The organism is Brevundimonas sp. KH_025 (assembly GCF_057839885.1).
In genome coordinates this window covers 386,088-607,660 of record NZ_CM174501.1, presented here as the reverse complement: position 1 = coordinate 607,660, position 221,573 = coordinate 386,088, and the positions used below count along the sequence as shown (strand labels likewise).

Sequence of the window (221,573 nt, the reverse complement as noted above, 5' to 3'; positions counted from 1 at the left end):
GACGCTGGACCCGTCCAAGCCCGTGCTGCTGGCCCAGGCCGGCATCCACCCGGGCGAGATCGACGGCAAGGACGCGGGCATGATGCTGCTGCGCGACATGGCCTTCTACGGCAAGGACGGGCTGCTGGACCGCGCCAACCTGATCCTGATCCCGATCCTCAGCGTCGACGGACATGAGCGGACCAGCCCCTACTCCCGTCCCAACCAGCGCGGACCGCGCAATCAGGGCTGGCGCCACACGGCGACCAACCAGAACCTGAACCGCGACTTCATGAAGCTGGACCAGGCCGAGATGCAGGCCGTCATGGGCCTGATCCACAAGTATCAGCCGGACCTCTACGTCGACATCCACGTCACCGACGGCATCGATTATCAATACGACGTCACCTACGGCTACAACGGCGAAGACGGCGTCTGGAGCCGCAGCCCGGCCATCGCAAAATGGCTGGACGACGCCTTCAAGCCCGACATGGACGCCGCCCTGGAGGCGAAGGGCCACATTCCCGGCGAACTGGTCTTCGCCATCGACGACCGCGACCCCAAGAAGGGGATGAACGACGGCGGCCTGGGCGAGCGCTATTCCAACGGCTGGGGCTCGGCGGCCCACGTCCCGACCATCCTGATCGAGAACCACAGCCTGAAGCCGCACGAGCAGCGGGTGTTGGGGACCTATGTCTTCCTCGAATCGGCGCTGAAACTGCTGGCCGAGAAGTCGCAGACCCTGCGCGCCGCCATCACCGCCGACCGCGCCCTGCGCCCCGCCGAACTGCCCGCCAACTTCGACGGCGACGACCAGCCGACGCGCATCCGTCCCTTCAAGGGCATCCTCTACGACACCTACGACAGCGCCGCCTCGGGCCGTCCCGAACTGCGCTGGCTGGGCCAGCCGGACCCGGTGCTGTGGCAGGTGCCCTTCTTTGGCTCGCACCCGACCCTGACGCTGAAGCGTCCGACCGCCTACTGGGTGCCGTCCTATCGCGCCGACCTCATCGAGCGGCTGAAGACCCACGGCGTGCAGATGGAGACGCTGGACGCCCCGCGCACAGTCGCCGTCGACATGCTGCGTCTGGTCGATCCCAAGGTCTCGGCCCGCACCAATGAAGGCCATGTGCCGATCACGGTCTCGGAAGTCCGCACGGAAGCCAAGGACTGGACCTTCCCCGTCGGCTCGGTCCGCGTGCCGACCGATCAACCGATGGGCGACGTCGCCATCCTGCTGCTGGAGCCGCAGTCGTCCGAGAGCTTCTTCGCCTGGGGCATGTTCCCCGAGGTGCTGAACCGCGTCGAATACATCGAGGCCTACGCCATCGCCCCCCTGGCCGAGAAGATGCTGGCCGCCGATCCGGCGCTGAAGGCCGAGTTCGAGGCCAAGCTGGCGGCCGAGCCCGCCTTCGCCGCCGACGGCGACGCTCGCCTGGCCTGGTTCTATGAACGCACCCCCTTCTATGATCAGCGCTACCGGCTGTATCCGGTCGGACGGGAGAACTGAGCATGGTCCCTTCGATTCAGGCCGCCGCCCTGTGGGGCGGATTGCTGATCCTGACCCTGCTGGTCCTGTCCAGCGTCGTGGTCAGCCGCCGCCGTCGGTTCATGATCGAGTTCGGCGACGGCGGTAATCCCGAGATGACGCCCGCCGTCCGCGCCTTCGGCAACGCCACGGAATATGTGCCCGCCGGCATCTGCGGCCTGATCCTGCTGGCCTTCGTCGGCGCCCCGCCCCTGCTGATCCACGGCGTCGGCGGCGTCCTGTTCCTGGGTCGGGTCATTCACGGTCTGGGCCTGCTGTTCCAGAAGGGGCCGTCGCTAGGCCGGGTGACGGGCACGGTCCTGACCTGGCTGGCCCTGCTGATCGCCGCCGTCAGCCTGATCGCCTGGTCGGTGATCTAGCAGCGAGCAGTTGCGGCGCCGGGGCGGGTCCGCCATATCGGGGCATGTCCGAACAGACGCCCTCCCCCGACATCCTGCATGATCTGGTCGCCGCCGCGCTGAAGGCCGGCGCCGACGCCGCCGAGGCCGTCTCGGCCCACCGCGCCTCCCTGTCCGTCGGCGTGCGCAACGCCGAACTGGAAGAGGTCGAGCGCGAGGAGGCCCGCGACCTGGGCCTGCGCGTCTTCATCGGCCGCCGTCAGGCGACGGTTTCCGCCTCCGACCTGTCCGACGCCACCCGCGCCCGTCTGGTCGAGCGCGCCGTGGCCATGGCCAAGCTGGCCCCCGAAGACCCCTATGCCGGTTTGGCCCCGCAGGACCGGCTGGCGAAGGGCCCGCACGCCGACCTCGACCTGTTCGATCCGTCCGAACGCACCGCCGAGGCGCTGGAAGCCGCCGCCGCCGAGGCCGAGGCCGCAGCCCTGGCCGTCGAGGGCGTCGCCCGCTCCGAGGGCGGCCACGCCTCCTGGTCGGCCAGCGAATGGCGGCTGGTCACCTCGCACGGCTTCGACGGCCGCCATAAGGGCAGCGCCTTCTCGCTGGGCGTCGGCGTCATCGCCGAGAAGGACGGCGCCATGGAGCGCGGCGGCGAAAGCCGGGCGACGCGCTATCTGTCCGACCTGCCGGGCGCCGCCGAAATCGGCCTGAAGGCCGGCGAGCGCGCCGTGGCCCGCGTCGGACCGCGCAAGATCGCCTCGACCACCGCCCCGGTCATCTTCGAGAACCGCATCGCCACCCAGGTCCTGTCGCCGCTGCTGGGGGCCATTTCCGGCCCAGCCATCGCGCGCGGCAGCTCCTTCCTGAAGGACAGGCTGGGCCAGCGGGTCCTGCCCGCAGGCGTCGACCTGATCGACGATCCCTTCCGCCTGCGCGGCCTCGGCTCCACCCCCTTCGACGACGAGGGCGTGGCGGTCCAGCAACGCAACATCGTCGAGGACGGCGTCATCACCACCTGGCTGCTGAACACGGCCGCCGCCGCCCAGTTGGGCCTGGCCTCGACCGGCCACGCCTCGCGCGGTCTGGCCGGACCGTCCGGCGTTTCGACCCACAACCTGCACCTGGCGCCGGGCGAGCGCGACAAGGCCGGCCTGATGGCCGACGCCGGGTCGGGCCTGCTGATCACCTCCATGTTCGGCCCGTCGCTGAACGCCAACAACGGCGACTGGTCGGCGGGGGTGTCGGGCTTCTGGTTCGAGGACGGCCAACTTGCCTATCCGGTCAGCGAAGTGACCGTGGCGGGCAATCTGATCGACCTCTACGCCCGACTGGTGCGCGGATCGGATCTGGAGTTCCGGGGTTCCTTCAACAGCCCTTCCCTGATGTTCGACGCGGTGGCCATCGCCGGAAAATGACTGATCTCGCTTCCGACCTCGAACTGATCCGCGACGCGGCCCTGGCCGCCGGCCGGCTGGCGCTCGAGCATCGCGAGGCCGGGCTGAAGGTCTGGTCCAAGGAGGGCGGCTCGCCCGTCACCGACGCCGATCTGGCGGTGGACCAACTGCTGCGCGATGTCCTGCTGAGCGCCCGCCCCGACTACGGCTGGCTGTCCGAAGAAACGGCCGACAGTCCCGAGCGCCTGACCAAGAAGCGCATCTTCGTCGTCGATCCGATCGACGGCACCGTCGCCTATATGAAGAACAAGCCGTGGTGGTGCGTGCCCATCGCCGTGGTCGAGGACGGCCGGCCCGTCGCCGCCGTCATCCACGCCCCCATGCTGGGCGAGATGTTCGAGGCCACCCTGGGCGGCGGCGCCCGGCTGCAGGGCCGCCCGATCAGCGCCTCGGACACCGACACCCTGGAAGACGCCGAGCTTCTGGCCGACGCTCGGCTGATGGAGGCTAGAGAATGGGCCGAGCCCTGGCCGGAAATGCGCTTCACCAAGCGCAACGCCCTGGCCTACCGCATGGCCCTGGTCGCCGCCGGGGCCTTTGACGCGGCCATCGCCATCAGCCCCAAATGGGACTGGGACGTCTGCGCCGGCGCCCTGATCGCCGAGGAGGCCGGAGCCAGGGTCAGCGACCATATGGGCCGTCCGTGGCGATTTAATCGCCCCGATCCACGCCAAACCAGCCTGATCTGCGCCGCACCGGCCCTTCACCCGTTGATCGTGAGGCGCACAGCGCCTATCCCGCTGGCGATCTGACCTCCTTTCGCAATGGATTGCCCGCTCCATGGCTGACGCCCACGACCCTCAACTGCTTCACCTCGTCATCGGCGGCGAGATGCGCCACCCGGCCGAGCCCGTCTTCCGCGACCTGTCCAAGGTCGAGTTCGTCGGCGCCTACGGCAATTATGACGACGCCAAGCACGCCTGGAAGGCCCGCGCCCAGGCCACCGTCGACAACGCCCACATGCGCTATTTCATCCTGCACGCGCACAAGCTGATCGACCCGCGCAGCGACGCCTGAGGCTCACGCGCGCTTCACGGCGACGTTTCGGAACCGCACAGGCGGCTGGCGCGCTTTCCCGTCAGCCGCCTTTGGCGTTTCTGAAGAGGCAACCGTCATGATGCCCACCCTGATCGTCCTGCTGCTGGTGATCGCGGCCGTGGCCGTGGTCGTCTGGGTGGTGCGACGTCAGCCCCCCCACGCCCCGCGTCCGGGCGAAGATCAGGACACCGCCTGGAACGACCCGATCACCCCGGCCGAAACCCACCACCACCATCACCACCCCCACGAACCGGAGCCGCGGCCATGACCTTGTTCGGCTACACCATCGACGGCGGACAGTTGTTCGGCCTGATCTCGCTATTGAGCGTCCTGGCCCTGTGGCTGGTCGTTCTGGGGCGCGAGCGCCACTATGGGCGCTGGTTCCGCCAGTGGGAGGCCGACCGCAAGGCCCGCCGCGACGCCGAGCTGGCCCAGCACGGCCAAGGCCCCAAGCGCGGCCCCTGGGGCTGATCGCCTATTCGCGCTTCAGCAGGCGGTCGACGACCAGCTTGCCCCACCAGCCGGCCTTGAACTCGGCGCGGATCGCCTTGGGGTCATAGGCGTCGCTGTCGATCCAGTCCTCGAAGCTGACGCCCGTCGGCTCGATCTCGGCGACATACTTCTCCAGCACATAGTCCAGCACCCCGGTCAGCCCCTCTCGGCTGTGCAGGGTGCGCTTGCCCAGTTCCGACAGGGCCGCCGAGATCGGCTCGCCCAGATGGAAGTGGCGATACAGGACCGCCATCATCCCCGCCCGGTCCGCGCCGGACTTGCAATGGATTAGGGCCGGATATTCGATGGTGCGGAACAGTTCGCGCGCCCGGTGGATGCGGTCGCGACCCGGCGGATCGCGCGAATCCAGCGGCGCGTCGATCAGGGTCAGGCCCAGACGCTCGCAGGCCGCCTTCTCCAGCCAGTAATAGGCCTCGTCGCGCTGACCGCGCAGATTGATGACCGTCTTGATCCCGCGCCGCCGCCAATAGGCCAGCTGCCCCGGCGACGGCTGATTGGTGCGCACCAGATCAGGCCCCAGCCAGTGGGCGTTGGTGAAGGCCGTGCGCAGGAAGGCGTGATCAGCCCAGAAATAGGACCAATGCGCCTTGAACCGGCCAAACGACGTTGTCAGATCATAGCGCGCCATAGGCCGCAGATAGCGACGAAACCGCCCGGCGTCACCATCAGCTTGACGGCGGCGGCTTGACTTGACGCCCGTCCCGTTCGACCGAGAGCCAATGACCGTTCCTGCGCCCGCATCCGACACCCGCGAACCTCTGCGGCCGCTTCTGGGCCGCATCTGGCGCGACTACCTGTCCCGGCACAAGCGCGCCTTCTTCGCCTCCATGTTCTTCGCGGCGGTTTCGGGCGGACTGACGGCCCTGTTGCTGAAGTTCCTCGAACCGGCGATCGACCTGCTGTTCGCCCGCCACCAGGGGCCGGTTCAGGTCTGGGGTCTGGTCAGCATCCCGTCGGACAAGGTGCTGATCCTCATCCCGCTGTTCATCATCATGGTGGCGGTCATCCGCTCGCTGGCCATGGCGGCGCAGGCGGCGCTGGTGAACCGGCTGGGCCACGGCATCGTCGGCGACATTCAGAAGCAGCTTTTCTCGGGCATGATCCGCGCCGACCTGTCGCGCCTGCGCGGCCAGCATTCGGGCAGCTTCGTCTCGTCGGTCCTGTTCGACGCCAACCTGGTGCGCGAGGCCTTCACCTCGGGCGTGGTCAACTACACGCAGAACGCCCTGATGCTGCTGGGCGTCATCATCGCCATGGGCTTCATCGACCTGCCGCTGACGCTGATCGTCCTGCTGGGCGTTCCGGTGGTCAGCTGGATCATCCGCCGCTTCGGCAAGAAGTCGCGCAAGGCCGCGCGCGGCGCCATGGTCGAGACCGAGGCCCTGTCCAGCGCCCTGATGGAGAACCTGGACGGCGTCCGCGTCATCAAGATCGAGAACCGCGAGGCGGCCGAGGAAGCCCGTGTCGGCGAGGTCATCGCCCGTCGCCAACGCCACATCATCAAGGGGTCCGACAGCCGCGCCTTCGCCGGTCCGGCTAGCGACATCGTCGCCTACGGCATCGTCGCCGCCGTCATGGCCTATGCCGGCTGGAGCGCCAGCCAGGGCCAGATGACGGTCGGCGCCTTCGCCTCCTTCATCGGCATGCTGCTGCTGGCCGGTCAGGCTCTGCGTCAGGTCACGAACCTGACCACGGTGCTCAGCGAAGGCCTGACGGCCGCCCGCCGGCTGTTCACCGCCCTGGATATCGAGCCGGAAATCCGGGAGGCGACGGACGCCATCGAACTGGAGACCGGCCCCGTCACGGTCGCGTTCGATCACGTCTCCTTCGCCTATCAAGCCAGCGAAGACGGCGGAGCGCCCACCCTGTCGGACATCAGCCTGCATGTGGAGCCGGGCGAGACCATCGCCCTGGTCGGCCCGTCAGGCGGCGGCAAGTCGACCATCCTGTCGCTGTTGCCCCGCTTCTATGACGTCACGGCCGGGGCCGTGACCATCAACGGTCGCGACGTCCGCGAACTGAAGCTCACGTCCCTGCGCGACCACATCGCCCTGGTGACGCAGGAGCCCTTCCTGTTCGACGACACGGTCGCCGCCAATATCGCCTATGGCCGCAAGGGCGCGACCGCCGAGCAGATCATCGAGGCCGCGCGCTCCGCCGCCGCCCACGACTTCATCACCGCCCTGCCCGAAGGCTACGCCACCCGCGTCGGCGAGGCCGGGATGCGGCTGTCGGGCGGCCAGCGTCAGCGCATCGCCATCGCCCGCGCCTTCCTCAAGGACGCGCCGATCCTGCTGCTGGACGAGGCCACCAGCGCGCTGGACACCGAGAGCGAGGCCCTGGTCCAGGCGGCGCTGGAGCGGCTGATGCAGGGCCGCGCCACCCTGATGATCGCCCACCGCCTGTCGACGGTTCAGAACGCCGACCGCATCTATGTCATCGAGGCCGGCCGCGTCGTCGAACAAGGCGCGCACGCCGCCCTGGTCAAGAAGGGCGGCCTCTACGCCCGGCTGGCGCGTCAGCAGTCGCTGGACGGGCCGCCTCCCGTCATCGCCTCCCCCCTGCCCGACGAGACCGGCGCATGAGGCCGCTGCGCAACCCGATCATCCAGACCTCCATGGCCTGGATTCTGTCGGAGTGGATGCGGTTCTGCTACGCCACCATCCGCTGGACGCATGAGAACGAGCCGGTCGCCGAGGAGGTCTGGACCGAAGGCGGCGGCGTTCTGTGCGCCTTCTGGCACTCGCGGCTGGCCCTGGGGCCGGCCTGCTGGCCCATGCAGCGGGCGCAACCGATCAAGGGCCTGGTCTCGCTCAGCGCCGACGGGGAGTTCTTCGCCAAGGCCGTGGGCCGTCTGGGCATTCCTGCGGTGCGCGGCTCGTCCAGCAACAAGGACAAGGCGGCCAGTTCCAAGGGCGGAACCCAGGCCCTGCGCGACGGCCTGAAGCAGTTGAAGGTCGGCGGCCTGGCCGTCACCCCCGACGGCCCGCGCGGGCCGGCGCGCCAGATGGCCGAGGGCCTGCCCCTGATGGCGAAGATTTCGGGCGCCCCGGTCCTGTTCATCGGTATTTCGTGCAAGCCGGCGATCCGGCTGAACAGCTGGGACAAGGCCGTCCTGCCCCTGCCCTTCGGCAAGGGCGCCATCGTCTGGGACAAGGCCTGGTATCCGCAAGGTGCTGAAATGTCCGAGGTCGCCGCCGACTGGACCGAGCGGCTGACCGCCGTCGAGGCGCGCGCCGACGCCATCGTCGGGCTGGAGCGGGTCTGACGTGATCTTCAGCCCCGCCCTGATCGCCTATCGTCTGCTGACCCGGCTGATGGAGCCCCTGGCTCCGCGCCTGCTCGACGCCCGCGTCAAGCAGGGCAAGGAGGACCCTCAGCGGGTCGACGAACGGCTGGGGCTGGCTGGCGCGGCGCGCCCCGCCGGGCCGCTGATCTGGATTCACGGCGTCAGCGTCGGCGAGGCCCTGTCCATCCTTCCCCTGGCCGAGCGCATCCGAAAAGACCGGCCCGACGTGACCGTTCTGGTCACGACCGGGACCCTGACCTCAGCCCAAGTTCTGGCCCAACGCCTGCCGCCCGGCGTCATCCATCAGTTCGCCCCGGTGGACGGCCCCGGCGCCGTCGCCGCCTTCCTCGACCACTGGCGGCCGACCATCGGCGTCTTCGTCGAGAGCGAGCTGTGGCCCAACCTGCTGACGGCGGCGAAAAAGCGCCGCATCCCCCTGGCCCTGGTCAGCGCCCGCATCACCGACAAGACCGCCGAGGGCTGGAAGAAGGCCCCCGGCATGGCCCGCGCCCTGATGGCGACGTTCGCTCACGTCTGGCCGCAGGATCAGGCCAGCGCCGACCGACTGACCGCCCTGGGCGCCCGCGTCGACGGCCAGGTGAACCTGAAGCTGTCGGGCGAGCCCCTGCCCTATGACAAGGGCGAGTTCGGCCGCCTGTCGGCCCTGATCGACGACCGCCCCGTCGTCGTCGCCGCCAGCACCCACGAGCATGAGGAAATGGCCATCGTCGGGGCGCTGGACCATCTGGCCGACCGCCTGTTCCTGATCGTCGTGCCGCGCCACCCGGACCGCGCCGATGAGATCGCCCGGTCGCTGAGCCAGGACGGCTACAGCTTCGCCCGGCGCAGCCAGCGTCAGCCGGTGACGGACCAGACCGACATCTATCTGGCCGACACGCTCGGCGAACTGGGTCTGTTCATGCGCCTGGCCGACGTGGTGGTCATGGGCGGCTCGTTCGCGCCCGCGCTGGGCGGCGGCGCCGTCGGCGGGCACAATCCGCTGGAGCCCGCCCGCCTGGGCAAGCCGATCGTCACCGGCCCGGACGCCAGCAACTGGAACGCGGTGACGCGGATGCTGAAGTCGTCCGGCGGACTGGTTTCGGTTCTGTCGCCCGCTGAACTGCCCGGGATGGTCGGGCCCTTGCTGGCCGATCCCGACGCCGCACGCGACATGGGCGAGCGCGCGCGTCGCGCCGCCGCCGAGGCGGCCGCCGGGCTGGACCGGCTGTGGCTGGCGCTTCAGGCCCATCTGCCCGCCGCCCCCTCGCGAGGCCGTCGATGAAGCTGAACACGCCCCGCTGGTGGTACAGCCGCGACCGCCGTCACGCCCCGGTCGCGCGAATGTTGCTCAAGCCCGCCTCATGGATCTGGGCCGGCGTCACCGCCCGCCGCATCGCCCGCGCCACGCCGGTCGATCCCGGCGCGCCCGTCATCTCCATCGGCAATCTGACCGTCGGCGGATCAGGCAAGACGCCGATCGCGCGCGAAGTGCTGCGCCTGCTGCACGCGCAAGGCGTCAACGCCGCCGCCCTGTCGCGCGGCTACGGCGGGACGCTGGAAGGCCCGGTTCAGGTCGATCTGGCCGTCCACACCGCCGCCAACGTCGGCGACGAACCCCTGATGCTGGCCGCCGACGCCCCCGCCTGGATCGCCCGCGACCGCACAGCCGGGGCGCGCGCCGCCGTCGCCGCCGGGGCCGAGGCCCTGGTGCTGGACGACGCCCATCAGAACCCGACGCTGAACAAGACCCTCAGCCTGATCGTCGTCGACGGCGAGACGCGCGGCGACGAATGGCCTTTCGGCGACGGTTCGGTGTTTCCGTCCGGTCCGATGCGCGAGCCGCTGCAGGCCGGACTGGCGCGCGCCAACGCCGTCGTCATCCTGCTGCCCGCCGACCTGGCCGAGGCCGATCCCGAACTGGTCGCGACCTTCGGCGCCCTGCCCGTCTTCATCGCCCGGCTGGAACCCGCCGCGGCCCCGCCGGCGGGACCCCAGGTCGGCTTCGCCGGCATCGCCAAGCCGTGGAAGGTCGAGCGGTCGCTGATCGCCGCCGGCTGCGACCTGAAGGACTTCGTGCCCTTCCCCGACCACGCCGAACTGTCGGAGCGCGACTTCGCCCTGCTGTCGGACCGAGCCGCCCTGTTCGACGCCGGGCTGGTCACGACCGAGAAGGACTGGGTGCGCCTGCCGCCCGAATGGCGTGGAAGGATCCTCGCCTGGCCTGTCTTCGCCCGGTTCGAGGACGAGGCGGGGTTCGCGGAGTTTCTGGCCGCCGCCCTGATCCGCCGGCCTCACATCTCGTCATCCGCCAGCTGACGTGACTTCCCCGCCCCTTCGGGCTAAAGGCTGAGCAAAATTATTCCGGCTCAGGAGACTACCCATGGCGCGCATCACGCTGCGACAGTTGCTCGATCACGCGGCGGAGAACGACTACGGCCTGCCCGCCTACAATATCAACAACATGGAACAGGGTCTGGCGATCATGGAGGCGGCCCATGAGGTCAACGCCCCGGTCATCATCCAGGCCTCGCGCGGCGCCCGCAGCTACGCCAACGACATCGTCCTGGCCAAGCTGATCGACGCCCTGGCCGAGCTCTATCCGCACATCCCGGTCTGCATGCACCAGGACCACGGCAACGGCCCGGCCACCTGCGCCACCGCCATCCAGTACGGCTTCACCTCGGTGATGATGGACGGCTCGCTGGAAGAAGACGCCAAGACCCCCGCCTCCTACGAATACAACGTCGACGTCACCCGTCGCGTCACCGAAATGGCCCACTCGTGCGGCGTCTCGGTCGAGGGTGAACTGGGCGTTCTCGGCTCGCTGGAAACCGGCATGGGCGAGGCCGAAGACGGCCACGGCTTCGAAGGCAAGCTGGACCACTCGGCCCTGCTGACCGACCCGGATCAGGCTGTCGACTTCGTCCGCGCCACCAAGGTCGACGCTCTGGCGATCGCCATGGGCACCAGCCACGGCGCCTACAAGTTCAGCCGCAAGCCGGACGGCGAAGTCCTGGCCATGAACGTGATCGAGGAAATCCACCGCCGCCTGCCCGACACCCACCTAGTCATGCACGGCTCGTCCTCGGTGCCGCAGGACCTGCAGGACATCATCAACGCCTACGGCGGCCAGATGCCCCAGACCTGGGGCGTCCCGGTCGAGGAAATCCAGCGCGGCATCAAGCACGGCGTGCGCAAGATCAACATCGACACCGACAACCGCATGGCCATGACCGGCGCCGTGCGCAAACTGCTGATGGAAAAGCCGGGCGAGTTCGACCCGCGCGCCTGGCTCAAGCCCGCCAAGGAAGCCATGCGCAAGCTGTGCATCGAGCGCTACCAGCAGTTCGGCTGCGAAGGTCAGGCGTCGAAGATCCGCCCCCTGTCCACCGCCCAGATGGCCAAGCGTTACGCCTCGGGCGAACTGGACCCGCACTTCGGCGCCTCGGCCACCAAGGCCGCCTGACGCTTTTCCGTCATCCCGGAAGCGGCGCAGCCGCTATCCGGGACCGCAGGAAGCGCGGCGTTTTGGGCGGTCCCGGCTCTGCGCCTCGCTACGCGAGGCTCCGGCCGGGATGACGGCCCTTCACCACACCCCGTATCGTCCGCCGATCGCGCTCAGCACCAGCCGCGCTTCGATCTCGGCGTGGCGCAGGTCATCTTCGGCCCGCCGCGCGTCACGGCGAGCGTCGCGAATTTCGTCCCGCACTTCGCGGATGCGATCGCGGATGCGCTGACGCTGCTCGTCCGTCAGACCGTCCTGCCTCAGCTCCCGCTGCTTGGCCTCCAGCTTGTCCTCGCGGTCGTCGATGCGGCTGATGGCCGAGTTCAGCGCGCTCTCGGCCGAGGACACGGCCTGCTCGACCGCATGGATCCGGCGTCCGTCCTCATAGGCGGGCAGAAAACTCGCCTCCTCAGCCGGCGAACAGACGTCGCCATAGCTGTTGCCCTGCCGCCCTTGCCGGAAGCCGTTCTCCCAGGTGCAGTAGGTCCGCAGCCCGTCCTCACGCGCCGCCAGATAGGCGCTCGGATTGGCCTCCACCCCGAACTTGGCGCAGGCCTGGGCGTGGTCGCCCAGGCGGCTGGGCTGATAGCCCGACACCCCGTCCTGATAGCCCTTCTCGCCCCAGGCCCCCGCCAGACACTGGTCCTTGGTCATGGTGGTGCAACCGGCCAGCAGGGCGACGCCCGTTGCGGCGACGGCGGCGACGATCACAAACCTCATGTTCCTCTCCCCCAAAGCTCGGCCGCGGCAATGGACGATATGACGACCCGCCCGGCAAGCCATGCTATTTCGCCCTATGGCCGATGAACCTTTGCTGACGGAAGACGACGACGCGGAAATGCTCGAGGCGCGCATCGACGCGCCCGGCGTCCGTCTGGACAAGGCCCTGGCCGCCGCCTTCCCGACCCTGTCGCGCGCCCGGCTGCAGGCCCTGCTGGCCGAGGGGGCCGTGCGCCGCGACGGCCAGCCCGTGGCCAGCGGCTCGGCCAAGGCTCAGGCCGGCCTCTACGCCGTCATCCTGCCGCCCGTCGCCCCGGCCACGCCCCTGCCCGAGGCCATTCCCCTGACCGTCCTGTTCGAGGACGCCGACCTGATCGTCATCGACAAGGCCCCCGGCATGGCCGCCCACCCGGCCCCCGGCTGCGAGACCGGCACCCTGGTCAACGCCCTGCTGGCCCACTGCGGCGACAGCCTGTCGGGCATCGGCGGCGTGGCCCGTCCCGGCATCGTCCACCGCCTGGACAAGGACACCTCCGGCGTCATGGTCGCCGCCAAGTCCGACCGCGCCCACGCGGGCCTCTCGGCCCTGTTCGCCGCCCACGATATCGAGCGCACCTATATCGCCCTGACGCGCGGCGCCCCCACGCCTGAGAAGGGCCGCATCCAGACCCAGATCGGCCGCTCCAGCAGCGACCGGAAAAAGATGGCCGTCCTGCGCTCCGGCGGGCGCGAGGCCATCACCGACTATGTGGTGCAGAAAACCTTCGGCCAGCCCGCCAAGGCGTCCGGCGCCCCCCTCGCCGCCCGCGTCGCCTGCACCCTGCACACCGGCCGCACCCACCAGATCCGTGTCCATCTGGCCTCCAAGGGCTCGCCCCTGCTCGGCGACCCCGTCTATGGCTCGGGCAGCCCCGCCGCCCCCGTCCGCGCCGCCGTCGCCGAAGTCGGCCTGACCCGCCAGGCCCTCCACGCCGCCGTCCTCGGCTTCGTCCACCCGGTAACGGGCCAGGCCCTGCGCTTCGAGACCGCCCCGCCCGAGGACATGCGGCGTCTGGAGGCCCTCCTGGCCGAGCTCTAGGCCTCGGTTCGCGTCCGATTTGATCCGTAACTCACACTGTGCTAATAGCCCTGCATCCGGCATAAGTGGCGCCGCTGCAACGGTCACGCCTTCGTGTGACGATCCGCCCCTACCAATCGGGGCAACCCATCGCCACTTGGATCGGTTGAGGGGTGAGGCGACGATGCACATTGGGTGGTCGACGCTGCGGAGCCTGCTCTTGCTTATCGGTCGGAGGGACCACGTCTAATGGCTAACTCGACGCTCGCGGTGATGTCGCCTGAACAGGGACTGTCGCGCTATCTCACGGAAATCCGTAAGTTTCCGATGCTTACCAAGGACGAGGAGTTCATGCTCGCCAAGCGTTGGTCAGAGCATCAGGACCCCGAAGCGGCCCACCGCCTCGTCACCTCGCACCTTCGCCTCGTGGCCAAGATCGCCATGGGTTATCGCGGCTACGGCCTGCCGATCGGCGAAGTGATTTCCGAGGGCAACGTCGGCCTGATGCAGGCCGTCAAGAAATTCGATCCCGACAAGGGCTTCCGCCTGGCCACCTACGCCATGTGGTGGATCCGCGCCTCGATCCAGGAATACATCCTGCGTAGCTGGTCGCTCGTGAAGATGGGCACCACCGCCGCGCAGAAGAAGCTCTTCTTCAACCTGCGCAAGGCCAAGAGCCAGATCTCGGCGTTTGAAGAGGGCGACCTGCGTCCCGAGCACCTCGCCGCCATCGCCGTCAAGCTGGGCGTGACCGAGGAAGAGGTCACCAACATGAACCGCCGCCTCGGCGGCGACGCCTCGCTGAACGCGCCGCTGCGCGCCGACGGCGAGAGCGAGTGGCAGGACTGGCTGGCCGACGACAATGCGGTGTCCCAGGAAACGGCTCTAGCCGACTCCGAGGAAAAGACCATCCGCATGAGCCTGCTTCAGGAAGCGATGGAAGAGCTGACCGACCGCGAGAAGCACATCCTCACGGAACGCCGCCTCAAGGACGACCCGGTCACGCTGGAAGAACTCGCCGGCCAGTACGGCGTCTCGCGCGAGCGCGTGCGTCAGATCGAGGTCCGCGCCTTCGAGAAGCTGCAAAAAGCCATGCGCGCCGCCGCCGAAGAGCGGAATCTGGTCGACGCCTAAGCGCTCAAGCAGCCGAAGGCGTTAGCGCACCGTCATCCTTCTCCCCTTGCGGGAGAAGGATGATCCCTACCCCGCCCGGGTCAGCGTCTCGGGCGGCGCCAGCGCCAGGACGGCGTTGATCGGTTCGGTCAGCGTCGCCTTGGTCGGCGCCCCCGCCGCCAGACAGGTCTCCAGCCCCGCCGCCGCGATGGCCAGCGAGGCGTCGCCTGTCTTGATGGCCAGGGCCTTCAGCGTCTCGGCCTGCTGCTTGACCGCACGGACCGCCTGCATCGGATCATTGTCGAACTGGGCCAGGGCCGAGGCCAGGATCCGCATCGCCTGATCCTTGACCGCCAGCGCCGCCTCGGCGCCCGAGGCCGGCGCATCGGCCTTGCGCTTGGCCGGCCCGGCGTAGTCGTCGGAGTTGAAGCGGCGGCGGTCCGGCCCGATATAGCCCACCGCCTCGACCCAGTCGCGCGGCTTGGTGGCCAGGTTCTCGACCCGGCGGAACAGGTCACCGCTGGTGAAGGGCTTCCTCAGAAACTCATGCACGCCGGAATCCCGCGCGCCCTTGATGGTGCTGGCGGTGGCGTCGGCCGTCACCATGATCAGCGGCACGCGGCGGCACGCCAGGCTGGACCGGCGGATACGTCGCGCCAGAGCCTCGCCGTCCAGACGCGGCCCGGTCCGTTCCAGCAGGATCAACCCCGGCTCCATCTCGCGAGCCAGGTCGATGATCCGCGCCTCGTCGCTCTCGACCGCGACGTCGCGCGAGCCGAAACCCTTCAGCAGGTCGGACAACAGGCGCGCGGCGGCGGGATTGGGATCGACGATGACCACCCGGCGAACGACCGGGGCGATCTTCTGCATCGTCTTGGCGTCTAAAGCGAACAAGGCTCGGCTCCATCTAGAGCCAAGAAGGTAAACTCAGGGGGTTAAGGCGCGGTTTCCCGTTTCGAGACCCCGCGCCTTTTGCAGCCCTAGCCTTGGAACGGGTCTCTCATAAGAATGGTGTCGTCCCGCTCGGGGCTGGTCGACAGCAGGGCCACCGGCGCCCCGATCAGTTCCTCGATCCGACGCACGTATTTCAGCGCATGGGCGTTCAGGTCCTTGAAGGTCCGCACCCCGCCCGTGCTCTCGGTCCAGCCTTCCAGCTCCTCGAACACCGGCTCGGCCGAGGCCTGATCCTTCAGGCTGGAGGGCAGGTAATCCAGCACCTCGCCGTTGATGCGATAGCCGACGCAGATCTTCAGCGTCTTCAGACCGTCCAGCACGTCCAGCTTCGTCAGGGCGATGCCGTCGATGCCGTTAATCGCCACCGACTGACGCACCAGAACTGCGTCGAACCAGCCGCAACGACGCGCCCGACCCGTGTTCACGCCGACCTCGCGGCCCACGACGGCCAGATGCTCGCCGACCTCGTCGTTCAGCTCACAGGCGAACGGACCCTCGCCGACGCGGGTCGTATAGGCCTTGACGATGCCCAGCACATAGCCGACGCCGCGCGGTCCGATGCCCGAACCCGCCGCCGCCTGTCCGGCCACGGTGTTGGAGCTGGTGACATAGGGATATGTGCCGTGATCCACGTCCAGGAAGGCGCCCTGCGCCCCCTCGAACAGCACGCGCTTGCCGTCCTTCTGGGCTTGATCCAGCACCCGCCAGGCCGGCTTCACATAGGGCAGGATCTTCGGCGCGATCTCCAGCAGCTGCGCCAGCAGGGCCGCCGGGTCGATCGGCTCCAGCCCCAGACCCGCGCGCAGCGGATCGTGGTGCGAGCGCAGCCGGTCGATCTTGATCTTCAGATCGTCTTCGTTGGCCAGGTCGCAGACGCGGATGGCGCGACGGCCCACCTTGTCCTCATAGGCCGGGCCGATGCCGCGGCCGGTCGTGCCGATCTTGGCGCCGGGCGCGCTGGCGGCGGCTTCGCGCGCCACGTCCAGAGCCGGGTGGATCGGCAGGATCAGGCAGGCGTTGTCGGCGATGGTCAGGATGTCGGGGCTGATGGCCACGCCCTGGGCGACGATCTTCTCGATCTCGCCGACCAGATGCCAGGGATCGACGACCACGCCGTTGCCGATGATCGAGGGCTTGCCCTGCACCACGCCCGAAGGCAGCAGCGCCAGCTTGTAAACCTTGCCGTCGACGACCAGCGTATGGCCGGCGTTATGGCCGCCCTGGAACCGCACGACCATGTCGGCCCGGTTCGACAACCAGTCGACAATCTTGCCCTTGCCCTCGTCGCCCCATTGGGCGCCGACTACTGCGACGTTCGCCAAGATCGTTTCTCCGCAATCCAGAATGCGGTGGGAGCCTATAGCTCCTGAATCGTCCGGAGTCGCCCCGAAGCGAAGGAAATATCAGGCCGCCTCGGCCGTCAGCTCCGCTGCCGCCGTCTTGAACGCCCATTCCAGCCAGGGCGTCGCGGCCACGACATCGGCCGTCTCGACCGTGCAACCGCACCACAGACGCAGGCCCGGCGGGGCGTAACGGTGCGGCTCCATGTCGAACACGGCCCCCTCACCTTCCAGCAAGGCCTTGAATCGTTTGACGAAAACCTTCTGCCTGGCCTCATCCATCGCCGCGATGCGCGGGTCGGTGAACTTCAGGCAGACCGAGGTGGTCGAGCGGACTTCGGGCCGGTCGGGCAGGAAGGCGACCCATTCGGTCCGCTCCACCCATTCCGCCAGCGCCGCGTAATTCCGGTCCGTGCGCCGGATCAGTTCGCTCAGACCGCCCGCGCCCTTGGCCCACTCCAGGGCGTCGATCCAGTCCTCGATGGTCAGGATCGAATAGGTGTTGATCACCACCCCGTCCGCCAGCGTCCGGTCAAAACCCTTCTTGTCGGTCAGGCGCAGCACCTTGGGGATCGACCGCTCGGGCCGATAGCTGTCCAGCCGCGCCACGGCGCGCGGCGACAGCACCATGACCCCGATGCCCGCCTCGCCGCCCAACGCCTTCTGGAAGCTGAAGGTGGTCACATCCAGCTTGTCCCACGGCAGGTCCATGGCAAAGGCCGCCGAAGTCGCGTCGCAGATGGTCAGACCCTCGCGGTCGTCGGCGATCCAGTCGGCGTCAGCGACGCGCACGCCCGAGGTCGTGCCGTTCCACGGAAACACCACGTCCTTGTTGGGATCGACCTTCGTCATGTCCGGCAGTTCGCCCCAGGGCGCGGTCAGCACCTCGGGCTCCAGCTTCAGGTGATCGCGCACGTCGGTCGCCCAGACCTGGCCGAAATTCTCATAGGCCACGACCTGCACCGGCCGCTCGCCCAGCATCCCCCACAGCGCCGCCTCGACTGCGCCCGTGTCCGAACCCGGCGTATAGAGCAGCACATAGTCCTCGGGCGGAGCCAGGATTTCGCGCGTCAGTTGCAAGCCATAGGCGAACCGCTCCACCACCGCCGGCGTGCGGATGCCGCGGCCCAGCAGATTGGTCGGCAGCCCCGCCAGCGACCACCCCGGACGCTTGGCCGTCGGACCGGCGGAGAACCACGGGCGAGCAGGCTTGGCGTCAGGCTTGGCGATCATCGTCGTCGTATCCAGCTTGGGAGGAGAGTAGGGGTCGGCTCAGCGTCCGGGCTTGTAGGGGCGCTTGTCGCGCCACTCGGTCGCGAAACGGATCAGGTCGTCGTCCGGCGTTTCCGGCAGCGTCACCACCAGCTTCGCCAGCAGGTCGCCGCGCTTGCCGGCGGCATAGGCGCCGCGCGCCTTGAGCCGCAGCATCTTGCCGCTGTTCGAGCCCTTGGGAATCGTCATCATCACCGCGCCCTCAGGCGTCGGCACCTGGATCTTGCCGCCCAGCACCGCGTCGGGGACCGACACCGGCAGATCCATGGTCAGGTCCGCGCCGTCGCGCTTGAACACCGGATGCGGCGCGATCTTCAGTTCGATAAGGGCATCGCCCGCCTGACCGCCCCGTCCCGGCGCGCCCTGGCCCTTCAGCCGGATCACCTGACCCTCGGACGCCCCCTTGGGAATGGCCACGTCCAGCATCCGTCCGTCCGAGAACTGGATGCGGCGGGTCGTCCCGGCGATGGAGTCCTCCAGACTGATGTCCAGCGTGGCCCGCACGTCCTGGCCCTTGCCGCCAAAGCCGCCGCGCCCCGCCGTGCGCCCGCCGCCGCCAAAGGCGCCGAACAGTTCTTCCAGGTCGATATCCTCGAACCCGCCGCGGCCGCCCGAACCGCCGAATCCGCCAAAGCCGCCCGAGCGCCCGCCGCCGCCCGGAGGCGCACGGAACTGCTCGCGCCCGTCAGCGTCGATCTCGCCGCGATCATACTTGGCCCGCTTCTCGGCGTCGCCCAGCAGGTCGAAGGCGGCGGTGATGCGCTTGAACCGCTCCTCGGAAACCTTGTCGCCCGGGTTCTTGTCCGGGTGCAGCTCTTTGGCCAGCTTGCGGAACGCCTTCTTGACCTCGTCCGCGCTCGCGCCCCTGGCAACGCCCAGTTCCTTATAGGGATCGCCAGCCACGTCGAGTTTGCTCCGAGATCAGAAAAGACCAGAGCGTCAGTTAAGCCATGCGCCCCTCGGCTGAAAGGGGCGATGGCACAAAGCCTCACCTTGCCCAAGCGTCGAGCCGCCCCCTCCGTCACGGTCGCTTCGCGCCCGCGCCACCTCCCCATCGCTACGCGACAGGGAGGAAAGCAGCACGCCTCCCCCTTTCCTCCCCATTCCATGGGGAGAGGGACCGCGTAGCGGTGGAGGGGGCGACGCGACGTCAAACGGTTAAGAGCCCGCGTCACTTCGCTGCGCCCAGAGTCTCATAGCCGCGCGACCGCCTCCGCCCCCCAACCATAGCCGTCGCCCCACTGCGCCACGCCGATCCGCGCGCCTTCGCCCACACCGCCGGGAAAATCGGCCGCCAGTTGCGCCGCCGGATATGTCGCCCCCACCCCCTCGACCTCCCAGACGCGCTTCTCCACGCCGTAGTCCAGAACCCGCACCCGGAACCGGCGCGGATCGACCTCGGCCGGCTCCAGGTCCCAGCGGTCGCCGCCCATCCGCACACGCGGCGTCCAGGTCAGTCGCCGTCCGCCGCCCTCGGCCGCCGCCCGCAGATGCGCCGGTCGCCAGGGCCGCGCCGCTCGGTCCGTCCAGGTGAAGGCGACCTCCGCAAACCCCGCCCCGCCTGGCGGCGCGCCCGCAGGCCCCGCCCGCCACAGGCGCGGCAGACCCCGCTCGCCCGCGCTCATCTCCACGCGCGGCAGGTCCCGATCCAGCGCCATGACCAGCCCGCCAGGCGCCGCGCCCGCCGCCGTCGCCGCCTCCGTCCCCTGCTGCCCGCGCAACAGGCCGGTCAGCCGCCAGACCGCGCCGCCGACCAGTTCGGCACGGCGATACTGCACCACCTCCCAGCCCGCCGCCGTCTCGACCGCCAGCGCATTGCCGCCGCCCAGCACCGCTGCGCCCGACAAGCTCTGCGGCGCCGCGCCCTCGATCCGAACGATGATCGCATTGGTCTCGTCCCAGCGCCCCAGCACGCCGCGCGTCAGCGGCTCGATCAGCACCCCGACCGTCGCCGGCTGCGCAACACTCGCGCGCGGCGTCAGCGTCGCCGCGTCCTGCCCCCCATGCAGCGTCATCGGCCGCCACGGCTCTGCGGCCACCACGGCCACGGGCCGCCCGTCCGCCTCCGCGCCTGGCCCAAATCCCGGAATGGGCGGCAGATCCAGCAGCCGCAGGAAGGGCGCGCCCGTGACCGTCGGCGGCTCGCCGGGCCGCCAGTCAGGCGTCGCCTCGCCAGGCGCCAACCGCACCACCGGCTCCAGCGTCGCCGTCGGCTGCTCGTCCCAGTCCAGCCGCGCCGCCCGCCATTCGCCCGCGCGGCCCTCGACCTCCACCGTATCGCCCGGCTCCAGTCGCAAGGCCTCCAGCGGCCCCAGGCGCGCGGTCAGCCGCTCGCCCTCCCCACCCGTCGCCAGCGCCCGGCGCGCCACGGTCGTCGCCAGTTCGGCGTCGCACACCACCGGCAGGTCGGCGTCCAACCCGCCGCCGTCGCCGCCCTGTTCGGCCCGCGCCACCACCGAGCCGGTCTGATAATCCGCCGTCTCGTCGATGAAGCGGACCCGCGCCGCGCTCGGCCTCGGCTCCAGCGTCCGGTCCGCCGCCAGGCTCGCGCCGTCCTCCGGCAGGGCCAGCGTCTCCGTCGTCAGGGTCAGCACCGCAGCCTCGTCGCCCGCCACCGCCACCCGGCCGTCGCGCTCCGCCGCCGTCGCGCCAAACGCGGCCAGCAGCGGCTCCAGCGCGTCGCGCGTCCGCATCGGCCGGTCGATCACATAGCCCGCCGCCTCGCCCTCCAGCGCCCCGACGGCGAAATCCTCGTCCCCCAGCCCCCCGCGTCTCAGCACCGCCGCGACCAGATCGACCGCCTCGCCGCTCATCCGCCCGTTCAGCCAGTGACCGGCGCGCCAGGCCCCGGCGTCGGCCCAGACCGCCTTCAGCGCCGGAAACGCCGGATAGGGCCGCGCGTCCCAGCACCAGGCATCGGCGCCGTCCAGCATCGCCCCGCCATAGAGCGGCGACATCGGATTGTTCTCGGCCTTGGCGAAATGCTTCAACACCGCCTCCAGCGCCCGCCGCTGCATCCGGTCGTCGCGCTCCCCCGTCGAAAACGGCGGCAGGGCGTTCTCGCTGCTCTTGGGATCCTGGAACAGGTTGGGCGCATTGCCGCCCCGGTCCACTGCCGCGCAGCCGAACTCGGTCAGCCGGATCGGCTTCATCCCCGGAATCCAGTCCGTCGGCGTCGCGCTGCGAACCCCGCCGATCCGCTCATGGTGCGGGTTCGACCACCACCCCTTTAGGTCCTTGGGCCGAAACACCCAGGTCTCGCCATGCGCCGTGTCGGCGATGGGCGTCCTTGCCTGGGCCGCCCGGTCCGCGTCCGTGGCGTAATACCAGTCATAGCCCTCGCCCCCCGCCACCTGTTCGGCCAGATAGTCGGGCGAGGCCGGCCCCCGGAACCCCGCCTCGGCGTCCAGCCCGCCGCCCCCGTCGCGCCAGTCCCCCTCGCGCCAGTCGCCCAGCGGCGGATACCAGTCGACGCCGACGTAATCGATCTCGGGATCGGCCCACAAAGGGTCCAGATGAAACCGCACCTCGCCGCCCGTCTGCCGCCCGAAATACTCGGACCAGTCGGCGGCGTAGGACAGCTTCACCTCCGCCCCGACCACCGCCCGGCACTCCGCCGCCAGCGCCCGGAACTGGGCCACGGCCGGAAAGCCGCCGCCCGCATCCCGCGTCCCCGTCAGCCCCCGCATCTCCGAGCCGATCAGCAGACCGTCCGCGCCCTCCTCGGCCGCGATCCCTGCATAGTGCAGCGCCAGCCGCCTCAGCCCCCAGCCGTCGGCGTCGCCGAACAGGGCCGCGACCTCGGCCGCCGCCCCCGCCCCATCGCCCCCCGTGATCCGTCCTCGCCAGGGATAGCCGTCGCAGTCCATGAAGACGAAGGGATAGAGGGTCACCTCCAGCCCACGGCTTTTCAGCGCCCGGATCGCCTGCCGCACGCTGTCATCCGACGGCGTCCCGCCATAGGCCGGCCCTACGCCGCCCTGGCCGTCATCGACCTCTGAAATCAGATGCGCCGCGGCCCGCTCCAGACCCGCGACCTTCCATGTCAGCGGCTCGGTCGTCTTGGTGCGGTTCTCCACCCCCGGCCGGATGCGGCACGCGCCCGCCCGCATGTCGTCGCCGAACCAGCCGACCACCAGACTGACCCGCTTCAGTTTCGGCGCCTGGGCCTTCAACTGGTCCAGCGACACCAGCAGGTCCGCCCGCCCCTCGGCGTGATGCACGTTCTCCGGCCTGGTCCGCGTCAGTCCCTCGCGACGCATCACCGCCTCGGTCGCCAGACAGAACTCCCCCGCGCCGGGGATCAGGCAGACGCCTTCCAGCATATCCTCCAGCCGCCCCTCGCCCGGCGCGCGGCGAAACACCTCGAAGGCCAGCTGCGGCGCCCGATTGCCGAACGGCCCCAGCGGCAGATCCTCGAACACCGCATAGGCCGTGCCGCGAAACGCCGGCGCTTCCCCTTCCACCGCCTCGATCAGCGGGTCCGGCGTCTGGTCCGCCGTCCCGCGATGCACCCGCATCGTCACGCCCGTCAGGTCCAGCGGCTGGCCGTCGGCCCAGACCCGCCCCACCCCGTCGATCGGCCCTTCGCCCAGGGCCACGGCGAAGCTCAACGAATAGGCGTATTCGACCGTCCTCTGCCCGCCCTTGCCGCCCGACCGCTCGTTGCGCTTCTCCAGAAATCGCGCGGCCCAGATCACCTGACCGACCACCCGCGCCCGCCCGAACACGCAGGCCATCGGCGCCCCGTCCGCCGAGGACTGCAGGTTCAACGCCTCCAGTCGCGGCCCCTTCTGCCGCGCTGGCGACAGGCTGGCGATCACCCGGTTGTCGATGACCCGCCCGATGGTCGAGCCGATGAAGGACCCGATCGGCCCGCCGATCTGCTGGCCCAGATTGCTCAGAACGACCTGCGCCATTCACGTCTCCTGCGGCCAGCGGAACGCCGCGACCAGTCTTCGCCGCCACCACGGCCCCATCCAGCTTTCCACCACCGACCGTCCCCAGTAGGCGTGGATCATCTTCCATTCCGGCCCGTCATCATTGCTCAGGATGGCGCAGTGCTTGGCCGCACAGCCCTCGCTCATGCGGAACAGCAGCACGTCGCCGGGCCGCGCCGCTTCCGGCGCAATCTCGATCAGCCGCCGTCGCGCCGCCGCCCACAGCGTCTCCTCGCCCCCGACCTCGGCCCAGTCGGGGCGATAGGGCGGCGGCGCCTCCGGCTCCTCGCCCACCACCTCGCGCCACACCCCGCGCACCAGGCCCAGACAGTCCGCGCCCTCGCCCTTCACGCTGGCCTGATGCCGATAGGGCGTCCCCAGCCAGCCGCGCGCGGCGGCGATCACGTCCGCCCTCATCGCCGGCTCCCGCCGTCGTGGCGCCCGCCGTCCGCCGGTCGCGCGGCGATGAAGTCGTCGCCCGGAATGTCGGGAAAGCCCTGGAAGTTGACGCCGTTGCCGAACCGCCCGACGCAGGTCGCCCAGCGCTTGTCGCAGCGCCGCCCGGCGATCGCCTCGACGCTCAACCCGCACCGCGCATCGCCCAGCACCGCGTCGCAGGTCCGGCCATAGGTCCGACCCACCACCCGCTCCAGCACCGCCATCGGCCCGTCCAGATCGGCGACGAAGCCTCCGTTTTCCCTTCGGATGCGCGCCAGCGTCCCGCCCCACAGCCGCACCGCAAACTCCGGCCGCGCCCAGTCCACGCGCCACAGCTCGACCCGCGCCCCGTCATAAAGGCCCGCCGCGATGTCGCCCTCGGTGATCGCCGCGTCGTCCAGACCGCCCGACGCCGACAGGCCTCCCGCCGCCAGTCCGACCGCGCCTTCGCCCGCGCCCGCCGTCCAGCCGCTGCCCGCTCGACAGACCACGCCGTCCACGCTCAGATCGCGGTCATGGTCGGTGAAGCCCATCGCCTCGCCGTCCGCCCGCCTCAGCACCCAGGCATGGCACAGCGTCGCCGCCCCGCTCTCGATGCGGGCGGCCAGTTCCTGCGGTATGTCGCGCATGCCTAGACCCTCACCTCGATCAACGGCATCGCCACCATCCGCCCCGCGCCGAAGCTCTCCAGCGTCACCTCGATCCGGTCGGCGTCGAACCGCACCGGCGTGTCGAAGACAAAGCCCGCCGTCACCGCCGCCCCCGACGCCGGCGGCGTCGCCAGCGTCGCCTCCCCGGTCAGGTGATCCAGCACGAAGGCGCCCGTCTCGACGCCGTTCACCGCCACCCGCACCGAGCCTTCGACCGGCTTGTTGATGCGTCGCGCATGGTCGCCATAGGCCTTGCTCAGCCGATAGGTCCGCCGTGCCCCGTCGCCGGTCCCGATCCTCTGGTCCGTGGCCGCGACGGCCTCGCCCGGCGCGCAGCTCTTGAAGTCGGCGAAGTCGCGGAACCGGAACCCGAACAGCCGCCCACGCCGCGCCTCGAAGAAGGCCGTCAGCGCCGCCATGTCGTCCAGCGACCGCAGTCCCGCCCCGATCAGATAGCGCCTGCGCCCCTCGGCCCAGGGCGTCGAGCGTCGCTCGAACCCGGACCCCAGCGTCGTGATCTCGGTCCGCCGCTCGACCCCGCCGGTCGATCCGAACGCCAGCCGCGCGGGCAGGCGCACCTCGTGAAAGGCCATCAAAGACTCCCGTTATCTTGATTTTTCGCAGCAGCCCGTCCAGTGACCGAGGGTGGTCAGTCCGACCGCGATCGGGGGGCGTTCATGCGCGGTGAAATTCTCAGCTACGACGTCGTCAGCGGCGAGGGCCTGATCAGCGGCGACGACCTGGCGCGCTATCGGTTCGCGCGCAGCGACGTGGGCGGACGCCAGGAGCCGGTTCCCGGTCTGCGCGTCGATTTCGTGCCGCTCGACGACCGCGCCTCCCAGATCATCCCGCTGCAGGTACAGGAGCGCGGCCTGCCGGCCTCGGCCTTCGCGCCAGCCGAGGCGCCGCTCGGCATATGGGCCTATTTCGTCCGCTGCATCCGCCAGAAGTACATCGACGGCGACGGCCGCGCCCGGCGTCTGGAGTACTGGTCCTTCGTCCTGTTCGCCTGGCTGACGACGATGGCGGCCTTCGTGCCCCTCTTCACCATCATTGGATTGGCCGACGACAACGAGGCCCTCTTTCCCCTCGCGGCGGCGATGACGGTGCTGTCGGCGCTATGGATCCTGTTCCTGGCCATCCCGGGGATCAGCCTGTCGGTGCGCCGCCTGCACGACGTCGGCCTCAACGGCTGGCTCTATCTGCTGACCTTCATTCCCTATGTCGGCGGGATCTTCATGCTGGTCATCGCCTGCATTCCCTCTCAGCCGCACCCGAACCCCTACGGTCCCTCGCCGAAGCGACTCTGACCCATATTGAGATTCGTTCTTAAAAACCGGCCTTAAGGCCACGCTTCGGCTTGTCTGGAAACCGCTGCTCGGTCATGCTCGCTTCCAAGCGGCCGGGGGCCGTTCAGATCAGGGAGACTTCCGAGTGCGCGGTGAAATTCTCAGCTATGACGACGTGTCGGGCACGGGCCTGATCAGCGGCGACGACAGCCTCCGCTACGGCTTCGCCCGTTCGGCCATCCAGGCGGGCGGAACCATCCGCGCCGGCGCCCGCGTCGACTTCGTGCCGGAAGGCCTCGAGGCGACCCAGGTCATGGTGCTGGCGGGCGATCCCGCCGCCGCCTTCGGCCAGGCCGCCCACTCGTCCTATGTCGCCCGCGACACCGGCGGCGGCTACGACATCAAGAGCGCCCTGTTCTCGTTCAAGGGCCGCCTGCGCCGCCAGCACTTCTGGATCAGCTGGGCCATCCTTGTGGGCCTGGGCATCGTCTCCAACTTCGTCCCGAAGGCCAGCTTCATTCTCGGCCTGGTTCTTCTGGTCCCCCACCTCGCGGTGGGCTTCAAACGCTTCCACGACATGGGCAAGCCGGGCTGGCTGGTCGTCATCCCCTGGGCGCTCTGGTACGCCGCCATGGGCATGATGGTCGCCGCCTTCGGCCTCGCGGTCATCACCGACCCCAACGCCATGCAAAACATGGATCCGGAAACCCTGCTCGCTACGGGCGGCGCCTCCTTCGGCCTCATGTTCCTGGCCATGCTCGTCAGCCTCGGCTTCTGGCTCTGGCTCGGCATCGGCGACAGCCAGCGCGGCGACAATCAGTACGGCCCCAATCCCAAGGGCGAATAGGACTTCCAAAAGGGGCGCTCTTCCGAGCGCCCCTTCTTCTTTTGAGGCTATCGCTCGGCGCACGGCGCCGCGCTGCTTGAGCCTCATTATTCTGGCGCTATCGCGACCCGCGCGGCGGCTCGCTGCTTGAGTCTCATTATTCTGGCGCTATCGCGACCCGCACGGCGGCTCGCTGCTTGAGCGCAGCTACATCCTTCTCGCGCCCAGGGCCGTCGCCCGCGCCAGCATCCGCGCGATCTGCGCCTCGGACCGCAGCAAGCCCTGCGCCCCGCCGTCCACGCTGACATTGACCGTGACACCGGCGCCGCCGCCCAGCGCCTCGATGCTGCCCGCGCCCGCCGGTCGAAACACCTCCGGCCCGCGCTCCCCGACCAGATAGGCCCCGCCGCCCAACACCGGCCCGCCCTCCGCCCGCGCCCCGCCGAAGCTGTTCATCACCGCCGAAATCGCATCCGACAGGCCGCCCTTGCCGCCCGATCCCGCCGCAGCATTGACCGCGTTCAGCACCGCCCGCGCCAGTTCGGCCAGCGTCACCTCCCCGTCCGCCGCCGCCCGCGTCAGCGACCGCGTCAGGCTCTCGCCCGCACGCCCGAACGCCTCCTCGATCGAGGCCGCCGCCCGCTCCGCCGGCTCCCTAAGCGCCTCCAGCGCTTGCGCCGCCTCGGCCGCCTTCACCGGCACGGCGTCCAGCCCGTCCGGCCTGAAACTGTCGGTCAAATCAATCCTCCCTTGTCGCGCAGCGACGGGGGAGGGGGACCGCCGTCAGGCGGTGGAGGGGGCAGCCCCGAAGCGCCGCGCCCCTCCTCGCCCCCTCCACCATGCTGCGCCTGGTCCCCCTCCCCCGCTTCGCAGGGGAGGATCATGTCATCCGGCCACAACCCGGCCATCCGCTCCAGCTCGCTGCGCCCCAACGGCGCCGCCTGAACCGGCCCCGCCGTCAGCATCCGCCATTCCTTCAGCGACAGCCGCCAGAACCCCTCCGGCCCCACGCCCATCCGCGCCGCCGCCTGCATCATCTCTCCCCAGGGCGTCATCAGGCGGCCGCCGCAAACGCCTTCGCCACCGCCTCCGCCGCCTCGCGCGGATCAACGGCGGCCCCCGCCAGCCCGTCCGCCAACACACCCTCGCCCCCGCCGCGCAGCAGGGCCGCCAGCACCACCATCAGATCCCGCGCCGACAAGGCCCGCATCCGCTCAGCCAACGCCGCCATCCCGGCTGTGCCCAACCCCGTCTCGATCTCGGCCAGCGCCCCCAGCGTCAGACACAGCCTCCGCTCCGCCCCCGCCAGCACCGCGACCGCCTCGCCCCGCACGCCGTTCGCCGTCACAGCGCCGAGAACCCGATCTCGCCCGCGCTCGCCAGGCTCAGCGCAAAGCTCGCCTCGCCCTCATGCTCGCCGGCGTATTCCAGCGCCGCCACCAGGAAGGCCCCCTCCAGCACGCCGAAGTCCGGCACGATCAGCCGCCATGTCTTCGCCGCCTGTTCAAAGAAGGCCTCGCGGATCAGGGCGTCCGACGCCGCGTCGCGGAAAATCCCCTGCCCCGACACCGCCGCCGACTTCACCCCGGCCCCGGCCAGCAGCTCGCGCCACCGTCCGGCGCTGTCGCCGTCCGTTGCGTCCACCGTCTTGGCGTTCAGCGAAATCGTCCGCGCCCTCAGCCCCGCCACGGTCGTAAAGACGCCCGCTGCGCCCTCGATCTTCAGCAAGATGTCCTTGCCGCGTTGCGCCGTCATTTCTTCAATCCTCCCTTGTCGCGCAGCGACGGGGGAGGGGGACCGCGAAGCGGTGGAGGGGGCGAACCCCACGCACCGCCCGCAGCCGCCCCCTCCACCATGCTCCGCATGGTCCCCCTCCCCCGCTGCGCAGGGGAGGATCGCGTCAGCCCGCCTCGAGCCGCGCTAGATCTCTTCCGTCACGGCCCGCAGCCGCATCACCGCCCAAGCTCGTGTCTGGCCCCGTTTCAAATCCGCGCTGCGGAACACGTCGGTAAAGGTCACGCCTAGGCTGACCGCCTTCACCCCGTCGGCCTCGACCGGCGCATCCGCCACCCGCGCCCTTGCCGCCGCCGCAACCGCCCGCGCCTCCTCCATCCCCGCAAACCGACTGGCGCAGGTCAGGGTCAGCCGATGCTCGACCCCGCCGCCGTCGGCGTTCACCGCCCTGCTCTCGCACTTTCCGATCAGCAGATGCGGAAACGCCGCCTCCTCCGACGGCTGGTCCCAGATACGCACCGGGTCGCCCAACAGCGCCTGCAGCGCCGCGTCGCCCTTCAGCCAGGCGATCAGCGCCTTCACCAGCGCCCCCTCATGATCCCTCATCGCGCCCGCTCCAGGTTCAGACGCACCCGCCCCGCCGCCTTAGGATCGGCCTCGATCCCGACCAGGCCCCAGTCCGCCCCGCCGAACCGCGCGATCAGCCCCTCGGCCAGCCTCGGATCGGCCCGCACCGTGGCGCTCAGCGTCTCCACCCCGCGCGTCACGCCGGCTTCCGTCCGCTCGCGTCGCCTTCGGACGCCGAGCGCCAACCACAACGACCCGACCGGCTCATAGCTGACGACCCGCCCGCCATAGGGCGTCTCCGCCTCCACCGGCCGCACCAGCGACGCCACGACCTTCACAGCCGCACCACGCGATAGGGCGCGATCCACCCCTCGACCGGCGCCACGCTCATCTCGCCCTCGCCGCGCTCATAGGCCCGCAGCACCAGCATCAGCACCGCCAACCGCAGCGGCGCCGCCGAGGTCGAGGCCAGGCTCAAGCCGACCTCCCCCTCCACCCGCGCTCTTGCCGCGTCGATCAGGGTCTGGATCAGCCCATCCTCCGCCTCATGCTCGACGCGCAGGAACAGCTTCGCCTCCGTGAGGGTCACGGGTGCGCTCATTTGAAATCTCCGTGTGTTTTCTGCTTCCCTTCTCCCGATGGGAGAAGGTGGCCCGAAGGGCCGGATGAGGGTTCCCGGCGTCCGTCGGCGTAAGCCGTCGCGCAGCGGCTCACGCCGACTGAACCCTCAGCCCCTCACCCTTTGGCTGCTTCGCGCCGCCCTTCGGGTCGCCTGACGGATCGCCTTCGGCTCTCCGAGGCTCAAGCCCTCTCCCGCCGGGAGAGGGCTCAGCTTCAGTCGCCAGCCTCTACGAGGCCGCGAACTTCATCAGCTTGATCGCGTCGAAGTTCTGCACCCCGCCGCCCACGCGCTTGGTCGTGTAGAACAGCACATAGGGCTTGGCCGAATAGGGGTCGCGCAGCACCCGCACCCCCGCGCGATCGACGATCAGATAGCCGCGCGAGAAGTCGCCGAACGCGATCGACAGGCTGTTGGCCGCCACATCCGGCATGGTCTCGATCTCGGTGACCGGATAGCCCAGCAAGCTGGCCGTCTCGCCCGGCCGCGTCGCCGGCGACCAGATATAGTTGCCGTCCGCGTCCTTGAACTTACGCACCAACGAGACCGTGCGTCGGTTCATCACGAAGCGCCCGTTCGGCCGATACTGGGCCTTGGGCGCATAGATCAGGTCGATCAGCCTGTCCGCCGGATTGGTCGCGGCGAAAGCGCCCGCAGCGCCCGAGGCTGTCGTGCCGATCTGGCCCCAGGTCTGGGTGCCCTCCGTCGCCGTCGCATAGGCCAGGAAGCCCTTGGGCTTGTTCACCCCGTCGCCGTTGACGAAGGCCGCCGTCTCCTGCGCCGCAAAGGCGTCCTCGACCTCGGCCGCCAGCCATTCGTCCAGGTCGATCAGAGCATCGTCCAGCAAGGACTGCGTCGCCGCCGGACAGGCGTAGAGATCCGCCGACGAGAACTCCAGCAGGCTCAGCGTCGCCGGGTCCGTCTCGGGTCGCGCCGCCGTCTCGGCCACCCAGCCCGCCGTCACCCCCGCCGTCGACACCGGCTTCCTGAACACGCCCGAACCGACCGTGCGCACCGTGGCGATCTCGCGCATCGGCGACCCCGCCATCAGGCGTCGCTCGATCGCCCGCTCCGTCTCCGGCGGCACGACATAGCCGGCCGAGTTCGACGCCGACGACAGCCCCGCCTTCAGCTCCAGCCCATAGGACTGACCCGACTTCATATAGCCGTCCCAGGCGCTCTTTTCCTCCCCATGAAATGGGGAGGGAGACCGCGAAGCGGTGGAGGGGGCGACGCCGCCCTCGACCATGGGCCTGCGCCCCTCGCTCAGCGCACGGTCGAGACGCGCCTGAGCCCCCGCCACCGCCTGATCGATGCGCGCCACCTTCTCCTCCAGCAGCGCGTCCGCCGACGCCTTCTTCTCGATCTCGTCCAGACGGGCGTCGTTGGCCCCTTTGAACGCCTCGAACGCCGCCATCATCTCATGCATGGCGGCGCGCGCCTCGGGATTGCCCGATGCGGTCTTGGTCTCTTTCATGCTCTCTCCGCTTGAAGAACCGCGGTTCGCGGTTACGTTCGGCGCGCGGCTCGCATCGAGTCGCGCCCTGTTCCAGCCGCCGCGCGGGACGCCCCTGAAAAGGAACGCCCATGCGGCCGTTGTTGATGTCTCTGTTCGCCGCCCTGTCGCTGGGCCTCGCCTCCGCCGCCCAAGCCCTTCCCGTTCGGCCCGCCGACGACGCGCCCCCGCCCCAGGTCGAGGCCTGGCCGCTGATGCAGACCGGCGCCGTCGGCTCCTCGATCTTCTTCCAGGACCGCGCCGCCGCCCGCGCCACCGACGCCCTGCTCGCCCGCTTCGGCGGCAAGCCGCCCGAGGGCCTGATCGGCTGGATCGTGGTCCCGAACGGCGAGGACCAACTGGTGCGCTTCCTCGTCGGCGACCCGGCCGCCCCACGCCCCGGCTACGACATCCTGGTCGACAAGACCGGCCGCGCCGGCGCCGTCATCGATGCGGCCGACGCCGCCCTGCCCGACGATCAAGCTGTGCGCTATTACGCGCGCAACACCGCCGCCGCCGGCATCGGCGCCCTGCGCTGCGCCGCCCGCTACAACGCCGTGGTGCTGGACGATCCCGACGGCGACGGCTGGCTGGTCTGGCTGCTGGCCTCGACCACCGACGCGAACAAGGTGCCGATGGGCGGCCACTACCGCTTCCACGTCAGCGCCGACGGCCGCGCCGTCGAAAAACGCGAGCAGCTCTCCGGCGGCTGCCTCGACCTGGACCGCCGCCAGTCAGGCCAGAACGGCCAGCCCGTCGGCCTCGTCACCAATGTCGTCGTCGCACCGCAGCCGCTTGAGATCCACGTCTTCCTGTCCCTGCTGAACCGCCTGCCGATCTACATCGCCGCGGGCGACAAGATCTGGGGCGTCCAGGGCGCTCTGATCCGCGAGATCGACACGTCGAAAAGCCAGAACGAGCGCCGTCGCTAGAGCCATGACCCCGCCCGCCTCTCGCCTCATGGACACGATTGAACGCTCCTGGCTGCTCAAGCTGGCCTGGCTGTGCGTGCCGTTCGTGCCGATCACCGCCATCGCCGTCAGCAATCATGCCGAAACGGACGGCGGCCCGGGCCTGCTGGCGGCCCTGCCGGCGCTGATCCTTCTGAGCAGCGCCGTCCTGCCCTTCGTCATCGGTCTGGTGATGCGGCCGGCCAAGAAGGCGCGCCGTCGCGCCCTGTCGCCCCTGCAACGCATGCAGATGTCCGAAGAAGCCGACGCCGCCACCCTGACCGACACCCTGCGGATCGCCGAAAAGCCGCCCGTCGATTCGCTTCCCGAGGAGCTGCAGGCGGCCATCGCTCATTTCGGCGCCCCGCTCCCTCGCCTCCTTGAGCACCATATCAAGGCTCTCGGCATCCTGATCTCGCTCGCCCTGATGGCCCTGGCCTTCCTGCGCGACCCTCTCAGCCTCCTGGCCCGCTGGACCGGCTTGACCCTGCCTCTCAATTACTGGTCCGCCTATGCTCTTGTGCTGACGGCGGCCCTGCTCGTGACCCTCTGGCACTGGCTGCGTCAGATGCACGACCACTACGTCGCCGAGGCCAAACCCACCGGCCGCCGCCCCTTCCCCGCGCTGCCGTCATAAGGTCAGCCCGATGCGTAGCAGCACCGCCCAACGGCTTATCTTCCTTTCGGCCATCGCTGCGGCCTCCGCCTGGAGTGCGACCAGCGCCATCGCCCAAGACGCGGAATGCTACGACGCTGAAGTCTCGGCCCGCATCGTTTCACAAACACCGACCGTGATGGGCCCCTGTGACGACTGCATCATCATCAGTTGGCCCTGGATCATCGATCTGGACATCAGGCGCATTCATTCCGGCGACGTTCGCCCTGGACGGCTAACGGTCCTGAGCGTTCAACACACCCATTTCCGCCACGATCTGGGCTCTCGCCGCTGGAAGCTGCGCCGCAACGACCAAGGCGGCTTCAATCTCCTCCGAGAGGCTGAAATCACGACAGCCCGATGCGCGAATGACTCCGCTCCGGCGGTAGCCTACATCACGCCTCGGGATGGCCAGTCCCTCGAAGACCTCCGCCGGGAAGGCCGCGCCCACTACGACCGCGACAACTGAAATCGCGCCCCCGGCAGCATGGGGAAGGTCACCAGCGACACCTCCCACAACTCCACCGCGCTCAGCACCCGCAGGCGCCCGTCGCGCCGCGCCTTCGCTGCGCGGAAGCCGATCGACAGCCCGTCCAGCGCCCCCGCCCGGCTCAATGCCTGGGCGTAGCGCGCCTCGGCCGACCAGTCATGGATGCGCCCGCGCACCCGCAGGCCGCGCTCGTCCTCGACCATCTCGTCCCAGACGCCGACCACCGCCCGGCTCTCGTGCTGATGCAGCATCCGCACCCCGCCCGCGCCCGACTTGGCCAGACTGGCGGCGAAGGCGCCCTTGGCCACCACGTCCCCGTTCAGGTCGGCTGTGCCCCACAGCGAGGCGTAGCCTTCGACCCAGAGTAATCCTCCCCCGCCGGCGGGGGAGGGGGACCGCCCACGGGTATCGCCTCTGGCGATCCCGAGGACAGGCTGCGCGGTGGAGGGGGCGGCACCAAGACTCGACTTCAGCAACAGGCCCCGACCTTCATCGCTGGAAGCGGGCAGGGCCGTTCCGCCCCCTCCACCATCCTTCGGATGGTCCCCCTCCCCCGCTCCGCAGGGGAGGATCGGATGATCCCGCATCACTTCTCCTCCAGCCGACGCTCGATCCGCTCGACCGCCGCGCGCACGGCCTCGCCCTGGGCTTCCACGCGCGCCAGCCGCTCGGCGACCAGCCTCTGCTCCCCCACCCTCTGCTCCAGCGTCGCGATCCGCGCCGCCGCCCCGCCGGCCCAGACCAGGCCGCCTACCGTCTGCACCAGCAGGGCCGCGATCAGGGCGACGGGTGCCTTCTTCACTGCTTCCATCACGCTCCCACCCCCGCCATCCGCCGACGCTCCTCGTCCGTCAGGAACCCCGCCGCGTTCAGCCGCGCCCACAGCGCATCTCGCTCGACCTGCAAGGCCGGAACCGCATCCAGATCCGGCTCGATGCGGCAGTCGCTGAACCGCCCGCCCAGCCAGCCCGTCATCGCCCCCGCCGCCTTCCTCACCAGCGGGATCACCGTCCCGCGCCAGAAGGCGGCGTTGGCCTCGCGATAGTTGGCGTAGGTCGCGTCGCCGGGAATCCCCAACAGCTGCGGCGGCACGCCAAAGGCCAGCGCGATCTCGCGCGCCGCCGCGTGCTTGCCGGCGATGAAGTCCATGTCGTGCGGCGTCAGGCTCATCGGCTTCCAGTCCAGCCCGCCCTCCAGCAGCAGCGGCCGTCCGGCGTTGCGCGCCCCCGCATGAGCCTCGCCCAGCTCCGATTTCAGCGCCTCGAACTGTTCGCCCGTCAGCCGCTCGCCGTCCTTGGCGCCGTAAACCAGCGCCCCCGACGGCCGCGCCGCATTGTCCAGCAGCGCCTTGTTCCAGGCCCCCGAAGCATTGTGCACGTCGATGGCGAAGGCCGCCGCCTCCAGCGGTGAAAACCCGTAGTGATCGTCCGTCGGATGAAACAGCTTCAGATGCATGACCGGCGACCAGCCGTCGCCGTGCCGCGCGATCCGCACCGCCTGCCCGCCGACCGCATACTCCCAGGCCTCGGGCCAGCCCGCCCGGCCCGGCACCACCTTCACCCGGTCGGGCCGCAGCGCCCACAACTCATCCGGCGCGCCGTCGCCGTCCACATCCCCCGACGCCTCGACATAGGCGTTCCCCGCCGTCTGCAGCGCGCCGTAAACCGCCTCCATCAACTCCCCGCCCGACTGCTCGGGATTGGGCTTGGCCAGCAGCCGCGCCAGCGGATGCTCCGTCGTCCGAACACCTGCTGCCATGACCATCAGGGGCGTCGAGGCCGCCGCCTCCGCGATCATCCGCACGCAGCGATAGGCCACGGCGTTCTTCGCGAACCCCTCCTCGGCCAGATGGGCGTAATCCCGCGGCGTCCAGCGCGCCCGCCCCGCGCCCGTCAGGGCGATCAGCGGCCCCGCCCGGCTGTCCTTGACCTCAGGCGCAGAAACGCGCCGCCGACCGAACGGTCGTCGCCAATCCATGAGCTTCTCCTTTGAATGTCGCGCTAAAGCGCCCGCAGCCTCGGCTGCGTCTTCCCGGCCAGCAGCAGGTGCGTCAGCGCCCAGACAAGCGCATCCGCGCGGTCCGGGCTTTTCGCCCCCGCCGCCTCGCTCCCCAGCGCCATCATTTCTTCTTCCAGCGCCGGAAACGCGCCGCAGTGAACCACGCGCCCCTGCTCATAAAGCGCCGCCACCGGCTCGGCCCGCGCCTTCTTCGACCGACTGGCGTGGACCAGCTTGATCAAGACCTCGCAGTCGGCCTGGGCCAGCAGGGTCCGCACCATCTCCCCGCCCTGATTGGCCTCGGCCAGCACCAGGTCGGCGCCGAACTCCGCCGCCGTCTCCGCCACCCTTTGCGCCCATCCGGCAGGCGACAGGCCGCGCGCCGAACGGTCCGCCAGCACATAGCCGACCTTGTCCTTGCGTCCCGCCGCCACGATGCCGCAGGCGTCGCCGTGCGCGCTGGCCGGCGGGTCCACCGCCACCACCACCCGCTCGAACTTCGCCGGACGCGAACCTCGCGCCCGCGCCAGATCCTCGGCCCGGAACAGGGCGCCGTCGGCCTCGACGATCAGCCCCTCCATCTCCTGCGCCTCCAGCCGCGTCCCGGCGTAAAGCGCCTTCAGATGCGACAGGAACCCCGGCGACAGGTTGTCCGCATTGGCCTTCGTGGCCAGCCGCGCCCTTGCCACCCCCGGCTCGGCCAGCAGCCGCCGCAGCGCCGCGATCGGCCTCGGCGTCGTCGTGATCGCCAGCTTGGGGTCCTCCCCCAGCCGCAAGCCGAACCTCAGGTTCGACAGCGTCGCCTCCGGGTGTCGCCAGGCGCAGAACTCGTCGGCCCAGGCCGCATGAAATTGCGGCCCCCGCAAACTGTCCGGGTCCTCGGCCGAAAAGGCATAGGCCGCCGAGCCGCTGGGCCAGAGCAGCCGCCGCCGCCCGGCCTCCCAGCGCGGTCGGTTGTCCGACGTCGCCTGGGCCTTCAGCCCCGACGGCCCCTCGACCATGACCTCGCGCACGTCGTGCAGCGCCGGCCCGACCAGGGCGAAGGTCAGGTCCCTGCCCCGCGCCAGCTCGTTCATCCAGAAGCCGCCGGCAAAGGTCTTGCCCGACCCGCGCCCGCCCAGCAGCACCCAGGTCCGCCAGTCGTCAGGCGGCGATATCTGTTCGTCGTTCAGCCTCGGCGTCGCCTTCAGGGCGGCCTTCAGCGCCGCCGCCTGCTGCGCGCGCGGCAGGCTCTCGACCCAGTCCCGCAGCCAGCGACTTGCGCTCGAAGGCTGCGACGAGATGATCGACACGGGCGAAGAATTCGGCCTGAAGCCCGGCCAGGTCGGCGTCGCTGACATCACGATCGTCTTCGCTCATTTCATCCTCTTCGGGGTTCCGGCTCTTGCGGACGGGGCCGGCTTTCAAGGCCGAGACCGCCTTGGCCGTGCGCGCCAGCACGCCGACGGCCCGCGCCCGCTTCTCGGCCTCGGCCACGTCGACCGGCGCCTCGGCGGCCGCCACCACGGCGATCGCCTGATCGGTCAGGGCCTTGAGCTGGTCGAACACCTCGTCCAGCCACCCCGCCTCGTCCCTATTTCCCGTCATGCCGTAACCATAGAGGACCAGCGCCCCCAGGCTGGCGAACAGCCGCGAGCACGGATCAATCCCGGAAATTCACAGGGTTTGCGCGCCGCGACCGCGATAGCCGGCGAGGGATGGCGTCTCTTTCCTCCCCATTCCATGGGGAGGGGGACCGCTTAGCGGTGGAGGGGCGGCGCAAACTTCAATCGTCTGATCGCGAGGTCAGACAAGCCGGCGCCCCTCCGTCACGGCCGCTGCGCGCCCGCGCCACCTCCCCATTTCATGGGGAGGAAAGGCCACGCCTTAGCTCGCCAGAGCCGCCGGATCGCCGCCCGCCAGCCAGCGGGCCAGCGCCCCGGCCAGTTCGGCGATCTGGATCGGCTTGGCCAGATGGCCGTCCATGCCCGCGTCCAGGCAGCGCGCCACCTGGTCCGCCTGGACGTTGGCCGTCAGCGCCAGGATCGGCGTCCGACGCAGCGTTCCCGCCTGCATCCGCCGGATCTCCCGCGCCGCCGCCAGCCCGTCCATGACCGGCATGTGCACGTCCATCAGCACCAGGTCATAGGCGCCGGTCTGCATGGCCTGAACCGCCTCGGCGCCGTCGCACACGGTGTCGATCTCCAGCCCCAGTCCGCGCAGGATGGCGCTGACCAGTTCGCGGTTCCCCGGCGCATCGTCGGCCAGCAGGATCCGTCCGCCGGGCATGGCGCCCGGCGTCGACAGGGCTTCGTTGCAGTCGGCCAGGGCGCCGACCGCGCCGCCCTGGGCCAAGGGCGCCTCGAACCAGAAGGTCGCCCCCTCGCCCGGTCGGCTGTCGACGCCGATCTCGCCGCCCATGATCTCGATCAGGCGGCGCGAGATGGCCAGCCCCAGCCCGGTCCCGCCATAGACCCGCGTGGTCGAGGCGTCGGCCTGTGAAAACCGCTGGAACAGGACCTCGATCTTCTCCGCCGGAATGCCGATCCCGGTATCCGTCACCGCCACCCGCATCCGCCAGCGGCCGTCGCTCTCGGCGCGCCCGCCTACGCTCAAGGTCACGCCGCCCTTGCCGGTGAATTTCACAGCGTTGGACAGGAAGTTCAGCATGACCTGGCGCAGCCGCCCGGCATCGCCGGTCAGCACCTCGGGCATGGCCGCGTCGACCGCCACCTTGAGGCTCAGCCCCTTGGCGACGCACTGCCCCTCGACGATGGCCGCCGCCCCGTCCACCAGGGCCGCGACCTGAAACGCCTCCGGATCCATCTCGATCGCGTTCGCTTCCAGCTTGGAATAGTCGAGGATGTCGTTGATCACCCCCAGCAGGGCCTCGGACGCCGTGGCGATGCGCTCGACATAAACCCGCTCCTCGTCGGGCAGGGCCGCCGACGCCTGCAACAGGTCCGAGAAGCCGATCACGCTGGTCAGGGGCGTGCGCAGCTCGTGGCTCATATTGGCCAGGAATTCGCTCTTGACCCTGGCCGCCGCCTCGGCCGTCTCCTTGGCCTCCAGCACCTCGGCCTCCAGCGCCTTGCGCCGGGTCATGTCGCGGATCACCACCACCACGTCGTCGACGTGGCCGTGCTCGTCCCTCAGCGCCTTGAAGGTGCATTCGACCCAGACGGTCGAACCGTCCTTGTGCAGGGCCCTGTGTTCCAGCCGGGTCGGCTCTCCCGACTTCACCGCCTGGCCGATGGCGCCCAGAACCAGATGCCGGTCCTCATGGTGCACATAGTCGGTCGACTGGCCGCTCATGTCCTCATAGGTCCAGCCCAACAGCTGCTGGATGGCCGGCGAGATGTATTTGCTGGACCCGTCCATCTTGACCCGGGTGATGACGTCGCCGGTGTTCTCGGCCAGCAGGCGATAGCGCCGCTCATTGGTCTGAGCCGCCCGCAACAGGCGCTCGCGTTCGGTCACGTCCTGCAGGACGCCGAACAGGGCGACGACCCGGCCCGTGGCGTCCTTCTCGGTCGCGCCCTCGGCGGCCACCACCCGTTCGATATCATCCGTTCCGACCAGACGCAGCTTGAAGCTGTAACCCTCGCCCGTCTTCAGCGCCCGTTCGACCAGCCGTTGGATCTCGGCGCGGTCGTCGGCGTGGTAGTGACTGAACACGTCCTCCAGCGTCGGCTCCAGGGCGCCCGGCGCCAGGCCGTGGATACGATAGATCTCGTCCGACCAGGTCACGTCGCCCGAGGCGACCTCGTAACGCCAGCGCCCGACCCCGACCATGTCCTCGGCCAGACGCAGCGTCTCCAGACGCGACGCCTCCTGACGTACGGCCTCGGCGTGTTCCAGGAGCTTCCCGGCCAGTCCGGCCAGTTCACGAATCAGCCGCAGCTGCGTCTCGGTCGCCGCCGGCCGCGGTTTGACGTCCATGACGCCGATGGCGCCAACCGGCTTGCCCGCCGCGGTGCAAATCGTCGTGCCGACGAAATAGCGCAGGCGGGGCTCGCCGACGACCATCGGATGGTTGCAGTAGTCGGGATGCTCAAGGGCGTTCTCGATCACCAGAACAGCGTCGTCGCCCATGCTCGCCAGGGCATGGCTCACGCTCTGCAGACGCGGGATGCTCACCTGCGCCAGACCGACGCTGGCGCGGAACACCGCTCGATCCTCGTCCAGGATGGAGACCATGGCGTGGGGGGCGTCAAAGGCCGCGCACGCGACCGCCGTCAGGCGCTCGAACGCATCCGGCCCGACTGCTTCATCTGTTCGCGCCTGCGCCGCCACGATCGCCATAGCCCCCTTATCCCCACGGCCGACAAATTATTCGTTAGCGTCGCCGCCGCGTTCCAGCATCCACTCGGGCGCCTCGAAATCCAGGGCGTCCTCCTCGGTCGCCAGCGCCGTTTCAGAGATGGTCTGGCGCCGGATCGACACCCCGGCGGTATGCACCGTCTCGGGGTCGCCCGAGATCAACGGATGCCACCAGGCCAGGCCCCGCCCCTCGTGCACCCGACGATAGCCGCACGACGGCGGCAGCCAGCGCAGCCCCCCGATCTTGCCGGGCGTCAGCTTGATGCAGTCCGGCACGTGCTCCTGCCGGTTGGCGTAGTCGGAACAGGTGCACTTGTCCGGATCGAACAGCTTGCAGTGGACCCGCGTCGGCACGATCTCGCCGGTGTTCTCGTCCTCGAAGCGAATGACGCAGCACAGGCCGCACCCGTCGCATAGGCTCTCCCACTCGGTGGCCGACATCTCCGTCAGCGGCTTGGTTTCCCAGAAGGGCCGCTCCATTCAATCCTCCCCTGCGCAGCGGGGGAGGGGAACCATGCGCAGCATGGTGGAGGGGGCGGAACTGTGCATACGCTGAGCCATGAGAGCGCCGCTCCTTACAGAAAAACGCGCCCGGAGTCTGCGTCGTGCGATGACGCCGCCCGAAGCCGCGCTCTGGACGCGTCTTCGTGAACGTTCACCGGAACGCCCCAACTTCCGTCGCCAGCACCCTATCGGTCCCTATATCCTCGACTTTTACTGCGCCCGCCTGCGCCTGGCGGTCGAAATCGACGGCCTGATCCACGGAACCGGCCAAGCGCCCATCCATGACGACCGCCGCGACGCCTGGCTGCGCTCTCAGGGCATCGAAGTCATCCGTTACACCGCCGCCGACGTGCTGCGCGACGCCGACGCCGTCGCCCATTCCATCTGGACCCTGATCCTCTCCCGCTGCCGCTGACCCCTCGATCCTCCCCCGTTCACGGGGGAGGGGGACCATGCGCAGCATGGTGGAGGGGGCGGACACGGACTGGCGTTCAAATGATTGGGGGCGCCGCGCCTGACGCTCGCCCCCTCCACCCCGCCGGCTGCGCCGTCGCGGTCCCCCTCCCCCGCTCCGCAGGGGAGGATCGAAGATCAGTGACTGACGCTCTTCGAGAACAGGTTGATCACCACCACCCCGCCGACGATCATGACCAGGCCGATCACCGCGGGCGGGTCCAGCTTCTGCTTGAACAGGAACAGGCCGATCACCGAGATCAGCACCACGCCCAGCCCGCTCCAGATGGCGTAGGCCAGCCCCACCGGCATCTGCTTCAGCGCAATGGTCAGCAGGTAGAAAGCCAGGCCGTAGCACAGCGCCAGCCCCGCCGTCGGCCAGGGCTTGGTGAACTGCTGCGACGCCTGCAGCAGGGTCGTCCCCACCACCTCGAAGCCGATGGCGCCCAGCAGGGCCGCCCAGGTCACGGGGTTCACGCCTCGTCACCCATCTCGTCACCAGTCTGGGCGTCGGCCAGCAGCACCCCCGGCGTCAGCAGCGACAGCAGGGCGCGGCGCTGTTCCGGCGACACCTCGTGCGTGCCGAACAGGTCGCTCATCCACAGGCCGTCGGCGATCAGCCGCAGCATCAGGGCGTCGTCCTTGCCCGCGGGATCGAGCGGATCGTCCGCCGCCAGGGTCCGCATCGCCGTCCGCCAGCGTCCGATCAGTCCCGGCTCCACGGCGCAGGCGACCAGGGCCGCCCGGCCGATGCTGACGTCACGCTCGGTCACTGGCTCGTTGACCGTCGCCCGCAGATAGGCCCGCGCATTGCGGCCGTAGGGATTGGGATCGCGCGCCGCCTCGGCCAGGATCGCCGCCGTCATCTCGTTCGCCAGATGGTCGATCACCCCTTCCAGCAGGGCCAGCTTGGTCGGAAAGTGATGCAGCAGGGCGCCCTTGCTGAACGACAGGCGCGCCACCACCGCGTCCAGCGTCAGCCCCATCGCCCCCTGTTCAGCGGCGACCTCGATGGCCATGTCGATGATCTCGGCGCGGGTGGCTTCCGGCGCGCGGCGGCGTGTCTGAGCGTCCATCCACTTCTCATACCGTCCGGTTGGTATGTAATCAAGCGATGGCCTGTCGCACCCCCTTCGGTCTATAGGGACGCCCCTCCTTCCCGCTTTATCGGTCGCATCGTCTTCATGGCTGCTCGCCCCCCTCTCGTCGCCCTCAAGGACGTCCGCCTGCAGGACGGCCAGCGTCCGCTGTTCGACGGCGTCGATCTGGCGGTCGAACCGCGCAGCCGCGCCGCCGTGGTCGGCCGCAACGGGGCCGGCAAGTCGACCCTGATGAAGGTGGTCATGGGTCTGGTCGAAGCCGACAGCGGCGACCGCGCCGTCCAGGCCGGGACCCGCTTCGCCTATGTGGCGCAGGAGCCGGACATCAGCGGCGACACCCTGCTGGACTACGCCGCCTCGGGCGGGGCCGAGCGCTGGACCGCCGAAAGCTGGCTGACCACCTTCGGCCTCGACCCGGAAAAGCCGGCGCAGAACCTGTCGGGCGGCGAGACCCGCCGCGCGGCCCTCGCCAAGGCCTTCGCCGAGGAGCCCGACGTCCTGCTGCTGGACGAGCCGACCAACCACCTCGACATCCTGGCCATCGAACTGCTGGAAAACGAGCTGGTCCAGGCCCGCTTCGCCGTCCTGGTGGTCAGCCACGACCGCGCCTTCCTGAACAAGGTGACGAACACCGTCCACTGGCTGGACAACCGCCGCGTCCGCACCCTGAACAAGGGCTTCGACGCCTTCGACGACTGGGCCGCCAAGGTTCAGGAAGAAGAAGCCCTCGCCCTCGAAAAGCTGACCAAGACCATCGAGCGCGAGACCGAGACCTTCTACCGCTCCATCACCGCCCGCCGCACCCGCAACGAGGGCCGCGCCCGCAACCTGGCCGCCCTGCGCGCCGAGCGCGCCGAGAAGATGAAGGACGTGCCGCGCGACCTCTATCTGGGCGTCGATTCCGGCGCCGTGTCCGGCAAGCTGGTGGCCGAGCTGAAGGGCGTGTCCAAGGTCTTTGGCGACCGCACGATCTTCAAGGGCCTGACCACCCGCGTCATGCGCGGCGACCGCCTGGCCATCGTCGGCCCCAACGGCGCGGGCAAGACCACCCTGGTCAAGACCCTGCTGGGCGAACTGACCCCCGACGAGGGAACCGTCCGCCTCGGCGCCAATCTGGAGCCGGTCTATCTGGATCAGTCGCGCGAGGGGCTGAAGTCGGACATGACCCTGTGGGACGCGCTGACGCCGGGCGGCGGCGACAGCATCATCGTGCGCGGCTTCTCCAAGCACGTCGCCGCCTACGCCAAGGACTTCCTGTTCCAGGAAAGCCAGCTGCGCCAGCCGATCTCGACCCTGTCGGGCGGCGAGCGCAACCGCCTGCTGCTGGCGCGCGCCCTGGCCAAGCCCGCCAACATGCTGGTCCTCGACGAACCGACCAACGACCTCGACATGGACACCCTCGACAAGCTGGAAGAGCTGCTCGAGGGCTATGACGGCACCCTGATCCTGGTGTCGCACGACCGCGACTTCGTCGATCGCCTGGCCACCTCGACCATCGCCATGAACGGGCGCGGCGACATCGTCGAAACCCCCGGCGGCTGGCAGGACTTCCTGCGCCAGAACCCCACCTTCCTCGCCCCGCCCCCGACCCACGCGGAAACCGCGCCCAAGGCCGCAGCCCCCGTCGCCGCCGCGCCCAAGAAGCAGGTCAAGCTGTCCTACAAGGACGCGCGGCGTCTGGAAGAAGTCGAAAAGCTGATGGAGACCCTGCCGGTCGAAATCGCCCGCCAGGACGCCATCCTCGCCGACCAGAGCCTCTACACCCGCGACCCCGCCGCCTTCGACCGCGCCATGAAGGCCGCCGACAAGGCCCGCGCCGACCTCGAAGCCGCCGAACTGGACTGGCTGGAGCTGGAAGAGAAGAAGGCGGCCCTGGCGGGCTAGGCGACCCACCGCAACGAACCGACGGATCGGGCGCTCTGCCGAGAAGCCCCCGATCGCACCTCTACCTGGCGCACGTCCTCTCGCCGGCGCTGGTCGACGCGCTGAAAGCCAGGATTTCCTCCACCGCACAGCCTTCAGCCGTGAGCAAGACGAAATGCGGCGCACCTTCGACGCGCACGAATCGAACGACGCCCGCACTGGAGAGCCGATCAGCATGGGCGACGGCGCCGGCGTAGGGGGTCTTCGGATCCATGTCGCCCTGGAGCACCAGGACGGGCGGCAGGGACCGGGGGGTGACGCCGAAAGCGGCGTCGCGCGGATAGGCGAACGCCGCACCGCCGAGCAGCTGCGCCGGGATGCTGCTGGTGAACAGCAGTTCGCTTTCCTCGGCCGAGACCATGTCGCGGGTGATGTCGGGACGGGCGGTGTTCTCGGACGCCGAGATCAAAGAGACCAGGGGGATGGAGGAAGCCGCCTGGGCCGCCGCGAAAGGCGCCCCGAAACGCTCTAGCCGTCCCCTCGCCTCCTCCAGCTTCGACCAGTCGCCGACCCTGGCTCCGGCGATCACATCGGGAATGAGCGCCCGGCTGTCCTGACTGTTCAAAAGCGCGCCGAAGACCAGTTTGGGACGACCGCCGGGGAATTTCGCCGCGATGTCCGGGTCCTGCTCGAGCGCCTTCAGAGCCTCCGCCGCCGACCCGCCGAGACGCTGGCGGCAATCAGGGTTTTGGTCGCATTCCGCCAGCACCTGACGGCCGACCTCGTCGACGACCTGAGAGCGTCGGCTCAGGTCCCAGACTTCCGTAGTTTCCGGCGGGATGAGCGAGTCGAGGATAATGCGGTCGACCGGCGCCGCGCCGGCCACGACCCGCGAGCGCAGCACCAGCTGCGTGCCGTAGGACACCCCGTAAAGGACGGTCTTTCGCCCCGTCGAGAACCGGCTCATCAGGCCGTTCAGATCATGCGCCGCATTGGTGATGGTGAAGGCCTGGACCCGCGGCGAGCGGCTATTGAGCAGACCGAAGCAGGTCGCCCATTCCGCACCTTCCAGCAGATAGCCGCCGGGCGAGTTCTCAGCCTCTTCCTCGACGCACAGGCGGCTCGAAAGGCCGGTTCCCCGATGATCGGGGATGATCAGGTCGTAGCCAGGAAACGCGGTCCGAAGACGATCGACAAGCGGATAGAAGCTGGCGCCCGCTTCGCCCGGGCCGCCGGCGACCAACCAGACGTCACCTCGGCTGGCGCCCGGCGCGGGAAATTTGCGCACGAACAGATCGACCTGACCGGCGTCCGGCAGAGCTGGGTCCAGCGACGCCTGCACGGTGGCGCAGAGGCTTCCCTCCAGCGGTGTCCCGACGGCCGCGTCGCGGCAAGGCGTGAAGTCGCCGTCCGACGCCAGAGCCGCTGCAGGCAAGGAAAACAATGCCGCCGTCACTGTGGCGAACAAGGCTGCGTTTTGAATGTTCACTTTCATGAGCAAGGCATTTCAGATTTCGTCGATTGCTACAGCTTAACAATCGCTAACAATCCAAGCCTCGATCCAGGCGCAGACTCTTGGGCCGTCTCCTACGGGACGAAAACGAACTTCGGCCTCGCGAACGGTTTCTCGCCAATATCAAGTCATTCGTGCGCCAGAGAACGCTGAAAGCGAGGGAGCCCCGGCGCTCCGAGGCCGCCCCCCTCCTTCACGCCCCTCAGCGCAGCACGTCGTCCACGTCCGCCAGGACCACGTCGTGCATCTGGTTCAGATAGGCCTCGTAGTAGCCCTTGTGCGAGGCGCCCACGAGGGTCAGCATCTTCACGCCCGGCCTCGCCCCCATGATGTCGCGCATGTTGGCGACCATGCGCAGGTTCCGCGTCTCCCAATAGGTCAGGTAGGTCCGGCCGAAGCCCTCCGGCGAGGGGTCCTTCTGGGCGGCGCCGAAATCGCTCTCATAGGCCAGGCGCTGCGCCTCGGGGCTGTTGTAGCCGCGATAGAGGTTCAGCAGGCCGTCGGGCTGCGACAGCCCGTCCATCAGCCCCTTGTCCCACGCCCGGCGCGCTTCGCCCGCCGGGTTGTTCCAGGCCTGGCGGATCGCCCGGACGAAGCCCGCGCGGTCCGTCGGCTCCCGGTCGGCCGAGTGGTCGTCGACGCTCCACACCCGCTCCTGCCCCAGCCGCGCGGCCAGGACGGCGGCGACGGCATCGCTCTCGTTGATGCTGTCCAGCTGCTTGTTCAGTTGCGCCACCAGCACAGGGTCCAGCCCCTCGCCCTCGCGGCGCTCCGCCGGGGCCAGACGCAGCCACTGGACGAAGGCCGAGGTCGGCTCGCCCGCCGCCAGGAAGACCGCCGCCAGACGCCGCCGTTGCTCGGGCGCGGGCGCGGCGGGCCAGGCCGCCAGCAGCCGCTCGGCCTCGGCGTTGGCCGCCGGGACGTCCAGTCCGGTCTGCTGCCCGGCGTGGCTGGCGTCCGGGCAATAGTCCTCGATCGCCGAGGCGTGGCGCTGCGGATAGCGGCGCAGGGCGTCGCACTGCAGGCCCGAGACGTTCTCGGTGGCGATCACCTCCGGCCCCCAGGCCGCCAGACGATCCAGCACCGGCGTCAGCATCTCGGCCCGCACCGCGTCGCCCATCTGGGCCAGGTGGGGCGAGCCCACCACCAGCACCTCGTTGACCCGGCCCGCCGGCGGCCCCTTGAGCTGATCCGCGTGGAAAGAGGGACGGTAGGTCTGGGCGGCGGCGGCGGACGCCCCCGTCAGAGCGACGGCGACGCCCAGAGCCAGAAGGCGGGCGGAAGAACGAGCAGAATTCACAGCAGACACCCTTGCAGGATCGCGCCGCCGACGACGGCTCAAGCGGGACCGTTAGACGAACTCGCGTTCGCCGCCTCGTTAAATCCCGCTCATCTTCAAGGCCCGCCGCATTCCTGTGGACAGCCGCAAACCGCTGATCCGCGAGCGCGAATTCGGTCCGCCCACAGATATCCACAGGCTTGTCCACCGGGGCCGGGGCGGTTCCGCACAGCCGGCCGGATTCGGGCGCTTGCCGAATAGCGGATTCCGCGAGAACGTCAACAGGCCAACGGGACACGGCGGCGCGGAAATCCCAAACTCAGCAATGGGTTAGCGGGAGATCAAGCGAACCGGCCCGGCTCTCTGACCCAGGGTTCCAAGCCTCTTCGGAGGATGCGGAAACACCGACGCAGGGCCACAGGCTCCCGATCCTTAAGCGCCTCGGCGCGGGGACTGCGGAGAACCAGGCCAGGATCGAAGACGACGCGTCCCGACGACGCGCCCGACGCGACCAGGGGCCGCCAGGAGACCAGCCGACGCCGCCGGGTTCGCCCGGCAGCTGACGCAAGGCCCTGACCCGAACGGCCAGGTCCAACCCGGACTTGGCGAGGGGACGTGATCGCGGGCTTGCCTTAGGGCGGTTCAGGGATCGCGTCCCCTCGCTCAATTCTACCTCCTCCTTCTCCCGCTGGGAGAAGGCGGCCCGCAGGGAAGCTCTCCACCCCAGAATCGCTCATCCCGGCGAAGGCCGGGATCCAGATGTAAGGAGCCCTGCTGACAGCCAGTGACGCGACAGCGCCCTTTGAAGCCAGCCTCTCCGTCATATGATCTGGATCCCGGCCTTCGCCGGGATGAGCGGGTGAAATGTGGTGACCGTTCAGCCGCCCTCTCCCGCCGGGAGGGAACAACCTTCCCAAGCCCGTCCCCGCCCCCTAAACCGTCAGGCGATGATCCTCGACCGACTCTCCCGCCGCAAGATGCTGCTGGGCGCCGCCGGCCTGACCGCCGTCAGCGGCCTGTCCGCCTGCGGCCGCGCCGAGGCGCCGGTCGACGAATCCGGCCGGGTGCGCCTGCGTCTCGCCGCCGGAGGGGCCGTCACCGCCGCCCACGGCGGCTTCTATCAGGCCATCGCCACGGGGGCCTATGAGCGGCGCGGCCTGAACGTCGAGATCCTGACCGGCGCCGCGGGGGCCGACGTCCCCGCCCTGCTGGCCGCCAGCGCCGTCGAACTGGCCGTCGGCGGCGACAGCTTCGCGCCCATGCGGCTGATCGCCGACCGCGCCCCGGTCAAGGCCGTCGCCGCCTTCCTGCAAAAGGACCCCGTGGTCCTGATGGCCCGCCCCAACCAGCCGCTGGAGACCCTGTCGGCCCTGCGCGACCGGCCCATCTTCATGTCTCCCGCCGACCAGGCCGGCTTCTGGAACTGGCTGCGGACCCGCTTCGAACTGGCTCCTGATCAGGCCCGGGCGGGCGCGCCCGAGGACAATCTCAAGGCCTTCCTGGACGACCCGAAAGCCGTCCTGATCGGACGCCTGACGGCGGGCGACCCGGCGCTGATCGCGCGCGAAGCCGGCTTTGCGCCGCGCGTCCTGATCCCCGCCGACGACGGCTACCCCTCCTATGGCGGCCTGGTTCTGGCCCCCAACGCCTTCGCCCGCGACAACGCCCGGGCCCTGCGCGACTTCATCGCCGCCTCGGTCGAGGGCTGGCGCGACTATGTCCACGGCGACGGGACCAAGGGCGACGCCCTGATCCGCCGCGCCAATCCCGATCTGAACCAGCGCCTGCTGAACGCCGTGCGCGGCAGCCTGCGGACCGAGGCCGTGGTCGACGGCGGCGACGCGGCCCTCTACGGCCTGGGCGCCATGACGGCCGAGCGCTGGCAGGCCTTCGCCGAACAGACCGAGGCCGCCTACCCCTCGGCCCCCGACTGGCGCGAGGCCTTCACCGCCCAATACCTGCCGGGTCGGGGTTAAGCCCCCGCGTTAGCAGCGGATTAAGCCGTCTGGGCCTAGCTTGCAGGTTCAACGCCGTCCGCCAGCAGGAGGCCGTCCGTGCGACGCCCGCCGATCACCGCCGCCATCCTGACCGCCAGGGCCAGCGCCCTGGGCCTGAGTCTCGGCCTGAGTCTGGGCCTGAGCCTGGGCCTGGTCGCGCCCGTCATGGCCCAGACCGGCCCCGCGCCGTCCAGCGCCAACGCCGCCGGTCTGCGCTACCTCACCTGGCCTGGCCGGACCTACCGCCCCGTCGCCGCCGAGACCGCGCCCGCCCCGGTCGTCGCTGCGCCGAGCCGCCCGCCGATCATTCCGCACGGCGGCCGCCCCGCCGCGGTCTACGCCGCCGCGCCGACCCCGAGCGTCGCGCCCCGTCAGGGCCTGACCCCCGCCAGCGCCTGGATCGCCTCTCAGGCGCCCGCCTATGCGCCGCAGCCCGCCGTCCCGGTCCAGGGTCCGCTCGACGCCCCGGCGCCCCAGCCCTATCTCGCGCCCGCCCCGGCCGCCGCGCCCTGGAGCCGCGCGCGCGCCGCCGCCCCCGCTCCTGTCCCCGCTCCTGTCCCTGCGGCCCCCGCCCCGGTCCCGACCGGCTATTTCGCCGAGACCGCCGAGGCCGCGTCGCCGCCCATGCCGGTCGCCTCCCCCGCTCCTCCCGCGCCGCGTCGCGCCCCTGCGGCGGCGCCCGTCATGGCCAGCGCGCCTGCCGACGCCCCGCCGCCCGCTCCGGTCGCCGACCCGATGGCCCCGCGCCGCGACGCCCCGATCTTCCGGCTGCAACGGCCCTCGACGCAGGCCGAGGCCGCGCCGGCCGTCCAGGCCCAGGCCCAGGCGCAGGCCCAGGCCCAGCCCTCGCAGCCCATGCCCGCCGCCGACGCGCCCGCAGCCCAGGGCGGCGCCCGCTATTACTCGGTGCATCGCCAGGCCGGCCGTCAGCCCGACGCCACGCCCCTGCCCGCGCCCGTCTATCTGGACGCCCTGCCGGTGGAGTTGACCTCCGCCCCCGCCTCGACCGACCTGGCCGAGCCGCCCGCCGCCCCCAATCTGATCCGCAACGCGAACGGCCGCCTCCAGGCCCTGCCCGCCAACGAAGACCCTGTCCTGCCATGAGCGACGGCGCCGCCCCTCCCCCGGTTCAAGACGTCGCCTCGCGCCTGCCTGACCTGATCGCCCTGGCCCAGGAGCCGTCCAGCGAGAAGCGCCGCGCCCTGCTGCGCGAGCTGACCGACCACTTCTTCGGCGCCGCCGAACGCAGCGAGGCCGAAGCCGCCCTCTACGGCGCCGTGCTCAGCGATCTGACCGACGCCATGGAGGTCGCCGTCCGCGCCGAGCTGGCCGAACGTTTCTCGACCGTCGCCGACGCCCCGCACCAGTTGATCCGCCGCCTGGCCAACGACGAGGCCGAGGACGTGGCCCAGCCGGTGCTGCGCGCCTCGCCCGTCCTGACCGAGGCCGACCTGATCCAGGTCATCCGCTCGCGCGGCCAGGGCCACATGCGCGCCGTCAGCCAGCGGGCCGAGGTGTCCGAGGCCGTGTCCGACGCCATCGTCGAGCGCGGCGACGACGAGACCCTGGGCGTCCTGCTGGGCAACAACGGCGCCTGCCTGTCGCGCGCCGCGTCCGAAGCCGCCGTCGAGCGCGCCCGCGTCAACCCGGCCCTGCATCAGGCCACAGTCGAGCGCGCCAGCCTGCCGCCCGATCTGCTGAACGAGATGTATTTCGCGGTCGAGGCCCGTCTGCGTCAGCGCATTCTGGAACAGAACGCGCGCCTGGATCCGGCCCTGCTGGAAAGCGCCCTGGCCGCCGGCCGCACCCGCGTCGCCACCGACGACGGCGCCCTGCCGCCCGACTACGCCGAAAGCCTGGCCTATGTCGAGGAACTGCGCGCCGCCGGCCAGCTGACGCCGCAGATGCTGGCCCGCTTCCTGCGCTCGGGCGGACGGACGTCCTTCCTGATCGCCCTGTCGCAACTGGCCGACATCGACTTCCACACCGCCCGTCAGATCATCGAGCGGCGCGAGCTGGACGCCCTGGCCGTGGTCTGCAAGGCCGCCGACCTGGACCGCGCCCTGTTCCTGACCTACGCCGTGGTCCTGCTGAACACCGACGGCGACGCCATGGGCAAGGCCCGCGCCTATGCCGGAATGTACAACGACCTGACCAACGAAGCCGCCCAACGCACCCTGCGCTTCTGGCGCATGCGCAAGGCCGGCCACGCGGCGTAATTGCTTCTCCGCCGCTCCTCGAGACCCGTCAGGAAGCGCTCATGCTGTCATTCGTTCTCACGCTTCTGGTTCCGTTAGCTGCGCCCGTGCAGACAGAAGCGCCTTGCCAGACCATCAGGCGGCCTGTTGACCACTGGGGCCCGTATCAAAGCAAGTTCAAGGTCGGCCCCGTCAGCCTGGCCTTCAAGCAAGGCTCGGCAAACTGCACCTTCGATACGATGGACGCGGGGCGTTGCCTGTCCGTTGCACCTGGAGTGATCTACGTCGCCCTCGCCGGCCAGGAGACATGGTTCTCCATTCCTGAAAACAAGCACGCCGAGGTTAGGGTGCAAGACGGCGCTGTCTCATGCACGGTCAGGCCCTTGGTCCGAATGGACTGAGCCAGTCGCCATCGCGCCGTGGCGATTCGGGCGAAAGAATGCAAAAACGCCCGCCTTCCTTGCGGAAGACGGGCGCTGCGTCCGACCTGAAAGGTCGATCTTACTTCTTGGCGCGGGTGGCGCGGGCGGGTTTGCGGCCGCCCTGGCCCAGGCCCATCTGCTTGGCCAGGTCCGAACGGGCCTTGGCGTAGTTCGGGGCGACCATCGGATAGTCCTTGGCCAGGCCCCACTTCGCCCGGTATTCCTCGGGGCTCATATTGTATTTGGTGCGCAGGTGGCGCTTCAGCGACTTGAACTTGCGGCCGTCTTCCAGGCAGATCAGGAAGTCGGGCGTAATCGACTTGCGCACCGGAACCGCCGGTTCCTTGGGCTCCGGCTCGATTTCCACCGGACCGGAAGACACGCCCGACAGGGCGGCGTGAATCTGAGCGATCAGGCCGGGCACGGCGTCAGCCGAGACGGTGTTGTTGCTGACATAGGCCGACACGATGTCCGCCGTCATTTCGAGCAGTTCGGGTTTTTCTTCCATGGGGGGATAGCCTGTTTCAGGAGCCAAACACGTTCGACTGATCAGACCCGACCCGTCGGCGGTTGGTTTCATACGTATGTTTGCTGATGATGGCAATGCAAGCATAGAACGTCGCCTGACAGGCGAACTGTTCTATTCGTCTGAACTGAATTCAGTTTTCGATTTTCACCGACCGAAGTTCTCCGCAAGCGCCAGCATGGCCGCTCGTTCGGGCGCGGAGTATTCGTCGATCATCTCTTCCTCGCCCTCGCGGATGGCGCGAAGAAGGGCCGGCGTCAGGGCCGAGGACAGCGACCAGTTCCAGTAACGCAGCACGGTCTGGGCCCGGTCGACGGCCAGCATCTCATAGGTGATCTGCACCCGCTCCCAGTCGGGATGGACCTCGCCGTCCGCCGTCAGCTCGGGCCGGCGCATGGCCTTCCACAGGATCTGCAGGTCCAGGCGCGACAGGCCGGTGGCCTTGCACAGGATGGCCAGGGATTCGCCGCCCGCGTCGCCCATGATCTTGGCGGCGGTCAGGGGCTTGATCCCTGACAGATAGCCGATCTCGCCGACCAGTTCGCGGCTCATGCCCGCAGCGGCGGCGGCGACGGCGGCCTCCAGCCCGCTGTAGGGGCTCTTGTCGATGGCGGCGCGGTTGCGCTGGCGACGCTCGATGAACTGCAGGGCCTTGCGCGCCACGGGGTCGGACCAGCCCTCGGCGGCGGCCATGGCGAAGACGTCCTCGACGCTTTCCTGCAGCACCTCGCGCGACACGGCGAAGCGCTGCAGCACGGTGCGCCGCTCCTCGGCCTCGCACCACCAGAACATGACATAGGCCCCGGACGGCCGCAGCTCGGGGCGACGCAGCAGGGGGGCGCACAGCCCCTTGCTCTGGCGGCTCAGGGCCACCACGCCCTCGACGGCGCCTTGCGACAGGCGCGCCGAGTTGTTCTTCAGCACCGCGTCGATGACATCGTCCTCGCCGAAGCTCAGCAAGGTCTCCGTCACCACTTCCGACAGACCGCGCCGCTGGGCGATCAACAGACGGTGCTCGTTCTCGGCGTCGCGGGCGCAGCCGATCAGATCGACGTCGGACAGGGCGGCGCACTGCTCGATCAGGGGGGCCGCCACCGACGGCTCGTCGCGCAGCAGCAGCCGCATCAGGCTGTTGGGCAGCTCCGCCAGCGGGGCCAGCCTCAGCGCCACGCGGCGGCGCTCCTCGACCGGCGCCAGCCGCAGCATCTCGACCAGCAGGTCGCCCGTCACCGCCCGCTCGAAGGCGTTGATCCGGCTGGCGGGCAGGCAGACGACGTCGGCCAGCCGCCGCAGCAAGGTCTGGCGGGCTTTCGACGCCAGCGGGGCGTCTTCGACAGGAATGGCGGCCGGAACAGACATGGTCCCGCTACCGTAGCGCGAGCCGGTTAACCGCGCGTGAGGGCCGAAGAAGGCCAGAGATCGCCCTCCCCTTCATGGGGAGGGAGAAACCCAAGCCCCTACAGCCCCTCGAACAGGGCCGTGGACAGGTAGCGTTCGGCGAAGTCGGGCAGGATGACGACGATGGTCTTGCCCGCGTTCTCGTCCAGCGCCGCCTGGCGGAAGGCGGCGGCCAGGGCCGCGCCCGAGCTGATGCCGACGGGGACGCCCTCGGCGCGGGCGACATGACGGGCCATGTCAAAAGCGTCCTCGTTGGAGACCTGCTCGACGCCGTCGATGACGCCGCGGTCGACGATGGCGGGCACGAAGCCCGCGCCGATGCCCTGGATCTTGTGCGGGCCGGGCGCGCCGCCCGACAGGACGGGCGAGGCGGTCGGCTCGACGGCGATCATCTTCACCGAGGGCTTCTTCGCCTTCAGCGCATGGCCGACGCCGGTGATGGTGCCGCCGGTGCCGACGCCCGAGATGACCACGTCCACGGCGCCGGCCGTGTCGTTCCAGATCTCTTCGGCGGTCGAGACCTCATGGATGGCCGGGTTGGCGGGGTTCTCGAACTGCGAGGGGCTGACGGCGCCGGGCGTGCGGTCCAGCAGTTCCTGAGCCATGGCGATGGCGCCCTTCATGCCCTTCTCGGCCGGGGTCAGCACCAGTTCGGCGCCCAGCAGGGCCAGCATCTTGCGGCGCTCGATCGACATGCTCTCGGGCATGACCAGGATCAGCTTGTAGCCCTTGGACGCGGCGACGAAGGCCAGGGCGATGCCGGTGTTGCCGCTGGTCGGTTCGATCAGAACCGCGCCCGGCTTGATCTTGCCCGCCTGCTCCAGCGCCTCGACCATGGCCACGCCGATGCGGTCCTTGACCGAGGCGATCGGGTTGAAGAACTCCAGCTTGGCCAGCACGGTGGCCTTGGGCTGATACTCGGCCGTCAGGTTCGGCAGCCGCACCAGGGGCGTGTCGCCGATGGTGTCGATGATGCTGTCATAGACCCGGCCGCGCCCGGCCTTCTTGTGGCGGCTGGCGTCATAAGCGGTGTCAGACATGGGAAGACTCCGTGCGGCGGTTTCAGCTTAACTGACAGGCCTTATACGCCCGAGGCAAGATCGCGCCGCACAGGAATTCTCAAGATCGCCTTAGCCCGCCTCATCACGCCAGCCCGCGCCGCGCCGGGTCGAACGGCAAGACTTCCCGGATGGAGATCAGGGTCTTGAAGGCGCGAACCCGGGCGTCGTCGTTCAGCACCTCGCGCGTAAAGGTCTCATAGGCCTCCATCGTCGGCACGCGGACATAGAGGATGAAGTCCGTCTCGCCGGTCACGTACCAGGCGGCCTGGACCTCGGGCCGGGCGGTCAGCCTGGCGATCAGGACGTCCAGCACCCCCGTCCCCTCGCGCTCCATCTCGACCAGGACGTGCATGGTCAGGGCGCGTTCCAGCCTTCCTTCGTCGATCACCGCCACGTCGGCGACGATGACGCCCTCGTCGCGCAGACGGCGCAGGCGCCGCGACACCGCCGATTCCGACAGGCCGACCCGTTCCGCCAGCACCCGCGCGGGCTGAAGATTGTCGCGCCGGACCAGATCCAGCAGCCGATGGTCGAAGTCATCAAGCGCGATGGTTTTTGGCACCGGACTTCTTTCTAACGCGGTTTTCTTGCATCTTATCAGCAGAATTCAGCGAGAAACACATTCGACTTTTCACTAGGTTCCGCGCCATGTCCTCCCTGACCCTCGGCCTTCGCTCGCCGCGCCTCGCGGCGGCCCTGCCCTATCTCGCCCTGCTGACCGGCATGGTGTCGCTGGCCGTCGGCACATCCTTCGCCAAGGGACTGTTTCCCATCGTCGGCGCCGAGGGGACCTCGACCCTGCGCGTCGGCCTGTCGGCCCTGGTCCTGCTGGCGATCTGGCGGCCGTGGCGGTTCCGCCTGACCCGCGCCGACGCCGGACGGGTGCTGCTGTACGGCCTGGTCCTGGGGCTGATGAACCTCAGCTTCTACATGTCGTTGCGGACCATCCCGCTCGGCCTGGCCATCGCCATCGAGTTCAGCGGGCCGCTGGCCCTGGCCCTGATCCATTCGCGGCGGCCGATCCATTTCCTGCTGGTCGGACTGGCCGTGGCGGGACTGGCCATGCTGCTGCCGATCTGGAGCGGCATCGAGAAGCTGGACCCCGTCGGGGTGGCCTTCGCCGCCTTCGCCGGTCTGTGCTGGGCGCTCTACATCGTCTTCGGCAAGCGGCTGTCGCACATGCACGCCGGTCAGTCCGTGGCCCTGGGCATGACCACGGCGGCTCTCGTCATCGCCCCCTTCGGCGTGGCGTCGGCGGGCGTCGCGCTGCTGGCGCCCTCGGTCCTGCTGATGGGCCTGGGCGTCGCCCTGGTGTCCAGCGCCCTGCCCTATTCACTGGAGATGATCGCCCTGCGCCACATCCCCAAGCGCACCTTCGGCGTCCTGCTCAGCGGCGAGCCGGCCGTGGGCGCCCTGGCGGGGCTGGTCCTGCTGCACGAACAGCTCAGCGGCCTGCAATGGCTGGCCATCGCCGCCATCGTCGCCGCCTCGGTCGGCGCGGTTCTGACCGCGCCCAAGGGGCAGCCCCAGACCCTGACCGAGCCGGGCGCCCCGGCCTGAGCCGGACGACGAGCCGATCATGAAGATCCTGCTCGCCTGCCTGCGCACGCCCGTGCTGAACATCGCCGCCGGGGCCCTGTTCGGCCTGATCCTGGCCGTGCTGATGCGGCTGGCGATCCGGCACGTCTTCTGACGGATCAGAACTCGGTCCATTCCTCGGTCGGACCGCCGTTGACCACGGCCCGCAGCCGCGCCCTCTGGCCTTCCAGCGCGGGCGGCGGACCCGACCTGGCCGTCATCTGGCGCACCACGCCGACGGGCGCGCCCTGTCCGGTCTGGAATCGGCCGACCAGTTGGGCCAGGCCCTCCGCCTCGGTCTTGAGGTTGGCGGCCGCCGCCGTGGTCTGTTCGACCATGGCCGCATTCTGCTGCGTGACCTGATCCATCTGGTTCACGGCCTGATTGACCTGACTGAGGCCCGACGACTGTTCCTGGGACGAGGCGGCGATCTCGGCGACCAGGGCGTCCATCTCGCCCACCTTGCCGGCGATGGCGTCCAGGGCGGTCCCGGCCTCGGCGACCAGCTTGACCCCTTGCGCCACCTCGGCGGCGGAGGCGGAAATCAGCGTCTTGATCTCCTTGGCCGCCTCGGCGGACCGTTGCGCCAGCGCCCGCACTTCGGAGGCGACCACGGCGAAGCCGCGCCCGCTCTCGCCTGCCCGCGCCGCCTCGACCCCGGCGTTCAGGGCCAGAAGATTGGTCTGGAAGGCGATCTCGTCGATGACGCCGATGATGTCGCTGATCTGGTCCGAACTCTTGCGGATGCCGTCCATGGCGGTGATGGCCTCGCGCACCACCACGCCCGAGCGGTCGGTCTGGCCGCGCGCCTCGCCGGCCACGGTCGCGGCCTGACGCGCGCCCTCGGCGCTGCGCTGCACGGTGGCGGTGATCTCGTCCAGGGCGGCGGCGGTCTCCTCCAGCGACGCCGCCTGCTGCTCGGTGCGGCGCGACAGGTCGTCCGAGGCGCTGGAGATTTCGTCCGAGCCGCCGCGCAGGCCCGAGACCGAGTTCAGCACCTGGCCCAGGGTCCGACGCAGGCTGTCGACCGCGCTGTTGAAGTCGTCCTTCACCCGAGCGTGGGCGCCGCTCATGTCCTGATCGATGCGCGCCGTCAGGTCGCCGTCGGACAGGCGCGACAGATTGCCGGCCAGGGCTTCGACCAGGGCGTTCTGCGCCGCCTCGGCCGCCAGGCGTTCGCTTTCGCGGCGCGCGGTTTCCTGCTCGGCCTGGGTGATGTCCACCGCCAGCTTGATGACCTTCACCGGGCGGCCGTCCGGCCCCAGCACCGGGTTGTAGGAGGCCTGCAGCCAGACCTCGCGCCCGCCCTTGGCCAGACGCCGGAACTTGGTCGCCACGAAGCGCCCGGCGTTCAGGTCGCGCCAGAAGTCGGCGTAGGCCACGGTCGCCGCCTCGGTCGGGTCCATGAAGGTGCGGTGATGCTGCCCCCGGATCTCGTCCAGGGCGTAGCCCATCGTTTTCAAGAGGTTGTCGTTGGCGTCCAGGATGCGCCCGTCCAGATCGAACTCGATCACCGCCTGGGATCGGCCGATCGCGGCCATCTTGCTGTCGAGGTCATGGAGCTTCTGCTCCACATCACGGTTTTGACGACCCTTGCCGAACATCCAGTCCGCTCCTTGGCGTTTTGACTCGATTGATGACCGCACATTTTACATTTCAACCCTAAGTTCAGAAACCTACATTTCTCTTGGATGACGTGTAGGGGCGATCCCTTAGCTCGACTTCACCGCTCGTTAACCACGATGAGGCATCCGTTAACGGTTAGAGGCGCTGCGGTCAGATCGATCCGATCGCAGCCTGAGGGTCCCGTTTGCGCAATCTCGTCGCCGCCGTCGAAGCGATCGACCCGCTGGTCGTCACCGGCAAGGTGGCGGGCGTCAGCGGCCTGCTGATCGAGTCGCGCGGCGGCCTGTCGCGTCTGGCGGTCGGCGCCCGGGCCGAGATCGAACGGCGCGGCCAAGCCCCCCTGCCCGCCGAGGTCGTCGGCTTCCGCGACGCCAAGGCCCTGCTGATGCCCTTCGGCCCGGTCGAGGGCGTGGCCCCCGGCGCCGACATCCGCATCATCGACACCGCCGCCAGCGTGCGCCCAACCACCGCCTGGCTGGGCCGCATCATCGACGCCTTCGGCCTGCCCATCGACGGGCTGGGGCCGCTGCCGCAAGGCGCCGTCCCCTATCCCCTGCGCGCCTCGCCGCCGCCGGCCCATTCGCGCGGCCGGGTGGGCGAGCGGCTGGATCTGGGCGTGCGCTCGATGGACGTCTTCACCACCACCTGCCGAGGCCAGCGCCTGGGCATCTTCGCCGGTTCGGGCGTGGGCAAGTCGGTGCTGCTGTCCATGCTGGCCAAGCAGGCCACCTGCGACGTCGTGGTCGTCGGCCTGATCGGCGAACGGGGCCGCGAGGTCCGCGAGTTCATCGAGGAGACCCTGGGCGAAGAGGGCTTGAAGCGCGCCATCGTCGTCGTCGCCACCTCGGACGAACCGGCGCTGAAGCGGCGCCAGTCGGCCTACATGACCCTGGCCGTCTCGGAATATCTGCGCGATCAGGGGCTGGAAGTCCTGTGCCTGATGGACTCGGTCACCCGCTTCGCCATGGCCCAGCGCGAGATCGGCCTGGCCGCGGGCGAACCGCCGACCACCAAGGGCTATACCCCCACCGTCTTCACCGAACTGCCCAAGCTGCTGGAGCGCGCCGGCCCCGGCCCGATCCGCGCCGACGGCACCGAGGCCGGGCCGATCACCGCCCTGTTCACCGTCCTGGTGGACGGCGGAGACCATGACGAGCCCATCGCCGACGCCGTGCGCGGCATCCTCGACGGCCACATCGTCATGGACCGCAAGATCGCCGAGCGCGGCCGCTTTCCCGCCATCGACGTGCTGAAGTCGGTCAGCCGGACCCTGCCCGGCTGCCAGACCCCGCCCGAACGCGAGCTGAACCGCCGCGCCCGCCAGTGCCTGTCGGCCTACGCCAACATGGAAGAGCTGATCAAGATCGGCGCCTATCGCAGCGGGGCCGACCCCGTGGTCGACCGCGCCATCGCCCTGAACCCCGCGCTCGAGGACTTCCTCGGCCAGGACAAGGACGACCACACCAGTTTGAGCGAAAGCTTTGACCGTCTGGAAACCATTCTGAACCAAGGAATGGTCTGACCGTGATCAGGAACATCTGAATGACCGCCTGGGCCCAATCCCTGATCCGCATCTCCAACTACGAGGTCGAGACGCTGCAGAAGCGTCTGGCCGAGGTCGCCGCCCGCAAGGCCGAGGCCGAGATGCGCGTCGCCGTCCTCGACGCCGAGGTCGAGATCGAGCGCCAGAACGCCCGCCTGGACCCGGCATCCAGCATGATGCTTCAGGCCTATCTGAACGGCTGGAAGCTGAAGAAGGCGGACGCCGAGAGCGTGGTCGTCGCCATCGGCGCCGAGGAGGAAGGCGCCCGCGACGCCCTGACCAGCGCCTTCGAGGAGCTGAAGAAGTTCGAGCATGTCGCCGAGACGACCCGCCTGAACAAGCTGATCGCCGCCGCCAAACGAGAAACCGCCGCCTTCGACGAAATGGGTCTGCGCCGTCGTGCAGGGGGCTAAACCCCACACCTCTGCCTCCCCCTTCCCCCTCGAGGGGGAGGGCTTTAGCGTGTCACGCCGCGCCTTCCTCGCCGCCCCTATCGCCCTGGCCGCCTGCGGCCCCGGCGAGGCCGCCGTCGCCCCGATCGACCGCCCCGTCCGCGCGCTGAAATCCCTCGCCCCCTTCCCCGTCGGCGCGGCCTGCATGACCGGCCAGTTGTCGGACCAGACCTGGTTCCGGCTGGTGTCCGAGCACTTCTCCCAGCTCACGCCCGAGTGGGAGATGAAGATGGAGTACATCCTCCAGGAGGACGGCTCGCTGCTGTTCGAGGCGCCGGACCGCATCGCCTACTTCGCCCGCGACTTGGACCTTCGCCTCTTCGGCCACGCCCTGATCTGGTATGCGCAGGACCATCCGTGGTTCAGGGCGCTGACCGGCGAGCGCGCCCGCTTCGCCGCCGAATACGACCGCTACATCGCCGCCGTGGCCGGACGCTGGCGCAGCCAAGTGGTCGGCTGGGACGTGGTCAACGAGCCGGTGACGCATGACGGCCACGCCTTGCGCGACTGCGTCTGGAGCGAGGGCCTGGGCGGGACCGACGCCTACATCATCCGCGCCTTCGAACAGGCGAAACTGGCGGCGCCCGAGGCGGTGTTGTTCCTCAACGACTATGACCTGGAAAACATCCCGGCCAAGGGCGCGACCTATCTGCGGCTGGTCGAGCGGCTGCTAAAGGCCGGCGCCCCGGTCACGGGCCTGGGGACCCAGAGCCACCTCGACATCAGCATCCCTCCCGGTCAGGCCGCCGCCTTCATCCGCGAACTGGCCCAGTTCGGCCTGCCCATCCACGTCGCCGAACTGGACGCCTCGCTGCGCACCGGCGACCGCCTCAAGGACCTGAGGCCGCGCGCGCAGAAGATCGCGCAGCAGACCGCCCGCGTCGCCGAACTGGCCGAGGCCTTCATGGCCCTGCCCCGCGCCCAACAGTTCGCCTTCTCCATCTGGGGCGTGCGCGATGTCGACAGCTGGCTGCGTCGCGGATCGGAAGACGACGGCAAGGACAGCCCCCTGCTGTTCGACGCCAAGGGCCGGGCCAATCCGATGTTCCACGCGCTGGCGGCGGCGTTCGGCGGGTAAGCGTCCTCTTTCCTCCCCATTCCATGGGGAGGTGGCGCGGCGCGCCAGCGCCGTGACGGAGGGGGCGACGCCGGCCTGTCCGAACTGCGCCGCAAACGGCGAACGGCGGCGGCGCCCCCTCCACCGCTACGCGGTCCCCCTCCCCATGGAATGGGGAGGAAAGAAGCGCGCGCTCAAGCAGGCCAAAGGCCGTTAGCGCCCCAGCAAAGCAAAACGCCCGCCGGTTTCCCGGCGGGCGCTTCAAGCTTTAACCCTGAGTGGAGGCCCAGGTCGTCAATCAGGCGGCGACGCTGACGGCGCCTTCCGACGGGTCGCGCAGGACATAGCCCCGGCCCCAGACGGTTTCGATGTAGTGCTTGCCGTTCGCCGCCGTCGCCAGCTTCTTGCGCAGCTTGCAGATGAAGACGTCGATGATCTTCAGCTCGGGCTCGTCCATGCCGCCATAGAGGTGGTTCAGGAACATTTCCTTGGTCAGGGTCGTGCCCTTGCGGAGCGAGAGCAGCTCCAGCATCTGATATTCCTTGCCGGTCAGGTGCACGCGGTGGCCGTCCACCTCCACCGTCTTGGCGTCCAGGTTCACGGCGATCTCGCCGGTGTGGATGATGGCCTGGGCGTGGCCCTTGGAGCGGCGGACCACGGCGTGGGTGCGCGCGATCAGTTCGTCCTTGTGGAAGGGCTTGGTCATGTAGTCGTCGGCGCCGCCGCCGAAGGTCTTGACCTTGGTCTCGATCTCGTGGCTGCCCGAGAGGATCATGACCGGCGTATTGACCTTGCCGACGCGCAGCTGGCGCAGAACCTCAAGACCGCTCATGTCGGGCAGGTTCAGGTCCAGCAGAATGAGGTCGTAGTCATAGATCTTGCCCAGATCGATGCCTTCTTCACCCAGGTCGGTCGTATAGACGTTAAAGCCCTCCGACTTGAGCATCAGTTCGATGCTTTGGGCCGTGGCGTGATCGTCTTCAATCAGCAGGACGCGCATTCATGCCCCTCCAGGCAAAACTTGGCGATGGTCGCCCAGGGAGCGGCGACCGAGTAACCTTGTTCCAACGTTAACGGGCCAAAACCTTAAGAAGGGTTAACAGGTCCCGATATGAAACGCTTAGGCTGATTTGCGAATCGCCGTCGAGAGTCCCGAGTCAAGGATTCGTTAATTTATTAACCATGCGGCGCGACATGCCCCCTTGACGCGCGAACCATCCCCTGCCGCGCATCCATTGCTCCACAGCCGATCGCGCGCCCGGCAAGGCGAAGCGACCGCTTCTGACGTTGGTTAGGACAAGATTCCTAACCCACCCCTCGGCGCACTGCACGATGGGCAAAGACAACAAACGTTCGGGAGCTGCTGCGACAATGGAATCCTATCGGGCCGAGCCCTATCGCGTGCCGGTGACGGAGGGGGACCGCATTCGCGCCGATGCGGCCCTGCACCTGGCGGCCTACGCCTTCGGCGTGCCGACGGCCGAGATGCTACGGCGCGAACGCGTGCGGCCGCGCGCCTGCCGCACGCGATGGTCGGCCATGTATCTGGCCCATGTCGCCTTCGGCTGGCCGCTGGAGCGGGTGGCCCACGCCTTCGGCCTGAACCGGGCCACGGCCTCGACCGCCTGCCGCTGGGCCGAGGACGAGCGCGACCACGACAAGTACGACATCGTCATGGACGGGCTGGAGACCTGTCTGCGCGCGGTGTCGGAACTGCCCGCCGTCGATCTGGCCCTCAGCGCCGGAGCCGCCCGATGAGCCGAACCCTTGAACGCGCCCGCGCCCTGCTGGACCGCCCCGGCGCCTGGCTGGACCAGTCGGGCGCCGCCTATCCCCTGCGGCTCGGCGGCGACCGGCGCGGCCGGGTGGTGCTGACCCTGGACGAGGCGGCGTTCCGCGCCCTGGTCGAGCGGCCGGGCCTGCGGCGTCGCGACGGCGGCGGCTGGCTGCCGCGCCCCACGCCCGCGACCAACACCTCGCTTTCACCAGGATTGGCGCCCTCCCCGCCCGGCCGCCCCGGCCTGATCGAAGGCGAGCGCGCCGTCATGGAGGCCGACGGCCGCCTGACGACCCGCCGCGCCAACCTGGGCGAAAGCCCCGTCGCCTGGCTGGCCCGGCGCAAGGACGCCTCGGGCCGCCCCTGGCTGACCCCGGCCGAGGTCGCGGCGGGCGAGCGCCTGCGGCTTGACGGCGAGATCGCCCTCAGCGGCCCGTCCCTGACCATGCGCTGGGACGCCCTGCCCCGCGCCGGCGGCGGCAGCTCCGCCCGCGTCGAGCCGAGCGACCGCGCCCTGTCGGCGTCCGCCCGCGTCGAGGCGGCGCTCGCCGCCTGCGGCCCGCGCCTGCGCGCCCTGGTCGAGCGCGTCTGCATCCACGGCGCCTCGCTGCAACTGGCCGAACAGGACCTCGCCTTGCGCCGCCGCCAGGGCAAGACGGTGCTGAAACAGGGGCTTCAGGCCCTGGCGGAGCACTACGGGATCGGGTGAGAGCGCCCTTTCGGTCCAGAAAGCTGACGCCTAAAGCGGCGGCCAAGCCGGATAGCTGAACCTTTCAGAATACAACTGAGCGAGAACCTTTGCCGTTGCCGCAAACGGGCCGCAAATCAGTGTTCCATGATCACGCCAACTCGGGGGGAATATGATGCTATCGCGGCGTGCATTCGGCATTCTTGCTGCTACATCCTGTGTTGCTCCGCCCTTGCAGGCTCAGGAAGCGCTGGATGCTCATTCATTGTTCCAGCAGGGCAACCTCTATCTGCCGCAATATCTCGCCCTAAAGACGCAGGCGGCGACGGGCGATCGAGACGCTCAAGCGATGCTGTCTCAGCATGCGGCCTTCGTGGGCGATGAGGCTGCGGCGACCGCCGGCCCCGTTTCGCGGGCCATTATTCCAGCTGAACTGGAGCTGCGAGCCGAACCGGCCATCGCCGCCATTGTCGAGCGCGCTCGTGAGACGCGCATTGTCATCCTGAACGAATCCCACAGCATTTCGGGACATCGAGCATTTGCGGCCTTGGTTCTGCGAGCCTTGCGCCCCCTGGGCTTCAATATCTTTGCGGCGGAAACCTTCAACTGGGAGCGCGCCAGCGGGGCAGCGGTCGGTGATCTGCAGGCTGGTGCCCCCTTCCTGCCGAGCCACGGCTACTATTCCCGCGATCCTGTCTATGCGGAAGCGGTGCGTGAGGCGCTGGGGCTGGGGTATCGCCTAGCGGGGTATGAACAGACGGCGGAGCAGAGGATTCTCCCTCCCAATGCCAGTGCAGTCGAGCGGATCCATCAGCGAGAAGAGGCGCAGGCGCGAAACTTCATCGATCATGTTCTGGCGCCGAACCCTGATAGCCGCGCCGTCGTGCTCTGCGGCTATTCCCATGTGACCGAAGCGCCGACAGAAAAAGCGGAGTGGTTCGCCAGCCGTTTGAAGCGTCTGTCCGGCATCGACCCGCTGACGATCGAACAGTCCTTCAACTGGCCCTCGTTCGACCCTGCGGCGGATCCCGCCCCGACACGTGCGGTGCTTGAGCGATTTTCGCCAACAGAACCCGTCGCGGTTGCTGAGGGGTCCGGTCGCGCTTTCACCACGGAACCCTATTCCGACCGTGTGGACCTGTCTGTGTTTCATCCGCGATTGCCCTCTGTGAACGGCCGACCGGGCTGGCTGGCAGCCGATTCACGGCGGCGTGCGACGCCAGTGAATTTTGTCGCGCCCGGCGGTCTAGGTCTCGTGCAAGCCGTTCGGATTGCAGAGGGCATGGGGGCTGTGCCTTCCGACCAAGTGCTGATCGCGCCCGATCAGACGACCGCCACGCTCTATCTTCGGCGAGGCGCGTATATAATCCGCATCGAAACTGTAGACGGCTGGCGGATTATGGGGAGCTTGAGCGTCACCGATTAGCCGGCCAAGGCTCGAACGCGATCACAAGGCCCGCAAAAGGGCCGAAGTCCGCCCTTCGATCAGCCCTCGGCGCTCGCCGCTTCCCGGATACGGCCCACCATGCTGTTCAGGCCGTTGGCGCGTTGGCGGGTCAGGGCCGAGGGCAGGCCCAGGCGGTCCAGGGCGGCGCGGGCGTCGAAGGCCAGGATCTCGGCGGGCGTCCGACCGGAATAGAGCTTCAGCAGCAGGGCGATATTGCCCTTGGACAGGGCGCTGTCGCTGTCGGCGTCGAAGAACAGCCGCCCGTCGGCGCGGCGCGTCGACAGCCAGACCTGGGCGGCGCAGCCCGGCACCTTGTTGGCCTCGATGCGAGCGTCCTCGGGTAGGGGCGACAAGCCCTTGCCCAGGTCGATGACGTATTCGATCCGCCCCTCCCAGTCGCCCAAGAGGTCGAATTCCTCGACCAGTTCGGCCAGGGTTTCGTCGAGGGTCAGGGCGGGAATAGCGTCGGTCGTGCTCATGCGGGCGACATAGGCCGCGGGGGCGTTAACGACAACCGCCGCGATCATCCCCAGGTTTCGCCCCTGCATCGTTCCGGGACAGTCGCCCGGCAGGCGAGCGGCCTAGGGCGCGGGGCCGTCAGGGACTAGACTGGGGCGGAATGAATCAGTCGCGCAAGGCCCCGGATTGAACCCAGCCGCCGCCCCGTCCCGCCCGACCGAACCCCTCGCCGACGACGCGCGGGGCGGACCGGCGCTGGCCGCCTGGCACGCGGGCTGGGCCGCGGCGGTCGGGCTGACCGCCCTGGGGGCCGCCTGGCTGGGCGGTCCGACCCAGGGGCTGGACGCGCCTGCAGCCCTGACCCCCGCGACTTTGGCAATGGCCACGCCGGGCCTTTTGGGCCTGATCCTGCTGGGCCGCGACGGGCGGGCGGTGCGCGCCGCCCTGCTGGCGGCCTGGTCGCTGGCGGCGATCGCGGCGGCGGGCCTGTCGGGCGGGCTGACCGGCCCCTTGGGCGGCTTCGTCTTCATGCCCCTGGCCGCCGCCGTCGCCCTGGGGGAGACGCGGCTGGCTCCGTTCGGCGCCTTGGGCGCGGCTCTGGCGGTGCTGGCGGGACTGGCCTCGGCCCGGCTGAACGGCGCGCCCGACGTCTCGCCGGTCATGGCCGCGGTTTCGGCCCTGCTGACGGCCGGCGCCGCCGCCCTCGCCTTCCGCCTCAGCGCCACGCGACAGGCCCGCCGCGCCGCCGCCGTCGAGGGCGCCGTGAGCCAGGTCGAGACGGTGCTGGCCGGTCAGCCGGGTCTGACCCTGGTGCTGGACGCCTCGGGCGCGGCCCTGGCGGCCTATGGCGCGGCGCCCGCCGCCCTGCCGGTCGATCCCCTGTTCGAGGACGGGCTGGTCGCCGCCGTCCACGCGCCCGACCGCCCCGCCGTCCAGGCCGCCCTGGCCAAGGCCCGCGCGGGCGGCGAGGTGCAGGTGCGCTTCGCCCCGCGTCTGGCGCTGGACCGCCGCATCCTGCTGGTGCTGCGCCGCCTGGACACGAACGAGCCGCCGCGCCTGATCGCCCTGGCCCTGGACGCCACCTTGGCGCACGCCCGCGAGGCGGGGCTGGAGGCCGCCCGCGCCGAGGCCGAGGCCCAGAACGCCGGCAAGTCGCGCTTCCTGGCCAATATGAGCCACGAACTGCGCACCCCGCTGAACGCCGTGCTCGGCTTCTCCGACATCATGCGCCAGCGCCTGTTCGGCCCCGTGCCCGACCGCTACGCCGACTACGCCCAGTCGATCCATGAGGCGGGCGGCCACCTGCTGGACCTGATCAACGACGTGCTGGACGTCAGCCGCATCGAGGCCGCCCGCTACGACCTGACGATCGAACGCTTCGACGTGCGCGAGGTGGTGTCGGCCGCCCTGGCCCTGGTCCGGGTGCAGGCCGACGACAAGGGCGTCGATCTGGCCGCCGTCCTGCCGCCCGAGGCCGTGATCGTCGCCGCCGACCGTCGCGCCCTGAAGCAGATCACGCTGAACCTCCTGTCCAACGCGGTGAAGTTCACTCCGGCGGGCGGGTCGGTCACGGTCCGCGCCGAAGCCCTGGGGGCCGATCTGGAACTGACCGTGGCCGACACCGGCCTGGGCGTCGCACCCGAGGATCTGGCCCGCCTGGGCCGCCCGTTCGAACAGGCCGGCGGCGTCGAGCAAAGGGCGCAGGGCACGGGCCTGGGCCTGTCTCTGGTCCGCTCGCTGGCCGAACTGCACCACGGAGCCATGAGCATCGACAGCACCCTGGGCGAAGGCACGGCCGTCACCGTGCGCCTGCCGGTCGTGGTCGCCGCGACGCGCGAGCCGGTCGCGGGCGAGGCCCAGGTCATCCCACTGAACCGCAGCGCCTAGGCGCCCTGCTGCCTTGCCGCCCTCTGCGCCGCGCCCTATGACATACCCATGATCAATCAGATCTTTCTTCTCGGCGTCGGCCCGGCCCTCTTGGTGCGTCCGCAATGGTTCGCTGGGATGTCCGAAGCACGCCGTCGGCGTCGGCTGGCCGCCCTGAACGCCGGGGCGGCGGAGGAATTCTTCGAGGAGAAGCGCGCGCTGGAAACCTACCCGGCGCGCCGGTCGGGCCTGAACCTGACGCGGCTGCTGGGCGGCCTGATGGTCCTGACCATGCTGGCGCTTCTGCTGCTGCCGTCCTGATCGGCGCTACGACCACCCCCTGTCTTGAGGCCTGTCCATGATCGCCCTGCTTTTCGCCGCCATGGTCGCGACCACCCCCGTTGCTGGCGAACCTCAGCCCCTAGGCGCCTGCGTCTGGTCGCGCCTGCCCGCCGCCGATCAGGCGCAGATCCTGACCGCCTATGGGCGCGGCATGACCTCGGGGATGAACGCCCTGAACCACCGAGACCTGAAGGTGATGGCCGCCGCGCCGGAGTGCGCGGGCCGCGCTGACCTGCCCGCCATGTGGGTGCGTTCCGCCGTGGCCGCTCACGTCATCCAGACCGGCGCCGCGGCGACCATCCTGTCCGAGAAGGGCCTGGACCGCGCGCGGCTGGACGCGGCGTGGGATGCGGCGCCGGTCGAGGCCCGCAACTGCACCCTGGCCAACGCCGCCAAGGTGTTCGGCATCGACGGGCCTGCCTGCAACGACCGACGCGCGCCGACAGCCTTCACCGAAAACCTGGGCCTCGATCGTTCGGCGCGCGCCGACCGCAAGGCGTGGGATCAGGCGCTCATCTACATGAACGCCAAGGCCCAGGAGCAGATCGCCCTGACCCTGATCGCCCGCGCGCCCCGGTCCTGAAGCCGCAAACCCCCGCCGCTTGCGCGACGGGGGCCTATCCGCTGGCTGCGGATATGGACTGACGGGACCTTTAAAACGTCAGCCCGAAGATAGAATCCGGCCCCGCCGCGTCGGGTTCCAAACCGCGCGGGTCGGCGCCTAGATGGCCCCCATGGCCAGGAAGGCGCGACCGGCGGCGAAGTCGCCGGCCTCGAAGCGGGCCGAAGCGACGCTGTTGTCGCGGAACAGGAATTCGATGACGAAGGTCTCGCGCGGGTCCAGCTGGGCGATGGCGTCGGCGGCTTCGGCCGGGAAGATCCAGGCCTCGCCCTGGCGCGCGCCGTCGGTCAGCAGGGTCGGCGCAGCGGCGTGGAACCAGCCGGCGAAGAAGGCGCTGCGCACCGATTCGGGCGGCAGACCGCCGCCGGTCAGCCAGATGCGCGGGGCTTTCTCGCGATCGCGCAGCACCAGCCGCGCCGCATAGGGTCGGGGCCGTCCGACGAAGGAGACCACAGCCGTCGGCACCGTCGTCTTTGGTCCGGTCCCCACCAGTCCGAAGCGCACAGGCGAGCCGCCGGTCGCGCTGTCCTGCACCAGCCGCCAGCCGGTCGCTTCGCCTTCATAGCGGTCGCCGCGCCAGGCGGAACGGTCGCCGGGGAAACTCATCCGGGCCGCGCGCGACCAGCCGGCGAAGCCCGCCTGGACCCGCGCCCGCACCCGGCTCAGGTCGCCGTCGTCGCAAGGCGTGCGTGACGCCTTGGACTGCGCCCGCGCCGCCGCCGCCGACAGATCGGCCGCCGGCGTTCCCGCCCGCAGGGCCGCGCCGCGCGCCTGCAGCGCCGCCGCGTCCAGCGCCGCGATCAGCTTCGGCTCGAACAGGTCGCACTTCTGATGCGCCGCCAGCATGAAGACGCGGTCGTAGAAGGCGTCGGTCACGGCCGCGCGCGCCGCCCCGACCGGCATGCCCAGCGTCATCGCGGCCAGCGTCGCGGCCAGCATTCTGCTGGCGGATCGGGGGGAAAAGCCTATCCTCATGACCCCGACTTTAGGACCGCATGGTTCCGGTCCCGTGTCCAAGCAGGGTTAGCGAATTGCTTCTATCCACAGACGTCTGGGCGGGCGCCCTGATCCGCCGCGCCGAACTGGAAGGCGCCTACGCCACCGTGGTCAAGAAGGGCGACGCGCGCGGCGGGGCCGTGATCGTCAAGGCCTACAACACCGCCGACCGCACGGCCCGCCTCTATACCGAGGCGACCGGCCAGGACGGCGAACCCCTGTGGATCCAACCCGTCGTCAGCGAGATGGAGAGCGAGCTGGACGCCTATATCGAGCGCCAGCGCCGCTACGACCCCGACCTCTGGGTCGTCGAGATCGAGGACCGCCAGGGCCGGCACTTCCTGACGGAGAAGGTGCAGGCGGGGTGAAGGCGTCTCTCCCTCCCCGTTCGGGAGGGTGGCTGACGCGTAGCGTCAGACGGGTGGGGGCGCTTCGGCAAATCAAGCGCCGCACCCTGCATCGCCAGGCCGTCCCCACCCGGTCGCTGCGCGACCACCCTCCCCCAAGTGGGAGGGAGAGGCCGCCCAATCGGGCCATCATCCCTAACCGCGCGTTCACCGCGTTCGTGAACGGGACCGCAAGCGAGACGGTCGTAAACCGGTCTCATCGGGCCAGAAGGGCCTGCAAGCGGTGGACGGCCCATGCTGTTTCTCTTGAACGACGTCGTGTTTGATCTGGACGAGGCCTGCCCGGCCCCGAGCCATGACGTGCGGCGTTTCGAGAAGCTGGACTTCGACTATGTGCTGGAGATGGGCTGCGACCTGTTCGCCGAGGACCCGATGCTGCACCGGAACGATCCGGCCCGCGCCCGGCGTCTGGCCTGGCTGATCGCGCACAAGACCGAGGGCGTCAACGCCGCCCTGTTCGCCGCCCCCGACGCCGGGTGCGCGCCCGAACTGGTCGAGCCGCGCTTCTGCGCCCTGCCGGACATGATCATGCGCCAGCTTCAGTCGCGCGCCGCCCATGGCCGCCTGAGCGCCGTCGCCGCCGACAAGGCCGTCTGGGGACGTATGGCGGCCTGACGCCGCCACCCCTTCCCTGAAACAACAACGTTCGCTATCCCTGAGCGACCTCGCCATCAGGGACCATCGACGTGCGCCTTTTCAATCGCTTATTGCAAAGCTTGCGCCGGGGCGCGGCCGTGGCGGCCCTGTCCGTCGTCGCCGCGACCGCGGCCGGGATCGCCCCCGCCCACGCCGACTGGCTCAAGGCCGAGAGCGAGCGCTTCATCGTCTACAGCGACGGCGGCGAGGGCAAGCTGCGCGAGTTCGTGCAGGAACTGGAAGCCTATGACCGCTTCTTGCGCCTGCGCATGGGGCTGAACGCCGATGAAGCCCCGCCGCGCAAGCTGCCGATCTATCTGGTCGGCACGCGACGCGGCCTGACCCAGGTGCGGCCCGACCTGCCCGAGAACGTGGCCGGCTTCTACATGGCCACCGACGAGGACATCTTCGGCATCGCCCTGCGCGACCGGACCGTGGACACGCTGAAGCACGAGTACGCGCACCACTTCATGATGCAGAACTTCTCCTATCCCTATCCGGGATGGTTCGTGGAGGGGTTCGCCGAATACTACGCCACGGTCGAGATCGAGAAGTCCCGCATCCTGGTCGGCAAATACAACGAGAACCGCGCCTTCTGGCTTCAGGCGGCGTCGTGGATGCCGATGGCGGAGCTTTTGTCCAAGCGCCCGCTGCAGAAGGCGCGCAACCGCGAGACCTACTATCCCCTGGCCTGGCTGCTGACCCACTGGTTCCTGGGCGACGCCGACCGGCAGAAGACGCTGGATGTCTATCTGCGCGACGTCGGCGCGGGCGGCGACCCGGTCGAGGCGATGGAACGGGCGACCGGCCTGACCCCGATCGAACTGCAACGCACCCTGCGCCGCTACATGAACGGACGCATCCCCTATCAGGGCGTAAGCCTGGCCTACCCGCCCGTGCCGATCACGGTGACGAGCCTGCCGCGCTCGGCCGACGACCTGCTGCTGCTGAACCAGCGGCTCAAGGTGGGCGTCCCCGACGACAAGCGCGCCGCCACCGCCGAGGAGGTGCGCCGCGCCGCCGCCCGCCACCCCGACGATCCCCTGGCCCTGCTGGCCCTGGGCCACGCCGAACTGCATTTCGGCGACCCCGCCGCCGCCGAGGCGCCCCTGCAACGCCTGCTGGCGCTGGAGCCGAACAACGTCGAGGCCCTGCAATACCTGGTCCGCGCCCGCATGAAGGCGGCCGACGACGCCGACACCCCGGAAGACGCCGACCGTCTGAGGACCGAGGCCCGCGGCTTCCTGCACCGCGCCTATCGCGCCGACGACGCTGACTACGCCACCCTGCTGCTGGTGGCCGAAAACCGGAACGGCGGCGAGGGTTATCCCAACGACAACGACGTGGCGGTGCTGGAGCAGGCCTTCGCCCTGGCCCCGCAACTGGGCGAGGCGCGTTTCAGTCTGGCCCAGGTGCTGATGATGAAGGACCGCAAAGAGGAGGCCGTCGTCCTGCTGGAGCCCCTGGTCAACGATCCGCACCGACCCTCGCCGGCCGCACGCGAGCTGCTGCTGCGCGCCAAGGGGATCAGCGAGGCCGAGGCCGACGCCGAGGAGGCCGAACTGGTGAAGAAGGGCGAGGCCGAGGGCCAGGATCAACCGACCGGAAACTGACGGCGACGGTTTTTCTTCCCGCCGTCGTCGGCTGCGGCCATGCTGCTTCGTCGTCACGATGAACGAGGGAGATCGCCGTGCTCTACGCCGTGCTTTGCTATGACCGCGAGGACGTGGTCGGGGCCTGGTCCAAGGAAGAGGACGAGGCCGTCATGGCGCGTCTGGGGGCCGTGCAGCAGCGTCTGGCCGATCAGGGCCGGATGGGGCCGGTGGCGCGCCTGCTGCCGACCACCGCCGCCACCACGATCCGCAAGGGCAAGGAGGCCATGATTCTGGACGGCCCCTTCGCCGAGACCAAGGAACAGCTGCTCGGCTTCTATCTGATCGAGTGCGAGGATCTGGACGCGGCGGTCGCCGCCGCCCAGGAATTGGCCCAGGCCTCGGGTTCGCCCGGCGCCTTTGAGCTGCGGCCCGTCGGCCTCTTCCACGACTGGAAGGCCCAGCCGGTTCTGGAACCCGCGTGACCGACCTCGGCTGGATCGACGCGGCCCTGGTCGCCGCCCGGCCGCGGGCGGTGGGCGCCCTGCTGCGCTACTTCCGCGACCTCGATCTGGCCGAGGAGGCCTATCAGGACGCCTGTCTGAAGGCGCTGAAGACCTGGCCGGACAAAGGCCCGCCGCGCGATCCCGCCGCCTGGCTGATCTTCGTGGGCCGGAACGTCGGTGTCGACGGGGTGCGGCGGCGGGCCAAACAGACGCCCCTGCCTGACGAGGACCATCTGTCCGACCTCGACGACGCGGAGACGCCGCTGGCCGAACAGATCGACGCGGCGGATTATCGCGACGACGTGCTGCGGCTCTTGTTCACCTGCTGCCACCCGGACCTGCCGGCGACGCAGCAGATCGCGCTCGCCCTGCGCATCGTTTCGGGCCTGTCGGTGCGCCAGATCGCGCGGGCCTTTCTGGTCGGCGAGGCGGCGATGGAGCAGCGCATCACCCGCGCCAAGAGCCGGATCGCCGCCGCCGGCATCCCGTTCGAGACGCCCGGCCCCATCGAGCGGGCCGAGCGCGTCGGCGTGGTCGCGGCCATGGTCTATCTGGTCTTCAACGAGGGCTATACCGACCCCAACGTCGAGGGCGACCGGGCGGGCCTGACGGAAGAAGCCATCCGCCTGGGCCGGCTGCTGCTGCGGCTGTTCCCCTCCGAGCCGGAGATCATGGGCCTGACCGCCCTGATGCTGTTGCAGCACGCCCGCACGGGCGCCCGCTTTGACGCCGACGGCGCCGCCGTCCTGCTGGACGATCAGGACCGGACCAAGTGGGACCCGAAGCTGGTGCAGGAGGGTCTGGCCCTGATGGACAAGGCCCTGCGCCACCGCCGCCCCGGGCCGTATCAGGTCCAGGGCGCCGTCGCCGCCCTGCACGCCCGCGCCGCGACCGCCGCCGAGACCGACTGGGCCTCGATCGAGCGGCTGTATGCGACGCTGGAGGCGATGCAGCCCTCGCCGGTCGTCACCCTGAACCGGGCGGTGGCGGTGATGAAGGCGCGCGGGCCGGAGGCGGCGCTGGCCATGGTCGAACCGCTCGGCGAGCGGCTGGACGCCTACTTCTATTTCCACGGCCTGCGCGGCGCCCTGCTGAAGCAGCTGGACCGACCCAAGGAGGCCCGCCACGCCTTCGACCGCGCCGTGTCCCTGGCCAACACCCCCGCCGAGGCCGCCCATATCCGCAACGAGATCGAGGCGCTGGGGGCGTGACCGCCTCAACCGTCATCCCGGCCGGAGCCTCGCGGCGCGAGGCGCAGAGCCGGGACCGCCCAGGGCGCGGCGTTTCCTGCGGTCCCGGATAGCGGCTGCGCCGCTTCCGGGATGACGGCGAAAAAAGTAGCCGCCCCATGTCGGACCGCCACGATCCCATTCGTCCTACGGTCGTTCAACAACCTGACCCAGGAAGACACCTATGACCGAGACCCTGACCGCCGCCCCCCAGGTCGAGACCAAGATCGAGACCAAGGGCGGGCTGACCCCCTACCTCCAGCTCAGCAACGCCGCCGAGGCCGCCGCCTTCTATGAGAAGGCCTTCGGCGCCAAGACCGTCTTCGCCCATCCGCAGGACGAGAAGGGCCGGACCATGCACGTCCACCTGCACGTCAACGGCTCGTCGCTGATGCTGTCCGACGCCTTCCCCGAGCACGGCCATCCGCATCAGGCGCCCCAGGGCTACAACCTGACGCTTCAGGTCGACGACGCCGACGCCTGGGCCAAGCGGGCGCTGGCCGCCGGCTGCACCGAGGTCCTGCCGGTCCAGGACATGTTCTGGGGCGACCGCTACGGCCAGTTGACCGACCCCTACGGCGTGCTGTGGGCCGTCAACCAGCCGCGGGGCTGAGCCGAGCCTGGCGCAGGATCGTCTGACCGACCCCGCCCCGGCTCTCTGCCAGGGGCGGGATGATCGGCGCCTTAGCACCATCGCAACTCCACGCCCTTGAGCGCTTACAGGACATCGACATGACGCATGAGCCCGTTGCAAACCCCACGCCCGCCCTATTGGCCGCAGGCCTGCTGGCGGGGCCGGTCTTCCTGGCGGCCCCGTCCGTCGAGATCTTCACGCGGACCGGTTTCGACCTGAACCGCCACGCGATCAGCATGCTGACCCTCGGGGAAGGCGGCTGGCGGATGATCGCGACCTTCGTGGCGACGGGGATTCTGACGACCCTTTTCGCAGTCGGGGTCCGCAGGGCGCGCGGATCCGGCCGGGGCGGGACCTGGGGCCCGTTGCTGATTGGCGTGTTCGGGCTGGGCCATGTGGCGGCTGGCGTGTTCACGCCCGATCCGGCCATGGGCTTTCCCCAGGGCGCGCCGGAGGGCATGCCCGCCGTGATGAGCGCGCACGCCATGATCCACGGCATCGCCTTCCTGACGACCTATGTCGCGCTGATCAGCCTGTGCTTCGTCTTCGCCCGAAGCTTCGCACTGCGAGGCGAGCGCCCCCTGGCCGCCTATTTCGCCGCCTCGGGCCTGGCCGTCCCCGCCCTGGTCGCCGTCGGCATGGGCGGCGTCGTTCCGCCGGGGATCGCCTTCTATGTCGCGGGCGCGCTCGCCTGGCTGGCGATCTTCGTCCTGGCCGCCCGGCTGCGGCGCGGCGCGCAAAAATCCGACGCTCCGGCTTTCGCCTGACCCCCGCCGACGCCACACTCAAGCCGAACACCTGGAACCGCGACCATGATCATCAAGGGCATCGACCACGTCGTCATCCGCACCCTCGACCTAGAGGCGATGATCGACTTCTACTGCAATGTCCTGGGCTGCACGGTGGAGCGGCGGCAGGAGGAGATCGGCCTGATCCAGCTGCGCGCGGGATCGGCGCTGATCGACCTGGTGCCGGTCGGGGGCAGGCTGGGGCGGATGGGCGGCCGTCCGCCCGGGCTTGAGGGCCGCAACATGGACCATCTGTGCCTGGCCGTGCGCGACTTCGACATCGACGTGGTGCGCGCCGAGCTGCAAGGCCACGGCGTCGCCCTCGGGGCCGAGGGGCTGAGATACGGCGCGTCAGGCGAGGCGGTGTCGCTCTATCTGAACGACCCCGACGGCAACGCGATCGAGCTGCGCGGCTAGAGCGAAATCGGTTCAGATGCGATCGCATCTGAACCCAGATCTTCGCTCCAGCATCAATCTGGAGCCTGATTCACGGCGTCGGTGGAATCGCGAAGCGATTTCACCTCAACCGATCAGGCTCTAGAGGAAGCCGAACAGGATATGCACCGCCGTCGCCGCCAGGGCGATGAGGGCGAAGCCGGCCAGAAGACAGATTGCAGGGTGGGGTTCCCGTTCGCTGCGCGCGGGCGGGACCTTGCCCGGAAGCACCAGAGCCATGTCGTTTCCTTTCCCTTGCGGCGTCGATCTCATGGACCGGCGTCTCACAGAAACGAGCATGCCTCTAAAAGCCCCGCTTCGCGAAGGGTCTTTCACGGCATCGTGACAATCGACTTTTGGGCCCGCTCGCGCTACCTGCCGCCCCATGTCGAAACTCACGCTCGCCGAAGAGGCCGGTCGCCGCCGGACCTTCGCCATCATCGCTCACCCCGACGCCGGCAAGACGACGCTGACCGAGCATATCCTGCTGGCCGGCGGGGCCATTCGCGCGGCGGGCGCCGTGCGGGCGCGCGGCGAGAACCGGCGGACGCAATCCGACTGGATGAAGATCGAGAAGGAACGGGGCATCTCGGTCTCGGCCTCGGTCATGACCTTCGAGCACACCACGGCTGATGGTGTGGCCAAGATGTTCAACCTGCTGGACACGCCGGGCCACGAAGACTTCTCGGAAGACACCTATCGCACCCTGACCGCCGCCGACTGCGCCATCATGGTGCTGGACGCCGCCAAGGGCATCGAGCCGCAGACGCTGAAGCTGTTCGAGGTCTGCCGCCTGCGCGACATTCCGATCATCACCTTCATCAACAAGCTGGACCGCGAAGCCCAGGACCCGATGGCCCTGCTGGACGAGATCGCGTCCCGCCTGCAACTGGACCCCGCCCCGATCTGGTGGCCCGCGGAGAGCGGAAACCGCCTGCGCGGCATGGTCGAAATGGGTACCGGCAAGTTCCAGCCCTACACCAAGAAGCCCGCCGGCGCGGCCGAGGACCCCGGCCACCCCGAGGCTCTGCCTCTGGCCGACGCCGCCCAGTATTTTGAGGCCGGCGAGCATGAGGCCCTGATGGAGGCCCAGGAACTGGTCGAGGCCGGCTACCCGACCTTCAACCGTCAGTCCTTCCTGGAAGGCCATATGACGCCGGTGCTGTGGGGCTCGGCGCTCCGCCACTTCGGCATCGACGAGCTGCTGGCCGCCATCGGCGAATGGGCCCCGCCGCCCAAGGTCATGCCCGCCCGCAAGGAAGCCCCGCCCGAGACCCGCAACGCCCCGGCCCCGGTCGAGATCGCGGTCGAGCCCGGCCACAACGAAGTCACCGGCTTCGTCTTCAAGGTCCAGGCCAACATGGACCCCAATCACCGCGACCGCATCGCCATGTTCCGCATGGCCTCGGGCAGCTTCAAGCGCGGCATGAAGCTGAAGGTGCAGAACACCGGCAAGCAGCTGTCGGTGAACGCCCCCATCATGTTCTTCGCCTCGGACCGTGAACTGGCCGAGGACGCCTATGCCGGCGACGTCATCGGCATCCCCAACCACGGCGTGCTGCGCGTCGGCGACAGCCTGTCGGAAAGCGGCATGATCCGCTTCGCCGGCCTGCCCAACTTCGCCCCGGAAATCCTGCAGCGCGTCCGCGTCAAGGACCCGCTGAAGGCCAAGCACCTGAAGAAGGCGCTGGAGGGTCTGGCCGAGGAAGGCGTGACCCAGCTGTTCCGCCCCGAACTGGGCTCGGACTTCATCGTCGGCGCCGTCGGCCAGCTGCAGTTCGAGGTCATGGCCGACCGCCTGGGCGAGGAATACAACCTCGACGTCGTGTTCGAGCCGAGCCCTTACGCCGAGGCCCGCTGGATCGCCCCCACGGCGGACGGGACCAAGGCCGATCTCGAAGACTTCGCCGGCAAGTACCGCCCGCAGATGGCCGTCGACATCGACCAGGCCCCCGTCTTCCTGGCCAAGTCCAGCTGGGAAACCGGCTACGTCTCCGAACGCTTCCCCAAGATCGCCTTCACCAAGACCAAGGAACGGGGCTGATCAGATGTCGCGGAACAGAGCGAGATAGCGTTCATAGACGAACAGTCTGTGTCGCTTCTGCCCCGTAATCTCACGAAGAATTCCAAGCCGCTCCATCTCGGCCACGATATTGTTGGCGTTGACGAAGCTTACACCCAAGGTTTCAGCGGCTTGATTCACGTCCAGATGGGGGTCCTGAAAGAGTCCCTCTAACAAGGTCAGCGCCTTGCCGACTCTCGCCCCCATAGCGCCCACCACGGCGTCGCGATGCTCTTCTCTTAACGCCAGGATGTTGCGCACTGTGCGGGCGGCATCCTGTGCGGCCTCGGTGACGCACTCCAGAAAGAAGACGAGCCAGGGCTCCCACTCGCCACGATCCCTGACCGCCTGAAGCCGCTCGTAGTATTCCTGCCGTCGCTTCTTCAGCGCCAAGGAAACATAGAGCACCGGCTTGCTGAGCACCTCATTCTCGCAGAGCAGGAAGGTGATCAGCAGTCGTCCCAGACGCCCGTTCCCATCCACGAAAGGATGGATGGTTTCAAACTGGGCGTGCGCCAGGCCGACGCGGATCAGCAAGGCCAGATCGCTGGGCGCATGCAGAAAACGCTCCAGAGCGGCCACGTGCTCCGCCACTGTTTCAGGCGGGGGCGGCACGAAGACGGCATCGGCCAAGGTCGCATTCTGCGGACCGATCCAGTTCTGGGTGGTTCGAAACTCGCCCGGCGTCGCATGCCCGCCCCTTACGTCCTGCATCAGGCGCGCATGAATTTCGCGGAGCAGGCGCGACGACAAGGGCAGCGTCTTGAGTCGCTCGATCCCTGCATTGAGGGCGGCGACATAGTTGATGACTTCGTTGACGTCCCCAACCGGCCGTTCGCCCGAGAAACGGGCCTCGGCTGCGACCAGATCGTCCATCGACGCTTGAGTGCCTTCGATCTGACTCGACAGCACAGCCTCGCGCCGGACGTACATGGCGGTGAACAATTCCGGATGCGGCAGCGTGGCGACGGCTCCGTCGAGGCGACCTAGAGCCACATCCGCCTTGCTGAGCGCGGCAGCCATTGCCCCTGAAACATCAAGAGTCGATGGCGGCAAGGCCTCCGGAATGAAGGCGCGATAGCCGCGCAACTGGCGGACATATCGTCCCGCGCGATTGGCTTGCGGCTCACCGCTCATGTTTTCCGTCCGGCGAATACGTTCAACGATCAGGCATCATACTATTCAATCTGTTTAATATGACCAGCGCGATGCGCCGTAATTGTCCATTAGGAAAACAGCAGGCATCGCCATCAAACGCAATAAAGCCAGCGCCACGATTGGCGCTGGCCTCAGCCTTGTCGCAGCCCGATTACGCCAGCCAACGTCAGACCGACGCCGCCTGGCTGACCTCGCGCTTGGGGGCGATCTCGAACCAGGGCATGAAGCGCTGGATCAGGGGACCGTTGGCCAGGGCGTAGAGGACGGTGCTGACGCCAGCCACGCCGCCCAGCAGCCAGCCGCCGCCCAGCACCGCGACCTCGATCGCCGTCCGCGCCCAGCCGATGCGCCAGCCGGTGATCCGCACCAGGCCGGTGGTCAGGCCGTCGCGCGGCCCAGGGCCGAGGCCGGCGCCGATATAGGCCGCCGTCGCCGCGCCGTTCAGTACGATGGCCGCCAGCAGGAAGGCGATCCTCAGCGCCAGTCCCTCGATCGGCGGCAAGGCCCACAGCGCCGCGTCCGCCGCCGTGCCGATGACCAGGACGTTGCAGATCGTCCCGACGCCCGGCTTCTGGCGCAGTGGGATCCAGATCAGCAGCACCAGAGCCCCGACCAGATTGACGATCAGACCCAGGCTGAGGCCCGTCAGTTCCGACAGGCCCTGATGCAGGACGCTCCACGGATTGAGGCCGAGATCGGCGCGGACCATCAGGGCCAGGGACGCGCCATAGAGCAGAAGACCGAGTTGAAGCTGGATGAAGCGACGCATGAACATGGGGCCATAGAGCCGATAACTGGCCTTGTTTTATAGAGCCGCTTTGGCGAGGGTGGCCCTATGCGCGACATCCTCGTCAACCCCGCCTCTCTGTCGCGTCAGCTGAACGGCTGGCGCGGGCCGGAGGGCGAGCCGGCCTATCGCCGCCTGTCCGAGGCGCTGAAGCTGATGATCCTGGACGGGCGGCTGTCGCTGAACGCGCGCCTGCCGGGCGAGCGGCGCCTGGCCGAGACCCTGGGCGTCAGCCGCATCACCGTCAGCGCCGCCCTGGACCGGCTGCGGGCCGACGGCTTCGTGGTCAGCCGGACGGGTTCGGGCAGCGTCACCGCCCTGCCCGCCAGCGCCGCCTCGCGGCCGGTGCGGCTGGACGGACCGATGCAGGGCGCCGACACGCCCGGCGTCATCGACATGGCCACCGCCTCCATGCCCGCCGACGAACAGGTCCACGCCGCCTACGCCCGGGCGCTGGAGGCCCTGCCCGCCCACCTGCCGGGCCGGGGCTATGAGCCGGTGGGGATCGAGGCCCTGCGCCGCGTCGTCGCCGACCGCTACGCCGCCGAGGGTCTGGCCACCGCCGCCGATCAGATCGTGGTCACGGCCGGCGCCCTGGGGGCGCTGGCCATTCTGCTGCGGGCGACGACGCGGCCCGGCGACCGGGTGGTGGTCGAACATCCCGGCTATCCTCACGCCCTGGACGCCCTGGTCCAGGCGGGCCTCAGCCTGACGCCGGTCGCCATGACGCCCCAGGGCTGGGACATGGACGGGATGCTGGCCGCCGTCGCCCGCGTCCGGCCCCGGCTGATCTATCTGATCGGGGCGCACCAGAACCCGACCGGCCACGTCCTGTCGGCGGACGACGAGGCGGCGATCGCGGCGGCGGCGGCCCGCGTCGGCGCCCTGCTGGTGCTGGACGACACCCTGCGCGAGCTGTGGTTCGACCGCCCGCCGCCGCCGCCCGTCGACCACGGCCCGCACGTGGTCAGGCTGGGCTCGACCAGCAAGCCCTACTGGGGCGGTCTGAGGGTCGGCTGGCTGCGCGCGCATGAGGCCGTGGTCGACGCGGTGGTGCGCAGCCGCCCGTCGCTGGATCTTGGCGTGCCGGTCATGGAGCAGTTGGCCGCCGCCGTCCTGCTGAGCGGCGATCCCGCGCCGCTGGCCGCGCGTCGCCGCATCGTGGCGCGGCAGGAGGCCCACCTGCGCGCCCGTCTGGCCGAGGCCCTGCCGGAGTGGCAGACGCGCCGCCCCGAAGGCGGCCTGTCTTTGTGGGTCGAACTGCCCCGGCCCGACAGCACGCGGCTGGCCCTGGCCGCGCCGGACCACGGGGTGCGGATCGCGCCCGGCGTGCGGTTCGGGATCAACGGCGCCTATGAGCGCTTCCTGCGCCTGCCCTTCAGCCGCAACGAGGCCGATCTGGATCGCGCGGTCGAAGGGCTGGCGGCCGCCTGGAACACGCTGGACCGCCGCGCGCCGCGCAAGGCGATCAGGCGCGCCGACGCCGAGCCGGTGCTCTAGGCCCGCCTTTCCAGCCCGAAGGTCATGGCGAACATCAGGACGCAGACGAGGCTGGAGCCCAGCAGGGCCAGCCCCGCCGAACGGTCCAGCACCATGCCGTAGCTGAGCGGCGCCGCCGCCTGAAGGAAGCGCGCGGGGGTCAAGATCAGGGCCTGGCGCGTGGCGTAGTTCTCCTTGCCGAACAGGTGCAGAGGCAGGACGCCCGAGGCCACCGACAGCAGGCCGTTGCCCGCCCCCTGACCCAGGGCAACCGCGCCCGCCAGCCCCTTGCCGCCGAGATACGCGACCGCCGCGCCGAGCGGGTGCAGCAGGGTGGCCAGCCTCAGCACCGCGACCGGCGAACCCTGGCCGGGTGCCAGGAAGGCCAGCAGCCGCACTGCGACCGCCGCCCCCGCCATCAGGCTGGCCGCGCCCGCCGCCTGGGCCGGCTCCAGCCCCAGCCGTCCCAGCAGGCGCGGCAGGTGGGCGCTCATCGCCGTGGCGATCCACCAGGCTCCGCCGAACAGCACCGCCAGCCGGATCATTCGCCCGTCCCAGCGCACCCGCCCTGCCTCGGCCGGGGGACGCGGCCCGGCCCGCTCGTCCGGCAGCAGGGTCAGATAGAGGGGCAGACAGACCAGCAGATGCAGCCCCGCCCAACCGAAACAGGCCCCGCGCCAGCCGACGACCTCAATCATGGCCAGGGTCATGGGCCAGCCCAGCGCCCCGCCGAAGGCCCCGATCAGGGATGTCGCCGTGATCGGCTTTTTCGCCGCCTCGCCGTGGATGGCGACCAGAACCGCGAAGGCCGGGCCGTAGAAGCCGACCCCCATGCCGATCCCCAGCGTCAGGATCGACGCGACCATGCTGACCGGCCCCCGGGACAGTCCCAGCCCCGCCAGACCGAGCGCAAAGACGACGGAGGCGACGGCCAGCACCTCGCGCCCGCCGCGCCGGTCGACCCAGCGTCCGCCGAAAGGACTGAGCGCCGCCGAGATCAGAAAGGCCCCCGACAGCCCCGCGAACACCAGCGACGGCGTGGTCCCCGTCCCCGCCGCCAGCGGGTCGGCCAGCACCCCCAGCAGGTAGTAGCTGGAGGCGAAGGCCACGATCAGGCCGAAGCCGAGGACGGGAACGATCAGGCGGTTCTTGGAGGAGGACGACATGGGCCGGTGTCGCCGCATTGCCGTCGGGGGGAAAGCGACCTATCGGGAAGGCTATGTTCGAAAACCTCACAACCTCCGGCGCCCTGCCCTCGCTGAACGCCTTGCGCGCCTTCGAGGCCATGGCGCGGACCGGCAGCGCCACCCTGGCCGGGGCCGAGCTGAACGTGACCCACAGCGCCGTCAGCCGTCAGGTCAAGGCGCTGGAGGCCCAGATGGGGGTGCGGCTGTTCGAGGGGCCGCGCCACGCCCTGAGCCTGACCCCGGCGGGCCGTGACCTGCTGCCCGGCCTGACCAGCGCGTTTGACGGCATCGCCGCCGCCGTGGCCAGCGCGCGGGGCGAGGGCCAGGATCTGCACGTCGCCGTCAACGCCAGCCTGTCGGTCAAATGGCTGATCCCGCGCCTGGCGGACTTCAACCGCGCCCATCCCGAGGTGCGGGTCCATCTGGTCGAACTGGCGCCCCATGCGGTCAGCCATCGCGGCGCCGACGTCGTGCTGCGGCTGCTGGATCCCGAGCGCATCAAGGCCCTGAACGCCGAGGTCGTCATCGCCAACGCCGTCGGCCCGGTCATCGCGCCGTCCCTGGTTCGGGCGCTGTCGGGCCTTGATCCGCGCGCAGCGGTGCTGACCGCGCCGCGCCTTGTGGCCCGCACCCACCTGAGCGGGTGGAAGGACTGGTCGGCGCTCAGCGGCCAGGCCTCGACCGCTGCGTCCGAGCGCCCCGTCGCCCATCTGCACTTCGTTCTGGACGCGGCCCTGTCGGGCTGGGGCGCGGCGGTCCTGCCCTGGGCCCTGGCGGCCGAGGCGGTGCAGGACGGCCGGCTGCTGGCCCCGTTCGGCTTTCAGACGGATGGCGGCGCGGTCTCGGCCATCCCCGGGGCGGGCGAGCCGTCGCGGGCGCGGCGCGCCTTTGTCCGCTGGCTGGTCGATCAGGGCCGCGCCACGCCGTCGGCGCCGGATGCAACCTGAAGCTTGGCTGAACATGTCTTTCATCCGTCACGCGGCCGTGGTTCTCTAGGAAGCATGCGGCGCCGGTTCATCATCGTCGGGGCGCCGTGGAGTCCTTGATGTTCATCGCTGTCGTCACAGCCGCGCTTGCGGTTCTGGGTCCGCCCCAGACGACCCGGCTCGTCTCCTATAACGAGGCGGTGCGGTGCGCCGGGCTGACGCAGGCGGCGTCCGAGCTGGAGGGCGGCGAAAGCCGCTACGGTCGGACCCTCTATGACGCGGCCCTCTACTGGTCGCTGGCGGCCATGCAGGCGGCGACCGCCGCCGGACGCGACCCGACCCTGGCCGAGAACGACCAGACCCGCGCCCGCGTGGATTCGGTGAAACGCCTGTCGGGGGGCGAGGCCGACGCCCGCGCCGTGCTGCAACGCTGCCGCAAGATGACGCCGCGCCTGGGGTGAGCCCCCTCCCCGCGGAATGGGGAGGAAAGGTCCGCCCCGATTTTTCACAAATATAGTGAAGTCGAACCCATCCGGCGGCGCTGCGTTTGCTTGTGCGTCTGCAGGATCGCCCTCGCGATCCCGAAGCGGGACGACGAAGGTCTGGAATGTTCGAATTCGGCAGGGATCTGCGACGGTTGTTCGAGAAGGCGCGTGACAGCGACGATCTCGGCTGGCTGGAGTTGATCGGCGTCGGTCTGGTCGAGGTCGAGGCCCGGCAACAGACGGTCGACGCCGGCCGCGTCTCCTGCCCCCGGCCCTTCGACGCGGCGCTGCGGGCCTCGGCCCTGTGGCGCGAGCACGCCCGCCGCTGCGGCGCCGCCCTGTCGTTGGAGAAGGCCGAAGCCGCCGCCCGCGACGCCGCCCGCCGCGCCCACAACGACGACCAGGCCATCCGCGCCGCCCTGGAACTGGTCCAGACCACCATGCTGGCCTTCGACCTGTGCGGCGGCCCCGACCGGATCGAGGCGGGGCTGGCCCTGCTGCAGGCCCTGCCGGCGGCGCGCCGCGGCGACACGGCCGGCGCGGTCGCCGCCCTGGAGGCCCGTCTGCACGCGCGGCTGGCCCTGATCGCGGGCGAGACCGCCGCCCTGCTGGACGCCTGCGCCCGCCTGGACGCCGCCCTGCACGGGCTGAGGGGATCGCACCGCACGCTGGAGGACGAACTTCGGCTGGACCGCGCCGCCCTGTCGCTGGAAGCGGGTCTGGCGGCGCGCGACCCGCGCCGGCTGGATCAGGCGGGCCGCGATCTGCGCGATCTGGTCGAGGCGGCCACGCCCGAGCAGCGCCCCCTGAGCCGCGCCCGCGCCCTTGCCCTGTGCGCGGCGGGCATGGCGGCGCTGGCGGCCATCGCCGACGACGTTCTGGCGCGCGACCAGGCCCACGCCCTGTTCGACGCCGCCGCCGACCAGTTCACCCCCGACCACAGCCCGCTGGACTGGGCCGCCATCCAGGTGCTGCGCGCCGAGCGCGAGACCCTGCCCCTGCTGGTCCTGGTCCAGGCCGAGGCCCTGACCGAGGGCGGCGGCCTGGTTCTGGGCGCCCAGGCCCACGAGCGGCGCGTGGCCCAGGAGACCGCCCGCGCCGGGTCCGTCGGCGACCTGTCGGCCTTGCTGGAGATTGAATCCGGCCTGCGCCGCCGCCTGGGCCGCCCCTCGGTCGCCGCCACCCCGCTGGACTGGGCCGCCGACCAGATCGGCATGGCCGGCGTCGCCCTGGCCCGCGCCCGCTGGACCGGCCAGACGCCGCGCGAACTGGGGCTGATGCTGGTCGAGGCCGCCGCCACCGCCCGCGAATACGGCGCCCCGGCCCTGGCCCAGCGCGCCGAGCGCCTGGCGCCGAAGACGGAAGCGGCGTGAGCTGAGCGACTGCTTTCCTCCCCATTCCATGGGGAGGCGGCGCGGAGCCGCAGGCGACGAGACGGAGGGGGCGGCGCCGCCGCTGGCCTCATCTGCGCTCCCATATCCGGGGTCGAGTCGCCCCCTCCACCACTGCGTGGTCCCCCTCCCCATAGAATGGGAAGGAAAGGCATGGTGTCGCCCCGGCCTTGACCCGGCCCCATTGGGCGCCTAGCTGACGGGCTTCGCTGAAAGGCCCCTTACCGTGACCGATCAAATGACCGCTGACGCCGCCGACCCCGTCCACGCCTTCATCGCCGCCACCGTGGCCGAGCATGACGTGGTCCTGTTCATGAAGGGCACGCCGGATTCGCCGCGCTGCGGCTTCTCCTCGCTGGCGGTGCAGATCCTCGACCACGTGGGCGCGGCCTTCGTCGGCGTCGACGTGCTTCAGGACGAAGCCCTGCGCGACGGCATCAAGGCCTTCACCGACTGGCCGACCATCCCCCAGCTCTATGTGAAGGGCGAATTCGTCGGCGGTTCGGACATCGTGCGCGAGATGTTCCAGGCCGGCGAGCTTCAGGCCCTGATGGTCGAGAAGGGCGTCGCCCTCGGCGAAGCCTAAGCCCGGATGGCCCGGCCGCAACTGACCCCGCGCGAAGACCGCGAGGTCTTCGTCGTCCCCCTGGACGTGCGGCCGGAGCACATCGACGAGAACAACCACGTCAACAACGTCGTCTATGTCGGCTGGCTGCAGGACGTCGGCACGGCCCACTGGAACGCGCGCTTCGACGAGGAGACGCGCGCCAAATGGTCCTGGGTCGCCCTGCGTCACGAGATCGACTACCTGCGCGGCATCGAGCCGGGCGCGACCGGCGTCGTCGCCCGCACCTGGGTCGGCGACCCGCAGGGGCCGCGCTTCAACCGCTATGTCCGCATCGAGGACGGCGAAGGCCGCCTGTGCGCGCAAGGGGTGTCGGAATGGTGCCTGGTCGAGGCCAAGAGCCTGCGGCCCAGCCGCATCCCGGCGGAGATGCTGGGGCCGTTTTCGGCGTAAAGCTTACCCTTCTCCCCTTGAGGAGAGGCTGATCAGTCAGGAGCGCCACCCCAGAATCCGCTCATCCCGGCGAAGGCCGGGATCCAGATTGTAAGGCGCGCTGCTGACAGTGGGTGACGCAATAGCGCCATTTGAAGCCAGCGCCTTCGTCATATGATCTGGATCCCGGCCTTCGCCGGGATGAGCGGAGTAATACTTCGCGCTCCCCCTCCCCACGAAGCAGGGAGGAAAGAGCTGCGCTTCTTACAAGCTGATCGGGTTCAGCACCCGGACCGGCTGGCCGGCTTCCAGGCCCAGTTCGGCGTAGGTCCAGCTGACGGTCACGCCTTCGCGGACCAGAGCCTTGCACAGGTCGGGCGCGCGGCGGGTCAGGGTCAGTTCAGCCGGGTCGCCGTCCTTGATCTTGACCTCGAAGCCGGAGGCTTCGGTGCAGCCGTTCGAGCCGACCACGACGTTCAGCTTCTGGCCGTCGAAATCGACCTTGCGGACGGCTTCCAGGGTTTCGGTCTCGGCGGCGACACGGTCCGACATGACCGAGATCTTCTCCCCGTCCTCGTTCGAATAGATGACGCAACCGCCCAGCAGCGGCAGCAGGGCGACAGCGGCGAGCGCGGGGAGAAGACGCATCAGCCGGCCTCGGCGGGGGCCGAGTGGATGACGCGGGTGGTCGGCTTTTCGCTGGCGATGATGATGCAGCCCGACAGCATGGGCGCGGCGACGGCGGCGACGGCGAGAGCGATGATGAGACGGCGCATAGGTGTTCCCCTTAGTTGGCTGACCACAAACTGCCAGCGTCACCGTTCGGGATCACGTGAATAATCGGAAAGGCGCCGCCTGGACCGCCCCGCCCGTCAGGCCGCGGCCGAAGCCTCGGCCTTTTCGGACGAGAAGGGCGGCGTGGCGGCGCCGTTCATCAGGGCGTCGGCTTCCGGCTGGGGTCGGCCCAGCAGATAGCCCTGCACCTCGTTGCAGCCCTGGGCGCGCAGGAAGGCCAGTTGCTCCGGCGTCTCGACACCCTCGGCCAGGACGGGGATCGACAGGCTCTCCCCGATGGTCAGGACGGCGCGGATGATGGCCCGCGACTGGGGCGCCGCGCCGTCCAGTTCGGTCATGAAGGAGCGGTCCAGCTTGATCTTGTCGAAGGGGAAGGCCCGCAGGGTCGACAGCGAGGAATAGCCGGTGCCGAAGTCGTCCATGGCGATGGTGACGCCCAGCGCCTTCAGCTGGCGCAGCACATGGGTGGTGCGCTCCATGTCGCTGATCATGGCCGTCTCGGTGATCTCCAGCTCCAGACGCGAGGCGTCCAGCCCCGTCTCCAGCAGGACCTGATGCACCAGACGCGGCAGGTCCACGTGACCCAGCTGCACCGGCGACAGATTGACGGCGATGCGGTGCGGCTCGGCCCAGGCGGCGGCCTGCTTGCAGGCCTGGCGCAGCACCCATTCGCCGATCGGCAGGATCAGGCCCGTCTCCTCGGCCACGGGGATGAAGTCGGACGGCGGGATGTTGCGGCCGTCCTCGTCCTTCCAGCGCAGCAGGACCTCGTAGCCCGTCGCCTTGCCGGTCTCGACCGAGGCCTGGACCTGATAGTGCAGTTCGAACTGTTCGTTATCCAGGGCTTCGCGCAGGGCCTGGGTGACGCGGCGGCGCGCGCGCACGGCCTGATCCATGTCCGCCTCATAGAAGCAGATGTCGACCGTCAGCGAGCCCTTGGCGCGATACATGGCCAGGTCGGCGTTGTTGATCAGGGTCGACAGGTCGTCGGCGTCCTCGGGCCACAGGGAGACGCCGATGCTGGCCCCGCAGGACAGGTCGGCGTGCTCGATGTTGACCGGCCGGATGACGGCGGCGCGCAGGCGCTCGGCCACGGCCAGAGCCTCGGCGCGCGAGGCGACCGGGGCCATGGCCACGAACTCGTCCCCGCCCTGTCGGGCGACGAACTCGCCGTCCTTCAGCGCCTCGCGCAGGTGGTCCGAGATGCGGCACAGCAGTTGGTCGCCGACGGCGTGGCCATAGAGGTCGTTGACCTCCTTGAAGCGGTTCAGGTCGAGAGCGAACAGGGCCAGGGTCTCGCCCGGCTTGATCGTGGCCGTCTGGCGGGTCAGCCGCTCCAGGAAGGAGGCGCGGTTGGGCAGGCCGGTCAGGCTGTCGTTGCGGGCCAGGTGGGCGATGCGGCGCTCCTGCGCCTGGCGCGCGCGCAGGTCGCGCACGGCGTAGATCATGACCACGCCCTCGCTGGCATGGTCGCGCTTGGCCGCCAGTTCGACCGGCAGGACCTCGCCCAAGGCGGTCTTCAGCGACGACTGGACCATGTCGCGGTCGACCAGACGCGCGACGTCCTCGGCCCAGCGCGACAGGCTCTGGCCGATCATGACCTCGCGCTCGACGCCCACAAGTTTCAGCAGGGCGCTGTTCACGCCGATGATGACGCCGTCGCGTTCGATCGCCACGCCGTCCACGCCGCCTTCGATCAGGTGCTGCAGGCGGATCTCGGCCTGGCCCCGCGACTGATTGTCCAGCGCATAGCTGGCGGCGCCGGCGCCCAGCACCAGCAGGCCGACCCCGGCCACGCCGATGGCGATGGCGTGCTTGGCGTCATCCCCCGTCAGGACGCCATCCAGCGGCGCGAAGGGCAGGATGGTCATGGCCGACATGGCGGTGAAATGCAGGACGACGATGCCCAGGACCATGAACAGGACCGCCAGCCAGCCGCCGCGGGCGGTCGTCGCCAGCTTCTCGGTCTTGAAGGCCAGGGCGCCGAACAGCAGCGAGCCGGCGACGGCGGCGACGACATAGGCTGCGGACCACTGGATCACGGCGTCGACGGCGAAGGCCGCCATGCCGATGAAGTGCATCGCGGCCACGGTCAGGCCGAACAGCATCCCCCCGACCAGGGCGGAGCCGCGAAAACGCAGCGAACCCGTCAACAAGGCCGCGCCGCAGCCGCAGATGGCGACAAACAGGGACAGGCCGGTCAGGCCGGGCTCATAGGTGACTTGAACCCCCGGCTCATAGGCGATCATGGCGACGAAATGGGTGCACCAGACCGTGGCGCCGCCCGCGACCGAGCCCAGGAAGACCCAGGCGGCGCGCGCCCTGGCCCGCGTGCTGCGGACCCGCTTCAGCAGGCTGACGGTGATCCAGCTGCCCAGCACGCAGACAAGGGCGGCCAGGGCGACCAGCGCCAGGTTATGGGCGTTGGTCAGGCAATCTACGATACGCATGAAATCCGACGGAACACGACACAGGGGGGGACTGCACCTGTACCGGCGCATTCCTTAATCCGGCGTCGTCCGGAATGGCTAACGAAGCCTTGCCGCGAGGCGGCGGGTCAGGACGCCTCTTTCGGCTTGTCGTCCTGGCGCATCATATAGGGGTTGTTGACCGACACCTCGGAACCTGGGGCGATCCCCAACTCCTCGAACGTCCACTGCAGCTGCACCCCTTCGGCCCTGGGGTCGGCGCAGCGGTCCTCGTCCACCCGGCGCAGGGTGATGACCGCGCTGTCGCGCAGACGGGTGATGAAGGGTTTGACGTCCGCCTTGCTGGTGCAGCCGTTCGAACTGACCCAGAAGACCGCCAGATCGCGGGTGAAGGCGGCGGCGTGGATCGGTTCCAGCTGCCCCGGCATGCCGGCGGCGCGCACGTCCGAGGCTCCGCTCACAGCGCAAGCGCCCGCCAGGACGGCGACGGCGGCGACGGCGCAAAGGGCGATGGTTCGTCTCATCTCGGCCTTCCGGGGCGGTTGTCCGCCCGGTCAGGATGCCCCGCTTCCTTCCCCAAGGGAACAGGCGATCCTGAATAAGAAAGAAGCCCCGGTTCGCACCGGGGCTTCCATCAACTCTATCGTCGAACGCCTGAAATCAGGACGAGTAGTATTCGACGACCAGGTTCGGTTCCATCTTGACCGGGTACGGCACGTCCGACAGTTCCGGCACGCGCACGTAGCGGATCGAGAAGCCGCGGTCGCCCTGTTCCAGGTAGTCAGGCACATCGCGTTCCGACGACTGCTGGGCTTCGAGCACCAGAGCCATGTTGCGCGACTTTTCCTTGACCTCGATGACCTGGCCCGGCTTGACGCGGTACGAACCGATGTCGACCTTCTTGCCGTCGACGGTCACGTGGCCGTGGCTGACGAACTGGCGAGCGGCCCAGACGGTCGGGACGAACTTGGCGCGGTAGACGATGGCGTCCAGGCGCGATTCCAGCAGACCGATCAGGTTTTCCGAGGTGTTGCCCTTGCGGCGGCCGGCTTCGGCGTAGATGGCCGAGAATTGCTTCTCGGTGATGTTGCCGTAGTAGCCCTTGAGCTTCTGCTTGGCCTTCAGCTGCAGGCCGAAGTCCGAAACCTTCGACTTACGACGCTGGCCGTGCTGGCCGGGGCCGTACGAACGCTTGTTGACCGGCGACTTGGCGCGGCCCCACAGGTTTTCACCCATGGCGCGGTCGATTTTGTACTTGGCGCTATGGCGCTTGGACATAGGTCACTCTTCATGCTGATGCGGCCCGGCCCCTCCCCGATTGGAGCGGCGATCTCAACGGCGGTCCACGCATCGTCCGTAGTCAGTTCGCGCCTCGGGCCGAAACCCGATGCGAGAAGGGCGGGCTTATGAAGGCCCGCCCCTCCGGAGTCAAGCCGCGCGGGGGTTTCAGCCCTTGGCGGCGGCGTACAGCTCGTTGACCTTGTTCCAGTTCACGATGGACCAGAAGGCGGCCAGGAACTCGGCGCGGCGGTTCTGGTACTTCAGGTAGTAGGCGTGCTCCCAGACGTCGGCGACGAGCAGGGGCGCGCCCTTCTCCTCGGCGAAGTCCATCAGGGAGTTGTCCTGGTTCGGCGTAGAGATGATCTTCAGCTTGCCGTCCTGCACGATCAGCCAGGCCCAGCCCGAGCCGAAACGGCCCAGACCAGCCGCGTTGAAGGCCTCCTTGAAGGCGTCCATGCCGCCCAGGTCGGCGTCGATGGCGGCGGCCAGTTCAGCCGAGGGCGCGCCGCCCGTGCCGACGGGGGCCAGGCCGTTCCAGAAGAAGGTGTGGTTCCACACGCCGCCGGCGTTGTTGCGCACGGCGACCGGCAGGGTCGACATCTTGGCGAACAGTTCGTCGAACGACTGGCCTTCGATGCCCGCGGCGGCGACGGCCTTGTTCAGGTTGTCGACATAGGTCTGATGGTGCTTGTCGTAGTGGAAGCCCATCGTCTCCTTGTCGATGGCGGGCTCCAGGCCGTCGTGGGCGTAGGGCAGCGGGGGCAGGGTGAAGGCCATGGGGAGCGTCCTCTTGGGGGTTTTGATTCGTCTGGCCCCTATCTAGGGCCGCGCACGAAAGACCCAAGGCTTTACGGCGGAGTTTGTTCAGTTTTTCGTTCTCTGAGACCGCTTTCCTCCCTGTCGCGCAGCGATGGGAGGTGGATCGGGCGCGACAGCGGGCGACGCTTGTGCAGCGCGCCAAGTCAGGCAGACTATCTTGAACTGGAGTTGTGAAGGGGCGTCACCATGCTGCGATTCTGCGCAGTCTTGGCGACCGGGCTGGCGCTCTCCGCCTGCTCGACCGGCCCGATGGAACCCCTTCGCTCGGCGGACGCTGACGCCCGATGCCGAACCACGCCGCAACCGGGCGGCGGCTCGTCCATCAACTGCACGGTGTGGGAGCGGACCACCACGACGACGACCACTCCGACCACCGGGCCGAACGGTGAGCGCACCACGACAACGCAACGCACTCAGACAGGCGGCGACGCCTAGTCGATGCTTGGCGCCGCACGCGGTGCGTTTCAGCCCGCGTGCAGTTCCTGCTTCACGCGCTCGGCCAGGGTCTTGATGTCCAGGGGCTTGGGCAGGAAGGAGACGCCGGTCTCGTCCTGCAGCAGGTCCGAGAAGTCGCTTTCGGCATAGCCCGAGATGAACATGACCGGGGCGTCGCCGAGGAAGGGCCGCGCCTTCCGAAGCAAGGACGGACCGTCCAGCCCCGGCATGATGACGTCGGAGATCATCATGTCGATCTGACCGGCCCATTCCTCGGCCAGGATCAGGGCCTCCTCGCCGTCGCAGGCCTCGATCACTTCATAGCCGCGCTGACGCAGCAGGCGGGCGGCGATGCCGCGCACGGCGGCCTCGTCTTCCACGAACAGGATGCGGCCGGCGCCCGACAGGTCGCGCGGCGCGGCCTTGACCGCCTTTTCGACCACGGGGGCGGCGACCAGTTCCTCGGCCGAGGCGGCGGGCAGGAAGATGCGGAAGGCGGCGCCGGCCCCTTCGAGGTTGGTCACGCTGATATGGCCGCCCGCCTGCTGGACGATGCCATAGACGGTGGCCAGGCCCATGCCGGTGCCTTCGTTGACCGCCTTGGTGGTGAAGAAGGGCTCGAAGATCTTGTCCAGCAGTTCGGGCGGCACGCCGGGGCCGGTGTCGGACACCTCGATCAGGGCGATCTCGCCCGCGGCCTCGCGCCAGCCCATGTCGCGGGCCTGGCCCTCGGTCAGGCGGCGGGTCTTGATGATCACCACGCCCGCGCCCGGCTCGACCACGCCGCGCATGGCGTCGCGGGCGTTGACCGCCAGGTTCATGACGGCGGTTTCCAGCTGGCTCTTGTCGGCCAGGACCAGAGGCATGTCGCGGCCGTAGTCGGTTTCCAGCCGCACGTCCTCGCGCAGCAGACGGCGCAGCAGGACGGCGAACTCGCCGACCAGTTCGCCCAGGTCCAGACGCTCGCGCCGCACCGTGGACTTGCGCGAGAAGGCCAGCAGCTTGCGCACCAGATCGGCGGCGCGGATGCCGGTCTGGCGGATCTGGTTCAGCCCGTCATAGGAGGGATCGCCGACCGGGTGGCGCTCCAGCAGCTCGGACAGCTGCATCTGGATGGCGGTCAGCAGGTTGTTGAAGTCATGGGCCACGCCGCCGGCCAGTTGGCCCACGGCCTGCATCTTCTGGGCCTGCGACAGCTGCAGCTCCATCGACTTCTGCGACGAGACGTCGAACAGCCAGACGCGGCGCTTGTCGCCTTCGGGCGCGACATAGAGGTGCAGGTGACGGTCGGGATAGGCGCGGGCCACCAGCTCGATCGGGCCGGAAGACCCGGCGGCCAGCTTGGTCTTGGCCTCGGTCACGCCCGCCAGGTCGAACAGGTGGCCGAAGGCGGCGTCGCCCGAGGCGGCGGGCCCGGTCAGGACGGCGAGCGCCGCGTTGGAGTCCTCGGCCTTGCCCGCGAACAGGTCGTCGCCGGCGATGACGGTCGAGCCGAAGGGGGCGCCGGCGGCCATGGCGCGGGCCTCGCCGCTGACCTTGGCCGGGGCGACGACGGGCGCGGTCTGCGGCACCGGCAGGACGGCGTCGGGCGCGGCGCGGACCAGGAAACGCCCCTGCCCCGCCTGACCGATCAGGACCTCGATCTCGCGGGCGCCGATCTGGACGATGGCGCGGCCCTGATGACCTTCGCGGGCCTGGGCGAAGGCCATGTAGAGGGCCTGGGCCGACTTGCCGCGCGGCAGGGCGGTGGTCGCGCCGTTCTCCTCGGCCCAGGCGCCGTTGTAGGCCAGCACCTGACCGGACGGCCAGACCAGGGCGGCGGGCTCGGCCATGGCGTCCAGCATCTCGACCGCCGTGTCGCCGCTGGCGCGGCGCACCTCGGCCCGACCGAAGGCGAACAGCCAGATCAGGGCCGTGGCCCCTGCGGCGAAGATCAGGATCAGCCCCGGCGCCGTCATCGCATTGGTCCGGAACGCCGGATAGACCATGGCCGCGACCGCCAGGGCGAAGCCCAGCGCCATCAGCACCAGCAGGGGATCAAAGGTCGGACGGCGCGTCGTCGCCGCTTTCGTCTTGGGAACGGTCATGGCGCCTCGCCCGCGCGAATCAGTGGTCGTCAGCATACCGAAGCTCGTTCCTGCGCCCTAACGAGAGAACGATCCTCCCCTGCGCAGCGGGGGAGGGGGACCATGCGCAGCATGGTGGAGGGGGCGAGGTCAGGATGCCTCGTGGCGAAACCGGCACGCGAGCGCAGGTGCGGAATGAATGAAGGGTCAGCCTGAAGCCGCCCCCTCCACCGCCTGCGGCGGTCCCCCTCCCCCGTTGCACGGGGGAGGATTGAATGCGCTACGATCACCGCCGCTTCCGCCCCTGCATGACGAAGCCGATCACCTTGGCCGCCGCCTCGAAATGTTCGCGCGGGATCACGTCGTCGACCTCGACCGCCGCATAGAGGGCGCGGGCCAGGGGCACGTTTTCGACGATCGGCACGTCGTGCTCCTTGGCCACCTCGCGGATGCGCAGAGCGAGCGCATCGACGCCCTTGGCGACGCAGATCGGGGCGCCGTCGCCCTGATCCGGTTCGTAGCGCAGGGCCACCGAATAGTGGGTCGGGTTGGTGACGATGACGGTGGCGGTCGGCACGGCCTGCATCATGCGCTGGCGGCTGCGCTGCATGCGGATCTGGCGCAGCTTGGCCTTCACGTGCGGGTCGCCTTCGGACTGCTTGAAGTCCTCCTTCATCTCCTCCTTGGTCATCCGCATCCGCTTGGCGAAGCGGAACTTCTGCCAGATGAAGTCGGCGCCGGCGGTGAAGGCCAGGAAGATCAGGGCCGAGATCATCAGCGACCCCGCCAGATCGCGCGCGAAGGGCAGGATCATGGCCGGGCTCATGGCCGCCAGGTTCTCGAACTCGCGGGCGTGGGGCTTGAGCACCCACCAGCAGACGGCGCCGATGGCCACCAGCTTGAGGAAGGTCTTGATGAACTGGACGATGCCGTCCGGGCCGAAGATGCGCTTGACCCCCTCCAGCGGGTTCACCGCCGACCATTTGGGCTTGATCTTCTCGGCGGTGAACAGAATGCCCGACTGAGCCAGGTTGCCGCCCACCCCGCCGATGATGACCGCCAGCATCAGGGCCGCCAGGAAGGGCGCCACGGCCCAGACGGCGCGCATGCCGATCTCGACGCCCGCCCCGGTCTCCAGCCCGCCGATCATGGCGTGAGGCTCGGCCAGGAAGGGCAGCAGGTCCTCGGCCATCTGCTGCGAGAAATAGCCGCCGCCGATCAGCAGCACCGCCGCCGCCCCCGCCAGGGACATGGCCGCCGCCACATCCGGCGACTTGGCGACGTCGCCCTTCTTGCGGGCCTCCTCAAGCTTGCGTGGGGAGGCCTCTTCGGTTTTGGACTCGGGATCGGCGCCTTCAGCCAAGCGCGCCTCCCACGAACACCCGCGCCGCGGCGCGATAGCGGTCGATGAAGATGGTCCCCATCACCCCCAGGCTGAGGGCGAAGATCGACAGACCCAGAAGGACGCTGAGCGGGGCGGCGGCGAAATAGACCTGAAACGACGGCATGACCCGCGCCACCAGACCGGACGCCAGGTTGAAGATCAGGGCGAAGACCAGCACCGGCGCCGCCAGTTGCACCCCCAGCATGAAGCTCTGCCCCAGGGTCTTGACCGCCATGGCCGCGAAGTCGGCGGCGATCAGCGGCTTGACCGGAGAGATGGCCTCATAGGACCCCAGGATCCCGGCGATGAACAGGTGATGGGTGTCAGTGGCGAAGATCAGCGTCACCCCCAGCAGCATCAGAAAGGCCGACAGGGTCGAGCCGGGCGAGGCCTGAAGCGGGTTGGCCGTCTGGGCGAAGCCCAGGGTCGTCTGCGCCGAGACGATCTCGCCCGCCGTGACCAGGGCCGTCATGAAGCTGCGCAGGATGACGCCGATGGCCAGGCCGGTCAGCACCTCGCGGATGATCCAGCCGACCATGCCCCCCAGGGTCGGCGGCAGAGCCGGCAGCGTCCCCGCCACCAGCGGCCACAGCACCAGCGACAGCAGCAGCGCCAGCGACAGACGCACGCGCGGCGGCACATAGGATTCACCAATGCCGGGAATGGTCATCAGGATCGCGCCGACCCGCGCGAAGATCAGCCCGCCGGCCCAGACCTGATCGGCGGTCGCGTAAGGCTCCACGTGCGACCTACATCCCGGCGATGCGGGCGGCGATCTGGCGCATGAAGGCGCCCAGCAGCGCCCCCATCAGCGGCAGGAACAGCAGCAGCGACACGAAGATGGCGATGATCTTGGGCGCATAGATCAGGGTCTGCTCCTGGATCTGGGTCAGGGCCTGAAACAGGCCGATGACCACGCCGACCACCAGGCCGACGACGAGCACGGGCGCGCACAGCTGAATCGTCAGCCAGATGGCGTCACGGCCCACATCCAGAACTTCGGCGCCGTTCATCGACCACTCCCGGGAACTCGGCAGAAAATGCCGACAGGATGGTTAACAGGCCGTTTAGGAACGCGCTTTCTTCCTTCTCCCCTTGAGGCGCCCCCTGCCCGCTCGTCCCGGCGAAGGCCGGGATCCAGATTGTAGGGCGCGACGCTTGTTCAGAAGACGCAACCCAGCCCCTCACGTCTGACCGAGCCGCCATTCGATCTGGACCCCGGCCTTCGCCGGGATGAGCGATGAAAGGGTCGCGAAAGGAGACAAGGCGCTCGCTGTCCGCCGAGGCGCACGGTCCGTTTCGCCCCATCGCCCATCTGACGGCTGGATTGATCGCCATGTCCGGCTATATGGACAAGCCATGACCGACCACGCGCACAAACCCTCCGTCTCGCAGGCCGAAGCCGAAGCCGCCGTTCGCACCCTGATCCAGTGGGCGGGCGACAACCCCGACCGCGAGGGCCTGGTGGAGACGCCCAAGCGGGTGGCCAAGTCCTATCGCGAGCTGTTCCAGGGCTATGAGGTCGAGCCGCGCGAATATCTGGAGAAGACCTTCGAGGAGGTCGGCGGCTACGACGAGTTGGTCGTGCTGAAGAACATCCGCTTCGTCAGCTTCTGCGAGCACCACATGCTGCCGGTCGTCGGCGTGGCCCACGTCGGCTATCTGCCGACCGACCGCGTCGTCGGCATCTCCAAGCTGGCCCGCGTGGTGCGCGGCTTCGCGCGCCGCCTGCAGATCCAGGAGAAGATGACCTCCGACATCGCCAACGCCATCCAGGACGTCCTGCGCCCCCACGGCGTCGGCGTGGTCATCGAGGCCGAGCACAGCTGCATGACCATGCGCGGCGTCGACGTCCCCGGCGCCAGCCTGTCGACCAGTTGCCTGCTGGGCACCGTCCGCGAAGACCCCCGCACCCGCGAGGAGTTCCTGCGGCTGGTGCGGAGCTAAAGGCGGCGGCGACCTGAAGGGGGCCGAGGATGTTGAAACCCCTGGTCCGACTGGTCCCGCATGATCCGCAATGGGCCGAACAGGTCCGCGCCGAGGCCCGCGCCTTGGCGGCGGCGCTGGGTCCCAACCTGCTGACCGTCCACCACATCGGATCGACCGCCATCCCCGGCATCGTCGCCAAGCCGGTGCTGGACCTGATGCCCGTCGTCGCCTCCCTGGCCGCGCTGGATCTGCAGCGAGAGGCGATGGAGAGGCTGGGCTATCGATGGAGGGGCGAAGGCGGGCTTGCCGGGCGCCGCTACTGCACCCGCAGCGATCCCGCGACCGGACGTCGCCTGATCCAGGCCCACGCCTATGAAGGCGGTTCCTTCGAGATTACGCGGCACCTGGCGTTTCGCGACTACCTGCGTGGGCATCCCGACATCGCCGCCGCCTATGAACGCGAGAAGATGCGGTGCCGGGACCTCTGCCCGCAGGACAAGTCCGCCTACAGCGACTGCAAGTCGGACTGGATTGGACGGATCGAGGCGGATGCGCTGATCTGGCGCGAGCGTCGCGCCGACTGACGGCCCCCTTCTTGCGTGGCGCAGCCCGAAGGAGTCGTCATCATGGGTTGGAGCGCGTTTTCGTCTCACAATGAGCCACCGCCGATCATGCGCGGCGGGTGGCTGGATGCGCTGCGTTTCATCGTGGCCGCGCTGATCATCCTGCACCACTTCCAGGCCTCGGCGCCCGTGCCCCTGGCCGAGGGCCTGCACCCGGTGTTCGAGCGGGGCGGCTTCCTGCTGACCAACTTCTTCCTGATCGACAGCGGCTATGTGCTGATGCGGGTCTACGCCGCCTCGGTCGCCAGCGGGCGGATGTCCAGGACGGACTTCTTCCTCAAGCGGTCGCTGCGGGTGTTTCCGGCCCATCTGATCATGGGGGGCTTGCTGGTCGCCATGGTGCTGCTGGGCACGGCCGTCGGCCTGCCGCCCAGCCATCCGGAGTGGTTCGCCTGGGACCAGTTGCCGGCCCAGCTGGCGCTGGTGCAGTCGTTCGGCGTCTATGGCGGTCTGGGCTGGAACGCGCCCAGCTGGTCGATTTCGGCCCTGCTGGGTTGCTACCTGGCCTTCCCCTGGGTGCTGCGCGGCCTGACGCGGGTCGGGCCGTGGATGGCGCTGGGCCTGGTGGTGGTCGGCTATCTGGCGGCCAATGAACTGAGCTGGGCCATCTTGAAATACCCCGTTTATCAGATGCCGCTGAACCTCGGCATCTGGCGCGCCCTGCCCCTGTTCGTGCTGGGCATGGGGCTGGCCTGGTTCGCGCAGGGCGTCTGGATCAATCCGCGCCTGGCCGGCTGGGCCTTGCTGCTGGCCTCGATCGGCCTGGCGGTGGTGCAGTATTTCGACAAGCACGCCCTGATCTCGCTGACCTTCATCTCCATCATCATCCTGGCGGCGGGCGCCGTGCCGGTGAACCGGCCGTCCAAGCTGATCGAGCAGGCGGCGGTCGTCTCCTTCTCCATGTTCATCTCCAACGAAGTCGTCCGCATCGGCTGGTTCGGTCTGGCCGAGGCCACGGCGAACAAGCTGAGCCTGGGCGAGGCCTGGCGCTGGGGTCTATGGGTCATGGGCGTCGGCGCGGCCTTCGTCTTCGCCTTCCTGTTCCACTACGGCGTCGACAATCCGATCCAGAAACGCATCCGCGCCTGGCTGAAGAAACGCGGCCACGCCCGCGCCGAGATCAAGGAGCCGGTGGTCTCGCTGGAGGGTTAGCCCGTCGCGCCCATCAGATGCAGGACATTGCCGTCGGGGTCCTTGAACCAGGCCAGACGGAGGGCGCCGCAGTGGTGGACGTCGCCCTGGCGGTCCATGCCGTCGTAGTGTTCGAAGACCACCCCCTTGGCCTTGAGCCAGGCGATGATGTCCTCCAGCTCGACGCCGACGTCCCAGGTGACGGCGTTGGCCTGATTGGTGCCGGCGAAGTCGGACTTGTAGACCGTCAGCCAGGTGTTGCCGGTGCGATAGCCCAGCATGTCCTCCATCGAGGTGTCGGCCAGGTTCAGGCCCAGCACGTCGGAGTAGAAGGCCTTGGCCCGAGCGATGTCCTTCACCGCGACGATGGCCGAGGAATTCTTGTTCTTGAGCATGACGTCTCTCCCTGATGCAGGAGAGAACTTCTGGCGGCGGGGTTCGATCCCCGCCTTCTTGCCGTCACCCCGGACGGCCCGCAGGGACGATCCGGGGTCCAGGCGGGTCAGCGAGAACCGGCGGCGGCGATGGATGTCCTACGGTCTGGATCCCGGGTTCCGCTGCGCGGCCCCGGGATGACGGCGTGTATGGTCTGCCGTCAGATCGGCATCCGCATGATTTCCTGATAGGCCGAGATGACCTGATCGCGCACCGCCATGACGGTTTCCAGCGAGGCTTCGGCCGAGGAGACGGCGGTGACGACGTCGATCAGGCTGCCCTGGCCCTGGACCATCTGGGCCATCTGGGTTTCGGCGCCGCGCGTCTGCTGCGTCGTCGAGTTCATCACGCCTTGCAGCAGTTCGGAGAAGCCGGGACCTTGGGTCGCCGCGGCCGCCGACGGGGCGCTGGGCATGGCCCCGCCCTGAACCGCTGCATAGGCCTTGGCCGCCATCATGGGGTTCATGGGCTAGCCCTTACTTCTTGATGATGTCGAGGGTGCGGGACTCCATGTTCCGCGCCGTCTCGATGACGTTCAGGTTGGCCTCGTAGGCGCGCTGCGCCTCGCGCATGTCCATGGCCTCGACCAGGGTGTCGACGTTGGGGCGCTGGACATAGCCCTCGGCGTTGGCCGCCGGGTGCGAGGGGTCGTATTCCAAGCGGAAGTCGCTCTGGTCCGGGCGGACCTCGGCCAGGACCACGCCGGTCGCGCCGTTGACGTTGCGGGCCTGAAACACCGGGGTCTGGCGGCGATAGGGCTGGCCGCCGGCGACGTTGGCGGTGGATTCCGCATTGGCGATGTTTTCGGCGATGACCCGCATCCGCGACTGCTGGGCTTTCAGCGCGCTGGAGGCGACGGCCATGGCGTTGTTGCGCGGGGTGACGGGACGGCCGTTGACGGGATCAGGCATGGCTCACTCTCCCTCAGAGGCCGGGCTTCTTGGCGGCCATGCGGATCATCTGCATGGACTTCTGGTAGAAGCCGATGGCGGCGTCATAGGCCATGCGGCTCTCGGCCATCTTGAGCATCTGCTCCTCGACCACGACCGAATTGCCGTCCAGCGTGGTCTCGGAATCCGGCGTATTGACCGAGTCGAAGCGCGCGGCCTGACCCGGCGGGGCGATGTGGCGGGCGTTAGTGGCGGCCATCTTCAGGCCCCCGCCCGTGCGCATGGCCTCGGCGAAGTCGCTCGGCGTCTTCAGGTCGCGCGCCATGTAGCCGGGGGTGTCGGAGTTGGCGACGTTCTGGGCGATCACGCGCTGACGATCGTCGAGCCATCCGAGACGGCCCTTGATCTGGTTCAGCAGCGGAATGTCGGTGACGGACACGCGGTCCCCCTCGAACGGTTGATCGGCAGAATTTGCCGCCTGCATGGTTAATATTCCGTGTTCCTAAACGCACCGTTAACCACGAGGCGCGAAACGTGCGGGCGAAGCGGCGCACCTGTGCGCGTCGCATCCCTTCGCGTCTGGGGCCGTGAATCCGCATGAATTTCCTCGACCTGTTCCGGGCGGTCTTCGGCCTGGCCATCACCCTGGGCCTGATCGGCCTGGCCGCCTGGGCGGCGCGTCGCTATGCGCCCCAGGTGCTGGCGAAGTTCCAGGCCGAGCGCGGGGCACGAAGGCTGCAGGTGATCGAGACCCTGGTGCTGGATCCTGCAAGACGGCTGGTCCTGGTGCGCGTCGACGCCGAGGAGCGGCTGATCCTGCTGGGCGAAGGCCGCGAACTGACCGAGCCGCGCGCTTCCGGAGACGCGAAATGAGCCGCCCAAGCGCCCCGCAGAATGAAGCCCTCCCCCTCGAGGGGGGAGGGTTGGGTGGGGGTGTTCGCACGAACTTCGCCGATCAAGCCCCGGAGACGCCGACGGTCGCGCCTCACGCGCGCACTCGTCAATCTCAGCGCACACACCCCCATCCCCGGCCCTTCCCCCCTCGAGGGGGAAGGGAGAAGGTCTTCGCCCTGCCGACCCGCGCCGAGCTGAAGCGCGCCGCCCTGCTGTCGCTGATCACCACCGCCCTCTGCCTCGTCTGGCCTTTGGGCGCCCTGGCGCAGGAGGCGGCGCAGGCGGCCCAGGGCGGGGCCGCCCTCAACATCGACCTGGGGACCGGCGCGGGCCTGACCCAGCGGGTGGTGCAGCTGGTCGGGCTGATGACCGTGCTGTCGCTGGCGCCCTCCATCGTCATCATGACCACCAGCTTCGTGCGAATCATCGTGGTGCTGAGCCTGCTGCGCACCGCGCTGGGGATGCAGCAGTCGCCGCCCAACGCCGTCCTGGTCTCCCTGGCCCTGTTCCTGAGCGCCATCGTCATGGCCCCGACCTGGCAGGACGCCTATGATTCGGGGGTCCGCCCCCTGCTGGATCAGCAGATGGAGCTGCCCCAGGCCTTCGATGCGGCGTCCGAACCGGTGAAGACCTTCATGCTGGCCCAGGTGGACCGCGACGACCTCGCCCTGTTCACCCGGCTGTCGAAAATCGAGCCCCCCAGGGAGGTGCAGGAACTGCCCCTGCGGGTGGTCACGCCGGCCTTCATGATCAGCGAGCTGAAGAAGGCGTTCGAGATCGGATTTCTTCTTTTTGTTCCGTTCCTTGTGATCGATCTGGTGGTGGCCAGCGTACTGATGTCGATGGGCATGATGATGCTGCCGCCGGTGGTGGTCAGCCTGCCCTTCAAGCTGATCTTCTTCGTGCTGGTGGACGGCTGGCGGCTGGTGGCGGGAAGCCTGGTCGAGAGCTTCCAGCGCGCGTCCGGCGGGGGATAAGTCCCCAGCCTCAGGGGCTTTCAAGCTCAGCCGGGCTTGCCAAGCTGAGGCAAACACGTGTTGATCCTCCGGTCTTCGTCCGGGAATCGGGCGACCACCTTTGGGAAAACCCTCATGACCACTCAAGCCGAACTGATCGCCGCCGTCGCCAAAGACGCGGGTGTCTCGCAGGCCGACGCCGGCCGCGTCCTCGACGCGATCGTCAAGAACATCCACAAGAGCCTGGTTTCGGGTTCGGACGTCCGCATCTCGAACCTGGGCGTGTTCGACACCGCCGAGCGCGCCGAGCGTGAAGGCCGCAACCCGGCCACGGGCGCGACCATCAAGATCGCCGCCTCCAAGGCTGTGCGCTTCCGCGTGTCGAAGCCGCTGAAGGACGCCGTCAACGGCTAAGCCTTTAGGCCAGACGGGGTCGTGATTTCACGGACTGTCCGGCTCAGCCCCTCAAGTAGCCTCGCACCGCGTGCGAGGCGTCAGGGGGGCCTCTCTTAAAAGAGAAATGTCAGGCGGCCCCGGCCGCCTGGGTACGGGCGGGGGTCACAGCGCGATCTCCGCCCGTTTTCTGTCTGAACTCGGCCTTGGTGGCCGCGATCCAGCCGGCGTAGGTGTCGGCCCCGGCGCTGAGCGCTGCGAAGTCCTGCGGACGGCCCGAGCCGTCGGCGCCGTCCAGCCCGGCCAGGGCGATGCGGATCGCCCCCGCCGAACGCGCCCTGTCGGCGAAGCCCGAATAGTTGCGCGACAGCCGGTTCAGCCCGCCCCCGTCGCGCGCCAGCGAATAGCCGACCCCGGCGCGGATCAGCCGGTTCTCCTCGTCGGCCGTCAGCGGGATCAGGGCGTCGCGGTAGCGGTTCCCGAGCTGCTGCTCATAGATGGCCGCCGCCGCGCCCCACTGCTGCTGCTTCCACAGGATCTCGGCGCGCACGTCGCGAGCGGCGGGCGAGCCGTCCTTGCCCAGGACTTCCAGGGCGTGGTCGTAGCGGCCAAGCTCCATCAGGGCGCGAGCCTCCAGCGCGCGCCGTTCGACGTTCATGGCCGTGGGCAGAAGCGTGGTGCGCGAGGTCCAGATGGCTTGCAGCGCCTCTTCCGGCTGTCGATTCATCAGATAGACGGCGGCCAGATTGGTCGCGACCTGGGCCTTGGCCACGCCGTCCAGCCGGTTGTCGGCCTGATACTTCAGCAGCTCCGCCGCCTGATCCAGCAGGTCGACGTCGATCAGGCGCCGGGCCAGACGCCGCACCATCTCGTCGCCGTCGGCGCCGACCGGGGTCAGTTCGCGGAAATCGAAGAAGAGGGCGAGCGCCTGCACCGGCTGCAGGCCGTCGGCGGCGCCGTCCAGGAACAGGGCGCGGAAGGCGTTGTCCAGATCAGCCTGAAGCTGGCTGCCGCCCGGCAGGACCACGATCTTGCGGCCCGCCGCCTTCAGCGTGGTCAGGGCCTCGCGATAGCGGCCCTGCGACAGGTAAAGCTCGCCCAGGCTGCGGATCACGGCCAGTTCGGTCGCGTCGCCGCGCCAACGCCACTTCAGCCCCTCCAACTGGGCCGCCGCCGCGTCGGGCTTCAGCGTCCCCTTGGCCATTTCCAGGCGGACGACGCCGAGACGGGCGGGCGTCGAAATGCCGTCCAGCGGGGCGCGGGCCACGGCCTTGTAGAGGGCCAGGGCGTGCGCGGGCTTCTGTTCCAGCTCGAACAGCTTGGCCTGGACCAGACGCGCGCTCAGTTGATCCGGCGCCGAGACGCCCGGCTGGCTGAAGACATAGGCCAGCAGCTCGCGCGCGGCGTCCAGATCGCCGGTCTCGACCGCGGCCAGGGCGTGGGCCGCGCCGAAGCGGGCGCGCCACTCGGGCGTGAAGTTGTCGATGACGCCGGCCCCGGCGGCGAAGCCCTGACGCGCCGTGGCCCAGTCGCTGCGCTGGGCGGCGATATAGCCCTGCCAGACGCGGGTGGACGGATCGCCGGCCAGGGCGCCGGCGGAGAAGTCGGCCTCGGCCTCGGCCAGACGGCCGATCGAGGCGCGGGCGGCGCCGCGCAGGCCGCGCACCTCGGCCACGCCCTGCATGGCCGGGGTCTGCTTGACCAGGGCGTTCAGCACGCCGATCGCCTCGTAACCCAACCCCTGTCCGACCAGGAAGCGGGCGTAGGCCATACGGGATTCGATGGGCGCGCGGGGGTCGTCGGCGGCGCGGCCGCTTTCCAGTTCAGCGGCCATTTGCAGCGTACGGTGACGCGCGCCGAAGCTCTCTTCGCCCAGATCGGTCCAGTCGGCGATGATCAGGGCCGGGCGGACGGCGGCGCGCGGGGCGTGGGTTTCGGCGGCGGCGGCCTCCAGCCCCACGGTCGGCGGCGACAGGCGCAGGCCCTGGGGCCGCGACAGGGTGACGATGTCGCCCTCGGCCTTGACCGTCAGGTCGTCGGTCGGGGTCTCGACCGCCAGGCCGTGGGCGGTGGGCAGCAGGGCCAGGTCGACGGTGCGGCGCCCCTTCGACATCCCCTTGCCGGGGGCCAGGGCCGTGACGGCGGCGAAACGGTCGCCGACCATGGGATCGGTCAGCCAGACGGTCTTGGTGGCCCCGGCCATGCGCGCGGTCAGCGCCGTCTGGACGCTGTCGTCGCGGCCGATCTCGACCCCGGTCACGCTCGATGCGGGTCCGCCCAGGGTGACGATCCAGGCGGCGCCGTCGGCACGGGCCGAAACCGTCTGGCCCTCGCCGACGGGAATGCGGATGGCGGTGAAGTCGGGACCGGCGGCCCAGCGGGCCTTGCCCGCCTCGCCCGCCTTGGCGGCGGCCGGCATGTTCATGCGGGCGGCGGCGTCGAACACCACCCAGACCGCGTCGCCGCGCCGGAAGACGGCGGCGCCCACGGGCGCGGCCCAGCGGAAAGTCAGGCGGGTGGTCTCGTCCTTGACCTCGGCGGTCACGGGCACGGCGCCGCCGGCGGGCACGACCGTCGGCTTGGCGCCCTCGGGAACAGCGCCCGGCGCATAGAGGTTGAGCCAGACCGCCCCGTCGGCCGCGCCGGAGCGGACGCCCGCCCCCTCGGCCAGGGTCAGGATCAGTTCGGTGGCGCCCGCGGCCGCGCGGGTCTCGACCTTCTCGACCCCCTTGGGCGGATCGACGCGCAGGCGGCTGACGTCGGGGGCGGCAGTCGTGCCGATGCGGATGATGACGGCGCGGCCGTCCTGGCGCACCCGGGCGCGCGAGCCGACGGCCCCGGCGAATTCGACCTTGGTGAAGCCGGCGTTGGCGCCGACGCGGATCTCGACCGGATCGCCCGATCGCGGCCCTGCGCCCTCGGCGTGCGGGGCCAGGGGCGCGAACACGACGACGCCCGCCGCGGCGGCCGCCACGGTCGTCTTCAGAACACGCTTGCTGGCGGTTGCCCCGGACATACGCGCGCACCCTCGCGCGAAGGGCTTTAATCGCGGTTAACGCCGGTTAAACGAGGTCGCTCCCGAACCTTGCCATGCGGGTAGGACAAATCACCCGCTTGCGGCCCGCGCGCGAAAGGCCGACATCCGGCGGTATCGACGTTATCGTCACCTTGTTCTGTCAGGTGTTGCCGTGTCCGACCCCGTCTATCCGCCCCTCAGCCCGCTGAAGACCGGCGTCCGCTGCCGCTGCCCGCGCTGCGGCGAGGGTCCGCTGTTCCAGGGCTATCTGACCATCCGCAAGGACTGCCCGAACTGCGGTCTGGACTACAGCTTCGCCGACCCGGCGGACGGCCCGGCCTTCTTCGTCATGTCGGCGGTGGGCATCGTCGGCATGATCGGCTTCATGATCTTCGAGTTCAACGTCCACCCGCCGGTCTGGGTGCATTTCGTCGTCACCCTGCCGATCCTGGCGCTGATGTGCCTGGGCGTGCTGCGGCCGTTCAAGGGCTGGATGGTGGCCGAGCAGTATTTCCACAAGGCCGAGGAAGCCACCTTCGTCAGCGTCGGCAAACACGGCGAGGGCTACGGCTGGCGCGGCCAGGCCGAACGCGCCGCCCGCGACGAGGCGCGCGACAAGGGGTGAGGCCTTTCCCCATAGCCCTCCCCCTCGAGGGGGGAGGGTTGGGTGGGGGTGGAGCGGCGATATTCGCCAATCACGCGCCGGAGACGCCGACGACCATCCCGCCTCACGCGCCACACCTTCAATCTCGAGCCTTGCACCCCCATCCCCGCCCTTCCCCCCTCGAGGGGGAAGGGAGTTCGATAAACCGACGCTTTCAGCCTAGCGCACCACCCGCAGCGTCACGCCCACCGTGCGCGGCGCGCCGAGGAAGGCGCCGAGCGTGCCGGCCTGGAAGGGCGCGCCGAAGGCCACCTGGCGATAGTCCTGATCGAACAGGTTCTTGCCCCACAGCTCGACGCTCCAGGCCTCGTCCTTGGCCAGGGCGACGCGGCCGTCCACCAGCCAGAAGCCCGGCTGGCTCTTGATCGGGTCCAGGTCCGAGCCAGTGTTGTATTCCGACGAATACTTGGCCGCGAGGGTGACGCGCCCGGTCAGGCCCGCGCCCACCGGACGCTCATAGGTCCCGGCCAGCGAGCCGCTCCACAGGGGGGCGAAGTTCAACCGACGACCGGCCAGCAGCGGCAGGCCGGCGATCGGGTCATGGCCGTATTCCGTCTGGGCGTAGGTGACGCCGCCCTGCAGCGACAGGCCTTCGACCGGCAGGAACATGAAGTCCGCCTCGACGCCCTTGGCCCGCACCTCGGGGATCGAGCGCACCAGGAAGGTGGTGCCGAGGAAGGTGTTCAGCTGGAAGTCGTCATAGGTCTGGCGGAAGGCGGCGGCCGAGACCAGCAGTCGGCGGTCCAGCATCACGCTCTTGACCCCGGCTTCCCAGGCGTCGGCGGTTTCCGCCCCGAAGGCGGTCGAGGCGTCGGGCACGCGGTTGGTCTGCGCCCGATCCAGGTTGAAGCCGCCGTTCTTGCGGCCGCGCGACCAGCCGGCGTAGAGGCGCAAGCCTTCGGCGGCCTGATACTCGGCGCGGGCCAGGCCGGTCCAGGCCTCGTCCTTGACCGTCTCCGAGCGGCGCAGGCCGTTGAAGGCCGGGTTCGACCAGGGCAGGCACAGCGTCCCGCTGACTACGCCCCGCGCCAGGGCGGCGGCGCAGGCGCGGCCGCCGTCGGTGTTTTCATAGGCCGCGCTCATGTCCTTGGTCTCATGGGTGCGGCGCAGGCCTCCGGTCAGGGTCAGGCGGTCGGTGACGGCGTAGGAGGCCTGGGCGAACAGGGCCGCGCTCTGCGTCGTCTGCCAGTAGCGGTCCAGCTGACCCTGGCCCTCGACGAAGCTCTGGCCCACCGGCAGGCCGGTCAGGGTCGAGACGTGGGCCGGGTTGCCCAAGGGGTTGGCCGTCGAGCGCGACAGCAGACGGCTGACGTAACCCTCATAGTCCGCGCCGTAGAAGAGGCTGTCGCGACGGGTCAGCTTCTCGTCCGACAGGAAGGTGCCGGCCGACCAATCCAGACGCCCGCGCTGGCCCGACAGGCGGACCTCCTGCGTCAGGGTGCGGAAGCGGTTGGACCAACTGCCGTCGTCGGGACGATAGGCCAGGTCGGCCGAGGTGAAGTCCCAGTCCTGGCTGATGACGCCGCGCCAGTCGCGCACCGCCGTGGTCGAGTCCAACTGCGCCCAGCCCAGGTCGGCGGTCAGGTGCAGGGCCAGGCCCTTGTCGCGGATGCGGGTGTTGGTGTCGCGGTTGGAATAGGCGACGCGCGCCCAGGGGTTGGGCGTCGCCGCCACCCCGCCGTCGGGGGCGAAGGTCGCCAGCAGGGGCGCCGTGCCGCCGGTGACCAGTTGCACGCCGACGCAGCAACGCTCGTCCCGCTCGGTCCAGTCGGCGGTCAGGCGGGCGGTCAGGTCGGGCGTGACGCGCCACAGCAGTTGGCCGCGCACGGTGTCGTAGTGCTCGTTCTGGTCGTCGGTATCGGTGCGCGGGCCGTCGCCGGTCTTGACCTCATAGAGGCCGTCGCGACGACGCGCGGCGACATAGAGGCGGCCGGCCAGAACCTCGTCGATGATCGGGCCGGTCAGCGACGCCGAGCCGCCCTTGGCCCCATAGTCGCCGAAGGTCGCCTCGCCCGCCAGACGCGGGGTGAACGACGGGGCGGCGGTGACGACGTTGATCACGCCGGCCGAGGTGTTCTTGCCGAACAGGGTCGCTTGCGGGCCTTTCAGCACCTCGATGCGCTCGACTTCGCCGAGGTCGCCCAGGGCCACGCCGTTGCGCGGGCGATAGACGCCGTCGATCATGACGCCGACCGAGCTTTCCAGCCCCGGATTGTCGCCCACCGTGCCGACGCCGCGGATGCGGGCCGTGGTGAAGGTCTGGTTCGAGGTCGAGGCCACGATCAGGCCCGGCGTCAGGATCTGCAGATCCTTGATGTCGCGCACGCCGACGTCGTTCAGCAGCGGCTGGCTGGCGACCGTCAGCGACAGGGGCGTGGCCGCCAGGGGGGCCTCGCGCCGCTGGGCCGTCACCACGATCTCGGACACCTGGGTCGGCCCTTCGGTGGCGGCGTCCTCGGCGAACACGGGCGCGGCGAAAACGAGCAGGGGCAGGGCGGCGGACGCGAGACACGCGGCGCGGAAAGGGGTCTTCATGGGGGAATGAACCGCTTGGCGGAGCGACGGCGCAAGGCTTTGTCGCGGACAGAAGCGGCGCTCTAGCAGTCCGTTTCGGCCGACGAAAGCCTTACCTCGCGTCAGCAATTGGTGACTTTACGTCAGCATACGATGACTTTTCAGGCCCGTCCGGCCAGGGGACCCGAAGCTTGCGGCGCGAAGCTGACCTCGACCCGACTGCCGTTTCGACCGATGTCGTTGCGCACCGCGCCCCCGACCTGGCACAGGCCGCCGAGGTCGCCGGCCGCCCCGGCTTCATGCGCCGCGATCAGGTCCAGCAGCCGCTCCGCCTCGGCCAGAGAGGCCGGCTTCTGGTCCAGCAGCCAGCTTTCCAGCCCGCCCAGCTCGACCGACAGCCCGCCGACGCGAACCGCGCTTTCGACCTGGCGGCTATTCCACTGATGCAGCAGCGCGCGCGCCGCCTCCATGGTCCATTCTTGCGCCATCACGCCCCTCCCGGGCGAAGCGTCGGTCGGCCAGAACCTCCCATACGCCGAAGAACACAGTGATGCTGACGAGGGTCCAAACGCCCCACAGCAGCGTTATCAACGCCCAGGCCAGTCGCTCCTGAGCGAGAAAGGGCGCGAAATGCCCAAGCAAGCCGATCAGTTGGAAACCCGCCGTCAGCACCAGCCACCATCGCCCTGCGCGCTCGGCCAGGACCCACAGCAACAGGAAGCAGAGCAGGTCCATCGACAGCAGACCCGCACGCATCCCGTTCCAGGTGACCTCCGTCAGGGCGAACGATCCGATCTGGGTCAAGGTCAGGACGACCACGGCTAGGCGGTCATCCAGCCGCCCCTTCCACAACAGCAGGGAAAAGCCGACGGCGTTCGCCGCGATCAGGATTATCTGGAGAGGGTGCATCCTCAGGCTCCGGCGCGCTGCGCACGACAGGGAACAGCCGACTGCGGCCACGAAATTATCTGGATCTGACGCCCACGCCCACCTCCGATGACGACCACGTCACCGCAGGCTTTCGATCAGCTCAAGAACGGGGTTGGCGAGGCTGGCGCCGACCGCGGCGATGATCAGCCAGGCCAGAGACCAGCCGAGGATCAGCCACAACAGGGAGCCCCCCAGCTTCCTGGGTCGGCGCCAGCCGTCCAACGCGACATACCGCTCATAGAGCGAACGCCGCGCCTTCCCGCCCCCAAGCGCCGTCGAAGGCGCTGCAGAGACTGGCTCCAGTGACCCGACCGGCACGGCGTCGGATAGGGGGAACGATCCCCCTGAGTAGTTTTCACTCAGGCGACGCGCGGCCTGCAAGCGGTCGGAAACGCCCAGCTTTTCATAGGCGCGATGCAGGTGGTTCTGGACGGTGCGCGGCGACAGACCGAGCTTTTGCGCGATCTCCTTGTCGCCCAGGCGCAGCCCGGCCAGTTGGACGACTTCCAGCTCGCGCTGCGTCAGTTTCGGGACTTCGGATTTCTGCGACACAGCCTAGCGTTAACGAATGGGAGCGGGGCGCGTCCAGCCTCTAAAGTTCACGTTACACGTGTGTAATCTTCGCGCCGCGCCTAGCCGCCAAGCGCGCCGCTCGCATCCAGGGTCGCGTCGGCCCTCTCGATCACCGTCACCGCGCGCGTTTCGACGCCGTAGTCCGACTTCAGCGCCGCCAGCCAGCCGAACAGGGCGGCCGAGGTCACGCCCGAGGCGTCAAAGGCGATGCCGCCCTCGCCGTCCACCGACAGGGCGACGGTCAGGCCCGCCGCCTCGGCCGCCGCGCGCGCCGCCTGCTCGACCTCGGCCAAAGTCATTGACGGGGGCATGGCCGCCTTCGCCGGTTCCGGCGCCCGCTCCGCCAGCCCGGTCTCGATACGGGCGAGGTCGGCGGTCGCCTCGACGCGACGTTCGGCCGCAGCCTCGCGCCAGGCCCAGGCCGGGCGCACGACCAGCAGCCAGACCAGAACGGCGGCGACCAACAGGCCCATGACCGCCAGCATCTTCTGCTCGCGCGCCGAGCGCCCGTCCCACCACAGGCCCATCGGCTGGATCATCCGGTTCATCAGGCGCCTCCTACGCGGACTTCCGAGACGACCTTGCCCTGGTCGTCCACGGTGCTTTCATCGGTCAGGGACATTCCATGCCCGGCCATGGCCTGCTGCAGGGCGTCGAGGTCCTGATAGGCGGCGTAGGTGACGGTGGCGCGCACCCCGTCCGCGTCGGCCGTCAGACTGTCCAGTTCGGCCCCCTCGACGCTCTCGACCGCGGCGAACAGGGCGGCGGCGGCGGCTGTCGCGCCGCCCGGCGGCGGGGCCGTGTTCAGACGCCGCGTGGCCTCGGTCACGGCGTCGGCGTTGGCCGCCATGTCGGGGAAGGCGCGACGCGCGGCGGCCTCGGCGCGATGGTCGGCGTCGCGGGCGCGCCATTCGTCATGCCCGGCGGTGGCGAGGGTCAGGATCAAGGGCGAGACGACCAGGGCCGCCGCCAGCGCCGCCGCGCGCTTCCAGCCGCGCCGGTCGGCCTCGACCCGGCGTCCAGCCCCGGCCAGCAGGTTGATCGGCGGGGTGAGGGCCGCGGCGGCCAACAGGCGTTCGATCTGGTCGGCGCGGCCGATGCGTTCCAGCGCCCGTCCGGCGGTCACGGCTTCGGCCAGATCGGGCTGGACGCTGAGCGCCAGTTCGCGCCCGCGCAGGGCCAGATCGGCGCCGAAGACGGCGGCGCTCAAGGCCCCCTCCTGCGCCGGTTCGGGCAGGATCAGGCTGTCGGGGATCATGACGTCGGGCTTCAGGCCGAGGCTGGCCAGATAGTCGCCCCAGGCCTGCAGCAGCGAGCGACTGACCACCGCGACCAGCCGCCGCTCGCCCGTCGCCGCGACCGGCCCCAGCGCCGCGCTCAGCCGATCGGCGGACGCGGCCAGGTCGTCGCGCAGCAGGTGCAGAGCCGCCGCCGCGACCTGCGCCGGACTGCCCGACGGCAGGTCCAGCCAGCGGATCAGGACGTCAGCGCCCGGCACGACCGCCACGGTCCGCATCGGCTCCGGCGCCAGGCCAGAATCGGGGCCGCCCAGTTCGACCAGGCCGCGCGTCAGCACGCTCCCTTGTGCGTCCAGCGTCAGGCAGGACGCCGGCAGGGCCGCCGAGGGCGGGATCAGGATCAGTCGGATGCGGCTCATTCGTCCAGGGTCCAGCGTTGGATGACAGTGCGCGCGGGACCGGCCTGAGGCAGTTCGATCAAGGCGGTGCGGACGGCGCGGCTGCCGCCGAACTCCACGTCCACGCGCAGGTTGAAGAAGCGGGTCAGGACCGTCAGTTGGTCCTGCACCGAGATCGGCAGTTGCACGCCCGCCATCGGCCCCTGCATCAGGAAGGCGTTGGCGTCGCTCCACCCGTCGGCAGGCCGGGCGGCGATGGCGGCCTTGGCCGAGGCGAGGCTGAGCTTTCCGTCCGCCAGCATGACCAGCAGCGGCGCCTGCTCCGGCGTCAGGGTGTTGGGATTGATCGGCGACAGGTCCGTGGTCGGCAGGGCGCAGAGGTAGGGCCGCAAGGCGGCGTAGGTCGCGGCGTCCACGCCCCGCACGGCGCGCAGTTCGCTGACCTCGGCCAGCATGGCCCCGGCGGTGCGATAGGGCTGGCCCTGCCCGGCATAGGCGGCGTCCTCGGCCCCTTGCGCGCGCGGCGTCGTGTCGGTGTCGATCCAGTCGGTCAGGGCGTCGGCGACGGCCCGCATCCGCCCCTCGGGCAGGTTCAGCGCCCGGCCCAGCGCCACCAACTGCTGCGCCCCCAGCGGCCGGGCGACGTAGACCTCCAACTGGCCCTCGACCACGCTGTTCAAGTTGAAACAGGCCTGACCATCGCTCAGACGGGCGGTGATCGAACCGTCCTCGACCGGGAAGCTGAGCACGCGGCCGTTCCAGTCCGGCTGGATCGGCGTCCTGACCGGATCGAGGTCGCGCAGGCGGCCGATCTGGCGCCGGGCCAGGGCTTCGGCGCCCGCCGCATACCACTGGGCCTGTCCTTGAGTTTCCGCATTCATCGTGCGGCGAACCGAGAAGCGGATGTCGTCCAGCACCAGAACCGCCACCGCCGCCATCACCGCGACCAGCAGCAGGACGGTCAGCAGGGCCATGCCTTCACGGTCTTTCAGACGCGCCCTCATCGCCCGCCCCCGACGACAAACAGCTGGCGCACCGGGCCGTAACCCTCCAGCGTCAGGTCCAGCCGCACCGCGTCCGGCAGGGGCCGATCCGGCGACGGGATGAAGCGCGGCGTCTCGGCGCCCTCGCTGATGAAGGCGAGCGCGGGCGCGCTGACGCCTTGATAGAGCACCTGCGGCGGGCCGGGCCGAGCGCCGTCCAGATAGGGATAGACCCTTCGTTCCAGCCGGTCCTCGACCAGCCGGTATTCGACCCGCTGCAGCGAGGCGCGCGGGCGCCCCTCAGGATTGCTCCACCCGGCGCGGACCAGGACCAGCAGGGGATCGCCGGGGGCCTCGGCGGCGAGGATGGGAGAGGACGCCGGCTGGCCATTGGCGACGCGCACGCGGCGCGGCGCGGCCTGGCCCAGGTCGGCGCTTAAGGCCGCGCGAAGGCGTTGCAGCGCGGCCGTGCGGTCGGTCGCGGCCTTGACCACGAAGCGGTTGTCGATGCTCTGGCTCAGCACCAGCACCCCCGCCGCCGCCAGCAGGGCGAAGATCAGCAGGGCGATCATCACCTCGATCAGGGTGAAGCCGGATCGCCGCCTCATGACCCGACCGCCCGGAACAGGACGCGCTCGGCCGCCTGTCCCTCGTCGTCGGAGACGCGGATGTCGATGCGCAGGATGTCGGGGTCGTCGGTGGCCGTCACGGCGCGGGTCCAGCGCCAGTCGCGGCCGGCCAGGGGCTGCGTCCCGTCGCTGTCGCCGGGCGCGGGGGCGGGTTGCGCCGTCATGGCCTCGACCGCCAGGTTCTCGGCCACGATCCCGCCGAGCGTCCGCGTCTCGGCGCGCGCGGCCGAGCGGGTGTTCTCGCCGCCGAGGTTCAGCAGGGCCAGGGCCGTCAGACTGAACACCGCCAGCGCCACCAGCAGTTCGATCAGGGTGAAGCCGTCCCTCCCCTTCCTGCTCGCCTTTGACCCGCTCATCCCGGCGAAGGCCGGGATCCAGATTGAATGACGCAAAGGCTGGCCTTCACAGGCGCGGGTGCGCCGCAAAACCGAGACGCTCAGGCATCTGGATCCCGGCCTTCGCCGGGATGAGCGGAGGTGGGGGATCATTTCACCCGCACCTCGCCCGCCACGTCGACGGCGACGGTCACGGCGCGCGGGCCGCGCGACAGGGTCAGGCTGGCGGCGTCGGCCACGCCGGTCGGGTCGAAAATGACGCGCAGGGGCGCATCCGCGGGCTGGCCCTCGGGCCGCGCGGCGGTGTCCTCAGCCCAGGCTTCCTCGCCGAAGGGGCCGTCGGTCAGCGGCGACCACTGGACGCCGTCGAAGTGGGAAAAGGCGTAGCCCTCAGACGTCGTTTCGACCGCCACGGCGCGATTGGTCAGCAGGGCTTCCTCGCGCGCCCGCACCAGCCGCGCGGCGAAGCGCTCGGCCTCGTCGCCGACGGGCGGGCGCGGGTCGGGCACGGCCAGCACCACGGCCCCGGCCGCCAGACCGATGATGGCGACGACCATCAGCAGCTCCACCAGGGTGAAGCCGGAACGCCAGCCGTGGACGGCGCCGCCCCCCTCCCCCCTCGATGGGGGAAGGGTCGGGGATGGGGGTGTGCGCGCCGCGCCGTGAGAGCCTGGCGCATGAGAGACGGCGACGCCTCCCGCGCCTCGATCCTGACCCCGTCTGTCCTCACCCCCACCCAACCCTCCCCCATCGAGGGGGAGGGCTTTGATTGCAGCTCGCTCAACCTTCCCAGTTGCCGATGTCGGCGTCATTGCCTTCGCCCCCTTCCTTGCCGTCGGCGCCGAAGGAGAAGACGTCGAACTGGCCGCCGTGGGCGGAAGGGCGGCGGTATTGGTAGGCATTGCCCCAGGGGTCTTCCGGCAGGCGGCGGATGTAACCGCCTTCGCGATAGCGTTCCGGGCGCGCCAGACCGGCGGGCGGCGCGGTCAGGGCCTGCAGGCCGCTCTGGGCGTCAGGGAAGGTGAGATTGTCGAGGCGATAGGTCTCGATCGCCTGTTCCAGCGTCGAGATGTCGGCCCGCGCCTTGCCGATCATGGCCTTGTCCTGGGTCGGCAGGACGTTGATGGCCACCACCGTGGCCAGCAGGCCGATGATGACGATGACGACCATTAACTCCACGAGCGTAAAGCCCTGGCGGGCTTTGCGCTGAGAGGCGCTATCGCGAGCGACGCGGTCGCTCGCTGCTTGAGCGCAGATACGGGCGCCGTCGTCGGAAAGGTTGAGTTGCGGTTGGGTCATCGGCGCCTCTTTCACCCCATCGCCAGGGTGTTGATCTGAAGGATGGGCAGAAGGATCGACAGGACGATCAGGGCGACCACGCCGCCCATGACGACGATGATCGCGGGCTCGAGGAAGCTGAGCATGACGGCGGTGAAGGCGCTGAACTCGCGCTCCAGATAGTCGGCGGCGCGCTCCATCATCGGCTCCAGCCGACCGCTGGCCTCGCCCGAGGCGGTCATGTGGACCAGGATCGGCGGGAAGACGTCGGCGCGGCGCATGGCGGCCGACAGCCCCCCGCCCTCGCGCACAGCGTCGGCCATCATCTCGGTCGAGGCCCTCAGTGCGCGGTTGGAGACGGTGCGGGCGGTGATGGTCAGCCCCTCCAGAACCGGCAGGCCCGCCGCGATCATGGTCGACAGGGTCCGCGCCATCCGCGCGCCGTGCAGATCGCGCGTCAGCCGCCCGACGACCGGCAGACGCAGGATCCTCCGGTCCACCGCCAGCCGGAAGCCGGGGTTGCGCAGGCCCGCGACGAAGCCTGCGCCGCCGCCGACCAGCAGCAGGGCGATCAGCCAGCCCCAGTGGCGCATCAGATCGGACACCCCGATCACCGCCCGCGTCAGCAGGGGCAGGGTCTGGTTCATGCTGTCGAACTGATCGACCACCTTGGGCACGACGAAGACCATCAGGGCCGTCACCACCCCCAGGGCCACCAGGGCCAGAACGGCGGGATAGACCAGGGCCGTGATCACCTTGCCGCGCACCTGCTGGTCGCGCTCCAGCCCCTCGGCCAGACGCTCCAGAATGGGGCCGAGCGCGCCCGAGGCCTCGCCCGCCGCGACGGTGGCGCGATACAGCGGCGGGAAGGCCGCGCCTTGACGCGCCATGGCTTCGGACAGGCGCTGCCCCTCGACCACGCCGCCGTGGACGCCCGACAGGACGGCGCGCACGTCGGGCCGCTCGGCCTGCAGCATCAGGGTGCGCAGGGCTTCGTCCACCGGGGCGACGGTGATCAGGGTGGCCAGTTGCCGCGTCGTCAGAGCCAGGGTGCGGCTGGACAGCTTGCGGCTGCGGCGTTGCGTCTTTTCGGTCGCGGCGGCGGCGCCCGAGGCCCGGCTGAGCGACAGGGGCATCAGGCGACGGCGCTCCAGCGCCTTCTGCGCCGCGGCCTCGTCCGGCGCGGTCAGTACGCCCACGACGGTGCGGCCCGAGACGTCCACGGCGCTGTAGTCGAAGGCGGGCATCAGGCGGCGCTCTCGGCCAAGGAATGCGCCTCGGGCGTCTCCTGACGTGTGACGCGCACCGCCTCCTCGACCGAGGTCACGCCCGCCAGCACCAGGGCGCGCGCCCGGTCCGACAGGGTCCCGCCGTTCGGGAAGGCGGCGGCGATCAGGGCCTCTTCGTCCGCCTCGGCGGCGATCAGGCGGCGCACCCTGTCGTCGATCTTCAGCGTCTCATAGACGCCGACGCGGCCGACATAGCCGGTGTGGCAGCACGATCCGCAGCCCTGTGCCCGCCACACGGTTGCGCCCTCAGTGACGCCGGACAGGCGGGCGGTCGCGGCGTCGGCGGCTTCAGACTGGCGGCACTCGCCGCACAGGCGGCGCACCAGCCGCTGGGCCACGATCAGCCGCAGGGTCGAGGCCAGCAGGAAGGGCTCCACCCCCATGTCGCGCAGGCGCGTCACGGCCCCGGCGGCGTCGTTGGTGTGGACGGTGGACAGGACCAGGTGGCCGGTCAGCGAGGCTTGCACGGCGACGCTGGCCGTCTCCACATCGCGGATTTCGCCGACCATGACCACGTCCGGGTCCTGACGCAGGATGGCGCGCAGGCCCGCCGCGAAGGTCATGCCGACCTTGGGATTGACCTGGGTCTGGCCGACGCCGTCGATGGCGTATTCGACCGGGTCCTCGACCGTCAGGATGTTGCGGGTGGCGTCGTTGAGCAGGCTAAGGCCCGCATAGAGGCTCGTCGTCTTGCCCGAGCCGGTCGGCCCGGTGACGAGGATGATGCCGTTGGGTTCGCGCAGGGCGGTGCGGAAGGCCTCATGCGCCTCGGCGTCCATGCCCAGCTGGTCCAGCGACAGGCCGGCCTGATCCTTGTCGAGAATGCGCAGCACCACCCGCTCGCCCGCCCGCGACGGCAGGGTCGAGACGCGCACGTCCAGGGTCTTGCCGCCCAGGGCCAGCGGGATGCGGCCGTCCTGCGGCACGCGCTTCTCGGCGATGTCGAGCCGCGCCATGACCTTGATGCGCGACACCAGCAGCGGCGTGATGCGCGGGTTCAGGCTGAGGCTTTCGCGCAGCACGCCGTCGACGCGCATCCGCACGACCAGGGCGCTCTCATAGGGTTCCAGGTGGATGTCCGAGGCGCCCGCGCGCACGGCCTCGGCGATGATGCCGTTGATCATGCGGATGACGGGGGCGTCGTCGGCCGAGTCCAGCAGGTCGGCGGCGGCAGGCAGGTCCTCGATCAGGCCGTCGAGGCCCGACGGCATCTCCATCTGGTCGTCGCCCGCGGCGTTCAGGTCGCCCGCATAGACGTCGGACAGACGACGGTCGAACTCGGCCTGATCCATGGGCTGGACCTGCAGGGGCCGCCCCAGCGCCCGGCGCGTCTCGACCAGGGCCAGCGGGTCGGCGCCCTCGCGCAGGCCCACCGAGGCGATGTCGCCCGCGTCCAGCAGGATGACGCCGTTCCGCTTGGCGAACCCATACGGCAATGTCGGATTGACCAGGGTGATCATGGTGCTCAGCCCTGCGGCGCGGTCGCGTTCGCGGCGGGGGCCAGGGGCGAGATCGTGACCTCGCCCACGGGGGCCGTCCCGCCCGGCGCCGGGTTGTCGATGGCGCGCGGCGCAAGCGGGGCCTGGGTGCGCATATAGTCGCGCAGCATCTCGTCCAGACTGGGCTCGACGCCCGGCTGCGAGCGCAGTTGTTCGCTGCGCATATAGCCCCAGCGGTCGGCGCTCAGCTGCTGGGCGTCGCCCGGGGTGCGGATGATGGTCGGGCGGATGAAGACCATCAGATTGGTGCGCCCGCGCTGGCGGCTGGTCGACTTGAACAGGTTGCCGAGCACCGGCACGTCGCCCAGCCCCGGCACCTTGTCGACGGACAGGCGGTCGTTCTGATCCAGCAGGCCGCCGGCGACCGCGATCTCGCCGTCGTCCACGACCAGCGTCGTCTCCAGCTCGCGCTTGTTCAGCACCAGGTCGGAGGCGCTGTTGGTCAGGACGCCGTTGATGCTCGACACCTCCTGGCGCAGGAACAGGGTGATGGAGCCGCCGGCGTTGATCTGCGGCTTGACGATCAGCTTGACGCCGATGTCCTGACGCTGGGTCGTGCGGAAGGGGTTGGAGTTGCCGTCCAGCAGGGTCTCGCCGGTGGTGATCGGCACCTCCTGCCCGACCAGGATGGTGGCCTCCTCATTGTCCAGCGTCATCAGCGACGGGGTCTGCAGCAGGTTGGAGCCTTCGTCCGACTTGGCCGCATTGATGATGAAGCCGAACAGGCCGTCCGAGCCGATGCGCCCGCCGCCGCCGCCGATGAAGCCGTTGGCGCCCAGCAGGCTGTTCAGGGCCAGGTTCTGCAGCTGCTCGCGCAGCGGATCGTCCTTGTCCAGTTGACCCGCCGCCGCCCCGCCCGCGATGGGAACCAGAGGCGCCGAACGGTCGGAATAGTTGGTCAGGCCGATGGGGTTTCCGTCTGATCCGGCCAGCAGCCACTGGACCCCCAGTTCGCGCACGGCGGTGTCGCCCAGTTCTACGACGATGGCCTCGATCAGCACCTGCTGGCGGCGGCTGTCCAGTTGGCGGATGACCTCGGCCAGCATCCTCTGGGTGTCGGCCGAGGCCGAGATGACCAGGGCGTTGGCGCCGGGGAAGCGGGCGATGCTGGCCTTCTGGCCGGCGACCGGCGCGGCCGGGGCGGCGACCTGCGGCGTCGGCGCGGCGGCCTCGCCGGCTCCGCGCGCGGCGGTCGGGGTCGCGGTGGCGCTGGCCGCCGCTGCCGGCTGGCCGACGATCTGCTGCAGCACCGGCAGCAGTTGCTCGGCGTCAGCGTGTTGCAGGAAGACGACCTTGACGTCGTCGGCCGAGCGGGCGCGGCGGTCCAGGTCCTCGACCAGGGGGCGCACCCGCGCCACGGCGGCGGGGTCGCCGCGCAGGATGACGGAGTTGGAGCTGGCCACCGGCGTCGCCGTCACCATCCCCTGCCCCGGCTGGCCGCCGGGCGGGGCCAGGACCTGGGCCAGGACGCCCGCGATCTCGGCGGCGGAGGAGTTCTCCAGCGTCACCACGTCGAACGAGGCCCGGTCCACGTCGATGCGCTGGATCAGGCTGCGGATGCGGCTCAGGTTGTCGGCGAAGTCGGCCACCACGACGCTGTTGCCGCTGGGGTTGGCCAGGACCTGGCCCTGTGCGCCGACCAGAGGCCGGATGGTCTCGGCGGCCGAGGCGGCGTCGATGTTGCGCAGCTGGAAGACCTGGGTGGAGAAGCGCTCGGACCCCACGGTCGACGGTCCCTGCGCCGCGCCCTGGGCCGGGCTGATGCGATAGGCGCCGGAACTGGTCGGCGTCACCACCAGGCCATTGGCGCGCAGGGTCGAGAGGAAGACCTCGAACAGCTCGGTCTTGTTCAGCGCCCGCTGGCTGGTCACGGTGACGTTTCCGGTCACGGCGGGGTCGACGATGAAGGTGCGGCCGGTGGTGCGGGCCACGTCCTGAATGAAGGCGCGGATGTCGGCGCCCTGGACGTTGAGGGTCTGGCGCGCCCCATCCTGACCAGAGCCCTGAGCCAGCGCGGGCGAGGCCAGCAACGGTCCCTGCGCGGCGATCAAGGCCGACAGGGCGACGGCGGCGAAAGAGCGGTGAAGGCGCATCACTGGCCGGTCCTTATGGTGGTGGTCTGCACCCGGCCGTTCCGCTCGAAGCGGATCTCGGCGGCGCTGCTGCCGGAAAGCTCGCCGCCCAGTTCGGACAGACGTTCCAGACTGTTCAGTTCGGCCCCGTTGACGGCCAGGATGACGTCGCCCGATTGCAGGCCCGCCGCCCTGAGCGCCGCCCCGTCGCCGCGCGCGGCCAGGGTGAAGCCCTTGATGCGAAGCCCGTCCATGCGGGGGCGCAGCGAGGCCTGAGCCATCAGCCGCTGCGGATCGATCACCGGCCCGGTCGGCGCGGCGGCGGGGGCCGCAGCCGAGACCGGGGCCGGCGCGCCCGTCGGCGTCATGACCTGGGCCGTAGAGGGCGGCGGCGGCGGCGTCGCGGCGCCTGCCGGGGTCTCGGTGAAGACCAGTCGGCTGACCGATCCGCCGCGCGAGACGGTGACGAAGTCCTCGCCCACCGAGGCCAGGGTCAGGCCCTCGGAAATGGTTTCGCCCACGCCGACCGAGACCTGTCGGCCGTCGGGCAGACCGATGATGGCCGAGCCGCCGCCCAAGCCGCCCGCGCGCACCCCGAACAGGCGCAGGGCGTTGCTGTCGGCGCCGGCGGCCTCGGCCAGGCTGCTCTTGTCGCCGGTGCGGAAGAAGGCGTCGAAACGCTGGAAGATGGAGGCGTCCACGGGCGCGGCTGCGGCGCGGGCGGCGACCGCCGTTTCAGGCTGCGGCGCGACGAAGACCCAGGCCAGACGCCCGGCCTGCACCGCCAGCAGCGCGACCAGGGCGATCTCGACCCCGGCGCGAATCCGCCCTGGCCGCGCGGCGATCGCCGTGCGCGCCTGACGCCCCCATTCCCCAACCCGTGCGATCACGCCCGACGCTCCGAACACCCCCGAAAACGGAGACCCCGGCTGCTTACTCCAGCAGCCGGGGTCGAAGCCTCACGCGGCGATGACGGCGGCGAGACGTTGTTGTGACAACGCCGCCGTATGCGGATCAGAAGGTCGTGGACAGGCTGAGCGAGAAGGTGGTGCCCAGCTTGTAGCCCTCGACCACGCCCTTGCCGCCGTTGGCGAAGGATTGGCTGCGCTCGTATTCCTCGCCCAGGATGTTCTCGACCTTGGCGCCGACGTCATAGTCGCGGCCGCCGACGGTGAAGGTCTGGCTGGCGACCAGATCCATCAGGATCGGCGGGGTCTCGATCACGTCGGGCAGACGGGTCGAGCCGGTGATGATGCCGGCGTCCGAAATCCGCTCGCCCTGATAGTTGACCAGCAGGGTGGCGCGGCGACGGGCGGTGGTGTTCTCGAAGCCGAGCTGCAGGTTGCCCAGCCATTCCGACTGGCCCTGCAGGGCGCGGGTATAGGCCGCGTCGGTGACTTCCGAATCCGACCAGGTGACGTTGGCGACGACGAAGACTTCGTTGTCGTGGAACCAGGTCAGGTTCGGGGCCCAGGCGTCCATCGGCAGGGTGTAGTCGATCTCGGCCTCGACGCCTTTCAGCGTGGCTTCCTGCGCGTTCTGGAACGAGCGGCCGAAGCCTTCGCCGATCGGCTGATAGGTGCGCTCGATCGGGTTGTCGAAGGACTTGTAGAACAGGCCGACGGTGGCCGACTGACGCTGGCCGAAATACCACTCCCAGCGCAGGTCGTAGTTCTGGATCTCGGCGATCTTCAGGTTCGGATTGCCGCGCTCCAGGGTGTTGGAGTCGTCGTCCAGGAACAGGGCGTTGGCCAGCTCGCGCAGGTCGGGACGGTTGATCGTCTTCGAGTAGCCGAAGCGCAGCTGCATGTTGTCGAAGAACTCCCAGGTCGCCGTCGCGGTCGGCAGCCAGAAGTCCTTCGCCAGGTCGGCGGCGATGGGATCGCCCGCGCCGGTCTCGCCCAGCGGGATGAAGCTGTTCACCTGCTGCTTGGAGTCCTCGTAGCGGACGCCGGCGGTGACGCGCAGGTCAGGGATCACCTCGACCTCGGCCGAGGCGTAGGCCGCGTTGATCTCCATCGTCGCGTCGAAGAAGTCCGACGGGTCGGTGATGTCGCGCAGGGTGTAGCCCGCATTGCCGCCGATGTTGTCCGGGCTGAAGATGATCTCGGGCACGTAGGCGCGCAGGGCCGGGCTGATGATCACGCCCGCCGCCGGCTGGAACGAGTAGCGGCGGCTGGCGAAGTCGCGCTCGCGCTCCTGATGCAGGCCGCCGGCCTTCAGGGTGATCTCGCGGTCGGCGATCAGGCCGTTCAGGGTGAAGTCGAGGCCGAACTCGGTGTTCTGGTCTTCCAGGGCGCTGAAGAAGGTGCGGTTGGAATCCGACCCGGGGGTCAGGCGGAAGACGTTGTCCGGCTCCAGACGATAGGAATATTCGCGGCGATAGGGCGTGTCGCGCGAGGCGGTCGAATAGGCGGCGCGCCAGTCGATCTGCAGCTGGTCCAGCGCCATCGGCAGCGGGAAGACGTGACGGCCCGACAGCTGGTTCGAGTTCATCTGCTGCTCGATCCAGTTCAGGCGCTGGAAGCTGCGGATCAGGCCGGGGTCGGCCGAGAACAGGCCGCGCTCGATCAGGGCCTGCTGGCGCGTCTTGCGCAGCAGCAGGGTGGTCAGCTTCAGCTCATGGTTCTCGTTGAACTCGACGCCGAAGGCGCCCAGGGCGTTCAGGGCGTATTCCTGTTCGGTGCGCTGGAAGCCGCAACCCGTGGCGTTGGACAGGCCGCCGGCGCTGGCGCAGGCCTCGGGGCTGATCTGGTCGTTGACGCCGCCGTTGACCTCGAAGGAGTTGCGCACGCCCTCGCGGTTGCGGACCTGATAGTCGTAGTCGAGAGCGACGAAGCCGCCCAGGCGGATGCCGTTCGACAGGTCGACGATCTCGGCGCCCGACAGGTTGAAGCCGAAGTCCGGCAGGTTGCTGTCGCCGTCGATCGACCAGATGTTGCGCAGCGAACGCCCCGCCGCCTGCAGCATGGCCGGATTGTTGGCGAAGGACTTCAGCGAGGGGTCGATGGCGATGAACTTGGGCAGGTTCAGGCTGTTGTCGGCGATGCCGATGTTCGACAGCTTGCCGCCCGCATCCCAGTAGAGCCCGTCCTTGCCCGTCGTTTCCGTCTCGGCGGCGATGGACGCGCCGAAGGACAGGAAGCGTTCATTGGGAATGGCGCGCGTCGACAGGGCGATCAGGCCGCCGCCGAACTCGCCCGGATACTGGGCCGAATAGGTCTTCTGGATCTGGGCGTTCGAGACCAGCGAGGTCGGGAACAGGTCCAGCGGCACGACGCGCTTCAGCGGCTCGGGGCTGGGCAGGGTCGAGCCGTCCAGGATGATGCTGGAGTAGCGATCGCCCAGGCCGCGCACATAGACATAGCCGTCGCCGACGATGGACAGGCCGGTGACGCGGGCCAGGGCCTCGCCGATCTCCGAGTCGCCCGAGCGCTTGATGTCTTCCTCGGTCAGGATGTTGGCGACCGCCGAGGTCTCGCGCTTCACGTCCGGCACGAAGCGGCCGCGCACGACGATGTCCTCGACCGTCGAGACGGCCTCGGGGTCCTGCGGCGTCGGGGCGGTCGGAGCGGCGGCGTCCTGGGCCCAGGCCAGGGCGGGGGCGGTCAGGACGGTGCTGGCGAGCAGGCCGGCGAGGCCGATCGTGCGGGTAGGCGTCATCTCAAGAAGTCCTTCGGTGCAAGCGCCGGAGAGAGAAGGAGGAAAGGCGAGACGGCGGACGGCCTTTCAGCCGCCCGCCGCTCAAGGGTCGATGCGACCCTTAGTCGTTCAGCCAGCGGGTCCAGTTCAGCGTCCAGTTGGAGGCCGAGTCACGGACGGCGCCGACGTAGGGGGCGTTGTCGAAGAAGGCGTCGACCGTGCGCGGATCGACCGAGGTCACGCCGTTCTCGTTGACGCCGTTGATGTAGGCCCGGCCGCCCGAGGTGTAGGACGACAGGGTCGAGGTTCCCGTGCGGCTGTTGGCGTCCTTGGTGAAGACGGCCTGGGCCTGGGTGCTGTGGAAGGGTGTCGCGACCGAGATGTAGAAGGAGCGCAGCGACAGGTTTCCGGCGTCCGCCTGGGCGTAGGTGGCGGCGTCGTCGATGCGCAGGCCGCGCTGGAAGGCGCCCGACACGACGTGGTTGTAGAGCTTGCCGGCGGTGCCGCGGCGCAGGCGCAGACCGGCGCCGGCCGTGGTGTTGCCCACCAGGGTCACGTTCGAGAGGGTCGGGGCCGAGCGCGGGGCGATGTCGTGACCCAGTTCGTTGTTGTCGGCCTCGAAGCCTGCGTCGCCGGCCGGCTGCAGCGGGTTCTGGGCGATGACCACGTGCTGGACCTTGCCGTTCCAGCCGAAGGTCCAGTCCAGGCTGTCGTCGTCGGCGCCCGTCAGCACCAGGTGCTTGGCGTTGACCGAACCGCCGAAGAACTCGACCGTGTCGTCGCCGCCGTTGTGGGCCTGGAGGTAGTCGACCGAGGTGCCCGAACCGACGCCCCAGAAGGCGACGGCGTTCAGTTCGTTGGTCTCGGTGAAGCGCACGCCGGCGTATTCGACGCGGACGTATTTCAGCGTGCCCGAGGTGTCGTTCGGCACATTGCCGCCGTACAGGCCCGAGCCGCCTTCGGCTTCGGCTTCACACACGGCCGGGGCGGCCGGGCAGTTGTTGATCACGCCGCGGCCCAGCAGCGACAGGCCGCCCCACTCGCCCGAATAGGGGTCGTCGCGGACGCCGGCGCCCAGCGGCGAACGGGCGTTGGCCAGACCCAGGGTCGTGGCGTAGCCGAGGGCGTCGGCGCTGGTCATGATGATGGGCTGGGCGGCGGTGCCGACAGCGTTGATGCGCGAACCGCGCTGGATCGCCAGCTGCGAGGTGCGGGTGCCGGCGTAGATCTTGACGCCCGGGTCGATCGACAGGACGGCGGTGACGCCGCCGGCCTTCTGGCCGTCGAAGCCGACGTCCTTGCCGACCTTGACCGTGCCGTTCAGCTGATAGGCCGGGCCGGCCGTCAGGGTCAGGTTGGTGGTGATCTCGCCCGAGATGCGGCAGTGCGCCTCGGTGCCGACCGTGACCTTGGTCACGTTCGGGTGGGTCGGGCAGGCGCCGGTCGAGCCGCTTCCGCCGCCGCCGCCCGGGTTGCCGCCGCCGCCCGTGCCCGGGTTGCCGCCGGTGTTGCCGGGGTTCTGCAGTTCAGAGGTGCCGTCGCCGCCGCAGGCGGCGAGGGCCAGGGCGCTGGCGGCGACCGCAAGCAGGGTTTTCGTCTTGAGAGCGGTCATCTTCTGCACCGTGTCTGAGCCAATGAGACATGCAGGGGGACGCCCGGACGGATTGTCCGGAACTGGATGATCGGCGCCCGCCTGCCCGGTCCCTCCCCTAGAAGCCGGATGTGACACCGCCGCCGCCGAACCACGACAAATCAGACGCCGTTCAGTGAAGCTGTGGCGCCGCTTGCGTGAAAAGCCGTCCCGATACGGCAGAGATTTCACATGGCGTCGATCAGCCGTTGACGATTCCGCCTCCCCCAAACCGCCCGAGGCCGCTAGGCAGGGGGCTGGACCACGCGCCGGGGAGGCGACCCATGTTGATCTATGCCGCCTTCCTGGGCGGCGTCGGCCTGATCGTCGGCAGCTTCCTGGGGCTGGTCAGCCTGCGCCTGCCGCGCGGCGAGGACGTGGTGTTCGGCCGCTCGCGCTGCGGCGGCTGCGGCAAGACGCTGGAGCCCTGGCGCATGGTCCCTGTGCTCAGTTGGGCCCTGTCGCGCGGGCGCTGCGCCGACTGCGGCGCGACCATTCCCATCCGCTACCCGCTGATCGAGCTGGGATCGGGCCTGATCGGGGTCTGGGCCGGGCTGCATTCCGCCGACTTCACCACCGCCCTGATGACCGGGGTGCTGGGCTGGAACCTGCTGATCATCGCCCTGGTCGACGCCGAGCATTTCTGGCTGCCGGACCAGCTGACCCTGCCCCTGCTCGTCAGCGGCCTGCTGACGGCGGTGCTGCTCTATCCCGGCGGACTGAGCGCGGCCTTCCCCTCGGCCCTGATCCCGCCGCTGATCAGCGCGGCGGTCGGCTTCGGCGGCCTATGGCTGCTGGCGTGGCTCTACAAGAGGGTGCGCGGGCGCGAGGGTCTGGGCGGCGGCGATCCCATCCTGTTCGGCGCAGGCGGCGCCTGGGTCGGCGTGGCGGGACTGCCCAGCGTCCTTTTGTGGGCCTCCGTCGCGGGGCTCAGCGTGGTGCTGGCCATGCTGGTCGTGCGGCGTCAGGTCTCGGCGACCGACCGCCTGCCGTTCGGCGTCTTCCTGTCCATCGGCGTCTGGCTGACCGTGCTCTACGGCCCTCTGGGCCTTGGCTGAGTCTCGAAAGGAAGCCAGCAGGCCGCAACATGCTCCCTTCCCCTCGAGAGGGAAGGGTCGGGGATGGGGTGAAGACACCACCCTTTCCGAACCTGGCGCGGGAGGCAGCGTCGAAGGTCTTCGCTCCCGCCTCTCATGATTCATGCGAAACCGCCGCGAAACCACCCCACCCAACCCTCCCCCTCGAGGGGAGGGCTTATGCCGAGTTAGTTCAGCAGGTCGGCCCAGCGCCACTGGCCGGTCCCCAGGGCCAGACGCGGCGCGCCGGGGCCGTCGCCCAGGGTCAGCAGGACATAGCCGCGCACCGTCTCGGTCTTGCAGGCGCGCGGGGTGAAGCCGACGGTGACGGCCACGGCCTGACGCACGCCCGCCAGCCCCTTGCCCTCCTGGCCGGGGCTCAGCACCCAGTCGCCGTTCCAGATCAGAATGGCCCGCCCGTTGGCGCCCGAGGTGCGATAGGCCTCGGTCAGGGCGGCGCGGACGCCCGGCGCGTCGCGCAGGGCGTTCTGCAGACGGCGCACCATGTCGCACGACCCGCCCGTGCCGGAGCCTGAGCCCCCGCCGCTGCCCGAGCCGCTGCCGGCCCCGGTTCCGCTGCCGGTTCCCGAGCCTGCGCCCGCCCCCGCTCCGCCGCCCGCCGTCAGGGCGCCGGCCAGGGCCGCGTCGCCCATGAAGACGTAGGAGACGCTGGGTTCGGGCGCGGTGATCGGCACGCTTTCGACCTTGGGCGAGCGCGGCGCCGGGCGGCTGGGCCGGGGCGACGGCCGCGTCGGCGCGGCGCGCTGGGCCTTGGCCGGCGTCTTGACCGGCGTCGGCGTGGGGACGGGCGCAGGGGCCGGCGTCGGGGCCGGCGCCGGCGAACCGCCGCCGCCTTCTTCGGGCGAGGGCGTCGGCGACGGCGGCGGGAGATCGACCAGGGTCACTTCGATCGCCTCGGCCTCGGGCGGATAGACCGGCGTCTTGGCCGGGGCCAGCAGGATGACGGCCAGGACCAGCAGGTGCGCGCCGATGCTGGCGGCCACGGTCAGCGCCCGCCGTCGCGTCTTCTGCGCCGCGCCGCTCAAGCGGCGGGATCCTTCAGCACAGCCCCTGACAAGATGAAATCGGAAAGCATGAACATCCCGGCGCGCGACCTCAGGATAAAGAAGCCGGCGCTTCGAAACCACCGCCTCGCGTCAGCATCATGGCGCCGCGCCTTGAATACGCGCAACCGATTAAAACCATCGATTTCTCATATTTTTCTATGGTTAAGCTGCAACCATGTCCGTCGTTGCGCGTCTTTGGAGCGCCGTTCCCTGCATCTGCGGGTGCAGCGTCGCGCATCCCCCGGAGTAGCGCCCCGGCACGAAGGAGACTCAACTTGATCAAACTGACATCTAAGGCGGTCGCGGCCAGCGCAGTGGTGGTGCTGGTAGGACTGACCGCAAGCGGGTGTGCAAGCCATCGCTTCGTGCGTGACAATGTTGCCGTGGTCGACAGCCGCGTCACTCAGGTCGATTCCCATCTGACCCAGGTCGAAGGCACCGCCGGCGAAGCCCTCGCCCGCGCCAACGCCGCGCACAAGCTGGCTGAAGGCAAGTTCCTCTTCGAAGTGGTCCTGTCGGACGACTCGGTGAAGTTCCCGGTCAACCGCGACGCCCTGTCGCCTGAGGCCGAACAGCGCCTGGCCGAACTGGTCCAGCGCCTCAAGAGCGAGAATCGCAACGTCTATCTGGAAATCCAGGGCCACACCGATGCGGCCGGCGACGAGCGCATGAACGAGCAACTCGGTCAGGCGCGCGCCGAAGCCGTGCGTCGCTTCCTCAGCAGCCAGGGCATCGCCCTGAACCGCATGGCGACCATCTCCTATGGCGAGACCAAGCCGGTCGCGCCGAACAACACCCGCGAAGGCCGGGCGCAGAATCGCCGCGTGGCGATCGTCGTCCTCAGCTGATCGGCGGCGGCGGTTCGCGCCTGCGAACCGCCGCCTGTTGTTTTCAGGCCGGGGCGGTTCGCACCCGCGAGCCGCCGCCTGTTGTTTTCAGGCGGGCGAGGCCCGTTCCAGGATCGCGCCCGTATCGATGTCGGCATCGAACGCGCCATAGGCCGCGCCGCGCGGCTCAAGACGCAGACGACAGAAGGCCCCGGCGACGGGGCTCTCGCCTGACAACAGGACCGCGGCCTGCGCCGCCAGCGCCAGCCGCTCGATCGACAGACGCGCCGCCGTCTCGGACGACGGGGCGAAGTCCAGCGCGTCCAGCCAGCGATCATAGACGGCGTCGCGCCCGCGCGCCGCCTCGAGGAAACCGCGCAGGGCCTCGACCGCCTCCGGCTCGCGCCCGACCGCGCGCAGCACATCCAGGGCGATGACGTTGCCCGAGCCTTCCCAGATGGCGTTCAGCGGCGACTGGCGGAACAGACGCGGCATCGGCCCCGTCTCGACGTATCCGGCCCCGCCCAGGCTCTCCATCGCCTCATAGATCATGCCGGGCGCGCGCTTGCAGACCTGGTATTTGGCCACGGGCGTCAGCAGCCGCCCGACCGGGTCGTCGCGGTCGAAAGTCCCGGCCAGATGCATCGACAGGGCCGTGGCCGCCTCGCTCTCAACCGCCAGATCGGCCAGGACCGCCGCCATCATCGGCTGGTCGATCAACCGCTTCTGGAAGGCGGTGCGGTGCTGGGCGTGCCATATGGCCTGGGCCAGGGCCCCGCGCATCTGCTGGGCCGAGCCGACGACGCAGTCCAGCCGCGTGTGCTGAACCATGCGGATGATGGTCGCCACGCCCCGGCCCTCTTCGCCCAGCCTCTGCGCCAGGGCGCCGTGATACTCGACCTCGGACGAGGCGTTGGAGCGGTCGCCCATCTTGTCCTTCAGCCGCACGACGCGGAAGCCGGCGTTGCGCGTCCCGTCCGGCAGCCAGCGCGGCAGCAGGAAGCAGGTCAGACCGCCCGGCGCCTGGGCCAAAGTCAGAAAGGCGTCCGACATGGGCGCCGAACAGAACCACTTGTGCCCGGTCAGGCGATACCAGCCGTCCTCGCCGGTCGGCTCGGCGCGGGTGGTGTTGGCGCGCACGTCCGACCCGCCCTGTTTCTCGGTCATGGCCATGCCGAGGGTCACGCCCGCCTTGTCGGTCGCGGGGCGGACGGCGGGGTCATAGCGGCCGCCTGTGATCTTCTCGATCCACGAAGCGCCCACGCCCGGATCGACCGCCAGGGCCGGAACCGAGGCGTAGGTCATGGTCATGGGACAGCTGGTCCCCGAATCCGCCTGCCCCGTCAGGAACAGGATGGCGGCGTGGGCGACGTGACCGTTGGCCGTTCCGTCCCAGGCGGCGGAGGCCAGCCCCGCCTCCAGCCCCAGGGCCATCAGCTGATGATAGGCCGGATGAAACGTCACCTCGTCGATGCGCCGGCCGTAGCGGTCGTGGGTGTCCAGCACCGGCGGCACGCGGTTGGCCTGCACGCCCCAATCGATGACCTCGGCCGAGCCGCAACGGGCGCCCAGGGCCGTCAGTCGCGCCTCGTGCTGGGCCCCGCCCGCGCGGCGCACGGCGTCCGCCAGCGCCCGGTCGCCGGTGAACAGGTTGACGTCCTCCAGCGGCGGCGGCTGGTTCGTCACCTCATGAGTGTCCAGATCGGCGACGGGACGAAAGGCGGACATGGCCAGCTCCGTTCTCAGAGAACGGACACCTAAACACAGTCGGCCGGACAACGCCTCATCAGCAAAAGCCCTCCCCCTCGAGGGGGGAGGGTTGGGTGGGGGTGGAGGCAGGCAGTTTCTCATTACCCCCTGGAGACGCCGCCTCGCCTAATGCGCTCCATCGGCAAGGGTGCGCCCTCACCCCCATCCCCGACCCTTCCCCCCTCGAGGGGGAAGGGAGGCTCGGTTAGCTTTCCGCCCGCTTCAGCGCCGCCCCGACATGCTCGATGCCCAGCCGCGCGGCGATCTCCATCTGCTTCTGCCGTTCGGCGTAGCCCTCGCGCTGCTCGTCGGTGCGCGCATCGTGGCACCGCTCGCAGCAGACGCCCTCGACATACAAGGGCGACAGACGCGCCTCGGGGCTGACCGGCATGCGGCAGCCGCGGCACAGGCTGTGGTCGCCCTCCTTCAGGCCATGACCGACCGCGACCCGCTCGTCGAAGACGAAGCAGTCGCCGCGCCACAGGCTTTCCGGCTCGGGGATGGTCTCGAGGTATTTCAGGATGCCGCCTTCCAGATGGAAGACCTGCTCGACGCCCTCATTCTTGAGGAAGGCGGTGGCCTTTTCGCAGCGGATGCCGCCGGTGCAGTACATGGCCACCTTGGGCGGATTGGGCCGGTCCAGCAGGGCGCGGCCATGCTCGCGGAACCAGTCGGGAAACTCGCGAAACGTCCGCGTGTTGGGCTGGATGGCGCCCGCAAACGTCCCGACCTCGACCTCGTAGTCGTTGCGGGTGTCGATGATCACCGTGTCGGGATCGGCGATCAGGGCGTTCCAGTCCTGCGGCGAAACATAGGCGCCCACGCCCTCGACCGGATCGATGTCGGTCACGCCCATGGTGACGATCTCGGCCTTCAGCCGCACCTTCATGCGGTGAAACGGCATGACCTCGGCGGTCGAGTATTTCAGCTCCAGCCGGTCGAAGCCCGGCAGGGCGCGGATGCCGTCCACCACGCGGGCGACGGCGGCGTCCGGCCCGGCGATGGTGCCGTTCAGCCCCTCGTGCGCCACCAGCAGCGTGCCGCGCACCTCGTCGCCGCACAGGTCCAGCAGCCGCGCCCGCACGGCCTCGAGGTCCTTGATGGACGCAAAGCGATAGAGGGCGGCGACACAGACGGGCGAGGCGGTTTCGGACATCAGGGAGACGGTCCCGGCGGCAAGGGAAAACTGGAAGCGGCCTCTATAGGGGCTGCGGTCGGGCGCGTCATCGTAGGCCTTTTCGGCGAAGTCATGGTGAAGCGGGCGAAAGTCGAGACCTCGGCTTGCCAAGCCGGCGCCAAAGGGGTGCAGTAGGCGTCAAACCGCAGTCACCGATCGGGCGTCGCCATCCTGATGTTCAGCCTCAGCCGGTCCGCTTCATGACCAGCCCAGACGCCGACAAGGACGTCTCAGGCCGCGTGCGCACCGGGGCGCTGGCCCCGCTGAACCATCCGGTCTTCCGCGCCGTCTGGATCACCAGCCTGGTGACCAATTTCGGCGGCCTGATCCAGTCGGTCGGCGCCGCCTGGATGATGTCCTCCATCGCCTCGGCCCAGATGGTGGCCCTGGTGCAGGCCTCCGTCACCCTGCCCATCATGCTGCTGTCGCTGGCGGCGGGGGCGCTGGCCGACACGGTGGACCGGCGCAAGATCATGCTGGCGGCCCAGAGCTTCATGCTGCTGGTTTCGGCGGGGCTGGCGGCCATGACCTATGTGGGCTGGATCACGCCCTGGGTGCTGCTCGGCTTCACCTTCCTGATCGGCTGCGGCACGGCCTTCAACGGCCCGGCGTGGCAGGCGTCGGTCGGCGACATGGTCCCGCGCGAGGATCTGGCCGGGGCCGTGACCCTGAACTCCATGGGCTTCAACCTGGCCCGCAGCGTCGGTCCGGCCATCGGCGGCATGATCGTGGCGGCGGCGGGCGCGGCGGCGGCCTTCGCCGTCAACGCCTTCAGCTATGTCGGCCTGCTGATCGTCCTGTTCCGCTGGAAGCCCGACCGACCCAAGCAGACCCTGCCGCGCGAGGGGCTGCTGGCGGCCATGGCGGGGGGCCTGCGCTACGCCTTCCTGTCGCCGCGGGTGACGGCGGTGCTGCTGCGCGCCGTGGTGTTCGGGATCGGAGCCAGCGCGGTTCAGGCCCTGATGCCTCTGGTGGCGCGCGAGGGCGGCGGCGGGCCTCTGGCCTTCGGCCTGCTGCTCGGGGCGTTCGGCGTCGGGGCCGTGGGGGGCGCCCTGTTCGTCGGCAAGCTGAGAGCGAAATACGAGACCGAGACCGTGGTGCGGGTCGCCACCCTGGGCTTCGCCGCCGCCGCCGCCGTCGTCGGCTACAGCCCCTGGCTGATCCTGACCTTGCCGGCCCTGATGATCGCGGGGGCGGGCTGGGTGCTGACCCTGTCCAGCTTCAACGTCACCGTGCAGATGTCGGTGCCGCGCTGGGTCGTGGCGCGGGCCCTGGCCCTCTATCAGATGGCGGCCTTCGGCGGCATGGCGGGCGGCAGCTGGCTGTGGGGCTCGCTGGCCCAGACGCAAGGCTTGGACACGGCCTTGGGCCTGTCGGCGGGGGTGCTGGTCCTGTGCGTCCTGATCGGCCTACGGGTCCCCCTGCCCTCGACCGCCAACCTGAACATGGATCTGCTGAAGCGCTGGACCGAGCCGCAGACGCAACTGCCGATCGAGCCGCGCAGCGGGCCGGTGATCGTCTCCATCGCCTATCGCATCCGGGAAGAAGACATCGACGACTTCCTGGCCGTCATGAACGAACGGCGCCGCGTCCGCCGCCGCGACGGCGCGCGCCAGTGGCGGCTGCTGCGCGACCTGGCCGAGCCGGACGTCTGGGTCGAGAAATACCAGACCGCGACCTGGCTGGACTATGTGCGCCACAACCAGCGCATCACCCAGGCCGACGCCGACATCTCGCAGCGGATCTACGCCCTGCATCAGGGGCCGGACAAGCCGGTGGTCCACCGCCTGATCGAACGCACCACCGCGTCCCTGGCCGCCAACCTGCACGGCGAACGCCACCACGGCGAACCGCTGACGGACCCCACGCGTTCGTCCTGAGCATGACCCCTTCGCCCGCGCCTCCTTCTGGTTCCGAACCGCATCGGGAATGGTGGCGGGGGGCGGTGATCTATCAGATCTATCCGCGCAGTTTCGCCGACACGAACAATGACGGGGTCGGCGACCTGAAGGGGATCACGGCGCATCTGGACCACGTGGCCTCGCTGGGCGTGGACGCGGTGTGGATCTCGCCCTTCTACCCCTCGCCGATGAAGGACTTCGGCTATGACGTGGCCGACTATTGCGACGTCGATCCCGTGTTCGGGACCCTGGCCGACTTCGACCGGCTGGTGGAAAAGGCTCACGGCCTTGGGCTGAAGATCATCCTTGATCAGGTCTGGTCGCACACCTCGGACCAGCACGCCTGGTTCAAGGCCAGCCGTCAGGACCGCACCAATCCTTACGCCGACTGGTACGTCTGGGCCGACGCCAGGGCCGATGGTTCGCCGCCGAACAATTGGCAGTCCGTCTTCGGCGGGCCGGGCTGGACCTGGGACGCGCGGCGCGGCCAGTATTATCAGCACAACTTCCTGCCCCAGCAGCCGCAGTTGAACGTCCGCCATCCAGCGGTGCAGGAGGCCCTGCTGGCCGTCGGCAAGTTCTGGCTGGATCGCGGGGTCGACGGCTTCCGCCTGGACGCCGTCAACTTCATGATCGGCGACCCGGCCTTGCGGGACAATCCGGCCTGGCCGCCCGGCGGCAAGCGCACCCGGCCCTTCGACTTTCAGGACAAGATCCACAACCAGTCGCACCCCGACATCCTGCCCTTCCTGGCGCGGGTGCGGGCGCTGACCGACAGTTACGGCGACCGCTTCACCGTGGCCGAGGTCGGCGGCGACCACGCGGCGCGCGAGATGAAGGCCTTCACCGCCGACCGCCGCCTGAACAGCGCCTATGGCTTCCTCTACCTCTACGCCGAGCGGCTGACGGCTGATCTGGTCAAGGCGGGCGCCGAGATGTGGCCGGGAGGTCCGGGCGAAGGCTGGCCGTCGTGGACCTTCTCCAACCACGATGCGCCGCGCGCCGCATCGCGCTGGGCCGAGGGGCGCGACGAGCGCCTACTGGCCGAGATGCTGCTGCTGCTGCTGGTGTCCTTGCGCGGCAATGTCTTCGTCTATTACGGCGAGGAGCTGGGCCTGCCCCAGGGCGAAGTGCCGTTCGAGCGGCTGGTCGATCCCGAGGCCGTCGCCAACTGGCCGCAGACCCTGGGCCGCGACGGCGCCCGTACGCCGATGCCGTGGACGGCGGACGCCCCCTTCGCCGGTTTCTCGAGCGTCGAGCCGTGGCTGCCGATCGACGCCCGCCACCCGGCGATGGCCGTGGACGTCCAGGACGCCGATCCGGCCTCGATGCTGAACGCGACGCGCCGCCTCCTGGCCCTGCGCCGCGCCCATCCGGCGCTGAGGCTGGGCGACATGGTCGTGCTGGCGACCGATCCCCTGCTGGTCTTCACCCGCGAGGGCGGCGGCGAGGCCCTGCTGGCGGTGTTCAACCTGGGGCACGAGGCGCAGGCGTGGACGGCGCCCGACGGCTATATCGTTATCGACGCCGTCTATAGCGGTGAGGCTGGAACTCTGCCCCCGCTGGGCGGGGTGCTGCTGCGCAAAGAGATGGGCTGAAGCCCCCTTCATCGCCCATCCCGGCGAAGGCCGGGATCCAGATTGTAAGGCGCGCGGCTGACAGCAGGTGACGCCATAGCGCCATTTGAAGCCAGCCCCCGGTCATATGATCTGGATCCCGGCCTTCGCCGGGATGAGCGGAACTAAGGGACGGGCATCGCGCCGCGTCGGCGAGAGATTTCCGCTCAAGTTTCATCCGGTCCAGGCCGAACCGTTTCAACAGAGCGACATGTTGCAACGCACACGCCCCGCATCCGGCTCGACAAACGGAAAAACTGGTCTAGGGAACGGGCGCGGGGAACTTCGCGTAAGGTCAAGACTATGAAGATCGCAGTCCTGGGCGCCGGCGTCATCGGCGTGACGACGGCTCACTATCTGGCCAAGGCGGGCCACGAGGTCACGGTGATCGACCGCCAGAGCGGCCCGGCGCTGGAGACCAGCTTCGCCAATGCGGGCGAGATTTCCCCCGGCTATTCCTCGCCCTGGGCCGCGCCTGGCATTCCGGCCAAGGCGGTCAAGTGGCTGTTCATGCGCCACGCCCCGCTGATCCTGCAGCCTCAAGTGAACGTCGCCACGGTGCGCTGGCTGCTGGCCCTGCTGCGCAACTGCACCTCGGCCCGCTATGCGCTGAACAAGGCGCGGATGGTGCGCCTGGCCGATTACAGCCAGGAGGTTCAGACCGCCCTGAACCTCGAACTGGGCCTGGACTACGACCACCGCACGCAGGGCACCCTGCAGCTGTTCCGCACGCAAAAGCAGCTGGACGGCATCTACAAGGACACCGAGGTCCTGCGCCAAGGCGGCGTGCCGTTCGAGGTGCTGGATCAGGACGGCTGCATCGCCGCCGAGCCGGGCCTGGCGGCCACGCGCGACCTGTTCGTCGGCGGCCTGCGCCTGCCCAAGGACGAGACCGGCGACTGCTTCAAATTCACCAACGCCCTGGGCGACGTGGCGGCGGGGCAAGGCGTGACCTTCCTCTACGACACCGCCATCAAGGCCTTGACGACCGACAAGGGCCGCATCTCGGGCGTCGAGACCAGCCGGGGCCGGATCACGGCCGACGCCTATGTCCTGGCCCTGGGCTCCTATTCGCCGCAGATGGTCAAGCCGCTGGGCATGACCCTGCCAGTCTATCCGGTGAAGGGCTATTCGATCACCGCCCCGATCGTGAACGAGCCGGCGGCCCCCGTCTCGACCATCATGGACGAGAGCTACAAGGTGGCCATCACCCGCCTGGGCGACCGCATCCGCGTCGGCGGCATGGCCGAGATCTCGGGCTACAACAACGTCCTGCCCGAGCCGCGCCGCAACACGCTGGAGCATTCGGTGGGGTCGCTGTTCCCCGGCGCGGGCGATCTGAAGGCGGCGACCTACTGGTCCGGCCTGCGTCCGATGACGCCGGATGGCACCCCGGTCGTCGGCGGGACCAAGTTCGACAACCTGTTCCTGAACACCGGCCACGGCACCCTGGGCTGGACCATGGCCTGCGGCTCGGCCCGCGTCATCGCCGACATCGTCAGCGGCCAGACCCCGGACATCGAGACGGCGGACCTGGGCATCGCCCGCTACGGGCGCTGAGGTCCTTCTCCCTCAAGGGGAGAAGGGTTTATTCCTGCCGCGTCTTGGCGGCGATGGAGCGCAGGCCCGTCAGCAGGGCGTCGCTGGTCGCGTCGGCCTTGCAGCCGCCGGTCAGGATCAGGCGCATGGCCTGGACGTGGACGCCGACCGTCGGCCAGCTCCAGACGCCGTTGGTCTGCATCCGGTCGGCCACGTCGCACAGGCTGTAGCCCGCCTCATACAGCGGCCCCGTGTCGAAGAAGCCCGCCGTGTCCAGCAGGGACGAGGCCAGCTTATAGACCTGCGGCTCCGTGCCCGGCGCGGCGGCGGCGGCGACCAGCTCCAGCTCGGTGATCGTGCCGGCGACGGTGATCATGACGTCGTCGCGGTGACGCTCCAGCCGTTCGTTGGCGCGGCGCTCGACGTCGGCAAGGGTGCGGCCGCCCGGCTGGGCCATCTGGCGCGCCAGACTGGTCTTGATCTTCAGGGTGCGGGCTTCGGTCACTTGGTACGGCTCACAGGGCGACCCTTTGGGGCTTCATCAGCATGTCGATGTCGGATTGATCCATATTGGCCTCGACGGCGACGCCGACGTGGGCGGACAGGTCGTCCCTGCGGCGCCCCGCCATGCCCAGCGGCGGGCCGAAGTTGCGCACGCGCCGGTCGGGGCCGACGTAGGTCTCGCACTCCACGAACTCGCGCTCATCGCCCGCCAGCCACAGGATGCGCTTCAGCAGCACCGCCGGCGTCAGGGGTTTGGTGACGACGAAGCTGACGCCGCAGTCGCGCCCCTCGCGCACCTTGGCCTGGGAGGCGTGGCCGGTCAGCAGGATGATCGGAATGAAGCGCAGCGGCGCGGGCGTCTCGCGCCGCAGCCAGCGGGCGAAGGCGTAGCTGTCCATCTCCGGATCGGCGCAGTCGATGACGATCAGGTCCACGGCGCGGTTCTGGATGACGCGCACGCCCTCGGTCGCCGAGCCGCACTTGATCTGCTCCTTGACGCCGAAGCCTTGAAAGACGGAGCTGAGCATATCCAGCGCCTGAGCGTTGTCGTCGATCAACAGGACCGTCGACTGCTCCAGATTGACCCGATCGTTGGCGCCCATGGGATCAGTCGAACAGCAGGAGGTCGCCGGCGGGCGCAGGCCGGATCGACGCGGCGGCGCGGCCGGCGACACGCTCGGGTGCGCCGCGCAGCGAGGTCTCGCGCAGGCGCTCCGCCATCTCGGCCAGAGGCAGGGCGGCCAGGGCCGTGTCCATCGGCTGGTCGTCGGCCAGGGCCTCGGCCAGGCCCGACAGGGCGTCGATCCGCTGGCTCAGCACGTCGAAGGCCTGGGTCCGCGTCAGAAACGCCAGGCGCTGCTCGGGCGGCGCCAGCTTCAGCAGTTCGGACACCAGCCCGGCCGCCTCGTCCACGCCGGCGCGGATGTCGGCCAACTCGGCCGCGACCGCCGTCAGCAGCCCTTTCGTATCGTAATCGCTCATCAGAACAGCTCCAGCGCGCCGGAATCGACGGGCGGCCGCGGCGGCGGCGCAGGACGCAGGGCGACCGCATCCGTGACCCCGCGCTGCAGCGCCCGACCCGTCACCGGCCAGTAATGCAATCGACGCCCCCCGGCGCCCCTGAGGCTGGCGCCGACGACGGGAATCCCTTCGTCAGCCAGAAAGCGCTCGGCGAAATCGGCGTTGGACGTGCCCACGTCCTTCAGCGAGTCGAACATCCGCCCGCCGCCGAACAGCTTGGCTTCCAGACGGTCGCGACGACCGCCCGCCTTCAGCACGTCGTTGATCAGCAGCTCCATCGCATAGGCGCCGTAGCGGCGCCCCGCGTCGGTGCCCGCCCCCGCCCCTTCGGGCAGAAGGAAGTGGTTCATGCCGCCGACCCCGGCCACCGGATCGCGCAGGCACATGGCGACGCAGCTGCCGAGCACGGTCGAGAGCACGACGTCGGGATCGGACGTCACCAGGTGCTCGCCCTGGCCGACATGGACGCGCCTTTCGGCCGTCAGCTGATCGCCGGCGCGGATCACGTCAGCGGACCGAACACGCCTTCCAGCTTCTCTTTCAGCTGGGCGGTGGTGAAGGGTTTGACCAGGTAGTTGTTGACGCCGAACTGCACCGCGCGCTGCACCAGTTCGCGGTCGGCGCGGCCGGTCAGCATGATGAAGGCGGTCTTGGAGGTGGGCGGGTGGGCGCGGATGGCGCGCAGCAGGCCGAGGCCGTCCAGGTTCGGCATGTTGAAGTCCGAAATGATCAGGTGGACGGGCTTGGTGATGGCCGAGCGCAGGCCGATCTCGCCGTCGGCGGCCTCGGAGATCTCGCGCACGCCGATCTGCTGCAGGCTGTTGCGGATCAGGGACCGCATGGTCAGTTGGTCGTCGACGACCAGAACGTTGAGGGCGGAAGCGGCGGGCATGGGGGATCCTTACGCAACAGGCTTTGAGGCGGCCGCACCGGCGGCGCACAGGTCGAGAATGGCGGGGGCGAGACGGGGCAGAGACAGCTGGCGCTCGACGGCGCCCAGCTCGAAGGCGGCGCGCGGCATGCCGTAGACAACGCAGGAGGACTCGTCCTGGCCCAGGGTCCGGGCGCCGGCCTGGCGCATGGCCAGCAGGCCCTTGGCCCCGTCCTTGCCCATCCCCGTCAGGATCACCCCGGTCATGGGGCGGCCCAGACGGGCGACCGAGTTGAACAGGACATCGACCGAGGGGCGATGGCCATTGACCGGATCGGCGGCGACCAGGCGGCAACGGCTGCCCGACACCTCCAGATGGGTCTCGCCGCCCGGGGCGATATAGATGTGGCCGGGCATCAGGGGCGCGCCGTCCACGGCTTCGGTGACGGTCGCGCCGGACGCCTTGTCCAGGCGAGCGGCGAAGCTCCGGGTGAAGGTGGCGGGCATGTGCTGCGTCACCACCGTCGCCGGGCAGTTGGCCGGGAAGGCCGACAGGATGTTCAGCAGGGCCTCGACCCCGCCGGTCGAGGCGCCGATGGCCAGAATATGGTTCGGGTCGGCGCGATAGGCGCCGTCGACAGCCCTCGCTGCGCGCGTCTCCAGCGGGCGAACGCGCGACCGGGCGGCGATCTTCACCTTGTCGGCCAGATCGGCGAAGGCTTCCTGGGCCGGGACGCCGGGCGCGGGCTTGGCCACGGCGTCCACCGCCCCGACCTCCAGCGCCGCCAGGGTCACGTCGGTCCCCGCCTGGGTCAGGGTCGAGACCATGACCACCGGCATGGGCCGCAGCCGCATGATCTTCTCGAGGAATTCCAGCCCGTTCATATTGGGCATCTCGACGTCCAGGGTGATGACGTCGGGGTTCAGCTCCTTGATCGCGGCGCGGGCCTCCAGCGGATCGGCGGCCGTGCCGACCACGGCGATCTCTGGGTCGCGGCGCAGGACGGCGCTGATCAGGCTGCGCATGGTGGCGCTGTCGTCGACGATCAGGACGCGCACAGGAGAAGTGTGGGCGGGATGGCTCATGCCCGACCTCCCAGCTTGTAGGCGGTCAGGCCGCAGGTCTGCAGCTGGCTCGTCGCCGGGCCGCTGACGCGCTCGGAGTGGCCGATGTAGAGGGTGGCGCCGGGGGCCATCATCGGGGTGAAGCGGCTCCAGACCATCTCCTGGGTCGCGTCGTCGAAATAGATGACGACGTTGCGGCAGAAGATGACGTCGAACTTGCCGCGCATCGGCCAGTCGCCGATCAGGTTCAGTTCGCGGAACGAGACCAGGCGGCGCAGGGTCGCGTCGGCGCTGAACTGGCCGGGGCTGCCCGCGACGGGCGTGAAATGCTTGCGGCCCGAGGCCGGGACCGGCGACAGCAGTTCGTCGGAATAGATCCCCGCCGCGCCCTCGGCGACCATGTTGGGGTCGATGTCGGTGGCCAGGATGCGCACGTCCAGATCCGCCGCTTCGGGCAGGACGTCCAGCACGGTCAGGGCCATGGAATAGGGCTCCTGTCCGTTGGAACAGGCCGCCGACCACAGGCGCACCCGGCCGCCGGCCCGCGCCCGCGCCGCCAGTTCCGGCATGACCTGGTCACGCAGGTGATCGAAGTGGTGCGGCTCGCGATAGAAGCGGGTGACGTTGGTGGTCAGGGCCGCGGTCATGGCCTGACGCTCGTCGACGCCCTCCACGCCCTCGATCAGGGCGCAGTAGTCGCGGAAGCTGCGCAGCCCCAGCACGCGCAGCCGCTTGGCCAGGCGTGAATAGACGAGCGCGGCCTTGCCCTCGCTCAGGGCGATGCCGGCGTGGGCGTGCAGGGTCTGGGCGATGTGGCGGAAATCCTCGGCGGTGAAGACGAATTCGCCTTCCACCAGGGACGTGCGCCCGGCGGCGGTGGTCATGCGGCTTCGGCTTCGCTTTCGGCCGGCAGGACGTGGTTGAGGTCGATCAGGCTGATCATGCGGCCGCCCTCGACGGCGAAGATGCCCTGGACGAAGGTCTTCACATGGTCGCTGGCGACATCGGGCGTCGGCTGGATGGTCGAGTCCGTCAGCTGCACGATGTCCGACACCGCATCGACCAGCAGGCCGACCAGGCGGTTGCCGATGTGGGCCACCATGATGACGTGGCGGGCGGTCGGCTCGGCCGTGGCCAGGCCGAAGCGGGCGCCCAGATCGATGATCGGCAGGACGATGCCGCGCAGGTTGATCACGCCCTTCATATAGGACGGCGAGCGCGGCAGGGGCGTCGCCGGGGTCCAGCCGCGGATCTCGCGGACGTTCATGATGTCGACGCAGAATTCCTGCTCGCCGATGCGGAAGGCGATCAGTTCGCGGTCGGCGCCGGCGACATTGGAGGTGACTTCGGTCATGGGTCTCAGCTCGCCATCTTCAGTTCAGGACGATTGGATTTGCGGCGCCCGGCGATGACCAGGGCGTCGATGTCGAGGATCAGGGCGACGCTGCCGTCGCCCAGGATGGTCGCGGCGGAAACGCCGTCGACGTGGCGGTAGTTGGTCTCGAGGCTCTTGATCACCACCTGGCGCTGGCCGTTGATGGCGTCGACCAGCAGGGCGGCGCGCGAGCCGGCCTCGGTCTCGACGATCATGACCACGCCGCCCATCAGGGCCGTCGCCTCGTCGCGGAAGCCCATGACGCGGCCCACGTCGACCAGAGGCACGAACTCCTCGCGGAAGCGGATCACGGCGTCATGGCCGCCGACGTGGTGGATGTCTTCGACGCTCGGGGTCAGGCTCTCGACGATAGCCGAGAGCGGCGCGACCAGGGTCTGTTCGGCGGCGCCCACAACCATGCCGTCCAGCACGGCCAGCGTCAGCGGCAGGCTGAGGGTGAAGGTCGAACCCTTGCCCGGAACCGAGCTGATCGAGATCCGACCGCCCAGGGCCTGGATCGAGCGCTTGACCACGTCCATGCCGACGCCGCGGCCCGAGACGTCCGTGATGGTCTCGGCGGTCGAGAAGCCGGGCAGGAAGATCAGATTGTCGACCTCGTCGTCGGTCAGGACGGCGTCCTCGGCGATCAGGCCGCGATCGACGGCGATGCCGCGCACGCGGGGGCGGTTGATGCCTTTGCCGTCGTCGGCGATCTCGATGACGATGCGGCCCGAACGGTGCAGGGCGGCCAGACGGACGGTCCCTTCGGCAGGCTTGCCGGCGGCCTCGCGCTCTTCCGGGCTTTCCAGCCCGTGGTCGATGGCGTTGCGCAGCATATGGGTGATCGGCTCGGCCAGGCGCTCGACCACGGTCTTGTCGACCTCGGTGTCCTCGCCGGACGTGACCAGACGCACGCGCTTGCCGGTCATTTCGGCGACTTCGCGGACCAGACGCGGCATGCGCTGGAACACCGACTTCACCGGCTGGGCGCGGATGGCCATGACGCTGTCCTGGATGTCGCGCGTCAGCAGTTCCAGATCTTCCAGACCCAGGGCGATGTCGGACGAGCGGGCCAGGCCGCTCTCCATCACCCGCTGGGCCAGCATGGCCTGCTGGATGACCAGTTCGCCGACCACGTTGATCAGGCGATCGACCCGATCCAGATCGACGCGGATCGTCACCGGAGCGACGGCGGCGGGAGCCGAAGGCGCCGCGGCGGGCGCCGGAGCCGCGGGCGCGACCGGCTTGGGCGCGGCGGCGACGGGGGCGACGGGGGCAGGCGCCGCGACGGGGGCGGGCGCCTCGACCGGCGCAGCGGCCCGGGCCAGCAGGGCGGCGATGTCGAATTCAGGCTCGCCGGGAGCCGCGTCCAGCACCGGCAGCGGCGGCAGCGCCGTCTCGGCGGGCGCAGCCTCGCCGGCCAGGGCGGTGATGCTCAGGTCGCAGTCCATCTCGACGAAATCGAAGACGTCGCGCACGTCGGCCTCGGCCGCGTCGCCGGTCAGGTCGATGGTCCAGATCAGATGGGCGTCCTCGGCGTCCAGGGCGTCCAGCGACGGCAGGCCGCTGGCGTCCAGCTGGACCGAGGTCTGCCCCAGACGGGTCAGTTCGCGCAGCAGCAGGCTGACGTCGTTGGCGCTGGCGTAGAGGCGCGGATGCGGACGGAAGACGATGCGCCAGCCGGCGGCGGCCGACGGCGTCAGATCGGGCAGATCGAGCGGCGGCAGATCCAGCGACGGCAGCGCGGCCGGCCCGCCGAAGTCGGCCAGATCCAGGGTCAGGGGCGTAAAGCCGAAATCGTCCTCGTCGGCGGCGGCTGCGGCCGGCGCCGGGGCGGCCGAGGCGGCGACGCCGTGGGTCAGGACTTCCAGCTCGGCCACCAGGCCGGCAGAACGCGCGGCGTCCACCGGCGCGCCGGTCCCTTGAGCGGCGGCGATATGGTCGGCCAGGACGTCAGAGGCGCGCAGCAGGGTCTTGACCGTGACGTCGTCGCATTCCTTACGACCCGAGCGCAGCTCGTCCATCAGGGTCTCGAAGACGTGGGCGAAGCGGACCAGATCCTCCAGACCGAAGGCCCCTGCCCCGCCCTTGACCGAGTGGACAGCGCGGAAGACGGCGTTGATCGTCTCGATGTCGCCCTCGCCGGTTTCCAGCGCCAGCAGATTGGCTTCCAGGTCGCCCAGCAGTTCGCTGCACTCCTGGAAGAAGGTGACCTTGATGGCCTCGAACGGATCATCGCTCATCTTGGAATCCTCAATCCTCGAGTCTTAGGCCGCGACGCGACGGACGGCGTCGACCAGCTTGGCCGGGTCGAAGGGCTTGACGATCCAGCCGGTGGCCCCGGCCTCGCGAGCGCGCTGCTTCTTGGCGGCGTCGCTCTCGGTGGTCAGGACCAGGACCGGCGTGGCCTTGTGGTTGGGATCGGCGCGCATGCCCTCGATGAAGCCGAAGCCGTCCATGCGGGGCATGTTGATGTCGGTGATGACGATGTCCGGGCTTTCGGCCTGGAGCACCTCCAGACCGTGGACGCCGTCCTCGGCCTGAACCACGCGATAGCCCGCGTCCTTCAACGCCAGCATCAGCATGTCGCGCATGGTGCGCGAGTCATCGACGGTGAGAACGGTCTTGGTCATGCGGGTTCGCCTTGCATAGCGAGATCGGAGACGGAGGCGCCCAGGGCGCTCCATTGCGAGGCGAAGGCCTCGGTGACGTTGATGAAGGTCAAGGTCTGACCGTCCGCGCGCCAGGTCTGGAGCGCCGACAGCAGGACCTGCAGGCACAGGCCGCCCAGCCGCTCGACGGCCGAGGCGTCCAGCGCCGTCTCCTGGCCGCGCACGGCCAGGAGTTGCGCCTTGAGGGGGTCGGCGGCGCGCAGGTCAAGCACGGCGGGAAGGGCGATCAGGGTCGACATCAGAACTCTTCCCAACCGTCTTCAGCAGGCTGCGCCTTGAGGGCGGCGCCGCCGCGGCCGACGGTCTTGAGGGCGGCGACGGTCTGGGCGACCGGCTGGGCGGCGCGGACGGCTGCAGGGGCGGACGCGACCGGCGCCGGCTTGCGGGCGGCGGCGACCGGGGCGGCGGCCTGGGCCGTGCGGAAGCGCGACACCGAGGAGGCCAGGACGTCGGCCTCCTGGGCCAGCGAATGGCTGGCGGCGGTCGATTGCTCGACCATCGCCGCGTTCTGCTGCGTCACCTGATCCATCTGGTTCACGGCGGTGTTGACCTGTTGCAGGCCGGTGGCCTGCTCCTGGGCCGAGGCCGAGATTTCCGAGACCAGGCCGTCGATTTCGGCCACGCGGCTGACGATGCGTTGCAGCGCCTCGCCGGTCTGGCCGACCAGGGTCACGCCCGCGCCGACCTGCTGGCCCGAGGCCGAAATCAGGGTCTTGATCTCCTTGGCCGCCTCGGCCGAGCGCTGGGCCAGGGCCCGCACTTCCGAGGCCACGACCGCGAAGCCGCGGCCGGCGTCGCCCGCACGGGCGGCTTCGACGCCGGCGTTCAGGGCCAGGAGGTTGGTCTGGAAGGCGATCTCGTCGATGACGCCGATGATGTCGCCGATCTGGTTCGAGGAGGCCTCGATCTGGCTCATGGCGGCCACCGCGTCGCGCACCACCTGGCCGCTCTTCTCGGCGTCGCCGCGCGCCTGCTGCACCACGCCCGAGGCCTGACGGGCGCCGTCGGCGGTCCGGTTCACTGTGGCGGTGATCTCGTCCAGGGCGGCGGCGGTTTCCTCCAGCGAGGCCGCCTGCTGTTCGGTGCGGCGCGACAGGTCGTCCGAGGCCTGGCTGATCTCGCCGGCGCCCGAACGGATGGCGGCGACGTTGGACACCACCACCGACACCGCCTGCTCCAGCTGCGAAATGGCGGCGTTGAAATCGGTCTTCAGCTGTTCGGCCTTGGGCGCGACTTCGACCGTCATGCGGTGGGTCAGGTCGCCGTTGGCCATGGCGTTCAAGCCTTGGCCCAGGGCGGTGATGGCCACGCGGTCTTCCTCGGCGGTGCGGGCCTTTTCGGCCTCGACCCGGGCGCGCTCGTCCTCGGCCGCCTGGCGCTGGGCCGCGGCCTCGGCTTCCAGGCGGGCGTTGGCGATGGCGGCTTCCTTGAAGGCCGTCACGGCCGACGCCATCAGGCCGATCTCATCCTTGCGGCCCATGGCCGGGACGATGATCGAGGTGTCGCCGCCGGCGAGGCGACGCATGGCCGAGGTCATGGCCAGCAGCGGCTTGCCCAGCAGGTTGCTCAGCAGGAAGGCCATGGCCGCCGCGATGATCAGGGCCAGAACGACGCCGCCGACCAGCTCCAGCCGCATCGTCTTCGCCACGGCGTCCTGGACCTCGCCAAAGACGCGGCTCTGCTGCGCCTTCTCTTCGACCAGGGTCTCCAGGGCGTCCTCGGCGGGGCTGATGTACTTGTCCGCTACGCCGTCACGACCGACCATGGCCACGGCCTGGGCGTGGGTGCCGGGATCGGCGGCCAGCACGCGGCCGACGTCGACCACGTGCTTGGCCCAGTCGTCGGCGGCGGCGCGAGCGGCGCGGACTTCAGCTTCACTGGTGGGATCGAGTTGAGTGATCCGATCAAGGCTCTTGCCGAAATTCTCGCGGTGAGCGGTCAGGCGCTCCAGATAATAGGCGTCCTTCGACAGCAGGAAGCCGCGATAGCTGCTTTCCTGACGCGCCAGATAGAATTTCGCCGCCTCGGCCTCGCGCTGCGTCGCCGAGGCGCGCACGCGGTCCATGCGCGCGTTTTCCAGCGCATTGACCTGCGTGAACACGGTCACGCCCATGGCGACGATCGCCAGGATGACGACGGCGAAGGCCGCCATCAGTTTCCGCTCGATCTTCAGATCGCTCAACATGCCCATCATCTGCATTCCCCCCAATAACTACTGTTCAGCCGGCTCAGAGCGAGTAGGTCAGCGCGCCCACCAGGCGGCCGTCGTAGTTCTCGCCCAGGGCGCGGCTGTCGGTGTCGTACCAGCGCACGTCCAGAGCCAGCTTGTCGGTCAGCTTGTGCTTCACGCCGAGGTTCCAGGCGGCGTATTCGGCGCCGCCGTCGGCGGTGCGGTCGGCGATCGAGGCCGAGGCCTTGGTCTTCGGACCGACGGAGACCGTGCCCTGCAGCTCGACCCACCAGGCCTCGCGCGTCGCCGCGAAACCGTCGGGCGTGTAGTTGACGCGCAGGCGGGTGTTGACGGGACCGATCTTGCGCGAGGCGTCCGCCTGATATTCCCAGAAGTTGGCGTCGACGCCGGCGCGGGTGCCCGGCAGGTCGCGGTTCACGACCGAAAAGTCGAAGCTGTAACCGGCCGCCTTGGGCCGCCAGCCGATGGCGCTGACGATCTCGGCGTCCGAGCCTTGCGACAACTTGGCGGTGGAGGCGAAGACGCTGGCGTAGAAGTCGCCGCCCGACACCTCGATCGTTCCGTTGACGCTGGGGTCGCCGGCGCTCTTGCCCAGACCCTTGCCGACATATTGGCTGGCGACGCCGATCTGGGCGTCGATGGCGTGAGCCTGGACGGCCCCGGCCGCCAGAACGGTGGAAAGGCCCGCAACCATCGGGCCGACGATGGCGGGAATGAAACGCGCGCCGTTCTGACGCCCATTGCTGTTCATTTTGAAGAGCATTTTTACCTCAGTGATCCTGAGGCCTTCATGGGGCGGACAAACGTAGATTTCTGTAAATCGGAACCTACGTAAAAACCCGCATAGTCCGGAAGGTTAAATGCCGGGCGACCGGACCCCAATCCGCCGATTCCCGGCGCCGAACGGCGACAACAACCTTGAGCATTAAGGCGACGGAAACCATAGTAATCGCCATTTTTCTGCCCCTATAGACGCCATTGGCGCAGCGTCAGAGCAGCCCCGCGTCAAGGTTAATGGCCGAATTGCATTCACGCCGACCAATGTATAGAAGGCCGGCCTCGGCTCGATTCTGTAGAATCCCCTTCGCAGACTTCGCGGTCAGAGGTTCCGAAGACCCGAGAGGAAGACCCAATTCATCCTGTGATGAAAAACCTTCTGGCTGCGACGGCGGCCGCGTCGCGCAGACGCTGGGGCGGAGCGCTTCTGGCGATCGCGGCGGTGAGCGGCGCCCTGGCGGTGCGCTTCCTGCTCGACGGACTGGGCCACTTCTACTACCTGCCGATGCTGCCGGCCGTCATCGTCACCGCCCTGCTGGCGCGGCGATCGGCTGTCGCCCTGGCCGTCGCCCTGTCCATCGGACTGAACCTCGTGCTGGTGGCGCGCGAAGGCGTCATGGACGCAGCGACGAACGCCGCCCTGTTCGCCGCGGTGGCCTGGGCCGTCGCCGAGGTCTGCATGGGCCTGCGCAAGCTGAGGGATCGCGCCGAGCAGCTGACCCACCGGCTGGTCGCCCAGGACGCCCTCCTGAACACCGTGCCCGTCGTGACGCTGGAGACCGACGGCGCCGTCCGGCGCATGAACCCCGCCGCCGCGCAATTGTTCGGGGTCGATGAGACCGCCGTGCGCGGCCGCCCCTTCAACAGCCTGGTGCCCGCCTTCGACGCGCCGGCCGTTTCCCGCGCCGATCTGGCCTACGGCGCCCTGGAGTCGGCGGACGGACACTGGAGCGGGACGCGGGGGGACGGCGCGACCTTCCCCCTGAACATCCAGTGCGGCCGCGTGCCCGGCCCCGTGGGGCAGGACCTGATCGCCCTGTGCCTGACCGACCTCAGCCGCTGGCACGCCGCCGACGCCCAGGCGCGCGAGCTGCACACGCAACTGAACAAGGTCTGGCGGCTGAACTCCCTGGGCGAAATGGCCGCCACCCTGGCCCACGAACTGAACCAGCCGCTCAGCGCCGCCGCCACCTATCTGCACGCCAGCCAGATGGACATGGAGAAGGCCGGGCCGCTGGGCGACAGCGCCCGGCGCACGACCGAACTGGCCAAGGCCCAACTTCTGCGGGCCGGCAAGATCATCCGCCGGATGCGCGAGCTTCTGTCGCTGGAAGTCCGCAGCCTGGGGCAGGAAGGCGTCTCGTCGATGATCGAGGACCTGGGTCCTGTCCTGACCATGATCGGCGCGGCCAAGGGCGTGGTCGTCCGCATGGATCTGCATCGCGACGGCGACCTGGTCCGCGCCGAGCGCATCCAGTTCCAGCAGGCCATCGTCAACCTGGTCCGCAATGCGGTGGAGGCTGTCGGCGACCGGCCCGAGCCCGATGTCGTCATCACTGGCCGGACGCTGTCCGAAACCCAGTATGCGATCAGCGTCGAGGACAACGGCCCGGGCATCGCCGTCGATCAGGTGGAGCGGATGTTCCAGCCGATGACCACCACCAAGTCCGGCGGCATGGGGCTGGGCCTGTCCGTCACCCGGACCATCGTTGAAAGCCATGGGGGACGGCTGATCGTCGCAAAAAGCGCGTTGGGGGGCGCCGCTTTCTCGTTTAACCTCATCCGCGAAGCGGTCGGCGAGCACACATGAGCCATTCCGTATTCATCATCGACGACGACGCGGCGGTCCGCGATTCCTTGCTGACGCTGTTGCGCGGCGAGGGCATTCGCGCGCGCGGCTTCTCCAGCGGGGTCGACTTCTTCGCCGCCCTGCCCGACGACGCCACGGCCTGCGTCATCACCGACGTGCGGATGCCTGACATGGACGGGGCCGAGGTGGTGCGTCGCCTCGCAGACCTGCGCGGAAGCGCCTGGCCCGTCATCGTCATCACCGGCCACGCCGACGTGCCCATGGTGGTGCAGATGATGAAGGCCGGCATCGTCGACTTCATCGAAAAGCCGTTCGACCCGCCGCGCCTGATCGAGACGGTGCGCGGCTGCCTGGCCCGACTGAACGATCTGAATCAGGAACAGGGCGCCCGCGCCGCCATCCAGGTGCGGCTGGCGCGGCTGACCCCGCGCGAGCGTCAGGTGTTCGACGCCCTGATCCAGGGGGCCTCCAACAAGGAGATCGCCCTGGCCCTGGACATCAGTCCCCGCACGGTCGAGGTCTTCCGCGCCAAGGTCATGACCAAGATGGAGGCCGACAGCCTGTCGGCCCTGGTCCGCATCGGGCTGACCCTGGGCTGATCCATTCACGGTTGCAGCGGGGACGAGGCGCTGAGGCGCCGAGGCGACCCTGTTCGGCCTGCCCGGCGTCGAGGAGGACCTCGAACTGAAATAGGTCTGCTGGGGCCTATAGCCCCCCGACCAGAAAGGGTCGTCAGTCCTCGGACGGCGCGTCGTCTTCGGTTTGACCCGCGGCCTTGGCGGCCTTCTTGGCGGCCTTGGCCGCTGCCTTGGCTTCGGCCTTCTTGGCGTCGGCGCGCTCGCGCTCCTGCCGTTCGAAACTGTAGTTGGGCTTACGGGCCATTGATGTCCTCTCGCGCCAGGCCGCCGGATGGCGACGTCAGACCCTCATTTGGTCCCAGTCGCCCGCGCCGACAACAGTGAAACGGCGCAGGCGCGAAATCAGGGCCTTGACCCTCCCATCATGGGAACCTTCATAAGGCGAGCGAACCTGATGAGTTGAGGAGCTTCGGCCATGACCGCATCGTCCGCCCGCGTCGTTGAAATCCCTGTGCGCGGCATGAGCTGCGCCAGTTGCGTCGGCCGCGTCGAACGCGCCCTGAAGGCGGCGCCGGGGGTGCGCGACGCCTCGGTCAACCTGGCCTCGGGCCGGGTCCAGGTGACGCTGACCGAAGACGGAACGGCGAGCGCGGCGGCCGAGGCCATCCGCGCCTCGGGCTATGCGCCCGGCGAACACGAGGTGGCGCTGAAGATCGCGGGCATGACCTGCGCCAGCTGCGTCGGCCGGGTCGAGCGGGCGCTGAAGGCCGCGCCCGGCGTGCTGGACGCCTCGGTCAATCTGGCGACCGAGCGGGCCGCGATCCGCATCATCGACGGCGCGACCGACCAGGCCGCCCTGATCGCCGTCGTCAAGACCGCCGGCTACGCCGCCGAGCCGGTCGGCGCCCCCGACGCCGACGCCCATGACCGCGAACAGGCCGCCCGCGACGCCGAACAGCGCGGCCTGGGCCGGGCGGTCGCGGTCGCCGCCGCCGCCACCCTGCCCCTGTTCGTCATCGAGATGGGCACGCACTTCATCCCCGGCGCCCACCACTGGCTGAACAGCACGATCGGCGAGACGCCGTGGCGGATCATCAGCTTCGTCCTGGCCAGTCTGGTGCTGTTCGGGCCGGGCTGGCGCTTCTTCCGCGCGGGCGTGCCCAATCTGATCCGGCTGACCCCGGACATGAACTCCCTGGTGGTGCTGGGCGCCACGGCGGCTTGGGCCTTCTCAAGCGTGGCGACCTTCGCGCCCGGCGTCCTGCCCGCCGGGACGGCCAACGTCTATTTCGAGGCGGCGGCGGTGATCGTCACCCTGATCCTGATCGGCCGCTGGTTCGAGGCCATGGCCAAGGGCCGCACCAGCCAGGCCATCCGACGGCTGATGGCCATGCAGGCCAAGACCGCCCGCGTCGAACGCGACGGCGTCGAGGTCGAACTGCCCATCGCCGAGGTCCGCCCCGGCGACGTCGTTTCCGTGCGTCCGGGCGAGCGGGTGCCGGTCGACGGCGTGGTGGTGGACGGCGCCTCCTTCATCGACGAATCCCTGCTGACGGGCGAGCCGATCCCGGTCGAGAAGACCGTCGGGGCGGATGTGGTCGGCGGCTCGATCAACACCACGGGGGCCTTCCGCTTCCGCGCCGAAAAGGTCGGGGCCGACACGGTGCTGGCCCAGATCGTGCGCATGGTCGAGGCGGCGCAAGGGGCCAAGCTGCCGATCCAGGCGCGGGTCGATCAGATCACCAGCTGGTTCGTGCCCGTCGTGATCGCCGCCGCCGTCCTGACCTTCGTCGTCTGGCTGATCTTCGGGCCGCAGCCGGCCCTGGGCATGGCCCTGGTCAACGCGGTGGCCGTGCTGATCATCGCCTGCCCCTGCGCCATGGGTCTGGCCACGCCGACCTCGATCATGGTCGGGACCGGGCGCGCCGCCGAACTGGGCGTCCTGTTCCGCAAGGGCGAGGCCCTGCAGGCGCTGAAGGGCGTCGAGGTCATCGCCTTCGACAAGACCGGCACCCTGACGCTGGGCCGTCCCGAACTGACCGATCTGGAGACCGCCGAGGGCTTTGACGAGGCCGAGGTCCTGGCCCTGGTCGCCGCCGTCGAGACCCGGTCGGAACACCCCATCGCCCAGGCCCTGATCAAGGCGGCCGAGGCGCGTGGCCTGAGCGTCGTCGCCCCCGACCGCTTCGGCTCGGCCCCCGGCATGGGCGCCGAGGGAGTCGTCGGCGGCCGCACGGTTCAGGTCGGCGCCGACCGCTATATGCGCGACCTCGGTCTCGACCCGGCCCTGTTCGCCGAGACCGCCGCGCGGCTGGGCGACGAGGGCAAGACGCCGCTCTACGCCGCCGTCGACGGTCGGCTGGCCGCCGTCATCGCCGTGGCCGACCCGATCAAGCCGACCAGCGCCGCCGCCATCCAGGCCCTGCACGCCCTGGGCCTGAAGACGGCGATGATCAGCGGCGACAACCGCCGCACCGCCGAGGCCGTCGCCCGCCGCCTGGGCATCGACGAGGTCCGCGCCGAGGTCCTGCCCGACGGCAAGGTGGCGGTGATCGAAGCCCTGCGCCAGGAGGGCCGCCGCGTCGCCTTCGTCGGCGACGGGGTCAACGACGCCCCGGCCCTGGCGGCGGCGGACGTGGGCCTGGCCGTCGCCCACGGCGCCGACGTGGCCATCGAGAGCGCCGACGTGGTGCTGACCGGCGGCGACCTGCGCGGCGTGGTCAATGCGGTCGGCCTGTCGCGCGCGACCATGCTCAACATCACCGAGAACCTGATCTGGGCCTTCGGCTACAATGTCGTGCTGATCCCGGTGGCGGCGGGGGTGCTGTTCCCGGCGTTCGGCCTGTTGTTGTCGCCCATGCTGGCGGCGGGGGCCATGGCCCTGTCCAGCGTCAGCGTCCTGACCAACGCCCTGCGCCTGCGCGGCTTCAAACCCCTGATCGCCGGAGCCAAGTGATGAACATCGGTCAGGCCTCAACCGCCACCGGCGTCTCGGCCAAGATGATCCGCTATTACGAGTCCGTCGGCCTGATCCGGCCGGCGGCGCGGACCGACAGCAACTACCGCGACTTCTCGGACCGCGACGTCAACGACCTGCGCTTCATCCGCCGCGCTCGGGGGCTGGGCTTTTCGGTCGAGGAGATCACCCGCCTGCTGTCGCTGTGGCGCGACGGCGAGCGCCCCAGCCGCGAGGTCAAGGCCATGGCCGAGACCCACGTCGCCGCCCTGGACGCCCGCATCGCCGAGATGCAGGCCATGGCCGACACCCTGCGCGACCTGGCCCGCTGCTGCGCCGGCGACGAGCGCCCGGACTGCCCCATTCTGGCGGACCTGGCGGCCCAGCCTTAGGCGTTGCGGCGTTCGACCAAAGTCGCTCTCTCCAAAGCCTGCGACCTGCTGTCACTCTCCCTTCCGACGATCCGGCAACAGGATCGCGAGGAAACGGTCGCGAAACGCGGCCATACAGGAAGGGACTGCCCATGACCGACCGCACAATGGATGCGGCGGAGGGCGTGGAACACACGGTCGACAAGAACGACCGGCTCGTGATTCTGGCGTCGTCCGTCGGCACCGTCATCGAATGGTACGACTTCTATCTCTACGGCTCGCTGGCCGCGATCATCACTACCCAGTTCTTCTCGGGCGTGAACGAGACCACCGGCTATATCTTCGCCCTGATGGCCTTTGCCGCCGGCTTTGCGGTCCGTCCGTTCGGGGCCATCGTCTTCGGACGGCTGGGCGACCTGTGGGGCCGCAAGAACACCTTCCTCGTCACCATGCTGCTGATGGGTCTGTCGACCTTCGTCGTCGGTCTGCTGCCGCCCTATGCGGCCATCGGCATCGCCGCGCCGATCGTCCTGGTGGCCATGCGCCTGATCCAGGGCCTGGCGCTCGGCGGTGAATACGGCGGCGCCGCCACCTACGTCGCCGAGCACGCCCCGCACGGCAAGCGCGGCTTCTACACCTCCTTCATCCAGATCACGGCGACGGCGGGCCTGGTGCTCAGCCTGGCCGTCATCCTGGGCGTCCGCTTCGCCGTCGGCGAGGAAGCCTTCCTCGACTGGGGCTGGCGCATTCCCTTCCTGGTCTCGATCCTGCTGCTGGGCGTCTCGCTGTGGATCCGCCTGAAGCTGGCCGAGAGCCCCTCGTTCAAGAAGATGAAGGCCGAGGGCAAGGGTTCCACCACCCCGCTGAAGGACAGCTTCGCCAAGTGGCCGAACCTGAAGCTGGTGCTGATCGCCCTGGTCGGTCTGACCGCCGGCCAGGCCGTCATCTGGTACACGGGTCAGTTCTACGCCCTGTTCTTCCTGGAGCGGGTGCTGCGGGTCGAGGCGTCGCTGGTCTATGTCATGCTGGCCGTCGCCCTGCTGCTGGCCTCGCCCTTCTTCATCTTCTGGGGCTGGCTGTCGGACAAGGTGGGGCGCAAGCCGATCATCCTGGCCGGCTGCCTGATCGCGGCCGTCACCTACTTCCCGCTGTTCAACGCCCTGACCGAAGCGGCCAACCCGCGTCTGGCGGCGGCCGCGGCCTCGGCGCCGGTCACGGTCTATGCTGATCCGGCCGACTGTAATCTGCAGTTCGATCCGGTGGGCAAGACGGTGTTCAACCACTCCTGCGACGTGGCCAAGTCCTATCTGGCCAAGGCCGGCGTGACCTACACCAATGTCGCCGCGCCCGCCGGCGCCGTGGCCGAGGTCCGCATCGGCGATCAGGCCGTGGTCCCCAGCTTCCGCGGCGACGCCATGACCACCGCTGACTTCGCCGCCCGGAAGAAGACCTGGGAAGCGGGTCTGGGTGCGGCCCTGTCGACCGCCGGCTATCCCGCCAAGGCCGACAGCGCCCTGGTCAACAAGCCGATGGTGGTGCTGATCCTCTTCATCCTCGGCTTCTATGTGACCATGGTCTACGGGCCGATCGCGGCGGCCCTGGTCGAGATGTTCCCGACCAAGATCCGCTACACCTCGATGTCCCTGCCCTATCACATCGGCAACGGCTGGTTCGGCGGTTTCCTGCCGACCACCGCCTTCGCCATGGTCGCGGCCACGGGCAACATCTACTACGGCCTCTGGTATCCGATCGTGGTGGCGCTCGCGACGGTCGTGCTGGGCTTCCTGCTGGTCAAGGAAGGCAAGGACGTCGATCTGAATGCGTAACGCCTAGAGCTGCTAGCCTAAGGGGCGGTCCGGCTTCGGTCGGGCCGCCTCTGCTCGTTTCCCGTTGAGTGCTGAAAAATCCGCGATCAAAGCCCTCCCCCTCGATGGGGGAGGGTTGGGTGGGGGTGAGCGCAGGCCGTTTCAAATGAGGCTCGGGAGGCGCCGACGCGCCTCATGCGCCCGATCCCCAATGTCGCGTCCTCACCCCCATCCCCGGCCCTTCCCCCATCGAGGGGGAAGGGAGACAGTTGCGCCACATCATTTCACCCTTGTCCCCCGCCCCCGCTCCGTCCCAGATGCCGGTCATGTTCAGCCTCGTGACCCTGGCCCTGGTGGCCGCCTATATGGCCGTCCTGTTCGCGGTCGCCTGGTGGTACGAGCGACCGTCGATCAAGACGCGCGGCGGGGCGCTGGGGCCGTCGCTCTATGCGCTGTCGCTGGCCATCTACTGCACCTCGTGGACCTATTACGGGGCGGTGGGGACAGCGGCGCGGTCGGCCTGGGAATACCTGCCCATCTATATCGGCCCGGCGCTGGGGGTGACGGTGCTGTTCCCGCTGTGGAAGCGGATCGCGGCGGCGGCCCGGCGCGAGAACGTCGGCTCGATGGCCGACTTCATCTCCTCGCGCTACGGCAAGAGCCCGGCCCTGGGCGCGGCGGTGGCGGCGGTCGCCATCCTGGGGTCCCTGCCCTACATCGCGCTGCAGCTGAAATCCCTGTCGATGGCGGGCGAGATGCTGACGGCGGGGACGCCCGTCGCCGGCTCCGAGAGCCTGACGGTTCTGGTCATGGCCGGGGTGCTGGCCGGGTTCGCCATCCTGTTCGGCGCGCGGCGTCCCGACCTGACCGAGCACAACCGCGGCCTGATCCAGGCCATCGGCATCGAGTCCATCGTCAAGCTGGCGGCCCTGCTGGCCGTGGCCGTCTTCGCCCTGACGCTGCTGGCGCGCGCGCCCGCCTCCGCCGACGTGACCGCCAGCCTCGGCGATCTGGCCCGCTGGCCCGATCTGGACGGGCGCTTCTGGGCCATCGTCTTGGTGGCGACCCTGGCCATCTTCTGCCTGCCGCGTCAGTTCCACGTCGCCTTCGTCGAGGGCGGCGATCCGGCCCAGGTGCGCCGCGCGCGCTGGATCTTCCCCCTCTATCTGCTTCTGACCAGTCTGGCGGTCCTGCCGCTGGTGGCGGCGGGCGGCCTGTTCGCGCCCAGCGTCAATCCCGACCTGCTGGTGTTGGCCCTGCCGCTGAACTCGGGCCAGTCGGTCCTGACCGCCGTGGTCTTCGTCGGCGGCTTCTCCGCGGCCACCGCCATGGTCATCGTCGAGGCCGTGGCCCTGTCGGCCATGGTGTCGAACAACCTGATCCTGCCCTTGTTGGCCGCCGAACGGCGTCGGCGAGGCGAGCGTGCGGGCGACATGGCGCGGGCCATCCTGAACATCCGCCGCGTGGCCATCGTCGCCCTGCTGCTGATGGCCTGGGTCTATTATCAGGCCATGGACCAGTCGCGCGGTCTGGCGGCCATGGGGCTGCTCTCCTTCACGGCCCTGGCCCAGCTGGCGCCCGCCCTGTTCGGCGCGGTGCTGTGGCGCGGAGGGCGGTCGCGCGGGGCGCTGGCGGGCTTAAGCGTCGGCATGACGGTCTGGCTGGTCATGCTGGCGGCGCCGCAGCTGGGTCCCGGCTTCGGCCTGAACGTCCCGGCCATGATCGGGCTGAAGGACCCGTTCGCGGCCGGGGTCTTCCTCAGCCTGACGCTGAACCTCGGCGTCTTTGTTCTGGTGTCGAAGCTGGGCCGCCCGCGCCTGATCGATCAGGTTCAGGCCCGCGCCTTCGTCGACCGGCTGGGGCCGGACTGGATGGAGGGGCGCGGCGGCTCGGCCGGGGCCTCGGTCGGCGACCTGAAGGCCCTGGTCGCCCGCTTCATCGGCGACGAGCGGGCCGAGCGCGCCTTCGCCGCCTGGGCGCGCGAGACCGAGGTCAAGCTGCGCGACGCCGATCCCGCCGACGCCGGGCTGGCCCGCGCCGCCGAACGGATGCTGGCGGGCGCGGTCGGCGCCGCCTCGGCTCGCCGGGTCATCGCCGCCGCCCTGGCCGCCGGGGGCCGCGCGCCCGAGGACGTGGTGCGGATGCTGGACGAGGCGTCGCAGGCCGTCCAGTTCAACCGCGACCTGCTGCAGACTACGCTCGACAACATCGACCAGGGCGTCAGCGTGGTGGACGAGGACCTGCGCCTGACCGCCTGGAACCGGCGCTATGTCGAGATGTTCGACCTGCCCGCCGGCTTCGTCCATGTCGGCCTGCCCGTCGCCGCCGTCTATCGCCTGAACGCCGAGCGCGGCGAGAGTCCGCACGACATCGAGGCCTGGGTCGAACGGCGGCTGGAGGCCCTGGCCCGCCGCATCCCGCACGACCATGAACGCGAGCAGCCCGACGGCCGCATCCTGCGCTCGTCCGGCGCCCCCATCCCCGGCGGCGGCTACGCCACCAGCTATACCGACATCACCGCCCTGCGCCGCGCCGCCCGCGATCTGGAGGAGGCCAACGAGCGGCTGGAGGCCCGCGTCGCCGACCGCACCGAACGGCTGGAGGAGGCCCGGCGTCTGGCCGAGGACGCCACGGCCTCCAAGACCCGCTTCCTCGCCGCCGCCAGCCACGACCTGTTGCAGCCGCTGCACGCCGCGCGCCTGTTCATCGCCGCGCTGAAAGAGGAGCAGGCGCTGGCGCCGGGGTCCGCCGCACGCGGGCTGGCGACCAACGCCGACCGCGCGATCGACAGCGCCCACCGCCTGCTGACGGCCCTGCTCAACCTGTCCAAGCTGGAGGCGGGCGGGGTCCAGCCCGCCGTGGCCCCTCTGTCGCTGGACGCCCTGTTCGCCGAGCTGCGCCGCGAGTTCGCCCCCATGGCCCGCGCCAAGGGTCTGCGGCTGACCGTCGTGCCGTCGGGTCTGTGGGTCGCCTCGGACCACGACCTGCTGCGCTCCATGCTGCAAAACCTGACCGCCAACGCCATTCGCTACACCGACCGGGGCCGGGTGCTGGTCGGGGCTCGGCGGGACGGAGACACGGTGCGGATGCTGGTCTGCGACACAGGGCGCGGCATCCCGGATGCGGATCGCGAAAGCGTCTTCGGCGAGTTCGTGCGCCTGCCCGGCGCGCCCGTGGACGAGCCGGGCGCGGGCCTGGGCCTCGCCATCGTGCAGAAGCTGTCGGACCTGCTGCGCCATCCTCTGTCGATGGCGTCGCGGGTGGGGCGCGGCACGACCTTCCGCGTCAGCGCGCCGCGCGCCGCCGCGCTGGCCGTGGTCGCGCCCGCCGCCGAGGGCGACGCGCGCCTGCCGCTGGCGGGCCTGCGGGTGCTGTGCGTGGACAATGAACCGGCCATCCTCGACGCCCTGACGGCGCTTCTGACCCGCTGGGGCGCGCAGGCGACGACGGCGCGGTCCGCAGCCGAGGGCGTGGCGGCCAAGGGGCCGTTCGACGCGGCCCTGGTCGACCTGCATCTGGGCGACGGGGCCGACGGGCTGACGGTGGTGGACGCCCTGCGGGCGCGGGGCCTGCGCCGCATCGGCCTGGTCACCGCCGACACCCGCGAGGGGCTGAAGGAGACGGCGACGACGGCGGGCGCGACCCTGCTGCCCAAGCCGGTCAAACCGGCGGCGCTGAAGGCGTTTCTGTCGAGCTAGATCAGCCCAGGTCGATCGATTGCGCCAGGATCACCGCCTGGGTCCGGTTGTGGACGCCCAGCTTGCGGAAGACGCTGGTCAGGTGGGCCTTGATCGTCGCCTCGGTGACGCCGAGGTCGAAGGCGATCTGCTTGTTCAACCGCCCGGCCTTCAGGCCTTCGAGGATACGTAATTGCGAAGGCGTCAGGCTGGCGATGCGGGCTTCCAGATCGCCTTCCTCCGGTCCGGGCGCGCCGACGTCGGGCGCCCAGGTCTCGCCGGACAGGATGGCGGTGATGGCCTCGACCATGACCGGCAGGGCGGCGGACTTGGGGATGAAGCCGGCGGCGCCCAGCGTCAGGGCGCGGCGCACGGTGGGCGGCTCCTCGCTGGCCGAGACCACGGCCACCGGCACCGCCGGATGCTCGGTTCGGATGCGGCTCAGGCCCGCCATGCCCTCGCTGTCCGACAGCTTCAGATCCAGCAGCAGCAGGTCGGTCGCGGCTTCGGCCAAGGCCGTCTGAACCTCGGCCAGACTGGCGCATTCCGCAATCACGGCGCCGGGCGCGGCCTTTTCGACGGCCGATCTGAGCGCCGCCCGAAACAGGGGGTGGTCGTCGGCGACGAGGATGCGATCCATGAACGTCCTTCCCGTGCGCGGTTCTTTTTCCGGTCGAGGCCGCGCTGTGACGACACAATGCCGCGCCTCGACTTTGGTCGAAACTAGACCAATGGCTAATGGCCGCAAACCGCCCCCGCGCGGAATGCTGCCGTCTCGAGGTTCGCATCAGACGAACCCGGGAGGACATGACATGGGAAGATTCCGCCTGCTCGGCGGCGCGGCCGCGGCTGCGCTGTTGTTCGCCCCCGGCGCCGTCTGGGCGCAGGACGCCAATGCAGCCCTCGAGGCCCGCATCGCCCAGCTCGAAGCCGAGCTGAACAGCCTGAAGTCCGAGGTCGCCGCCGCGCGAACCCAGCAGACGACCCAATCCCAGGCGATGGCGCAGGACATCATCCGCCTGGAAGCCCGCCCGGCCGCCCCGGCGCCGACCCCGGTCTCGACCACCCCGCGCGAAGAAGGCTTCCGCATCGGCGATCACACGGTCAAGTTCGGCGGCTTCATCAAGGTCGACGCCATGGCCTCCCGCTATTCCGGCGGCGACCCGGCCAACGGCGACCTGCTGCGCGACTATCACCTGCCCGGCTCCATCCCGATCGGTGCAGCCGATGAAGACACGGCCACGGACTTCAACGCCCGTCAGACCCGCTTCTGGCTGACCACCGACGGTCTGGTCGGCGGCCACAAGGTCGGCGCCCGGCTGGAGATGGACTTCGAAAGCCTGCCCGGCGCCGGCGACCAGCGCACCACCAGCGCCTCGAACCCCGCCCTGCGCCGCGCCTTCGTCACCATCGACAACTGGCTGATCGGCCAGGAGTGGACCAATTTCCAGAACACCGCCGTCCTGCCGGAATCGGCCGACTTCGTCGGCGCCGCCGAGGGCACGGTCTTCGCCCGCCAGGCCCAGGTCCGCTACACGCGCGGCCCCTTCTCGGTTTCGGTCGAGAACCCCGAGACTACCGTCACCCCCTTCGGCGGCGGCGCGCGGATCGTCGCCGACGACAACAGCCTGCCCGACCTGACGGCGCGTTACGCTCTCAGCCGCCCCTGGGGCGACGTCCAGTTCGCCGGCCTGCTGCGTCAGCTCAAGTATCAGAACCCGGCGACCAGCATCGACTCGACCGCGACCGGCTGGGGCCTGTCGGCCTCGGCCAAGCTCAAGGTCGGGGCCCAGGACGACCTGCGCTTCATGCTGTCGGGCGGCGAGGGCGTAGGCCGCTATCTGGGCCTCAACTTCGCCAACGACGCGGTGCTGGACGCCTCGGGCGAACTTGACGCCATCGGCGTGGTCGCCGGCTTCGCCGCCTATCGCCACGTCTGGACGCCGGGCTGGCGCTCCAGCCTGATCTGGTCGGCGCAGAGGGTGGACAACGACGTCCTGCTGACCGGGGCGAGCGCCAACCGCTCGGCCCAGAGCCTGCACGCCAACCTGATCTGGTCGCCGGTCACGGCGTTTGATGTCGGCGCCGAACTGATGTTCGCTGACCGCAAGCTGGAGTCGGGACTGGACGGCGACATGACCCGTCTGATCCTGTTCGCCAAATACGGCTTCTAAGACCAAGAAACTGGAGGAGAGCGCGCGTGTCCGACCCGGAAATCTATCCCGTCCCCGCCGACCTGGCCGCCCGCGCCCACATGGACCGCGACGCCTATGAGGCCGCCCGGATCGCGGCGCGCGAGGCCCCCGACGCCTATTGGGGGCAGCAGGCCAAGCGCCTCGAATGGATGACCTTCCCGTCGAAGATCAAGAACGTCAGCTTCGACAAGGAAGACTTCCGCATCCGCTGGTTCGAGGACGGGGTGCTGAACGTCTCGGCCAACTGCATCGACCGCCACCTGCCCCACCGCGCTGACGACACGGCGATCATCTGGGAAGGCGACGAGCCCACCGACAGCCAACACGTCACCTACGGCCAGTTGCACGAGCGCGTCTGCCGCATGGCCAATGTGCTCAAGGCCAACGGCGTCCAGAAGGGCGACCGCGTCACCATCTATCTGCCGATGATCCCCGAGGCCGCCTACGCCATGCTGGCCTGCGCCCGCATCGGCGCGGTCCATTCGGTCATCTTCGGCGGCTTCTCGCCCGACAGCATCGCCGGACGCATCGAGGACTGCGGCTCGACCTTCGTCATCACCGCCGACGAGGGCTGCCGCGGCGGCAAGAAGGTCCCGTTGAAGGCCAATGTCGACAAGGCGCTGGAGAAGGCAGCGGGCGTCGCCGGGGTCCTGCTGATCCGCCACACCGGGGCCGAGGTCGGCTTCGTCGAGGGCCGCGATCTGGACTACGAGACCGAGGCTGAGGCGGTCAGCAATCATTGCCACCCCGAGCCGATGCACGCCGAGGACCCGCTCTTCATCCTCTACACCTCGGGCTCGACCGGCAAACCCAAGGGCGTGCTGCACACCACCGGCGGCTACCTGCTCTGGGCCAGCTACACCCACGAACTGGTCTTCGACTACCGGCCCGGCGAGGTCTTCTGGTGCACCGCCGACGTGGGCTGGGTGACGGGCCACTCCTATGGCGTCTATGGCCCGCTGGCCAATGGGGCGACGACCCTGCTGTTCGAGGGCGTGCCCAACTATCCGACCGTCAGCCGCTTCTGGGAGGTCATCGACAAGCATAGCGTCGAGATCTTCTACACCGCCCCCACCGCCCTGCGCTCGCTGATGCGCGAGGGCGACGCACCCGTTAAGGCGACCAGCCGCAAGTCCCTGCGCCTGCTGGGCAGCGTCGGCGAGCCGATCAACCCCGAGGCCTGGCGCTGGTATCATGAGGTGGTCGGCGAAGGCCGCCTGCCCATCGTCGACACCTGGTGGCAGACGGAAACCGGCGGTGTCCTGATCTCGCCCCTGCCCGGCGCGACCGACCTCAAGCCCGGCTCGGCGACCAAGCCCCTGCCCGGCGTCGAGCTGCAGATCGTCGACGCCGACGGCGCGGTTCTGGAGGGCGCGACCGAGGGCAATCTGGTCATCACCGACAGCTGGCCGGGCCAGATGCGCACCGTCTATGGCGACCACGCGCGCTTCTTCGAGACCTATTTCTCGACCTATCCGGGCAAGTATTTCACCGGCGACGGCTGCCGCCGCGACGCGGACGGCTACTACTGGATCACCGGCCGGGTCGACGACGTCATCAACGTCTCGGGCCACCGCATGGGCACGGCCGAGGTCGAGAGCGCCCTGGTCCTGCACGAGGCCGTGGCCGAGGCCGCCGTGGTCGGCTTCCCCCACGACATCAAAGGTCAGGGCATCTACGCTTATGTCACCCTGAACAAGGGGGTCGAGGCCACCGAGGCCCTGCGCAAGGAACTGATCAATCAGGTCCGCGAGGAGATCAGCCCCATCGCCGCGCCTGACGTGATCCAGTGGGCGCCGGGCCTGCCCAAGACCCGCTCCGGCAAGATCATGCGGCGCATCCTGAGGAAGATCGCCGAGAACGAACTGGGCGCGCTCGGCGACACCTCGACCCTGGCCGACCCTTCGGTCGTCGACGACCTGGTGAAGAACCGGGCCGCCTGACGACCTTCCCCTCTCCCCGAAAGGCGGTCCCGGCCGACGCTCGCGTCTGGACGGGGCCGCCGGCCTCGGCTTGAGTGCGGGGTATGAGCGGAACCCTCGACGGCCTGACCATCATCGAACTGGGCGGCATCGGCCCCGCCCCCTTCTGCGGCATGATGCTGGCCGATCACGGGGCGACCGTGATCCTGGTCCACCGCCCCGGCGCCGCCCCCGATCCGCGCGACCCGCTGAACCGGGGGCGGACCCTAATCGAGGCCGACCTGAAGACGCCCGAGGGCGCCGCCCGCATCCGCGACCTGGCCCGGACCGCCGACGGCCTGATCGAGGGCTTTCGGCCCGGCGTCATGGAGCGGCTGGGCCTCGGCCCCGAGGTCCTGCTGGGCGACAATCCGAAGCTCGTTTTCGGCCGCATGACCGGCTGGGGTCAGGACGGGCCTCTGGCCCCGGCGCCGGGCCACGACATCGACTACATCGCCCTGTCGGGCGCCCTGCACGCCTTCGGCCGGGCGGGCGAGAAGCCGACCCCGCCGATCAACATGGTCGGCGACTTCGGCGGCGGCGGAATGCTGCTGGCCTTCGGCATGGTCGCCGGCCTGCTGAAGGCCCAGCGCAGCGGGCGCGGCGACGTCATCGACTGCGCCATGAGCGAGGGCTCGGCCCTGCTGATGAGCATGATCTGGGGCTTCCGCCAGACCCTGCCCGGTCCCCTGGCCTGGCGCGACGAGCGCGGGGTCAACCTGCTGGACACGGGCGCCCCTTTCTACGAGGTCTATGAGACGGCGGACGGCCGGCACCTGGCGGTCGGGGCCATCGAGCCGCAGTTCTACGCCGCCCTGCTGCGCCTGACGGGGCTGGAAGGCGACGCCGACTTCGCCATGCCCTTCGATCCGGCCGCCTGGCCCGGCCTGAAGGCGCGGCTGGCCGAGGTCTTCCGCACCCGCAACCGCGACGACTGGTGCGGCCATCCCGAGGCGCGGCAGGCCTGCGTCGCCCCCGTCCTGTCGATGGCCGAGGCGCCCGAGCATCCGCACAATCGGGCGCGCGGCGCCTTCGTCACGGCCCACGGCGTGGTCCAGCCCGCCCCCGCCCCGCGTTTCCGCGACAGCCCGGCGCGCGTCGTGGGCGAGGAGGTCTGAACCTCGCCCGTCAGGCGAATTCTATTGGAAAGCCCCGCCCCGAGGGTCCTGGATTAGGCTAGAGGCTGCGGCCGCTTCATAATGCGGCTTCGCACAGGACAGGGCGGCGCATGACGGCTCCCGCGATCGAAACCGAACTGAAGTTCCGGCTCGGCCCCGGCGCGGTGGTTCGCCTGTCGGGGCATCCGGCGCTGCAGGGCGAGCAGACCACCGACCATCTGCGTTCGGTCTATTTCGACACGCCCGACGGCGTCCTGCGCGCCGCCGGCTTCGGCCTGCGGGTGCGGGCGACCAGCCACGGCTTCGTCCAGACGCTGAAGCGCCAGACCGCCCCCGGCCAGACCGCCCGCGACGAATGGGAGGTCCCCGTCGCCTCCGAGGCGCCGGACTTCGCCGCGCTCATGACCACGCCGGCGCACAGGCTGCTGAAGCGCCGCGGCCGCGACCTGTCGCCTCGCTTCGCCACGACCGTCGTGCGCCGCATCCGCATGGTCCGGCTGTATGGCGCCCTGATCGAGGCCGCCTTCGACGCGGGCGAGCTATCCTGTGGCGACCGCCGCGAGCCGATCTATGAACTGGAGCTGGAGCTGAAGCGCGGCGACCCCGGCGCCCTCTTCGCCCTGGCCCGGCGGCTGGCCCACGACCTGCCCATCGTCCCGGTGTTCGAAAGCAAGGCCGAGCGCGGCTGGCGCCTCGCCGAGGGGACCAGCCGCGCCCCCCGCCGCGCCGTCCCCGCGCCCCTGTCGCCCGACGCTGCGACCGGCGAGGCCTTCCGCACCATCGGCATGGCCTGTGTGGCCCAGGTCTCGGCCAACGCCGAACTGCTGCGCGTCGTGCGCCGGCCCGAGGCGGTGCATCAGCTGCGCGTGGGCCTGCGCCGCCTGCGCGCCGCCGTCGCCGTCTTCAAGCCCCTGCTGGCCGAGGCGGACCGCGAGCGGATCGAGGCCGAGCTGAAATGGCTGGCGCACGAGGCCGACGCCGCGCGCGATCTGGACGTCTTCATCCGCGACGTCTTCCACCCGACCGCGCTGGAGGCGCCCTCGCCCGATCTGGCGTCGCTGGGACGGCATCTGCTGAGCGCGCGGGGCCAGGCCTATGACCGCGTCCTCGCCGCCCTCCAGTCGCCGCGCTACGGCCGGATGATGCTGGAGACCACGGCCTGGATCGATACGGCGGCCCTGCCGGACGGCCCTGTCGCCCCCTTCGCCGTCGAGGCCCTGGACCGGCTGCACCGTCAGGTCGAACAGCGCGCCCGCGACCTGGCCGATCTGGACCCCGAGGCCCGCCACAACCTGCGCATCCGCGCCAAGCGCCTGCGCTACGCCGCCGAGTTCTTCGCCGACCTGTTTCCCGTCCGTCGCCGCCGCGCCCGCTATCTGAAGGCGCTGGAACGACTGCAGGACAGGCTGGGCGTCCTCAACGATCTGGCCGTGGCGCGCGATCGAATCCCGGGCGAGGCGCGTCTGGACGACGCCGAGGTCGCCTTCGCCGCCGGGCGCGTCATCGGCCGACGCGAGCGCGACGAGGCCGCGCTGCTGGCCTCTGCGGCCAAGGCCTGCGGGCGTTTCCACGACGCCAGGCCCTTCTGGACCCGGCGCAGACAACGTCAGAAACGGTCGTAGATCGCATTTTGTTCTCACGCGCCAAATGAGAACATCTTGTGAACCAGAACAAACCATGCACATAGTCCGTCTCACAGAGGGAGCGGGTCCTGGCGGGTCTCTCCCAAAGCCCAGAATGGAATCATGGCAAGGGAGAGAAAACCAATGGCACAGGCGGCATTGAAGCTCGTGGGTAAAGAAGACGGCGAAAAGCAACGCGCTCTGGAGGCGGCGATCGCGCAGATCGATCGCGCCTTCGGCAAGGGCTCGGTGATGAAGCTCGGCAAGGCCGGCGTGGTGGCCGAGATCGAAAGCGTCTCGACCGGCTCGCTGGGTCTGGACATGGCCCTGGGCATCGGCGGCCTGCCGGTCGGGCGGGTGATCGAGGTGTTCGGCCCTGAATCCTCGGGCAAGACGACGCTCGCCCTGCACACCGTGGCCGAGGTCCAGAAGAAGGGCGGCGTGGCCGCCTTCGTCGACGCCGAACACGCGCTCGATCCGGTCTATGCCCAGAAGCTGGGCGTCAACCTGGACGACCTGCTGGTGTCGCAGCCCGACACCGGCGAGCAGGCGCTGGAGATCGTCGACACCCTGGTGCGCTCGGGCGCCGTGGATATCGTGGTGGTCGACTCGGTCGCCGCCCTGACCCCGCGCGCTGAAATCGAGGGCGAGATGGGCGACAGCCTGCCCGGCCTGCAAGCCCGCCTGATGAGCCAGGCCCTGCGCAAGCTGACCGCCTCGATCTCCAAGTCGAAGTGCATCGTCCTGTTCATCAACCAGATCCGTCACAAGATCGGCGTCATGTACGGCTCGCCGGAAACGACGACAGGCGGCAATGCGCTGAAATTCTACGCCTCGGTCCGCCTCGACATCCGCCGCACCGGCGCGATCAAGAACCGCGACGAGGTCGTCGGCAACACCACCCGCGTCAAGGTGGTCAAGAACAAGGTCGCCCCGCCGTTCCGCGAGGTCATCTTCGACATCATGTACGGCGAAGGCATCTCCAAGATCGGCGAGATCATCGACCTGGGGGTCAAGGCCAACATCATCGAGAAGTCCGGCTCGTGGTTCTCCTACGACTCCACCCGCATCGGTCAGGGCCGCGAGAACGCCAAGGAATTCTTGAAGAACAACCCGGACATGGCCCTCGCCATCGAGAAGGCCGTGCGCCAGTCCACGGCCAAGATCGCCGACGACATGCTGGGCGCGCCCGAGCCTGACGAAGGTCAAGATCTGGAGGGCTGATCCAGCCTCTCCGCCCAAGCTTCCGTCCGTCGTCCCCGCGACCCGCCTACCGACCCCGCGGGGTCGGTCGGACGGAGCCGGCCCGCCCGATCCGCATCGGGCGGGCCTCTTTTTGTCTGGGACATGGCCGCCCGATCCGCATCGGGCGGGCCTCTTTTTGTTCGGGACATGGCCGCCCGATCCGCATCGGGCGGGCCTCTTTTTGTCTGGAGCCGTGACCGCCCGATCCGCCGCCCGTCCGCCGTCACCCCGGACGGCCCGAAGGGTCGATCCGGGGCCCAGGCGTCGGCCCCAGGGGCGCGGACAGCAAAGCCGCAGCCGCCTGGGTTCCGGGTTCGCTTCGCGCCCCGGAATGACGGCAAGGGGAAGACAGGGCCCGCCCCGCCGGGCAAACTTGACCGCGAAGAACCGGAGCCTCCCATGACCACCGCCACCGCCGACCTCTGCGACGCCCATCCCGATACGGTGAAGGTCTGCCAGACGCCGTTCCGCAGCTTCGGCAAGGTCGCGGCCTTTCACGGGCCGATCCGCACCCTCAGCGTCCTCGACGACAACGCCCTGGTCCGCCAGGTGCTGGAGCGGCCCGGTCACGGCGCGGTGCTGGTGGTCAACGGCGGCGGGTCGCTGAAGCGCGCCCTGGTCGGCGACAACCTGGCGAAGCTGGCCATCGACAACGGCTGGGCCGGGATCATTGTCCACGCCGCCATTCGCGACACGGCCGTCATCGCCGCCATGCCCGTCGGCATCAAGGCCGTCGGGACCACGCCCCTGCGCGCCGACCGCGACGCCATCGGCGAGATCGACATCCCCACCAGCTTCGGCGGCGTCATCTTCACCCCCGGCGACTGGCTCTACGCCGACGAAGACGGGGTCATCGTCGCACCCCGTCGTCTGCACGACTAAGGTTCGGCTCGCTCCTTCTCCGTCATCCTCGGGCTTGACCCGAGGATCGAGGGCGCGCGCGCGCGCCTCCTCGCTGACGTCGCGCAGACAGACCATCCGATCCTCGGGTCAAGCCCGAGGATGACGGCGGGATGGGATAGCTGGCGAGGAAAAAGCCCCGCGCGCCGTCCTGATCACGCGCCGGTGATGCGCTCGGCGCAAAATCCCTATATGACGCCGGTTCCGACATTCTCCCCGCGCGCCCGAGATCCAGAGCGACCCATCATGACCAGCCTGAAACAGATCCGCTCCACCTTCCTCGACTACTTCGCGGCCGACGGCCACGAGAAGGTGCAGTCGGCTCCGCTGGTGCCGCAGAACGACCCGACCCTGCTGTTCGTCAACGCGGGCATGGTGCCGTTCAAGGACTACTTCACGGGCGCCGCGACCCCGCCCTACAAGCGCGCCACCAGCTCGCAGAAATGCGTGCGCGCCGGCGGCAAGCACAACGATCTGGACAACGTCGGTTACACCGCGCGCCACCACACCTTCTTTGAGATGCTCGGCAACTTCTCGTTCGGCGACTACTTCAAGGACCACGCCATCGAGAGCGCGTGGGGCCTGCTGACCAAGGAATTCGGCCTCGATCCCAAGCGCCTGCTGGTCACCGTCTATCACACCGACGACGAAGCCTTCGACATCTGGAAGAAGATCACCGGCTTCTCGGACGACAAGATCATCCGCATCCCGACCGCCGACAACTTCTGGGCCATGGGCGACAGCGGCCCGTGCGGTCCGTGCACGGAAATCTTCTACGACCACGGCGACCACATCTTCGGCGGCCCTCCCGGTTCGCCGGACGAGGACGGCGACCGCTTCGTCGAGGTCTGGAACAACGTCTTCATGCAGTACGAGAAGGAGAACGATAAGATCGTTCGCGACCTTCCCAAGCCCAGCGTCGACACCGGCATGGGTCTGGAGCGCATCGCCGCCGTGCTGCAGGGCGTCCACTCCAACTATGAAGTCGACCTGTTCAAGAGCCTGATCAACGCCTCGGAAGAACTGACCTCGACCAAGGCCGAGGGCGAACGCGCCCCCAGCCACCGGGTCATCGCCGACCACCTGCGCTCGGCCTCCTTCCTGATCGCCGACGGCGTGACCCCGTCCAACGAAGGCCGCGGCTATGTCCTGCGCCGCATCATGCGCCGCGCCATGCGTCACGCTCACCTGCTGGGTTCGACCGACCCGCTGATGCACCGCCTGGTGCCGACCCTGGTCCAAGAAATGGGCGAGGCCTATCCCGAGCTGGGCCGCGCCCAGGCCTTCATCGAGGACACGCTGAAGCAGGAAGAGATCCGCTTCCGCACCACGCTCGGCCGCGGCATGAACCTGTTCGATCAGGCCACGACCGACTTCAAGGCCGGCGACATGCTGGACGGCCAGACGGCCTTCACCCTGTATGACACCTACGGCTTCCCGCTGGACCTGACGCAGGACGAGGCCCGCCGTCGCGGTTTCTCGGTCAATGTCGACGGTTTCCAGAGCGCCATGGAAGAGCAGCGCGCCCGCTCGCGCGAACACTGGACCGGCTCGGGCCAGACGGCCTCGGCCGGCGCCTGGCTGGCCTTGCGCGACCAGCACGGCGTAACCCAGTTCACCGGCTATGAGACCGAGACCAGCGACGGCCAGGTCGTCGCCATCCTGAAGGACGGCGTCGCGGTCGAAGGCGCCGAGGCCGGCGAGGTGGTCGAGGTCGTCCTGAACCAGACCCCCTTCTACGCCGAAGGCGGCGGTCAGGCCGGCGACAAGGGCGGCTTTGTCTGGACCAATGGCGAAGGCCGCGTGCTGGACACCAAGAAGCACGCCGACCTGTTCGTTCACACGCTGCAAGTGGCCCAGGGCGCGGCCCTGACGGTCGGCGCGACGGTGACGGCTGTGGTCGAGCCGGGCTCGCGTCCGACGACCCGCGCCAACCACTCGGCCGCCCACCTGCTGCACGCCGCGCTGAAGAACGTGCTCGGCCCCCACGTCGCCCAGAAGGGCCAGATGGTCGACGCCGAGCGCATGCGCTTCGACTTCAGCCACAACGCCCCGGTGACCGAGGACGAACTGGCCCGGATCGAGGACGAGGTGAACGCGGTCATCCGCCAGAACCTGCCGACCTCGACTGAGTTGATGAACCCCGAGGCCGCCATCGAGGCCGGCGCCGTCGCCCTGTTCGGCGAGAAGTACGGCGACGAGGTCCGCGTCCTGACCCTGGGCCACGCCCTGGCCGGCCCAGAATCAGAAAACGGGGGCGCCTATTCGGTCGAACTGTGCGGCGGCACCCACGTGGCCCGTACCGGCGACATCGCCCTGTTCAAGATCGTGTCGGAAGGCGGCGTCGCCGCCGGCGTCCGCCGCATCGAGGCCCTGACCGGCGACGCGGCCCGCCGCTTCCTGCTGGATCAGGCCAATGTCGCCCGTTCGCTGGCCCAGAGCTTCAAGATCCAGACCGCCGACGTCCCGGCGCGGGTCGAGGCCCTGACCGCTGAACGCAAGGCGCTGGAGAAGCAGGTCGCCGACCTGAAGAAGCAGCTGGCCCTGGGCGGCGGTTCGGGCGCCAATGCGGCCCCGGAAGAGATCAACGGCGTCAAGCTGATCGCCCGCGTCCTGGACGGCGTGGACGGCAAGGGCCTGCGCGGCGTGGCCGAGGACTTCAAGAAGCAGCTGGGCTCGGGCGTCGTCGCCCTGGTCGGCGTCACCGACGGCAAGGCGGCGGTCACCGTCGCCGCGACCAGCGACATGGCCGGAAAGGTGAACGCGGCTGATCTGGCCCGCGACGCCGTCATCGCCATGGGCGGCAAGGGCGCGGGCGGCAAGCCCGACTTCGCCCAGGGCGGCGCCCCGGACGGTGCCAAGGCCGAAGCCGGTCTGGAAGCCATCCGGGCCGCCCTGAAGGGCTGATCGCCCCCACAGGCTGAAATGACGAAGGGCGGCGCATCCGATGCGCCGCCCTTTTTCTTTGGACGGGATCAAAGCCCTCCCCCTCGAGGGGGGAGGGTTGGGTGGGGGTGAAGGCAGGACGCTTGGGAAGCGAGCGCGGGAGGCGCCCCGCCTCTTGCGCCAAATCCCCAAAGCGCGGCGAGCACACCCCCATCCCCGACCCTTCCCCCCTCGAGGGGGAAGGGAGCTAGGAAAAGGTCTACTCCGCCTCGCTCAGATCAATCCCCGCCAGCTTCCAGCCGAACAGGTTGCGGCGCTTCATCAGCAGGGAGACCTGCTCGTCGGGCTGATCGTCGCGGGTCAGGGTGACGGCGAAGGTGTCGAGGTCGCGGTAGCCCCAGGACTGGCGCACCTTCTGGCTTTCCGGCTTCGGCCCAGCCTCTGGCTCGACCTTGGCCAGATCGGGCTTGGGCGCCTGGCCCTCCTGCACCATCGCCGAAATGGCCTGGGGCGTGACGAAGGCGTCCACGGCGCCCGACACCAGGGTCGGGGCCAGCATCATGCCCAGGCCCGAGAGACCGCCCAGGCGGTCGTCCTTGCGCATCTCGGCGACCATGCGCTCGCTCAGTTCGTCTTTCAGGCTGGCCCGGAAGGCGGGAAAGTCGACCTGGCGCTCCAGCCCCTTCTCGTCGCCGGCCTTGGCGGCCTGGACCAGCGACCGCGCCGCCAGCAGAGGCGAGGCGGCATAGGCGAGGACGAAGACCGCCACGGCGGCGCCCCCCAGTCGAATAATCAGTTTCTGGTTCATCGGCCCTCCCCTGCCTTACGAACGCGACGGGTAAGCGACATGTGCGACACGACCTCGAAAACCCCCATGGACATTAAGGGCATGGTTCGTCGGGGGGCTCAAGCTAGGCGTTTCACTCCGCCGTCAGAAAGAGCCACACGCCTCTGCCGTCATCCTCGGGCTTGACCCGAGGATCGGGTCCTCCGCCTGCGCCACGTCGGCAGGAAGGAGCGCGCCCCGGCGCTGGATCCTCGGATCAAGTCCGAGGATGACGGCGGCTGGGAGGGATGCGGCGGTTGGGAGAGCGGACAGCAAAAAGGCCCGCCGGATTTCTCCGACGGGCCTCTCTTTAGTGCGCTAACGCGCTTCGCGCTGCTTGAGCGCGAGGTCGTTGCTAGCCTTAGCCGATATGCGGCAGGGCGGCGCGCAGGTTGTCGGAGACCTTGTCGAGGAAGCCCTCGGTGGTCAGCCACGACTGCTGGTCGCCGACCAGCAGGGCCAGGTCCTTGGTCATGAAGCCGGACTCGACGGTCTCGACCACGACGCGCTCCAGGGTGGCGGCGAACTCGGCCAGTTCGGCGTTGCCGTCCAGCTTGGCGCGGTGCGAGAAGCCGCGCGTCCAGGCGTAGATCGAGGCGATCGAGTTGGTCGAGGTGGCCTCGCCCTTCTGATGCTGGCGGAAGTGACGGGTCACGGTGCCGTGGGCGGCTTCCGATTCCAGCACCTTGCCGTCCGGCGTCATCAGCACCGAGGTCATCAGGCCCAGCGAGCCGAAGCCTTGCGCCACGACGTCCGACTGCACGTCGCCGTCGTAGTTCTTGCACGCCCAGACGAAGCCGCCCGACCACTTGATGGCCGCGGCCACCATGTCGTCGATCAGGCGGTGCTCATAGGTCAGGCCCTTGGCCTTGAACTCGGCGGCGAACTCTTCGTCGAACACCTTCTGGAAGATGTCCTTGAAGCGGCCGTCGTAGGCTTTCAGGATGGTGTTCTTGGTCGACAGATAGACCGGGAAGTTGCGCTGCAGGCCGAACGAGAAGCTGGCCCGGGCGAACTCGGTGATCGAGTCGTCCAGGTTGTACATGCCCATGGCCACGCCGGCCGAGGGGAAGTCGAAGACCTCGTAGTTCTGCTCTTCGCCGTTGGCGCCGACCCACTTCATGGTCAGCTTGCCGGGACCGGGGACCAGGAAGTCCGTGGCCTTGTACTGGTCGCCGAAGGCGTGACGGCCGACGACGATGGGCTGGGTCCAGCCGGGGACCAGGCGCGGCACGTTGGAGCAGATGATCGGCTCGCGGAAGACGACGCCGCCCAGGATGTTGCGGATGGTGCCGTTCGGCGACTTCCACATCTTCTTCAGGCCGAATTCCTTCACCCGGGCTTCGTCCGGGGTGATGGTGGCGCACTTCACGCCGACGCCGTGCTTCTGGATGGCGTGGGCCGCGTCGATCGTCACCTGGTCGTCGGTGGCGTCGCGGTTTTCCATGCCGAGGTCGTAGTAGTCGAGGTCCAGGTCCAGATAGGGGAAGACCAGCTTGTCCTTGATCATCTGCCAGATGATCCGGGTCATTTCGTCGCCGTCGATGTCCACGATGGGGTTGGCGACCTTGATCTTGGCCATGCTCTGCCTCTGTCTCTCAATCAGGGAAGGAAAATCGTGCGGCGGGTATAGCGAGGCGCGGGCGCGGGTGCAAAGGCGCGATGCAGGCGCCGCTCCTTCCGAACGAAAACGGCCCGGACGCGAACGCCCGGGCCGATCTTCAGTCGATGGCCGATCCTCAGCCGCGCATCTGGGCTTCCAGCACCGCCAGCGGCAGGGAGCCGTTCATCAGCACCTTGTCGTGGAAGGCGCGCAGGTCGAAGCCCGGCTTGGCCTCGGCCTCGGCCCGCAGGCGGGCGATGACCGTGTGGCCGACCTTGTAGGCGCAGGCCTGGCCCGGCCAGACGGTGTAGCGGTTGATCTCGCTGTTCGAGGCGTCCAGCGGCTTGGCGCCCGAGGCCGCCATGTATTCGACCGCCTGTTCGCGGCTCCAGCGTTCGGAGTGCAGACCGGTGTCGACCACCAGGCGCACGGCCCGGAACAGGTAGGACATCAGGAAGCCGACCCGGCCCAGAGGATTGTCGGCATAGGCGTTCAGGTCGTTGGCGGCGACCGCCTCGGCGTACAGCGCCCAGCCCTCGTTGTAGGCCGAGAAGCCGCTGGCGCGACGCCATTGCGGCAATTCACCCGAACTCGCGCTGCAGGGCGACCTGCAGATGGTGGCCCGGCGAAGCCTCATGATAGGTCAGGGTCGGAAGCGCGAAGCGCGGCCAGTTCCCGCTGTCGCGCAGGTTGATGTAGTAGGCGCCCGGACGCGAGCCATCCAGCGGCGGCCCCTGATAATAGCCGCCCGGCGCCCCCGACTGGATCGACACCGGCACGCGGCGGATCTCGACGTGCGTTTTCGGCAGACGCCCGAAGACCGACGGCAGCTTCGGCTCCAGATCGGCGACCAGCTGGTTCAGCCAGACCAGCAGTTCCTCCTTGCCCGCGTCGGTGTTGGGGAACAGCTGGGCCGGGTCCTTGTTCAGGGCCTGAATCCGCTCTCCGACCGTGCCTTGCGTATAGCCCTGGGCCTTGAGGATGAGGTCGATCTCGGCGCTGATCTCGGCCACCTGCTCCTTGCCCATCTTGTGGATTTCGGCGGCGCTGAGGGTCGTGGTCGTGTTGGACTTGAGGCCGGCGGCGTAGAAGGCCTCGCCGTCGGGCAGGCGCCAGACCCCGGCGTCGTGGGTCGCTTGCGGGCGGATGACCTCCAGCGCCGCGACCTGACGGGCCAGGGCGGGCTTGATCTGCTGATCGACGATGGCGGCGGCGCGGGCGTCATAGCCGGACAGGTTCAGCGCGGCGGCCTTGCGGACCAGCGACTTGACCATGGCCATGTCGGCGGCGGGCGTGTCGCGCAGGGTGCGGACCTGCGGCAGCATCCGGTCGATGATGAAGTCCGGCGGGATGACGCCCAGGCCGGCGTCCTCGCGCACCTTGTCCGTCTCGCCGTCCAGCACCCCGGCGAAGGCCGACAGACGCGACAGGAAGGCGTCGGCGCCCGCCGCGTCCTCGACCCGGTGCTGGTTGTCCATGAAGTCCGGCGTCTCGAAATAGCCGCCCGACAGCTGGGTCACGACATAGGGCGAGGGACGGCCCGGCCCGGCGCCATAGGCGAAGCGCGAGGTCTCGGCCGAGGTCTCACGGCCGAAGGCGGCGATGGCGTAGTTCAGGGCGCCCGCCTCGCTGAGCCCCGTCTGATCGAAGGCGCGCAGCGTGGCCCAGCGGCTGATCGCCTTGTCCCGGTCCTTGCGGATGGCGTCGGGGCTGACCGCCGTCAGTTGCGACGACAGGCCCGCGCGCGCGCCGCGATCGAGGCCGAGGTTGGTGGCGTATTCGGGATTGTCGTCGATGTCGGCCTCGAACCAGCCGTCCAGCAGGGCGTTCAGCCGCCCGTCCGCATCAGTGGCGGCGGCATGGGCCAGCGAGGGCGCCACGGCCGCCGTGGCGGCGGCGGTCAGCAGAAGGCGGCGGCGGTCGATCATGGTCTTGCTCTCCGACGAGGACGGCGCGACGCCGCGCGCCCCCTCATACTCAGACAATCGTCGGGCCGGCGCGCCCGCTACCCAGTCGGTCAGGCGGGCGTCCAGGCGTTCATGGTCCGCTCCAGCACCGTCAGCGGCACGCCGCCCAGGTTCAGGCCGGTGTCATGGAAGCCCTTGATGTCGAAGCGGTCGCCCAGACGCTTCTTGGCGTCTTCACGCAGCTTGACCCAGGTGGTGTGGCCGACCTTGTAGCTGGAGGCCTGACCCGGCCAGACGCAGTAGCGTTCGACCTCGGTGGCGATGCTCGTTTCCTGGTCGCCCAGGGTGTCGACCATGTAGCGAATGCCCTGCTCGCGGCTCCAGCGCTTGTGGTGCAGACCGGAGTCGACGACCAGACGCGCGGCGCGGAACATCAGCGACTGCAGATAGCCGATCTGGCCGAAGGGATCGTTTTCATAGAGCCCGATCTCGTCGGCCAGTTGTTCCGAATAGAGGCCCCAGCCCTCGGAATAGGCCGAGAAGCCCATGACCTTCATCAGCAGCGGGGTGTCGGGCTGCTCCTGCTGCAGGGCGATCTGGAAGTGATGGCCCGGCACCGCCTCGTGATAGGTCAGGGTCGGCAGGGTCCACTTGGGCCATTCCGCCGTGTCGCGCAGGTTGATGTAGTAGGCGCCCGGACGCGAACCATCCAGGGCCGGCGGCTGGTAATAGCCGCCCGGCGCCCCGGCCTCGATGGCCTTGGGCACGCGCTTGATGTCGCACGGCGACTTGGGCAGGCGGCCGAAGTATTCCGGCATGCGCGCCTGAACGGCGACCATCTGCGCGTTCAGTTCCTTGAGCAGCTCTTCTTTGGCTTCGTCCGTGTTCGGATAGACGAAGCGCGGATCCTTGCCCAAGGCGGCGATGCGGGCGCCGACCGAGCCTTGCGTCAGGCCCTGGGCCTTCAGCAGGGCGTCGGCGCGGGCCGAGATTTCCGCCACCTGCTCCACGCCCATCTGATGCACCTCGTCCGGCGTCATCGAGGAGGTGGTGTAGTATTGCAGACCGAAGCGGTAATAGGCCTCGCCGTCCGGCAGACGCCAGGCGCCGCCGTCGTGGGTGGCGTTAGGGCGCACGGCCTTCAGGGCGTCGGCCTGACGCCGGACCGCCGGATAGACCTCATTGGTCAGGATGGCCTGGGCGCGCGCGGCCCAGTCGCCGGGGATGTTCTTCTCGGCGGTGCGGCGAGCCAGGGACTGGCTCATGGTCGAATCCGCTGCGGCGGTTCCGGTCAGCGAGGCCATCTGGGCCAGGGTGCGGTCGATGACGAAGTCCGGCGGCACGGCCCCGGCGGCGAACTCGGCCTGCATCCGCGCCCGCTCGGCGTCCATGCCCTTGGCGAAGTCCGACAGACGCGACAGATAGGCCTCGGCGTCGTCCGCCGCCTCGATGCGGTGCTGGCTGTCGAGGAAGTCGGGAATCTGCTGATAGGCCCCGCCCAGCTGGCTGACCGTATAGGGCGAGGGCGAGAAGCCGCCGCCGTAGGGGAAGCGGTCCCCCGTCATCAGCGTGTCGCCAAAGAACTCCAGCGAGTCGTAATAGGTCTGTTCGGTCGCGGTCAGCTGGGTCTTGTCGATGGCCTTCACGGCCGTCATGGCGTCCTTGAACTTGACCTTGTCGGCGTCGATCTTGGCCTGCGAGCGGTCGCTCAGCTTGAAGCGGGCGGCGGCCATCGGACCCCGGTCCATGCCCAGCATGGTCAGGGTCTCGGGGTCGGACAGGATCATCTCCTGCGCGATCTTGTCCAGCAGGGCCAGGAACTGGGCCGAGGCCGGGCCGGCGGCCGGCGCGGCGGTTTGGGCCAGGGCGCGGGCGGCGCCCGAGGCCGCGAACGCGCCTCCCAGGGCGGCGGTCATCAACAGGCGGCGACGGTCCATCATCGGGGCTTCCTCCCAAAAGCAATGGGAGGGGACACTATCGAAGCGACGCCGCCCCGCAAGCCGTCACCGTCCCCGCGCGGATGAAGTTTCGTCCATCCGCGCGGCTTGAGGCCCGATCAGGCCTTCTGCGTATGGGCCTTGAGGCAGTCGCGCACGGCCTTCTTCAGATCACCCGGGGCATTGGGTTCGTCCACGCCCTCGGCCGCCAGCACGGCCTTGACCGCCGCGTCCAGACCCTTGGGCAGGGCCTCGATCACCTTCTTCTGACCCTTTTCATGCAGGCAGAAACCGACCTCGCTGCACAGGGCGGCGAACATGGCGTCGAAGTCGATGGGAGCGTCGGTCATGAAGTTTCAAGCTTTCAGGCGGGTCGCATGGAAGGCCACGTGGTCGTCCACGAAGCTGGCCATGAAGAAGTAGGAGTGATCATAGCCCGGCTGCATCCGCAGGGTCAGCCCCTGCCCCGCCTTTTCCGCCGCCGCCTTCAGCAGTTCCGGCTTCAGCTGGTCGGTCAGGAAGGGATCGGCGTCGCCCTGATCCACCAGGATGTCGTCGAACACCCCGCGCGCGGCGCCGTTTTCGATCAGCAGGGCGGCGTCGTGTCTGGCCCACTCGGCGCGGTCCTCGCCCAGATAGGCCGAAAACGCCTTCTCGCCCCAGGCGCAGCGGGTCGGCGACGAGATCGGGGCGAAGGCCGAGACCGACCGGAACAGGTCGGGGTGACGCAGGGCCAGGGTCAGCGCCCCGTGCCCGCCCATGGAATGGCCGAAGATCGAGCGCGTCTTCGTCGTCGGGAACTCCGCGTCGATCAGGGCGATCAGCTCGTCCGTGACATAGCTTTCCATGCGGAAGTGCGGCGTCCACGGCGTTTGCGTGGCGTCGACGTAGAAGCCCGCGCCCTGCCCCAGATCATAGGCGGCGTCGTCGGCCACCCCTTCGCCGCGCGGCGAGGTGTCGGGCGCGACGATGATGACGCCGTGTTCGGCGGCGGCCTTGTAGGCCCCGGCCTTGGTGGTGAAATTATCCTCGGTGCAGGTCAGGCCCGACAGCCAGATCAGGACCGGGAAAGGCCCTTCGCCGGCGGGAACGAAGACCGACAGGGTCATGGGCGTGCCGGTGGCGGCGCTGTCGTGCTTCAGATAGCGCAGGGTCCCGCCGTGGACGACGTGGCTCTTGACCGTTTCCATCAACTCAAACTCCAGTCAGTCGGGCCAGACGCGGGCCATGAAGGCGTCGTCCAGTCGGCCGCCGTCCTTCGAGAAATGGGCATACCAGTCGCGCGGGATGGGCGGGCTGGCCCCGGCGGGCGGCGCGCCGCCGCCCCAGGCGTCGAAGCCGACGCCGACCAGGATCGGCCCTTCGCGCACGGCGGGGGCGGGCACGGCCTCGACCGCCTTGACCACGGCCGCGATGGTTTCAGGCTTGAGCGCCGGTTCGCCGGTGACGACCCAGGCCTTGGACCGACCGCCCGGCTTGACCATCAGCAGCAGCATGCCCGAGGCGCCGGGCTGGACCGGGGCGGCGCGCACCGCCCCCTCGGCCGCCGTCGCCGCCGCGTTGACATAGGGCGACAGGGCCGAAACCTCGACCCGCGCCTTCATGACCGGGTCGGGCAGATAGAGAACCACGTCCTTGCCGACCCAGGCCTCGGCCGGGGCCTCGACCGGAGCGGGCGCAGGCTCGCCCCGGTCGCAGGCGGCGAGCGCCATGACGGCCGCAAGGGCCATGATCGACGCGGTCGCCGCCTTCTTCATCGTCAGTCCTCAGCCCGGCCGGTGAACGGCGCAGATCTTGTTGCCCGACGGATCGCGCAGATAGGCCAGGTGCATCGTCCCGAAGGTGGTTTCGCGCGGACCGGCCGGGTCCTCGATGGCCGTGCCGCCGGCCGCGACGCCGGCCTCGGCGAAGGCCACGACGGCCTCGGGGCTGGGGGCCGCGAAGCCGATGGTGCCGCCGTTGGCGTGGCAGGCCGCCTCGCCGTCGATCGGGCTGCCGATGGCGAAGGCGCCGCGCCCCGTGCGCCACCAGTAGCGGCCCTTGGGATCGGCCGTGCCCGGCTCCAGGCCCAGGACCCGGAACACGGCGTCATAGAATTGGCGCGACGCCTCGACGTCGTTGGCGCCGAGCGTGATGTGCGTGAACATGAACTTCCTCCCTGACACCGCTCCGGAAATTTGGCGGCTCGTTTTCATTTAGGCCGACACAGTTTCTTTTGGCAACCGACTAGAAGCGCCCGCTATGGGAGTTGGGCGACCTCGTCGGCGGAAACGATAGTGGCAATGTAAGGCCACGAGGAATTTGGAGTGGATAGCCCCCACACACCTGACTGATCTTTCTTGTTCTGGCTCAGGTCTAAATGATGGGCTTTTCCTCGTGCATTCTTCCTGAGCGAAGAATCGACAATTTCATCTTCGCTCAAATGTCGACATTGAAGTCGACGCAGCAGCTCCATCACCTCGGCTTCTGACAAAGACCCCCAGGGCAAGTGACGCTCATAGATTTTCGTAAGCCCGTCGTAGCCGGATATCCGCCAGAATCGTTTCGCCATCAGAAGACGATCACCGAACGGATGCTCTCGCCCGCGTGCATCAGGTCAAACGCCTCGTTGATGCGTTCCAGCGGCAGGGTGTGGGTGATCATCGGGTCGATCTCGATCTTGCCGTCCATGTACCAGTCGACGATCTTGGGCGTGTCGGTGCGGCCGCGCGCGCCGCCGAAGGCCGAGCCCTTCCAGACGCGACCGGTGACCAGCTGGAACGGACGGGTCGAGATCTCCTTGCCCGCCTCGGCCACGCCGATGACGATGCTCTCGCCCCAGCCGCGGTGGCAGGCTTCCAGCGCCTGACGCATGACCACGGTGTTGCCGGTGCAGTCGAAGGTGTAGTCGGCGCCGCCGTCGGTCAGCTCGACCAGACGCGCCACCACGTCGGGCGTGTCCTTGGGATTGACGAAGTGGGTCATGCCGAAGCGACGGCCCCATTCTTCCTTGTCGCCGTTGATGTCGACGCCGACGATCATGTCGGCCCCGACCAGCTTCAGCCCCTGGATGACGTTCAGGCCGATGCCGCCCAGGCCGAAGACCACGGCGTTGGCGCCCGGCTCGACCTTGGCCGTGTTGACCACGGCGCCCACGCCCGTCGTCACGCCGCAACCCACGTAGCAGGCCTTGTCGAAGGGGGCGTCCTTGCGGATCTTGGCCACCGCGATCTCGGGCAGGACTGTGTAGTTCGAGAAGGTCGAGCAGCCCATGTAGTGGGCGATGGCCTGACCCTTGTAGGAAAAGCGCGAGGTGCCGTCCGGCATCAGGCCCTTGCCCTGGGTCGAGCGGATCGACGTGCAGAGGTTGGTCTTGCGGCTCAGGCACGACTTACACTGGCGGCATTCCGGCGTGTAGAGCGGGATGACGTGGTCGCCGACAGCCAGCGAGGTCACGCCCGGCCCGACCTCGACCACCACGCCCGCGCCCTCGTGGCCCAGGATCGAGGGGAAGATGCCCTCTGAGTCCAGACCGTCCAGCGTATAGGCGTCGGTGTGGCAGACGCCGGTCGCCTTGATCTCGATCAGCACCTCGCCGGCGCGCGGCCCCTCCAGATCGACCTCGACGATCTCGAGCGGACGTTTGGCTTCAAACGCAACGGCGGCGCGGGTCTTCATGGCGAGGGCTCCTTGTCTCCCGCCTTCTCTAGCCATCACCGCCCTTGCCGTCATCCCGGGACAGCATCGCTGGCCCCGGGATCCAGACCTCTGCGGCCTTGCGGACAGGACCGAGATTGATGCATCCGTCTGGGTTCCGGGTTCGCTGCGCGCCCCGGAATGACGGCGAAGGGACGGCCATGACCCACAACAACCTCGTCATCCTGACCGGCGCCGGCGTCTCGGCGGAATCTGGCGTGCCGACCTTCCGCGCCTCGGACGGGCTGTGGGAGGGACATCGCATCGAGGAGGTGGCGACGCCCGAGGGGTTCGCGGCTGACCCGGCCCTGGTGCAGGACTTCTACAACCAGCGGCGGCGGCATCTGGCGAAGGTTGCGCCCAACGCGGCGCACCGGGCCCTGGCCGATCTGGCGGCGCGGTGGGAGGGCGACTTCCTGCTGGTGACGCAGAACGTCGATGACCTGCACGACCGGGCCCACGCCGAGACCCGGCCCGCCTCGGGGTTCGAGCTGATCCACATGCACGGTGAACTGAAGAAGGCGCGCTGCACCGCATCGGGCGTGGTGTGCGACTGGAGCGGCGATCTGGAGGCCGAGCACGCCTCGCCGCATCACCCGCGCGGGGTCCTGCGCCCGCACATCGTCTGGTTCGGAGAGATGCCGCTTCAGATGGAGCGGATCGAGACGGCGCTGGAAGCCTGCGACCTGTTCGTCTCCATCGGCACCTCGGGCGCGGTCTATCCGGCGGCGGGCTTTGTGCAACTGGCGCGGATGGCCGGGGCGCGGACGGTCGAGATCAATCTGGAGCCGACGCAGGGCGCGCGCCTGTTCGACGAGGGCGTCTATGGCCCCGCCACCGAGGCCGTGCCCGGCTTCTTCGCCAGCTTCTAGGCGCGGGGTCCGAACAGGATCACGCCTGCCCCGATCAGGCAGACCGCCCCGCCGATCAGGTCCCAACGGTCCGGCGTCGTCTTCTCGACCAACGCCATCCAGACCAGCGAGGCGCAGATATAGACCCCGCCATAGGCCGCGAACGCCCGCCCCGCCGCCTCGGCCGGAACCAGGGTCAGCAGCCAGGCGAAGACGATCAGACCGATCACGCCCGGAACCAGCCAGACCGGCGAGCGATCCAGCTTCAGCCAGGCCCAGAAGGCGAAGCAGCCGCCGATCTCGGCCAGGGCCGCGAGGGGGTAAACCAGAACCGTCTTCATATAACCTCCGCCGTCATTCCGGGGCGGCGCAGCCGAACCCGGAACCCAGGCCGTTCAACACGCGCGGGGACGACAGGACAAGGCACGGACGCTTCAACTGCCTGGATCCCGGGTTCGCTGCGCGCCCCGGGATGACGGCATGAGAGTTCAATCATACCAATCCGCCGCCAGGTCCTCCCAGACCGGATTGGCCCCCTCGATCAGCGCCAGCTTCCATTCCCGCCGCCATTTCTTGATCTGCTTTTCCCGACGAATAGCCTCAGCCATGCCGAGTTGAGGCTCGAACCACACCAACCCCTTACAGACATACACGTCGGTGAAGCCCTTGAACGTGCCCAGCTTGTGCTTCCACACCCGGTCGTGAAGGTCGCTGGTGACGCCGGTGTAGATCGTCCCGTTGCGGCGACTGGCCATGATGTAGGCGGCGATGATCGCGTCTGGATTTCGCATCCGCCCCTCCCCTGCCGTCATTCCGGGGCGCGCAGCGAACCCGGAACCCAGGCCATTCAGCACGCAGGACGCGAACGGGACAAGGGGCCGACATCTCCGCCGCCTGGGTCCCCGGGTTCGGCTACGCCGCCCCGAGGATGACAGCGAGAAACGTCTACTCGCCCTTCGCTTCCGCCGCGCGCTTCTCGGCCAGCTTGGCCAGGACGCGGCCGCGGCCCTTGGCGAGGGCGTGGATGGCGCCGCGCATGGTGGCGACTTCCTGTTCGGTGAAGGCGGCGCGGCCCAGCATGACGCGCAAGTTCTGGCTCATCGACGGCTTCTTCTCGGGCGGGTGGAAGAAGCCGCCGGCCTCCAGCTCGGCCTCGAAATGCTCGTACATGCCGACCAGCAGCTCGTTCGAGGCCGGCGGCTCGCCCTCGCGGAAGCGCGGCGGCGGGGCGTCGAGGATCAGGGTGCGCCACTCATAGGCGTTGATGGCCACGGCCTGGGCCAGGTTCAGCGAGTGGTGCTTCGGATCGATCGGAATGGTGGTGATGCCGGCGCACAGGGCGATGTCGGTCGTCTCCAGCCCCGCGCGCTCGCCGCCGAACAGCAGGCCGGTCTTCAGCCCCGACGCCGTGTCGTCATAGAGGATGCGGGCGCTCTCGCGCGGGGTGCGCACCGGCTGGCGCGTCTCGCGCGGGCGGGCGGTGGTGGCGAAGACGGTGTTCAGGTCGTGGACGGCCTCGGCCACGCTGTCGAAGACGCGCACGCCCTCCAGCACCCAGTCGGCGCCCGAGGCCGTGGCCCAGGCGCGGTCCTGGGGCCAGCCGTCGCGCGGGCTGACCAGCCGCAGTTCCGACAGGCCGAAATTGGCCATGACGCGGGCGACCGCGCCGATGTTCTCGGCCATCTGGGACTTGTCGAGGATGACGACGGGGGGCGTGAGTTCAGTCATGGGCGTCCCCTACCCCTCCGCGCCATTAAGCGAAAGTCAGTCCTCGCCGATCATCGAGGTCCAGGGATCGACCGTGCCGGCCTCGACCTCGGCCACCTTGACGGCGGGCCAGCCGATGGAGGCGGTCCCGCTCTCGCGCCAGCTGAGGATGATCAGGTCGCGCAGTTCCGAGGCGCCCGCCGCCAGACGCTCGGTGACGAAGGCCGCGCCGCGCGGGTCGGCGTCGACAAAGCCGCCCGCCTTTTCCAGACGATAGAAGGGAATGACCGTGCCAAGCGTGGTCTTCAGATAGCCGGCGGTGCGGGCGCGCAGGTCGAGGCCCGAGACCTGCGGCTGGCTCATTCCGGCCTCGACCGCATCCAGACGGGCGACGCGCGAGGCGAACTCGCCCTCGAAGACGCCGTGAGTGCGGCGCGAGTTGGTGAAGCCTTCCGGGTTCGGATAGTCGCCCCAGCCGTTGAAATGGATCGAGGTGTGGTGCGGCTGCGAGCCGTCGCCGACGTAGTGGGCCAGGACGCCGATGTCGCGCAGGATCAGAGCCTCGCGGCGCTCGCGGTCGGCGCGGTACCAGGCCTTCTTGCCGGGGTCCATTTCGCGCGCCTCGGCGGCGTTCAGCACGCGCCAGTAAGCGAAGTCGCGGCCCAGGTTCTGATAGGCGTCCATCAGGGCGTAGGGCAGGTAGCCGACATCATCGATCTTGATGCCCGCCTGGACCAGAGCCGTGTCGAAGTCCGACTTCAGCCGCGGCAGGGCGTCGATGGACGGGCCGTTCGCCTTCATGGCCAAGCCGTTGTCGTCGAAGTCGATGAAGTGGGCCGTGTCGCGCTCACGGTCATGGGGCTGGCCGGCGCCCTTCCAGCGGTCGGGCTCGCGCGCCAATTCGCCGACGTCGGCGATCGAGGCCGGGGTCCGCAGGAAGGCGGGCAGGTCGTCGCTGAGGCCGCGCATGGCGGCGACGCCGATCAGACGGTGGCCGGTGTTTCCCCAGGCGTCGACGTTCACGGCGGGGGCCGAAACCAGCATCAGGGCGGCGGCGGCGATCATCAGGCGCTTCATGGGACACCGGCGAAAAGGGAAAGGGAAACTACGGCTTAGCTCATTCACGGTCGCGCCTCCAGTCAAGGCGGACTTCGCCTCTTGCGTCGTCGTCAAGCTGGTTTCTGCGGACCCGAGCGAGCATTTCTTGGAAATAAAGTGTTACGCAGAACGATTATGGTGTTAACCGTTCAGGTGATCGCGCAAGTATAGACATCAGCAATGATGAATACTGATTTCATTGCTGTCACATATGCTGTGACATATGGACGATATGCTCATGGACCTGTGGATTAATCGAACGATGATCGGGTCAAAGGGTCGCGCCTGATCTCATTTGCCGCTCTTTTGCCACAATTGGCGGCGAAAAGCGCCATGCCGGTGCGTGTCGGGCCCGGTGCTACCTGTAGTTTTTTCGATGCTGAACACAGCCGCCGCGCTTGCCATGTTCTGGGCTATGGCCTTCTCCGGTTCCGGAGAGCCTCAACCCTATGAGGCCGTCGTCGCTATCGACACGGCTGCAGTGGAAACCGCCGCGACGGCTGAGAGTTCCATCGACGCCTCCGCCCTCTCCGCCGAACAGGCCGAGCTGATGGCGGGCGATCCCGACTGGCGCGCCTCGGCCCGCCTCTATCACGCAGGCGGCGGCGGCGCGACGGGCAACGATTCGCTCGGCTGCCGTCCGATCGCGATGCGCACGGTCGCCGTCGACCCCCGCGTCATCCCGCGCCGCACCAAGCTGTTCATCCGCGAAACGGTCGGCCTGCGTCTGGCCAACGGCGAAGTCCACGACGGCTACTGGTACGCCTCGGACACCGGCGGCGCGATCAAGGGCTCCAAGATCGACCTCTACACCGGCCACGGCCGCGGCTCGATGCAGCAGGCTCAGCGCCTGAACATGAAGACCCTGACCATCGCCGACGCCGGCGACTTCGACGGCTGCCCCCCGGCCTGGGAAACGGCCTCGAACTAAGGGCTTCCGCCCCCACCGACGAAAAAGGCGACCGGAGCGATCCGGTCGCCTTTTTGTTTGGGCCTATCCTCCCCACGCCGTGGGGAGGTGGATCGGCGGCGCAGCCGACGAGACGGAGGGGCCGCCTGACGCATGGCGCGACCGAGCCCCTCCACCGCTACGCGGTCCCCCTCCCCATGAAATGGGGAGGAAAGAGGCGCTCAGAACCGCCGCTTGCCGCTGACCGTCTCGAAGAACAGGCGAAAGTCGCCCATCAGGCTCCACAGCGGATATTTGAAGGTCGCCGGCCGGTTCTTCTCGAAGAAGAAATGCCCGACCCAGGCGAAGCCGTAGCCGACCAGAGGCATGGCCAGCAGCCACCAGGCGTTGCGCGTGACGCAGAAGGCCGCAAAGGCGGCGATGACCAGACCCGTCCCGACCACATGGATGCGGCGGCAGGTCCGGTTGGAATGTTCGTGGATGTAGTAGGGATAAAACGCGGAAAAGGAGGCGTATCGCCCCCCGTGGTCGCGTCCAGCCTGTGGTTCGCGTGCGGTCATGGCCGCAGCCTGCCCCCGGATCGAACCGGGGGCAAGTCAGCGATCAGGAGTCAGTCGAAACGCTTGCCGGGCTTGCCGGCCTTGTTGAACGGCTTGGCGCCCGGCTTGCCGCCCGGCTTGAAGCCCGGCTTGGACTGGAAGGGCTTCTTGCTGAACGGCTTGTCGCCTTCCGCACGCGGAGCGCGCTCGCCGCCGCGCTCGGCGTCGGTGCGCGGGGCGTAGGGCTTCTTCTTGAACTCGGGGCGCGGGCCGTCGCCGGCGCGCTCGTCGCGGTTGAAGGGCTTCTTGGCGAAGGGCGGACGGGCCGGACGGTCGCCGCTCCGCTCGTCGTCGCGCTTCTTGAACGGCTTCTTGAAGCCGCCGCCGCCGCCCGGCGTCGGGGCTTCCGACGGGGTGATGGTGACGTCGTCGCGCGGGCTGTTCTTCAGGGCGTCGCGGAACAGGCCCTCGTGGGTCTTGGCGATCTCGAAGCGGGTCTCGTCCGGGAAGGTCCGGATGGCGCCGATTTCCTTCTTGGTGATGTGGCCGACGCGGCAGATCAGCGGGATCAGCCACTTGGGATCGGCGTTCTTGTTGCGGCCCACATCCATGCGGAACCAGACGACCTCGTCCGGTTGCAGACGGTCGCCCGGCCACGGCGTCGCGGCGAAGTCTTCACCACCGGCGGCGCCGCGCTCGCGGGCGCGCGGCTGGTGGATCTGGCCCGGATCGAGCAGATCTTCCGGCGCCGGCAGGTCCTTCTTCATCAGACGGATCAGGGCGGCGGCGATTTCATCGGCGGTGCGTTCGCCCATCAGGCGGCGCGCCAGGACCATTTCCTCTTCGGTCACGGCCTGTTCGAAGATCTCGCCGGACAGCAGGCGGGTCTCGTCCTTGGCCAGGATCTCGTCGGCGGTCGGGGCGCCGGCCCAGGTGGCTTCGACCCCGGCCGAGTTCAGCAGCATCTCGGCCTTGCGGCGGCGCGTGTGCGGGACCAGCAGGACGGACACGCCCTTCTTGCCCGCGCGGCCGGTGCGGCCCGAACGGTGCAGCATGGTCGCCTTGTTGATCGGCAGTTCGGCGTGGATCACCAGGCCCAGGTCGGGCAGGTCCAGACCGCGCGCAGCCACGTCGGTGGCGACGCAGACGCGGGCGCGGCCGTCGCGCAGGGCCTGCAGGGCGTCGGAACGCTCGCGCTGGCCCATTTCACCCGACAGGGCGACGGACGAGAAGCCGCGCTCCAGCAGCGACGACTGCAGGTGACGCACGCTGTCGCGCGTCGAGCAGAAGACCAGGGCGCCCGGGGCCTCGAAGAAGCGCAGGGTGTTGACCACCGCGTGCTCGATCTCGTTCGGGGCGATGCGCATGGCGCGGTATTCGATGTCGCGGTGCGGGGCGCTGCGGTCGACGGTGTCGATACGCACGGCGTCGCGCTGATAGCGCTTGGCCAGGGTGGCGATGTCGCGGGCGATGGTGGCCGAGAACAGCAGGGTGCGGCGTTCCGCCGGCGACTGCTCCAGGATGTATTCCAGGTCCTCGCGGAAGCCCATGTCGAGCATCTCGTCGGCCTCGTCCAACACCAGCACCTTCAGCGCCGACAGGTCGAGGTTGCCGCGGTCGATATGGTCCTTCAGGCGGCCGGGCGTGCCGACCACGATGTGGATGCCGAAGTTCAGCGCGCGGGCTTCCTTGCGGGCGTCCATGCCGCCGACGCAGGTGGTGATCTTGGCCTTGGACTCGCCGTACAGCCATTCCAGCTCGGCCGAGACCTGCAGCGCCAGTTCGCGCGTCGGGGCGATGGCCAGCATCAGCGGCGCGTCGGCGGGACCGAAGGTTTCATTGTCCCCCAGCAGGCTGGAGGCGGCCGCCAGACCGAAGGCCACCGTCTTGCCCGATCCGGTCTGGGCCGAGACCAGCATGTCGGCCTCGCCGTGCCCTTCCAGAACCGCCGCCTGGACGGGCGTGGGCTCGGCATAACCCTTGTTGACGAGGGCGCGGTCTAGCGCGGGGTGGATCGCGGGAAAGGGCATATACGACCTGAAAAAGAGCAAGGCGGCCGTAAAACGACCGCGCCCGGCCAAGGCGAACAGCCGGCCGGGCGATGAGGAGATCCGACTTATACACCAATATTGGCCCCGATGGGGCGTGTTTCCGGAAAAAGACCGCCGTTCACCACGCTTGTTCAGGCGCCCTTGACCTTAAAGCCACGATCCTGACGGTCCGCAGAGTTCTTTTCCCGCCCGGACACCGCCCAGGAGACTCCCATGACGATCCCGCCGCTGACCATCGCCGCCGCCGGAATGCAGAACGCCGCCTCGCGCTTCGAGGCCAGCGCCCGCCGCACGGCCACGGGCTCGCTGGACAACCTGGCGGTCGAAGCCGTCGAGCAGATCCGCGCCAAGACCGACTTCTCGGCCAACGCCGCTGTCGCCCGCACGGCGGACGAGATGACAGGTACGCTGCTGGACGTCCTGGTCTGATCGACACGATCTGAGCGACGACGGCGAACGATCCCCGCCGCCGCACGTTTCCTCCCTGCGCGCCTCGCAGGGAGATTGCATATGGCCCAGTCGCATCCCGGCCCTTCGGGCCAGTCCATCGCCTTCATGAAGGTCCAGCCCTATCAGGGCGGCGGGCTGGTGCTGACCTCGGACGCCGCCGACGTCGACGGCTGGCTCAGCGCCGAACACAGCCTGGCGGGCGACGCCACCTCGCCGCCTCTGGCCTGGAGCGGGCTTCTGGAGGCCGAGACCTACGCCCTGATCGTCGAGGATCCCGACGCCCCGCGCGACGAACCAACCGTGCACTGGATGGTCTGGAACATTCCCGGCGCCCTGACCGCCCTGCCCGCCCATGTCGAGCCTGGCCCGCGCCCGGAGTCCGTGCCGGGCGCCGTTCAGGGGCGCAACAGCCGAGGCGAACACGGCTGGCTGGGCATGGCGCCGCCGCCAGGAAGCGGGCCGCACCACTATCATTTCCAACTGTTCGCCGTGGACCGCCAGCTCCAGCTGTCGCCCGAGACCCCGCTGGCGGAACTGGTCAATGTGCTGAAGGGCTCGACCCTCGCCAAGGGCGAACTGATCGGGCTGTATCAGGCCTCCGGCGGGATCGGCGACGCCCCCTCCCCGGCCCGCACAGGCTCCTACGGGGTCGACCCGGCCACGGACCACGCCACCCGCGCCGAGATCGCGGCCGGACGTGGCCCCCTGGACGCGGGCGACATCGACCGCCACGCCTCGCATGACGCCGACGGCGTGGTGCGTCCGCGCGGCGGCGAAGCGCCCGACCCCAAACGCCCCTTCCGGCTCTAGAGCCTGATCGGTTGAGGAGGAATCGCTTCGCGATTCCGCCGACGCCGTGAATCAGGCTCTCTGCATGATGCTGGAGCGAATATCTGGGTTGGAATGCGAGCGCATTCCAACCGATTTCGCTCTAGGCTCCCGCCTTCTCCGGCAGGTGGAAGAAGTCGATGAAGCGAGCGAACACATCGCGGTCGCCCTCGATGGTCATCGCCCCCTCGCCTTCCAGCGCCTCGAGCGGAACCTTGCCGTAGACGGCGGCGGCCACGACCGCGGGCGGCGAGGCGCGCACCACCACGTCGCAGCCCTCGACCTCGCCGCGCCGGGCCTCGATCCGCCCCTCGGCTACGGTCACAAGCATGCGGTCCTCGTCCAGGGCGAAGCCCAGGCGCATCGCGGCCTCGCCCGCCCGCGCGGGATCGAACATGGTCTCGAACGACTGCATGATCGAGACGGCGCTGATCGGCAGGGTGGGGTCATGCTGCGGCGAGCGCGCCGCCCAGCGGCCCAGCACCATGAAGACCGGCTTGATCTCATAGCCCCAGTCGGTCAGCTCATAGACCTGGACCGAGGCGGGCGGCGGCAGCTTGCGGCGCTGGACGATGCCCGAGGCCTCCAACCCCTCCAGCCGCTGGGTCAGGACGTTGGCCGACAGGCCGCACAGGTCATTGCGCAGATCGCTGAAACGCCTCGGCCCCATCATGAGTTCTCTGATGACCAGCAACGCCCAGCGCTCGCCGACCAGGTCGAGGCCGTGCGCCGCGCCGCAGGCGTCGTGATAGCGCCGCGACCGGCCGGGAAACTCGTTAGTTATCTTTTCTAACTTCATGGTTGACTAACATAACACAGCAATGCAAGACTTCCACCATCAGAGAGGGAGAACACCATGAACAAGATGATTTTCATCAACTTGCCCGTCACCGACCTGCCCCGTTCGGTCGCCTTCTACGAGGCCGTCGGCGCCGTGAAGAACCCGAAATTCTCCGACGACACCGCCGCCTGCCTGGTGTTTTCCGACACCATCCACGCCATGCTGCTGACCCACGAGAAGTTCGCCAGCTTCACCGACCGCGCCATCCCCGACGCGAAACGGACGGCCCAGATGCTGATCTGTGTCTCCGAAGACAGCCGCGAGGCCGTGGACGCCGTGCACGAACGCGCCGTCAAGGCGGGCGGTCAGGCCGACGCCATCGCGGTCCAGGACTACGGCTTCATGTACAGCCGCGCCTACGCCGACCCCGACGGCCACATCTGGGAAGTCATGTGGATGAACCCGGCTGCAGCCGAACAGGGTGTTGAAGCGTTCGCCTGACGACGCTCCCCATCCGGCGTCGGCCGCATCCTCGCGGCGACGCCTGAAACCCGAGAGAGGCGCGATGACCGACAAGATCATTCCCTGCATCTGGTACGACCTGGGCCAGGCGCGAAAGGCCGCCGAATTCTACGTCTCGCTGGGCCTGCCCGACAGCCGCATCGACCGCGTCGTCGCCAGCCCCGCCGACAATCCGTCCAATCCCGAGGGCGCCGAGCTGGTGGTCGAGTTCACCCTGGCCGGACGGCGCTATACGGGCCTGAACGGCGGGCCGACCTTTCCGCAGACCGAGGCCGTCTCCTTCATGATCATGACCGATGATCAGGCCGAGACCGACCGCCTGTGGGACGCCATCGTCGGCGCCGGCGGCCAGGAGAGCGCCTGCGGCTGGTGCAAGGACCGCTGGGGCGTGAACTGGCAGATCACCCCGCGCCGCCTGATGGCCTTCTTCGACGACCCCGACCCTGCCCGCGCCAAGGCCGCCTTCGAGGCCATGATGACGATGACCAAGATCGACATCGCCGCCCTGGAAGCCGCTGCTGACAAGATTGGGTAGCCGGCAAAGCTAAGCCGCCCGCCCTGTCGCTTTCTACCAAGCCTACGCCCGCGCCTTACTCGACTATCCGTTCCCCCGCCCCTCATGCAGCGAGCCGCCGCGCGGCGAGCGATAGGGGCTCAACCTCCGAAGGAGAAACCAATATGTCCTACATCACGGGCTTCCTGACCCCGGTGAAGAGCGAGAACAAGGACCGCTATATCGAGTCCGCCCGCAAGGCCTGGCCCCTGTTCCAGGGCTATGGCGCCACGGCCCAGATCGAGAACTGGGGCGTGGACGTGCCGGACGGCAAGCTGACCAGCTTCCCCATGGCGGTGAAGCTGGAGGACGGCGAGGTCGTGGTCTTCTCCTGGCTGGTCTGGCCGGACAAGAAGACGGCCGACGACGCCTGGGCCAAGATGCAGGAAGACCCCGCCATGGCCAACATGGACATGCCCTTCGACGGCAAGCGCATGATGTGGGGCGGCTTCGAGACCGTGTTCCAGAACTGACGGACTGAGCGAAACGGACGACCTTGCGCGCGCAGATCGCTCGCGCTAGGTCGTCCGTGCCTTCGCTTGCGAAGGCCGTAAGCGTCTCACGTCAGGCAACGCATCCCTCCGGTCTCGGCCGGAACGTCCCGTTCGCGGGCGGATGCATGCGGCCGACGACCTCATTTGATGAGACTGCTTTTCCATGAGCCACCCCTCCTTCATGACCCTGCGCCGCCTCCCGGCGCGTTACGCCGCCCTGGTGACGCCGCTGGTGCTGTCGCTGCTGATGACCTTTGTCGTCTCGGCGGTCGCCACCCTGCGCAGCCTCGGCTTCAGCCCTGCCTTTCCGGCGACCTGGATGTCGGCCTGGGGGCTGTCCTGGCTGATCGCCTTCCCCGTCCTGCTGATGGTGCTGCCGCTCGTGCGCCGCGTCGTCGGCCTGATGGTCGAGCCGCCTCAGTCCTGATCGCCAAAGAAAAGGGGCGGCCCCGTCGGAGCCGCCCCTGCTTGTTCGCGTGCCGTCCTGATCAGCTGTCCAGGAAGGACCGCAGCTTCCGCGACCGCGACGGGTGCTTCAGCTTGCGCAGGGCCTTGGCCTCGATCTGACGGATGCGTTCGCGGGTCACGCTGAACTGCTGGCCGACTTCTTCCAGGGTGTGGTCGGTGTTCATGCCGATGCCGAAGCGCATCCGCAGGACCCGCTCCTCGCGCGGGGTCAGCGACGCGAGCACACGCGTCGTGGTTTCGCGCAGGTTCGACTGGATGGCGGCGTCGATCGGCAGGACGGCGTTCTTGTCCTCGATGAAGTCGCCCAGGTGGCTGTCTTCCTCGTCGCCGATGGGGGTTTCCAGCGAGATCGGCTCCTTGGCGATCTTCAGGACCTTGCGCACCTTCTCCAGCGGCATGGCCAGCTTTTCGGCCAGTTCTTCCGGGGTCGGCTCGCGGCCGATCTCGTGCAGCATCTGACGGCTGGTGCGGACGATCTTGTTGATCGTCTCGATCATGTGCACCGGGATGCGGATGGTCCGCGCCTGGTCGGCGATCGAGCGGGTGATCGCCTGACGGATCCACCAGGTGGCGTAGGTCGAGAACTTGTAGCCGCGGCGGTACTCGAACTTGTCGACCGCCTTCATCAGGCCGATGTTGCCCTCCTGGATCAGGTCCAGGAACTGCAGGCCGCGGTTGGTGTATTTCTTGGCGATGGAGATGACGAGGCGCAGGTTGGCCTCGACCATTTCCTTCTTGGCCTGGCGGGCTTCGCGTTCGCCCTTCTGCACCGTCTGGACGATGCGGCGATAGTCGTCGATCGGCAGGCCGGCCTCGGTGGCCACGGCGGCGACGTCGCCGCGGATCTGGGCGATCTGGGTCGCTTCATTGTCGCTGAACTTGGTCCAGCGCACGCCCATCTCCTTGACGCGTTCCGACCAGTTCGGGTCCAGCTCCGAGCCGAAGTAGGCTTTCAGGAACTCGGGACGCGAAATGCCGTAGCTGTCGGCCAGGCGCAGCAGGCGGCCTTCCAGACCGATCAGGCGCTTGTTGATGGCATACAGCTGCTCAACCAGGGCCTCGATGCGGTTGTTGTTCAACTTCATCGTCTTCAGACGATCCGAGATCGTCTTCGTCAGCGTCTCGTAGGCCTTGTGGTCCTTGGCGCTGAGCACCTCGCCCTTCAGGCGGGCCTCGACCAGCTTGTCCTGCAGCTTGCGGAAGCCGCCGAAGTCGCCCGCGATCGCGTCCAGCACTTCCATGACGCCGTCGCGCAGCTCGGCTTCCAGGGCCGAGATCGACATGCCGCCGCCGTCGTCGAAATCGTCCTCGTCGTCATCCTCGCCTTCGCCCTCGGGCTTCTCGGCGCCGGGCGCGGGGGCCTCGCCGGCCGGGGGCTGGTTGTGCGGCAGGGACGAGGGATTGAGGATGCCGTAGGTGGCGTCCAGGTCGATGACTTCGCGCAGCAGGATGCGGTTGTTGGCCAGTTCCTCGCGCCAGACCATGATGGCCTCGAAGGTCAGGGCGCTTTCGCACAGACCCGAGATCATGGCGTCGCGGCCGGCTTCGATCCGCTTGGCGATGGCGATTTCACCCTCGCGGCTCAGCAGTTCGACCGAACCCATTTCGCGCAGATACATGCGCACGGGGTCGTCGGTGCGGTCATAGGCGGCCTTGGCCGGGGCCTCGGCCACCGAGGTCTCGGCGGCGGCGGCCACGTCGGTGCCGGTCGATTCCGCGGCGTCTTCCTCGGCCTCGACGACGTTGACGCCCATTTCCGACAGCATGGCCAGGGTGTCTTCGATGGCGTCCGGGGTCACTTCCTCGGACGGGAGGACCTTGTTCAGCTCCTCCATCGTGACATAGCCGCGCGCCTTGGCCTGCTTGATGAATTTCTTGACGCCGGCGTCCGTCAGATCGAGCAGGGGCCCGTCGGTATTGGCTTCGGCGTCCTGCGTCTCGGTCTGCGCGCTCATTCAGTCAGTCTCCACGACCGCTCGGGGGTGATCAGTCCCCTGCGGCGAAAATACAACGCCCGACAACTTCGTTAGTTACGAAGAAGCCGCGTCTTCCCAAATCGTTCCGGTCTTGATGGCCCGTCGCAAAGCATCGCGCTCGGCTTTCACCAGGGTGAAGGCCGAGTTGTCGAACGCCCTGTGGGCATCCGACTTTGCTGACGCCAGCGCCTGCTCCAACGCCGCTACGCGGGTCAGAGCGTCGAACGCCTGCGACCACCGGATCCTCGCCTCGCCGAGGGGCTTGTCTGCAGCCAGGAATGGCGCGCCGGACTTTGCCGCCGCCTTCTCGACCTCGTGCATCAAGGCATCATGACCCGAGTGGGCCAGATGGCGTCGGATCGCGGCAGAGTCAAGGCTCTGGCCCGAAAACCGTAGCCGGACCAGTTCCTGGGCCAGTCCGTCCAGCGCCGGGTCGCCGAATCCGTGCCGGGCGATGGCCTCCAGATGGTCGTCCATCCGCTCGGGATCATCGACCGCGCCGTGGGCCAGGGCGGCGGCCACCGGCTCGATGGAGCGGAACAGGGCGTGCATGGCCTGGGCGCCCTCGGTCGTCTGGCCCAGCTTGGGCGGCGGGCCGCGCCAGCGGCCTCCGGGACCGGGGCGTCCGCCCTGCTGGTAGGCTTGCTGGCCCTGCGGCTGTTGCGACTGGCGCGGGAACAGGGCGTCGAAGCGCTCGAACAGGTCGCGGCGGTACTGCTCGGCCAGGTCCTTGTCCTGAATGGCCGACGCCGCCTGACGCAGCCGCCCTTTCAGCCCCGCCTTGCGCTCGGGCGTGTCCAACGGCTCGGCCTCGGCCTCGCGGCGGAACAAGACCTCGACGAAAGGCCGGGTCTCGCTGAGGGCGTGGCGCAGGGCCGGCGCCCCCTTGTCGCGCAGGATGTCGTCCGGGTCCTGGCCCGCGTCCAGCAGGGCGAAGCGGAACGACCGGCCCGATTTCAGCAAGGGCAGCGACCGCTCGATCGAGCGATAGGCGGCCCGCAGCCCCGCCGCGTCGCCGTCGAAGCACAGCACAGGCTCGGCCGACACGCGCCACAGACGCTCCATCTGCTCTTCGGTCAGGGCCGTGCCCATGGGCGCCACGGCCGGCAGGCCCGCCCGCTGGCAGGCGATGACGTCCATATAGCCTTCGACGACGATGACGCCCTGCTCGCCCCGGCTCTCGGCCCCCAGGATGCGGCGCGCCTCGGGCAGGCCGTAGAGGGTGGCGCCCTTGTGAAACAGCGGGCTTTCCGGCCCGTTCAGATACTTGGCCCGGTCGTCCGGGTTCATGGCCCGCCCGCCGAAGCTGACGATCCGCCCGCGCGCGTCCAGAATGGGGAACATCAGCCGGTCGCGGAACCGGTCATAGGGCTGGCCGCCGCTCTCGGGCGCGATCAGCATCCCGGCCTCGACCAGATCGCCGGGCTTGGCCCCGCGCTGGATCAGGGCGTTCTTCAACCCCTCGCGGTCGTTCGGGGCGTAGCCCAGACCGAAGCGCTCCCACTGATCCTCGGGCAGGCCGCGTTTTTCCAGATATTCGCGCGCCGCCTTGCCGACCGAGCGGCGCAGATTGGCGGCGAACCATTTCTGGGCCAGGTCCATCCAGTCGGTCAGCCCCTGCTTCTTGGCCTCGCGCTCGGCCGACTGCGGGTCCTCGGCGGGAAGCTGCATCCCCGCCTCGCCCGCCAGCCGCTGCACCGCCTCGACGAAGCTGAGCCGCTCAGTCTCCTGCAGGAAGCTGATGATGTCGCCGTGCTTGCCGGACGAGAAGTCGTGGAAGAAGCCCTTGTCGTCGTTGACGAAAAACGACGGCGACCGCTCCTTCGAGAAGGGGCTGAGGCCGACATACTCGCGCCCCTGACGCTTGAGCTTCACCGTCCGCCCGATCACGTCGGACGGCCGAAGGCGGGCCTTCAGTTCTTCAAGGAAACGATCGTCGAAACGCACGTCCCATCCTTAGCCTCCGCGAAGGCCTGACGCGAGGGGGCTTGACTCGACTACTTTATAATTAAAAGTAATCACGCATTCATTCGGCACCCGGGAGACCCGCACATGTCCGATACCTCGCCCGCCAACGCCGCCGCAGACCTGGCCTATCTGAAACGCCTCGCCGCCGCCGGACGCGGCGAACCGGCGCCCTTCCTGCTGCTGATGGCTGTGTTCGGCGGGGCCTATGGCGGCGTCCTGCTGTCGCTTTTCGCCCTCCATGCGCTGGAGCCGAACTGGATGCACGCCGGGACCCGCGGCCCATTGTTCGAAATCTTTCGCTGGTCGTTCGTCCTCGCTCACGGCCTGTTCCTGCTGACCGCCCTGTGGACGGCCTGGCGCACGCTCGGTCCCAAGCGGGTCAAGCTCAGCCGGTCGGCGTCGGCCATCTGGTCCGCCGCCTTTGTCGCGCTGGTTGTCGTGGTGGCCGCCTTCCGCATCTACAGCCGAAGCGAACCGGCGACTGATCAGATCTACACCACCTATATGATGCCGCCGGTCCTGCTGGTCCTCTGGGGCTGCGCCTGGTGGGTCACGGCGATCATGAGCCAGAGACGCTGGCTGTTCGCCGTCGCCGTCGGCAGCTTCATCGGCGCGGTGGCGATGGCGGTCGTGGGCAACAGCCCCCCCATTCTGCCGCTGGCCGCCGTCTGCCTGCTCCTGCTGGCCTGCCTTCCCGCCATCGTGCTGATGCTCGAGCGGCGGCGGTGACGCCGCAGCCCACGACGCCCGACCCCCTCCTCGAAAATCGGGTCCGGGCGGGCGTCCTCGCCTTCCTGTCCGATCGCGGCCTCGGCGACTTCACCGAACTGGCCCTCGCCCTCGACATTCCGAACAACGCCCTGTCCTCCCAGTTGTATCGACTGGAGGCCGCCGACTACGTGCGGCTGGAAAAGGGCTTTCTCGGTCGTCGGCCCCGGACCCGCGTCCGCCTGACCGCAACCGGGCGCGCCGCCTGGGAGGCCTATCTGGCGGGGCTGGAGGCAGACCTGCGGCGCTGACTGCCTATTTCCACGCCTCGCCAGAACGGCCCAGGGCCTCGCCCAGATCATAGACGGCGATCATCGAGGCCTGGTTGAAGTCCAGGCTGTTCGCCCCGTCGAAATCCTCGGGGATGGCGGCGACGTGGAACTCCAGCCCGTTGCGGCTGGCGAAGGCGCGGTTGGCGGCGATGGTGGCGCGCAGCTGACCGCCCAGCACCGCGTCCAGGCTGCGGGTCAGCACCGGAATGGCGGCGTCGCGGGTGACGGCGAAGCGCGGCGCGTCCTTGCCGTTGACCACGACGTGCAGGCGCGCGCCCTGGAACACCCCGGCTGCGTCGTCCCAATTCCACATCATCTGCGGCAGGGCGACGAAGGGGTTCATCACCCCGCCGTCGACGTGCATCTCCTCGAACACGGCGCCCTGCCCCTGCGAGCGGATCATCACCGGAGGAAAGGCGCCGGGAATGCTGGCCGAGGCGATCAGCACGTCGCGGAACAGCGCCAGCGCCTCCGGCCCGCCGCGCTCGGCGATGGCGCCCATGTTCCAGATCACGCCCCGCTGGGCGTCCAGATCGGTGGTGGCGACCAGCAACACCCGCCCCTTGGCGTGCTCGGCCGCGATCTCGGCCAGCAGGGCCTCGTCGATATGGCTCTCGACCAGTTGGCGCAGCGGCTCGCCGCTGAACACGCCCGACCCGACCAGAGCCCGCACGCCCCGGCTTTTCAGCAGGCCCGTCGCCTGACCGCCGGTATAGGCCTCCTTCAGCCGCGCATCCCAGCGCGGGCCGAGGAAGACGAAGGGCGCGGCCAGAGCCCCGGTCGACACCCCCGTCACCACCTCGAAGTCCGGCCGCTTGCCGCTGGCGGTCCAGCCGTTGATCAGGCCAGCGGTGAAGGCGCCGTTGGCCCCGCCGCCGGACAGGGCGATCAGGTCGAAATGCCCGTCCGCCCCCTTGGGCACGCCCTCGCTCAATTGCTGCTCGATCCTCTGCGCCGCCGCCTCGTCCTCGACGGAGAAGCGGACGTGGGGAAAGCCCACGGGCGCGGCCGCGTCGCGCTCGTTCAGGCCGAAGTCGCTGCGCGCCCCGCTGGCGCAGGCTGACAACAGCAGACCGGCGCTCAGGACGACGGCCGCCGTCCGCATCAGACCGAAACTCATGGGCATCCTCCAAGGCGGAGGCAGCATAGGCGGTATCCATGACAAGAGGAAAAGCCCATCGCCCGCAAAGCCGCGTTAGGATTTGCTTAACCAAGAAGGCCGCCACGGCCCCGCCATCGTCCGAATGCGAACGAAATCGCGCGCGACAACAAGCTTATCCACAGCCTGTGGATTGATTCGCTTTACGGAAGCCCCTGATGTTCATCGCCATCGCCCGTCCGGCGGTGGAGCCCCAAGGCCCCGACGCCGTCGCCGTCCCCGGCTCCCCCGCCATTCCCGCCCTGACGCCCCGCGCCCTGCACGCGCGCCTGCTGGACAACGCCGCCGCGCGCCGTCGTCGCGGACAGGAGCGCAGGTCGGCCTGCCGGTCCGAAGACGCCGCCTACTGGATCTCGGCGGCGCCGATGGCGGTGCGCAAGGCCTGCGAACTGCGACGGCATTCGACTTTCGTCTACCTGCCCTGAGCCTTTTGCAACCGCACGAATTACAGAAAAATTCAGAGATTGCGCCCACACCGACACGACGTTCTTTCTGAGTTTCTCGATGCCCGACCCTACGCCGCTGCATACCCCCTTCCTTCGCCCCTTGCTGGAGCTCATGGCGGAACAGTTGGGCGGCGCCGTCATCCTGCATGGCGCGCCTACGGGTCAGATTCTGATGGTGGCGGGCGGCGTTCCGGGCCTGGGCATCCCCGACCCTGTCGGCGCTCGACCGGACGCCTACGCCGACCGGTTCCAAGTCTTCGCCCAGGACGGCTCCGTCGCCAGGATGGAGGCCCTGCCCGTCGTGCGGGCCATGACCACGGGCGAGCCGATCACCGACGAGGTCTGGCTGCTGAGCGCCGGCGCCGAGCCCGTGCCGGTCTTCGTCGATTCCTATCCGCTGAAGGACGAGGGCGGCGCCGTCATCGGCGTGATCGCCACCGCGACCGACCCCAAACGCTGGAGCCAGCGCGCCGACCGGCTCAAGCAGTCGATCTCGGTCCGGGGCCGCTTCGGTCGAGACTGAGGCTCAGCGCAACTCCGGTAGGCGCCGCATCAGGGAATCGCGCAGCTTGCGCCGACGCTCGGCCGAGGATTTCGGGCGGACGCGCTCGCGATGCTCCATCCCCCCGCCCCAGCGCGCGTGCATGGCCGCCGCCAGCGCCGGATGCCGGTCGTGCTGGTGGACGATGGGGCTGACGCTTCCGTCGGGGTTGAGGATGCGGCCGTCCTCTACGCGCAGAGCCTCGCCCGGCGTCAGGCCCAGCGTCGCCACCCGGCCGTAGTTGGCAAGGATCTCGCCCTCGACCAGACCCAGGTGCACGGCGATGTTGCACGCCGCCTGGTCGGCCCCGAAGGCCCCGCCGATTTCCGAGCGCGGCACCGCGGCCAGCATCAGCAGGGTCCGGCAGAACCGGATCATGGCCTCGCGCGGCCCCATCACCGTGCCGACGCAGACGCAGGGCTTGTCGGCCAGGGCGCGTGCGATGTCCTCGCCACCGACGCCGCGTAGATACTTCATGTTGAAGGCGTGGTCGGCCAGAACGCCGTCGGCGTATTCGTTGAAGAACTCCAGCCCCCGGGGCTGCGGCGCGAACGGCGCGGCCTGGAACACCACGTCGCGCACGTCGGTCAGCAGGACGTTGCGCGCCTGCGGCCGCTCGCTCATCAGCCGGTCGAAGGCGGCGAAGCGCGCCACCACCGGGTGCGGCGCCCAGGTCTCGACCATCGCCGGCGCCGCGGCCTCGATGCGGTGCTCGGCCAGGAAGGCCAGCAGCTCCGGCTCCTGGTCCACGATCAGAACCACAGGCCCGTCGAACACGGCCCGCAGCGAGCGCACGAAGGGCGCCACGTCGGCGGCGTCATAGCCCGTGGCGTAGCCCAGGATCAGGTCGTCCGTCGGCGCCGAGGCCGCGGGTTTCCCGCGCCCGCCGAGCATCGCCCCGGCGAGCCAGCCCAGATACGCCGACTTCGCCGCGGGAGCCGTCATCTCAGGCCTTCATCAGGTCGGCGAAGCGGTTGAACAGATAGAGACTGTCCGTCGGTCCGGGCGAAGCCTCGGGGTGGTGCTGGACGCTGAACACCGGCTTGTCCTTCAGGGCGATGCCGCAGTTGGTGCCGTCGAACAGGCTGACGTGGGTTTCGACCACGGCGTCGGGCAGGCTGTCGCGGTCCACGGTGAAGCCGTGGTTCATCGACACGATCTCGACCTTGCCGGTCGTCAGATCCTTGACCGGATGGTTGGCGCCATGGTGGCCCTGTTCCATCTTGACGGTCTGGGCGCCGAGGGCGATGGCCAGCATCTGGTGGCCCAGGCAGATGCCCATCAGGGGCTTGCCGCTGGCGACCAGCTTCTGGATTTCCGGCACGGCGTATTGGCCGGTCGCGGCCGGATCGCCCGGACCGTTCGACAGGACCACGCCGTCAGGATTGCGGGCCAGGATGTCCTCGGCCGAGGTCGTGGCCGGAACCACGGTGATCTTGGCGCCGGTCGAGGCCAGGGCGCGCAGGATGTTGCGCTTCACGCCATAGTCGACGACCACCACGTTCTTGTCGGCGGCTTCGACGCGCGGATAGCCGGCGGGCCATTCCCAGACGCCCTCGTTCCAGTCGAAGGCCTGCAGCGTCGAGGCGTCCTTGGCCAGGTCCAGGCCGACCAGGCCGGTCCAGGCCTTGGCCTGGGCCACCAGGGCCTCGAGGTCGAACTGGCCGTCCGGATGGTGGGCGATGACCGCGTGGGGGGCGCCCTTGTCGCGGATGATCTTGGTCAGGGCGCGGGTGTCCACGCCCGACAGGCCGACCACGCCGCGGCGTTTCATCCAGGCGTCGAGGTCGCCGCCGGCGCCCTCGGTCGCGCGCCAGTTGGCCGGATCGGTGGGGACGTCGCGGAAGATGGCGCCGCGCGCCGAGGTCCCGGAACCGTCGCCGACCTGCTCCACGTCCTCGACGTTGACGCCGACGTTGCCGACGTGCGGGAAGGTGAAGGCCAGGATCTGGCTCATGTAGGAGGGGTCGGTCAGGATTTCCTGATAGCCCGTCATGGCGGTGTTGAAGACCACCTCGCCGAGGGCCGTGCCGACGGCGCCGACGCCGATGCCCTGCAGGATGGTGCCGTCAGCGAGCGCGAGGACGCCAGTGGCGCCGGACAGAATCTGGGTCGTCATGGCGCAGGCTCCTAACAATGAATACGGGCAGACAAACGGCGGCGTGACTAAAGAGATGCAGGGGCGGGGTCAACCGCCCTTGGACCTTACGCCCCTTAAACCTTCTGGCGCTTTCGCACCCAGATCCAGGCCAGGCTGGTCAGGGCGAAGAATCCGACGCTAGGCAGGATGTAGTCCCCCGCCGCCGCCGCGACGGCGAAAATCGAGAAGACCACGCCGCCGACCGCCAGCAGCCGCCAGCCCGTCTTCTTCGTCAGCTTCCACAGCGTCAGGGCGCACAGGGCGTACATGCACAGGGTCAGGACCGAGGTGACGCCGATCAGCTTCTCGAACTGCTCGTTCAGCTTGGGCTGGGTGCTGGCGATGACCATGACGCTCATGATGACGCAGTTCAGGATCGGATTGCTCAGCGGCGCCTTGCCCTTCTGCGCCCCGCCGAACCAGCGCGGCAGCCAGCCGGCCTCGGCGGTGCTGCGCGCCGTCTCGCCCGCCAGCATGGTCCAGCCGGCGATGGTGCCCAGCACCTTGATGACGGCGCAGGCCGCGACCAGACCGGCCACGGACGAGCCCATGACCCGCGCCACCAGATCGGCGTAGGGGCTGGTCGAATGAACCAGGACATCGGCCGGGATGACGCCGAAGACGGCGATGCTGGCCGCCACATAGACGATGAAGGCCAGGACGACGCCGCCCAGCGAGGCGCGGCCCACGTCCACAGCCGGGTTCTTGACCAGGCTGGACAGGGCGGCGGCGCTCTCGACGCCCAGGAAGGCCCAGAAGATGATGACCAGCGACGCCGGCACGGATTTCAGCAGCGGCTGATCGCCCGGGCTCCACGAGCCGGCGAAGGTGTCGCCGCTGAAGGCCATGGCCCCGGCGATGATGGCCAGAACAATGGGGATCAGGCCCAGACCCAGGGTGATGGCCCCGAACCGCGCCGCCGTCCGCGCGCCCGAAGCATAGGCCGCCGTCGTCAGCCAGATCAGCGCCAGATTGCTGACCATGCCCCACAGCGGCGCCTTCAGCACCGGGAAGAAGAAGGCCAGATAGCCGGTCCCCGCCACCGCCAGGGCCACATTGCCGCTGAGGCAGGCGGCCCAGTAGGCCAGCCCCGTCTGATAGCCGAGGAAACGCCCCAGCCCGCGCCGGGTGAAGTCCGACAGGCCGTCGGCATCCGGCTGCATCCGCCCCAGACCGCCGAACACCAGGGCCAGGGTCACGGCCCCCACGCCGCAGATCAGCCAGCCGATGATGCTGCTGCTGCCCGTCGGCGCCAGGGTCGCCGGCAACAGATAGACGCCCGACCCGATCATGTTCCCGGCCACCACCAGGGCGGCGAGCGCCCATCCGATGCGGTGCGGCGGGTCAGGCAGGATTTCCGTCTGGGTCATGCGCGCCGCATAGACCGAAATGTCGCACCCGTCGCGGGGTAATGCGGCCTCCCCTTCCCTCACCGTCATCCCGGAAGCGGCGCAGCCGCTATCCGGGACCGCAGGAAACGCTGACGGCGGCGCCCTGGGCGGTCCCGGCTCTCCGCCCTCGCTAGCGCGAGCGCTGCGGCCGGGATGACGGCGCGGGCGTGCGTCGGCGGATGTGCTAAAGCCCCGCCGAAGATTCTGGAGCCTCCCCATGACCATCACCACGGTCGGCCTCGATGCCGACGACACCCTCTGGCACAACGAGACCATCTTCCGCCTGAGCCAGAAGCGGTTCGTGGACCTGCTGGCCGACCACGCCGACGAGCCGGTGATGATGGAGCGCCTGTCGGTGGTCGAGCGCCGCAACCTGCGGCTCTACGGCTACGGCGTGAAGGGCTTCACCCTGTCGATGCTGGAGACGGCGATGGAGCTGTGCGACGGCGCCGCCCCGCCGCATGTCGTCCGCGAGATCCTGGCCGCCGGTCGCGAGATGCTGGCCCACCCGGTCGAGACCCTGCCCGGCGTGGACGAGGTGCTGGCCGACCTGTCCGAGAAATACCGTCTGGTCCTGATCACCAAGGGCGACCTGATGGATCAGGAGCGCAAGCTGGCCGCCTCGGGCCTGGGCGACCTGTTCGCCGCCGTCGAGATCGTCTCGGAGAAGGACCGCTCGACCTATGACCGCGTCTTCGCCCGCCACGGCACCGGCGCGGCCGAGGCCGTCATGGCCGGCAACTCGATGAAGTCCGATGTCCTGCCCGCGCTGGAGGCCGGCGCCTTCGCCTGCCACATCCCCTACGAGATCACCTGGGCGCATGAACTGGCCGACGCGCCGGAGAACCACCCGCGCTACGTCTCGCTCAGCCGCATCGGCGAACTGCCCGACTGGATCGCCGCCATCGACCGCCAAGGGTAATCCCCAACCGCCTCATTCTGGCCCTTGCTCCCCCGGCCCCTCGTCTCTAAACGGACCGCTTAACCGACAACCTGAACGGATCGGTCGCGGGGGCTCGCCCTGCGTCCGGTTTCTTCGCGCGCGTGGAGCCCTGCGCTGACCAGTCATGAGGAAAAGGATGCTATGGTGCGCGCTGCTCTGGCCGAGCAGGGCGACAGCGGGATCACCCCGCGCCATACGCTGTTCTATTTTTATGGCGAAGGCGACCACGGCGACCTCAACGAGGTGGCCCGCCGCGCCGGGTTTCTGACACGGGGCCAGGACGACATGACCGTCCTGGAAACGACCATAGCGGTCGACGAGGCGTCGTTTTCGCCTGTGTCGGCCATGATGCAAACCTGGGCCGCGGCCTTCCAGCTCGACTACGACGGCTGGGAGTGCGCGGTCGTGACGAACTGAGTAGCAGCCGATGCCCAAGCGCACAGACATCCAGTCCATCCTGATCATCGGCGCCGGCCCGATCGTCATCGGCCAGGCGTGTGAGTTCGACTATTCCGGCGTTCAGGCCTGCAAGGCGCTGAAGGCCGAGGGCTACCGGGTCATCCTGGTCAACTCGAACCCCGCCACCATCATGACCGACCCGGAGGTGGCCGACGCCACCTATATCGAGCCGATCACCCCGGACATCGTCGAGAAGATCATCGCCAAGGAGCGCCCCGACGCGCTGCTGCCGACCATGGGCGGCCAGACCGCGCTGAACACGGCCCTGGCCCTGAACGCCTCGGGCGCCCTGGCCAAGTACGGCGTCGAGATGATCGGCGCCAAGGCCGAGGTCATCGACAAGGCCGAGGACCGTCAGAAGTTCCGCGACGCCATGGACAAGCTGGGCCTTGAATCGCCCCGCTCGCGCGCCATCCACCATATCGAGGAAGCCGACGAGGCCCTGGCCTTCGTGGGCCTGCCCGCCATCATCCGCCCGTCCTTCACCCTCGCCGGCACCGGCGGCGGCATCGCCTATAACGTCGAGGAGTTCCACGAGATCGTGGAGCGCGGCCTGGACCTGTCGCCGACCACCGAGGTCCTGATCGAAGAATCGGTCCTGGGCTGGAAGGAATACGAGATGGAGGTCGTCCGCGACACGGCGGACAACTGCATCATCATCTGCTCGATCGAGAACATCGACCCGATGGGCGTCCACACCGGCGACAGCATCACCGTCGCCCCGGCCCTGACGCTGACCGACAAAGAATATCAGCTGATGCGGACGGGTTCGATCAACGTCCTGCGCGAGATCGGCGTCGAGACCGGCGGCTCCAACGTCCAGTGGGCGATCAACCCGGCCGACGGCCGCATGGTCGTCATCGAGATGAACCCGCGCGTGTCGCGCTCCTCGGCCCTGGCCTCCAAGGCCACCGGCTTCCCCATCGCCAAGGTCGCCGCCCGTCTGGCCGTCGGCTACACCCTGGACGAACTGACCAACGACATCACCCAGGTCACGCCCGCCTCGTTCGAGCCGAGCATCGACTATGTCGTCACCAAGATTCCGCGCTTCGCCTTCGAGAAGTATCCGGGCTCGGAACCCCACCTGACCACGGCCATGAAGTCGGTCGGCGAGGTCATGGCCATCGGCCGCACCTTCCAGGAATCGATGCAGAAGGCCCTGCGCGGTCTGGAAACCGGCCTGAACGGCTTTGACGAGATCGAGATCGAGGGCGTCGCCGACGCCGACGACGACGCGGGCGCCCGCGCCGCCGTCATCCGCGCCCTGGGCAAGCCGACGCCGGACCGCATCCGCGTCATCGCCCAGGCCTTCCGCCACGGCCTGACGGTCGAGGAGGTCCACGGCGCCTGCTTCTACGAGCCGTGGTTCCTGCGTCAGATCGCCGACCTGATCCGCACCGAAGGCCATGTCCGCGTCCAGGGCCTGCCCGCGACCGACATCGACTTCCGCAAGCTCAAGGCCAAGGGCTTCTCCGACGCCCGTCTGGCGGCCCTGACCGGCAAGACCGAGGCCGACGTCCGCGCCGCCCGTCGTCACCTGAACGTCCGCCCGGTGTTCAAGCGCATCGACACCTGCGCCGCCGAGTTCGCCTCGGCCACCGCCTATATGTATTCGACCTATGAGACCGGCGCCCTGGGCCAGATCCCCGAGTGCGAGGCCGAGCCGTCGGACAAGAAGAAGGCCATCATCCTCGGCGGCGGTCCCAACCGGATCGGCCAGGGCATCGAGTTCGACTACTGCTGCTGCCACGCGGCCTTCGCGTTTGCGGACATCGGCGTCGAGTCGATCATGGTCAACTGCAACCCCGAGACCGTCTCGACCGACTACGACACCTCGGACCGCCTCTACTTCGAGCCTCTGACCGAGGAAGACGTGCTGGAGCTGATCGACGTCGAGCGCTCGAAGGGCGACCTGATCGGCGTCGTCGTCCAGTTCGGCGGCCAGACCCCGCTGAAGCTGGCCCACGCCCTGCAAGAGGACGGCGTGCCGATCCTGGGCACCAGCGTCGACTCCATCGACCTGGCCGAGGACCGCGAGCGCTTCCAGCAGATGCTGCAGGCCATCGGTCTGCAACAGCCGCCGAACGGCCTGGCCCGCAGCGCCGAGGAAGCCGCGCAGAAGGCCGAGGAAGTCGGCTATCCCGTCGTCCTGCGTCCCTCCTACGTCCTGGGTGGCCGCGGCATGATGATCGTCCACGACCGCGAGCAGCTGGACCGCTACGTCCATGAGGCCATGCGCGTCTCGGGCAGCGATCCGGTGCTGATCGACCACTATCTGAACCGCGCCACCGAGGTGGACGTCGACGCCCTGTGCGACGACGAGACCGTCTTCGTCGCCGGCGTGCTGGAACACATCGAGGAAGCCGGCGTCCACTCGGGCGACAGCGCCTGCTCCATGCCGCCCTTCTCGCTGCGTCCCGAAATCGTGGCCGAGCTGAAGCGCCAGACCACCGCCATGGCCCAGGCCCTGAAGGTGCGCGGCCTGATGAACGTGCAGTTCGCCATCGAGGAACCGCACAGCGAGAACCCGCGCATCTTCGTCCTGGAAGTGAACCCGCGCGCCTCGCGGACCGCACCCTTCGTCGCCAAGACCATCGGCCAGCCGATCGCCGCCATCGCCGCCAAGGTCATGGCCGGTGAGAAGCTCGCCAGCTTCGGTCTGGTGGACAATGAGCTGGACCATATCGCGGTCAAGGAAGCCGTCTTCCCCTTCGCCCGCTTCGCCGGGGTCGACACCATCCTGGGCCCGGAAATGCGCTCGACCGGCGAGGTCATGGGCCTGGACTGGAAGCGTGACGGCGAGGCCGATCTGGCCCCCGCCTTCGCCCGCGCCTTCGCCAAGTCGCAGATCGGCGGCGGCACCGTCCTGCCGACCGAGGGCAGCGCCTTCGTCTCGGTCAAGGACGCCGACAAGCCCTTCATCCTGGACGCAGTGAAGTCGCTGCTGGCCCAGGGCTTCTCGGTCGTCGCCACCTCGGGCACCCACGACTATCTGACGTCGCAGGGCGTCGAGGTCGGTCTGGTCAAGAAGGTGCTGGAAGGCCGTCCGAACATCGTCGACGCCATGAAGAACGGCGAGATTCAGCTGGTCTTCAACACCACCGACGGCAAGCAGGCCCTGGCCGACAGCTTCTCCATCCGCCGCACGGCCCTGATGATGAAGATCCCCTACTACACCACCGCCGCCGGTTCGCTGGCCGCGGCGCAAGGGATCGCCGCCATCCGCCACGGCGACCTCGATGTCCGCCCGGTGCAAAGCTACAACTAAGAAGCGGCCTCAAGCCCCAGACAAAAGCCCCCAGCGTTCCGACGCCGGGGGCTTTTTTCATTTCGAACCGTCCGTCTCGATGACCAGGACCCGCGCCACGCCGACCGGATGAGCGACATGAGGCTCTCCCTCGGCGATCTGCAGGACATCGCCCGCCTTCAAAAGCACACGGGTCTCGACGCCGTCCTTGCGGGTCCGCATCTCGACCTCGCCGTCCAGGACGACAAAGACCTCCGGGCCGTCATTGACGTGCCAGCGATAGGGCTGATCGGTCCAATGCAGCTCGACCGTGGTCGCGCCGTTGAACCTTTCGATGGGAAGCGAGCCCCAGGCCCGATCCGCCACGAACTCTTTTGCTTTCACTAACTGCATAGGCATCTCCTTTCCCCGAGAAATCTCATGATCGGGGGCCAGGACGCACCTTGCGGAACGACGGATTGTGCCTGCACATCGCGGTATGAGCCCGGACATCGACCCCACCAACGCCAAGATCCTCGCCCTGCTGCAGTCCAATGCCCGCATGAGCGCCAGCGCCATCGGCAAAAGCGTCCACCTGTCGCGCCAGGCCGTTCAGGATCGGATCAGCCGCATGGAGCAGAGCGGCGTCATCAGGGGCTACCGCGCGGAGGTGTCGGAGGCCGCGGGCTCGGTTCAGGCCGTGCTGACCATCAAGATCGCAGACCGTCCCTGTGCGCCCGCCCTGGAATGGCTGGCGCGCCTGACAGGCGTCACCACGGTCATGTCGGTGAGCGGGGACAGCGACGCCGTCGTTCTGGTCAGCCTGCCTTCGCTGGAGGCCCTCTCGCGATTGAACGACGCCGTGGCGACAAGCCCCCTGATCAGCGCCCAGCAAAGCCAGATCATCCTGCGCCGATACTAGGCGCGTCGCCGCCGGGATGAGCGGGGGTGGAAACGCTTTTTCAGTCTTCGCTGCGGCACCCTGCGTCCTTCACGCACGAGCGACGTCATGCCCCTGTCCCCGATCGACCTGACCCTGCTGCTTCTGCTGGCCGGAAACCTGATCGCCTTCGGCCTGTTCTGGCTCGACAAGACTGCGGCCCAGAACGGCGACTGGCGCATCTCCGAGAGCGCCCTGCTGCTGGCGGTCCTCTATGGCGGCCTGGGGGCCTGGATGGGCCAGCACATCCTGCGCCACAAGACACGCAAGGAGCCGTTCCGCACCCGGTTGGGCCGCCTGCTGAGCCTCTATGTGCTGGCGCTTCTGACCGCCGCCGCCTTCGTCGTCGTGCCCCCCTCGCCGCCTAGGGATTGCGATCACGGCGCTTGCCGACCCTCACGAAAGGCATAAGCTCACGTCAGGGATCAGGGGGATGACATGAAGACGCTGACGATCACGGCCGTGCTGGCCACGGTTCTGGCGGCGGGCGCCGCGCCGAGTTTCGCGCAGGACGCCGGGCTGAAGGCGGCGGTGAAGGCGGACTACGACGCCAACCTCGGCGCCCTGTTCGACCACTTCCACCGCAACCCCGAACTGTCGGGCATGGAGGTCCAGACCGCCGCCCGCATGGCGCGGGAGTTGCGCGCCCTGGGCTATGAGGTCACGACCGGCGTCGGCGGCACGGGCGTGGTCGCGGTGCTGAAGAACGGCGCCGGGCCGACGGTCATGATCCGCGCCGACATGGACGGCCTGCCGCTGGCCGAGAATTCCGGCCTCGCCAACGCCTCGACCGCGCGTCAGGTCGATGCGGACGGGACCGAGAAGCCCGTCATGCACGCCTGCGGCCATGATGTTCACATCACCGCCCTGGTCGGCACCGCCCGTCAGATGGCGGCGCGCAAGGCCAACTGGTCCGGCACCCTGGTGCTGATCGCCCAGCCGGCCGAGGAGCGCATCTTCGGCGCTCGGGCCATGGTCAACGACGGCCTCTACACCCGCTTCCCCAAGCCGGACTACGCCCTGGCCTTCCACGTCGCCGCCGACCTGCCTGTCGGGCGCATCGCCGCGCCGCTGGGCATCAGCTCGTCCAGCTCCGACAGCGTCGATATCCATGTCCATGGCGTGGGGACCCACGGGGCCTATCCGCACCTGGGCGTCGACCCGATCCTGGTCGCCTCGCAGATCGTGGTCTCGCTGCAGTCGCTGCGCAGCCGCGAGGTCAATCCGCTGGAGGGAGCGGTCGTCACCGTCGGCGCCATCCACGGCGGCATCAAGCACAACATCATCTCCGACCGGGTGGACATGCAACTGACGGTGCGCGCCGACAGCCCCGAGGTGCGGACACAGTTGCTGGACGGCATCGACCGCATCAGCCGCAACACGGCCCTGGCGCTGGGCGTGCCCGAGGACAAGCTGCCGATCGTGACCCGCTCGGCGCTGGAGAACACCCCGCCGACCATCAACGACGCCGCCACCGCCGCCCGCGTGCGCGCCGCCTTCGTCGCCGGCCTGGGCGAAGACATTTTGATCGAGAAGCCGCGCGGCGGCATGGGCGCCGAGGACTTCGCCTATTTCGTCACCCCCGAGAGCGGGGTGAAGGGGGTCTATTTCGCGGTCGGCGGCACCCCCGCCGATCAGGTGAACAGCGCCCCCGGCCACCATTCGCCCCTGTTCCGCATCACCCCCGAGCCGGCCGTCACCCTGGGCGTCGAAGGCTCGGTTCTGGCCGCCGAAGCCCTGATGCCGAAAACCTGAATCCAGGACCCGAGGGACCGCCATGATCGTCGTCCACCATCTGAACAACTCCCGCTCGCAGCGCGTGCTCTGGCTGCTGGAGGAGTTGGGCCTGCCCTATGAGATCAAGCCCTATCAGCGGGACCCGGCCACCATGCTGGCCCCGCCCGAGCTGAAGGCGGTGCATCCTCTCGGCAAATCCCCCGTGCTCGACGACGGCGACATCCGCGTGGCCGAGACCGGGGCGATCATCGAACACCTGCTGGACGCCCATGATCCGGAGGGGCGGCTGCGGCCCGCGCGCGGCACGGCGGACGGGCGGCGCTTCACCTACTGGCTGCACTACGCCGAGGGCTCGGCCATGCCGCCGCTGCTGCTGAAGCTGGTCTTCAGCCAGTTGCCGAAGCGCGCGCCCGGACTGGTGCGGCCCATCGTCAACGGCATCGCCGCCAAGGCCCAGGCTGGCTTCATCGACCCCCAGTTGAAGGCGCACGCCGACTGGCAGGAGAAGGAGCTGGCCGCCACCGGCTGGTTCGCCGGACCGCATTTCAGCGCCGCCGACATCATGATGAGCTTCCCGCTGGAGGCCGCCGCCAGCCGGGCCATCGACCTGTCGGCCTATCCCAACATCGCCCTGTTCCTGAAGGCGATCCACGCCCGCCCGGCCTGGAAACGCGCCCTGGAGCGGGGCGGGGAATACGCCTACGCCTGATCGCGGCGTTCTGCGATCACGGCTTCGCGATCCCGCAACCCCGGCGCGGCGCCGACGTTTACGACCCCATGCGCCTGTCCGTCATTCAAGTGATCGCGGCCCTCGCCGCCGCCGTCTGCGTCGTCATCGCCTTCATCGCCGCTGGCGCCGGCCTGGTCTCAGGTCTGTTCATGCTGCTGGCGATGCTGGCCCTGGGCTTCATCGCCTGGACCGCCCTTCGCCGCGCCCTGGGGTATGATCGCGCGCCCACCTCGGCCGCCCGAAATCCGGTTCAGCCCAAGTCCTGAACTCTGAAGCTTGTCATCGACGATGCTCTTGAGTTTGGCTGAAGGGCGCCCTACCCTCTTGGCCCCGATCACGCGCGCCCCGTGATCGTGTCTGTGCCGATTAACGTCTCTCATTAGTCTTTGGGCGAAACAAGAAACTCACGACACAATGGAAAAAGTGCCGATGACGGCCGAGGGCTACCGTGTCCTCGACGAACAGTTGAAGCAATTGAAGCAGGTCGAACGGCCGAGCGTAATCGCGGCCATCTCCGAGGCGCGCGAGCACGGCGACCTGTCCGAGAACGCCGAGTATCACGCCGCCAAGGAACGCCAGGGCTGGATCGAAGGCTCGATCGCCGACATCGAGGACAAGCTGTCCCGTGCTCAGGTCATCGACGTGTCCAAGCTGTCGGGCAACCAGGTCAAGTTCGGCGCCACCGTCACCTATGTGGACGAGGACACCGAGGAAGAGGGCGTCTATCAGATCGTCGGCGAACACGAAGCCGACGTGAAGCTGGGCAAGATCTCCATCGCCTCGCCGATCGCCCGCGCCCTGATTTCCAAGGAAATCGGCGACGTGGTCGAGGTCAACACGCCCGGCGGCGTCAAGGCCTATGAGATCCTCAAGGTCGAGTGGAAGTAAGCTTCCCCGACAATGGGAAGGCCACAGGGGCGCGCGGCTCAGCCGCGCGCCCTCTGTCCATCTGGGTCGTCTCCGACGGCCGCACCGGCATCCAGAACCAGGCCCTGGGTCTGGCTGAGGCCGTGCAACGCCTGACCCCCGCCGAGATCGCGATCAAGCACGTCCGCTGGCGGCCGATGTTTGACCGCTGGCCCTCTGGGCTGAAGACCTCCGCCATGCTGGCGCCGCGGTCGTTCGATCCGCGCGCCGTGACCGACTGGCCCGACCTGTGGATCGCCACCGGCCGCGCCAGCCTGCCCCTGTCGGCCAAGGTCCGCGACTGGAGCGGCGGCAAGACCTTCACGGTCCAGACCCAGGACCCGCGCTGGAGGAACAGCGCCTACGACCTGATCGTCGCCCCCGCCCATGACGGCCTGTCGGGCGATAATGTCTTCGAGATCGTCGGCAGCCCCCACCGCATCACGCCCTCGAGGCTGGCCGAGGCCGCGCCGGCCTTCGCCGACCGCATCGCGCCCCTGCCCCATCCCCGCGTCGCCGTCATGATCGGCGGCAAGTCCAAGGCCTTTGACCTGACGCCCGCCCACGCCGCCGACCTGGCCGAGCGCATCAAGGCGGCGGTTCAGGCGGCGAACGGGTCCCTGCTGCTGACCTTCTCGCGCCGCACGCCGGAGGCGGCCAAGGCCGTCATGACCGAGCGGCTGTCGGCCCTGCCCGGCTGGATCTGGGACGGGACCGGCGACAACCCCCTGTTCGCCATGCTGGACGCCGCCGACCATGTCCTCGTCACCGAGGACAGCGCCAATATGGCCACCGAGGCCGCCGCGACCGGCAAGCCCGTTCACGTCCTGCCCATGATCGCGCTGAAGCCCGCCGGCAAGTTCGCCCGCCTGCACGCCGACCTTGAGGCCCACGGCGCGGCGCGGCCGTTCGACGGCACGCTGGAAAGCTGGTCCTACGCCCCGCTCAACGAGACCGAGCGCGCCGCCCGCGCCGTGCTGGAAGCCATGCAGGCGCGCGGCTAGCCCCTCGGCTCAACCCAGGTCCAGCCGGACCAGGTTCTCATCGCCGCGCAGGCAGGCCGGCCCCCCTTCATCGCGGATCGACACCCCCGCCGCCGCCAGCTGGGCGCGGAAGGCCTGAGCGGCGTCGGGCGCGTCGTCTGCGCCCTGCGCCGGACGACAGAACCGCACCGCCGGACTGGCCCGCCATCGCGCCAGCGCCCAGACCGCCCTCGCCCGCGCCTCGGCGTCGCCCAGAGCCACGGTCGACAGCTCCTGCACCGGCGGCGTGACCCAGACGTCCACGCCCTCGAACCGATCCCGCAACGCCGCCTCCAGCGCATAGGCGCTGGCCAGATCCAGACCCGAGTCGGGGCGCAGCAGGACGATGGCGCGCCTTCCTTCCGCGTCGGTCATCACCGCATCCGTGGCGAAGGGCACGGCGTCGGACAGGCGGGCGCGCAGCGTCGCCGTCGGATCGGGCGCCGCGCTGGTGCTGGCCTGAACCGAGCGCGCCGCCGCCTGCGGATCGGCCACCACGATCTGATCCAGGGTCGCCGTCACCGGCGTGTGCAGGGCCGCCGACAGCCGGTCCTGCAGCTGCGCCTGGGCATCCGCGACCAGCTTTTTCGTGCTGACCAGGGCCGAGACCGCCACGCCCTTGCCCTCGCTGCGCGCGTCCAGAAGGGTGATGCGCGAATCCGCTCCGGCGAAGATGTCGTCCACCGCCGTCCGCGTCTCGGCCGTGGCCTGGCTCTCCAGCCCGATCGCCCGCAGCGAGATCACCAGGGGGATCGACAGCAGGACAAACACCGCCAGCACCGCCATCCCGCGCCACGGCGAGGGCCGCTCCATCAACCGCGGCCGGAAGCCGTAGAAGCCCGCCGTCAGCGTCGCCGACAGGGCGATGGCCACCAGGTTGGTCATGAACAGATAGAAGGCCCCGATCGAGATCGACAGGTCGCCCGTGCCGAGACCGAAGCCCACCGTCGCCACCGGCGGCATCAGGGCCGTGGCGATGGCCACGCCGATGATGGTCTCGCCGCGCTGGCGGATCACCGCATAGGCCCCCGCCACGCCGGAAAAGACCGCGATCAGCAGGTCGAAGAAGTTGGGCCGGGTCCGGGCCAGGATCTCGCTGGTCGGCTCTTTCAGCGGCGACAGCAGGGTCAGCAGAACAGCCACCGTCAGAGCGACCGCCATGCCGACGCCCAGGGCCGTCAGCGACTGCTTCAGCCGGTTCCAGTCCAGCAGGGCGACGGAAAAGCCCAGGGCCACGATCGGCCCCATCATCGGCGACACCAGCATGGCCCCGATGACCACGGCCGGCGACGACAGCATCAGCCCCAGGATCGCGATCGCCGCCGAGATCACCGTCATCATCAGATAGCGGCCGCTCAGCCCCCCGTTGTCGTAAACCGCCGCCTCGACCTCGCCCCGGTCCACGCCGCGCCGGGCGTAGGCCAGGACGCGACGCACGTAGCTGCGGGTCTCTCGAACCGGATCGGCTGCGTCGGTCATCGGCACGCGCTCCAATTGGGCGATTTGGCGTCAACCTAGCATCGCGCATTCGGGAATCAGCCCTTAAATAGGGGCCATGAGCACGCCCCGTACTGTCCGCCTCGCCGTCATCGGTTCCGGTCCCGCCGGCTGGACCGCCGCCATCTACGCCGCCCGCGCCTCGCTGAAGCCGGTGGTCATCGCCGGCCTGCAGCCCGGCGGCCAGCTGACCATCACCACGGACGTGGAGAACTATCCCGGCTTCGCCGACGTCATCCAGGGCCCCTGGCTGATGGAGCAGATGCAGAAGCAGGCCGAGCACGTCGGCACGGAAGTCATCCACGACATCGTGACCAAGGCCGACCTGTCGCAGCGCCCCTTCCGCCTGACGCTGGATTCGGGCGCGGAACTGCTGGCTGAAACGGTCATCATCTCGACCGGCGCCCAGGCCAAGTGGCTGGGTCTGGACAGCGAGGCCAAGTATCAGGGCTTCGGCGTCTCGGCCTGCGCCACCTGCGACGGCTTCTTCTATCGCGGCAAGCAGGTCGTGGTCGTCGGCGGCGGCAACACCGCTGTCGAAGAGGCGCTGTTCCTGACCAATTTCGCCGACAAGGTCACGGTGATCCACCGCAAGGACGAGTTCCGCGCCGAGAAGATCCTGCAGGACCGCCTGTTCGCCCACCCCAAGATCGACGTGGTCTGGGACGTGGCCGTCGATGAGATCCTCGGCGTCGTCGACGGCGTGGCCCGCAACGTCACCGGCGTGCGCCTCAAGAACGTCAAGACCGGCGACCTGTCGGAAATCCCTGCCGACGGCGTCTTCATCGCCATCGGCCACGCCCCCTCGTCGAAACTGTTCAAGGGCCAGTTGGAAATCAACTCGGGCGGCTATCTGCGGGTCAAGCCGGGCACGGCCGCCACCGCCATCGAAGGCGTCTACGCCGCCGGCGACGTCACCGACGACGTCTATCGCCAGGCCGTCACCGCCGCCGGCATGGGCTGCATGGCCGCCCTGGAAGCCGCCCGCTTCCTCGCCGAGGAAGACCACAAGGCCGCCCACCACCCCATCAGCCACAAGGAAGCCGAGAAGATCGGCGCCTGGTAGGGGGCTAGACTAGAATTCTCCCTCCCCTTGCAGGGGAGGGAGAATGAAGACGTACGCCCCAAGGGGAGGTCCGCTTTCGACCCGTTGCGGACGTTAGTAGCCGTTCCCCATTTCCGCGATCGACCTGATCCGAAGATCGCAGATTCCTGCGGATGAATGCATCAACACCAGCTTGTTGCGCGCCTCCGCATCCTCCCACGTGAGCAATTTGAGAATGACCTGATCACTCACGTCGGTGGGTTGGCCATGTTGAGCTACCAAACCTTCAACAAGGTCTTGGCACCGTCGGAAGGGCACATCGAAGCGGATGAAGGCGAGCCCGGATCGGCCGTAAAAATATTCAGCCTCTACAGCGATCCCATGAAGCTCGGCGTCCCGCACGCTCCGCTTGCGTGCATTCGAGAGTGATGACCCGAAACGGACTGAGCGAAGGCCGGGTACGGCTTCTGACACCTGTTCCGGCGTCATGCCCCACTCCGCGTTTTGCCATCCCGCATAGGCCGGGGGCGAAAGCACGGTGAGAGCGATTGCCGCCGTTGCGATCAGAAGAGATTTCACGTCCAGCTTCCCTGCGAGCGTTAGCAGCGTCCCAGACATGCGAACCTGACGCAACGTCTGGTTTCCACCCTTAGCGGACCTTGCCCCTGATCAGACCCCCGGCTTGCCGACTTCCTCGACGGCCATGGCGGTGACGCCGGGCGGCGGCGCGACCGCAGCGGTCGGCGCGGCTTCATAGGCTTTCAGCCGCTCGTTGATGGCGGCGATCTCTTCCTTGCTGGCCTGGCGACGGCCGCCCAGGCTGGCGATGCCGACGACGCGGGTCTGGCCGTCGATCTCGACCGTCTTCATCCCCGTCGCGCCCGTGACCAAGGCCTCCTCGACGCTGTCGGCGGCCAGCAGGATGCGGGGCTGGGCGAAGCGGGCCTCGTCGATGACCGGCTCGCGGCCAGCTGACTTGTCGGTGAAGGCGGCGCTTTCGCCGGGCGCGCCCTTCCAGCGATAGAAGATGTGCGCCCCGACCTGGGTGATCTTGGCCAGGGTCGGCGACCACCAGGGGTGGACGTAGTCGGCGTGGTAGTGGGTCGCCGTGCCCACCCGCGTCGCCACATGACCGGCCAGGGCGCGTTCGGCCACGCGCGCGGCGCGGGTCCAGGCCCAGGCGATGGGGGCGCGGCTGAGGGCGCCGTCGCAGGTGAAGCTGAACTGGCAGCCCGTGGTCCGCTCGGCGCCCTGATAGACGACGCCGCAGACCGTGTTCGGATAGTTGGGGTCGCGCACCCGGTTCAGCACGACCTGGGCCACGCCCTCCTGGCCCTCGGTCGGCTCCAGCGCCGCCTCGTAATAGACGGCCTGGGTCAGGCAGCGCAGGGCGCGCTTGCGGTCGGCCTCGGTGGCGGGGCGCAGGTCGAAGGGTTTGGCGGGTTGCAGCGCGCCAAACGCCGTCGGCATGGCCGCGTTCAACTGCTGTGCGGCGACGCCCGACACGCCCTGATCCAGCGACGGCTTGCCGCCCAGGCTCAGGCTCTCCCACCCCGGGGTCAGGTCATAGAGCGCGGGCAGGTTCAGCGCCGGGTCGTGACGCCGCGCCAGGGCCAGTTGCCCCGCGTCCAGCCGCGCCATGATGGCCTGAAGACCGCGCGGGGTCAGGTCGCCGCCAGTGGCGCGGGCCACGGCCTCGGCGGTGCGGTCCAGATCAGGCCGCGGGCTGGAGCTGGCCGACATGGCCACGCCCATGACCGCCAGGGTCACGCCCACGGCCATGGGCGCCGCGGCCACAGCCCGGCGTCCCGTCATCTTCAGCAGGGGCAGTCGGCCCTTCAGCATTCCGCGTCCATCAGGCGGCGCCGTCGTGCGCCGGGGAGCGATCCAAGTGACCGCCCAATCCGGCGCTTTTCAGGCCCGAAGATTACCGTTCAGTGAGTCTCTAGCGGTCGCCGAGGCTGGAGCGCAGCATCCAGGCGGCCTTTTCGTGGGCGGCCAGGCGCTGGGTCATCAGGTCGACCGAGGCGTCGTCGCCGACCGCTTCGGCGGCTTCCAGCGCCGCGCGGGCCGTGGCGATCAGCACGCCGTGGTCCTTGATCAGCTCCCCGAGCATGGCGCTCGCATCCTTTTCAGGATCGCCGTCCTTGATCGAGGTCAGGTTGGCGAAGGCCGAGGCGCTCTGCGGCGCCAGCTCGCCCAGGGCGCGGATGCGCTCGGCGATGTCGTCCAGCGCGGTCCAGATTTCGTTGTACTGCTGCTCCAGCAGCTTGTGCAGGCTGAAGAACTCCGGCCCGCGGACGTTCCAGTGATAGCCGTGCGTCTTCTGATAGACGGCGAAACTGTCGGCCAGGACCTTGGACAGTTCGCGCGCGACGTCGTCGCGTGCCTGGGGTTTCAGGCCGGTGTCGATGGGGGCGGTCATGTCTGCTCCTGCTGCGTACGATCGAAGATCCAGCTCTGCAGGTAGGTCGTTTCGCCCGCCATCCAAGGGCGGGCGACGGCCCGTCGCATGAATCTTCGCTGCAGTAACGCTGAAGTCGCAGGGGCGTTGCAGGCCGCCGGCCCGCCGCCCCGGTCGTCGGAGCCGCAACGGCGGAACCCGGCCAGCGCCCGGTTCCGCCCGTCGTTCAGTCCGTCAGGATTAGCGCTGACGCGCCTTGCGCGCCGCATAGCGGGCGTCGCGAGCCGCCTTCTGCTCTTCCTTGGTCAGCTGCTTGCGCTCCTTGCGGGCGGCGCGCTTGGCGGCGTCGACTTCTTCCTGGGCTTCCAGTTCAGCGGCCAGACGGGCGGCTTCCTTGTCGGCCTTCTCGCGACGCTGCTCGGCCTTCTCCAGCTCGAACTGCTGGCGCAGGGCTTCCTTCTCGGCGGCGCGCTTCTCAGCCAGCTTCTCGAACTCGGGATCCTGAACCGTCGGCTTGGGCTTGAACTTGGCCAGCAGGGCCTTCTTGGCGTCCTGTTGAGCGGTGATGCGGTCGTTGAAGCCGGTTTGTTTGAGGTCTCGCATGCGTAGAGGCGGTCTTCCTTGAAACTCTGATGAGGGGCGACGCCGATCAACGGCGGCCCGGCGGGCGTGCGGATGCGCGAACGGCCCGGCGCGCTGCCAAAGCGGAATCCGGCGTGAAAAGCAAGCTCTGCCGCCGTTTCTGGCCTCTAAACACGCAATTTAGGGCCGGGATCGCGTCCAAACAGGCACATGGGCGTCGGCGCCGCTCCAGGCAAGCGGCGCTGCTGAGCCGCCTCTATCGGTGGGGCTTGTCGATGTGGCCGATGGCGGCCCCGGCCGCGCCGCCGACCACCGCGCCGACCGGCCCGGCCACCACGGCGCCGGCGATGGCCCCGGTCGCGGCCTTCTGCTCGATCGTATGGCCGCAGGCGGCGAGCCCCAGGGTCGAGAGTCCCAGGGCGAGGACAGCGGCGGCGCGGATCGGGAAACGGGTCATAAAGCGAAGAACTCCTTGAAATGGTTGAGCTTGCAACGCCGTCGGGAGCAATAAGTTCCCGTCTATGGCAGGAGTCAGGCCAGCAAGTAGAACGCCCGCCGCCAATAGGGTTTCCGGCTCAATCGGCGCCGCCGTGAAATCATCGCATCGTAATCGAATACAGATGTCGAAAGATGTGCTGTAGCAAAAACACGCCACATTCATCCCGCCTCGACGCGCGATCTGTAGGGGTGCGACGCTTTGCTGCGCCGCAATAACAATTGCCGAATCAACCACATTGAGGCCATAAACCGATGGCTTAAGGCTCGCCTTCCGGAGGTCGGCCGTTCGTCGATCTGTGGTCCGGAGCCGGTTCGCGACAAGTGATGTCGCCTGGTTTCGTTGAGTACGGGGGCGGCATCCTCGCCCTGCTGAACAGGACTACGCCTTTGAGTTTCTCTTCGCAGACGCGTGCGCTGATGCACGCCGCCCAATCTGTTCGCCTGCGCCCCAAGACGGCGGCTGCGGCGTTCGGCGGCGTCATCAGCCTTGCTGTCGGTGGAGCCTATCTGGGCGGCATGGCCGCCCAGGCTTCGACCGTTCGCGCCCAGGCCGAGCGCCTGCAGGGCGCCGGCTCCGAGGGCTACACCCAGGAAGCCATGGCCGCCGCGGCCGGCGGCCTGGACGCTAGCGCCCTGACCATCGCTGATCGTCACGATCCCTATTCCGTCGCCGGCGCCGCCCAGCGCGACCGTCAGGCGGAGCTGCTGACCGCTCGCCTGGAAGCCTCCCAGAACGGCCTGCGTCGCGCCAATCTGACCAACCCCGCCGCCCAGCCCTTCCGCCTCGGCAGCACCCTGGACCAGTCGCGCGATCTCGATTGCCTGACCAAGGCCGCCTATTACGAAGCGCGCGGCGAAGGGACCGACGGCATGAAGGCCGTGGTCCAGGTGGTCCTGAACCGCGCCCGCCACCCCTCCTTCCCCAAGACCGTCTGCGCCGTGGTCTTCCAAGGCTCGAACCGCAGCACCGGCTGCCAGTTCAGCTTCACCTGCAACGGCGCCATGCGCGGCGCGGTCAACCGCACCGCCTGGAACCGCGCCCGCGACGTGGCCTCCAAGGCTCTATCGGGCCAAGTCTACGCCGCTGTCGGCAACGCCACCCACTTCCACACCACCGGCGTCTCGCCCGCCTGGCGCAACAGCCTGGTCAAGGTGGGTCAGGTCGGCGATCACCTCTTCTACCGCTTCGGCGGCCGTTCGGGTTCCAGCGACGCCTTCCGCTATACGCCGCGCCCCTCGACGGGTTCCGACGCGCCGCGCCTGGTTCAGGCCAGCCTGAACTCCGCCGAGACCGCCCGCAACGCCGGCGGCGCCGTGGCCTATTCCACGGTTCTGGCCCGTGAAGGCGTGACCGCTCCTGCTTCGACCCCCGCCGAGGCCGGAGCCACGGGGTAATCCATTCTGCGGCGGACCGCGTTCAGCGGTCCTGAGTCTTCCATTGCGTGGTCAGGTTCTGCTTCAGATTGCCGAAGCGGCCCTGCTGCCCTGTGTTGACGTCGGCGTCGCCGGGCTGGCCCGACTGGGCGCCCGTGGCCAGATCGCGCCGGTCCGCCATGTCGGCGACCGGCCGCGCGCCGTGATCCGCGAAGCTGCGCTGCTCCTTGGGCACGGAGGGGGTCTTGCTCATGGACGTCTCCTTTCGTCGTCATGAAACGACCCTGGGCGCCCAGGCGTTCCCGGCTCGCTTCTTGCTTGAGCAAGCGCGATGCGCCCTCCCCCCGGGGCGCGGGAGACGGCCCTTGACGACGACCACCACCGCCACGCCCCAGCCGGCCGCCCTCGTGCGGGGCGGGGCGCTGGACGCCCTGCGCTTCCTCGCCTCCATGTTCGTGGTGCTGTTCCACTTCGGCGACGAGGCCCCGATTCCCCTGGCCGATCTGCACGGCGTCTGGGCGCGCGGCTATCTGGCCACCGACTTCTTCCTGATGCTGTCCGGCTTCGTCCTGGCGCGGGCCTATGGCGCCGGCGTCGTCTCGGGGCGGATCGCGCCTGTCCAGTTCTGGCTCAAGCGCTTCGCCCGCAGCTATCCGACCCACCTGATCACCCTGGCCATTCTGGCCCTGCTGGTGCTGGAGGCTTCCCTGATCGGGAAAACGCCGGTCCACGCCGAGCGCTTCGAATGGTCGGGTCTGCCGGCGCAGATCCTGCTCCTGCACGCCTTCGGGATCGGCGGCGGTCAGTGGAACATCCCGGCCTGGACCCTGTCGGCCCTGCTGATCTGCTACGCCTTCTTCCCCTGGCTGTGGCGCGCCATGCGACGCCTGCCGGGGCCGCTGACGGCCCTGGCGCTGGGGCTGACCCTGATGCTGGTCGGCCAGGCCCTCAGCCTGATCCTGCTGCAGCACTCCCTGTTCGACCTGCCGTTCCAGTGGGCGATGGTCCGCGCCGCGCCGCTGTTCCTGATCGGCCTGACCCTGGCCCGCGCGGTCGAGACGGCCGACTGGTCGCCGCGCGCGGCGCGCCTGGTCGGCCTCGGCGGCGGCGCGGCGCTGCTGGCCAATGTCGCCGTCGCGGGGCCGGACCTGATCAGCCTGCTGGCCATCTGCGGCCTGGTGCTGGGCTGCGGCGCCCTGAAGACGACCCGCCCCATCCCCGGCGCGGCCTGGGGCGCAAAGGTCAGCTTCAGCCTGTTCATGACCCACACCCTCACCGGCGCGGTCTGGTTCGGGGCGGCCCAGCCCCTGATCGAGCGCTTCCACCCCGCCGCGGCGACGGTCCAAGGGCAGGCCTGGGCGCTGTGGCTGTCGGCCCTGGTCGCCGCCGTCGTCGCCGCCGACCTCTACAACCGGCTGATCGACGCCCCCTTGCAGCGCGCCATCCGCCGCCGCTGGTTCAGCAGCCCTAGCCTCGCGCGTCCAGACCCACGTCCAGTTGCAGAACCGAGTGCGTAAGGGCGCCGACCGAGATCACGTCCACCCCGGTCGCGGCGATCGCGGCCACGGTCGTCAGATTGACCCCGCCTGAAGCCTCCAGCGTCACGGGACCAAAGGCGCTGGCCTTCGCCCGGCGCACCGCCTCCTCCAGATCGGTCAGGCTGAAATTGTCCAGCATGACGACATCAGGGCGCTCGACCAGCACCTCGTCCAGTTGATCCAGGCCGTCGACCTCGACCTCGACCTTCATCAGGTGCGGCGCGAAGGCCTTGGCCCGGCGCACCGCCTCGCCCGCCCCGCCGCAGACGGCGACGTGGTTGTCCTTGATCAGGATGGCGTCATCCAGACCGAAGCGGTGGTTCAGCCCGCCGCCGCAGGCGACGGCGTGCTTCTCCAGCGCGCGCAGGCCGGGCGTGGTCTTGCGGGTGTCGGCGATGCGCGCCGCCGTTCCCGCCACCGCCTGCACATAGGTCCGGGTCAGGGTCGCGATGCCGCACATCCGGCCCAGCAGGTTCAGCGCCGTCCGCTCGGCGGCCAGCAGGGCGCGGGCATTGGCCTCGACCTCGACCAGGACGGTCCCGGCCGCGAAGGCCTCGCCGTCCTCGACCTTCACCCTGACCTTGGCGTGAGCGTCCATGGCGTGGACCGCGATCCGCACCACGGCGCCGCCGGCCATCACCCCGGCCTGCCGCGCCGAGAAGACGGCGCTCATCCGCGCATCCTCGGGAATGCAGGCCTGAGCCGTCACATCGCCGGTGCGGCCCAGATCCTCGGCCAGAGCCATCCGCACGACGGGCTCGATCAGCAGGTCCGGCAGGGTTCGGGTCACGCAGATGTCCTTCAAGGTCAGAGGGTGGCGGCGAGGGCGGCGACTGCCGCCGCCTCGTCGTCGGCGCGGGCGAGCGCAAGCCGCATCCGCGTGTGTTCGGCCGTCGGCAGGCTGTCGGGATAGTCGGCGCGGTAATGCCCGCCCCGGCTCTCGCGCCGGTTCAGCGCGCCCTCGGCGATCAGCCGCGCAGCGGTCAGGACCACGGCGTCGCAGTTCGTCTGGGCCAGCCGGTCGATCACGGCGATCAGGGCCGTCAGCCCCGCCTCGTCGCGCACCACGCCCGCGAACCGGGTCATGGCGGCGCGCAGTTCCGCCATCGCTTCGGGCGGCAGGTCCTTCGACGCCCGCGCCGTCCTCAGGGCGACCTTCGGCGGCTGCACCTCGCGCGCCGCCGCCCGGCCCGCGCGGCGCCCGAAGGCGCCCGCTTCCAGCAGGGAGTTGGAGGCCAGACGGTTGGCGCCATGCACCCCGGTCGCCGCGCATTCGCCGATGGCGTAGAGGCCGGGAACCGTGGTCCGTCCCTCGTCGTCGGCGACGATGCCGCCCATGTGGTAATGCGCCGCCGCCGCCACCGGAATGGGGCTGACGCGCGGGTCCAGCCCGGCCCTCATGCAGGCAGAAAACACCGCCGGAAACTCATGCGGAAAGGCTTCGCCCACCGCCTTGGTGGCGTCCAGAAACGCGCCGCGTCCGTCGGCCCGCGCGGCGTGCACCACCCGCGCCACGATGTCCCGGGGGGCCAGATCGGCGTCAGCCTCCTCGCCCAGCAGGAAGGCGCCGCTCCCGTCGACCAGCCGCGCCCCCTCGCCGCGCAGGGCCTCGGTCGCCAGCGGCGCCGGGTCCAGCCCCACGTCGATAGCGGTGGGATGGAACTGCACGAACTCGGGGTCGAGGATGTCCGCGCCCGCTTCATAGGCCAGGGCCAGCCCCTCGCCGCGCAGGGCCGAGGGGTTGGTCGTCACTTCATAGAGACCGCCGATCCCGCCGGTGGCCAGAATGACGGCCGGCGCAAAGACCTCGTCCACCCGCCCGCCGGACCGCTCGATCAGGGCGCCGCGCACCCGGCCGTCCGCGTCCTGGATCAGGCCGCGCAGCCGCCCGTCTTCCCAGATCTCGATGTGCTTCGACGCCCGCGCGGCCGCCACCACCGCCGACAGGATGGCGCGTCCGGCCCCGTCGCCGCCGACCCGCGCCACGCGCGGCAGGCTGTGCGCCGCCTCCAGGCTGACGGAGAAGCCGCCCGCCTCGTCCCGGTCGAACGGCGCGCCCAGAAAGGCCAGCCATTCCACCGTCTCGCGCCCGCGCTCGGTCAGGGCGCGCGCCGCCTCGGGCTCGACCAGACCAGCCCCCGCGCCCTCGGTGTCTTTCGCATGGAGGGCCGCGCTGTCCTTGGCGCCCAGGGCCGCCGCCAGCCCGCCCTGGGCCCAGGCCGAGGAACAGGCGTTCAGCAGGAGCTCGGGCGTCACCACGAGCGTCTTCGCCGGCGCGGCCTCCAGCGCGGCCGAAAGCCCCGCCAGTCCGCCGCCGATGATCAGCGGCCCGTCATGCTTGATCCGGCTCATCCCCTCAGCCCGAGATAGCTCAGGCCGATGCGCAGGGCCTCCGCGCTCGACCCGTCCGCCAGCGGCAGCAGGGCGCCGATGGCCGCCGCCGCGCAGGCCGCCGCCGTCAGCAGATAGAGACCCAGACTCTGGCCCGCCTCGGGCCAGCTCAGCCTGCCCCAGTGCTCGCGCCAGACGCCGCGCCTCAGATGGCTGAAGATGGCGAAGCCGAGGAAGACCGC

Annotated in this window: 226 protein-coding genes (2 of these 226 cut by a window edge); 101 read left to right on the top strand and 125 right to left on the bottom strand. The window is 69.3% G+C overall.

From position 1 onward, the window contains the following. The 7 genes from AC3IS2_RS03065 to AC3IS2_RS03035 all read left to right on the top strand — a co-directional run. Window positions 1–1,489 carry the 3' portion of a M14 family metallopeptidase gene (locus tag AC3IS2_RS03065; protein ID WP_489199210.1) on the top strand. It extends 347 nt beyond the left edge of the window, so 1,489 of the gene's 1,836 nt are visible here — the last part of the coding sequence; the start codon falls outside the window, past its left edge; it ends in the stop codon at window positions 1,487–1,489. A gap of 2 nt (window positions 1,490–1,491) precedes the next feature. Continuing rightward, on the top strand, window positions 1,492–1,887 hold the full coding sequence (locus AC3IS2_RS03060) for an MAPEG family protein (RefSeq protein ID WP_489199209.1): 396 nt from the start codon (window positions 1,492–1,494) through the stop codon (window positions 1,885–1,887). A 44-nt stretch (window positions 1,888–1,931) separates the two neighbouring features. Next, entirely contained in the window at window positions 1,932–3,278 is a 1,347-nt protein-coding gene (locus tag AC3IS2_RS03055) for a TldD/PmbA family protein (RefSeq protein WP_489199208.1), read from the top strand. Next, window positions 3,275–4,069, top strand: coding sequence for a 3'(2'),5'-bisphosphate nucleotidase CysQ (locus AC3IS2_RS03050; RefSeq protein ID WP_489199207.1), 795 nt, complete (start codon window positions 3,275–3,277; stop codon window positions 4,067–4,069). Before AC3IS2_RS03055 ends, AC3IS2_RS03050 begins: the two co-directional genes overlap by 4 nt. Before the next feature lie 28 nt (window positions 4,070–4,097). Further along, the gene (locus tag AC3IS2_RS03045) at window positions 4,098–4,334 is read left to right on the top strand and encodes a DUF4170 domain-containing protein (protein WP_489199206.1); all 237 of its coding nucleotides are present in this window, start codon (window positions 4,098–4,100) and stop codon (window positions 4,332–4,334) included. A 97-nt stretch (window positions 4,335–4,431) separates the two neighbouring features. Then, window positions 4,432–4,623: a hypothetical protein gene (locus AC3IS2_RS03040; RefSeq protein WP_489199205.1), complete on the top strand. Its 192-nt coding sequence runs from the start codon at window positions 4,432–4,434 to the stop codon at window positions 4,621–4,623. After that, window positions 4,620–4,826: a hypothetical protein gene (locus tag AC3IS2_RS03035; RefSeq protein WP_489199204.1), complete on the top strand. Its 207-nt coding sequence runs from the start codon at window positions 4,620–4,622 to the stop codon at window positions 4,824–4,826. Before AC3IS2_RS03040 ends, AC3IS2_RS03035 begins: the two co-directional genes overlap by 4 nt. A 4-nt stretch (window positions 4,827–4,830) precedes the next feature. Here the strand turns inward: AC3IS2_RS03035 and AC3IS2_RS03030 are convergent, their stop codons facing one another. Next, window positions 4,831–5,496 carry a protein tyrosine phosphatase family protein gene (locus tag AC3IS2_RS03030; protein WP_489199203.1) on the bottom strand — a complete coding sequence of 222 codons (666 nt, stop codon included), beginning with the start codon at window positions 5,494–5,496 and terminating at the stop codon, window positions 4,831–4,833. A gap of 91 nt (window positions 5,497–5,587) precedes the next feature. On the opposite strand from AC3IS2_RS03030, the gene AC3IS2_RS03025 reads away from it, so the two are divergent. From AC3IS2_RS03025 to fba, 5 genes are all read left to right on the top strand, one after another. After that, window positions 5,588–7,453 carry an ABC transporter ATP-binding protein gene (locus AC3IS2_RS03025; RefSeq protein ID WP_489199202.1) on the top strand — a complete coding sequence of 622 codons (1,866 nt, stop codon included), beginning with the start codon at window positions 5,588–5,590 and terminating at the stop codon, window positions 7,451–7,453. Continuing rightward, window positions 7,450–8,136: a lysophospholipid acyltransferase family protein gene (locus AC3IS2_RS03020; RefSeq protein ID WP_489199201.1), complete on the top strand. Its 687-nt coding sequence runs from the start codon at window positions 7,450–7,452 to the stop codon at window positions 8,134–8,136. Before AC3IS2_RS03025 ends, AC3IS2_RS03020 begins: the two co-directional genes overlap by 4 nt. A gap of 1 nt (window position 8,137) precedes the next feature. After that, the gene (locus AC3IS2_RS03015) at window positions 8,138–9,439 is read left to right on the top strand and encodes a 3-deoxy-D-manno-octulosonic acid transferase (protein WP_489199200.1); all 1,302 of its coding nucleotides are present in this window, start codon (window positions 8,138–8,140) and stop codon (window positions 9,437–9,439) included. Further along, window positions 9,436–10,473, top strand: a complete 1,038-nt coding sequence (gene lpxK / locus AC3IS2_RS03010; protein ID WP_489199199.1) for a tetraacyldisaccharide 4'-kinase — start codon at window positions 9,436–9,438, stop codon at window positions 10,471–10,473. Before AC3IS2_RS03015 ends, lpxK begins: the two co-directional genes overlap by 4 nt. Before the next feature lie 64 nt (window positions 10,474–10,537). After that, entirely contained in the window at window positions 10,538–11,623 is a 1,086-nt protein-coding gene (gene fba / locus AC3IS2_RS03005) for a class II fructose-bisphosphate aldolase (RefSeq protein WP_489199198.1), read from the top strand. A 120-nt stretch (window positions 11,624–11,743) separates the two neighbouring features. Here fba and AC3IS2_RS03000 read toward each other — a convergent pair whose 3' ends face one another. Continuing rightward, window positions 11,744–12,382, bottom strand: a complete 639-nt coding sequence (locus tag AC3IS2_RS03000) for a DUF2799 domain-containing protein (RefSeq protein ID WP_489199197.1) — start codon at window positions 12,380–12,382, stop codon at window positions 11,744–11,746. 76 nt (window positions 12,383–12,458) lie between these two features. Between AC3IS2_RS03000 and AC3IS2_RS02995 the strand changes: the two genes are divergently transcribed. Beyond that, window positions 12,459–13,460, top strand: a complete 1,002-nt coding sequence (locus AC3IS2_RS02995; RefSeq protein ID WP_489199196.1) for an RluA family pseudouridine synthase — start codon at window positions 12,459–12,461, stop codon at window positions 13,458–13,460. 228 nt (window positions 13,461–13,688) lie between these two features. Beyond that, window positions 13,689–14,573 (top strand): RNA polymerase sigma factor RpoH, encoded by an 885-nt coding sequence (gene rpoH, locus AC3IS2_RS02990; protein WP_489199195.1) that lies wholly within the window; start codon window positions 13,689–13,691, stop codon window positions 14,571–14,573. A 66-nt stretch (window positions 14,574–14,639) separates the two neighbouring features. Here the strand turns inward: rpoH and AC3IS2_RS02985 are convergent, their stop codons facing one another. From AC3IS2_RS02985 to AC3IS2_RS02950, 8 genes are all read right to left on the bottom strand, one after another. Continuing rightward, entirely contained in the window at window positions 14,640–15,446 is an 807-nt protein-coding gene (locus AC3IS2_RS02985; protein ID WP_489199194.1) for a response regulator, read from the bottom strand. 86 nt (window positions 15,447–15,532) lie between these two features. Then, window positions 15,533–16,828 carry an adenylosuccinate synthase gene (locus AC3IS2_RS02980; RefSeq protein ID WP_489199193.1) on the bottom strand — a complete coding sequence of 432 codons (1,296 nt, stop codon included), beginning with the start codon at window positions 16,826–16,828 and terminating at the stop codon, window positions 15,533–15,535. An 81-nt stretch (window positions 16,829–16,909) separates the two neighbouring features. Continuing rightward, window positions 16,910–18,079 (bottom strand): phosphoserine transaminase, encoded by a 1,170-nt coding sequence (locus AC3IS2_RS02975; RefSeq protein ID WP_489199191.1) that lies wholly within the window; start codon window positions 18,077–18,079, stop codon window positions 16,910–16,912. Window positions 18,080–18,118: 39 nt separating this feature from the next. Beyond that, window positions 18,119–19,021, bottom strand: coding sequence for a DnaJ C-terminal domain-containing protein (locus AC3IS2_RS02970; RefSeq protein WP_489199190.1), 903 nt, complete (start codon window positions 19,019–19,021; stop codon window positions 18,119–18,121). 290 nt (window positions 19,022–19,311) lie between these two features. Further along, on the bottom strand, window positions 19,312–23,037 hold the full coding sequence (locus AC3IS2_RS02965; protein ID WP_489199189.1) for a baseplate multidomain protein megatron: 3,726 nt from the start codon (window positions 23,035–23,037) through the stop codon (window positions 19,312–19,314). Beyond that, window positions 23,038–23,475 (bottom strand): NlpC/P60 family protein, encoded by a 438-nt coding sequence (locus AC3IS2_RS02960; protein ID WP_489199188.1) that lies wholly within the window; start codon window positions 23,473–23,475, stop codon window positions 23,038–23,040. Then, window positions 23,472–24,125 (bottom strand): DUF2163 domain-containing protein, encoded by a 654-nt coding sequence (locus AC3IS2_RS02955; protein WP_489199187.1) that lies wholly within the window; start codon window positions 24,123–24,125, stop codon window positions 23,472–23,474. The genes AC3IS2_RS02960 and AC3IS2_RS02955 overlap by 4 nt, the downstream gene beginning before the upstream one ends. A gap of 2 nt (window positions 24,126–24,127) precedes the next feature. Next, a complete protein-coding gene (locus AC3IS2_RS02950) occupies window positions 24,128–24,739 on the bottom strand; it encodes a phage distal tail protein, Rcc01695 family (RefSeq protein WP_489199186.1) in 612 nt (203 codons plus the stop codon). Between the two features lie 84 nt (window positions 24,740–24,823). Between AC3IS2_RS02950 and AC3IS2_RS02945 the strand changes: the two genes are divergently transcribed. Both AC3IS2_RS02945 and AC3IS2_RS02940 read left to right on the top strand, forming a co-directional pair. Beyond that, complete coding sequence (locus AC3IS2_RS02945; protein ID WP_489199185.1) at window positions 24,824–25,456, top strand: DUF805 domain-containing protein; 633 nt, start codon at window positions 24,824–24,826, stop codon at window positions 25,454–25,456. 124 nt (window positions 25,457–25,580) lie between these two features. Next, window positions 25,581–26,282 (top strand): DUF805 domain-containing protein, encoded by a 702-nt coding sequence (locus AC3IS2_RS02940; protein ID WP_489199184.1) that lies wholly within the window; start codon window positions 25,581–25,583, stop codon window positions 26,280–26,282. Window positions 26,283–26,468: 186 nt separating this feature from the next. On the opposite strand, the gene AC3IS2_RS02935 is transcribed toward AC3IS2_RS02940, so the two are convergent. The 8 genes from AC3IS2_RS02935 to AC3IS2_RS02900 all read right to left on the bottom strand — a co-directional run bounded on the left by AC3IS2_RS02935 (window position 26,469) and on the right by AC3IS2_RS02900 (window position 30,658). After that, window positions 26,469–26,999, bottom strand: coding sequence for a phage tail tape measure protein (locus tag AC3IS2_RS02935; protein WP_489199183.1), 531 nt, complete (start codon window positions 26,997–26,999; stop codon window positions 26,469–26,471). Beyond that, window positions 26,996–27,316: a phage tail assembly chaperone gene (locus tag AC3IS2_RS02930; protein WP_489199182.1), complete on the bottom strand. Its 321-nt coding sequence runs from the start codon at window positions 27,314–27,316 to the stop codon at window positions 26,996–26,998. The genes AC3IS2_RS02935 and AC3IS2_RS02930 overlap by 4 nt, the downstream gene beginning before the upstream one ends. Continuing rightward, complete coding sequence (locus tag AC3IS2_RS02925) at window positions 27,316–27,609, bottom strand: GTA-gp10 family protein (RefSeq protein ID WP_489199181.1); 294 nt, start codon at window positions 27,607–27,609, stop codon at window positions 27,316–27,318. The genes AC3IS2_RS02930 and AC3IS2_RS02925 overlap by 1 nt, the downstream gene beginning before the upstream one ends. Continuing rightward, on the bottom strand, window positions 27,606–28,016 hold the full coding sequence (locus AC3IS2_RS02920) for a phage major tail protein, TP901-1 family (protein WP_489199180.1): 411 nt from the start codon (window positions 28,014–28,016) through the stop codon (window positions 27,606–27,608). Before AC3IS2_RS02920 ends, AC3IS2_RS02925 begins: the two co-directional genes overlap by 4 nt. A gap of 165 nt (window positions 28,017–28,181) precedes the next feature. Then, window positions 28,182–28,601, bottom strand: a complete 420-nt coding sequence (locus AC3IS2_RS02915; protein WP_489199179.1) for a DUF3168 domain-containing protein — start codon at window positions 28,599–28,601, stop codon at window positions 28,182–28,184. Then, window positions 28,598–28,900: a head-tail adaptor protein gene (locus AC3IS2_RS02910; RefSeq protein ID WP_489199178.1), complete on the bottom strand. Its 303-nt coding sequence runs from the start codon at window positions 28,898–28,900 to the stop codon at window positions 28,598–28,600. The genes AC3IS2_RS02915 and AC3IS2_RS02910 overlap by 4 nt, the downstream gene beginning before the upstream one ends. Next, window positions 28,897–29,163, bottom strand: a complete 267-nt coding sequence (locus AC3IS2_RS02905; RefSeq protein WP_489199177.1) for a head-tail connector protein — start codon at window positions 29,161–29,163, stop codon at window positions 28,897–28,899. Before AC3IS2_RS02905 ends, AC3IS2_RS02910 begins: the two co-directional genes overlap by 4 nt. A gap of 247 nt (window positions 29,164–29,410) precedes the next feature. Beyond that, window positions 29,411–30,658: a phage major capsid protein gene (locus AC3IS2_RS02900; protein ID WP_489199176.1), complete on the bottom strand. Its 1,248-nt coding sequence runs from the start codon at window positions 30,656–30,658 to the stop codon at window positions 29,411–29,413. A 110-nt stretch (window positions 30,659–30,768) separates the two neighbouring features. Between AC3IS2_RS02900 and AC3IS2_RS02895 the strand changes: the two genes are divergently transcribed. From AC3IS2_RS02895 to AC3IS2_RS02885, 3 genes are read left to right on the top strand one after another with little or no spacing between them, the layout of a single operon-like run. Continuing rightward, window positions 30,769–31,608 (top strand): hypothetical protein, encoded by an 840-nt coding sequence (locus AC3IS2_RS02895; protein WP_489199175.1) that lies wholly within the window; start codon window positions 30,769–30,771, stop codon window positions 31,606–31,608. Between the two features lie 4 nt (window positions 31,609–31,612). Next, complete coding sequence (locus AC3IS2_RS02890; protein ID WP_489199174.1) at window positions 31,613–32,263, top strand: hypothetical protein; 651 nt, start codon at window positions 31,613–31,615, stop codon at window positions 32,261–32,263. 10 nt (window positions 32,264–32,273) lie between these two features. After that, on the top strand, window positions 32,274–32,750 hold the full coding sequence (locus AC3IS2_RS02885; protein ID WP_489199173.1) for a hypothetical protein: 477 nt from the start codon (window positions 32,274–32,276) through the stop codon (window positions 32,748–32,750). On the opposite strand, the gene AC3IS2_RS02880 is transcribed toward AC3IS2_RS02885, so the two are convergent. From AC3IS2_RS02880 to AC3IS2_RS02850, 7 genes are all read right to left on the bottom strand, one after another. Next, on the bottom strand, window positions 32,732–33,082 hold the full coding sequence (locus AC3IS2_RS02880; RefSeq protein ID WP_489199172.1) for an HK97 family phage prohead protease: 351 nt from the start codon (window positions 33,080–33,082) through the stop codon (window positions 32,732–32,734). The genes AC3IS2_RS02885 and AC3IS2_RS02880 overlap by 19 nt on opposite strands. 275 nt (window positions 33,083–33,357) lie before the next feature. Then, window positions 33,358–33,582, bottom strand: coding sequence for a hypothetical protein (locus AC3IS2_RS02875; protein ID WP_489200086.1), 225 nt, complete (start codon window positions 33,580–33,582; stop codon window positions 33,358–33,360). Next, entirely contained in the window at window positions 33,582–34,748 is a 1,167-nt protein-coding gene (locus tag AC3IS2_RS02870; RefSeq protein ID WP_489199171.1) for a phage portal protein, read from the bottom strand. Before AC3IS2_RS02870 ends, AC3IS2_RS02875 begins: the two co-directional genes overlap by 1 nt. 23 nt (window positions 34,749–34,771) lie before the next feature. Further along, window positions 34,772–35,896 (bottom strand): DNA-packaging protein, encoded by a 1,125-nt coding sequence (locus AC3IS2_RS02865; RefSeq protein WP_489200084.1) that lies wholly within the window; start codon window positions 35,894–35,896, stop codon window positions 34,772–34,774. A 16-nt stretch (window positions 35,897–35,912) separates the two neighbouring features. Continuing rightward, window positions 35,913–36,356 carry a hypothetical protein gene (locus AC3IS2_RS02860; RefSeq protein ID WP_489199170.1) on the bottom strand — a complete coding sequence of 148 codons (444 nt, stop codon included), beginning with the start codon at window positions 36,354–36,356 and terminating at the stop codon, window positions 35,913–35,915. Between the two features lie 279 nt (window positions 36,357–36,635). Continuing rightward, window positions 36,636–39,053 (bottom strand): PAS domain-containing protein, encoded by a 2,418-nt coding sequence (locus tag AC3IS2_RS02855; protein ID WP_489199169.1) that lies wholly within the window; start codon window positions 39,051–39,053, stop codon window positions 36,636–36,638. A gap of 27 nt (window positions 39,054–39,080) precedes the next feature. Beyond that, window positions 39,081–39,551 carry a YcgN family cysteine cluster protein gene (locus AC3IS2_RS02850; protein WP_489199168.1) on the bottom strand — a complete coding sequence of 157 codons (471 nt, stop codon included), beginning with the start codon at window positions 39,549–39,551 and terminating at the stop codon, window positions 39,081–39,083. A gap of 130 nt (window positions 39,552–39,681) precedes the next feature. On the opposite strand from AC3IS2_RS02850, the gene AC3IS2_RS02845 reads away from it, so the two are divergent. After that, complete coding sequence (locus AC3IS2_RS02845) at window positions 39,682–39,990, top strand: endonuclease domain-containing protein (protein ID WP_489199167.1); 309 nt, start codon at window positions 39,682–39,684, stop codon at window positions 39,988–39,990. A gap of 176 nt (window positions 39,991–40,166) precedes the next feature. On the opposite strand, the gene AC3IS2_RS02840 is transcribed toward AC3IS2_RS02845, so the two are convergent. Further along, window positions 40,167–40,505 carry a DMT family transporter gene (locus AC3IS2_RS02840; protein WP_489199166.1) on the bottom strand — a complete coding sequence of 113 codons (339 nt, stop codon included), beginning with the start codon at window positions 40,503–40,505 and terminating at the stop codon, window positions 40,167–40,169. Then, entirely contained in the window at window positions 40,502–41,104 is a 603-nt protein-coding gene (locus AC3IS2_RS02835) for a TetR/AcrR family transcriptional regulator (protein ID WP_489199165.1), read from the bottom strand. The genes AC3IS2_RS02840 and AC3IS2_RS02835 overlap by 4 nt, the downstream gene beginning before the upstream one ends. Window positions 41,105–41,212: 108 nt before the next feature. Between AC3IS2_RS02835 and AC3IS2_RS02830 the strand changes: the two genes are divergently transcribed. After that, window positions 41,213–43,012, top strand: coding sequence for an ABC-F family ATP-binding cassette domain-containing protein (locus tag AC3IS2_RS02830; protein ID WP_489199164.1), 1,800 nt, complete (start codon window positions 41,213–41,215; stop codon window positions 43,010–43,012). Window positions 43,013–43,073: 61 nt separating this feature from the next. On the opposite strand, the gene AC3IS2_RS02825 is transcribed toward AC3IS2_RS02830, so the two are convergent. Continuing rightward, window positions 43,074–44,459, bottom strand: a complete 1,386-nt coding sequence (locus tag AC3IS2_RS02825) for an alpha/beta fold hydrolase (protein WP_489199163.1) — start codon at window positions 44,457–44,459, stop codon at window positions 43,074–43,076. Window positions 44,460–44,706: 247 nt separating this feature from the next. Then, entirely contained in the window at window positions 44,707–45,804 is a 1,098-nt protein-coding gene (locus tag AC3IS2_RS02820; RefSeq protein WP_489199162.1) for a DUF5694 domain-containing protein, read from the bottom strand. 926 nt (window positions 45,805–46,730) lie between these two features. On the opposite strand from AC3IS2_RS02820, the gene AC3IS2_RS02815 reads away from it, so the two are divergent. From AC3IS2_RS02815 to AC3IS2_RS02800, 4 genes are all read left to right on the top strand, one after another. Further along, window positions 46,731–47,759, top strand: a complete 1,029-nt coding sequence (locus AC3IS2_RS02815; RefSeq protein WP_489199161.1) for an ABC transporter substrate-binding protein — start codon at window positions 46,731–46,733, stop codon at window positions 47,757–47,759. A gap of 78 nt (window positions 47,760–47,837) precedes the next feature. After that, a complete protein-coding gene (locus AC3IS2_RS02810) occupies window positions 47,838–48,884 on the top strand; it encodes a hypothetical protein (protein ID WP_489199160.1) in 1,047 nt (348 codons plus the stop codon). Beyond that, window positions 48,881–49,999: a DUF2336 domain-containing protein gene (locus AC3IS2_RS02805; protein ID WP_489199159.1), complete on the top strand. Its 1,119-nt coding sequence runs from the start codon at window positions 48,881–48,883 to the stop codon at window positions 49,997–49,999. Before AC3IS2_RS02810 ends, AC3IS2_RS02805 begins: the two co-directional genes overlap by 4 nt. A 41-nt stretch (window positions 50,000–50,040) precedes the next feature. Then, complete coding sequence (locus tag AC3IS2_RS02800; protein ID WP_489199158.1) at window positions 50,041–50,379, top strand: hypothetical protein; 339 nt, start codon at window positions 50,041–50,043, stop codon at window positions 50,377–50,379. Window positions 50,380–50,479: 100 nt separating this feature from the next. Here the strand turns inward: AC3IS2_RS02800 and AC3IS2_RS02795 are convergent, their stop codons facing one another. The 4 genes from AC3IS2_RS02795 to AC3IS2_RS02780 all read right to left on the bottom strand — a co-directional run bounded on the left by AC3IS2_RS02795 (window position 50,480) and on the right by AC3IS2_RS02780 (window position 53,947). Next, a complete protein-coding gene (locus tag AC3IS2_RS02795; protein WP_489199157.1) occupies window positions 50,480–50,908 on the bottom strand; it encodes a Ros/MucR family transcriptional regulator in 429 nt (142 codons plus the stop codon). A gap of 165 nt (window positions 50,909–51,073) precedes the next feature. Continuing rightward, a complete protein-coding gene (locus AC3IS2_RS02790; protein ID WP_489199156.1) occupies window positions 51,074–52,285 on the bottom strand; it encodes a DUF2336 domain-containing protein in 1,212 nt (403 codons plus the stop codon). Window positions 52,286–52,383: 98 nt separating this feature from the next. Beyond that, window positions 52,384–53,364: a cysteine synthase A gene (gene cysK / locus AC3IS2_RS02785; protein ID WP_489199155.1), complete on the bottom strand. Its 981-nt coding sequence runs from the start codon at window positions 53,362–53,364 to the stop codon at window positions 52,384–52,386. Window positions 53,365–53,467: 103 nt separating this feature from the next. Then, a complete protein-coding gene (locus AC3IS2_RS02780; protein WP_489199154.1) occupies window positions 53,468–53,947 on the bottom strand; it encodes an Lrp/AsnC family transcriptional regulator in 480 nt (159 codons plus the stop codon). Window positions 53,948–54,033: 86 nt separating this feature from the next. Here AC3IS2_RS02780 and AC3IS2_RS02775 point away from each other — a divergent pair, with 86 nt between their 5' ends. Then, window positions 54,034–54,945, top strand: coding sequence for an EamA family transporter (locus tag AC3IS2_RS02775; protein WP_489199153.1), 912 nt, complete (start codon window positions 54,034–54,036; stop codon window positions 54,943–54,945). A gap of 137 nt (window positions 54,946–55,082) precedes the next feature. Here the strand turns inward: AC3IS2_RS02775 and AC3IS2_RS02770 are convergent, their stop codons facing one another. Continuing rightward, window positions 55,083–56,567, bottom strand: a complete 1,485-nt coding sequence (locus AC3IS2_RS02770; protein WP_489199152.1) for a methyl-accepting chemotaxis protein — start codon at window positions 56,565–56,567, stop codon at window positions 55,083–55,085. A 206-nt stretch (window positions 56,568–56,773) separates the two neighbouring features. Here AC3IS2_RS02770 and fliI point away from each other — a divergent pair, with 206 nt between their 5' ends. From fliI to AC3IS2_RS02755, 3 genes are read left to right on the top strand one after another with little or no spacing between them, the layout of a single operon-like run. Next, on the top strand, window positions 56,774–58,111 hold the full coding sequence (fliI, locus tag AC3IS2_RS02765) for a flagellar protein export ATPase FliI (RefSeq protein WP_489199151.1): 1,338 nt from the start codon (window positions 56,774–56,776) through the stop codon (window positions 58,109–58,111). A 20-nt stretch (window positions 58,112–58,131) separates the two neighbouring features. Further along, complete coding sequence (locus AC3IS2_RS02760) at window positions 58,132–58,545, top strand: flagellar export protein FliJ (RefSeq protein ID WP_489199150.1); 414 nt, start codon at window positions 58,132–58,134, stop codon at window positions 58,543–58,545. Window positions 58,546–58,594: 49 nt separating this feature from the next. Next, the gene (locus AC3IS2_RS02755; RefSeq protein WP_489199149.1) at window positions 58,595–59,662 is read left to right on the top strand and encodes an endo-1,4-beta-xylanase; all 1,068 of its coding nucleotides are present in this window, start codon (window positions 58,595–58,597) and stop codon (window positions 59,660–59,662) included. Between the two features lie 277 nt (window positions 59,663–59,939). Here the strand turns inward: AC3IS2_RS02755 and ctrA are convergent, their stop codons facing one another. Beyond that, window positions 59,940–60,641, bottom strand: coding sequence for a response regulator transcription factor CtrA (gene ctrA / locus AC3IS2_RS02750; RefSeq protein WP_489199148.1), 702 nt, complete (start codon window positions 60,639–60,641; stop codon window positions 59,940–59,942). Between the two features lie 371 nt (window positions 60,642–61,012). On the opposite strand from ctrA, the gene AC3IS2_RS02745 reads away from it, so the two are divergent. From AC3IS2_RS02745 to AC3IS2_RS02735, 3 genes are all read left to right on the top strand, one after another. Continuing rightward, on the top strand, window positions 61,013–61,399 hold the full coding sequence (locus AC3IS2_RS02745) for a chromosomal replication initiator DnaA (RefSeq protein WP_489199147.1): 387 nt from the start codon (window positions 61,013–61,015) through the stop codon (window positions 61,397–61,399). Then, entirely contained in the window at window positions 61,396–62,127 is a 732-nt protein-coding gene (locus AC3IS2_RS02740) for a DUF6456 domain-containing protein (protein WP_489199146.1), read from the top strand. Before AC3IS2_RS02745 ends, AC3IS2_RS02740 begins: the two co-directional genes overlap by 4 nt. A 154-nt stretch (window positions 62,128–62,281) precedes the next feature. After that, entirely contained in the window at window positions 62,282–63,532 is a 1,251-nt protein-coding gene (locus AC3IS2_RS02735) for a hypothetical protein (RefSeq protein WP_489199145.1), read from the top strand. A 59-nt stretch (window positions 63,533–63,591) separates the two neighbouring features. Here the strand turns inward: AC3IS2_RS02735 and AC3IS2_RS02730 are convergent, their stop codons facing one another. Then, a complete protein-coding gene (locus AC3IS2_RS02730; protein ID WP_489200083.1) occupies window positions 63,592–64,032 on the bottom strand; it encodes a SufE family protein in 441 nt (146 codons plus the stop codon). A 166-nt stretch (window positions 64,033–64,198) separates the two neighbouring features. On the opposite strand from AC3IS2_RS02730, the gene AC3IS2_RS02725 reads away from it, so the two are divergent. Genes AC3IS2_RS02725 through AC3IS2_RS02715 form a run of 3 tightly spaced genes read left to right on the top strand, consistent with a single transcriptional unit; the run spans window position 64,199 to window position 66,803 of the window. Further along, on the top strand, window positions 64,199–65,899 hold the full coding sequence (locus AC3IS2_RS02725; protein WP_489199144.1) for a sensor histidine kinase: 1,701 nt from the start codon (window positions 64,199–64,201) through the stop codon (window positions 65,897–65,899). Window positions 65,900–65,947: 48 nt separating this feature from the next. Beyond that, window positions 65,948–66,199 (top strand): hypothetical protein, encoded by a 252-nt coding sequence (locus tag AC3IS2_RS02720; RefSeq protein ID WP_489199143.1) that lies wholly within the window; start codon window positions 65,948–65,950, stop codon window positions 66,197–66,199. A gap of 37 nt (window positions 66,200–66,236) precedes the next feature. Continuing rightward, window positions 66,237–66,803: a hypothetical protein gene (locus AC3IS2_RS02715; protein WP_489199142.1), complete on the top strand. Its 567-nt coding sequence runs from the start codon at window positions 66,237–66,239 to the stop codon at window positions 66,801–66,803. 138 nt (window positions 66,804–66,941) lie between these two features. Here AC3IS2_RS02715 and AC3IS2_RS02710 read toward each other — a convergent pair whose 3' ends face one another. Continuing rightward, on the bottom strand, window positions 66,942–67,781 hold the full coding sequence (locus AC3IS2_RS02710; protein ID WP_489199141.1) for a hypothetical protein: 840 nt from the start codon (window positions 67,779–67,781) through the stop codon (window positions 66,942–66,944). A gap of 92 nt (window positions 67,782–67,873) precedes the next feature. Here AC3IS2_RS02710 and AC3IS2_RS02705 point away from each other — a divergent pair, with 92 nt between their 5' ends. The 8 genes from AC3IS2_RS02705 (at window position 67,874) to AC3IS2_RS02670 (ending at window position 74,047) form a co-directional block, all read left to right on the top strand. Beyond that, window positions 67,874–68,206, top strand: a complete 333-nt coding sequence (locus AC3IS2_RS02705; RefSeq protein ID WP_489199140.1) for a DUF1491 family protein — start codon at window positions 67,874–67,876, stop codon at window positions 68,204–68,206. A 273-nt stretch (window positions 68,207–68,479) separates the two neighbouring features. Then, on the top strand, window positions 68,480–68,860 hold the full coding sequence (locus AC3IS2_RS02700; RefSeq protein WP_489199138.1) for a hypothetical protein: 381 nt from the start codon (window positions 68,480–68,482) through the stop codon (window positions 68,858–68,860). A 119-nt stretch (window positions 68,861–68,979) separates the two neighbouring features. Then, entirely contained in the window at window positions 68,980–70,494 is a 1,515-nt protein-coding gene (locus tag AC3IS2_RS02695) for a tetratricopeptide repeat protein (RefSeq protein ID WP_489199137.1), read from the top strand. 77 nt (window positions 70,495–70,571) lie between these two features. Further along, on the top strand, window positions 70,572–70,958 hold the full coding sequence (locus tag AC3IS2_RS02690; protein WP_489199136.1) for a YciI family protein: 387 nt from the start codon (window positions 70,572–70,574) through the stop codon (window positions 70,956–70,958). After that, window positions 70,955–72,190, top strand: a complete 1,236-nt coding sequence (locus AC3IS2_RS02685; protein WP_489199135.1) for an RNA polymerase sigma factor — start codon at window positions 70,955–70,957, stop codon at window positions 72,188–72,190. The genes AC3IS2_RS02690 and AC3IS2_RS02685 overlap by 4 nt, the downstream gene beginning before the upstream one ends. Window positions 72,191–72,392: 202 nt before the next feature. Next, window positions 72,393–72,821 carry a VOC family protein gene (locus tag AC3IS2_RS02680; protein ID WP_489199134.1) on the top strand — a complete coding sequence of 143 codons (429 nt, stop codon included), beginning with the start codon at window positions 72,393–72,395 and terminating at the stop codon, window positions 72,819–72,821. Between the two features lie 119 nt (window positions 72,822–72,940). Beyond that, entirely contained in the window at window positions 72,941–73,609 is a 669-nt protein-coding gene (locus AC3IS2_RS02675; protein WP_489199133.1) for a DUF998 domain-containing protein, read from the top strand. A gap of 45 nt (window positions 73,610–73,654) precedes the next feature. Continuing rightward, window positions 73,655–74,047, top strand: a complete 393-nt coding sequence (locus AC3IS2_RS02670; protein ID WP_489199132.1) for a VOC family protein — start codon at window positions 73,655–73,657, stop codon at window positions 74,045–74,047. Between the two features lie 120 nt (window positions 74,048–74,167). On the opposite strand, the gene AC3IS2_RS02665 is transcribed toward AC3IS2_RS02670, so the two are convergent. After that, complete coding sequence (locus AC3IS2_RS02665; protein WP_489199131.1) at window positions 74,168–74,305, bottom strand: hypothetical protein; 138 nt, start codon at window positions 74,303–74,305, stop codon at window positions 74,168–74,170. A 145-nt stretch (window positions 74,306–74,450) separates the two neighbouring features. On the opposite strand from AC3IS2_RS02665, the gene AC3IS2_RS02660 reads away from it, so the two are divergent. Then, the gene (locus AC3IS2_RS02660; RefSeq protein ID WP_489199130.1) at window positions 74,451–76,109 is read left to right on the top strand and encodes a peptide chain release factor 3; all 1,659 of its coding nucleotides are present in this window, start codon (window positions 74,451–74,453) and stop codon (window positions 76,107–76,109) included. Here AC3IS2_RS02660 and AC3IS2_RS02655 read toward each other — a convergent pair whose 3' ends face one another. Together AC3IS2_RS02655 and yczE are read right to left on the bottom strand one after the other, a co-directional pair. Then, window positions 76,110–77,264 (bottom strand): Fic family protein, encoded by a 1,155-nt coding sequence (locus tag AC3IS2_RS02655; RefSeq protein ID WP_489199129.1) that lies wholly within the window; start codon window positions 77,262–77,264, stop codon window positions 76,110–76,112. A 187-nt stretch (window positions 77,265–77,451) separates the two neighbouring features. Beyond that, complete coding sequence (yczE, locus tag AC3IS2_RS02650; RefSeq protein ID WP_489199128.1) at window positions 77,452–78,054, bottom strand: membrane protein YczE; 603 nt, start codon at window positions 78,052–78,054, stop codon at window positions 77,452–77,454. A 66-nt stretch (window positions 78,055–78,120) separates the two neighbouring features. Here yczE and yczR point away from each other — a divergent pair, with 66 nt between their 5' ends. After that, a complete protein-coding gene (yczR, locus tag AC3IS2_RS02645; RefSeq protein WP_489199127.1) occupies window positions 78,121–79,572 on the top strand; it encodes a MocR-like transcription factor YczR in 1,452 nt (483 codons plus the stop codon). Here the strand turns inward: yczR and AC3IS2_RS02640 are convergent. Next, window positions 79,569–80,717, bottom strand: a complete 1,149-nt coding sequence (locus tag AC3IS2_RS02640; protein ID WP_489199126.1) for an MFS transporter — start codon at window positions 80,715–80,717, stop codon at window positions 79,569–79,571. The genes yczR and AC3IS2_RS02640 overlap by 4 nt on opposite strands. Before the next feature lie 53 nt (window positions 80,718–80,770). On the opposite strand from AC3IS2_RS02640, the gene AC3IS2_RS02635 reads away from it, so the two are divergent. The 5 genes from AC3IS2_RS02635 to AC3IS2_RS02615 all read left to right on the top strand — a co-directional run bounded on the left by AC3IS2_RS02635 (window position 80,771) and on the right by AC3IS2_RS02615 (window position 84,558). After that, window positions 80,771–81,685 carry a LysR family transcriptional regulator gene (locus tag AC3IS2_RS02635; RefSeq protein ID WP_489199125.1) on the top strand — a complete coding sequence of 305 codons (915 nt, stop codon included), beginning with the start codon at window positions 80,771–80,773 and terminating at the stop codon, window positions 81,683–81,685. Window positions 81,686–81,783: 98 nt separating this feature from the next. Beyond that, window positions 81,784–82,125 (top strand): hypothetical protein, encoded by a 342-nt coding sequence (locus AC3IS2_RS02630; protein ID WP_489199124.1) that lies wholly within the window; start codon window positions 81,784–81,786, stop codon window positions 82,123–82,125. Between the two features lie 146 nt (window positions 82,126–82,271). Further along, window positions 82,272–83,522 (top strand): hypothetical protein, encoded by a 1,251-nt coding sequence (locus AC3IS2_RS02625; RefSeq protein ID WP_489199123.1) that lies wholly within the window; start codon window positions 82,272–82,274, stop codon window positions 83,520–83,522. 256 nt (window positions 83,523–83,778) lie between these two features. Then, window positions 83,779–84,126, top strand: coding sequence for a Grx4 family monothiol glutaredoxin (gene grxD, locus AC3IS2_RS02620; RefSeq protein WP_489199122.1), 348 nt, complete (start codon window positions 83,779–83,781; stop codon window positions 84,124–84,126). 6 nt (window positions 84,127–84,132) lie between these two features. Beyond that, entirely contained in the window at window positions 84,133–84,558 is a 426-nt protein-coding gene (locus AC3IS2_RS02615; protein WP_489199121.1) for a thioesterase family protein, read from the top strand. Window positions 84,559–84,801: 243 nt separating this feature from the next. Here the strand turns inward: AC3IS2_RS02615 and AC3IS2_RS02610 are convergent, their stop codons facing one another. From AC3IS2_RS02610 to AC3IS2_RS02585, 6 genes are all read right to left on the bottom strand, one after another. Next, complete coding sequence (locus AC3IS2_RS02610; RefSeq protein ID WP_489199120.1) at window positions 84,802–85,185, bottom strand: hypothetical protein; 384 nt, start codon at window positions 85,183–85,185, stop codon at window positions 84,802–84,804. Further along, entirely contained in the window at window positions 85,185–85,313 is a 129-nt protein-coding gene (locus tag AC3IS2_RS02605) for a hypothetical protein (protein WP_489199119.1), read from the bottom strand. The genes AC3IS2_RS02610 and AC3IS2_RS02605 overlap by 1 nt, the downstream gene beginning before the upstream one ends. 96 nt (window positions 85,314–85,409) lie before the next feature. Then, on the bottom strand, window positions 85,410–87,782 hold the full coding sequence (locus AC3IS2_RS02600) for a bifunctional diguanylate cyclase/phosphodiesterase (RefSeq protein ID WP_489199118.1): 2,373 nt from the start codon (window positions 87,780–87,782) through the stop codon (window positions 85,410–85,412). Window positions 87,783–87,889: 107 nt separating this feature from the next. Continuing rightward, on the bottom strand, window positions 87,890–88,285 hold the full coding sequence (locus tag AC3IS2_RS02595; RefSeq protein WP_489199117.1) for a hypothetical protein: 396 nt from the start codon (window positions 88,283–88,285) through the stop codon (window positions 87,890–87,892). A 136-nt stretch (window positions 88,286–88,421) separates the two neighbouring features. Continuing rightward, window positions 88,422–89,039 (bottom strand): 30S ribosomal protein S4, encoded by a 618-nt coding sequence (gene rpsD, locus AC3IS2_RS02590; protein WP_489199116.1) that lies wholly within the window; start codon window positions 89,037–89,039, stop codon window positions 88,422–88,424. Between the two features lie 168 nt (window positions 89,040–89,207). Then, window positions 89,208–89,819: a superoxide dismutase gene (locus AC3IS2_RS02585; RefSeq protein WP_489199115.1), complete on the bottom strand. Its 612-nt coding sequence runs from the start codon at window positions 89,817–89,819 to the stop codon at window positions 89,208–89,210. A 291-nt stretch (window positions 89,820–90,110) separates the two neighbouring features. Here AC3IS2_RS02585 and AC3IS2_RS02580 point away from each other — a divergent pair, with 291 nt between their 5' ends. Further along, entirely contained in the window at window positions 90,111–90,296 is a 186-nt protein-coding gene (locus AC3IS2_RS02580) for a hypothetical protein (RefSeq protein WP_489199114.1), read from the top strand. Between the two features lie 29 nt (window positions 90,297–90,325). Here AC3IS2_RS02580 and cckA read toward each other — a convergent pair whose 3' ends face one another. From cckA to fliQ, 4 genes are all read right to left on the bottom strand, one after another. Further along, entirely contained in the window at window positions 90,326–92,383 is a 2,058-nt protein-coding gene (cckA, locus tag AC3IS2_RS02575) for a cell cycle histidine kinase CckA (protein ID WP_489199113.1), read from the bottom strand. A gap of 265 nt (window positions 92,384–92,648) precedes the next feature. Continuing rightward, window positions 92,649–93,725, bottom strand: a complete 1,077-nt coding sequence (gene flhB / locus AC3IS2_RS02570; protein ID WP_489199112.1) for a flagellar biosynthesis protein FlhB — start codon at window positions 93,723–93,725, stop codon at window positions 92,649–92,651. Beyond that, window positions 93,718–94,488: a flagellar biosynthetic protein FliR gene (fliR, locus tag AC3IS2_RS02565; protein ID WP_489199111.1), complete on the bottom strand. Its 771-nt coding sequence runs from the start codon at window positions 94,486–94,488 to the stop codon at window positions 93,718–93,720. Before fliR ends, flhB begins: the two co-directional genes overlap by 8 nt. Window positions 94,489–94,495: 7 nt before the next feature. Next, a complete protein-coding gene (gene fliQ, locus AC3IS2_RS02560) occupies window positions 94,496–94,759 on the bottom strand; it encodes a flagellar biosynthesis protein FliQ (protein ID WP_489199110.1) in 264 nt (87 codons plus the stop codon). A gap of 346 nt (window positions 94,760–95,105) precedes the next feature. On the opposite strand from fliQ, the gene folE reads away from it, so the two are divergent. The 3 genes from folE (at window position 95,106) to AC3IS2_RS02545 (ending at window position 97,450) form a co-directional block, all read left to right on the top strand. Then, a complete protein-coding gene (gene folE, locus AC3IS2_RS02555; RefSeq protein ID WP_489199109.1) occupies window positions 95,106–95,693 on the top strand; it encodes a GTP cyclohydrolase I FolE in 588 nt (195 codons plus the stop codon). Window positions 95,694–95,722: 29 nt separating this feature from the next. After that, window positions 95,723–96,259: a GrpB family protein gene (locus AC3IS2_RS02550; RefSeq protein ID WP_489199108.1), complete on the top strand. Its 537-nt coding sequence runs from the start codon at window positions 95,723–95,725 to the stop codon at window positions 96,257–96,259. 87 nt (window positions 96,260–96,346) lie between these two features. Further along, window positions 96,347–97,450, top strand: coding sequence for an acyltransferase family protein (locus AC3IS2_RS02545; protein ID WP_489199107.1), 1,104 nt, complete (start codon window positions 96,347–96,349; stop codon window positions 97,448–97,450). On the opposite strand, the gene AC3IS2_RS02540 is transcribed toward AC3IS2_RS02545, so the two are convergent. From AC3IS2_RS02540 to flgB, 4 genes are all read right to left on the bottom strand, one after another. Then, window positions 97,447–97,824, bottom strand: a complete 378-nt coding sequence (locus AC3IS2_RS02540; RefSeq protein WP_489199106.1) for a VOC family protein — start codon at window positions 97,822–97,824, stop codon at window positions 97,447–97,449. The genes AC3IS2_RS02545 and AC3IS2_RS02540 overlap by 4 nt on opposite strands. A gap of 200 nt (window positions 97,825–98,024) precedes the next feature. Beyond that, the gene (gene fliE / locus AC3IS2_RS02535) at window positions 98,025–98,330 is read right to left on the bottom strand and encodes a flagellar hook-basal body complex protein FliE (RefSeq protein ID WP_489199105.1); all 306 of its coding nucleotides are present in this window, start codon (window positions 98,328–98,330) and stop codon (window positions 98,025–98,027) included. Window positions 98,331–98,340: 10 nt separating this feature from the next. After that, complete coding sequence (gene flgC, locus AC3IS2_RS02530) at window positions 98,341–98,775, bottom strand: flagellar basal body rod protein FlgC (RefSeq protein WP_489199104.1); 435 nt, start codon at window positions 98,773–98,775, stop codon at window positions 98,341–98,343. Window positions 98,776–98,788: 13 nt separating this feature from the next. Next, complete coding sequence (gene flgB, locus AC3IS2_RS02525; RefSeq protein ID WP_489199103.1) at window positions 98,789–99,193, bottom strand: flagellar basal body rod protein FlgB; 405 nt, start codon at window positions 99,191–99,193, stop codon at window positions 98,789–98,791. 158 nt (window positions 99,194–99,351) lie between these two features. Here flgB and AC3IS2_RS02520 point away from each other — a divergent pair, with 158 nt between their 5' ends. The 3 genes from AC3IS2_RS02520 to AC3IS2_RS02510 all read left to right on the top strand — a co-directional run bounded on the left by AC3IS2_RS02520 (window position 99,352) and on the right by AC3IS2_RS02510 (window position 101,018). Beyond that, a complete protein-coding gene (locus AC3IS2_RS02520) occupies window positions 99,352–99,627 on the top strand; it encodes a FliO/MopB family protein (RefSeq protein ID WP_489199102.1) in 276 nt (91 codons plus the stop codon). A 197-nt stretch (window positions 99,628–99,824) separates the two neighbouring features. Then, window positions 99,825–100,625, top strand: a complete 801-nt coding sequence (gene fliP, locus AC3IS2_RS02515; protein WP_489200082.1) for a flagellar type III secretion system pore protein FliP — start codon at window positions 99,825–99,827, stop codon at window positions 100,623–100,625. Window positions 100,626–100,739: 114 nt separating this feature from the next. Then, window positions 100,740–101,018, top strand: a complete 279-nt coding sequence (locus AC3IS2_RS02510; protein ID WP_105564062.1) for an HU family DNA-binding protein — start codon at window positions 100,740–100,742, stop codon at window positions 101,016–101,018. Window positions 101,019–101,127: 109 nt separating this feature from the next. On the opposite strand, the gene AC3IS2_RS02505 is transcribed toward AC3IS2_RS02510, so the two are convergent. Next, a complete protein-coding gene (locus AC3IS2_RS02505) occupies window positions 101,128–104,013 on the bottom strand; it encodes a tetratricopeptide repeat protein (RefSeq protein ID WP_489199101.1) in 2,886 nt (961 codons plus the stop codon). A 172-nt stretch (window positions 104,014–104,185) separates the two neighbouring features. Between AC3IS2_RS02505 and AC3IS2_RS02500 the strand changes: the two genes are divergently transcribed. Then, window positions 104,186–104,638: a DUF983 domain-containing protein gene (locus AC3IS2_RS02500; RefSeq protein ID WP_489199100.1), complete on the top strand. Its 453-nt coding sequence runs from the start codon at window positions 104,186–104,188 to the stop codon at window positions 104,636–104,638. Between the two features lie 198 nt (window positions 104,639–104,836). On the opposite strand, the gene AC3IS2_RS02495 is transcribed toward AC3IS2_RS02500, so the two are convergent. From AC3IS2_RS02495 to AC3IS2_RS02415, 17 genes are all read right to left on the bottom strand, one after another. Continuing rightward, window positions 104,837–107,212 (bottom strand): TonB-dependent receptor, encoded by a 2,376-nt coding sequence (locus AC3IS2_RS02495; protein ID WP_489199099.1) that lies wholly within the window; start codon window positions 107,210–107,212, stop codon window positions 104,837–104,839. A gap of 140 nt (window positions 107,213–107,352) precedes the next feature. Beyond that, entirely contained in the window at window positions 107,353–107,679 is a 327-nt protein-coding gene (locus AC3IS2_RS02490) for a hypothetical protein (protein ID WP_489199098.1), read from the bottom strand. Further along, entirely contained in the window at window positions 107,624–108,151 is a 528-nt protein-coding gene (locus AC3IS2_RS02485; protein ID WP_489199097.1) for a hypothetical protein, read from the bottom strand. Before AC3IS2_RS02485 ends, AC3IS2_RS02490 begins: the two co-directional genes overlap by 56 nt. 48 nt (window positions 108,152–108,199) lie before the next feature. After that, window positions 108,200–108,673 carry a response regulator transcription factor gene (locus AC3IS2_RS02480; protein WP_489199096.1) on the bottom strand — a complete coding sequence of 158 codons (474 nt, stop codon included), beginning with the start codon at window positions 108,671–108,673 and terminating at the stop codon, window positions 108,200–108,202. 80 nt (window positions 108,674–108,753) lie between these two features. After that, window positions 108,754–109,242 (bottom strand): type II secretion system protein M, encoded by a 489-nt coding sequence (locus tag AC3IS2_RS02475; protein ID WP_489199095.1) that lies wholly within the window; start codon window positions 109,240–109,242, stop codon window positions 108,754–108,756. Beyond that, window positions 109,242–110,351 (bottom strand): type II secretion system protein GspL, encoded by a 1,110-nt coding sequence (gene gspL / locus AC3IS2_RS02470; protein WP_489199094.1) that lies wholly within the window; start codon window positions 110,349–110,351, stop codon window positions 109,242–109,244. Before gspL ends, AC3IS2_RS02475 begins: the two co-directional genes overlap by 1 nt. Beyond that, entirely contained in the window at window positions 110,348–111,334 is a 987-nt protein-coding gene (gene gspK, locus AC3IS2_RS02465) for a type II secretion system minor pseudopilin GspK (protein WP_489199093.1), read from the bottom strand. The genes gspL and gspK overlap by 4 nt, the downstream gene beginning before the upstream one ends. Further along, complete coding sequence (gene gspJ, locus AC3IS2_RS02460; RefSeq protein ID WP_489199092.1) at window positions 111,331–111,921, bottom strand: type II secretion system minor pseudopilin GspJ; 591 nt, start codon at window positions 111,919–111,921, stop codon at window positions 111,331–111,333. The genes gspK and gspJ overlap by 4 nt, the downstream gene beginning before the upstream one ends. Next, window positions 111,918–112,334, bottom strand: coding sequence for a type II secretion system minor pseudopilin GspI (gene gspI / locus AC3IS2_RS02455; RefSeq protein WP_489199091.1), 417 nt, complete (start codon window positions 112,332–112,334; stop codon window positions 111,918–111,920). The genes gspJ and gspI overlap by 4 nt, the downstream gene beginning before the upstream one ends. A 92-nt stretch (window positions 112,335–112,426) precedes the next feature. After that, the gene (locus AC3IS2_RS02450; RefSeq protein ID WP_489199090.1) at window positions 112,427–112,834 is read right to left on the bottom strand and encodes a GspH/FimT family pseudopilin; all 408 of its coding nucleotides are present in this window, start codon (window positions 112,832–112,834) and stop codon (window positions 112,427–112,429) included. 223 nt (window positions 112,835–113,057) lie between these two features. Next, entirely contained in the window at window positions 113,058–113,447 is a 390-nt protein-coding gene (gspG, locus tag AC3IS2_RS02445; RefSeq protein WP_489200081.1) for a type II secretion system major pseudopilin GspG, read from the bottom strand. Between the two features lie 140 nt (window positions 113,448–113,587). After that, a complete protein-coding gene (gene gspF / locus AC3IS2_RS02440; protein WP_489199089.1) occupies window positions 113,588–114,802 on the bottom strand; it encodes a type II secretion system inner membrane protein GspF in 1,215 nt (404 codons plus the stop codon). Beyond that, window positions 114,802–116,304, bottom strand: coding sequence for a type II secretion system ATPase GspE (gene gspE, locus AC3IS2_RS02435; protein WP_489199088.1), 1,503 nt, complete (start codon window positions 116,302–116,304; stop codon window positions 114,802–114,804). Before gspE ends, gspF begins: the two co-directional genes overlap by 1 nt. Before the next feature lie 5 nt (window positions 116,305–116,309). Next, complete coding sequence (gene gspD / locus AC3IS2_RS02430; protein WP_489199087.1) at window positions 116,310–118,436, bottom strand: type II secretion system secretin GspD; 2,127 nt, start codon at window positions 118,434–118,436, stop codon at window positions 116,310–116,312. Beyond that, window positions 118,436–119,305 (bottom strand): type II secretion system protein N, encoded by an 870-nt coding sequence (locus AC3IS2_RS02425; protein WP_489199086.1) that lies wholly within the window; start codon window positions 119,303–119,305, stop codon window positions 118,436–118,438. Before AC3IS2_RS02425 ends, gspD begins: the two co-directional genes overlap by 1 nt. A 124-nt stretch (window positions 119,306–119,429) precedes the next feature. Continuing rightward, complete coding sequence (locus AC3IS2_RS02420) at window positions 119,430–122,078, bottom strand: TonB-dependent receptor domain-containing protein (RefSeq protein WP_489199085.1); 2,649 nt, start codon at window positions 122,076–122,078, stop codon at window positions 119,430–119,432. Window positions 122,079–122,178: 100 nt separating this feature from the next. Then, window positions 122,179–123,669, bottom strand: a complete 1,491-nt coding sequence (locus AC3IS2_RS02415; protein WP_489199084.1) for a hypothetical protein — start codon at window positions 123,667–123,669, stop codon at window positions 122,179–122,181. A gap of 302 nt (window positions 123,670–123,971) precedes the next feature. Between AC3IS2_RS02415 and AC3IS2_RS02410 the strand changes: the two genes are divergently transcribed. Next, complete coding sequence (locus tag AC3IS2_RS02410; protein WP_489199083.1) at window positions 123,972–124,745, top strand: prepilin peptidase; 774 nt, start codon at window positions 123,972–123,974, stop codon at window positions 124,743–124,745. Window positions 124,746–124,951: 206 nt separating this feature from the next. On the opposite strand, the gene AC3IS2_RS02405 is transcribed toward AC3IS2_RS02410, so the two are convergent. Continuing rightward, complete coding sequence (locus AC3IS2_RS02405; RefSeq protein ID WP_489199082.1) at window positions 124,952–125,809, bottom strand: hypothetical protein; 858 nt, start codon at window positions 125,807–125,809, stop codon at window positions 124,952–124,954. 296 nt (window positions 125,810–126,105) lie between these two features. Here AC3IS2_RS02405 and AC3IS2_RS02400 point away from each other — a divergent pair, with 296 nt between their 5' ends. Beyond that, window positions 126,106–126,678, top strand: coding sequence for an OmpA family protein (locus AC3IS2_RS02400; protein WP_489199081.1), 573 nt, complete (start codon window positions 126,106–126,108; stop codon window positions 126,676–126,678). An 87-nt stretch (window positions 126,679–126,765) separates the two neighbouring features. Here AC3IS2_RS02400 and AC3IS2_RS02395 read toward each other — a convergent pair whose 3' ends face one another. Beyond that, on the bottom strand, window positions 126,766–128,385 hold the full coding sequence (locus tag AC3IS2_RS02395) for an acyl-CoA dehydrogenase family protein (RefSeq protein WP_489199080.1): 1,620 nt from the start codon (window positions 128,383–128,385) through the stop codon (window positions 126,766–126,768). Window positions 128,386–128,611: 226 nt separating this feature from the next. Continuing rightward, the gene (gene trhO / locus AC3IS2_RS02390) at window positions 128,612–129,562 is read right to left on the bottom strand and encodes an oxygen-dependent tRNA uridine(34) hydroxylase TrhO (protein WP_489199079.1); all 951 of its coding nucleotides are present in this window, start codon (window positions 129,560–129,562) and stop codon (window positions 128,612–128,614) included. Between the two features lie 221 nt (window positions 129,563–129,783). Between trhO and AC3IS2_RS02385 the strand changes: the two genes are divergently transcribed. From AC3IS2_RS02385 to AC3IS2_RS02375, 3 genes are all read left to right on the top strand, one after another. Then, the gene (locus AC3IS2_RS02385; protein WP_489199078.1) at window positions 129,784–131,463 is read left to right on the top strand and encodes an MFS transporter; all 1,680 of its coding nucleotides are present in this window, start codon (window positions 129,784–129,786) and stop codon (window positions 131,461–131,463) included. Between the two features lie 2 nt (window positions 131,464–131,465). Next, a complete protein-coding gene (locus AC3IS2_RS02380; RefSeq protein ID WP_489199077.1) occupies window positions 131,466–133,082 on the top strand; it encodes an alpha-amylase family glycosyl hydrolase in 1,617 nt (538 codons plus the stop codon). A 321-nt stretch (window positions 133,083–133,403) separates the two neighbouring features. Further along, window positions 133,404–134,660 (top strand): D-amino acid dehydrogenase, encoded by a 1,257-nt coding sequence (locus AC3IS2_RS02375; RefSeq protein ID WP_489199076.1) that lies wholly within the window; start codon window positions 133,404–133,406, stop codon window positions 134,658–134,660. Window positions 134,661–134,688: 28 nt separating this feature from the next. Here AC3IS2_RS02375 and AC3IS2_RS02370 read toward each other — a convergent pair whose 3' ends face one another. The 13 genes from AC3IS2_RS02370 to AC3IS2_RS02310 are packed head-to-tail and all read right to left on the bottom strand — an operon-like array spanning window position 134,689 to window position 145,100. Further along, window positions 134,689–135,144 carry a chemotaxis protein CheE gene (locus AC3IS2_RS02370; RefSeq protein ID WP_489199075.1) on the bottom strand — a complete coding sequence of 152 codons (456 nt, stop codon included), beginning with the start codon at window positions 135,142–135,144 and terminating at the stop codon, window positions 134,689–134,691. A gap of 10 nt (window positions 135,145–135,154) precedes the next feature. Next, a complete protein-coding gene (locus AC3IS2_RS02365) occupies window positions 135,155–135,745 on the bottom strand; it encodes a response regulator (RefSeq protein WP_489199074.1) in 591 nt (196 codons plus the stop codon). A 4-nt stretch (window positions 135,746–135,749) separates the two neighbouring features. Beyond that, entirely contained in the window at window positions 135,750–136,124 is a 375-nt protein-coding gene (locus AC3IS2_RS02360; RefSeq protein ID WP_489199073.1) for a DUF8776 family protein, read from the bottom strand. After that, window positions 136,124–136,669, bottom strand: coding sequence for a chemotaxis protein CheD (locus AC3IS2_RS02355; RefSeq protein ID WP_489199072.1), 546 nt, complete (start codon window positions 136,667–136,669; stop codon window positions 136,124–136,126). Before AC3IS2_RS02355 ends, AC3IS2_RS02360 begins: the two co-directional genes overlap by 1 nt. After that, window positions 136,666–137,055: a response regulator gene (locus tag AC3IS2_RS02350; RefSeq protein WP_422676711.1), complete on the bottom strand. Its 390-nt coding sequence runs from the start codon at window positions 137,053–137,055 to the stop codon at window positions 136,666–136,668. Before AC3IS2_RS02350 ends, AC3IS2_RS02355 begins: the two co-directional genes overlap by 4 nt. Before the next feature lie 9 nt (window positions 137,056–137,064). Next, a complete protein-coding gene (locus AC3IS2_RS02345) occupies window positions 137,065–138,120 on the bottom strand; it encodes a protein-glutamate methylesterase/protein-glutamine glutaminase (protein ID WP_489199071.1) in 1,056 nt (351 codons plus the stop codon). Next, window positions 138,117–138,983 (bottom strand): CheR family methyltransferase, encoded by an 867-nt coding sequence (locus AC3IS2_RS02340; protein ID WP_489199070.1) that lies wholly within the window; start codon window positions 138,981–138,983, stop codon window positions 138,117–138,119. The genes AC3IS2_RS02345 and AC3IS2_RS02340 overlap by 4 nt, the downstream gene beginning before the upstream one ends. Then, window positions 138,980–139,453, bottom strand: a complete 474-nt coding sequence (locus tag AC3IS2_RS02335; protein WP_431565932.1) for a chemotaxis protein CheW — start codon at window positions 139,451–139,453, stop codon at window positions 138,980–138,982. The genes AC3IS2_RS02340 and AC3IS2_RS02335 overlap by 4 nt, the downstream gene beginning before the upstream one ends. 5 nt (window positions 139,454–139,458) lie before the next feature. Beyond that, a complete protein-coding gene (locus AC3IS2_RS02330; protein WP_489199069.1) occupies window positions 139,459–141,717 on the bottom strand; it encodes a chemotaxis protein CheA in 2,259 nt (752 codons plus the stop codon). Window positions 141,718–141,741: 24 nt separating this feature from the next. After that, window positions 141,742–142,107, bottom strand: a complete 366-nt coding sequence (locus AC3IS2_RS02325) for a response regulator (RefSeq protein ID WP_489199068.1) — start codon at window positions 142,105–142,107, stop codon at window positions 141,742–141,744. Continuing rightward, window positions 142,104–142,385 carry an STAS domain-containing protein gene (locus AC3IS2_RS02320; RefSeq protein WP_489199067.1) on the bottom strand — a complete coding sequence of 94 codons (282 nt, stop codon included), beginning with the start codon at window positions 142,383–142,385 and terminating at the stop codon, window positions 142,104–142,106. The genes AC3IS2_RS02325 and AC3IS2_RS02320 overlap by 4 nt, the downstream gene beginning before the upstream one ends. Next, on the bottom strand, window positions 142,385–144,331 hold the full coding sequence (locus tag AC3IS2_RS02315; RefSeq protein WP_489200079.1) for a methyl-accepting chemotaxis protein: 1,947 nt from the start codon (window positions 144,329–144,331) through the stop codon (window positions 142,385–142,387). Before AC3IS2_RS02315 ends, AC3IS2_RS02320 begins: the two co-directional genes overlap by 1 nt. Window positions 144,332–144,374: 43 nt before the next feature. Then, complete coding sequence (locus AC3IS2_RS02310; protein ID WP_489199066.1) at window positions 144,375–145,100, bottom strand: TorF family putative porin; 726 nt, start codon at window positions 145,098–145,100, stop codon at window positions 144,375–144,377. 381 nt (window positions 145,101–145,481) lie between these two features. Here AC3IS2_RS02310 and AC3IS2_RS02305 point away from each other — a divergent pair, with 381 nt between their 5' ends. Together AC3IS2_RS02305 and AC3IS2_RS02300 are read left to right on the top strand one after the other, a co-directional pair. Continuing rightward, window positions 145,482–146,924: a two-component system sensor histidine kinase NtrB gene (locus AC3IS2_RS02305; RefSeq protein WP_489199065.1), complete on the top strand. Its 1,443-nt coding sequence runs from the start codon at window positions 145,482–145,484 to the stop codon at window positions 146,922–146,924. Beyond that, entirely contained in the window at window positions 146,921–147,523 is a 603-nt protein-coding gene (locus AC3IS2_RS02300) for a response regulator transcription factor (RefSeq protein ID WP_489199064.1), read from the top strand. The genes AC3IS2_RS02305 and AC3IS2_RS02300 overlap by 4 nt, the downstream gene beginning before the upstream one ends. A 133-nt stretch (window positions 147,524–147,656) precedes the next feature. Here AC3IS2_RS02300 and AC3IS2_RS02295 read toward each other — a convergent pair whose 3' ends face one another. After that, complete coding sequence (locus AC3IS2_RS02295; protein ID WP_489199063.1) at window positions 147,657–147,806, bottom strand: hypothetical protein; 150 nt, start codon at window positions 147,804–147,806, stop codon at window positions 147,657–147,659. A 171-nt stretch (window positions 147,807–147,977) separates the two neighbouring features. Here AC3IS2_RS02295 and AC3IS2_RS02290 point away from each other — a divergent pair, with 171 nt between their 5' ends. From AC3IS2_RS02290 to AC3IS2_RS02275, 4 genes are all read left to right on the top strand, one after another. Further along, window positions 147,978–150,458, top strand: a complete 2,481-nt coding sequence (locus AC3IS2_RS02290) for a heavy metal translocating P-type ATPase (protein ID WP_489199062.1) — start codon at window positions 147,978–147,980, stop codon at window positions 150,456–150,458. Further along, window positions 150,458–150,850 carry a Cu(I)-responsive transcriptional regulator gene (gene cueR, locus AC3IS2_RS02285; RefSeq protein WP_489199061.1) on the top strand — a complete coding sequence of 131 codons (393 nt, stop codon included), beginning with the start codon at window positions 150,458–150,460 and terminating at the stop codon, window positions 150,848–150,850. The genes AC3IS2_RS02290 and cueR overlap by 1 nt, the downstream gene beginning before the upstream one ends. A gap of 131 nt (window positions 150,851–150,981) precedes the next feature. Further along, window positions 150,982–152,655: an MFS transporter gene (locus AC3IS2_RS02280; protein WP_489199060.1), complete on the top strand. Its 1,674-nt coding sequence runs from the start codon at window positions 150,982–150,984 to the stop codon at window positions 152,653–152,655. A gap of 305 nt (window positions 152,656–152,960) precedes the next feature. Beyond that, window positions 152,961–156,332 carry a hybrid sensor histidine kinase/response regulator gene (locus tag AC3IS2_RS02275; RefSeq protein ID WP_489199059.1) on the top strand — a complete coding sequence of 1,124 codons (3,372 nt, stop codon included), beginning with the start codon at window positions 152,961–152,963 and terminating at the stop codon, window positions 156,330–156,332. A 1-nt stretch (window position 156,333) separates the two neighbouring features. Here the strand turns inward: AC3IS2_RS02275 and AC3IS2_RS02270 are convergent, their stop codons facing one another. Next, window positions 156,334–156,951 (bottom strand): response regulator transcription factor, encoded by a 618-nt coding sequence (locus tag AC3IS2_RS02270; RefSeq protein WP_489199058.1) that lies wholly within the window; start codon window positions 156,949–156,951, stop codon window positions 156,334–156,336. A 172-nt stretch (window positions 156,952–157,123) separates the two neighbouring features. Here AC3IS2_RS02270 and AC3IS2_RS02265 point away from each other — a divergent pair, with 172 nt between their 5' ends. From AC3IS2_RS02265 to alaS, 7 genes are all read left to right on the top strand, one after another. Continuing rightward, window positions 157,124–158,485 carry a DcaP family trimeric outer membrane transporter gene (locus AC3IS2_RS02265; protein ID WP_489199057.1) on the top strand — a complete coding sequence of 454 codons (1,362 nt, stop codon included), beginning with the start codon at window positions 157,124–157,126 and terminating at the stop codon, window positions 158,483–158,485. An 80-nt stretch (window positions 158,486–158,565) separates the two neighbouring features. Continuing rightward, entirely contained in the window at window positions 158,566–160,449 is a 1,884-nt protein-coding gene (acs, locus tag AC3IS2_RS02260; RefSeq protein WP_489200078.1) for an acetate--CoA ligase, read from the top strand. An 83-nt stretch (window positions 160,450–160,532) separates the two neighbouring features. Then, window positions 160,533–161,585, top strand: a complete 1,053-nt coding sequence (locus AC3IS2_RS02255; protein WP_489199056.1) for a CaiB/BaiF CoA transferase family protein — start codon at window positions 160,533–160,535, stop codon at window positions 161,583–161,585. A 110-nt stretch (window positions 161,586–161,695) separates the two neighbouring features. Further along, window positions 161,696–163,207: a CYTH and CHAD domain-containing protein gene (locus AC3IS2_RS02250; protein ID WP_489199055.1), complete on the top strand. Its 1,512-nt coding sequence runs from the start codon at window positions 161,696–161,698 to the stop codon at window positions 163,205–163,207. 144 nt (window positions 163,208–163,351) lie between these two features. Then, window positions 163,352–164,431 (top strand): recombinase RecA, encoded by a 1,080-nt coding sequence (gene recA / locus AC3IS2_RS02245; RefSeq protein ID WP_489199054.1) that lies wholly within the window; start codon window positions 163,352–163,354, stop codon window positions 164,429–164,431. Between the two features lie 420 nt (window positions 164,432–164,851). Then, window positions 164,852–165,334: a ribonuclease E activity regulator RraA gene (gene rraA, locus AC3IS2_RS02240; protein WP_489199053.1), complete on the top strand. Its 483-nt coding sequence runs from the start codon at window positions 164,852–164,854 to the stop codon at window positions 165,332–165,334. 264 nt (window positions 165,335–165,598) lie between these two features. Then, window positions 165,599–168,259: an alanine--tRNA ligase gene (gene alaS / locus AC3IS2_RS02235; protein ID WP_489199052.1), complete on the top strand. Its 2,661-nt coding sequence runs from the start codon at window positions 165,599–165,601 to the stop codon at window positions 168,257–168,259. 238 nt (window positions 168,260–168,497) lie between these two features. On the opposite strand, the gene AC3IS2_RS02230 is transcribed toward alaS, so the two are convergent. The 10 genes from AC3IS2_RS02230 to AC3IS2_RS02185 form a co-directional block, all read right to left on the bottom strand. Further along, window positions 168,498–169,046: a DUF2939 domain-containing protein gene (locus tag AC3IS2_RS02230; protein ID WP_489199051.1), complete on the bottom strand. Its 549-nt coding sequence runs from the start codon at window positions 169,044–169,046 to the stop codon at window positions 168,498–168,500. 379 nt (window positions 169,047–169,425) lie between these two features. Continuing rightward, on the bottom strand, window positions 169,426–170,646 hold the full coding sequence (locus AC3IS2_RS02225; protein WP_489199050.1) for an NADP-dependent isocitrate dehydrogenase: 1,221 nt from the start codon (window positions 170,644–170,646) through the stop codon (window positions 169,426–169,428). Between the two features lie 157 nt (window positions 170,647–170,803). Then, a complete protein-coding gene (locus AC3IS2_RS02220) occupies window positions 170,804–171,247 on the bottom strand; it encodes a DUF885 family protein (RefSeq protein ID WP_489199049.1) in 444 nt (147 codons plus the stop codon). A 1-nt stretch (window position 171,248) separates the two neighbouring features. Continuing rightward, window positions 171,249–172,595 carry a DUF885 domain-containing protein gene (locus AC3IS2_RS02215; RefSeq protein WP_489199048.1) on the bottom strand — a complete coding sequence of 449 codons (1,347 nt, stop codon included), beginning with the start codon at window positions 172,593–172,595 and terminating at the stop codon, window positions 171,249–171,251. A gap of 89 nt (window positions 172,596–172,684) precedes the next feature. Then, the gene (locus AC3IS2_RS02210) at window positions 172,685–174,514 is read right to left on the bottom strand and encodes a DUF885 domain-containing protein (RefSeq protein ID WP_489199047.1); all 1,830 of its coding nucleotides are present in this window, start codon (window positions 174,512–174,514) and stop codon (window positions 172,685–172,687) included. Between the two features lie 116 nt (window positions 174,515–174,630). Further along, on the bottom strand, window positions 174,631–174,861 hold the full coding sequence (locus AC3IS2_RS02205; RefSeq protein WP_489199046.1) for a hypothetical protein: 231 nt from the start codon (window positions 174,859–174,861) through the stop codon (window positions 174,631–174,633). A 6-nt stretch (window positions 174,862–174,867) separates the two neighbouring features. Next, the gene (fghA, locus tag AC3IS2_RS02200) at window positions 174,868–175,701 is read right to left on the bottom strand and encodes an S-formylglutathione hydrolase (protein ID WP_489199045.1); all 834 of its coding nucleotides are present in this window, start codon (window positions 175,699–175,701) and stop codon (window positions 174,868–174,870) included. A 15-nt stretch (window positions 175,702–175,716) separates the two neighbouring features. Further along, the gene (locus AC3IS2_RS02195) at window positions 175,717–176,268 is read right to left on the bottom strand and encodes a hypothetical protein (RefSeq protein ID WP_489199044.1); all 552 of its coding nucleotides are present in this window, start codon (window positions 176,266–176,268) and stop codon (window positions 175,717–175,719) included. Between the two features lie 9 nt (window positions 176,269–176,277). Then, window positions 176,278–176,658, bottom strand: a complete 381-nt coding sequence (locus AC3IS2_RS02190; RefSeq protein WP_489199043.1) for a VOC family protein — start codon at window positions 176,656–176,658, stop codon at window positions 176,278–176,280. 403 nt (window positions 176,659–177,061) lie between these two features. Next, complete coding sequence (locus tag AC3IS2_RS02185) at window positions 177,062–178,168, bottom strand: S-(hydroxymethyl)glutathione dehydrogenase/class III alcohol dehydrogenase (RefSeq protein WP_489199042.1); 1,107 nt, start codon at window positions 178,166–178,168, stop codon at window positions 177,062–177,064. Between the two features lie 179 nt (window positions 178,169–178,347). On the opposite strand from AC3IS2_RS02185, the gene AC3IS2_RS02180 reads away from it, so the two are divergent. After that, the gene (locus AC3IS2_RS02180) at window positions 178,348–179,058 is read left to right on the top strand and encodes an NAD-dependent deacylase (RefSeq protein WP_489199041.1); all 711 of its coding nucleotides are present in this window, start codon (window positions 178,348–178,350) and stop codon (window positions 179,056–179,058) included. Here AC3IS2_RS02180 and AC3IS2_RS02175 read toward each other — a convergent pair. The 4 genes from AC3IS2_RS02175 to AC3IS2_RS02160 form a co-directional block, all read right to left on the bottom strand. Then, window positions 179,055–179,378, bottom strand: coding sequence for a YnfA family protein (locus AC3IS2_RS02175; RefSeq protein WP_489199040.1), 324 nt, complete (start codon window positions 179,376–179,378; stop codon window positions 179,055–179,057). The two genes, AC3IS2_RS02180 and AC3IS2_RS02175, sit on opposite strands and share 4 nt — an antisense overlap. A gap of 147 nt (window positions 179,379–179,525) precedes the next feature. Then, window positions 179,526–179,828 carry a GIY-YIG nuclease family protein gene (locus AC3IS2_RS02170; RefSeq protein WP_489199039.1) on the bottom strand — a complete coding sequence of 101 codons (303 nt, stop codon included), beginning with the start codon at window positions 179,826–179,828 and terminating at the stop codon, window positions 179,526–179,528. Between the two features lie 154 nt (window positions 179,829–179,982). Continuing rightward, window positions 179,983–180,765 (bottom strand): RNA methyltransferase, encoded by a 783-nt coding sequence (locus tag AC3IS2_RS02165; protein WP_489199038.1) that lies wholly within the window; start codon window positions 180,763–180,765, stop codon window positions 179,983–179,985. Window positions 180,766–180,801: 36 nt separating this feature from the next. Beyond that, window positions 180,802–181,809 carry a phospholipase C/P1 nuclease family protein gene (locus tag AC3IS2_RS02160; RefSeq protein ID WP_489199037.1) on the bottom strand — a complete coding sequence of 336 codons (1,008 nt, stop codon included), beginning with the start codon at window positions 181,807–181,809 and terminating at the stop codon, window positions 180,802–180,804. A 409-nt stretch (window positions 181,810–182,218) separates the two neighbouring features. Between AC3IS2_RS02160 and AC3IS2_RS02155 the strand changes: the two genes are divergently transcribed. After that, entirely contained in the window at window positions 182,219–182,773 is a 555-nt protein-coding gene (locus AC3IS2_RS02155; protein ID WP_489199036.1) for a 3D domain-containing protein, read from the top strand. Between the two features lie 200 nt (window positions 182,774–182,973). Here AC3IS2_RS02155 and AC3IS2_RS02150 read toward each other — a convergent pair whose 3' ends face one another. Together AC3IS2_RS02150 and AC3IS2_RS02145 are read right to left on the bottom strand one after the other, a co-directional pair. Next, window positions 182,974–183,312, bottom strand: coding sequence for an Mpo1-like protein (locus AC3IS2_RS02150; RefSeq protein ID WP_489199035.1), 339 nt, complete (start codon window positions 183,310–183,312; stop codon window positions 182,974–182,976). Window positions 183,313–183,362: 50 nt separating this feature from the next. Continuing rightward, window positions 183,363–185,321: a DEAD/DEAH box helicase gene (locus AC3IS2_RS02145; RefSeq protein WP_489199034.1), complete on the bottom strand. Its 1,959-nt coding sequence runs from the start codon at window positions 185,319–185,321 to the stop codon at window positions 183,363–183,365. A 234-nt stretch (window positions 185,322–185,555) separates the two neighbouring features. Between AC3IS2_RS02145 and AC3IS2_RS02140 the strand changes: the two genes are divergently transcribed. Further along, window positions 185,556–185,771 carry a flagellar hook protein FlgE gene (locus AC3IS2_RS02140; RefSeq protein WP_489199033.1) on the top strand — a complete coding sequence of 72 codons (216 nt, stop codon included), beginning with the start codon at window positions 185,556–185,558 and terminating at the stop codon, window positions 185,769–185,771. Window positions 185,772–185,852: 81 nt separating this feature from the next. Continuing rightward, a complete protein-coding gene (locus AC3IS2_RS02135) occupies window positions 185,853–186,602 on the top strand; it encodes a YbhB/YbcL family Raf kinase inhibitor-like protein (protein ID WP_489199032.1) in 750 nt (249 codons plus the stop codon). A gap of 121 nt (window positions 186,603–186,723) precedes the next feature. On the opposite strand, the gene AC3IS2_RS02130 is transcribed toward AC3IS2_RS02135, so the two are convergent. After that, on the bottom strand, window positions 186,724–187,419 hold the full coding sequence (locus AC3IS2_RS02130; RefSeq protein WP_489199031.1) for a winged helix-turn-helix transcriptional regulator: 696 nt from the start codon (window positions 187,417–187,419) through the stop codon (window positions 186,724–186,726). Between the two features lie 57 nt (window positions 187,420–187,476). Here AC3IS2_RS02130 and AC3IS2_RS02125 point away from each other — a divergent pair, with 57 nt between their 5' ends. From AC3IS2_RS02125 to AC3IS2_RS02110, 4 genes are all read left to right on the top strand, one after another. Further along, a complete protein-coding gene (locus AC3IS2_RS02125) occupies window positions 187,477–187,902 on the top strand; it encodes a VOC family protein (protein WP_489199030.1) in 426 nt (141 codons plus the stop codon). A 64-nt stretch (window positions 187,903–187,966) separates the two neighbouring features. Beyond that, a complete protein-coding gene (locus tag AC3IS2_RS02120) occupies window positions 187,967–188,458 on the top strand; it encodes a VOC family protein (RefSeq protein ID WP_489199029.1) in 492 nt (163 codons plus the stop codon). Window positions 188,459–188,601: 143 nt separating this feature from the next. Continuing rightward, complete coding sequence (locus tag AC3IS2_RS02115; RefSeq protein ID WP_489199028.1) at window positions 188,602–188,949, top strand: DUF1428 domain-containing protein; 348 nt, start codon at window positions 188,602–188,604, stop codon at window positions 188,947–188,949. A 184-nt stretch (window positions 188,950–189,133) separates the two neighbouring features. After that, window positions 189,134–189,397 (top strand): DUF2798 domain-containing protein, encoded by a 264-nt coding sequence (locus tag AC3IS2_RS02110; RefSeq protein WP_489199027.1) that lies wholly within the window; start codon window positions 189,134–189,136, stop codon window positions 189,395–189,397. A gap of 61 nt (window positions 189,398–189,458) precedes the next feature. Here the strand turns inward: AC3IS2_RS02110 and rpoD are convergent, their stop codons facing one another. Further along, entirely contained in the window at window positions 189,459–191,393 is a 1,935-nt protein-coding gene (rpoD, locus tag AC3IS2_RS02105) for an RNA polymerase sigma factor RpoD (protein WP_489199026.1), read from the bottom strand. A gap of 75 nt (window positions 191,394–191,468) precedes the next feature. After that, window positions 191,469–193,361 (bottom strand): DNA primase, encoded by a 1,893-nt coding sequence (gene dnaG, locus AC3IS2_RS02100; RefSeq protein WP_489199025.1) that lies wholly within the window; start codon window positions 193,359–193,361, stop codon window positions 191,469–191,471. Window positions 193,362–193,466: 105 nt separating this feature from the next. Between dnaG and AC3IS2_RS02095 the strand changes: the two genes are divergently transcribed. Together AC3IS2_RS02095 and AC3IS2_RS02090 are read left to right on the top strand one after the other, a co-directional pair. Next, entirely contained in the window at window positions 193,467–194,111 is a 645-nt protein-coding gene (locus tag AC3IS2_RS02095; RefSeq protein ID WP_489199024.1) for a hypothetical protein, read from the top strand. Continuing rightward, a complete protein-coding gene (locus tag AC3IS2_RS02090; protein WP_489199023.1) occupies window positions 194,108–194,401 on the top strand; it encodes a transcriptional regulator in 294 nt (97 codons plus the stop codon). Before AC3IS2_RS02095 ends, AC3IS2_RS02090 begins: the two co-directional genes overlap by 4 nt. Before the next feature lie 4 nt (window positions 194,402–194,405). On the opposite strand, the gene AC3IS2_RS02085 is transcribed toward AC3IS2_RS02090, so the two are convergent. After that, window positions 194,406–195,542, bottom strand: a complete 1,137-nt coding sequence (locus tag AC3IS2_RS02085) for a patatin-like phospholipase family protein (RefSeq protein ID WP_489199022.1) — start codon at window positions 195,540–195,542, stop codon at window positions 194,406–194,408. Window positions 195,543–195,739: 197 nt separating this feature from the next. Between AC3IS2_RS02085 and AC3IS2_RS02080 the strand changes: the two genes are divergently transcribed. Both AC3IS2_RS02080 and AC3IS2_RS02075 read left to right on the top strand, forming a co-directional pair. Beyond that, a complete protein-coding gene (locus tag AC3IS2_RS02080; RefSeq protein ID WP_489199021.1) occupies window positions 195,740–196,006 on the top strand; it encodes a hypothetical protein in 267 nt (88 codons plus the stop codon). Between the two features lie 79 nt (window positions 196,007–196,085). Continuing rightward, a complete protein-coding gene (locus AC3IS2_RS02075) occupies window positions 196,086–196,550 on the top strand; it encodes a PAS domain-containing protein (RefSeq protein WP_489199020.1) in 465 nt (154 codons plus the stop codon). A gap of 3 nt (window positions 196,551–196,553) precedes the next feature. On the opposite strand, the gene AC3IS2_RS02070 is transcribed toward AC3IS2_RS02075, so the two are convergent. The 3 genes from AC3IS2_RS02070 to AC3IS2_RS02060 form a co-directional block, all read right to left on the bottom strand. Beyond that, window positions 196,554–197,513 (bottom strand): hypothetical protein, encoded by a 960-nt coding sequence (locus AC3IS2_RS02070; RefSeq protein WP_489199019.1) that lies wholly within the window; start codon window positions 197,511–197,513, stop codon window positions 196,554–196,556. A gap of 1 nt (window position 197,514) precedes the next feature. Continuing rightward, entirely contained in the window at window positions 197,515–198,687 is a 1,173-nt protein-coding gene (gene carA, locus AC3IS2_RS02065) for a glutamine-hydrolyzing carbamoyl-phosphate synthase small subunit (RefSeq protein WP_489199018.1), read from the bottom strand. A 95-nt stretch (window positions 198,688–198,782) separates the two neighbouring features. Further along, window positions 198,783–200,078, bottom strand: coding sequence for an amino acid permease (locus AC3IS2_RS02060; protein ID WP_489199017.1), 1,296 nt, complete (start codon window positions 200,076–200,078; stop codon window positions 198,783–198,785). Window positions 200,079–200,316: 238 nt separating this feature from the next. On the opposite strand from AC3IS2_RS02060, the gene AC3IS2_RS02055 reads away from it, so the two are divergent. The 3 genes from AC3IS2_RS02055 to carB all read left to right on the top strand — a co-directional run bounded on the left by AC3IS2_RS02055 (window position 200,317) and on the right by carB (window position 204,769). Next, entirely contained in the window at window positions 200,317–201,021 is a 705-nt protein-coding gene (locus AC3IS2_RS02055) for an HAD family hydrolase (protein WP_489199016.1), read from the top strand. A 162-nt stretch (window positions 201,022–201,183) separates the two neighbouring features. Further along, on the top strand, window positions 201,184–201,459 hold the full coding sequence (locus tag AC3IS2_RS02050; protein WP_489199015.1) for a hypothetical protein: 276 nt from the start codon (window positions 201,184–201,186) through the stop codon (window positions 201,457–201,459). A gap of 10 nt (window positions 201,460–201,469) precedes the next feature. Then, on the top strand, window positions 201,470–204,769 hold the full coding sequence (carB, locus tag AC3IS2_RS02045; RefSeq protein ID WP_489199014.1) for a carbamoyl-phosphate synthase large subunit: 3,300 nt from the start codon (window positions 201,470–201,472) through the stop codon (window positions 204,767–204,769). Between the two features lie 57 nt (window positions 204,770–204,826). On the opposite strand, the gene AC3IS2_RS02040 is transcribed toward carB, so the two are convergent. Next, on the bottom strand, window positions 204,827–205,141 hold the full coding sequence (locus tag AC3IS2_RS02040) for a cupin domain-containing protein (RefSeq protein WP_489199013.1): 315 nt from the start codon (window positions 205,139–205,141) through the stop codon (window positions 204,827–204,829). A gap of 85 nt (window positions 205,142–205,226) precedes the next feature. On the opposite strand from AC3IS2_RS02040, the gene AC3IS2_RS02035 reads away from it, so the two are divergent. The 7 genes from AC3IS2_RS02035 to AC3IS2_RS02005 all read left to right on the top strand — a co-directional run bounded on the left by AC3IS2_RS02035 (window position 205,227) and on the right by AC3IS2_RS02005 (window position 210,044). Then, window positions 205,227–205,649 (top strand): Lrp/AsnC family transcriptional regulator, encoded by a 423-nt coding sequence (locus AC3IS2_RS02035; protein ID WP_489199012.1) that lies wholly within the window; start codon window positions 205,227–205,229, stop codon window positions 205,647–205,649. 87 nt (window positions 205,650–205,736) lie between these two features. Beyond that, complete coding sequence (locus tag AC3IS2_RS02030; protein ID WP_489199010.1) at window positions 205,737–206,078, top strand: DUF1294 domain-containing protein; 342 nt, start codon at window positions 205,737–205,739, stop codon at window positions 206,076–206,078. Between the two features lie 27 nt (window positions 206,079–206,105). Next, complete coding sequence (locus AC3IS2_RS02025) at window positions 206,106–207,422, top strand: amidohydrolase (RefSeq protein WP_489199009.1); 1,317 nt, start codon at window positions 206,106–206,108, stop codon at window positions 207,420–207,422. A 22-nt stretch (window positions 207,423–207,444) separates the two neighbouring features. After that, window positions 207,445–208,113, top strand: a complete 669-nt coding sequence (locus AC3IS2_RS02020) for a glutathione S-transferase (protein WP_489199008.1) — start codon at window positions 207,445–207,447, stop codon at window positions 208,111–208,113. Window positions 208,114–208,181: 68 nt separating this feature from the next. Continuing rightward, a complete protein-coding gene (locus tag AC3IS2_RS02015; RefSeq protein WP_489199007.1) occupies window positions 208,182–208,400 on the top strand; it encodes a hypothetical protein in 219 nt (72 codons plus the stop codon). A 148-nt stretch (window positions 208,401–208,548) separates the two neighbouring features. After that, window positions 208,549–209,022 carry a transcription elongation factor GreA gene (gene greA / locus AC3IS2_RS02010; RefSeq protein ID WP_105564745.1) on the top strand — a complete coding sequence of 158 codons (474 nt, stop codon included), beginning with the start codon at window positions 208,549–208,551 and terminating at the stop codon, window positions 209,020–209,022. After that, window positions 209,013–210,044, top strand: a complete 1,032-nt coding sequence (locus tag AC3IS2_RS02005) for a mitochondrial fission ELM1 family protein (RefSeq protein ID WP_489199006.1) — start codon at window positions 209,013–209,015, stop codon at window positions 210,042–210,044. The genes greA and AC3IS2_RS02005 overlap by 10 nt, the downstream gene beginning before the upstream one ends. A 9-nt stretch (window positions 210,045–210,053) precedes the next feature. Here AC3IS2_RS02005 and AC3IS2_RS02000 read toward each other — a convergent pair whose 3' ends face one another. Next, on the bottom strand, window positions 210,054–211,541 hold the full coding sequence (locus AC3IS2_RS02000; protein WP_489199005.1) for a TIGR00341 family protein: 1,488 nt from the start codon (window positions 211,539–211,541) through the stop codon (window positions 210,054–210,056). 76 nt (window positions 211,542–211,617) lie between these two features. Here AC3IS2_RS02000 and trxB point away from each other — a divergent pair, with 76 nt between their 5' ends. Continuing rightward, window positions 211,618–212,625: a thioredoxin-disulfide reductase gene (trxB, locus tag AC3IS2_RS01995; RefSeq protein WP_489199004.1), complete on the top strand. Its 1,008-nt coding sequence runs from the start codon at window positions 211,618–211,620 to the stop codon at window positions 212,623–212,625. A gap of 93 nt (window positions 212,626–212,718) precedes the next feature. Here the strand turns inward: trxB and AC3IS2_RS01990 are convergent, their stop codons facing one another. The 5 genes from AC3IS2_RS01990 to AC3IS2_RS01970 all read right to left on the bottom strand — a co-directional run bounded on the left by AC3IS2_RS01990 (window position 212,719) and on the right by AC3IS2_RS01970 (window position 216,047). After that, window positions 212,719–213,183 carry a hypothetical protein gene (locus AC3IS2_RS01990; protein WP_489199003.1) on the bottom strand — a complete coding sequence of 155 codons (465 nt, stop codon included), beginning with the start codon at window positions 213,181–213,183 and terminating at the stop codon, window positions 212,719–212,721. 90 nt (window positions 213,184–213,273) lie between these two features. Further along, the gene (locus AC3IS2_RS01985; protein ID WP_489199002.1) at window positions 213,274–214,449 is read right to left on the bottom strand and encodes a cell wall hydrolase; all 1,176 of its coding nucleotides are present in this window, start codon (window positions 214,447–214,449) and stop codon (window positions 213,274–213,276) included. A 100-nt stretch (window positions 214,450–214,549) separates the two neighbouring features. Beyond that, window positions 214,550–215,029 carry a Dps family protein gene (locus tag AC3IS2_RS01980; RefSeq protein ID WP_489199001.1) on the bottom strand — a complete coding sequence of 160 codons (480 nt, stop codon included), beginning with the start codon at window positions 215,027–215,029 and terminating at the stop codon, window positions 214,550–214,552. A gap of 219 nt (window positions 215,030–215,248) precedes the next feature. Continuing rightward, window positions 215,249–215,611 (bottom strand): DUF6481 family protein, encoded by a 363-nt coding sequence (locus AC3IS2_RS01975; RefSeq protein WP_489199000.1) that lies wholly within the window; start codon window positions 215,609–215,611, stop codon window positions 215,249–215,251. Window positions 215,612–215,846: 235 nt separating this feature from the next. After that, window positions 215,847–216,047 (bottom strand): hypothetical protein, encoded by a 201-nt coding sequence (locus AC3IS2_RS01970; RefSeq protein WP_489198999.1) that lies wholly within the window; start codon window positions 216,045–216,047, stop codon window positions 215,847–215,849. Between the two features lie 428 nt (window positions 216,048–216,475). Between AC3IS2_RS01970 and AC3IS2_RS01965 the strand changes: the two genes are divergently transcribed. After that, complete coding sequence (locus AC3IS2_RS01965; protein ID WP_489198998.1) at window positions 216,476–217,483, top strand: cell wall hydrolase; 1,008 nt, start codon at window positions 216,476–216,478, stop codon at window positions 217,481–217,483. Between the two features lie 22 nt (window positions 217,484–217,505). Here AC3IS2_RS01965 and AC3IS2_RS01960 read toward each other — a convergent pair whose 3' ends face one another. Further along, window positions 217,506–217,715, bottom strand: coding sequence for a hypothetical protein (locus AC3IS2_RS01960; protein ID WP_331033731.1), 210 nt, complete (start codon window positions 217,713–217,715; stop codon window positions 217,506–217,508). Window positions 217,716–217,827: 112 nt separating this feature from the next. Here AC3IS2_RS01960 and AC3IS2_RS01955 point away from each other — a divergent pair, with 112 nt between their 5' ends. Then, entirely contained in the window at window positions 217,828–218,979 is a 1,152-nt protein-coding gene (locus tag AC3IS2_RS01955) for an acyltransferase family protein (RefSeq protein WP_489198997.1), read from the top strand. Here the strand turns inward: AC3IS2_RS01955 and nadC are convergent. The 3 genes from nadC to AC3IS2_RS01940 all read right to left on the bottom strand — a co-directional run. After that, window positions 218,930–219,745: a carboxylating nicotinate-nucleotide diphosphorylase gene (gene nadC, locus AC3IS2_RS01950; RefSeq protein WP_489200077.1), complete on the bottom strand. Its 816-nt coding sequence runs from the start codon at window positions 219,743–219,745 to the stop codon at window positions 218,930–218,932. The genes AC3IS2_RS01955 and nadC overlap by 50 nt on opposite strands. Before the next feature lie 62 nt (window positions 219,746–219,807). Beyond that, on the bottom strand, window positions 219,808–221,352 hold the full coding sequence (locus AC3IS2_RS01945; protein WP_489198996.1) for an L-aspartate oxidase: 1,545 nt from the start codon (window positions 221,350–221,352) through the stop codon (window positions 219,808–219,810). Next, window positions 221,349–221,573, bottom strand: partial view of a metalloprotease gene (locus AC3IS2_RS01940; RefSeq protein WP_489198995.1) — the final stretch only. Its footprint extends 666 nt past the window's final position; the window shows 225 of its 891 coding nt (coding positions 667–891); its start codon lies beyond the right edge, outside the window; it ends in the stop codon at window positions 221,349–221,351. Before AC3IS2_RS01940 ends, AC3IS2_RS01945 begins: the two co-directional genes overlap by 4 nt.

Bases quoted from the DNA above. Each gene is read 5' to 3' on its own strand.
- AC3IS2_RS03060 (WP_489199209.1), top strand. From the start codon at position 1,492: ATGGTCCCTTCGATTCAGGCCGCCGCCCTGTGGGGCGGATTGCTGATC.
- AC3IS2_RS03055 (WP_489199208.1), top strand. From the start codon at position 1,932: ATGTCCGAACAGACGCCCTCCCCCGACATCCTGCATGATCTGGTCGCC.
- AC3IS2_RS03050 (WP_489199207.1), top strand. From the start codon at position 3,275: ATGACTGATCTCGCTTCCGACCTCGAACTGATCCGCGACGCGGCCCTG.
- AC3IS2_RS03045 (WP_489199206.1), top strand. From the start codon at position 4,098: ATGGCTGACGCCCACGACCCTCAACTGCTTCACCTCGTCATCGGCGGC.
- AC3IS2_RS03040 (WP_489199205.1), top strand. From the start codon at position 4,432: ATGATGCCCACCCTGATCGTCCTGCTGCTGGTGATCGCGGCCGTGGCC.
- AC3IS2_RS03035 (WP_489199204.1), top strand. From the start codon at position 4,620: ATGACCTTGTTCGGCTACACCATCGACGGCGGACAGTTGTTCGGCCTG.
- AC3IS2_RS03030 (WP_489199203.1), bottom strand. From the start codon at position 5,496: ATGGCGCGCTATGATCTGACAACGTCGTTTGGCCGGTTCAAGGCGCAT.
- AC3IS2_RS03025 (WP_489199202.1), top strand. From the start codon at position 5,588: ATGACCGTTCCTGCGCCCGCATCCGACACCCGCGAACCTCTGCGGCCG.
- AC3IS2_RS03020 (WP_489199201.1), top strand. From the start codon at position 7,450: ATGAGGCCGCTGCGCAACCCGATCATCCAGACCTCCATGGCCTGGATT.
- lpxK (WP_489199199.1), top strand. From the start codon at position 9,436: ATGAAGCTGAACACGCCCCGCTGGTGGTACAGCCGCGACCGCCGTCAC.
- fba (WP_489199198.1), top strand. From the start codon at position 10,538: ATGGCGCGCATCACGCTGCGACAGTTGCTCGATCACGCGGCGGAGAAC.
- AC3IS2_RS03000 (WP_489199197.1), bottom strand. From the start codon at position 12,382: ATGAGGTTTGTGATCGTCGCCGCCGTCGCCGCAACGGGCGTCGCCCTG.
- AC3IS2_RS02995 (WP_489199196.1), top strand. From the start codon at position 12,459: ATGGCCGATGAACCTTTGCTGACGGAAGACGACGACGCGGAAATGCTC.
- rpoH (WP_489199195.1), top strand. From the start codon at position 13,689: ATGGCTAACTCGACGCTCGCGGTGATGTCGCCTGAACAGGGACTGTCG.
- AC3IS2_RS02975 (WP_489199191.1), bottom strand. From the start codon at position 18,079: ATGATCGCCAAGCCTGACGCCAAGCCTGCTCGCCCGTGGTTCTCCGCC.
- AC3IS2_RS02965 (WP_489199189.1), bottom strand. From the start codon at position 23,037: ATGGCGCAGGTCGTTCTGAGCAATCTGGGCCAGCAGATCGGCGGGCCG.
- AC3IS2_RS02960 (WP_489199188.1), bottom strand. From the start codon at position 23,475: ATGAGGGCGGACGTGATCGCCGCCGCGCGCGGCTGGCTGGGGACGCCC.
- AC3IS2_RS02955 (WP_489199187.1), bottom strand. From the start codon at position 24,125: ATGCGCGACATACCGCAGGAACTGGCCGCCCGCATCGAGAGCGGGGCG.
- AC3IS2_RS02950 (WP_489199186.1), bottom strand. From the start codon at position 24,739: ATGGCCTTTCACGAGGTGCGCCTGCCCGCGCGGCTGGCGTTCGGATCG.
- AC3IS2_RS02945 (WP_489199185.1), top strand. From the start codon at position 24,824: ATGCGCGGTGAAATTCTCAGCTACGACGTCGTCAGCGGCGAGGGCCTG.
- AC3IS2_RS02930 (WP_489199182.1), bottom strand. From the start codon at position 27,316: ATGACGCCCTGGGGAGAGATGATGCAGGCGGCGGCGCGGATGGGCGTG.
- AC3IS2_RS02920 (WP_489199180.1), bottom strand. From the start codon at position 28,016: ATGACGGCGCAACGCGGCAAGGACATCTTGCTGAAGATCGAGGGCGCA.
- AC3IS2_RS02915 (WP_489199179.1), bottom strand. From the start codon at position 28,601: ATGAGGGATCATGAGGGGGCGCTGGTGAAGGCGCTGATCGCCTGGCTG.
- AC3IS2_RS02905 (WP_489199177.1), bottom strand. From the start codon at position 29,163: ATGAGCGCACCCGTGACCCTCACGGAGGCGAAGCTGTTCCTGCGCGTC.
- AC3IS2_RS02900 (WP_489199176.1), bottom strand. From the start codon at position 30,658: ATGAAAGAGACCAAGACCGCATCGGGCAATCCCGAGGCGCGCGCCGCC.
- AC3IS2_RS02895 (WP_489199175.1), top strand. From the start codon at position 30,769: ATGCGGCCGTTGTTGATGTCTCTGTTCGCCGCCCTGTCGCTGGGCCTC.
- AC3IS2_RS02890 (WP_489199174.1), top strand. From the start codon at position 31,613: ATGACCCCGCCCGCCTCTCGCCTCATGGACACGATTGAACGCTCCTGG.
- AC3IS2_RS02885 (WP_489199173.1), top strand. From the start codon at position 32,274: ATGCGTAGCAGCACCGCCCAACGGCTTATCTTCCTTTCGGCCATCGCT.
- AC3IS2_RS02875 (WP_489200086.1), bottom strand. From the start codon at position 33,582: ATGGAAGCAGTGAAGAAGGCACCCGTCGCCCTGATCGCGGCCCTGCTG.
- AC3IS2_RS02870 (WP_489199171.1), bottom strand. From the start codon at position 34,748: ATGGATTGGCGACGACCGTTCGGTCGGCGGCGCGTTTCTGCGCCTGAG.
- AC3IS2_RS02860 (WP_489199170.1), bottom strand. From the start codon at position 36,356: ATGACGGGAAATAGGGACGAGGCGGGGTGGCTGGACGAGGTGTTCGAC.
- AC3IS2_RS02855 (WP_489199169.1), bottom strand. From the start codon at position 39,053: ATGGCGATCGTGGCGGCGCAGGCGCGAACAGATGAAGCAGTCGGGCCG.
- AC3IS2_RS02850 (WP_489199168.1), bottom strand. From the start codon at position 39,551: ATGGAGCGGCCCTTCTGGGAAACCAAGCCGCTGACGGAGATGTCGGCC.
- AC3IS2_RS02845 (WP_489199167.1), top strand. From the start codon at position 39,682: ATGACGCCGCCCGAAGCCGCGCTCTGGACGCGTCTTCGTGAACGTTCA.
- AC3IS2_RS02835 (WP_489199165.1), bottom strand. From the start codon at position 41,104: ATGGACGCTCAGACACGCCGCCGCGCGCCGGAAGCCACCCGCGCCGAG.
- AC3IS2_RS02830 (WP_489199164.1), top strand. From the start codon at position 41,213: ATGGCTGCTCGCCCCCCTCTCGTCGCCCTCAAGGACGTCCGCCTGCAG.
- AC3IS2_RS02815 (WP_489199161.1), top strand. From the start codon at position 46,731: ATGATCCTCGACCGACTCTCCCGCCGCAAGATGCTGCTGGGCGCCGCC.
- AC3IS2_RS02805 (WP_489199159.1), top strand. From the start codon at position 48,881: ATGAGCGACGGCGCCGCCCCTCCCCCGGTTCAAGACGTCGCCTCGCGC.
- AC3IS2_RS02800 (WP_489199158.1), top strand. From the start codon at position 50,041: ATGCTGTCATTCGTTCTCACGCTTCTGGTTCCGTTAGCTGCGCCCGTG.
- AC3IS2_RS02795 (WP_489199157.1), bottom strand. From the start codon at position 50,908: ATGGAAGAAAAACCCGAACTGCTCGAAATGACGGCGGACATCGTGTCG.
- AC3IS2_RS02790 (WP_489199156.1), bottom strand. From the start codon at position 52,285: ATGTCTGTTCCGGCCGCCATTCCTGTCGAAGACGCCCCGCTGGCGTCG.
- cysK (WP_489199155.1), bottom strand. From the start codon at position 53,364: ATGTCTGACACCGCTTATGACGCCAGCCGCCACAAGAAGGCCGGGCGC.
- AC3IS2_RS02775 (WP_489199153.1), top strand. From the start codon at position 54,034: ATGTCCTCCCTGACCCTCGGCCTTCGCTCGCCGCGCCTCGCGGCGGCC.
- AC3IS2_RS02770 (WP_489199152.1), bottom strand. From the start codon at position 56,567: ATGTTCGGCAAGGGTCGTCAAAACCGTGATGTGGAGCAGAAGCTCCAT.
- AC3IS2_RS02760 (WP_489199150.1), top strand. From the start codon at position 58,132: ATGACCGCCTGGGCCCAATCCCTGATCCGCATCTCCAACTACGAGGTC.
- ctrA (WP_489199148.1), bottom strand. From the start codon at position 60,641: ATGCGCGTCCTGCTGATTGAAGACGATCACGCCACGGCCCAAAGCATC.
- AC3IS2_RS02745 (WP_489199147.1), top strand. From the start codon at position 61,013: ATGGAATCCTATCGGGCCGAGCCCTATCGCGTGCCGGTGACGGAGGGG.
- AC3IS2_RS02740 (WP_489199146.1), top strand. From the start codon at position 61,396: ATGAGCCGAACCCTTGAACGCGCCCGCGCCCTGCTGGACCGCCCCGGC.
- AC3IS2_RS02735 (WP_489199145.1), top strand. From the start codon at position 62,282: ATGCTATCGCGGCGTGCATTCGGCATTCTTGCTGCTACATCCTGTGTT.
- AC3IS2_RS02730 (WP_489200083.1), bottom strand. From the start codon at position 64,032: ATGAGCACGACCGACGCTATTCCCGCCCTGACCCTCGACGAAACCCTG.
- AC3IS2_RS02720 (WP_489199143.1), top strand. From the start codon at position 65,948: ATGATCAATCAGATCTTTCTTCTCGGCGTCGGCCCGGCCCTCTTGGTG.
- AC3IS2_RS02715 (WP_489199142.1), top strand. From the start codon at position 66,237: ATGATCGCCCTGCTTTTCGCCGCCATGGTCGCGACCACCCCCGTTGCT.
- AC3IS2_RS02710 (WP_489199141.1), bottom strand. From the start codon at position 67,781: ATGCTGGCCGCGACGCTGGCCGCGATGACGCTGGGCATGCCGGTCGGG.
- AC3IS2_RS02700 (WP_489199138.1), top strand. From the start codon at position 68,480: ATGCTGTTTCTCTTGAACGACGTCGTGTTTGATCTGGACGAGGCCTGC.
- AC3IS2_RS02680 (WP_489199134.1), top strand. From the start codon at position 72,393: ATGACCGAGACCCTGACCGCCGCCCCCCAGGTCGAGACCAAGATCGAG.
- AC3IS2_RS02675 (WP_489199133.1), top strand. From the start codon at position 72,941: ATGACGCATGAGCCCGTTGCAAACCCCACGCCCGCCCTATTGGCCGCA.
- AC3IS2_RS02670 (WP_489199132.1), top strand. From the start codon at position 73,655: ATGATCATCAAGGGCATCGACCACGTCGTCATCCGCACCCTCGACCTA.
- AC3IS2_RS02665 (WP_489199131.1), bottom strand. From the start codon at position 74,305: ATGGCTCTGGTGCTTCCGGGCAAGGTCCCGCCCGCGCGCAGCGAACGG.
- AC3IS2_RS02660 (WP_489199130.1), top strand. From the start codon at position 74,451: ATGTCGAAACTCACGCTCGCCGAAGAGGCCGGTCGCCGCCGGACCTTC.
- AC3IS2_RS02655 (WP_489199129.1), bottom strand. From the start codon at position 77,264: ATGAGCGGTGAGCCGCAAGCCAATCGCGCGGGACGATATGTCCGCCAG.
- yczE (WP_489199128.1), bottom strand. From the start codon at position 78,054: ATGCGTCGCTTCATCCAGCTTCAACTCGGTCTTCTGCTCTATGGCGCG.
- yczR (WP_489199127.1), top strand. From the start codon at position 78,121: ATGCGCGACATCCTCGTCAACCCCGCCTCTCTGTCGCGTCAGCTGAAC.
- AC3IS2_RS02640 (WP_489199126.1), bottom strand. From the start codon at position 80,717: ATGTCGTCCTCCTCCAAGAACCGCCTGATCGTTCCCGTCCTCGGCTTC.
- AC3IS2_RS02635 (WP_489199125.1), top strand. From the start codon at position 80,771: ATGTTCGAAAACCTCACAACCTCCGGCGCCCTGCCCTCGCTGAACGCC.
- AC3IS2_RS02630 (WP_489199124.1), top strand. From the start codon at position 81,784: ATGTTCATCGCTGTCGTCACAGCCGCGCTTGCGGTTCTGGGTCCGCCC.
- AC3IS2_RS02625 (WP_489199123.1), top strand. From the start codon at position 82,272: ATGTTCGAATTCGGCAGGGATCTGCGACGGTTGTTCGAGAAGGCGCGT.
- grxD (WP_489199122.1), top strand. From the start codon at position 83,779: ATGACCGCTGACGCCGCCGACCCCGTCCACGCCTTCATCGCCGCCACC.
- AC3IS2_RS02615 (WP_489199121.1), top strand. From the start codon at position 84,133: ATGGCCCGGCCGCAACTGACCCCGCGCGAAGACCGCGAGGTCTTCGTC.
- AC3IS2_RS02610 (WP_489199120.1), bottom strand. From the start codon at position 85,185: ATGCGTCTTCTCCCCGCGCTCGCCGCTGTCGCCCTGCTGCCGCTGCTG.
- AC3IS2_RS02605 (WP_489199119.1), bottom strand. From the start codon at position 85,313: ATGCGCCGTCTCATCATCGCTCTCGCCGTCGCCGCCGTCGCCGCGCCC.
- AC3IS2_RS02600 (WP_489199118.1), bottom strand. From the start codon at position 87,782: ATGCGTATCGTAGATTGCCTGACCAACGCCCATAACCTGGCGCTGGTC.
- AC3IS2_RS02595 (WP_489199117.1), bottom strand. From the start codon at position 88,285: ATGAGACGAACCATCGCCCTTTGCGCCGTCGCCGCCGTCGCCGTCCTG.
- rpsD (WP_489199116.1), bottom strand. From the start codon at position 89,039: ATGTCCAAGCGCCATAGCGCCAAGTACAAAATCGACCGCGCCATGGGT.
- AC3IS2_RS02585 (WP_489199115.1), bottom strand. From the start codon at position 89,819: ATGGCCTTCACCCTGCCCCCGCTGCCCTACGCCCACGACGGCCTGGAG.
- AC3IS2_RS02580 (WP_489199114.1), top strand. From the start codon at position 90,111: ATGGAACCCCTTCGCTCGGCGGACGCTGACGCCCGATGCCGAACCACG.
- cckA (WP_489199113.1), bottom strand. From the start codon at position 92,383: ATGACCGTTCCCAAGACGAAAGCGGCGACGACGCGCCGTCCGACCTTT.
- fliQ (WP_489199110.1), bottom strand. From the start codon at position 94,759: ATGAACGGCGCCGAAGTTCTGGATGTGGGCCGTGACGCCATCTGGCTG.
- folE (WP_489199109.1), top strand. From the start codon at position 95,106: ATGACCGACCACGCGCACAAACCCTCCGTCTCGCAGGCCGAAGCCGAA.
- AC3IS2_RS02550 (WP_489199108.1), top strand. From the start codon at position 95,723: ATGTTGAAACCCCTGGTCCGACTGGTCCCGCATGATCCGCAATGGGCC.
- AC3IS2_RS02545 (WP_489199107.1), top strand. From the start codon at position 96,347: ATGCGCGGCGGGTGGCTGGATGCGCTGCGTTTCATCGTGGCCGCGCTG.
- AC3IS2_RS02540 (WP_489199106.1), bottom strand. From the start codon at position 97,824: ATGCTCAAGAACAAGAATTCCTCGGCCATCGTCGCGGTGAAGGACATC.
- fliE (WP_489199105.1), bottom strand. From the start codon at position 98,330: ATGAACCCCATGATGGCGGCCAAGGCCTATGCAGCGGTTCAGGGCGGG.
- flgC (WP_489199104.1), bottom strand. From the start codon at position 98,775: ATGCCTGATCCCGTCAACGGCCGTCCCGTCACCCCGCGCAACAACGCC.
- AC3IS2_RS02520 (WP_489199102.1), top strand. From the start codon at position 99,352: ATGAATTTCCTCGACCTGTTCCGGGCGGTCTTCGGCCTGGCCATCACC.
- AC3IS2_RS02510 (WP_105564062.1), top strand. From the start codon at position 100,740: ATGACCACTCAAGCCGAACTGATCGCCGCCGTCGCCAAAGACGCGGGT.
- AC3IS2_RS02505 (WP_489199101.1), bottom strand. From the start codon at position 104,013: ATGTCCGGGGCAACCGCCAGCAAGCGTGTTCTGAAGACGACCGTGGCG.
- AC3IS2_RS02495 (WP_489199099.1), bottom strand. From the start codon at position 107,212: ATGAAGACCCCTTTCCGCGCCGCGTGTCTCGCGTCCGCCGCCCTGCCC.
- AC3IS2_RS02490 (WP_489199098.1), bottom strand. From the start codon at position 107,679: ATGGCGCAAGAATGGACCATGGAGGCGGCGCGCGCGCTGCTGCATCAG.
- AC3IS2_RS02475 (WP_489199095.1), bottom strand. From the start codon at position 109,242: ATGAACCGGATGATCCAGCCGATGGGCCTGTGGTGGGACGGGCGCTCG.
- gspL (WP_489199094.1), bottom strand. From the start codon at position 110,351: ATGAGCCGCATCCGACTGATCCTGATCCCGCCCTCGGCGGCCCTGCCG.
- gspK (WP_489199093.1), bottom strand. From the start codon at position 111,334: ATGAGGGCGCGTCTGAAAGACCGTGAAGGCATGGCCCTGCTGACCGTC.
- gspJ (WP_489199092.1), bottom strand. From the start codon at position 111,921: ATGAGGCGGCGATCCGGCTTCACCCTGATCGAGGTGATGATCGCCCTG.
- AC3IS2_RS02450 (WP_489199090.1), bottom strand. From the start codon at position 112,834: ATGGTCGTCGCCATCATCGGTCTGGCGGCCGGGGCCGTGGTGCTGGCC.
- gspG (WP_489200081.1), bottom strand. From the start codon at position 113,447: ATGGTCGTCATCGTCATCATCGGCCTGCTGGCCACGGTGGTGGCCATC.
- gspF (WP_489199089.1), bottom strand. From the start codon at position 114,802: ATGCCCGCCTTCGACTACAGCGCCGTGGACGTCTCGGGCCGCACCGTC.
- gspE (WP_489199088.1), bottom strand. From the start codon at position 116,304: ATGATCACCCTGGTCAATCCGACATTGCCGTATGGGTTCGCCAAGCGG.
- gspD (WP_489199087.1), bottom strand. From the start codon at position 118,436: ATGCGCCTTCACCGCTCTTTCGCCGCCGTCGCCCTGTCGGCCTTGATC.
- AC3IS2_RS02420 (WP_489199085.1), bottom strand. From the start codon at position 122,078: ATGACGCCTACCCGCACGATCGGCCTCGCCGGCCTGCTCGCCAGCACC.
- AC3IS2_RS02415 (WP_489199084.1), bottom strand. From the start codon at position 123,669: ATGACCGCTCTCAAGACGAAAACCCTGCTTGCGGTCGCCGCCAGCGCC.
- AC3IS2_RS02410 (WP_489199083.1), top strand. From the start codon at position 123,972: ATGTTGATCTATGCCGCCTTCCTGGGCGGCGTCGGCCTGATCGTCGGC.
- AC3IS2_RS02395 (WP_489199080.1), bottom strand. From the start codon at position 128,385: ATGTCCGCCTTTCGTCCCGTCGCCGATCTGGACACTCATGAGGTGACG.
- trhO (WP_489199079.1), bottom strand. From the start codon at position 129,562: ATGTCCGAAACCGCCTCGCCCGTCTGTGTCGCCGCCCTCTATCGCTTT.
- AC3IS2_RS02385 (WP_489199078.1), top strand. From the start codon at position 129,784: ATGACCAGCCCAGACGCCGACAAGGACGTCTCAGGCCGCGTGCGCACC.
- AC3IS2_RS02380 (WP_489199077.1), top strand. From the start codon at position 131,466: ATGACCCCTTCGCCCGCGCCTCCTTCTGGTTCCGAACCGCATCGGGAA.
- AC3IS2_RS02375 (WP_489199076.1), top strand. From the start codon at position 133,404: ATGAAGATCGCAGTCCTGGGCGCCGGCGTCATCGGCGTGACGACGGCT.
- AC3IS2_RS02365 (WP_489199074.1), bottom strand. From the start codon at position 135,745: ATGGGCGCCAACGATCGGGTCAATCTGGAGCAGTCGACGGTCCTGTTG.
- AC3IS2_RS02360 (WP_489199073.1), bottom strand. From the start codon at position 136,124: ATGAGCGATTACGATACGAAAGGGCTGCTGACGGCGGTCGCGGCCGAG.
- AC3IS2_RS02350 (WP_422676711.1), bottom strand. From the start codon at position 137,055: ATGCCCGCCGCTTCCGCCCTCAACGTTCTGGTCGTCGACGACCAACTG.
- AC3IS2_RS02345 (WP_489199071.1), bottom strand. From the start codon at position 138,120: ATGAGCCATCCCGCCCACACTTCTCCTGTGCGCGTCCTGATCGTCGAC.
- AC3IS2_RS02340 (WP_489199070.1), bottom strand. From the start codon at position 138,983: ATGACCACCGCCGCCGGGCGCACGTCCCTGGTGGAAGGCGAATTCGTC.
- AC3IS2_RS02335 (WP_431565932.1), bottom strand. From the start codon at position 139,453: ATGACCGAAGTCACCTCCAATGTCGCCGGCGCCGACCGCGAACTGATC.
- AC3IS2_RS02330 (WP_489199069.1), bottom strand. From the start codon at position 141,717: ATGAGCGATGATCCGTTCGAGGCCATCAAGGTCACCTTCTTCCAGGAG.
- AC3IS2_RS02325 (WP_489199068.1), bottom strand. From the start codon at position 142,107: ATGACCAAGACCGTTCTCACCGTCGATGACTCGCGCACCATGCGCGAC.
- AC3IS2_RS02320 (WP_489199067.1), bottom strand. From the start codon at position 142,385: ATGTCGACCCTGATCGCCCTTCCCGCCGTGCTTGACCTGCGCGCCGCC.
- AC3IS2_RS02315 (WP_489200079.1), bottom strand. From the start codon at position 144,331: ATGTTGAGCGATCTGAAGATCGAGCGGAAACTGATGGCGGCCTTCGCC.
- AC3IS2_RS02310 (WP_489199066.1), bottom strand. From the start codon at position 145,100: ATGCTCTTCAAAATGAACAGCAATGGGCGTCAGAACGGCGCGCGTTTC.
- AC3IS2_RS02305 (WP_489199065.1), top strand. From the start codon at position 145,482: ATGAAAAACCTTCTGGCTGCGACGGCGGCCGCGTCGCGCAGACGCTGG.
- AC3IS2_RS02300 (WP_489199064.1), top strand. From the start codon at position 146,921: ATGAGCCATTCCGTATTCATCATCGACGACGACGCGGCGGTCCGCGAT.
- AC3IS2_RS02295 (WP_489199063.1), bottom strand. From the start codon at position 147,806: ATGGCCCGTAAGCCCAACTACAGTTTCGAACGGCAGGAGCGCGAGCGC.
- AC3IS2_RS02290 (WP_489199062.1), top strand. From the start codon at position 147,978: ATGACCGCATCGTCCGCCCGCGTCGTTGAAATCCCTGTGCGCGGCATG.
- cueR (WP_489199061.1), top strand. From the start codon at position 150,458: ATGAACATCGGTCAGGCCTCAACCGCCACCGGCGTCTCGGCCAAGATG.
- AC3IS2_RS02280 (WP_489199060.1), top strand. From the start codon at position 150,982: ATGACCGACCGCACAATGGATGCGGCGGAGGGCGTGGAACACACGGTC.
- AC3IS2_RS02275 (WP_489199059.1), top strand. From the start codon at position 152,961: ATGTTCAGCCTCGTGACCCTGGCCCTGGTGGCCGCCTATATGGCCGTC.
- AC3IS2_RS02270 (WP_489199058.1), bottom strand. From the start codon at position 156,951: ATGGATCGCATCCTCGTCGCCGACGACCACCCCCTGTTTCGGGCGGCG.
- AC3IS2_RS02265 (WP_489199057.1), top strand. From the start codon at position 157,124: ATGGGAAGATTCCGCCTGCTCGGCGGCGCGGCCGCGGCTGCGCTGTTG.
- acs (WP_489200078.1), top strand. From the start codon at position 158,566: ATGGACCGCGACGCCTATGAGGCCGCCCGGATCGCGGCGCGCGAGGCC.
- AC3IS2_RS02255 (WP_489199056.1), top strand. From the start codon at position 160,533: ATGAGCGGAACCCTCGACGGCCTGACCATCATCGAACTGGGCGGCATC.
- AC3IS2_RS02250 (WP_489199055.1), top strand. From the start codon at position 161,696: ATGACGGCTCCCGCGATCGAAACCGAACTGAAGTTCCGGCTCGGCCCC.
- recA (WP_489199054.1), top strand. From the start codon at position 163,352: ATGGCACAGGCGGCATTGAAGCTCGTGGGTAAAGAAGACGGCGAAAAG.
- rraA (WP_489199053.1), top strand. From the start codon at position 164,852: ATGACCACCGCCACCGCCGACCTCTGCGACGCCCATCCCGATACGGTG.
- alaS (WP_489199052.1), top strand. From the start codon at position 165,599: ATGACCAGCCTGAAACAGATCCGCTCCACCTTCCTCGACTACTTCGCG.
- AC3IS2_RS02230 (WP_489199051.1), bottom strand. From the start codon at position 169,046: ATGAACCAGAAACTGATTATTCGACTGGGGGGCGCCGCCGTGGCGGTC.
- AC3IS2_RS02225 (WP_489199050.1), bottom strand. From the start codon at position 170,646: ATGGCCAAGATCAAGGTCGCCAACCCCATCGTGGACATCGACGGCGAC.
- AC3IS2_RS02215 (WP_489199048.1), bottom strand. From the start codon at position 172,595: ATGATCGACCGCCGCCGCCTTCTGCTGACCGCCGCCGCCACGGCGGCC.
- AC3IS2_RS02210 (WP_489199047.1), bottom strand. From the start codon at position 174,514: ATGATGGACCGTCGCCGCCTGTTGATGACCGCCGCCCTGGGAGGCGCG.
- AC3IS2_RS02205 (WP_489199046.1), bottom strand. From the start codon at position 174,861: ATGACCGACGCTCCCATCGACTTCGACGCCATGTTCGCCGCCCTGTGC.
- fghA (WP_489199045.1), bottom strand. From the start codon at position 175,701: ATGGAAACGGTCAAGAGCCACGTCGTCCACGGCGGGACCCTGCGCTAT.
- AC3IS2_RS02195 (WP_489199044.1), bottom strand. From the start codon at position 176,268: ATGAAGAAGGCGGCGACCGCGTCGATCATGGCCCTTGCGGCCGTCATG.
- AC3IS2_RS02190 (WP_489199043.1), bottom strand. From the start codon at position 176,658: ATGTTCACGCACATCACGCTCGGCGCCAACGACGTCGAGGCGTCGCGC.
- AC3IS2_RS02185 (WP_489199042.1), bottom strand. From the start codon at position 178,168: ATGAAGACCCGCGCCGCCGTTGCGTTTGAAGCCAAACGTCCGCTCGAG.
- AC3IS2_RS02180 (WP_489199041.1), top strand. From the start codon at position 178,348: ATGACCCACAACAACCTCGTCATCCTGACCGGCGCCGGCGTCTCGGCG.
- AC3IS2_RS02175 (WP_489199040.1), bottom strand. From the start codon at position 179,378: ATGAAGACGGTTCTGGTTTACCCCCTCGCGGCCCTGGCCGAGATCGGC.
- AC3IS2_RS02170 (WP_489199039.1), bottom strand. From the start codon at position 179,828: ATGCGAAATCCAGACGCGATCATCGCCGCCTACATCATGGCCAGTCGC.
- AC3IS2_RS02165 (WP_489199038.1), bottom strand. From the start codon at position 180,765: ATGACTGAACTCACGCCCCCCGTCGTCATCCTCGACAAGTCCCAGATG.
- AC3IS2_RS02160 (WP_489199037.1), bottom strand. From the start codon at position 181,809: ATGATCGCCGCCGCCGCCCTGATGCTGGTTTCGGCCCCCGCCGTGAAC.
- AC3IS2_RS02155 (WP_489199036.1), top strand. From the start codon at position 182,219: ATGCTGAACACAGCCGCCGCGCTTGCCATGTTCTGGGCTATGGCCTTC.
- AC3IS2_RS02150 (WP_489199035.1), bottom strand. From the start codon at position 183,312: ATGACCGCACGCGAACCACAGGCTGGACGCGACCACGGGGGGCGATAC.
- AC3IS2_RS02145 (WP_489199034.1), bottom strand. From the start codon at position 185,321: ATGCCCTTTCCCGCGATCCACCCCGCGCTAGACCGCGCCCTCGTCAAC.
- AC3IS2_RS02140 (WP_489199033.1), top strand. From the start codon at position 185,556: ATGACGATCCCGCCGCTGACCATCGCCGCCGCCGGAATGCAGAACGCC.
- AC3IS2_RS02135 (WP_489199032.1), top strand. From the start codon at position 185,853: ATGGCCCAGTCGCATCCCGGCCCTTCGGGCCAGTCCATCGCCTTCATG.
- AC3IS2_RS02130 (WP_489199031.1), bottom strand. From the start codon at position 187,419: ATGAAGTTAGAAAAGATAACTAACGAGTTTCCCGGCCGGTCGCGGCGC.
- AC3IS2_RS02125 (WP_489199030.1), top strand. From the start codon at position 187,477: ATGAACAAGATGATTTTCATCAACTTGCCCGTCACCGACCTGCCCCGT.
- AC3IS2_RS02120 (WP_489199029.1), top strand. From the start codon at position 187,967: ATGACCGACAAGATCATTCCCTGCATCTGGTACGACCTGGGCCAGGCG.
- AC3IS2_RS02115 (WP_489199028.1), top strand. From the start codon at position 188,602: ATGTCCTACATCACGGGCTTCCTGACCCCGGTGAAGAGCGAGAACAAG.
- AC3IS2_RS02110 (WP_489199027.1), top strand. From the start codon at position 189,134: ATGAGCCACCCCTCCTTCATGACCCTGCGCCGCCTCCCGGCGCGTTAC.
- rpoD (WP_489199026.1), bottom strand. From the start codon at position 191,393: ATGAGCGCGCAGACCGAGACGCAGGACGCCGAAGCCAATACCGACGGG.
- AC3IS2_RS02095 (WP_489199024.1), top strand. From the start codon at position 193,467: ATGTCCGATACCTCGCCCGCCAACGCCGCCGCAGACCTGGCCTATCTG.
- AC3IS2_RS02085 (WP_489199022.1), bottom strand. From the start codon at position 195,542: ATGAGTTTCGGTCTGATGCGGACGGCGGCCGTCGTCCTGAGCGCCGGT.
- AC3IS2_RS02080 (WP_489199021.1), top strand. From the start codon at position 195,740: ATGTTCATCGCCATCGCCCGTCCGGCGGTGGAGCCCCAAGGCCCCGAC.
- AC3IS2_RS02075 (WP_489199020.1), top strand. From the start codon at position 196,086: ATGCCCGACCCTACGCCGCTGCATACCCCCTTCCTTCGCCCCTTGCTG.
- AC3IS2_RS02070 (WP_489199019.1), bottom strand. From the start codon at position 197,513: ATGACGGCTCCCGCGGCGAAGTCGGCGTATCTGGGCTGGCTCGCCGGG.
- carA (WP_489199018.1), bottom strand. From the start codon at position 198,687: ATGACGACCCAGATTCTGTCCGGCGCCACTGGCGTCCTCGCGCTCGCT.
- AC3IS2_RS02060 (WP_489199017.1), bottom strand. From the start codon at position 200,078: ATGACCCAGACGGAAATCCTGCCTGACCCGCCGCACCGCATCGGATGG.
- AC3IS2_RS02055 (WP_489199016.1), top strand. From the start codon at position 200,317: ATGACCATCACCACGGTCGGCCTCGATGCCGACGACACCCTCTGGCAC.
- AC3IS2_RS02050 (WP_489199015.1), top strand. From the start codon at position 201,184: ATGGTGCGCGCTGCTCTGGCCGAGCAGGGCGACAGCGGGATCACCCCG.
- carB (WP_489199014.1), top strand. From the start codon at position 201,470: ATGCCCAAGCGCACAGACATCCAGTCCATCCTGATCATCGGCGCCGGC.
- AC3IS2_RS02040 (WP_489199013.1), bottom strand. From the start codon at position 205,141: ATGCAGTTAGTGAAAGCAAAAGAGTTCGTGGCGGATCGGGCCTGGGGC.
- AC3IS2_RS02035 (WP_489199012.1), top strand. From the start codon at position 205,227: ATGAGCCCGGACATCGACCCCACCAACGCCAAGATCCTCGCCCTGCTG.
- AC3IS2_RS02030 (WP_489199010.1), top strand. From the start codon at position 205,737: ATGCCCCTGTCCCCGATCGACCTGACCCTGCTGCTTCTGCTGGCCGGA.
- AC3IS2_RS02025 (WP_489199009.1), top strand. From the start codon at position 206,106: ATGAAGACGCTGACGATCACGGCCGTGCTGGCCACGGTTCTGGCGGCG.
- AC3IS2_RS02020 (WP_489199008.1), top strand. From the start codon at position 207,445: ATGATCGTCGTCCACCATCTGAACAACTCCCGCTCGCAGCGCGTGCTC.
- AC3IS2_RS02015 (WP_489199007.1), top strand. From the start codon at position 208,182: ATGCGCCTGTCCGTCATTCAAGTGATCGCGGCCCTCGCCGCCGCCGTC.
- greA (WP_105564745.1), top strand. From the start codon at position 208,549: ATGGAAAAAGTGCCGATGACGGCCGAGGGCTACCGTGTCCTCGACGAA.
- AC3IS2_RS02000 (WP_489199005.1), bottom strand. From the start codon at position 211,541: ATGACCGACGCAGCCGATCCGGTTCGAGAGACCCGCAGCTACGTGCGT.
- trxB (WP_489199004.1), top strand. From the start codon at position 211,618: ATGAGCACGCCCCGTACTGTCCGCCTCGCCGTCATCGGTTCCGGTCCC.
- AC3IS2_RS01985 (WP_489199002.1), bottom strand. From the start codon at position 214,449: ATGCTGAAGGGCCGACTGCCCCTGCTGAAGATGACGGGACGCCGGGCT.
- AC3IS2_RS01980 (WP_489199001.1), bottom strand. From the start codon at position 215,029: ATGACCGCCCCCATCGACACCGGCCTGAAACCCCAGGCACGCGACGAC.
- AC3IS2_RS01975 (WP_489199000.1), bottom strand. From the start codon at position 215,611: ATGCGAGACCTCAAACAAACCGGCTTCAACGACCGCATCACCGCTCAA.
- AC3IS2_RS01970 (WP_489198999.1), bottom strand. From the start codon at position 216,047: ATGACCCGTTTCCCGATCCGCGCCGCCGCTGTCCTCGCCCTGGGACTC.
- AC3IS2_RS01960 (WP_331033731.1), bottom strand. From the start codon at position 217,715: ATGAGCAAGACCCCCTCCGTGCCCAAGGAGCAGCGCAGCTTCGCGGAT.
- nadC (WP_489200077.1), bottom strand. From the start codon at position 219,745: ATGGCTCTGGCCGAGGATCTGGGCCGCACCGGCGATGTGACGGCTCAG.
- AC3IS2_RS01945 (WP_489198996.1), bottom strand. From the start codon at position 221,352: ATGAGCCGGATCAAGCATGACGGGCCGCTGATCATCGGCGGCGGACTG.